General features: G+C 74.1%; 199 protein-coding genes, 4 tRNA genes, 1 pseudogene and 3 riboswitches (2 of these 207 running past the window's edge). Of the genes and pseudogenes, 75 read left to right on the forward strand and 129 right to left on the reverse strand.

What is annotated here, in order from left to right; translation table 11 throughout:
• Positions 1-141: the end of an acyltransferase family protein gene (locus ATJ88_RS14585; RefSeq protein WP_170023648.1), read on the forward strand. Its footprint begins 909 nt before the window's first position; only the last 141 of its 1,050 coding nucleotides appear in the window; the start codon falls outside the window, past its left edge; it ends in the stop codon at positions 139-141.
• Between the two features lie 7 nt (positions 142-148).
• Here ATJ88_RS14585 and ATJ88_RS14590 read toward each other — a convergent pair whose 3' ends face one another.
• From ATJ88_RS14590 to ATJ88_RS14620, 7 genes are all read right to left on the reverse strand, one after another.
• Positions 149-862, reverse strand: a complete 714-nt coding sequence (locus tag ATJ88_RS14590; protein WP_098464451.1) for a class I SAM-dependent methyltransferase — start codon at positions 860-862, stop codon at positions 149-151.
• A 74-nt stretch (positions 863-936) separates the two neighbouring features.
• A complete protein-coding gene (locus ATJ88_RS14595) occupies positions 937-2,439 on the reverse strand; it encodes an apiosidase-like domain-containing protein (RefSeq protein ID WP_141538699.1) in 1,503 nt (500 codons plus the stop codon).
• Entirely contained in the window at positions 2,436-3,305 is an 870-nt protein-coding gene (locus tag ATJ88_RS14600; RefSeq protein WP_098464453.1) for a glycosyltransferase family 2 protein, read from the reverse strand. Before ATJ88_RS14600 ends, ATJ88_RS14595 begins: the two co-directional genes overlap by 4 nt.
• The gene (locus tag ATJ88_RS14605; protein ID WP_098464454.1) at positions 3,305-3,952 is read right to left on the reverse strand and encodes a PIG-L deacetylase family protein; all 648 of its coding nucleotides are present in this window, start codon (positions 3,950-3,952) and stop codon (positions 3,305-3,307) included. The genes ATJ88_RS14600 and ATJ88_RS14605 overlap by 1 nt, the downstream gene beginning before the upstream one ends.
• Entirely contained in the window at positions 3,949-5,169 is a 1,221-nt protein-coding gene (locus ATJ88_RS14610) for a polysaccharide pyruvyl transferase family protein (RefSeq protein ID WP_170023650.1), read from the reverse strand. Before ATJ88_RS14610 ends, ATJ88_RS14605 begins: the two co-directional genes overlap by 4 nt.
• Complete coding sequence (locus ATJ88_RS14615) at positions 5,169-6,017, reverse strand: sugar phosphate nucleotidyltransferase (protein WP_211287523.1); 849 nt, start codon at positions 6,015-6,017, stop codon at positions 5,169-5,171. The genes ATJ88_RS14610 and ATJ88_RS14615 overlap by 1 nt, the downstream gene beginning before the upstream one ends.
• On the reverse strand, positions 6,014-7,444 hold the full coding sequence (locus tag ATJ88_RS14620) for a glutamate-1-semialdehyde 2,1-aminomutase (protein WP_098464456.1): 1,431 nt from the start codon (positions 7,442-7,444) through the stop codon (positions 6,014-6,016). The genes ATJ88_RS14615 and ATJ88_RS14620 overlap by 4 nt, the downstream gene beginning before the upstream one ends.
• Positions 7,445-7,595: 151 nt before the next feature.
• Here ATJ88_RS14620 and ATJ88_RS14625 point away from each other — a divergent pair, with 151 nt between their 5' ends.
• Complete coding sequence (locus ATJ88_RS14625; RefSeq protein WP_098464457.1) at positions 7,596-8,147, forward strand: dTDP-4-dehydrorhamnose 3,5-epimerase family protein; 552 nt, start codon at positions 7,596-7,598, stop codon at positions 8,145-8,147.
• Here the strand turns inward: ATJ88_RS14625 and ATJ88_RS14630 are convergent.
• Genes ATJ88_RS14630 through ATJ88_RS14640 form a run of 3 tightly spaced genes read right to left on the reverse strand, consistent with a single transcriptional unit; the run spans position 8,134 to position 11,656 of the window.
• The gene (locus ATJ88_RS14630) at positions 8,134-9,339 is read right to left on the reverse strand and encodes a class I SAM-dependent methyltransferase (RefSeq protein ID WP_098464458.1); all 1,206 of its coding nucleotides are present in this window, start codon (positions 9,337-9,339) and stop codon (positions 8,134-8,136) included. The two genes, ATJ88_RS14625 and ATJ88_RS14630, sit on opposite strands and share 14 nt — an antisense overlap.
• Entirely contained in the window at positions 9,336-10,631 is a 1,296-nt protein-coding gene (locus ATJ88_RS14635) for a class I SAM-dependent methyltransferase (protein WP_098464459.1), read from the reverse strand. The genes ATJ88_RS14630 and ATJ88_RS14635 overlap by 4 nt, the downstream gene beginning before the upstream one ends.
• Positions 10,628-11,656 (reverse strand): NAD-dependent epimerase/dehydratase family protein, encoded by a 1,029-nt coding sequence (locus ATJ88_RS14640; protein ID WP_098464460.1) that lies wholly within the window; start codon positions 11,654-11,656, stop codon positions 10,628-10,630. Before ATJ88_RS14640 ends, ATJ88_RS14635 begins: the two co-directional genes overlap by 4 nt.
• Before the next feature lie 155 nt (positions 11,657-11,811).
• On the opposite strand from ATJ88_RS14640, the gene ATJ88_RS14645 reads away from it, so the two are divergent.
• The 5 genes from ATJ88_RS14645 to ATJ88_RS14665 are packed head-to-tail and all read left to right on the forward strand — an operon-like array spanning position 11,812 to position 18,512.
• Complete coding sequence (locus ATJ88_RS14645; RefSeq protein ID WP_098464461.1) at positions 11,812-13,788, forward strand: glycosyltransferase; 1,977 nt, start codon at positions 11,812-11,814, stop codon at positions 13,786-13,788.
• Positions 13,785-15,107, forward strand: coding sequence for an O-antigen ligase family protein (locus ATJ88_RS14650; RefSeq protein WP_098464462.1), 1,323 nt, complete (start codon positions 13,785-13,787; stop codon positions 15,105-15,107). Before ATJ88_RS14645 ends, ATJ88_RS14650 begins: the two co-directional genes overlap by 4 nt.
• Complete coding sequence (locus ATJ88_RS14655) at positions 15,104-16,237, forward strand: glycosyltransferase family 4 protein (RefSeq protein ID WP_098464463.1); 1,134 nt, start codon at positions 15,104-15,106, stop codon at positions 16,235-16,237. Before ATJ88_RS14650 ends, ATJ88_RS14655 begins: the two co-directional genes overlap by 4 nt.
• The gene (locus ATJ88_RS14660) at positions 16,234-17,262 is read left to right on the forward strand and encodes a glycosyltransferase family 4 protein (RefSeq protein WP_098464464.1); all 1,029 of its coding nucleotides are present in this window, start codon (positions 16,234-16,236) and stop codon (positions 17,260-17,262) included. The genes ATJ88_RS14655 and ATJ88_RS14660 overlap by 4 nt, the downstream gene beginning before the upstream one ends.
• Positions 17,259-18,512, forward strand: a complete 1,254-nt coding sequence (locus tag ATJ88_RS14665) for a glycosyltransferase (RefSeq protein ID WP_098464465.1) — start codon at positions 17,259-17,261, stop codon at positions 18,510-18,512. Before ATJ88_RS14660 ends, ATJ88_RS14665 begins: the two co-directional genes overlap by 4 nt.
• On the opposite strand, the gene ATJ88_RS14670 is transcribed toward ATJ88_RS14665, so the two are convergent.
• The 10 genes from ATJ88_RS14670 to ATJ88_RS14715 all read right to left on the reverse strand — a co-directional run bounded on the left by ATJ88_RS14670 (position 18,442) and on the right by ATJ88_RS14715 (position 29,803).
• The gene (locus ATJ88_RS14670; RefSeq protein WP_098464466.1) at positions 18,442-19,638 is read right to left on the reverse strand and encodes a glycosyltransferase family 4 protein; all 1,197 of its coding nucleotides are present in this window, start codon (positions 19,636-19,638) and stop codon (positions 18,442-18,444) included. The genes ATJ88_RS14665 and ATJ88_RS14670 overlap by 71 nt on opposite strands.
• Positions 19,635-21,593: a polysaccharide biosynthesis tyrosine autokinase gene (locus tag ATJ88_RS14675; protein WP_098464467.1), complete on the reverse strand. Its 1,959-nt coding sequence runs from the start codon at positions 21,591-21,593 to the stop codon at positions 19,635-19,637. The genes ATJ88_RS14670 and ATJ88_RS14675 overlap by 4 nt, the downstream gene beginning before the upstream one ends.
• The gene (locus ATJ88_RS14680; protein ID WP_098464468.1) at positions 21,590-22,738 is read right to left on the reverse strand and encodes a glycosyltransferase; all 1,149 of its coding nucleotides are present in this window, start codon (positions 22,736-22,738) and stop codon (positions 21,590-21,592) included. Before ATJ88_RS14680 ends, ATJ88_RS14675 begins: the two co-directional genes overlap by 4 nt.
• Positions 22,739-22,854: 116 nt before the next feature.
• Positions 22,855-23,460 carry an aminoacyl-tRNA hydrolase gene (pth, locus tag ATJ88_RS14685; RefSeq protein ID WP_098464469.1) on the reverse strand — a complete coding sequence of 202 codons (606 nt, stop codon included), beginning with the start codon at positions 23,458-23,460 and terminating at the stop codon, positions 22,855-22,857.
• Between the two features lie 129 nt (positions 23,461-23,589).
• On the reverse strand, positions 23,590-24,183 hold the full coding sequence (locus ATJ88_RS14690; RefSeq protein WP_098465383.1) for a 50S ribosomal protein L25/general stress protein Ctc: 594 nt from the start codon (positions 24,181-24,183) through the stop codon (positions 23,590-23,592).
• Positions 24,184-24,436: 253 nt separating this feature from the next.
• Positions 24,437-25,663, reverse strand: a complete 1,227-nt coding sequence (locus ATJ88_RS14695) for a glycosyltransferase family 87 protein (protein ID WP_098464470.1) — start codon at positions 25,661-25,663, stop codon at positions 24,437-24,439.
• Positions 25,660-26,796, reverse strand: a complete 1,137-nt coding sequence (locus ATJ88_RS14700) for a glycosyltransferase (protein ID WP_098464471.1) — start codon at positions 26,794-26,796, stop codon at positions 25,660-25,662. Before ATJ88_RS14700 ends, ATJ88_RS14695 begins: the two co-directional genes overlap by 4 nt.
• Positions 26,797-26,973: 177 nt before the next feature.
• The gene (locus ATJ88_RS14705; RefSeq protein ID WP_098464472.1) at positions 26,974-27,957 is read right to left on the reverse strand and encodes a ribose-phosphate diphosphokinase; all 984 of its coding nucleotides are present in this window, start codon (positions 27,955-27,957) and stop codon (positions 26,974-26,976) included.
• Positions 27,958-28,010: 53 nt separating this feature from the next.
• The gene (gene glmU, locus ATJ88_RS14710) at positions 28,011-29,597 is read right to left on the reverse strand and encodes a bifunctional UDP-N-acetylglucosamine diphosphorylase/glucosamine-1-phosphate N-acetyltransferase GlmU (RefSeq protein WP_098465384.1); all 1,587 of its coding nucleotides are present in this window, start codon (positions 29,595-29,597) and stop codon (positions 28,011-28,013) included.
• A gap of 134 nt (positions 29,598-29,731) precedes the next feature.
• Positions 29,732-29,803, reverse strand: a tRNA-Gln gene (locus ATJ88_RS14715).
• Positions 29,804-30,041: 238 nt separating this feature from the next.
• On the opposite strand from ATJ88_RS14715, the gene ATJ88_RS14720 reads away from it, so the two are divergent.
• The 3 genes from ATJ88_RS14720 (at position 30,042) to ATJ88_RS14730 (ending at position 32,485) form a co-directional block, all read left to right on the forward strand.
• Complete coding sequence (locus ATJ88_RS14720) at positions 30,042-30,638, forward strand: TetR/AcrR family transcriptional regulator (protein WP_098464473.1); 597 nt, start codon at positions 30,042-30,044, stop codon at positions 30,636-30,638.
• Between the two features lie 64 nt (positions 30,639-30,702).
• A complete protein-coding gene (locus ATJ88_RS14725; protein WP_098464474.1) occupies positions 30,703-31,218 on the forward strand; it encodes a MarR family winged helix-turn-helix transcriptional regulator in 516 nt (171 codons plus the stop codon).
• Positions 31,211-32,485 (forward strand): MFS transporter, encoded by a 1,275-nt coding sequence (locus ATJ88_RS14730; RefSeq protein ID WP_098465385.1) that lies wholly within the window; start codon positions 31,211-31,213, stop codon positions 32,483-32,485. The genes ATJ88_RS14725 and ATJ88_RS14730 overlap by 8 nt, the downstream gene beginning before the upstream one ends.
• 17 nt (positions 32,486-32,502) lie before the next feature.
• Here ATJ88_RS14730 and ATJ88_RS14735 read toward each other — a convergent pair whose 3' ends face one another.
• The gene (locus ATJ88_RS14735; protein WP_098464475.1) at positions 32,503-33,399 is read right to left on the reverse strand and encodes a LysR family transcriptional regulator; all 897 of its coding nucleotides are present in this window, start codon (positions 33,397-33,399) and stop codon (positions 32,503-32,505) included.
• Positions 33,400-33,501: 102 nt separating this feature from the next.
• On the opposite strand from ATJ88_RS14735, the gene ATJ88_RS14740 reads away from it, so the two are divergent.
• Together ATJ88_RS14740 and ATJ88_RS14745 are read left to right on the forward strand one after the other, a co-directional pair.
• Positions 33,502-34,359 carry an aldo/keto reductase gene (locus ATJ88_RS14740; protein ID WP_098464476.1) on the forward strand — a complete coding sequence of 286 codons (858 nt, stop codon included), beginning with the start codon at positions 33,502-33,504 and terminating at the stop codon, positions 34,357-34,359.
• A 19-nt stretch (positions 34,360-34,378) separates the two neighbouring features.
• Positions 34,379-35,314 carry an aldo/keto reductase gene (locus tag ATJ88_RS14745; RefSeq protein WP_098464477.1) on the forward strand — a complete coding sequence of 312 codons (936 nt, stop codon included), beginning with the start codon at positions 34,379-34,381 and terminating at the stop codon, positions 35,312-35,314.
• A gap of 142 nt (positions 35,315-35,456) precedes the next feature.
• Here ATJ88_RS14745 and ATJ88_RS14750 read toward each other — a convergent pair whose 3' ends face one another.
• Positions 35,457-37,394 (reverse strand): ABC-F family ATP-binding cassette domain-containing protein, encoded by a 1,938-nt coding sequence (locus ATJ88_RS14750; protein ID WP_098464478.1) that lies wholly within the window; start codon positions 37,392-37,394, stop codon positions 35,457-35,459.
• A gap of 230 nt (positions 37,395-37,624) precedes the next feature.
• Between ATJ88_RS14750 and ATJ88_RS14755 the strand changes: the two genes are divergently transcribed.
• Positions 37,625-38,596, forward strand: coding sequence for an acetylxylan esterase (locus ATJ88_RS14755; RefSeq protein WP_098464479.1), 972 nt, complete (start codon positions 37,625-37,627; stop codon positions 38,594-38,596).
• 385 nt (positions 38,597-38,981) lie between these two features.
• Here the strand turns inward: ATJ88_RS14755 and ATJ88_RS14760 are convergent, their stop codons facing one another.
• The 7 genes from ATJ88_RS14760 to metG all read right to left on the reverse strand — a co-directional run bounded on the left by ATJ88_RS14760 (position 38,982) and on the right by metG (position 48,096).
• Positions 38,982-39,914: a 4-(cytidine 5'-diphospho)-2-C-methyl-D-erythritol kinase gene (locus ATJ88_RS14760; RefSeq protein WP_098464480.1), complete on the reverse strand. Its 933-nt coding sequence runs from the start codon at positions 39,912-39,914 to the stop codon at positions 38,982-38,984.
• On the reverse strand, positions 39,911-40,783 hold the full coding sequence (gene rsmA, locus ATJ88_RS14765; RefSeq protein ID WP_098464481.1) for a 16S rRNA (adenine(1518)-N(6)/adenine(1519)-N(6))-dimethyltransferase RsmA: 873 nt from the start codon (positions 40,781-40,783) through the stop codon (positions 39,911-39,913). Before rsmA ends, ATJ88_RS14760 begins: the two co-directional genes overlap by 4 nt.
• Before the next feature lie 28 nt (positions 40,784-40,811).
• Positions 40,812-42,125: a resuscitation-promoting factor gene (locus ATJ88_RS14770; RefSeq protein WP_098464482.1), complete on the reverse strand. Its 1,314-nt coding sequence runs from the start codon at positions 42,123-42,125 to the stop codon at positions 40,812-40,814.
• Positions 42,126-42,477: 352 nt separating this feature from the next.
• On the reverse strand, positions 42,478-43,740 hold the full coding sequence (locus ATJ88_RS18845) for a resuscitation-promoting factor (RefSeq protein WP_281255255.1): 1,263 nt from the start codon (positions 43,738-43,740) through the stop codon (positions 42,478-42,480).
• Between the two features lie 200 nt (positions 43,741-43,940).
• Complete coding sequence (locus ATJ88_RS14780) at positions 43,941-45,167, reverse strand: resuscitation-promoting factor (protein WP_245852457.1); 1,227 nt, start codon at positions 45,165-45,167, stop codon at positions 43,941-43,943.
• A 52-nt stretch (positions 45,168-45,219) separates the two neighbouring features.
• Positions 45,220-46,230, reverse strand: a complete 1,011-nt coding sequence (locus tag ATJ88_RS14785) for a TatD family hydrolase (protein WP_098464483.1) — start codon at positions 46,228-46,230, stop codon at positions 45,220-45,222.
• Positions 46,231-46,299: 69 nt separating this feature from the next.
• On the reverse strand, positions 46,300-48,096 hold the full coding sequence (metG, locus tag ATJ88_RS14790) for a methionine--tRNA ligase (protein ID WP_098464484.1): 1,797 nt from the start codon (positions 48,094-48,096) through the stop codon (positions 46,300-46,302).
• A gap of 159 nt (positions 48,097-48,255) precedes the next feature.
• Here metG and ATJ88_RS14795 point away from each other — a divergent pair, with 159 nt between their 5' ends.
• Both ATJ88_RS14795 and ATJ88_RS14800 read left to right on the forward strand, forming a co-directional pair.
• Positions 48,256-48,831, forward strand: coding sequence for an isochorismatase family protein (locus tag ATJ88_RS14795; protein WP_098464485.1), 576 nt, complete (start codon positions 48,256-48,258; stop codon positions 48,829-48,831).
• 208 nt (positions 48,832-49,039) lie between these two features.
• On the forward strand, positions 49,040-49,573 hold the full coding sequence (locus ATJ88_RS14800; RefSeq protein WP_098464486.1) for an LURP-one-related/scramblase family protein: 534 nt from the start codon (positions 49,040-49,042) through the stop codon (positions 49,571-49,573).
• A gap of 9 nt (positions 49,574-49,582) precedes the next feature.
• Here ATJ88_RS14800 and rsmI read toward each other — a convergent pair whose 3' ends face one another.
• Positions 49,583-50,446 (reverse strand): 16S rRNA (cytidine(1402)-2'-O)-methyltransferase, encoded by an 864-nt coding sequence (rsmI, locus tag ATJ88_RS14805; protein ID WP_098464487.1) that lies wholly within the window; start codon positions 50,444-50,446, stop codon positions 49,583-49,585.
• Between the two features lie 47 nt (positions 50,447-50,493).
• On the opposite strand from rsmI, the gene ATJ88_RS14810 reads away from it, so the two are divergent.
• Positions 50,494-52,437 (forward strand): dolichyl-phosphate-mannose--protein mannosyltransferase, encoded by a 1,944-nt coding sequence (locus ATJ88_RS14810; protein ID WP_245852460.1) that lies wholly within the window; start codon positions 50,494-50,496, stop codon positions 52,435-52,437.
• A 218-nt stretch (positions 52,438-52,655) separates the two neighbouring features.
• On the opposite strand, the gene ATJ88_RS14815 is transcribed toward ATJ88_RS14810, so the two are convergent.
• The 10 genes from ATJ88_RS14815 to ATJ88_RS14860 all read right to left on the reverse strand — a co-directional run bounded on the left by ATJ88_RS14815 (position 52,656) and on the right by ATJ88_RS14860 (position 62,855).
• Complete coding sequence (locus ATJ88_RS14815; RefSeq protein WP_098464488.1) at positions 52,656-54,092, reverse strand: family 20 glycosylhydrolase; 1,437 nt, start codon at positions 54,090-54,092, stop codon at positions 52,656-52,658.
• Between the two features lie 11 nt (positions 54,093-54,103).
• The gene (locus tag ATJ88_RS14820; RefSeq protein WP_098464489.1) at positions 54,104-55,714 is read right to left on the reverse strand and encodes a hypothetical protein; all 1,611 of its coding nucleotides are present in this window, start codon (positions 55,712-55,714) and stop codon (positions 54,104-54,106) included.
• A gap of 45 nt (positions 55,715-55,759) precedes the next feature.
• Positions 55,760-56,893: a diguanylate cyclase domain-containing protein gene (locus ATJ88_RS14825; RefSeq protein ID WP_141538700.1), complete on the reverse strand. Its 1,134-nt coding sequence runs from the start codon at positions 56,891-56,893 to the stop codon at positions 55,760-55,762.
• 197 nt (positions 56,894-57,090) lie between these two features.
• Positions 57,091-57,954, reverse strand: a complete 864-nt coding sequence (locus ATJ88_RS14830; protein WP_098464491.1) for a sulfite exporter TauE/SafE family protein — start codon at positions 57,952-57,954, stop codon at positions 57,091-57,093.
• Positions 57,951-59,399 carry an MBL fold metallo-hydrolase gene (locus ATJ88_RS14835; protein WP_098464492.1) on the reverse strand — a complete coding sequence of 483 codons (1,449 nt, stop codon included), beginning with the start codon at positions 59,397-59,399 and terminating at the stop codon, positions 57,951-57,953. Before ATJ88_RS14835 ends, ATJ88_RS14830 begins: the two co-directional genes overlap by 4 nt.
• A gap of 267 nt (positions 59,400-59,666) precedes the next feature.
• On the reverse strand, positions 59,667-60,386 hold the full coding sequence (locus ATJ88_RS14840) for a hypothetical protein (RefSeq protein WP_098464493.1): 720 nt from the start codon (positions 60,384-60,386) through the stop codon (positions 59,667-59,669).
• Between the two features lie 9 nt (positions 60,387-60,395).
• Positions 60,396-60,511, reverse strand: a riboswitch (SAM riboswitch).
• Between the two features lie 57 nt (positions 60,512-60,568).
• A complete protein-coding gene (locus ATJ88_RS14845; RefSeq protein WP_098464494.1) occupies positions 60,569-60,760 on the reverse strand; it encodes a hypothetical protein in 192 nt (63 codons plus the stop codon).
• Positions 60,761-60,906: 146 nt separating this feature from the next.
• Positions 60,907-60,979 (reverse strand) — tRNA-Ala (locus tag ATJ88_RS14850).
• Positions 60,980-61,095: 116 nt separating this feature from the next.
• Positions 61,096-62,139, reverse strand: coding sequence for a hypothetical protein (locus tag ATJ88_RS14855; RefSeq protein WP_170023652.1), 1,044 nt, complete (start codon positions 62,137-62,139; stop codon positions 61,096-61,098).
• Between the two features lie 80 nt (positions 62,140-62,219).
• Positions 62,220-62,855, reverse strand: a complete 636-nt coding sequence (locus ATJ88_RS14860; RefSeq protein ID WP_098464496.1) for a GNAT family N-acetyltransferase — start codon at positions 62,853-62,855, stop codon at positions 62,220-62,222.
• Between the two features lie 55 nt (positions 62,856-62,910).
• Here ATJ88_RS14860 and ATJ88_RS14865 point away from each other — a divergent pair, with 55 nt between their 5' ends.
• Positions 62,911-63,567 (forward strand): 5-formyltetrahydrofolate cyclo-ligase, encoded by a 657-nt coding sequence (locus ATJ88_RS14865; protein WP_098464497.1) that lies wholly within the window; start codon positions 62,911-62,913, stop codon positions 63,565-63,567.
• Positions 63,568-63,622: 55 nt separating this feature from the next.
• On the opposite strand, the gene ATJ88_RS14870 is transcribed toward ATJ88_RS14865, so the two are convergent.
• Positions 63,623-66,370, reverse strand: coding sequence for a penicillin acylase family protein (locus ATJ88_RS14870; RefSeq protein ID WP_342744857.1), 2,748 nt, complete (start codon positions 66,368-66,370; stop codon positions 63,623-63,625).
• Between the two features lie 72 nt (positions 66,371-66,442).
• Here ATJ88_RS14870 and ATJ88_RS14875 point away from each other — a divergent pair, with 72 nt between their 5' ends.
• The 3 genes from ATJ88_RS14875 (at position 66,443) to mscL (ending at position 68,024) form a co-directional block, all read left to right on the forward strand.
• Complete coding sequence (locus ATJ88_RS14875; protein WP_098464498.1) at positions 66,443-66,769, forward strand: FmdB family zinc ribbon protein; 327 nt, start codon at positions 66,443-66,445, stop codon at positions 66,767-66,769.
• A gap of 95 nt (positions 66,770-66,864) precedes the next feature.
• Positions 66,865-67,503, forward strand: coding sequence for an SAF domain-containing protein (locus tag ATJ88_RS14880; protein WP_098464499.1), 639 nt, complete (start codon positions 66,865-66,867; stop codon positions 67,501-67,503).
• A 122-nt stretch (positions 67,504-67,625) separates the two neighbouring features.
• Complete coding sequence (gene mscL, locus ATJ88_RS14885; protein WP_098465390.1) at positions 67,626-68,024, forward strand: large conductance mechanosensitive channel protein MscL; 399 nt, start codon at positions 67,626-67,628, stop codon at positions 68,022-68,024.
• 149 nt (positions 68,025-68,173) lie between these two features.
• On the opposite strand, the gene ATJ88_RS14890 is transcribed toward mscL, so the two are convergent.
• The gene (locus ATJ88_RS14890) at positions 68,174-68,386 is read right to left on the reverse strand and encodes a hypothetical protein (RefSeq protein ID WP_098464500.1); all 213 of its coding nucleotides are present in this window, start codon (positions 68,384-68,386) and stop codon (positions 68,174-68,176) included.
• Positions 68,387-68,563: 177 nt separating this feature from the next.
• Entirely contained in the window at positions 68,564-72,814 is a 4,251-nt protein-coding gene (locus tag ATJ88_RS14895) for a hypothetical protein (RefSeq protein ID WP_245852461.1), read from the reverse strand.
• Positions 72,815-73,124: 310 nt separating this feature from the next.
• On the opposite strand from ATJ88_RS14895, the gene ATJ88_RS14900 reads away from it, so the two are divergent.
• Positions 73,125-74,351, forward strand: coding sequence for an MFS transporter (locus ATJ88_RS14900; protein ID WP_098464501.1), 1,227 nt, complete (start codon positions 73,125-73,127; stop codon positions 74,349-74,351).
• Positions 74,352-74,354: 3 nt separating this feature from the next.
• Here the strand turns inward: ATJ88_RS14900 and ATJ88_RS14905 are convergent, their stop codons facing one another.
• The 4 genes from ATJ88_RS14905 to ATJ88_RS14920 all read right to left on the reverse strand — a co-directional run bounded on the left by ATJ88_RS14905 (position 74,355) and on the right by ATJ88_RS14920 (position 77,262).
• Positions 74,355-75,236, reverse strand: coding sequence for a metal ABC transporter permease (locus ATJ88_RS14905; protein ID WP_098464502.1), 882 nt, complete (start codon positions 75,234-75,236; stop codon positions 74,355-74,357).
• Positions 75,233-76,060 (reverse strand): metal ABC transporter ATP-binding protein, encoded by an 828-nt coding sequence (locus ATJ88_RS14910; protein WP_098464503.1) that lies wholly within the window; start codon positions 76,058-76,060, stop codon positions 75,233-75,235. Before ATJ88_RS14910 ends, ATJ88_RS14905 begins: the two co-directional genes overlap by 4 nt.
• Positions 76,057-76,995, reverse strand: coding sequence for a metal ABC transporter substrate-binding protein (locus ATJ88_RS14915; protein ID WP_170023656.1), 939 nt, complete (start codon positions 76,993-76,995; stop codon positions 76,057-76,059). Before ATJ88_RS14915 ends, ATJ88_RS14910 begins: the two co-directional genes overlap by 4 nt.
• 194 nt (positions 76,996-77,189) lie before the next feature.
• A tRNA-Arg gene (locus tag ATJ88_RS14920) sits at positions 77,190-77,262 on the reverse strand.
• Between the two features lie 151 nt (positions 77,263-77,413).
• On the opposite strand from ATJ88_RS14920, the gene ATJ88_RS14925 reads away from it, so the two are divergent.
• A complete protein-coding gene (locus ATJ88_RS14925; RefSeq protein WP_098464505.1) occupies positions 77,414-77,893 on the forward strand; it encodes a DUF6584 family protein in 480 nt (159 codons plus the stop codon).
• A 101-nt stretch (positions 77,894-77,994) separates the two neighbouring features.
• On the opposite strand, the gene ATJ88_RS14930 is transcribed toward ATJ88_RS14925, so the two are convergent.
• Complete coding sequence (locus ATJ88_RS14930; protein WP_098464506.1) at positions 77,995-79,245, reverse strand: ROK family transcriptional regulator; 1,251 nt, start codon at positions 79,243-79,245, stop codon at positions 77,995-77,997.
• A gap of 95 nt (positions 79,246-79,340) precedes the next feature.
• On the opposite strand from ATJ88_RS14930, the gene xylA reads away from it, so the two are divergent.
• From xylA to ATJ88_RS14955, 5 genes are all read left to right on the forward strand, one after another.
• Positions 79,341-80,501: a xylose isomerase gene (gene xylA, locus ATJ88_RS14935; protein WP_098464507.1), complete on the forward strand. Its 1,161-nt coding sequence runs from the start codon at positions 79,341-79,343 to the stop codon at positions 80,499-80,501.
• 116 nt (positions 80,502-80,617) lie between these two features.
• Positions 80,618-82,102, forward strand: a complete 1,485-nt coding sequence (gene xylB / locus ATJ88_RS14940; protein WP_098464508.1) for a xylulokinase — start codon at positions 80,618-80,620, stop codon at positions 82,100-82,102.
• Positions 82,103-82,433: 331 nt separating this feature from the next.
• The gene (locus tag ATJ88_RS14945; protein ID WP_098464509.1) at positions 82,434-83,810 is read left to right on the forward strand and encodes a glycoside hydrolase family 6 protein; all 1,377 of its coding nucleotides are present in this window, start codon (positions 82,434-82,436) and stop codon (positions 83,808-83,810) included.
• A gap of 588 nt (positions 83,811-84,398) precedes the next feature.
• Positions 84,399-86,030: a pectinesterase family protein gene (locus ATJ88_RS14950; protein ID WP_098464510.1), complete on the forward strand. Its 1,632-nt coding sequence runs from the start codon at positions 84,399-84,401 to the stop codon at positions 86,028-86,030.
• A complete protein-coding gene (locus ATJ88_RS14955) occupies positions 86,027-87,469 on the forward strand; it encodes a serine hydrolase domain-containing protein (RefSeq protein WP_098464511.1) in 1,443 nt (480 codons plus the stop codon). The genes ATJ88_RS14950 and ATJ88_RS14955 overlap by 4 nt, the downstream gene beginning before the upstream one ends.
• A 64-nt stretch (positions 87,470-87,533) precedes the next feature.
• On the opposite strand, the gene ATJ88_RS14960 is transcribed toward ATJ88_RS14955, so the two are convergent.
• The 8 genes from ATJ88_RS14960 to ATJ88_RS14995 form a co-directional block, all read right to left on the reverse strand.
• Positions 87,534-88,457 carry a carbohydrate ABC transporter permease gene (locus ATJ88_RS14960; protein ID WP_098464512.1) on the reverse strand — a complete coding sequence of 308 codons (924 nt, stop codon included), beginning with the start codon at positions 88,455-88,457 and terminating at the stop codon, positions 87,534-87,536.
• Entirely contained in the window at positions 88,454-88,936 is a 483-nt protein-coding gene (locus ATJ88_RS14965; protein ID WP_098464513.1) for a hypothetical protein, read from the reverse strand. Before ATJ88_RS14965 ends, ATJ88_RS14960 begins: the two co-directional genes overlap by 4 nt.
• On the reverse strand, positions 88,933-90,225 hold the full coding sequence (locus ATJ88_RS14970; RefSeq protein WP_098464514.1) for a glycoside hydrolase family 28 protein: 1,293 nt from the start codon (positions 90,223-90,225) through the stop codon (positions 88,933-88,935). Before ATJ88_RS14970 ends, ATJ88_RS14965 begins: the two co-directional genes overlap by 4 nt.
• A 107-nt stretch (positions 90,226-90,332) precedes the next feature.
• A complete protein-coding gene (locus ATJ88_RS14975; protein WP_098464515.1) occupies positions 90,333-91,841 on the reverse strand; it encodes an extracellular solute-binding protein in 1,509 nt (502 codons plus the stop codon).
• A 14-nt stretch (positions 91,842-91,855) separates the two neighbouring features.
• A complete protein-coding gene (locus tag ATJ88_RS14980) occupies positions 91,856-92,521 on the reverse strand; it encodes a YesL family protein (RefSeq protein WP_098464516.1) in 666 nt (221 codons plus the stop codon).
• 31 nt (positions 92,522-92,552) lie between these two features.
• Positions 92,553-93,542 (reverse strand): ABC transporter permease, encoded by a 990-nt coding sequence (locus ATJ88_RS14985; RefSeq protein ID WP_098464517.1) that lies wholly within the window; start codon positions 93,540-93,542, stop codon positions 92,553-92,555.
• 246 nt (positions 93,543-93,788) lie between these two features.
• Positions 93,789-94,337 (reverse strand): dihydrofolate reductase, encoded by a 549-nt coding sequence (locus ATJ88_RS14990; protein WP_098464518.1) that lies wholly within the window; start codon positions 94,335-94,337, stop codon positions 93,789-93,791.
• Positions 94,334-95,152 carry a thymidylate synthase gene (locus ATJ88_RS14995; protein ID WP_098464519.1) on the reverse strand — a complete coding sequence of 273 codons (819 nt, stop codon included), beginning with the start codon at positions 95,150-95,152 and terminating at the stop codon, positions 94,334-94,336. Before ATJ88_RS14995 ends, ATJ88_RS14990 begins: the two co-directional genes overlap by 4 nt.
• 42 nt (positions 95,153-95,194) lie before the next feature.
• Here ATJ88_RS14995 and ATJ88_RS18425 point away from each other — a divergent pair, with 42 nt between their 5' ends.
• On the forward strand, positions 95,195-95,785 hold the full coding sequence (locus tag ATJ88_RS18425; protein WP_170023658.1) for a hypothetical protein: 591 nt from the start codon (positions 95,195-95,197) through the stop codon (positions 95,783-95,785).
• A 72-nt stretch (positions 95,786-95,857) separates the two neighbouring features.
• Here the strand turns inward: ATJ88_RS18425 and ATJ88_RS15005 are convergent, their stop codons facing one another.
• Complete coding sequence (locus ATJ88_RS15005; protein ID WP_098464520.1) at positions 95,858-96,178, reverse strand: hypothetical protein; 321 nt, start codon at positions 96,176-96,178, stop codon at positions 95,858-95,860.
• A 101-nt stretch (positions 96,179-96,279) separates the two neighbouring features.
• Between ATJ88_RS15005 and ATJ88_RS15010 the strand changes: the two genes are divergently transcribed.
• The 4 genes from ATJ88_RS15010 to ATJ88_RS15025 all read left to right on the forward strand — a co-directional run bounded on the left by ATJ88_RS15010 (position 96,280) and on the right by ATJ88_RS15025 (position 99,501).
• Positions 96,280-96,780: an OsmC family protein gene (locus tag ATJ88_RS15010; protein WP_098464521.1), complete on the forward strand. Its 501-nt coding sequence runs from the start codon at positions 96,280-96,282 to the stop codon at positions 96,778-96,780.
• A 7-nt stretch (positions 96,781-96,787) separates the two neighbouring features.
• A complete protein-coding gene (locus ATJ88_RS15015; protein ID WP_098464522.1) occupies positions 96,788-97,264 on the forward strand; it encodes an SRPBCC family protein in 477 nt (158 codons plus the stop codon).
• 89 nt (positions 97,265-97,353) lie between these two features.
• On the forward strand, positions 97,354-98,133 hold the full coding sequence (locus ATJ88_RS15020) for a hypothetical protein (protein WP_245852464.1): 780 nt from the start codon (positions 97,354-97,356) through the stop codon (positions 98,131-98,133).
• Between the two features lie 81 nt (positions 98,134-98,214).
• Entirely contained in the window at positions 98,215-99,501 is a 1,287-nt protein-coding gene (locus ATJ88_RS15025; RefSeq protein WP_098464523.1) for an aspartate aminotransferase type Ic, read from the forward strand.
• Between the two features lie 106 nt (positions 99,502-99,607).
• Here ATJ88_RS15025 and ATJ88_RS15030 read toward each other — a convergent pair whose 3' ends face one another.
• Genes ATJ88_RS15030 through ehuB form a run of 4 tightly spaced genes read right to left on the reverse strand, consistent with a single transcriptional unit; the run spans position 99,608 to position 102,762 of the window.
• Positions 99,608-100,393: an amino acid ABC transporter ATP-binding protein gene (locus ATJ88_RS15030; RefSeq protein ID WP_098464524.1), complete on the reverse strand. Its 786-nt coding sequence runs from the start codon at positions 100,391-100,393 to the stop codon at positions 99,608-99,610.
• 28 nt (positions 100,394-100,421) lie between these two features.
• Positions 100,422-101,069: an ectoine/hydroxyectoine ABC transporter permease subunit EhuD gene (gene ehuD, locus ATJ88_RS15035; RefSeq protein ID WP_098464525.1), complete on the reverse strand. Its 648-nt coding sequence runs from the start codon at positions 101,067-101,069 to the stop codon at positions 100,422-100,424.
• Positions 101,066-101,821, reverse strand: coding sequence for an amino acid ABC transporter permease (locus ATJ88_RS15040; protein WP_098464526.1), 756 nt, complete (start codon positions 101,819-101,821; stop codon positions 101,066-101,068). Before ATJ88_RS15040 ends, ehuD begins: the two co-directional genes overlap by 4 nt.
• 5 nt (positions 101,822-101,826) lie before the next feature.
• The gene (ehuB, locus tag ATJ88_RS15045) at positions 101,827-102,762 is read right to left on the reverse strand and encodes an ectoine/hydroxyectoine ABC transporter substrate-binding protein EhuB (protein ID WP_098464527.1); all 936 of its coding nucleotides are present in this window, start codon (positions 102,760-102,762) and stop codon (positions 101,827-101,829) included.
• Positions 102,763-103,000: 238 nt separating this feature from the next.
• Between ehuB and ATJ88_RS15050 the strand changes: the two genes are divergently transcribed.
• From ATJ88_RS15050 to ATJ88_RS15060, 3 genes are all read left to right on the forward strand, one after another.
• The gene (locus tag ATJ88_RS15050) at positions 103,001-103,756 is read left to right on the forward strand and encodes a GntR family transcriptional regulator (RefSeq protein ID WP_098464528.1); all 756 of its coding nucleotides are present in this window, start codon (positions 103,001-103,003) and stop codon (positions 103,754-103,756) included.
• A gap of 192 nt (positions 103,757-103,948) precedes the next feature.
• Positions 103,949-105,520, forward strand: a complete 1,572-nt coding sequence (locus ATJ88_RS15055) for a glycoside hydrolase family 43 protein (RefSeq protein WP_098464529.1) — start codon at positions 103,949-103,951, stop codon at positions 105,518-105,520.
• Positions 105,520-107,502 (forward strand): DUF6807 family protein, encoded by a 1,983-nt coding sequence (locus tag ATJ88_RS15060; RefSeq protein ID WP_098464530.1) that lies wholly within the window; start codon positions 105,520-105,522, stop codon positions 107,500-107,502. Before ATJ88_RS15055 ends, ATJ88_RS15060 begins: the two co-directional genes overlap by 1 nt.
• A 12-nt stretch (positions 107,503-107,514) precedes the next feature.
• Here the strand turns inward: ATJ88_RS15060 and ATJ88_RS15065 are convergent, their stop codons facing one another.
• The gene (locus ATJ88_RS15065) at positions 107,515-108,981 is read right to left on the reverse strand and encodes a serine hydrolase domain-containing protein (protein WP_098464531.1); all 1,467 of its coding nucleotides are present in this window, start codon (positions 108,979-108,981) and stop codon (positions 107,515-107,517) included.
• Positions 108,982-109,072: 91 nt separating this feature from the next.
• Here ATJ88_RS15065 and ATJ88_RS15070 point away from each other — a divergent pair, with 91 nt between their 5' ends.
• Genes ATJ88_RS15070 through ATJ88_RS15085 form a run of 4 tightly spaced genes read left to right on the forward strand, consistent with a single transcriptional unit; the run spans position 109,073 to position 112,298 of the window.
• Complete coding sequence (locus ATJ88_RS15070) at positions 109,073-110,035, forward strand: hypothetical protein (RefSeq protein ID WP_098464532.1); 963 nt, start codon at positions 109,073-109,075, stop codon at positions 110,033-110,035.
• Entirely contained in the window at positions 110,032-110,394 is a 363-nt protein-coding gene (locus ATJ88_RS18850) for a GntR family transcriptional regulator (protein ID WP_098464533.1), read from the forward strand. The genes ATJ88_RS15070 and ATJ88_RS18850 overlap by 4 nt, the downstream gene beginning before the upstream one ends.
• A gap of 60 nt (positions 110,395-110,454) precedes the next feature.
• Entirely contained in the window at positions 110,455-111,477 is a 1,023-nt protein-coding gene (locus ATJ88_RS15080) for an ATP-binding cassette domain-containing protein (RefSeq protein ID WP_098464534.1), read from the forward strand.
• Positions 111,474-112,298, forward strand: a complete 825-nt coding sequence (locus ATJ88_RS15085) for an ABC transporter permease (RefSeq protein ID WP_098464535.1) — start codon at positions 111,474-111,476, stop codon at positions 112,296-112,298. Before ATJ88_RS15080 ends, ATJ88_RS15085 begins: the two co-directional genes overlap by 4 nt.
• Positions 112,299-112,388: 90 nt before the next feature.
• Here ATJ88_RS15085 and ATJ88_RS15090 read toward each other — a convergent pair whose 3' ends face one another.
• The 4 genes from ATJ88_RS15090 to ATJ88_RS15105 all read right to left on the reverse strand — a co-directional run bounded on the left by ATJ88_RS15090 (position 112,389) and on the right by ATJ88_RS15105 (position 116,512).
• Positions 112,389-113,330 (reverse strand): universal stress protein, encoded by a 942-nt coding sequence (locus ATJ88_RS15090; protein WP_098464536.1) that lies wholly within the window; start codon positions 113,328-113,330, stop codon positions 112,389-112,391.
• Positions 113,331-113,488: 158 nt separating this feature from the next.
• Entirely contained in the window at positions 113,489-114,232 is a 744-nt protein-coding gene (locus tag ATJ88_RS15095; RefSeq protein ID WP_170023660.1) for a C40 family peptidase, read from the reverse strand.
• A 57-nt stretch (positions 114,233-114,289) separates the two neighbouring features.
• Positions 114,290-114,452: riboswitch (cyclic di-AMP (ydaO/yuaA leader) on the reverse strand.
• A 260-nt stretch (positions 114,453-114,712) separates the two neighbouring features.
• Positions 114,713-115,495 (reverse strand): C40 family peptidase, encoded by a 783-nt coding sequence (locus tag ATJ88_RS15100; RefSeq protein WP_245852465.1) that lies wholly within the window; start codon positions 115,493-115,495, stop codon positions 114,713-114,715.
• 2 nt (positions 115,496-115,497) lie between these two features.
• Positions 115,498-115,672, reverse strand: a riboswitch (cyclic di-AMP (ydaO/yuaA leader).
• 141 nt (positions 115,673-115,813) lie between these two features.
• Entirely contained in the window at positions 115,814-116,512 is a 699-nt protein-coding gene (locus ATJ88_RS15105) for an iron-dependent transcriptional repressor DtxR (RefSeq protein ID WP_098464539.1), read from the reverse strand.
• Positions 116,513-116,619: 107 nt separating this feature from the next.
• On the opposite strand from ATJ88_RS15105, the gene serC reads away from it, so the two are divergent.
• Positions 116,620-117,747, forward strand: coding sequence for a phosphoserine transaminase (gene serC, locus ATJ88_RS15110; RefSeq protein WP_098464540.1), 1,128 nt, complete (start codon positions 116,620-116,622; stop codon positions 117,745-117,747).
• 67 nt (positions 117,748-117,814) lie between these two features.
• Here serC and ATJ88_RS15115 read toward each other — a convergent pair whose 3' ends face one another.
• A complete protein-coding gene (locus ATJ88_RS15115; RefSeq protein WP_098464541.1) occupies positions 117,815-119,104 on the reverse strand; it encodes an MFS transporter in 1,290 nt (429 codons plus the stop codon).
• Between the two features lie 90 nt (positions 119,105-119,194).
• Here ATJ88_RS15115 and ATJ88_RS15120 point away from each other — a divergent pair, with 90 nt between their 5' ends.
• Positions 119,195-119,662: a hypothetical protein gene (locus ATJ88_RS15120; RefSeq protein ID WP_245852467.1), complete on the forward strand. Its 468-nt coding sequence runs from the start codon at positions 119,195-119,197 to the stop codon at positions 119,660-119,662.
• 50 nt (positions 119,663-119,712) lie between these two features.
• Here ATJ88_RS15120 and ATJ88_RS15125 read toward each other — a convergent pair whose 3' ends face one another.
• Entirely contained in the window at positions 119,713-120,810 is a 1,098-nt protein-coding gene (locus ATJ88_RS15125) for an LCP family protein (RefSeq protein WP_245852469.1), read from the reverse strand.
• A 141-nt stretch (positions 120,811-120,951) separates the two neighbouring features.
• Here ATJ88_RS15125 and ATJ88_RS18135 point away from each other — a divergent pair, with 141 nt between their 5' ends.
• Together ATJ88_RS18135 and ATJ88_RS15135 are read left to right on the forward strand one after the other, a co-directional pair.
• The gene (locus ATJ88_RS18135) at positions 120,952-122,373 is read left to right on the forward strand and encodes a glycosyltransferase family 4 protein (RefSeq protein WP_141538703.1); all 1,422 of its coding nucleotides are present in this window, start codon (positions 120,952-120,954) and stop codon (positions 122,371-122,373) included.
• On the forward strand, positions 122,370-123,983 hold the full coding sequence (locus ATJ88_RS15135; protein ID WP_098464542.1) for a glycosyltransferase family 4 protein: 1,614 nt from the start codon (positions 122,370-122,372) through the stop codon (positions 123,981-123,983). The genes ATJ88_RS18135 and ATJ88_RS15135 overlap by 4 nt, the downstream gene beginning before the upstream one ends.
• Before the next feature lie 28 nt (positions 123,984-124,011).
• Here the strand turns inward: ATJ88_RS15135 and ATJ88_RS15140 are convergent, their stop codons facing one another.
• The 5 genes from ATJ88_RS15140 to ATJ88_RS15160 form a co-directional block, all read right to left on the reverse strand.
• Positions 124,012-124,764, reverse strand: a complete 753-nt coding sequence (locus tag ATJ88_RS15140) for a class I SAM-dependent methyltransferase (RefSeq protein ID WP_098464543.1) — start codon at positions 124,762-124,764, stop codon at positions 124,012-124,014.
• Entirely contained in the window at positions 124,743-126,482 is a 1,740-nt protein-coding gene (locus ATJ88_RS18855) for a methyltransferase domain-containing protein (RefSeq protein ID WP_098464544.1), read from the reverse strand. Before ATJ88_RS18855 ends, ATJ88_RS15140 begins: the two co-directional genes overlap by 22 nt.
• Positions 126,483-126,555: 73 nt before the next feature.
• Entirely contained in the window at positions 126,556-127,734 is a 1,179-nt protein-coding gene (locus tag ATJ88_RS15150; protein WP_098464545.1) for a glycosyltransferase, read from the reverse strand.
• Positions 127,731-128,678, reverse strand: coding sequence for a glycosyltransferase family 2 protein (locus tag ATJ88_RS15155; protein WP_098464546.1), 948 nt, complete (start codon positions 128,676-128,678; stop codon positions 127,731-127,733). Before ATJ88_RS15155 ends, ATJ88_RS15150 begins: the two co-directional genes overlap by 4 nt.
• Before the next feature lie 123 nt (positions 128,679-128,801).
• On the reverse strand, positions 128,802-130,436 hold the full coding sequence (locus ATJ88_RS15160; protein ID WP_098464547.1) for a DUF2142 domain-containing protein: 1,635 nt from the start codon (positions 130,434-130,436) through the stop codon (positions 128,802-128,804).
• Positions 130,437-130,534: 98 nt separating this feature from the next.
• On the opposite strand from ATJ88_RS15160, the gene rfbA reads away from it, so the two are divergent.
• Positions 130,535-131,398: a glucose-1-phosphate thymidylyltransferase RfbA gene (gene rfbA, locus ATJ88_RS15165; RefSeq protein ID WP_098464548.1), complete on the forward strand. Its 864-nt coding sequence runs from the start codon at positions 130,535-130,537 to the stop codon at positions 131,396-131,398.
• A 19-nt stretch (positions 131,399-131,417) separates the two neighbouring features.
• On the opposite strand, the gene rfbD is transcribed toward rfbA, so the two are convergent.
• Positions 131,418-132,284 (reverse strand): dTDP-4-dehydrorhamnose reductase, encoded by an 867-nt coding sequence (gene rfbD / locus ATJ88_RS15170; RefSeq protein ID WP_281255257.1) that lies wholly within the window; start codon positions 132,282-132,284, stop codon positions 131,418-131,420.
• Positions 132,285-132,341: 57 nt separating this feature from the next.
• On the opposite strand from rfbD, the gene ATJ88_RS15175 reads away from it, so the two are divergent.
• Positions 132,342-132,959: a dTDP-4-dehydrorhamnose 3,5-epimerase family protein gene (locus ATJ88_RS15175; protein ID WP_098464549.1), complete on the forward strand. Its 618-nt coding sequence runs from the start codon at positions 132,342-132,344 to the stop codon at positions 132,957-132,959.
• 75 nt (positions 132,960-133,034) lie between these two features.
• Here the strand turns inward: ATJ88_RS15175 and rfbB are convergent, their stop codons facing one another.
• On the reverse strand, positions 133,035-134,030 hold the full coding sequence (gene rfbB / locus ATJ88_RS15180; protein WP_098464550.1) for a dTDP-glucose 4,6-dehydratase: 996 nt from the start codon (positions 134,028-134,030) through the stop codon (positions 133,035-133,037).
• Between the two features lie 122 nt (positions 134,031-134,152).
• Between rfbB and ATJ88_RS15185 the strand changes: the two genes are divergently transcribed.
• The 4 genes from ATJ88_RS15185 to ATJ88_RS15200 are packed head-to-tail and all read left to right on the forward strand — an operon-like array spanning position 134,153 to position 138,840.
• Positions 134,153-135,094 (forward strand): ABC transporter permease, encoded by a 942-nt coding sequence (locus tag ATJ88_RS15185; RefSeq protein WP_098465396.1) that lies wholly within the window; start codon positions 134,153-134,155, stop codon positions 135,092-135,094.
• Positions 135,081-136,031, forward strand: coding sequence for an ABC transporter ATP-binding protein (locus ATJ88_RS15190; protein ID WP_098464551.1), 951 nt, complete (start codon positions 135,081-135,083; stop codon positions 136,029-136,031). The genes ATJ88_RS15185 and ATJ88_RS15190 overlap by 14 nt, the downstream gene beginning before the upstream one ends.
• A gap of 29 nt (positions 136,032-136,060) precedes the next feature.
• On the forward strand, positions 136,061-137,203 hold the full coding sequence (gene wecB, locus ATJ88_RS15195; protein ID WP_098464552.1) for a non-hydrolyzing UDP-N-acetylglucosamine 2-epimerase: 1,143 nt from the start codon (positions 136,061-136,063) through the stop codon (positions 137,201-137,203).
• Entirely contained in the window at positions 137,200-138,840 is a 1,641-nt protein-coding gene (locus ATJ88_RS15200) for a DUF6270 domain-containing protein (RefSeq protein WP_098464553.1), read from the forward strand. The genes wecB and ATJ88_RS15200 overlap by 4 nt, the downstream gene beginning before the upstream one ends.
• A gap of 101 nt (positions 138,841-138,941) precedes the next feature.
• Here ATJ88_RS15200 and ATJ88_RS15205 read toward each other — a convergent pair whose 3' ends face one another.
• The 6 genes from ATJ88_RS15205 to tagD form a co-directional block, all read right to left on the reverse strand.
• Positions 138,942-141,173, reverse strand: a complete 2,232-nt coding sequence (locus ATJ88_RS15205) for a glycosyltransferase family A protein (RefSeq protein WP_170023662.1) — start codon at positions 141,171-141,173, stop codon at positions 138,942-138,944.
• A complete protein-coding gene (locus tag ATJ88_RS15210; RefSeq protein ID WP_141538704.1) occupies positions 141,166-141,825 on the reverse strand; it encodes a hypothetical protein in 660 nt (219 codons plus the stop codon). Before ATJ88_RS15210 ends, ATJ88_RS15205 begins: the two co-directional genes overlap by 8 nt.
• Before the next feature lie 62 nt (positions 141,826-141,887).
• Positions 141,888-143,135: a UDP-N-acetyl-D-mannosamine dehydrogenase gene (gene wecC / locus ATJ88_RS15215; protein WP_098464556.1), complete on the reverse strand. Its 1,248-nt coding sequence runs from the start codon at positions 143,133-143,135 to the stop codon at positions 141,888-141,890.
• Positions 143,136-143,153: 18 nt separating this feature from the next.
• Entirely contained in the window at positions 143,154-144,962 is a 1,809-nt protein-coding gene (locus tag ATJ88_RS15220) for a glycosyltransferase family protein (protein ID WP_342744858.1), read from the reverse strand.
• Positions 144,963-145,222: 260 nt separating this feature from the next.
• Complete coding sequence (locus tag ATJ88_RS15225; protein WP_098464558.1) at positions 145,223-146,680, reverse strand: NCS2 family permease; 1,458 nt, start codon at positions 146,678-146,680, stop codon at positions 145,223-145,225.
• Positions 146,681-146,791: 111 nt separating this feature from the next.
• Entirely contained in the window at positions 146,792-147,184 is a 393-nt protein-coding gene (gene tagD, locus ATJ88_RS15230) for a glycerol-3-phosphate cytidylyltransferase (protein WP_098464559.1), read from the reverse strand.
• Between the two features lie 172 nt (positions 147,185-147,356).
• Here tagD and ATJ88_RS15235 point away from each other — a divergent pair, with 172 nt between their 5' ends.
• A complete protein-coding gene (locus ATJ88_RS15235) occupies positions 147,357-147,602 on the forward strand; it encodes a DUF2530 domain-containing protein (RefSeq protein WP_098465397.1) in 246 nt (81 codons plus the stop codon).
• A 7-nt stretch (positions 147,603-147,609) separates the two neighbouring features.
• Here ATJ88_RS15235 and ATJ88_RS15240 read toward each other — a convergent pair whose 3' ends face one another.
• From ATJ88_RS15240 to ATJ88_RS15260, 5 genes are all read right to left on the reverse strand, one after another.
• Positions 147,610-150,666 carry a sacsin N-terminal ATP-binding-like domain-containing protein gene (locus ATJ88_RS15240; RefSeq protein ID WP_098464560.1) on the reverse strand — a complete coding sequence of 1,019 codons (3,057 nt, stop codon included), beginning with the start codon at positions 150,664-150,666 and terminating at the stop codon, positions 147,610-147,612.
• Positions 150,663-151,451, reverse strand: coding sequence for a DUF3027 domain-containing protein (locus ATJ88_RS15245; RefSeq protein ID WP_425432688.1), 789 nt, complete (start codon positions 151,449-151,451; stop codon positions 150,663-150,665). Before ATJ88_RS15245 ends, ATJ88_RS15240 begins: the two co-directional genes overlap by 4 nt.
• A 43-nt stretch (positions 151,452-151,494) precedes the next feature.
• Positions 151,495-151,878, reverse strand: a complete 384-nt coding sequence (locus ATJ88_RS15250; RefSeq protein WP_098464562.1) for a cold-shock protein — start codon at positions 151,876-151,878, stop codon at positions 151,495-151,497.
• A 113-nt stretch (positions 151,879-151,991) separates the two neighbouring features.
• Positions 151,992-152,690, reverse strand: a complete 699-nt coding sequence (locus ATJ88_RS19045) for a TetR/AcrR family transcriptional regulator (protein WP_281255258.1) — start codon at positions 152,688-152,690, stop codon at positions 151,992-151,994.
• Between the two features lie 64 nt (positions 152,691-152,754).
• Positions 152,755-154,254, reverse strand: a complete 1,500-nt coding sequence (locus ATJ88_RS15260; RefSeq protein WP_245852471.1) for a sugar transferase — start codon at positions 154,252-154,254, stop codon at positions 152,755-152,757.
• A 277-nt stretch (positions 154,255-154,531) separates the two neighbouring features.
• On the opposite strand from ATJ88_RS15260, the gene ATJ88_RS15265 reads away from it, so the two are divergent.
• The 8 genes from ATJ88_RS15265 to ATJ88_RS15300 all read left to right on the forward strand — a co-directional run bounded on the left by ATJ88_RS15265 (position 154,532) and on the right by ATJ88_RS15300 (position 166,538).
• Complete coding sequence (locus ATJ88_RS15265; protein ID WP_211287524.1) at positions 154,532-155,446, forward strand: NAD-dependent epimerase/dehydratase family protein; 915 nt, start codon at positions 154,532-154,534, stop codon at positions 155,444-155,446.
• Positions 155,447-155,510: 64 nt separating this feature from the next.
• Positions 155,511-157,850 (forward strand): helicase-associated domain-containing protein, encoded by a 2,340-nt coding sequence (locus ATJ88_RS15270; RefSeq protein ID WP_098464564.1) that lies wholly within the window; start codon positions 155,511-155,513, stop codon positions 157,848-157,850.
• Between the two features lie 69 nt (positions 157,851-157,919).
• The gene (locus ATJ88_RS15275; protein WP_098464565.1) at positions 157,920-159,599 is read left to right on the forward strand and encodes a DNA repair helicase XPB; all 1,680 of its coding nucleotides are present in this window, start codon (positions 157,920-157,922) and stop codon (positions 159,597-159,599) included.
• 388 nt (positions 159,600-159,987) lie between these two features.
• On the forward strand, positions 159,988-160,794 hold the full coding sequence (locus ATJ88_RS15280) for a bestrophin-like domain (protein WP_098464566.1): 807 nt from the start codon (positions 159,988-159,990) through the stop codon (positions 160,792-160,794).
• An 18-nt stretch (positions 160,795-160,812) separates the two neighbouring features.
• Positions 160,813-162,222 (forward strand): glutamate decarboxylase, encoded by a 1,410-nt coding sequence (gene gad / locus ATJ88_RS15285; RefSeq protein WP_098464567.1) that lies wholly within the window; start codon positions 160,813-160,815, stop codon positions 162,220-162,222.
• Positions 162,223-162,273: 51 nt separating this feature from the next.
• Positions 162,274-163,557, forward strand: coding sequence for an AI-2E family transporter (locus tag ATJ88_RS15290; protein WP_245852473.1), 1,284 nt, complete (start codon positions 162,274-162,276; stop codon positions 163,555-163,557).
• Positions 163,558-163,643: 86 nt separating this feature from the next.
• Entirely contained in the window at positions 163,644-165,731 is a 2,088-nt protein-coding gene (locus ATJ88_RS15295; RefSeq protein ID WP_098464568.1) for a TPM domain-containing protein, read from the forward strand.
• Between the two features lie 69 nt (positions 165,732-165,800).
• Complete coding sequence (locus tag ATJ88_RS15300; protein ID WP_098464569.1) at positions 165,801-166,538, forward strand: PspA/IM30 family protein; 738 nt, start codon at positions 165,801-165,803, stop codon at positions 166,536-166,538.
• 163 nt (positions 166,539-166,701) lie between these two features.
• Here the strand turns inward: ATJ88_RS15300 and ATJ88_RS15305 are convergent, their stop codons facing one another.
• Entirely contained in the window at positions 166,702-167,478 is a 777-nt protein-coding gene (locus tag ATJ88_RS15305) for a type 1 glutamine amidotransferase (protein ID WP_245852475.1), read from the reverse strand.
• A 76-nt stretch (positions 167,479-167,554) separates the two neighbouring features.
• On the opposite strand from ATJ88_RS15305, the gene ATJ88_RS15310 reads away from it, so the two are divergent.
• The gene (locus tag ATJ88_RS15310; RefSeq protein WP_098464570.1) at positions 167,555-168,157 is read left to right on the forward strand and encodes an NYN domain-containing protein; all 603 of its coding nucleotides are present in this window, start codon (positions 167,555-167,557) and stop codon (positions 168,155-168,157) included.
• Here the strand turns inward: ATJ88_RS15310 and ATJ88_RS15315 are convergent.
• Positions 168,148-169,548 carry a hypothetical protein gene (locus tag ATJ88_RS15315; RefSeq protein ID WP_098464571.1) on the reverse strand — a complete coding sequence of 467 codons (1,401 nt, stop codon included), beginning with the start codon at positions 169,546-169,548 and terminating at the stop codon, positions 168,148-168,150. The genes ATJ88_RS15310 and ATJ88_RS15315 overlap by 10 nt on opposite strands.
• 143 nt (positions 169,549-169,691) lie before the next feature.
• Between ATJ88_RS15315 and ATJ88_RS15320 the strand changes: the two genes are divergently transcribed.
• The 4 genes from ATJ88_RS15320 (at position 169,692) to ATJ88_RS15335 (ending at position 173,561) form a co-directional block, all read left to right on the forward strand.
• Positions 169,692-170,423, forward strand: a complete 732-nt coding sequence (locus tag ATJ88_RS15320) for a response regulator transcription factor (RefSeq protein WP_098464572.1) — start codon at positions 169,692-169,694, stop codon at positions 170,421-170,423.
• Positions 170,420-172,168 (forward strand): sensor histidine kinase, encoded by a 1,749-nt coding sequence (locus ATJ88_RS15325; protein ID WP_141538705.1) that lies wholly within the window; start codon positions 170,420-170,422, stop codon positions 172,166-172,168. The genes ATJ88_RS15320 and ATJ88_RS15325 overlap by 4 nt, the downstream gene beginning before the upstream one ends.
• Before the next feature lie 99 nt (positions 172,169-172,267).
• On the forward strand, positions 172,268-172,996 hold the full coding sequence (locus ATJ88_RS15330) for an HD domain-containing protein (RefSeq protein ID WP_098464573.1): 729 nt from the start codon (positions 172,268-172,270) through the stop codon (positions 172,994-172,996).
• A 274-nt stretch (positions 172,997-173,270) separates the two neighbouring features.
• Positions 173,271-173,561 (forward strand): WXG100 family type VII secretion target, encoded by a 291-nt coding sequence (locus tag ATJ88_RS15335; RefSeq protein ID WP_098464574.1) that lies wholly within the window; start codon positions 173,271-173,273, stop codon positions 173,559-173,561.
• A gap of 169 nt (positions 173,562-173,730) precedes the next feature.
• Here the strand turns inward: ATJ88_RS15335 and groL are convergent, their stop codons facing one another.
• The 4 genes from groL to ATJ88_RS15355 all read right to left on the reverse strand — a co-directional run bounded on the left by groL (position 173,731) and on the right by ATJ88_RS15355 (position 177,061).
• Complete coding sequence (gene groL, locus ATJ88_RS15340; RefSeq protein ID WP_098464575.1) at positions 173,731-175,356, reverse strand: chaperonin GroEL; 1,626 nt, start codon at positions 175,354-175,356, stop codon at positions 173,731-173,733.
• Between the two features lie 268 nt (positions 175,357-175,624).
• Positions 175,625-175,828: a cold-shock protein gene (locus ATJ88_RS15345; RefSeq protein WP_098464576.1), complete on the reverse strand. Its 204-nt coding sequence runs from the start codon at positions 175,826-175,828 to the stop codon at positions 175,625-175,627.
• Between the two features lie 193 nt (positions 175,829-176,021).
• Entirely contained in the window at positions 176,022-176,687 is a 666-nt protein-coding gene (locus ATJ88_RS15350) for a LytR C-terminal domain-containing protein (RefSeq protein ID WP_098464577.1), read from the reverse strand.
• A 68-nt stretch (positions 176,688-176,755) separates the two neighbouring features.
• Positions 176,756-177,061: a DUF3263 domain-containing protein gene (locus tag ATJ88_RS15355; protein WP_245852682.1), complete on the reverse strand. Its 306-nt coding sequence runs from the start codon at positions 177,059-177,061 to the stop codon at positions 176,756-176,758.
• Between the two features lie 266 nt (positions 177,062-177,327).
• Between ATJ88_RS15355 and ATJ88_RS15360 the strand changes: the two genes are divergently transcribed.
• Together ATJ88_RS15360 and ATJ88_RS15365 are read left to right on the forward strand one after the other, a co-directional pair.
• Complete coding sequence (locus ATJ88_RS15360) at positions 177,328-177,978, forward strand: uracil-DNA glycosylase (RefSeq protein ID WP_098465403.1); 651 nt, start codon at positions 177,328-177,330, stop codon at positions 177,976-177,978.
• A gap of 35 nt (positions 177,979-178,013) precedes the next feature.
• Positions 178,014-178,841 carry an SGNH/GDSL hydrolase family protein gene (locus ATJ88_RS15365; RefSeq protein ID WP_245852477.1) on the forward strand — a complete coding sequence of 276 codons (828 nt, stop codon included), beginning with the start codon at positions 178,014-178,016 and terminating at the stop codon, positions 178,839-178,841.
• 105 nt (positions 178,842-178,946) lie between these two features.
• Here ATJ88_RS15365 and ATJ88_RS15370 read toward each other — a convergent pair.
• The 3 genes from ATJ88_RS15370 to ATJ88_RS15380 all read right to left on the reverse strand — a co-directional run bounded on the left by ATJ88_RS15370 (position 178,947) and on the right by ATJ88_RS15380 (position 182,084).
• Positions 178,947-179,022 (reverse strand) — tRNA-Thr (locus ATJ88_RS15370).
• A 96-nt stretch (positions 179,023-179,118) separates the two neighbouring features.
• The gene (locus ATJ88_RS15375) at positions 179,119-179,994 is read right to left on the reverse strand and encodes a DsbA family protein (RefSeq protein ID WP_098464579.1); all 876 of its coding nucleotides are present in this window, start codon (positions 179,992-179,994) and stop codon (positions 179,119-179,121) included.
• A gap of 167 nt (positions 179,995-180,161) precedes the next feature.
• On the reverse strand, positions 180,162-182,084 hold the full coding sequence (locus ATJ88_RS15380; protein WP_098464580.1) for a protein kinase domain-containing protein: 1,923 nt from the start codon (positions 182,082-182,084) through the stop codon (positions 180,162-180,164).
• A gap of 203 nt (positions 182,085-182,287) precedes the next feature.
• Here ATJ88_RS15380 and ATJ88_RS15385 point away from each other — a divergent pair, with 203 nt between their 5' ends.
• From ATJ88_RS15385 to ATJ88_RS15400, 4 genes are all read left to right on the forward strand, one after another.
• Positions 182,288-183,754: an alpha,alpha-trehalose-phosphate synthase (UDP-forming) gene (locus tag ATJ88_RS15385; protein ID WP_098464581.1), complete on the forward strand. Its 1,467-nt coding sequence runs from the start codon at positions 182,288-182,290 to the stop codon at positions 183,752-183,754.
• The gene (gene otsB / locus ATJ88_RS15390; RefSeq protein ID WP_098464582.1) at positions 183,747-184,571 is read left to right on the forward strand and encodes a trehalose-phosphatase; all 825 of its coding nucleotides are present in this window, start codon (positions 183,747-183,749) and stop codon (positions 184,569-184,571) included. The genes ATJ88_RS15385 and otsB overlap by 8 nt, the downstream gene beginning before the upstream one ends.
• Before the next feature lie 179 nt (positions 184,572-184,750).
• Entirely contained in the window at positions 184,751-185,866 is a 1,116-nt protein-coding gene (locus ATJ88_RS15395) for an ABC transporter ATP-binding protein (protein WP_098464583.1), read from the forward strand.
• 175 nt (positions 185,867-186,041) lie between these two features.
• Positions 186,042-187,337, forward strand: coding sequence for a DUF4032 domain-containing protein (locus ATJ88_RS15400; protein WP_245852479.1), 1,296 nt, complete (start codon positions 186,042-186,044; stop codon positions 187,335-187,337).
• 647 nt (positions 187,338-187,984) lie between these two features.
• Here ATJ88_RS15400 and rlmB read toward each other — a convergent pair.
• Genes rlmB through ATJ88_RS15415 form a run of 3 tightly spaced genes read right to left on the reverse strand, consistent with a single transcriptional unit; the run spans position 187,985 to position 191,618 of the window.
• Complete coding sequence (gene rlmB, locus ATJ88_RS15405) at positions 187,985-188,980, reverse strand: 23S rRNA (guanosine(2251)-2'-O)-methyltransferase RlmB (protein WP_098464584.1); 996 nt, start codon at positions 188,978-188,980, stop codon at positions 187,985-187,987.
• A gap of 1 nt (position 188,981) precedes the next feature.
• Complete coding sequence (gene cysS, locus ATJ88_RS15410; protein ID WP_098464585.1) at positions 188,982-190,412, reverse strand: cysteine--tRNA ligase; 1,431 nt, start codon at positions 190,410-190,412, stop codon at positions 188,982-188,984.
• A 45-nt stretch (positions 190,413-190,457) separates the two neighbouring features.
• Entirely contained in the window at positions 190,458-191,618 is a 1,161-nt protein-coding gene (locus ATJ88_RS15415) for an alanine racemase (RefSeq protein ID WP_098465406.1), read from the reverse strand.
• A 44-nt stretch (positions 191,619-191,662) separates the two neighbouring features.
• Between ATJ88_RS15415 and ATJ88_RS15420 the strand changes: the two genes are divergently transcribed.
• A complete protein-coding gene (locus ATJ88_RS15420; protein ID WP_211287526.1) occupies positions 191,663-193,024 on the forward strand; it encodes a D-arabinono-1,4-lactone oxidase in 1,362 nt (453 codons plus the stop codon).
• A gap of 10 nt (positions 193,025-193,034) precedes the next feature.
• Here ATJ88_RS15420 and ispF read toward each other — a convergent pair whose 3' ends face one another.
• From ispF to ATJ88_RS15435, 3 genes are all read right to left on the reverse strand, one after another.
• Positions 193,035-193,541: a 2-C-methyl-D-erythritol 2,4-cyclodiphosphate synthase gene (ispF, locus tag ATJ88_RS15425; RefSeq protein WP_098465407.1), complete on the reverse strand. Its 507-nt coding sequence runs from the start codon at positions 193,539-193,541 to the stop codon at positions 193,035-193,037.
• A gap of 5 nt (positions 193,542-193,546) precedes the next feature.
• The gene (ispD, locus tag ATJ88_RS15430) at positions 193,547-194,299 is read right to left on the reverse strand and encodes a 2-C-methyl-D-erythritol 4-phosphate cytidylyltransferase (protein ID WP_098464587.1); all 753 of its coding nucleotides are present in this window, start codon (positions 194,297-194,299) and stop codon (positions 193,547-193,549) included.
• Positions 194,300-194,398: 99 nt separating this feature from the next.
• Positions 194,399-194,881, reverse strand: a complete 483-nt coding sequence (locus ATJ88_RS15435) for a CarD family transcriptional regulator (RefSeq protein ID WP_098464588.1) — start codon at positions 194,879-194,881, stop codon at positions 194,399-194,401.
• 249 nt (positions 194,882-195,130) lie between these two features.
• Between ATJ88_RS15435 and ATJ88_RS15440 the strand changes: the two genes are divergently transcribed.
• Entirely contained in the window at positions 195,131-195,604 is a 474-nt protein-coding gene (locus ATJ88_RS15440) for a hypothetical protein (protein ID WP_098464589.1), read from the forward strand.
• A 79-nt stretch (positions 195,605-195,683) separates the two neighbouring features.
• Here the strand turns inward: ATJ88_RS15440 and pstB are convergent, their stop codons facing one another.
• The 6 genes from pstB to ATJ88_RS15470 all read right to left on the reverse strand — a co-directional run bounded on the left by pstB (position 195,684) and on the right by ATJ88_RS15470 (position 201,914).
• Complete coding sequence (pstB, locus tag ATJ88_RS15445) at positions 195,684-196,463, reverse strand: phosphate ABC transporter ATP-binding protein PstB (protein ID WP_098464590.1); 780 nt, start codon at positions 196,461-196,463, stop codon at positions 195,684-195,686.
• A gap of 43 nt (positions 196,464-196,506) precedes the next feature.
• The gene (pstA, locus tag ATJ88_RS15450) at positions 196,507-197,463 is read right to left on the reverse strand and encodes a phosphate ABC transporter permease PstA (protein WP_098464591.1); all 957 of its coding nucleotides are present in this window, start codon (positions 197,461-197,463) and stop codon (positions 196,507-196,509) included.
• Positions 197,463-198,446, reverse strand: a complete 984-nt coding sequence (pstC, locus tag ATJ88_RS15455) for a phosphate ABC transporter permease subunit PstC (RefSeq protein WP_425432689.1) — start codon at positions 198,444-198,446, stop codon at positions 197,463-197,465. The genes pstA and pstC overlap by 1 nt, the downstream gene beginning before the upstream one ends.
• A 122-nt stretch (positions 198,447-198,568) precedes the next feature.
• The gene (gene pstS, locus ATJ88_RS15460) at positions 198,569-199,699 is read right to left on the reverse strand and encodes a phosphate ABC transporter substrate-binding protein PstS (protein WP_098464592.1); all 1,131 of its coding nucleotides are present in this window, start codon (positions 199,697-199,699) and stop codon (positions 198,569-198,571) included.
• Positions 199,700-199,923: 224 nt separating this feature from the next.
• Positions 199,924-200,631: a response regulator transcription factor gene (locus ATJ88_RS15465; protein WP_098464593.1), complete on the reverse strand. Its 708-nt coding sequence runs from the start codon at positions 200,629-200,631 to the stop codon at positions 199,924-199,926.
• Positions 200,628-201,914, reverse strand: coding sequence for a sensor histidine kinase (locus ATJ88_RS15470; RefSeq protein ID WP_098464594.1), 1,287 nt, complete (start codon positions 201,912-201,914; stop codon positions 200,628-200,630). Before ATJ88_RS15470 ends, ATJ88_RS15465 begins: the two co-directional genes overlap by 4 nt.
• 159 nt (positions 201,915-202,073) lie before the next feature.
• Between ATJ88_RS15470 and phoU the strand changes: the two genes are divergently transcribed.
• Positions 202,074-202,757, forward strand: a complete 684-nt coding sequence (phoU, locus tag ATJ88_RS15475) for a phosphate signaling complex protein PhoU (protein WP_098464595.1) — start codon at positions 202,074-202,076, stop codon at positions 202,755-202,757.
• Positions 202,758-203,024: 267 nt separating this feature from the next.
• Here phoU and ATJ88_RS15480 read toward each other — a convergent pair whose 3' ends face one another.
• From ATJ88_RS15480 to lysS, 7 genes are all read right to left on the reverse strand, one after another.
• Positions 203,025-203,765: a phosphoglyceromutase gene (locus ATJ88_RS15480; RefSeq protein ID WP_098464596.1), complete on the reverse strand. Its 741-nt coding sequence runs from the start codon at positions 203,763-203,765 to the stop codon at positions 203,025-203,027.
• A 107-nt stretch (positions 203,766-203,872) separates the two neighbouring features.
• Positions 203,873-204,313 carry a nitroreductase family deazaflavin-dependent oxidoreductase gene (locus tag ATJ88_RS15485; protein WP_098464597.1) on the reverse strand — a complete coding sequence of 147 codons (441 nt, stop codon included), beginning with the start codon at positions 204,311-204,313 and terminating at the stop codon, positions 203,873-203,875.
• Positions 204,314-204,376: 63 nt separating this feature from the next.
• Positions 204,377-205,687 (reverse strand): D-inositol-3-phosphate glycosyltransferase, encoded by a 1,311-nt coding sequence (gene mshA / locus ATJ88_RS15490; RefSeq protein WP_211287527.1) that lies wholly within the window; start codon positions 205,685-205,687, stop codon positions 204,377-204,379.
• Entirely contained in the window at positions 205,684-206,745 is a 1,062-nt protein-coding gene (locus tag ATJ88_RS15495; RefSeq protein ID WP_098464598.1) for a lactonase family protein, read from the reverse strand. The genes mshA and ATJ88_RS15495 overlap by 4 nt, the downstream gene beginning before the upstream one ends.
• 100 nt (positions 206,746-206,845) lie before the next feature.
• The gene (locus ATJ88_RS15500) at positions 206,846-207,181 is read right to left on the reverse strand and encodes a histone-like nucleoid-structuring protein Lsr2 (protein WP_098464599.1); all 336 of its coding nucleotides are present in this window, start codon (positions 207,179-207,181) and stop codon (positions 206,846-206,848) included.
• 75 nt (positions 207,182-207,256) lie between these two features.
• Positions 207,257-207,442 (reverse strand): hypothetical protein, encoded by a 186-nt coding sequence (locus tag ATJ88_RS15505; RefSeq protein WP_098464600.1) that lies wholly within the window; start codon positions 207,440-207,442, stop codon positions 207,257-207,259.
• Positions 207,443-207,453: 11 nt separating this feature from the next.
• Positions 207,454-208,968, reverse strand: a complete 1,515-nt coding sequence (lysS, locus tag ATJ88_RS15510) for a lysine--tRNA ligase (RefSeq protein WP_098464601.1) — start codon at positions 208,966-208,968, stop codon at positions 207,454-207,456.
• 196 nt (positions 208,969-209,164) lie between these two features.
• Between lysS and nadC the strand changes: the two genes are divergently transcribed.
• Positions 209,165-210,118 carry a carboxylating nicotinate-nucleotide diphosphorylase gene (gene nadC, locus ATJ88_RS15515; RefSeq protein WP_098464602.1) on the forward strand — a complete coding sequence of 318 codons (954 nt, stop codon included), beginning with the start codon at positions 209,165-209,167 and terminating at the stop codon, positions 210,116-210,118.
• A gap of 139 nt (positions 210,119-210,257) precedes the next feature.
• Here nadC and ATJ88_RS15520 read toward each other — a convergent pair whose 3' ends face one another.
• The 15 genes and pseudogenes from ATJ88_RS15520 to dacB all read right to left on the reverse strand — a co-directional run bounded on the left by ATJ88_RS15520 (position 210,258) and on the right by dacB (position 227,656).
• Positions 210,258-211,931 (reverse strand): L-aspartate oxidase, encoded by a 1,674-nt coding sequence (locus tag ATJ88_RS15520; RefSeq protein ID WP_098464603.1) that lies wholly within the window; start codon positions 211,929-211,931, stop codon positions 210,258-210,260.
• Complete coding sequence (gene panD / locus ATJ88_RS15525; protein ID WP_245852683.1) at positions 211,928-212,443, reverse strand: aspartate 1-decarboxylase; 516 nt, start codon at positions 212,441-212,443, stop codon at positions 211,928-211,930. The genes ATJ88_RS15520 and panD overlap by 4 nt, the downstream gene beginning before the upstream one ends.
• A gap of 76 nt (positions 212,444-212,519) precedes the next feature.
• A complete protein-coding gene (gene panC / locus ATJ88_RS15530) occupies positions 212,520-213,479 on the reverse strand; it encodes a pantoate--beta-alanine ligase (protein ID WP_098464604.1) in 960 nt (319 codons plus the stop codon).
• A complete protein-coding gene (locus ATJ88_RS15535) occupies positions 213,476-214,453 on the reverse strand; it encodes a Rossmann-like and DUF2520 domain-containing protein (protein ID WP_098464605.1) in 978 nt (325 codons plus the stop codon). Before ATJ88_RS15535 ends, panC begins: the two co-directional genes overlap by 4 nt.
• The gene (locus ATJ88_RS15540; RefSeq protein ID WP_098464606.1) at positions 214,450-216,105 is read right to left on the reverse strand and encodes a PH domain-containing protein; all 1,656 of its coding nucleotides are present in this window, start codon (positions 216,103-216,105) and stop codon (positions 214,450-214,452) included. Before ATJ88_RS15540 ends, ATJ88_RS15535 begins: the two co-directional genes overlap by 4 nt.
• Positions 216,102-216,623, reverse strand: coding sequence for a PH domain-containing protein (locus ATJ88_RS15545; protein WP_098464607.1), 522 nt, complete (start codon positions 216,621-216,623; stop codon positions 216,102-216,104). Before ATJ88_RS15545 ends, ATJ88_RS15540 begins: the two co-directional genes overlap by 4 nt.
• A gap of 88 nt (positions 216,624-216,711) precedes the next feature.
• A complete protein-coding gene (locus ATJ88_RS15550) occupies positions 216,712-217,185 on the reverse strand; it encodes a DUF3180 domain-containing protein (RefSeq protein ID WP_098464608.1) in 474 nt (157 codons plus the stop codon).
• 1 nt (position 217,186) lies between these two features.
• The gene (gene folK, locus ATJ88_RS19050) at positions 217,187-219,535 is read right to left on the reverse strand and encodes a 2-amino-4-hydroxy-6-hydroxymethyldihydropteridine diphosphokinase (protein WP_098464609.1); all 2,349 of its coding nucleotides are present in this window, start codon (positions 219,533-219,535) and stop codon (positions 217,187-217,189) included.
• Positions 219,532-220,470 (reverse strand): dihydropteroate synthase, encoded by a 939-nt coding sequence (gene folP / locus ATJ88_RS15560; protein ID WP_098464610.1) that lies wholly within the window; start codon positions 220,468-220,470, stop codon positions 219,532-219,534. Before folP ends, folK begins: the two co-directional genes overlap by 4 nt.
• A 3-nt stretch (positions 220,471-220,473) precedes the next feature.
• Positions 220,474-221,061 carry a GTP cyclohydrolase I FolE gene (gene folE, locus ATJ88_RS15565; RefSeq protein WP_098465410.1) on the reverse strand — a complete coding sequence of 196 codons (588 nt, stop codon included), beginning with the start codon at positions 221,059-221,061 and terminating at the stop codon, positions 220,474-220,476.
• A 38-nt stretch (positions 221,062-221,099) separates the two neighbouring features.
• Positions 221,100-223,208: an ATP-dependent zinc metalloprotease FtsH gene (gene ftsH / locus ATJ88_RS15570; protein ID WP_098464611.1), complete on the reverse strand. Its 2,109-nt coding sequence runs from the start codon at positions 223,206-223,208 to the stop codon at positions 221,100-221,102.
• Between the two features lie 108 nt (positions 223,209-223,316).
• Positions 223,317-223,868, reverse strand: coding sequence for a hypoxanthine phosphoribosyltransferase (gene hpt / locus ATJ88_RS18620; RefSeq protein WP_211287597.1), 552 nt, complete (start codon positions 223,866-223,868; stop codon positions 223,317-223,319).
• Positions 223,869-223,916: 48 nt separating this feature from the next.
• Positions 223,917-225,035 (reverse strand): annotated as a pseudogene (gene tilS / locus ATJ88_RS18625) (tRNA lysidine(34) synthetase TilS); the annotation flags it as partial.
• A gap of 102 nt (positions 225,036-225,137) precedes the next feature.
• A complete protein-coding gene (locus ATJ88_RS15580) occupies positions 225,138-226,202 on the reverse strand; it encodes a zinc-dependent metalloprotease (RefSeq protein ID WP_098464613.1) in 1,065 nt (354 codons plus the stop codon).
• Between the two features lie 35 nt (positions 226,203-226,237).
• The gene (gene dacB / locus ATJ88_RS15585; protein ID WP_098464614.1) at positions 226,238-227,656 is read right to left on the reverse strand and encodes a D-alanyl-D-alanine carboxypeptidase/D-alanyl-D-alanine endopeptidase; all 1,419 of its coding nucleotides are present in this window, start codon (positions 227,654-227,656) and stop codon (positions 226,238-226,240) included.
• Positions 227,657-227,813: 157 nt separating this feature from the next.
• Here dacB and ATJ88_RS15590 point away from each other — a divergent pair, with 157 nt between their 5' ends.
• Both ATJ88_RS15590 and ATJ88_RS18430 read left to right on the forward strand, forming a co-directional pair.
• Positions 227,814-228,308: an inorganic diphosphatase gene (locus ATJ88_RS15590; protein WP_098464615.1), complete on the forward strand. Its 495-nt coding sequence runs from the start codon at positions 227,814-227,816 to the stop codon at positions 228,306-228,308.
• A 221-nt stretch (positions 228,309-228,529) separates the two neighbouring features.
• Positions 228,530-228,740, forward strand: partial view of a hypothetical protein gene (locus ATJ88_RS18430; protein ID WP_170023668.1) — the 5' end (the start) only. 1,289 nt of this gene lie beyond the right edge of the window; only the first 211 of its 1,500 coding nucleotides appear in the window; its start codon is at positions 228,530-228,532; its stop codon lies beyond the right edge, outside the window.

The raw sequence follows: 228,740 nt of genomic DNA on the forward strand, positions 1-228,740 counted from the left end.
CTGCCCGTGGCTCCCCTGCTCGCCGCCGCCGGAGCGCTGGTCCTGTCGACGGCCCTCGCGCTCGCCCTGCACCACGGCGTCGAGGTGCCGGCCCGGCGCGCGGTGCTCGCGACGTGGCGTCGTCGGTACGCCCGGGGCTGAGCCGCGGTCAGGCGTCCGCACGGATCTCGACGACCAGCGTGCGGCCCCAGCCGATCCGTTCCAGGTGGGCGTGCCACCGCAGACCGACCGGTCCGAGGGCGTCCCTCAGCTTCTTGGAAGTGAAGACCCGACGCCACGACGCGTCACCCTGCGGCGTGATCGTCCGCAAGGAGACGACCGTCCCCGCCTGCCCTGCGAGCTCCCGCAGCGACTCCGGCGTCGGCCAGCGGCGACGCACACGCGGGTCCTGGTCGGGCACGCGACCGTGCTTGCCCAGGACCGCCCCGTTCTGGACGGCCAGCACGATGAGCCCACCCGGTACCACGAGGCGGCGCAGCTCCCGCATGAACGCACCCTGGTCCGACACGTGGGGCAGGGTCTCCAGGCTGACGATGCAGTCGAACGCCCCGGACGGCAGCTCGCCCGCGAGGACGTCACCGGACAGGAACGTGGCCCGCGGGGTCCGGCGCCGCGCCTCCGCGATGACGTCGCGGCTCACGTCGATCCCCGTCACCGACCCGTAGCGGAGCAGCTCGTCGACGAGCCAGCCCGTGCCGCACCCGATGTCGAGGACCCGCAGGTCCGTGCGTGCGAGCCGCCCGATCGCCGCGTGCACCGCGCGCGACTGGTCGAGCGACACCTGGTCGAGCGCCTCTGGTCGTCGGTGTGTGGCGTTCCACCGGTCCCAGTAGGCGACCTCGTCGTCCGAGACCGGCTCCATGGCTCATGGTGCTCCTCGTCGTGCACGTCCGGTGCGCCGACCGACGACTTTCACCCGGCCCGTCGGCCGGTGCGCTAGGTCCCCGGCCCGACGACCAGCAGCCAGTCACCGCCGCCGTCGGCGTTGACCCCCGGGGTCCGCAGCCGGTCGGCGAGCTCCGCGGCGACCTCCGTGCCGTCGGACGGGTCGACCCAGGTGGCCGTCGCGCCCGGTGCCAGCACCGACAGGTCGAGCCCGATCTCCCGCTCGGTGGGCACGTACACGACGGCGTGCCCGCCGTCGTCCGTGACCGCCGCCGTGACCAGGTCCGCGTCGAGCACGTCCGCGTCGTCGGGCGCCGTGCCGCTCCCCCGGCCGGACACCACCAGGCGGTCGCCCAGATCGGGCCGGAGTCGCCACCACGGCGTCGAGGCCACCGTGTCGCGGACCACACCCACCTGGTCCAGCCCCGGGCTGTCGAGGCGGGCCTCCCAGCCGTCGAGGAACTCCCAGTCGTCGCTGCCGTAGAAGTCGCCCGGCGAGCCGGAGGTCAGCGCCCACGCGGCCTGCCGCCGCAACGTCTCGTTCGTGGTCGGCGGTGACGCGCCGTCGTTGTTCTCCCGCTCGTAGTTGCCCTCGGCGAAGAGCGCCGGCATCGCCGGGGTCCGGTCGTAGGCGGCGCGGACCGCCGCGAAGGTCGGCGCGTAGGTGTAGACGAAGTCGAAGTCGACGCGGGGCGCCCAGAACGGGTTGTCCCGCGACGCGGACACCGGGTAGCCCAGCTGGATCGAGAACGGACGGTCCCCGCCGGTCGCCCGCACCCCGTCGGCGACGGCGGCGAAGCACCGGTCCACGTCGCTGCCGGCCGCCAGGTCGTCGGTCGCCGGGAAGTAGTCGCCGCCCGTCATCCAGACGATGTTGGGCAGGTCCGCCGACCAGGACCCGACCTGCTCGCCGTACGCCCGGCACTCCGCGACCGAGCCCGGGACGAACGACCGGTCGATGGTCCACCCGTCGACCGCGTAGAGGAATACCGTGATCCCGCGCTCGGCCGCGGCGGCCAGCACGTCGTGCGCGCGGTCCCAGTAGTCCGGCTCCCACGTCAGCACGTCGCCGTCGACGAACGGGCGCAGGCCGTCGACCGTGCTGCCGTCGTCGGCCGGGCCCCCGTTCCCGGTGGCGCCCAGCAACGACACGATGAGCGCGTCGACACCGGCCTGCCGACGGTTCTCCAGGAACGTCGTCGCCTGCTCGGGCGTGGTGTCGACGAGCAGGGACCACGGCGAGTCCCCCCGCACGAGCACCGGGTCGCCGAGCTGATCGACGAAGTACCGGCCGTCGTCGGACACCTCGGCGACGAACCGGGCGTCCCCCGGGACGACCGTCCGAGGCGACGACGACGCCGGCGGCGGCGACGACACGCCCGTGCCCTCGCCGTCCGCCAGGTCGCCGGGGATCGGCATCGCCTGACCCTGGTGCGTCCGGTCCCACCACCACACGGCCGCGGCGCCGCCGGCCAGCACCAGCAGCGCCAGCACGACGACGAGCGCCCGTGTCCACCACCTGCGTCGTCGCGCGGCGTCAGCGGTCCCCGTCACCCGGGGACACCGACGGCGGTCGCGACGTCACGGGCCATGCCCCGCCACCGGGGGAACACCCACGCCGGCCCCACCTGCGCCCACGCCCTCGCCTTCTGCCGGAACGGGAGGTCGGTCGTGGCGACGGCGCGGTACAGCTCCAGGTTCAGCCGGGTCTGCGGGAAGGCGAACCGCACCGACGCGGACGGCGCGTGCCACTTCACCTGCTCCTGCCCCTGCATCGAGAGCTGCTCCGGGATGCGCCGCTGGAGGAACGACCGGTCGTCGACGACGACCGCCGGTCCCTGGCACAGCAGCTCGGTCAGCAGGACGACGTCGTCGCCCACCATCGCGAGGAGGGGTCGGGTGCGGTCGAGGGCCGGACGGCGGATCACGCCGTACATCACGTGCGCCGCCAGGGAACGGTAGAGGTTGCGGATCCGCTCCGGGGCGGTGGGCGCGTCGAGCCCGAGGTCGGCGTCGTTCAGCTCCTCGAAGACCACGTCGTCGCCGTCGATGATGCCCGTCCGGGTCATCGCGAACACGGCGTCCGGCCTCGCGTCGAGCGCGGCGACGCACGACGACGCGAACGTCGGGAGCTTGAGGTCGTCGACCGCCATCCAGCTGAACAGGGGGGACGCGGACAGCTCGACGACCCGGCGGTAGTTCCACGTGCCGCCGCGGTTGGTCTCCTCCCGGACGTAGCGGACCCGCGGGTCCGCCGCCGCGGCGGCCCGGCAGATCTCCTCGGTGGCGTCCGTCGAGCCGTTGTCGGACACCACGACCTCGATGTCCTCGTAGTCCTGGGTCAGCAGCGAGTCGAGGGCGCCGGGCAGGAACCGCTCACCGTTGTAGACGGGGAGCCCGAACCCCAGCGACGCGACCATCAGCGACCACCCGCCACGTCCAGCAGCACCTTGGGGGCGACGAACGCCTCCGCGTAGCGGGACCGGCACTCCATCCCGCGCAGCCGCATCATCCCGAGGAACACCTCGTGGTCCCACCAGTCGTGCGGCTTCTGGGAGGGGTAGCACGCGTCCAGCAGCTCGACCTTCCGCCGCGCGAGCTCGTCGGGCACGCCGACGTAGGTGGTCGGTCGGCCCATGTCCCCGTCCCACTTGGGGATCTCGTAGTGGAGCACGAGGGCGTCCCGCCACACCGTCGGGGCCATCGTGCCGAGCAGTCGATGGTCCTGGTGGGCGTCGTCCGTCCGCGGCACCAGCACGAGGTGCGGCACCGGGTTGCGCCCGGCGTGCTCGTGCAGCGCCGACTTCACCTCGCCCCAGTGCTCGGGCAGCCGACCGTCCGGGAGCCGCGCGAAGTGGGAGGTGGCGCCCGGGAGGAACGCCTCCGCGGCCTGCCGGGCCTCGTCCTCGCGGTCCGGTGTCCCGGTGAGCGTGAGGAAGGCCGCGTCGACGGGGCCGCGAGCGGCGAGCGCCAGCAGGGTGCCGCCGCAGCCGATCTCCACGTCGTCGGGGTGCGCGGCGACGCACACCACGCGCAGCGGTCCGGGGGGCAGGGGGAGTCCGATCACGGGCAGGCTCCTGAGCTCTCGGGGACGGTGTCGGCGTGCGGCGCCCGGGCGTCGGCGACGTCCCGCAGCAGCGCCGCCACCCTCGCCGCCTGGTCGGCGAGGGCACGGCGCGCCTCGTCGAGGACGTCATGGGCGGCCGGGTCGGACCCGGCGGTCACGGCGGCGAGCACCTGGTCGGCGACCTCGTCGGGGTCGAACGTGTCGATGCGGTGCGCGCGCTCCGGGCGCCCGAAGTCAGCGAGCAGCCACTCCTGCTTGCTGCCGTAGCCGACCGAGACCGCGGGCAGGTCGAGACGGAGCGCCGCGATCAGGTTGTGGTAGCGGGCGGCGACCACGGCGGCGCAGGTCGCGAGGTCCCGGGTCAGGTCGTCGAGGGAGAGCGCGTCCGAGGCCGTCACCCGCCCGGGCGCCGCGACCACCGCCCGGGCGGCCACGAGCTCGACCGTGGGCCGGTCCGGGAGGGCGCCACCGACGACCAGGACGTCGTGCCCCGCGTCGGTCAGGCGCCGCACGACGTGCAGCACCCGCTCGACGTACGCGGCCCGGTCCGCCTCCGACTCGGCCGTGCCGATGCCGCGGTACTCGATCACCCCGACCGCGACGGTGCCCGCTCCGGTCCCCCGGTCGGCGGTGCCGACGTCGACGCCGAGCACGAGGTCGGGCACGACGGGCAGGTCGCGGCGCACCCCGAGCGCCCGGGCGGCCCGGGCCGAGCCCGCGTCGCGGACCGACAGGTAGGTGGCGCACCCCATCGTCCACCGGAACAGCCGTCCCGTGACGGGGTGGAACGCCTCGTCGACCCCCACGGACAGCACGAGGAACGGGCGCCGGCGCAGCCTCGCGGCGAGCCCGTACCAGAACAGGGTCAGGGGGATCCCGCCCGGCGCGATCGCCAGCCCCTCGAAGATCCCCGTCCCGGGGATGACGACCACGTCGAGCAGCCCCACGGTCCGCCAGGCGTGCCAGGCGTCCGACGCCTTGCCGAGGAGCCCGCGCAGGCCACCGCGTCGAGCCGCCGGGTCGTGCAGCGGGACGGCCCGCACCCCCCGGTCGCGCGCGACCACGTCGTGCTTGTCCGCGACCACCACGGGTGCGAGGCGCGCGTCGGCCGCCAGCAGGTCGAGCACCACCTGCAGCGTCGCCTCGTTGCCCGAGTTGTGGACGCCGAACTCCCCGACGAGACCGACCCGGACGTCCGCCGTCCTGCCGCCGTGCACTAGACCGTCCGTGGGAACGCGGCGATCTCGCCGACCTCGACCTCGGGCACGCGCCGCAGGTGGTGCTGCGCCTCGCGGTCCCACACCGCCCACGGGCGGTCGCCGACGCGGTTCATCTCCTCCAGCGCGGACCGTTCCTTGAGCGTGTCCATCGGCGCCCAGAAGCCCTCGTGGGGGTGGACGCGGAACCGGCCGTCGCGGGCGGCGCGCACGCACGCGTCCATGACGAGGTCCTCCCCCTCGTTCAGGTAGTCGAAGATGCCCTGGCGCAGCACGAAGTAGCCGCCGTTGATGCACATGCTCATCCCGGCGACGGGTTCGAGGTCGCGCATGGTGCCGTCGGGCTCGAACCGGACGACGTGGAACGAGTCCTGCGGGGACACGGCCATGAGGGAGCCGACGGCGTCGGTCCGCAGGAAGTCGTCGACGATCCGGTCCATGGGAGCGTCGGTGAGGACGTCGCCGTAGTTGGCGAGGAAGACCTCGTCGTCCTCCAGGTAGGGGCGCACGCGTCGCAGGCGCTCGCCGATGGCGGTGTCCATGCCGGTGTCGACGAACGTGATGCGCCACTCGCTGATGTCGCTGCTGAGGAGCTCGACCTCGCGGCCGCCCTTGGTGAGGACGAAGTCGTTGGAGTGGGTCTCCTGGTAGTTGAGGAAGTAGTCCTTGACGGCGTTGGCGCCGTACCCGAGGGCGAGGACGAACTCGGTGTGCCCGTAGTGCGCGTAGTACTTCATGATGTGCCACAGGACGGGCCGGGACCCGATGGGCATCATCGGCTTCGGGAGCGAGTCGTGGCCGGAGCGCATGCGCATGCCGAGCCCCCCGCAGAACAGGACGACCTTCATGGCTGGACCTCCTCGGTCGGTGCCCCCAGGTCCGGGAGGCGGCGGGGTGCGGCGGTGGGGCGCAGCGCCGGGGCGACGGGACGGCCCCGGAGGTAGCCGTCCGTGGTGCCGGCGTCGAGCGCCTTGGCGTAGACGACGCAGGCCCGGGCGACGGCCTCGACGGTGAGGTCGACGTCGTCGTCGGTGTGCGCCGCGGAGATGACGAAGGACTGGCCGAGGACGCCGTGCCGCAGGAGCTCCTGGAGGAACAGGGCACGGTAGGCCTGGCTGGGTGCGCCCTGCGGGTCGAGCGTCCCGAAGACGAGGCAGGACGCGCGCCCGCCGACCGTCACGTGGTCGGCGACGCCGGCGGCGGCCGTGACCTCCTGGACGCCGCGGCGCAGGCGTTCGCCCTGGCGTTCCATGATGCCGACGACGTCGTGCTCGGCGTAGGCGTCGGCGACGGCGAGGTAGGCGGCGAGCCCGGTGGTCTCGGGCCCGTGCGTGGTGGACAGCAGGAAGACGCGGGGCTCGGCGGTGTCGAGCCCGCCGAGCTCCATGAGCTCGCGCCGGCCGGCGAGCGCGGACACGGCGAACCCGTTGCCGAGCGCCTTGCCCCACGTCGACAGGTCGGGCGTGACGTCGTACACGTGCTGGGCGCCGCCCGCGTGCCAGCGCATGCCGGTGATCATCTCGTCGAGCACCATGACGGCGCCGTGCTCGGTGGTGAGGGCGCGCACGCCCTCGAGGAAGCCGGGCGCGGGCTCGGCCCCGCCGGTCGCGGCCTCGAGGAACACGGCGGCGACCTGCCCGCGGTGCTCCTCGAGCACGCGGCGCAGCGAGTCGAGGTCGTTGTACGCGAACCCGACGGTGAGGTCGCGGCCGGTGCCGGGGATCCCGGCGTCCATCCCGGTCGTGGAGATGAACCAGTCGTCGACGGAGAAGAACGGCTGGCTGCGGCAGATCGCGACGACGTCGCGGCCGGTGGCGGCGCGGGCCAGCCTGAGCGCCGCCGTGGTGGCGTCGGAGCCGTTCTTCGCGAACTTCACCATGTCGGCGCCGGGCACGGTCGCGAGGAACCGCTCGGCGGCGTCGAGCTCCAGCACGGAGGGGCGGGAGAAGCTGGTGCCGTCGGCGGCGGCTCGCGCCACGGCGTCGACGACGGGCCGGTAGCCGTGCCCGAGGGTGACGCTGCGCAGCCCCATGCCGTACTCGACGTACCAGTTGCCGTCGACGTCCCGCACCCGGGCGCCGACGCCGCGGACCAGGACGGGGGCGACGCCCTCGGGGTACTGGTCGGAGCCGCGGGCGTAGGTGTGCGCGCCGCCGGGCACCAGGCGGTGCAGGCGGCGCTGGGCGTCCGCCGACCCGGCCCAGGTGGTGTGGTGGGGATCGGGCGTGAGACGGCCCGGGACGTCCTGCGGGCTGGCCGTGCGGATCGCACCCATCTGTGACCTCCAGGTCGGCCGGCGACTCACCGGCCATTCTTGGCGACCTGCCGGTGCCGCTCAACGGCCACGGGGTCAATTCACCCGGGCGGGCCGGAGAATCACCCGACCCCTCCCGGCCCGGTCCCCCGATCGGCCCTAGCCTCGAGGCATGCGAGTCGAGACCACCCGCCTGGACGGGGTCATGCGCCTGCTGCCGACCCCGCACCACGACGAGCGGGGCCTGTTCACGCGGACGTTCGACGCGGCCACGGCGGGCGAGGCGGGGCTCGACCCGGCCGCGTTCGTGCAGGACTCCCAGTCGCGCTCGCACCAGGGCGTGGTCCGGGGCATGCACGGCCGGGTGGGCGGTGGCGAGGCGAAGCTGGTCCGGGTCGCGCACGGCGCGGTGCTCGACGTCGTGGTGGACGCCCGTCCCGGGTCCCCGACGTTCGGGCAGTGGGACGCGCACGTCCTCGACGACGCCGACTTCGTGGTCCTGTACATCCCGCGCGGGTTCCTGCACGGGCACCAGACCCTCACCCCGACCGCCGACGTCTGCTACCGCATCGACGCCGAGCACGACCCGTCGGAGGACGTGGCCGCGCACCACCTCGACCCGGACCTGGCGATCGCGTGGCCCGCGCCCGTCACGACCGTCAGCGCCCGGGACCGCGCCGCGGGCACCTGGGCGGAGCTCGCCGCCCGCCTCACCGGGGGCTGAGCGGGACGGGGTCCGCCACCGCGGGCGCCGGCTCGGCCACGACCCACCGCCCGCCGGCCGCCTCGACCTCGGGGTGGGCGGCCCGGACCTCGTCGAGGAGGTCGGGCACGAACAGCAGCACCCACCGGGGGTGCAGGTCGCCCAGCGCCGCGGGGTCGAGCACCGGGACGCGCACGCCGTCGGGTCCCGCGGTGCCCGGCATCGACAGCCCGCGCTTGGCGGGCGAGGCGTCGACGACGCCGCGCAGGTCCGCCCCCGTCACCCCGGCGACGGCGAGCAGCGCGACCGCGCGGGACGCGGCCCCGTACCCGACGACGCCGTCGTCCCGGTGGTCGCGCACCCAGCCGGCGAGGGCCGCGGCCGTGCGGGTGACGTCGGCCTGGAGCGTCCCCACCCGGGCTCCGTCGACGACCCCGGCGCGCGCCTCGTCGGCGAGCGCCGCCTCGACGGCCGCCCGGGCGGGCGTCCCGGTGGCGTCGGCGACGCGCCGCGACCCGTCGCGGGCCAGGACCAGCACCACGGTCCCGCCGTAGAGGCCGTGGTGCCACAGGCCGACGGGGGCCAGCCCGACGGCGCGGGCGGCCGCCACGAGCCAGGTCACGGAGTAGTAGGCGAAGTGCCCGTGCCGCAGCGCGTTCCACGCGCCGGTGCGCAGGATCGTGCCGAGCGGGTGCACGTGCAGGGCCAGCACCCCCTCCGGGGCGAGGAGGGCCGCGCGGCGCTCCAGCGCGGCCCGCTGGTCGGCGTCGTGCATCATCCCGAGGGAGTCGACGAGGACGTCGACGGTCCCGGCGGGCGGGTCGGCCTCGGGCGGGGCGACGCGCAGGCCGTGCCCGGCCAGCACGCCGAGCCAGGAGCCGCCGTGCGGGCTCGGGCACTCGGCGGCGAGCGCCCCGGGGGTGGCGAGCCCGGCGTCGACCAGGTCGGCGACGGCCGCACGGGACTGCTCGACGAGCGCGGCGGGCTCGACGCCGCGCGGCTCGTCGGCGTCCGTGGGGTCGTCCTCCAGCTGCGCCAGACCGCACCCGCCGCACAGCACCATGCGCAGCGGGTGCAGGACGTCCGGCCCGGTGGAGCCCGCCGGCGGGAACACGTCGGCGGCGGGCTGCGCGCCGAGGTCCAGCACGACGGAGCCGGTGGTGCCGCGGCACCAGCGGCAGCGCCACGTCGCGGCGGGAGCGCCGCCCGTCACGAGCCCGGCTCGAACACCTCGAGGTGCGGGAGCGCGACGACCAGCTTCCCGCCCCAGTCGGCCACCGGGGCGAGCTGCGCCGAGATCTCCTTGCGGAGGTTCCACGGCATGATCACCACGTAGTCGGGCCGCGCCGCGTCCAGGGCCTCGGGCGCGTGGACGGGGATGTGCGTGCCGGGCAGGAACCGGCCGTGCTTGTAGGGGTTGCGGTCGACCGCGAACTCCAGGAGGTCGGCGCGGACGCCGCAGTGGTTGAGCAGCGTGTTGCCCTTGCCGGGCGCGCCGTAGGCCACGACGCGCTTGCCGGCGCGGCGGGCGTCCAGCAGGAACGACACGAAGTCGTCGCGCACCTGCGCGACCTGCTCCGCGAACCCGTCGTGCCCCTCGACGGTGTGCAGGCCGAAGTCGGCCTCCGCGGCGAGCACCTCGGCGACGGCGGCCGTCGGGGTGACGCGGCCGGCCTCCACGGCCTCCGTCGGCGCCGACCAGGTGCGCAGCGACCCGCCGTGGCTGGCGAGCTCCTCGACGTCGACGACGGTCAGGCCCGCGGCCGCGAGGACCCGCTGCGTGGTGAGCAGCGACAGGTAGGAGAAGTGCTCGTGGTAGATCGTGTCGTACTCGTTGCCCTCGATGAGGCGCAGCAGGTGCGGGATCTCGATGGTGACGCGGCCGTCGTCGGCGACGAGGGCACGCAGGCCCTTCGCGAAGTCGACGATGTCGGGCACGTGCGCGAACACGTTGTTCGCCACGACGAGGTCGGCCGGGCCGTGCTCGGCGCGGACCGCGCGACCGGTCTCCTCGCCGAGGAACTCCACGAGCGTCGGGATCCCCTTCGCGACGGCCGCCTCGGCCACCGTGCGGGACGGCTCGATCCCCAGGCAGCGGATGCCCTTCGCCTGCACGTGCTGGAGCAGGTAGCCGTCGTTGCTCGCCACCTCCACGACGAACGACGACCCGGCGTCCAGCCCGAGCCGGTCGGTCGCCCTCTCGACGTACTGGCGGGCGTGCTCCACCCAGCTCGTGGAGAACGACGAGAAGTAGGCGTAGTCGTCGAAGATGTCCGTCTCGGCGACGTAGGCGGGGAGCTGCACCAGCAGGCACTGCGTGCAGATCCGCACGTTGAGCGGGTAGAAGGTCTCCCCCTGGTCGACCTGGTCGGCCCGCAGGATCGCCTCGCACGGCGGGGACATGCCGAGGTCGACGAACGTGCGTGTCAGGGCGGCGCCGCACAGGCGGCACGACGGCACCGCGGCCGTCCCGGTCGTGGCCTCCGCGGCCTGGGTCGTGGTCATGCCGCCACCACCATGCGCAGCGAGGCGAGGTCCAGGCGGCCCGCGGCCGCGAGCTCCTGGATGCGGTGCAGCCGCACGAACGTCCGCTCGAAGTCGTCGGCCTCCAGGCCACGCTCGCGCATGTCCCGCCACAGCTCCTCGATGCCGTCGCGCACCGTCCAGCGGGGGTCGGCGGCGGGCAGCAGGCTGCGGATCTTGCCGAAGTCGACCCGGTAGTTGCGGGCGTCGGCCCCCGCCCCGGGGGCGAACGTCACCGGCGCGCCGGTGACCTCGGCGACCTGCTCCGCCACGGTGCGGATCTGCACCACGTCCTCGTCGCGGCCCACGTTGAACGCCTGGTCGTGGACCACCTCGCGCGGCGCCTCCAGGGCCGCGAGGAACGCCCGGGAGATGTCCTCGACGTGCACCAGCGGACGCCAGGGCGACCCGTCGGACTGGAGCCGCACCTCGCCGCGCGTGAACGCCGTGCCGGTGAGGTTGTTGACGACGATGTCGGCCCGCAGCCGCCGCGACGACCCGTACGCCGTCGCGTTGCGCAGGTAGGTGGGGCTGAACGAGTCGTCCGCGAGCGGCGAGATGCCCTGCTCCGCGCGGACCTTCGACTCGCCGTACGGCGTCACCGGGTGGAAGTCGCTGAGCTCGTCCACCGGCGCGTCGCCCGCCGCCCCGTACAGCGAGCACGAGGACGAGAACAGGAACCGCGGCACCCCCGCCGCCTTCGCCGTCTCGGCCATGTGCACCGCGCCGCCGGTGTTCACCGAGAACGTGGCGTCCGGCGCGAGGTGCCCGATCGGGTCGTTGCTGATGGCCGCGAGGTGGACCACCGCGTCGAAGCCCTCCAGGTCCTCGGGCCGTGCGTCCCGGACGTCGCCGGTGCGCTGCTCGTAGTCCGCGGCCGGCGTCCCGAAGTCGCAGCCGTCGTACCAGCCCACGTCGAGGCCGACGACCTCGTGGCCGTGCGCCTGCAGGAACGGGACCAGGACGGCGCCGACATAGCCCCGGTCTCCGTCGACGAGAACCTTCATGACAGTCTCCTTGGATCGCCGACACGCGTCGCGACGACGGTAACCGCCGGGCCGCGCCGACGAACAGCGCTGCACAGGGTGGAAAACGCCCCGGGCGACTGATTCACCCCCTGCACGGGTTCCACCCGTCACCCCGGCGGGAGACGATCTGGCGCATGAAGGTCTTGCGCGTCTCGCACAGCGCCGTCGTCGACGGCTGGCGGGAGCGCGAGCGGCAGCTGCGCCGGCTCGGCGTCGACGTCACCCTGCTGAGCGCCCGCGCCTGGCCGGAGGGCGGACGGACGGTGCCCCTCGTGCCCCGCCCCGGCGAACCGGTGCGGAGCGTGCGCACGGTCGGCACCCACCCGGCGCTGTTCCTCTACGACCCGCTCCCCGTGTGGCGCGCGCTCGGCGAGCCGCACGACCTGCTCGACCTCCACGAGGAGCCCTTCGCGCTGGCCACCGCCGAGGTGCTGGCCCTGCGCGCGCTGCGGCGGGCCGTCGACCGGCTGCGCGGCCGCGGCGGGCCGGCCGCGCCGTACCTCGTCTACAGCGCGCAGAACCTGCGCAAGCGGTACCCCTGGCCGTTCGGGGCGCTGGAGCGCGCCGTGCTGCGCCACGCGGGCGGCGCCCACACGTGCAACGACGATGCCGCCGCCCACCTGCGCCACAAGGGCCTCGCCGCACCCGCCGTGACGATCCCCCTCGGGGTCGACGTGGCCGGCCCGACCGCCGAGGCACCCGCCCCGCGGCGGGCACCGCAGCCCGGCGCGGACGTCATCGTGGGGTTCGCGGGCCGCCTCGAACCGCACAAGGGCGTCCGGGTGCTGCTGCGCGCCGTCGCCGACGAGCCGCGGCTGCGGCTGCGCGTCGCCGGCGGCGGCACCCTGGCCGACGAGGTGCGGGCCGCGGGCACCGCCCACGGCCGGACCGAGCTCCTCGGGCCGCTCGACGGCGCCGACCTGGAGGCGTTCTACCGGTCGCTCGACGTCCTCGCCGTGCCGTCCCTCACCACGCCCGGCTGGGTCGAGCAGTTCGGCCGGGTCGTCGTCGAGGCCATGGCGTGCGGCACCCCTGTCGTCGCGAGCGACTCCGGCGCGCTGCCCGACCTCGTCGCCGACGCCGGTCTGCTCGTGCCGCCCGACGATCCGGCCGCGCTGGCCGCCGCGCTCCTGCGCGTCGCCGACGAGCCCGGCCTCGCCGCACGGCTCCGTGCCGCCGGCCACGACACCGCCGCCCGGTGCGCCTGGCCCGCCGTCGGCACCGCCTACCTCGACCTCTACCGGACGGTCCTCGCGCCGCCCGTCCCGACCGACCCGCCCGAGGTCGTCGTCGTCGCGTACGGCCGGCCCGACCTCCTGCGCGACGCCCTCGCCCCACTGGTCGGCAAGCTCACCCTCACGGTCGTCGACAACTCGTCACGCGACGACGTCCGCGAGGTGACCGAGCTCGCCGGCGGCCGCTACCTCGACCCGGGCCGCAACGGCGGGTTCGCCGCCGGGGTGAACCACGCTCTCGCGCACCGGCAGACCCCCGGGACCGACGTCCTCCTGCTCAACCCGGACGCCGTGGTCACCGCCGAGGGCGTGCTCGCGCTGCAGCGCGCGCTGCACGCGGACCCCCGCGCCGCGAGCGTCGGCCCCCGCCAGGTGGACGACGCCGGCACGCCCGCCCGGGTGACCTGGCCGTTCCCCTCCCCCGGCCGCGCCTGGCTGGAGGCCGTCGGCCTCGGGGGCGTCCCCGCCCGGCGCGGCCGCACGTTCGTCATCGGGTCCGTCCTGCTGCTGCGGGCCGAGGCCCTCGCCGAGGTCGGGGGCCTCGACGAACGGTTCTTCCTCTACTCCGAGGAGACCGACTGGGCGTACCGGGCCGTGCGGCGCGGCTGGCACCACGACCTCGTCGACGACGTCGTCGCCACCCACCTGGGTGCCGCGACCAGCTCCGACGACGAGCGGCGCGACACCCACTTCCTGGCCTCCCTCGAGCGGTACCTGCGCAAGCACCACGGTGCCGCCGGGTGGCAGCTCGCCCGGCTCGGGATGCTGGCCGGCGACGCCGCCCGCAGCGTCCTGCGGCGCGGCCGCGGCGGGACCCGCTCCCACCTGCTGCGCACCGGACCCGTCGCCGCGGAGACCCGGATGGTCGCTCCGTGACGACGACCGTGCCCCGCCTGATCGGCGCCGCGCTCGCGCTCGCCGCGACCGCGCTGCTGCTGGTGGCGCTCGGCGGGGCCGTCCCCACGTTCGGCGGGTACGCGCTGATCGGGGGGCTCGTCGTCCTCGTGGTGGGGGCGACGCTCGTCGAGCCCATGGCGTTCCCGCTGCTCGTCACCCCGGCCCTGCTGTCGGTCGAGCAGGTCGGCGGGGTGCTGTCCGTCAGCGACTTCCTGCTGTTCCCCGCCTTCTGGGTGGTGCTGCTCCTCGGGCGCCGCCCGTTCTCCCCCACCCTGCGCGCCGCGCTGTGGCTCAACGCGTTCTACCAGTTCGCCACCCTGTTCACCGTCGTCGCGAACCCGTACGCCGCGAACCTCACGGAGTGGTTCCACGCCTGGCTGCTCGTGGGCGGGGCCCTCGTCGTGGGCTGGGGCCTGGGCGCCGGCGGCCTCGACCGGCCCGCGCTCGCCCTGCTCCTGGCGCCCATGGCGCTCATCGGCGTCCTCGCGGCCGTCGCGGCGCTGCCCATGCTCGCGAGCGGCCAGTGGTCGCCCGTCTACCTCGACTGGCCGGTCCCGCTGCACAAGAACTTCATCGGCAGCCTCCTGGCGTACGGGGCGGCGATCGCGTACGCCCGACCACCCTGGATCGGCTGGCCCCGCTGGGTGTGGAACGTGATCTTCGTCCTGACGACGCTCGGCGTCCTGGCGTCCCAGGCCCGCCAGGCGTGGATCGCGCTGTCCTTCGGGATCCTCGTCATCCTGCTGCGCCGCCGCGTCTCGGGCGCGCACCGGTCCCTGTGGATCCTGCTCCCGGTCGCGCTCGCCATCTACGTGGTGACCCAGCTCCTCAACGACCAGCTCGACGAGGGCGGCGTCCACAACTCCGCCGGCGAGCGCATGCTCTGGTACCGGCTGTCGTTCGAGGTGTGGCGCCAGTCCAGCATCTGGTTCGGCGCCGGCCTGCGCTGGTGGTACACCGACAAGTTCCCGCTCTACCAGTTCCAGCCGCCCAACGCCGAGCTCGAGGTCCTGTCGTCCGCCGGCGTGGTCGGCCTGTTCGGGTTCCTCGTCATGAGCATCGGCATCCCCGTGCTGCTGTGGCGCAAGCTCCCGCCCGAGTACGGCACCATCGCCGCCGTCGTCCCCGCCATGCGCCTCGTCAACAGCCAGTTCGACCTCTACTGGGTGGCCGTGAGCGTCTCCATCCCCTACCTGGTCGCCGGCATCTGCCTCGGGGCAGCGGCCGCCAAGGAACGCGGCTGGAACGTGCGCGCCTCCCCACCGACCCTGCGGCTCGACCACGAGGTGGCCCGATGAGGATCGTGCAGATCGTTCCGGAGATCGGCCAGGGCACCGGCGTCGGCGAGGTCGCGGGCAGCCTCGAACGGGTCTGGGCCGCCCAGGGCCTCCAGGTCGAACGGTTCACCCTCGCCGAGGCCGGCGGTGCCTGGATCCCGCAGGGCTCCGGGCTCGCCGGACGTCTCCTGCTGCTCGCCCGCGTCGTCTGGTTCTCCACCGTGGGCAGCGTCCGCGCGCGCCGCTACCTGCGCGACCGCCCCGACGCCGTGTCGATCTGCCACAACGACGCCCTCGCCGGCGACGTCTACGTCAACCACGGGCTCGTCCAGGTCGCGATGCGGCAGCGGGGCCACTCCCTGGCCCGCATGGTCCGCAACCCCCTGCACCTGTTCGTCACCGCGCGGGACGCCCTGCGCTACCGCGGCCGGGTCCACCGCGGGATCGTCAGCCTCAGCGCCGTCGAGGACGCCGAGCTGCGCACCGTGTTCGGCCGGGTCGCCGCCCCGACGAGCGTCATCGGCAACGGCGTGGACCTCGACCGGTTCCACCCGGCGGGCCCGGCCGAGCGCGCCGCCGCCCGGGACCGGTTCGGCCTCGCCGCCGACGACCGCGTCGTCGCGTTCATCGGCAACGAGCACGGCCGCAAGGGCCTGCCGGTGCTGCTGGAGGCGCTCGCCGACCTCGACGACGTGCGGCTCCTCGTGGTGGGCGGCGACGAGGCGATGGTGCGCGCCGCCCAGGAGACGGCCGCCGGTCACGGGGTCGCCGACCGGTGCACGTTCACCGGCGCCCTGCCCGACGCCGAGGCCGCGCTGCACGCCGCCGACGTGTTCTGCCTGCCCAGCGCCTACGAGTCGTTCGGCCTGGTGTACGTCGAGGCGCTCGCCTGCGGCGTCCCCGTCGTCGCGACGCCCGTGGGCTGCGTCCCCGACGTCGTCGACGACCGGCACGGACGTGTCGTCGCCCCGACAGCGGAGGACGTCGCCGCGGGCGTCGCGCACGCCCTGGCGCTCGACCCCGCCGACGCCCGGGGGTCGGCGCGGCAGGCCGCGCTGCGGTACTCGTGGGACCGCGTCGCCGCGCAGTACCTGGCGCTGTTCGCCCGCCTGCGCCCCGACGCGGCCGACCGGACGGGGAGCAGCCGATGAGGGTCGTCCACGCCGTCCGGTCCGACGGCTTCGCGGGGGTCGAGCGGCACGTCAGCCGCCTCGCCTACGGCCAGGCGCGGGCCGGGCACGACGTCGTCGTCATCGGCGGCGACCCCGCCGCCATGCACCGCGAGCTGGCGGGCACCCCCGTCGTCGCGGTCCCCGCCCGCACCGTCGTGCAGGTCGCCCGGGCCCTGCGCCGCACCGGCGCGGGCGCGCACGTCGTGCACGTCCACATGACCGCCGCCGAGCTCGGCGCGGCGCTCGCCGGGCTGACCCGCGAGCTGCCGCCCGTCGTGTCGACCCGGCACTTCGCGGCCCCGCGCGGCGGCGGCCGGCTCGGTCCCGTGGTCGCGGCGGTCGCGCGCCGGGCCGTCGACGCCCAGATCGCGATCAGCCGCTACACCGCCGAGCGGGTCGACGGTCCCTCCACGGTCGTGCACGCCGGGGTCGACGACCGGCCCGACGCCCGGCCCGCCCGCGACCGCGACGCCGTCGTCCTCATGGCGCAGCGGCTCCAGCCGGAGAAGCGTCCCGACCTCGGTCTCGAGGCGTTCGCCGCGTCCGGTCTCGCGGCGCGGGGCTGGCGGCTGCGGGTCCTGGGCGACGGGCCGCTCGACGAGGTGCTGCGACGCCGCGCCGACGTCCTGGGCCTGGGCGACGCGGTCGAGCTCCTCGGGCGCCGTCCCGACGTCGCCGCGCAGATGGCGGACGCCGCGCTGTTCCTCGCGCCCAGCCCGGGCGAGCACTACGGGCTGTCCGTGCTGGAGGCGATGGCGTCCGGGATCCCGACCGTCGCGGACGGCTCGGCCGGGCACCTGGAGACCCTCGGGCTCGTCGACGGCGCCGGCCTGTACGCCAGCCAGGACGTCGCGGCGGGCGGGGCGCTGCTCGCCGCGCTGGCCGACGACGCGACGCGACGCGACGAGCTCGCCGCCCGGCAGCAGAAGACGCAGCGCGAACGGTTCACGCTCGCCGAGCAGGTGCGCCGCACCGACGCCGTCTACGCCGAGGTGCTGCGGTGAGCGTCACCGGCCCCGCCACCGGCAGGGACGCCGGGCAGGACCACCTCGCCCCCGCCCTCGTGGTGTTCTCCCTGGAGCCCTGGGACGACGTCTGGCGCCGCAACCAGCACCTGGTGTCCCGGCTGCTCGCCGCGGACCCGGCGCTGCACGTGCTGTTCGTCGAACCGCCGGCGGACCCGCTGCACCGGACCCGCACCGGCGGGACCCCGCGCCCCGGCGCGGGCACCCGGCGCGGACCGCGCGGCCCCTGGGGGGACCGGCTCCACCTGCACCAGCCCACCAAGTGGCTGCCGCGCCGCGTCGACCCGGCCGGTGACGCCCGCCGTGCCCGGGGCGCGCTGCGCGCGGCCCGGCGGCTCGGCCTACGACCCGTCGCCCTGTGGGTGAACGACCTGGCCTGCGCCACCGTCCTCGACGACGGCGACGCCCCCGTGCTCTACGACGTCACCGACGACTGGACGCTCGCCGACCGGCCCGCCCGGGAACGGGACCGGCTGGTCGCCGCCGAGGAGCGGCTGCTCCGGGACGCCGCCGCGGTCGTGGTCTGCTCGCCCGCCCTCGTGGCCACCAAGACCCGCGGGGACCGGGTGCCCGCCCTCGTCACCAACGGGGTCGACGGGGCCGCGTACCGCGCCGCGGTCGCGCGACCGGCCGGTCTCCCGGCGGGACCCGTCGCCCTGTACGCCGGCACCCTGCACCGCGACCGCCTCGACGTCGACGTCACCGTCCGCACGCAGCGGGCCGTCGCCGCGGACGGGGGCACCGTCGTCCTCCTCGGCCCGGACGCGCTGGGACCCGGCGACCGCGCGGCGCTGGAGGCCGCGGGCGTCCTGCTGCTCGGCCCGCGCCCGTTCGACCAGGTGCCGGCGTTCCTGCGGCACGCCGACGTGCTCCTCGTGCCGCACGTCGTGGACGGGTTCACCGACAGTCTCGACCCCATCAAGGGGTACGAGTACCGGGCGGCGGGCCGGCCCGTGGTGGCGACGCCCGTCGCCGGGTTCCGGGACGCCGACGACCCGGCGGTGCGCTGCGTGCCCGCCGCCGGCTTCCCCGCCGCGGTCGGGGAGCGCCTCGCCGACGTCGCGGCCGGGCGGGCCCCCGCACCGGACGGGTCCCCGGCCGAGCTCCCCGCGGACCTGCCGACCTGGGACCGGCAGGCGGCGCTCGTCGAGCAGGTCCTCAGCGCGACGACGCCCGGGCGGCCGGGTTCCGCGACGACCGACGCCCCGCGGCGGACCGCCACGCCGTGACCGTCGTCGCGGCGGTCCGGGCGACGGCGAACCGTTCCACGGCGACGGTGTGCGCCCGCCGCGCGCGCCGGCGGGCCGCGGCGGGGTCGGCCAGCACCTCGTCGAGCGCCCGCGCGAGCGCGTCGACGTCGCCCGGCGGGACGAGCAGGCCGAGCGGCTCCTCCCCGTCGGGCGCGAGGATCTCCGGGACGCCCCCGGCGTCGGTCGCGATCACGGGCACCCCCCGGACCATCGCCTCGACCACGACCTGCCCGAACGGCTCGGGCGCGGGCGAGGCGTGCACGACGACGGTCGCCCGGTCGATCTCCGCGGCGGGATCCACCACGGCGGGGTGACGGACGACGACGCCGCCGAGCCCGAGCCGGTCGATCTCCGCGTCGACCTCCCGGGCGTGGTCCTCCGCGCCGAACAACGGGTCGCCGACGAGCCGGAACCGCACGTCCGGCCACCGGTCCTGCAGCAGCGCGGCCGCCCGCACCAGCTCGAGCTGGCCCTTGGTGGGGCTGATCCGGCCCAGGAGCAGCACCTGCGGCGGGCCGTCGGGCGGACCGTCGACGGGGAACGGTCGTGCCTGCTCGGGCGCGAAGCCCGGGTAGGCGACGACGAGCCCGCGGGCGCCCGGCACCGTCGCCGCCGTCGCCCGCGAGTTCGCGACGACGACCGCGGGGAGGCGGCGCGCGGTGCCGCGCAGGAGCCGCACGAGGACGCCGGGCAGGTAGTCGGGCGTGACCCGGTCGTGCACCCACCAGACCAGCGGCACCCGCGCCGCCCCGGCGGCGCACAGGCCGACGAGGTACGCCTTGAGGGAGTTGGCGTGCACGACGTCGGGGCGGACCCGGCGCACGTGCCGGGCGAGCCGCAGCCCGAACGCCACCGTGCCGGGCACGCGCCGCAGGGCCCCAAGGCCGCCGGCGCGGTGCCGGTCCATCGTCGCGATCCCCGGGTCGAGCGCGAGGACCGTCACCGGGACGCCGAGCGCCCGCGCCCGCTCGGCGAGCGGGCCGTCCGCGAACAGCGTCAGGTGCGGCTGCACGTCGTCGTCGAGCGCGTCGAGGAGGCGCAGCAGCGCCAGCTCGCCCCCGCCGACGGCCGCCGTGTGGTCGAGCAGCAGGACCCGCAGGCTCACGGGGTGGCGCGCTTCGGGGCGCCGATCCCGGGCTCGGCCGGGCGGTGGAAGAACGCGATGCCGGCGCCGGACGTCTCACGGTCCGGCGCCGTGCCCGCCTCCGGCTGCTCCGGTGCGTCGTCCGGCGCGGGGTCGGCGGTCTGGTCGGCGGGTGCGGCGGGCCGCGGCGCGGGGGCACCCACCTGGGCCACCAGCACGGGCCGGAACCCGCCCGGACGGGGGTCGATCACGTCGACCCGGCGGGGGAAGCCCGTGTCCGGCAGCGCGAGCCGCGGGATCTGGACGGTGGCCAGGCTCGCCTCGGCGGCGGGCGCCGGGGAACCGTCGGCGGTGCGGGGGCGCGGGTCGGGCTCCGTGGCCGGCCCGGCCGCGGCGTCGGTGCGGTGGCGGGGCTCCGCCGGGACGTCGGCGGACGCGGCCGGGTCGGTGTCGACGTCGCGCTCGGCGTCCGTCCCGGCGTCCGGGCCCGCGACGTCCGTCACCGGTGTCCGCACGTCCCCCTCCTCGCCGTACGTCGAGGCGTAGGTGTCCCGGTGGTTGCTGGCCACGCCGACCAGCGCGACCCCGGCGAGGGCCACGTCGTTGGTGCGGAGCCGGTCCACGGCCCGGCCGAGGACGCCGCGGTCCGTGCGCCCGGCGGCGGCCAGCAGCACGGTCCCGTCGGCGTACCCGCCGAGGATCGTGGCGTCGGCGGCGGCGAGCACGGGCGGCGCGTCGACCACGACGATGTCGGCCTCGGCCCGCAGCGCCTCGACGAGGTCGCTCGCGGCCGTCGTGGCCAGGTAGTCGGCGGAGTCGAGCGGCTGGTCCGGCACGGGGAACAGCTCGAGGTTCGTGATGGTGGTGGGGCGCAGCCCGCGACCGGTGCCCTCCCACGTCGGCGGGGCGGGCAGCAGCTCGTCGATCTGGGGGCGGCGCAGGTCGCCGGACAGCACGATCGTGCGTCGCCCGGACAGCGCCCACGACACCGCGAGGTTCGCCGCGACGAACGAGCGCGGCGCCGACGGGTCGGCCGCGGTCACCACGACGACGGCGTGGTCGCGCCGGGGCAGGCTGACCTGCACCGCGGTGCGCAGCTCGCGCACCGACTCGGTGAACGGGGTCGCGGCCAGGCTCGCGACCGGCAGCACCTCCGTCTGCGCGAACGTCTTGAGGCTGGCGCGCAGGCCGGTCACCTCGGCGAGGATCGGGGCGTCCGCCGCCTCCGCCGCCTGCTCGACCGTGCGCACGCGCGTGTCGAGGCCGCGGCGCACGAACGCGATGCCGACACCGGCGGCGAGACCCGTCAGCAGGGCGATGCCCAGCACGCTGAGGCGGCCGAGCCCGACCGGGTCGGCCACGGCGGTCGCCGTCACCTGCCCGGGCTCCACGAGGGTCTGGTAGGCCGTCTTCTGCGCCGTCAGCACGTTGAGGGACTCCTCCCCCGTGCTCTGCAGCGCCGTCGCCTCCGGGTCGTTCGGCCGCGCCTTCAGCGTGTCGCGCGCCGCGATGATCTGACTGCTCAGGGCGCTGATCTGCTCGTCGAGGGCGGCCACCTGCTCGTCGATGACGGCGGGCAGCTGCGCCACGTAGGCCGTGGCGTAGGCGTTCGCCGCGTCCGCCGCGAACTCGGCGGACGTGCTGGTCGCCGTGATGGTCATGGTCATCGTCGCGGCGTCGTACAGGGGCTCGACCTCCGCCCCGTGCAGCGTGCTGACGGGCACGTCGAGCGCCTCGGCCGCGGCCTGCTCCACCTCGGGCCCGACGACGACGGTCGGGTCCGGGTTGGCCGTCACGGCGGCCGTCCCCTCGGCACCGGCCGAGCCCGACGACGCGAGCTCGACGGTCGCCGTGGCCTGGTAGGTGATCTCCTGCCGGTCGGCGTACACGTAGCCCGCGCCCACGACGAGCACGACGGCCCCGAGCACGAACCACTTGCTCGCCCACACGACACGGAGGAACTCGCGCAGCGTCATCGGGCACCTCCCGCGACGGCCGGTGCCGAGAGCTCCTCGGCGACGATCTCCTGCAGCCTGCTGACGAACCGGTCCTCGCCGAACGACGCGCAGTGCTCCTGGATGACGTCGGGCGACCACGTTCTCGCCAGGACGTCGGCGACGCCCTCGGCGACGTCCTGCGGAACGGGTGCCGCGAACAGCCGCCCGTTGCGCCCGTCGACCACGGTGTCCAGGAACCCGCCGGCGCGCAGGGCCGCCGTCGGCACGCCGAACGCGCCCGCCTCCAGCGGGGTCAGCCCGTAGTCCTCGTAGGACGCCGCGACGAGCGCCGCGGCGTGCCGGTACGCCCAGCGCATCTCGGCGTCGTCGACCCGCCCCGCGAACGTCACCAGGCCGGGTGCGGTGCGGGCCGCGATCTCCTCCAGCCGTGCGCGGTCCGGGCCGCCCCCGACGACGACGAGGCGCTGCCCGAGCAGGCCCGCCGCCTCCACGACGACGTCGACGTTCTTGTAGGGCAGCAGACGGGCCACGCACAGCAGGTACCCGGGCTCGACGCCCGCCAGGGGCGTCTCGGGGCCGTCGGGGCGGCAGGCGGCGGGCGGCGGCACGACCTCGGCCTCGATGCCGTAGACCCGCCGGATGGTCCGCTGGATCTCGGTGGAGGTGGTGACGTAGCGGTCGGCGCGCTCCGCGGCGCGGGCGTCCCAGCGGCGCAGCGCGGGGCTGATCGCGGCCAGCGCCGCCGCCACGGCACGGTCGCGCAGGCCCCGGACCTGCTCGTCGGCCCCGCCGAGGTAGCGGTGCGGCTGGTACAGCCAGCGCGCGGGCGCGTAGCAGTAGACGACGGTGCGGCGGGCGCCGCGGTAGCCGTGGGCCCAGCCGCTGGAGCTCGCGAGCAGGACGTCGGCCTCGACCCGCTGGGCGTCCACCGCGGGGGCGAGCAGCGGCAGCGCGAGGCGGTGGTGGCGGCGCAGCACGGAGAACCGGTCGAGGCGTCCCGGCCGCAGCTCGACGTCGGCGAACTCGGGGTGGGTGCCGTCCGGGTCGTACAGCGTCGTGTACATGGGGGAACCGGGGAACGCCCGCGCCATGAGCAGGGCCACACGTTCCGCCCCGCCGCGCTGGGTCGCGTAGTCGTGCGCCAGGGCCACGCCAGCCGTCATCCGAGCCTCCCGCACCGCCGGCCCGCAGGTCGGACCGCCCCCTCAGGCTAGGCGGTCGGGTGCGGCTGCGGGGAGTGCTTGCCCGGGTGAATTGCCTGCTCTCACCCGCTGCCGCGTCAGCCCTTCGCGGGGTGGAACTTCCCCTGGGCGGCCAGCAGACCCTCGACGAGCACCATCTCGACGGCGTCGGCGGCGTCGTCGACGAGGATCGGCAGGTCCTTGCGCTCGGTCGCGGAGAAGTCCTTGAGGACGAAGTCGGCGGTGTCCATGCGGCCGGGCGGGCGCCCGACGCCGACGCGCACCCGCGTGTAGTCCTTGGTGCCGAGGGCCTTGGTGATGTCGCGCAGACCGTTGTGGCCGCCCTCGCCGCCGCCGGTCTTCAGCTTGATGGTGTCGAACGGGATGTCGACCTCGTCGTGCACGACGAGCACGTGGTCGGCGTCGATGCCGTAGTACTGCGCCAGGCCGGACACCGGGCCGCCCGAGGTGTTCATGTACGTCGTCGGCTTGGCGAGCACGACGCGCGGACCGGGCGCCCCGCCGGGCAGGACGCCCAGGCGGGCCTCCGCGACCGTCGCCTGCGCGCGGGAGTGGCGGGCGAACCGGGCGCCGGCCCGCTCGGCGAGGAGGTCGAGGACCATCTGACCGACGTTGTGGCGGTTGCCGGCGTACTTCGGGCCGGGGTTGCCGAGGCCGACGACGAGCCACGGGGAGTCGGTCATGGGTGCATCCTTCCATCGGGGGTGGGCAGGGCGCCGCACCGGTCCGTGCACGCAGAACGCCCGACGGCGGCACGGGGCCGCCGTCGGGCGTCGCTGGGGTTCCGCGGGTGTCGCGCGAAGACCGTCAGATCACTCGGCGGACGCCGCGGCCGGCTCCTCGGCGGACTCCGCCGACTCCGCCGCCTCGCCGCGCGGCTCGGTGACGAGGACGACGACGTGGTCGGCCTCGGTGAGGAGCGACACGCCCTTCGGCAGCTCGACGTCACCGGCGGTGACGTTCGCACCGGCCTCGAGACCCTCGATGGAGACCTCGATGGACTCCGGGATGTGGGTCGCCTCGGCCTCGACGGAGAGGGTCTGGGACTCGACCAGGTGGATGGTGCCGGCGGCCGACTCGCCCGTGATGTTCACGGTGATGTCGACGGCGATCTTCTCGCCCTTCTTCACCAGCAGCAGGTCGATGTGCTCGATCTCCGGACGCCACGGGTGACGCTGGACGTCCTTGACGACGGCGAGCTCGGTGCGACCGTCGATCGACAGCTCGAGCAGCGCGTTGGTGTTGCGCACCGCGAGCATCGTCTGGTGGCCCGGGAGGGTGACGTGGACCGGGTCGGTGCCGTGGCCGTACAGGACGGCGGGGATGTTGTTCGCGCGGCGGATGCGGCGGGCCGCACCCTTGCCGAACTCGGTGCGGGTCTCGGCGGCGAGCTTGATCTCGGACACGTGGATCACTCCTGCGGAAGTCGTGTTGTGCCGACGACCAGAGGGAGCCGTCGGCTGTCCGCGAGGGGAACCGGCGCGGACGGGCGGTTGCGTCGGCGTGGGACGCGTGACGGACGGACCGTGGGCGCCGCGGGCTGCACTGCAGCACACGCAACCGCCCAGTCGATCACGGACGTCCGACGGATCCAGCGTGCGGTGCGCACTGTCCTCCTGGACCGGTGCCCGTCAGACGTCCCTCGCCGAGGCAACCGGACTACTGTACCCGCCCGGGCTGCGGTGACGAAACCTCGACGTCGTCACACCGTGCCGGTGCGAGCCGCGCCGCCAGGAGCGTGGACGCCGTCGTCGACACGTAGGCCGCACCGAGGACGGCCAGGTAGAGCCCCACGTCGACGCTGCCCGGGTCGCCCGGCACCAGGCGGTAGCCCACCAGCCAGCACCCGGCCAGCGTGACCAGCAGCACGACCCACGACGTCCGCCCGACCCGTCGCGCCAACGCCGGCCACACCCACAGCAGCGGCAGGGCGAGCACCCGGTAGGCCAGGTGCGAGACCGGCATGAGGAGCAGCAGGCACGCCATGACGTTCCACGCCGACAGGCGCGGATCCCCGGGACGGCGCAGCGCGACCACGAGCAGCGCCACCGCCCAGGCCGCCAGCACGACCGTCACCACCACGCCCAGTGCCGCCGACTCCACCACGGGCCGCGCGAGCACACCCGAGCTCGTGAAGAGGTCCCGGCCCGCACCCCACGCCGAGTACGACGTCAGGGGCTGGTCGCTCGCCGCCAGCGTCCGCCCGACCCACCGCGGCACCGCGTCCGGGCCGACCGCCACCGTCGACACCACGACCGTCAGGGCCAGCGCCGCGCCGACCCCCACGAGCGTGGCCCGCGCGTCACCGCCCCGCCGGAACCCCCACAGCGCCAGACCGCCCGCCCACGTCTTCAGCGCCGCGGCGAGCCCCACGACGAACGCACCCGCCGTCGGACGACCCCGGACCACCAGCAGCACCGCCAGCGCCATGAGCGCCAGCAGCAGCAGGTCGACCTGCCCCAGCCACAGGACGACGACCACGGGCCACGACGCCAGCAGCGTCAGCGCCGCGACACCCGAGACCAGGGGGCGCGACCACGTCCCCAGGTCCCGCCACACCGACGCCACGACCAGCGCCACCGCACCCAGCCCCGCTCCGAGCGACATCGCCGTCCACCACGCCATCTGGGCGGACGCGCCCCCGCTCACCGGCCCCAGGGCCAGCGCGAGCAACGGCGAGTAGACGTACATCGGCGCCGCGTACGGCGTCCCCGCGGAGTCCACCGCGTCGGCGCCCTCGAGGAAGAACCCGAGGTCCATGCCCGACGTCGGGTCGCCCACCGCCCCGCAGTAGCGCTCGACCACCAGGAACGCCGTGCCGAGCACCACGACGACCCACAGCCCCGCGGCGACCAGCCCCCGGACGCGGGCCGACCCCCACGTCATGACGAGGCGCGCGTGCCGTCGACGCCCAGCTCGTCCGGCGCGGACACCGACGAACGCCCCGTCCGACGCGGCCGGTACACGACCTGCGCGAGGAACACGTACCGCAGCATGAACGCGACCAGGATGAGACCGGCCTGCACGAGCTCCGGGTGCGGGACGGCACGCTCGACGATCCACCACAGGAACACCGTGCGCACCAGCGCCTCGGTCCCGTTGAACGCGAACGACTGCGCGAACCGGCCCCACACGCCGAACCGGCCCTCCGCGCGCAGGTCGCCGAACACGAACCGCTCCTGCAGGAGGAAGTTCCCGACGATCGTCAGCACGTTCGCGGCGACCGCCGCCGGCAGGTAGTGGACACCCAGCTGCTGCAGCACCGCCAGGATCACCAGGTTCGCGACCGCGCCCGACGCCCCGATGAGGGCGAACGGCGACAGCCGGCCGAACCGCAGGGACGCCAGCTGCATCAGGTAGCGCGTCCCGTTGCGCACGTCCGCCTTCGACGTCCCCGCGAACCGGCGGCCGAACACGAACGGCACCTCCGCCACCGTCAGACGCTGGCGGGCGAGGATCTCCAGCAGGATCTTGAAGCCGCGCGGGCGCAGCGCCGCCGCGTCCACCGCACCCGCCCGCACCACGAAGAACCCCGTCATCGGGTCGGTGACGTTGCGCAGCCGCAGCGGGAACATCGACCGGGCCAGCAGCCCCGACACCTTCGACACCGCCTTGCGGTGCCAGCCGTCCAGCCCCCCGGCGTCACCCCGGCCCGTGTAGCGGGACGCGACCACCACGTCCACGCCGGTGTCCGCCGCCGCCGCGAGCAGCACCGGGACCATCTCCGGCGGGTGCTGCAGGTCGCCGTCCATGACGACCACGCGCTCCCCCCGGGCCGAGCGCAGCCCCTCGACGACCGCCCCCGACAACCCGCCGTCGGGGCGCTCGCGGTGGATCATCCGCACCGGCACCACGGAGGTCCGGGCGACCTCCTCCACGACCTGCGGGGTGTCGTCCCGGGAGTCGTCGACGAACAGGACCTCCGCCGCCACGCCGTCGAGCGCGAGCCCGAGCCGACGCACGAGCTCGGGGACGTTCGCTCCCTCGTTGAACGTCGGGACCACGACGGTGACGTCCACGGGTCCTCCTCCGGATTGTCGACGCCTCACGGTCGCACCGGCGTCGGGCGGGGTCAACACGCGCCCGGGGCGTTCACCCGGGTGATTCCGGGCCACGGCCGGACCGCTCTACCGGCGGACCCGGACGACGACGGCGGCCGCCCCCACCGGGGACGACCGCCGTCGCGGGGGGGCAGGTCAGGAGTTGCCGTCGAACAGCGACGTGACCGAGCCGTCGTCGAACACCTCGCGGATGGCGCGGGCGATGAGCGGGGCGATGGACAGCACGGTGAGGCCGTCGAACCGCTTCTCGGCGGCGATGGGCAGGGTGTCGGTGACGACGACCTCGCTCGCGCCGCACTCGGACAGGCGCTGCGCGGCCGGGTCGGACAGCACGCCGTGGGTGGCGGCGACGACGACCGACTTGGCACCGGCGGACATGATGACGTTGACGGCCTCGGCGATGGTGCCGCCGGTGTCGATGAGGTCGTCGACGAGCACGCACTCGCGGCCCTCGACGTCACCGACGACCCGGTTGGCGACGGCCTGGTTGGGACGCGTGACGTCGCGCGTCTTGTGGACGAACGCGAGCGGGCAGCCGCCGAGCTTGTCGGCCCACTGCTCGGCGACGCGGATGCGGCCGGCGTCCGGGGAGACCACGGCGACGTTGGTGAGGTCGACGCGGGAGCGCACGTAGTCCGTGAGGACGGGCATGGCCCACAGGTGGTCGACGGGGCCGTCGAAGAAGCCCTGGATCTGCGCGGTGTGCAGGTCGACGCTCATGATGCGGTCGGCGCCGGCGGTGCGGAGCATGTCGGCGACCAGGCGGGCCGAGATCGGCTCGCGGCCGCGGCTCTTCTTGTCCTGGCGGGCGTACGCGTAGAACGGCGCGACCACGGTGACGGTGCGGGCCGAGGCGCGCTTGGCGGCGTCGACCATGAGCAGGTGCTCCATGAGCCACTGGTTCACCGGGGCGGTGTGGCTCTGGAGCAGGAAGATGTCCGTGCCGCGGACCGACTCGCCGAACCGCACGTAGGTCTCGCTGTTCGCGAAGTCGTAGGCGGAGACGGGCAGGAGCCCGATGCCCAGCTCCTTCGCGACGGCCTCGGCGAGCTCGGGGTGCGCGCGCCCGGTAGCGAGGACGAGGGTGCGCTCACCGGTGCCGGGGATCGAGGTGTTCATCAGCGGGGGTTCCTTCGGGTTGCTGCTCGGGGGCGGGGTCGGGCGGACGGACGTCAGGCGGACTCGGTGGACGACGACGCGCCGGCGTCCTCGTCGGGCACCACGGGGATCGCCCCCGTGAGGGCATTGTGCTCGGCGAGCTCGCGCCTCGCCTGCGCACCGAGCCCGTCCGGCGAGGTGCCGAGGGAGCGGGCGGCGGCGTCGGCGGCGGCGGTGTCGGGGCGGCGGCGCTCGACCCAGCCCTCGACGTTCTTCTGCTGGGCGCGGCTCACGCCCAGCGCCCCGGCGGGGACGTCGCGCGTGATGATGCTGCCGGCGGCGGTGTACGCGCCGTCGCCCACGGTGACGGGCGCGACGAACATGTTGTCCGCGCCGGTGCGGGCGTGGGAGCCGATGACGGTGCGGTGCTTGGCCACGCCGTCGTAGTTGACGGTGACGGACGCGGCACCGATGTTCGTGCCCTCGCCGATGGTGGCGTCGCCGACGTAGGACAGGTGCGGCACCTTGGAGCCCGCGCCGATCTCCGCGTTCTTCGTCTCGACGAACGTGCCGATCTTGCCCTTGTCGCCCAGCACCGTGTTCGGGCGCAGGTACGCGAACGGGCCGACCGACGCGCCGGCGCCGATGACCGACAGCGAGCCGTGCGTGCGGACCACGGTCGCGCCCTCGCCGACCTCGACGTCGGTGAGCGTCGTGTCCGGGCCGATGGTGGCGCCCGTGGCGACGACGGTCGCGCCGTGGAGCTGCGTGCCCGGCAGCAGGGTGACGTCCGGGGCGAGCTCGACGTCGACGTCGACCCAGGTGGTGGCGGGGTCGACGACGGTGACGCCCGCGCGCATCCAGTCGTCCAGGACGCGGCGGTTGAGCTCCGCGCGAAGCACGGCGAGCTGGACGCGGTCGTTGACGCCCTCGACCGTCATCGGGTCGTCGGCGACGACGGCGCGCACGGTGCCGCCGGCTTCGCGGGCGAGCGCGACGACGTCCGTGAGGTAGACCTCGCCCTGGGAGTTGTCGCTGCCCACGCGGGCGAGGCCGTCGCGCAGCACCGCGGCGTCGAACACGTACACGCCGGAGTTGATCTCGCGGATCTCGAGCTGCTCGGCGGTGGCCTCGGCGTGCTCGACGATGTGCAGGACGTCGCCCGTGCCCTGCTGGCGCACGATGCGGCCGTAGCCGGTCGCGTCGTCAACGACGGTGGTGAGGATGGTGACGGCGTTGGCGTCGGTGTGATGGGCCGCGACGAGTTCGGCCAGGGTGGCACCGTCGAGCAGCGGCACGTCGCTGGCGAGTACCACGACGGACCCGTCGACGCCGTCGCCGAGCGGGTGCTCGCCGCCGTCAACGTGCTCGTCGTGGACGTCGTCGACGTGGGAGAGCTCGGCGGCCCGCGCCGCATGGACGGTGGCGTCGAGCGCGTCGAGCGCGCACTGGACGGCCCGTCCGGTGCCGTACACCTCGTCCTGATCGACGACGAGCGCCGTGGGGGCGACCTGCAGGGCGTGCGCGGCGACGAGGTCGCGCTCGTGGCGCACGACGACGGCGATCCGCTCGGGTCCGAGCTCGTCGGCGGCGACCAGCGCGTGGCCGAGCATGGAGCGCCCGCCGAGGGCGTGCAGCATCTTCGGCGTCGCCGACTTCATGCGTGTGCCCTGCCCTGCGGCGAGGACGACGACGGCCGTGGGGTGCGGCGTCGCGGGTGCGGTCGGGTCCTGGTCGCCGTCAGGGGCAGTGGGAACCACGGGTGCTCCGTCTCGTTGTCGGGGTCTCGGGCGCGCTCCGCCCCCAGGACTCGAACCTGGACCAAGGGCACCAAAAACCCTTGTGCTGCCGATTACACCAAGGCGGAACGGTCGCGGTCCGGTGCCGTCCCGGCGCCCGGGCGGCTGCGCGGGACCGGCCGCACCGTCGCACGTCCTGGTCTCAGTGTGCCAGGTCCGGCGGGGTGCACCCGGTCCGCGGGCACGTCGCGCGGGGCGCCGGCGGAGTGGCCTCGGCCACAGCCCCGTGGTGCCCGCGCCGGATACGGGCACAATGGGCACATGCCTGCCGAGCCCCGCGAGTCGAAGCGTGCGCCCCGATCCCGGATGACGGCGAGCCAGCGTCGCGAGCAGCTCCTGGCGGTGGGTCGGGGCCTGTTCGCCACCAAGGGGTTCGACGGGACCAGCGTCGAGGAGATCGCGGCGACGGCAGGCGTGTCGAAGCCGGTCGTGTACGAGCACTTCGGCGGCAAGGAGGGGATCTACGCCGTCATCGTCGACCGCGAGGTGCGGGCCCTGACGGGCGCGCTGACCGGTGCGCTGGCCGAGGGCGGGCACCCGAAGATGATGGTGGAGCGCACCGCGCTGGCCCTGCTCGGGTACATCGAGTCCTCCGAGGACGGGTTCCGCATCCTCGTGCGCGACTCCCCGGTGGCGCAGGCCACGGGGACGTTCTCCTCCCTCATCGGCGACGTCGCGGCGCAGGTGGAGCACATCCTCGCCGACCAGCTCAAGCGCAACGGCCTGGACCCGAAGGTGGCGCCGCTGTACGCGCAGATGCTGGTCGGGATGGTCGCCCTGACGGGCCAGTACTGGCTGGACGCCCGGCAGCCGAAGAAGGCGGACGTCGCCGCGCACCTGGTGAACCTGGCGTGGAACGGGCTCGCGGGCATGGAGAAGAAGCCGGGCCTCATCGGCGGCTGACGCGCCCCGCCCGCCGGAGCCGTCAAGAGTCTTGACGTCGAGAGAGTCGGGATACGCTGTGCGGATGGTGAGCACCCGCACCGACCCCGGCACCGGGGACGAGGTCGACCGCATCGTCGCCGCCTGGCAGCACGAGCGTCCCGACCTCGACGTCGAGCCGCTGGCCGTGTTCTCCCGGATCAGCCGCCTCGCCCGTCACCTCGACCGGGCCCGACGCGGCGCGTTCGCCCGCCACGACCTCGAGACCTGGGAGTTCGACGTCCTGTCCGCGCTGCGCCGCTCCGGCGCCCCCTACCGGCTCTCCCCCGGCCGGCTCGTCGCGCAGACCCTCGTCACCAGCGGCACCATGACCAACCGCATCGACCGCCTCGAGCACCGCGGCCTCGTGGAACGCCACCGCTCCCCCGACGACCGCCGCGGCGTCCTCGTCCAGCTCACCGCCTCGGGCCGGGCCAGCGTCGACGCCGCGATGAGCGACCTCCTCGACGTCGAGTCCACCGTGCTGTCCGCCCTGCCCCCCGACGAGCGACCCGGCCTCGCCGCGCTGCTGCGCACCCTCGGTGCGCAGTTCGATGAGTAGCGGCGACGACCGGACCCCGGGCCCGACGGCGGGCCGCGACGGGGACGACGGCGCGCGACGCCGCGCGGCGGCCGGTGCCGCGGGCGGGTTCGTGCTCCTCGCGCTGCTGCTCGCGTCGGTCAACCTGCGCGCGCACCTCGCGTCGCTGCCGCCCGTCGTCGACGACGTCGCCGCGTCGCTCGGCCTGACCTCGGCCGGCGTCGGCCTGCTGACGTCGGTGCCCGTCCTCTGCTTCGCGCTGTTCACCCCGGCGGCGTCCGCCCTCACCGCGCGGCTCGGCCCCGAACGGGCGATCACGCTCGGCCTCCTCGGCATCCTCGGCGGCACGCTGCTGCGCTCCACCGGCTCCGTCACCACGGCGATGGCCGGCACCGCCGTGCTCGGCGTCGGGATCACGATCGGCAACGTCGCCGTGCCCGTCGTCATCGCCCGCGACTTCCGGGACCGTGCCGCGTCCGTCACCGGCGCGTACGCCGCCACCATGAACGCGGGCTCCACCGTCACGACGCTCCTGACCGTGCCCCTCGCCGTCGCCTACGGCTGGCAGTGGGCGCTCGCCGGCTGGGGCGTCCTGGCCGTCCTCGCGCTGGCCGCCTGGGTGCCCGCCGGGCGCGGGCTCGCGGCGCACCACCGGGGGGAGGCCGCGGGTCGACCGCAGGGCGTCGCGCCGCACGCCGAGGCCGGGCGCGGCACGGGCACCGCCCAGCGCCGCCTCGTCGTGCTGCTCACCGTCGCGTTCGCGGGGCAGGCGTCCGGCTACTACGCGATGACGGCGTGGCTGCCGTCGATCCTCGGCGACCAGGTGGGTCTCGCGCCCGCGGCCGCGGGCGGCGGCGCGGCGCCGTTCCAGCTCGCCGCGGTCGCCGGGGCGTTCCTCGTCCCGCTCGCCCTGGCCCGGCGCGTCCCCGCCCGGGCGGTGGCCACCACGCTGTCCCTGCTGTGGATCGCCCTGCCGGTCGGCATCCTCGCCGCCCCGGACCTGTGGTGGCTGTGGGTGTGCTGCGCGGGCGTCGCGCAGGGCGGCAACTTCACGGTCGTCATGACCCTGCTCGCGCAGCGCTCCCCCACCGTCGCGGCCGCCCGTCGCGGGTCCGCCGTCGTGCAGACCGCCGGGTACGGGTGCGCGGCGGCCGCCCCCACCGCGCTCGGCGCGGTGCACGAGGCCACCGGCGGCTGGGCGGCGCCCCTGCTGGTGGTGCTCGCGCTGCTCGTCGCCATGACGGTCGCCCTGTGGGCGGCCTCGCGGCCCACGTACCTCGACCGCTGACCGACCACGCCTTCCCCTCACGCGGCCGGCGCGACCTCCAGGTTCGCCTCGACGAGCAGCTCCAGGAGACGTGACGCGGTGGGCGCCGCGACCGGCGAGGAGACCGCCGAGACCACCCACTGCGGCCGCCCCTGCTCCGGCAGCGCCGACGCGGTGAGCCCCGCGGCCTGCGGCTTGGCGGCGACGTGCTGCGGCACGATCGCGATGCCGAGGCCGCGCTGGACGAAGTCGAGCAGGGTGTGGACGTCGTCGACGCTCATCCGTACGCGACGGTCGAGGTGCCGGGCGGCGAAGGCCTCGTCGACGAGCCGCCGCACGCTCCAGGTCTCGCGGAAGTCCACGAAGTCGCGCTCGGCGAGGTCCTCCCAGGTGATCCCCGCGGAGCCGGCGAGCGGGTCGGACGGGTGGGTGAGCACGACGACGTCGCGGCGGCCGAGCTCGAGGCGTCGCAGGCCGCCCAGGTGCTCGGTCGCGGCGAGGAACCCGACGTCGAGGTCGCCGGCACGCAGCTGGGCGGCGAGCTCGTGCGACCCGGCCTGGACGAACTGGATCTCGACGAGCGGGTGGCGCAGGCGGAACCGTTCGAGCAGGGAGCCGACGTCGACGACGCCGAGGCACTGCTCGGACCCGACGCGCAGGTGCCCGGACAGCTGCCGGCTGGCCCGGACGACGGCGTCGCGGCCCCCGGCGGCCTGGGCGAGCATGCGCCGCGCGAACGGGAGCAGCGCCCGCCCGGCGGCGGTGGTGCTCACCTGCCGGGTGGTGCGCTGGAACAGCGGGGCGCCCAGCTCCTTCTCCAGGGACCGGATCGCGGCGGACAGGCCGGACTGGCTGACGCCGCACAGCGCTGCGGCGCGCGTGAAGTGGCCCTCCTCCGCGACGGCGACGACATACTCCATCTGGCGCAGCTCCATCGATCACTCCTGCTTCTCAATGTCATGAGCATCTTTCGTTGGACTTCTCATCATCTCCCTTCCTATCGTCGAAGCACACCCCGATCCGGAACGAGGAGCACCGTGCAGCAGCGCACCATCGGAGACACAGCAGTCAGCGCCATCGGGCTCGGCGGCATGCCGATGTCCATCGAGGGTCGACCGGACGAGGCCCGGTCCGTCGCGACGATCCACGCCGCCCTCGACGCGGGCGTCACCCTGATCGACACCGCCGACGCCTACCACCGTGACGCCGACGAGGTCGGCCACAACGAGGAGCTCATCGCCCGCGCGCTGCGCTCCTGGGGCGGCGACGCGTCCGGCGTCCTCGTCGCGACCAAGGGCGGGCACCTGCGCCCCGGTGACGGCTCCTGGACGCAGGACGGCCGCCCCGAGCACCTCAAGGCCGCGGCGAAGGAGTCGGCGCGTCGGCTCGGCGTCGAGGCGATCGGCCTCTACCAGTTCCACCGGCCCGACCCGGCCGTCCCCTACGCGGAGTCCGTCGGCGCGCTCGCCGAGCTCCTCGACGAGGGCGTCGTCCGGCAGGCCGGCATCTCCAACGCGTCCGTCGCGCAGATCGACGAGGCGAACGAGGTCCTGGGCGGGCGGCTCGTGTCCGTCCAGAACCAGTTCTCCCCCGCGTTCCGCTCCAGCCTGGCCGAGCTCGAGCACTGCGCCGCGATCGGCGTCGCGTTCCTGCCGTGGTCGCCGCTCGGCGGCATCTCCCGCGCCGGCGACCTCGGGTCGACGCACGCCGCCTTCGGGCGCGTCGCCGAGCGCCACGGCGTCAGCCCCCACCAGGTCGCGCTCGCCTGGGAGCTGGCGCTCGCCCCCGTCGTCGTGCCCATCCCGGGCGCGTCCCGCCCCGCGAGCATCACCGACTCGGTCCGCGCGGCCGAGCTCACCCTCACCGCCGACGAGCTCGCCGAGCTCTCGGCCTGACCGATCGAGGAGCATCCACATGAGGACCGTCCCCCTGGGAACCACGGGCCGCGACGTCCCCAACGTCGTGCTCGGGCTCATGCGCATCGCCGACATGGACGACGACGCCGTCCGCGAGCTCGTGCGCACCGCCCGTGACGCCGGCATCGACTTCGTCGACCACGCCGACGTCTACGGCAAGGACCTGCACGGCTGCGAGCGCCGGTTCGCCGAGGCGATGCAGCTCACGCCGTCGCAGCGCGACGAGCTGACCATCCAGTCCAAGGCGGGCATCGTGCGCGAGGGCCCGTACTTCGACTACTCGTACGACCACCTCGTCTCCTCCGTCGAGGGGTCGCTGGAGGCGCTCGGCACCGACTACCTGGACGTGCTGCTGCTGCACCGCCCCGACGCCCTCGTCGAGCCGGACGAGGTCGCCCGCGCGTTCGACCACCTGGAGTCGGCGGGCAAGGTGCGGGCGTTCGGCGTCTCGAACCACACGCCGCGCCAGATCGACCTGCTGAAGAAGTCGGTGCGGCAGCCCATCGTCGCGAACCAGCTCCAGCTGTCGATCACGCACGCCCCGATCGTCGCGCAGGGCGTGGCCGCGAACATGGCGGGCGAGGACCAGGCGCTCACCCTCGACGGTGGCGGCATCCTCGACTACTGCCGCCTGCACGACATCACCGTGCAGGCGTGGTCGCCGTTCCAGGCCGGGTTCTTCACCGGCGTGTTCCTGGGCTCGGACGACTACCCCGAGCTCAACGCCGTCATCGACCGTCTCGCCGCGCAGTACGACGTGCCGCCCATCGCGATCGCGGTCGCGTGGATCACGCGTCACCCCGCGCAGATGCAGGTGGTGCTGGGCACGACCACGCCGGAGCGCGTCACCGGCGCCGCCCAGGGCTCCGACGTGCCCCTGACCCGCGCCGAGTGGTACGAGCTGTTCCGCGCCGCCGGGTACCGCGTGCCCTGACGCGTCGGGAGACCGACGACGGCCCGGCCGGGCCCCGGGTGACCGGGGCACGGCCGGGCCGTCGTCGTGCTCGGGCCGTCACCGTCCTCGGCACCCGGACCGCTGCCGCAGGCGGGCCGTCACCACCGGCCGGCGGTGACGCTCACTCGGCGAGCTCGGCGGCCTCCAGCCACTCGAGCTCCAGCTCCTCCTTCTCGGCGAGCACCTCGCGCAGCCGCGCGTCGAGCCGCGCGACCCCCTCGTAGTCGGTGGGGTCGGCGGCCATCCTGTCGTGCAGCGTGGACTCCTCCGCGGTCAGCCTCGCGAGCTGCCGCTCGACCCGCTGCACGACCTTGCGCGCAGCCCGCTGCTCCGCCGCCGTCGCCGTCGCCGCCGCCGCCGCCGTCCCCGTCCCACCAGCCGAAGGACCGGCGGCGGACGGGCCCGAGGCGGGTGGCGGGGTGTCGTCGTCGCGAGGCTGGCTGGGCCTGGCAGGAGGCTGCGAGGAACGAGCAGCCGAGCGGTTGCCTCGCGACGACGACACCCCGCCACCCGCCGCACCGACGCCAGCACGCCGGAGCTCCAGGTACTGCTCCACCCCGCCGGGCAGGTCCCGCAGCGCGCCGTCGCCCAGCAGCGCCCACTGGCGGTCGCAGACGCGTTCCAGGAGGTAGCGGTCGTGGGACACGACGATGAGCGTGCCGGGCCAGCCGTCCAGCAGGTCCTCGACGGCGGCGAGGGTGTCGGTGTCGAGGTCGTTGGTGGGCTCGTCGAGCAGGAGCACGTTGGGCTCGGACACGAGGAGGCGCAGGAGCTGGAGGCGGCGGCGCTCGCCGCCGGAGAGGTCGCGGACGGGGGTGTGGGCACGTTCGCGGGTGAAGCCGAGGCGTTCGGTGAGCTGTCCGGCGGTGAGCTCCTTGCCGTCGACGACGACGGTGCGCTTCTCGGCGTCGACGACCTGCACGGCGGTGAGGTGGCCGACGTCGTCGAGCTCGGCGACCTCCTGGGTGAGCTCGGCGACCTCGACGGTCTTGCCGCGGCGCACGCGCCCGGAGTCGGGGTCGCGGCGGCCGGCGAGCAGGGCGAGGATCGTCGTCTTGCCGGCGCCGTTGACGCCGACGAGGCCGTACCGGTCGCCGGGGCCGAGGCGCCAGGTGACGTCGTCGAGGAGGGTGCGGGTGCCGCCGCCGGGGCGGGGCACGGTGACGGTGACGTCCTCGAGGTCGAGGACGTCCTTGCCGAGCCGCTTGGTGGCCATCTGCGTGAGCTCGAGGGTGTCGCGGGGCGGCGGCTCGTCGGCGATGAGCGCGGAGGCGGCGTCGAGGCGGAACTTGGGCTTGGAGGTGCGGGCGGGGGCGCCGCGGCGCAGCCAGGCGAGCTCCTTGCGGAGCAGGTTGTCGCGCTTCTCGGCGGCGACGGTGGCCTGTCGTTGACGTTCCGCGCGCGCGAGGATGTAGGCGGCGTACCCGCCCTCGTAGCCGTCGACGGCGCCGGACCCGTCGCCGCGGACCTCCCACGTGCGCGAGCAGACCTCGTCGAGGAACCAGCGGTCGTGGGTGACGACGACGAGGGCGCCGGTGGCGCCGGGGCGGCCGTACCGCTGCTTGAGGTGCTCGGCGAGCCAGGCGACGCCTTCGACGTCGAGGTGGTTGGTGGGCTCGTCGAGGAGGAGGACGTCGGGGTCCTGCGCGAGGAGCGCGGCGAGGGCGACGCGGCGGCGCTGCCCGCCCGACAGGGTGGTGGCGGGCTGGTCGAGGTCGAGGTCGGCGAGGAGCCCGGCGTGGATGGCGCGGATGCGGGCGTCGGACGCCCACTCGTGGGTCTCGTCGTCGCCGTGGACGAGGTCGAGGACGCTGGCGCCCTCGGGGACGTCGTCGCGCTGGTCGAGCATGCCGAGGCGGGAGCCGCCGACGCGGGTGATGCGGCCGGCGTCGGGGGTGGCGGTGCCGGCGAGGAGCCGCAGGAGCGTGGACTTCCCGGCGCCGTTGGGTCCGACGACGCCGACGCGGTCGCCGTCGTCGAGGCCGAGGGAGACGTCGTCGAGGAGGGTGCGGGTGCCGATGGACAGCGCGATGGTGTCCGCGCCGAGGAGATGTGCCACCGCCTCAGGGTAGTCGCCGCCGGGTGGCGTCCCGACGGTCCGCTGCGCCGCCGTCCGGGCGTCGAGCGTCCCTGAAAGTCCGGGATGCGGGGCCGATGCCGGACGTTCAGAGACGCTCGACGGCCGGGAGACCGGCTCCGTGAGCGCTAACCTCGGTGCCGAGACCGTCACGTCCGGCACCGCGGTCCGACGCCGTCGTCGGCACCGCCGCCCGTCCCGAGGAGAGCCGCATGGCCCAGTTCGACCTTCCCGTCGCCGAGCTCGAGCAGTACACGCCGCAGGTCGACGAACCGGCCGACTTCGACGCGTTCTGGACCGGCACGATCGCCGAGGCGCGCGGCTTCGGCGGCGCGCCCGTCGCGGAGCGCGTCGACACGGGGCTGACGGAGGTCACCGTCGACGACGTGACGTTCCCCGGGTTCGGGGGCCACCCGGTCAAGGCGTGGCTGGTGCGACCGGCGCGCGTCGACGGCCCACTGCCCGCCGTGGTGGAGTTCATCGGCTACGGCGGCGGCCGCGGCCTGCCGCACGAGCACCTCGGGCCGGCCGCCGCCGGGTTCGCGCACCTCGTCATGGACACGCGCGGGCAGGGCTCCGGCTGGGGCTCCGGGGGCGACACCCCCGACCCGGTCGGCCATGCGCCGGCGTCGCCCGGCTACATGACGCGCGGGATCCTCGACCCGGCCGAGCACTACTACCGGCGCGTCTACACCGACGGGGTGCGCGCCGTCGACGCGGTCCGCCAGGTCGACGGGATCGACCCCGCCCGCGTCGCCGTGGCCGGCACCAGCCAGGGCGGCGGCATCGCGATCGCCGTCGCCGGGCTCCTGCCCGACGTCGTCGCCGCCGCGCCGAACGTGCCGTTCCTGTCGCACTTCCGCCGGGCCGTGCAGATCACGGACGCGTTCCCCTACGGCGAGATCACGCAGTACCTGTCCGTGCACCGCGAGCACGAGGACGCCGTCTGGCGCACCCTGTCCTACCTCGACGGGGTGTCGTTCGCGCGGCGCGCCCAGGGTGCCGGCCTGTTCTCCGTCGCGCTCATGGACGCCGTCTGCCCGCCGTCGACCGTGTACGCGGCCTTCAACGCGTGGTCGGGCGTCGACAAGCGCATCGACGTCTACCCGTACAACGGCCACGAGGGCGGCCAGCACTACCGGTTCGCCCCCACGGTGGAGTTCCTCCGCAAGCACCTCGGCTGACGCACGGCCCCGTCGCTGGTTCCCGGCGGTCCGCGCTGACTCACGAGAACCTGCGCTGACTCGCTGCCATCAGCGCTGAGTCACGAGGAACTGCGCTGAGTCACGGGGATCTGCGCTGACTCAGCGGTACGGGCGCTGAGTCACGGGGATCTGCGCTGACCCGCGGGGATCTGCGCTGACTCAGCGAAACCCGCGCTGACTCGCGGGGAGCGCGCCGCAGCGTCGAAGGTCGGCGGAGGGTGCCGCGCGTCGTCGTCAGACCCGAAGTGGAGGGCCCCCTGGGGCCCGTGAACGCGACGACGCGCGGCACCCTCCACCGACCGGCACCCTCCACCGACCGGCACCCTCCGCCGACCGGCGCCCGACCCGGCCCGCGCCGAAGCCGTCAGAGCGCGCGAGCACCCGCGGCCGGGCCCGTGGTGCACCACACGGAGTCGGCGGCGCCCTCCGCGGTCCACGTCGCGGCGATGGCGAGCGCGTGCTGCCGGGACCGGGCGAGCGCGGCGACGCTCGGCCCGGACCCGGACACGACGACGCCGAGCGCGCCCCCCTGGCGGGCGATGTCGAGGGTGCGCGCCAGGTCGGGGCGCAGGTCGACGGCGGCGTCCTGGAGGTCGTTGTGCAGGGCCCGGCCGAGGGCGGCGGGGTCCCCGGCACGCAGGGCCTGCATGAGCTCGGTGTCGTCGACGGGGTCGACGGCGCGCGCCTGCCCGCGGGTGAGCTCGTCGAACCGGCGGTAGACGTCGGGGGTGGGCAGACCTTCGTGGCGGACGGCGAGCGCCCAGTGGAACTCGCCGCGGGTCATCGCGGGGGTGAGCAGGTGCCCGCGCCCGGTGCCGACGGCGGTGTGGCCGAGGAGCGCGAACGGCACGTCGGAGCCGAGCCCGGCGGCGAGGGTCGCCAGCTCGTCGCGGGACAGGGCGGTGCCCCACAGGGCGTCGCACGCGACGAGGGTGGCGGCGGCGTCGGCGGAGCCGCCGGCCATGCCGCCGGCGACGGGGACGCCCTTGGCGAGGTGCAGCCCGACGTCCGCGGCGGTGCCGACGTGCCGGGCGAGCGCCTCGGCGGCACGCCACGCGAGGTTGGTGCGGTCGAGCGGCACCTGGTCGGCCTGCGGGCCGGTGACGGTCACGGAGATCCCGGCGCCCTCGGGCACCTCGGTGGCCGTGACCTCCTCCACCAGGGTGACGGCCTGGAAGACGGTGACGAGGGGGTGGTAGCCGTCGTCCTCGACGGGCCCGACGCGCAGGGAGAGGTTGAGCTTGCCGGGTGCGCGGACGCGCACGGACGGCGAGGGGGCTGCGGCGAGGTGCGTCACGCGTCCACCGTGCCAGGGGTCGCCCCCAGGCGCTCGGCGATCCGTGCGAAGTCGGCGATGGTGAGGCGTTCGCCGCGCAGCCCGGGGTCGACGTCGGCGGCGCGCAGCGCCTCCTCGGCGGCGGCACCGGACCCGAACAGCCCGGACAGGGCGGCGCGGAGCGTCTTGCGGCGCTGCGCGAACGCGGCGTCGACGACGGTGAACACCTGCTCGCGGGTGGCGGTGGTGGCGGGCGGGTCGTGGCGCTCGATGGCGACGAGGGCGGAGTCGACGTTGGGCTCGGGCCAGAAGACGTGCCGGGAGACGTTGAGGGAGCGGCGCGCCCGCCCGTACCAGGCGGCCTTCGCGGACGGCACGCCGTACACCTTGTTCCCGGGGGCGGCGGCGAGCCGGTCGGCGACCTCGGCCTGCACCATGACGAGCACGGTCTGCAGCGAGTCGAACCGTTGCAGGAACGTCAGCAGCACGGGGACGGCGACGTTGTAGGGCAGGTTCGCCACCAGGGAGGTGGGGGCGGCGCCGGGGAGCTCGGTGACCTCGAGGGCGTCGGCGGTCACGACCTCGAAGTCGGCGTCGGGCGCGTGCTTGCGCACGGTCGCGTCGATCTGGCCGGCGAGGACGGGGTCGATCTCGACGGCGACGACGGACGCCCCGGCCTCGAGCAGGCCGAGGGTGAGGGAGCCGAGCCCGGGCCCGACCTCGACGACGCGGTCGCCGGGTTCGACGCCTGCGGCGCGCACGATCTTGCGTACCGTGCCGCCGTCGTGGACGAAGTTCTGGCCGAGCGTCTTGGTGGGCCGGACGCCGAGGCGCCCCGCCAGCTCGCGGATCTCCGCGGGACCGAGCAGGGCGCCAGGGGTGGTGGTCATGGGTGGAAGTATCGCCCGAGGTGAGCGATCAGTACCAACCGACGGACTCGGAGTGGGCCCACGCGCCGCACGGGCTGCCGTAGCGGCCGGCGATGTAGTCGAGGCCCCACGCGATCTGGGTGGCGGGGTTGGTCTGCCAGTCGGAGCCGGCCGTGGCCATCTTGGAGCCGGGCAGCGACTGCGGGATGCCGTAGGCGCCCGACGACGGGTTGGCGGCGGTGTGCGACCAGCCGGACTCCCGGGTCCACAGGGACTCCAGGCAGGTCCACTCGCTGCCGGTCCAGCCGCGCGCGGCGGCCATCTGCTGACCGATCTGCCGGTTGGACCCCGAGTAGGTGGCGCCGGAGGTGGAGGTCGCGGGCTCCGGCTCGCGCTCGGGCTCGGGTCGCGCCTTGGTGCCCTGGACGAGCACCTCGGTGACGGGCTTCGTGGTGACCTTCGCGGACACCTTCTCGTCGGAGACGACCTTGCCGTCGATCGTCGTGACCTCGCGCACGATCGTGCGCTCGCCGTCCTTGCCCGCGGTGCGGACCTTCGCGTCGAGGTCCTCGTAGCGCTTCGCGCTGGTCTTGGTCACGGTGTCGTGCGCGATGGTGCGGGTCTTCTCGACCTTCTTCACCTCGACGCGCTCGACGACGACGGCGACCCGGGGCACGTCGGTGCCGGTCGGCACGTCCGTGGCGGCGACGCCGGCGTCGTGGGCGGTGGCGACGGACACGAGGTCGTCGTCGTCCACCGTGACGTCGGTCGTGGCGAGGACGGCGGCGAGGTCCTCGGACCCGTCGGCCACGTCCACCTCGCCGTCGTGCACGACGGCGACCTGCTGGCCGGCGTGGAGCTGGATCGGCAGCTCGGCACGGTCCTGCGAGCGGGACGCGACGAGCTGGACGTCGCTGCCGCGCTGGTGCAGGAGGTTGAGCGCCTCGGACGCGTCGAGCGCCGTCAGCCACACCTCGTGCTCGGTGCCGTCGACCTCGACGGTGAGCTCCTTGCCGGTGCGCACGACCACGTCGGCGTCGCCGTCGAGGGCGGCGTGCATGCCGGGGGCGACGACGTCACGGGCGGAGAGGTCGACGCCCTGCTCGGCGAGCAGGCCCTCGACGTCGCCGGCGAACGTGGTGACGGTGCGGGTCTCGCCGTCGACGTCGAGCTCGACGGTCTTGTGGGCGTGGGCGACGCCGACGGCGGAGCCGACGCCGAGGGCGAGCGCGCCGACGCTGCCGCCGGCGATGAGCGCGCGACGGCGGCTGCGGCGCCTGCGTGTGACGGTGCGCGTCTCGGCGGTGGTGGGCCGGGCGTCGTCGGTGGTGTGCTGGGGGGTGTTCTCGGGCACGGAGGTCATGGGATCTCCCTGGGATTCGTTCGGCGGACAGCCCTCGCGGGCCGACGGCACTACACCAGGTGGTCCTGATGCGCGCGAAAAGACATCCGACCGTAACCGCTTCGTGATCTGATGCAAGAGGATGGAAGTCACACCTGGGCGCCTCGTACGGCACCTTCACGTGCCTCTCACACCCCGGTTCCCTCGCCTCCCGATCGACGTGGCCCGACCACCGGGAGCGCCGTCGCGCTGACTCGCGGGACGGTGCGCTGACTCGCGGGAGCCGGACGTGCGAACGGCGGGGCGGGGTCTTCCCGGACCGGTCCGGGAAGACCCCACCCCGCCGTGAACCCGACGGACGGAGCCGACAGCGCTACAGCAGGCCCAGCTTCGCGGCGCACGCCGGCCACTGACCCCAGCCGGACTGCGCCTGGAGCTTCTGGGCCCGCATGGTCTGCTCGGACGCGGAGGCGTCGGAGGGCAGGCCGGAGCCGCCCATCGCCTGCCAGGTCGGCAGCGAGAACTGGTAGAGGCCGTAGTAGCCGTTGCCGGTGTTGGTGGCCGGGTTGCCGCCGGACTCGCACTGGGCGAGGGCCGCCCAGACGCCGGACGGGGCGCTGCCGCCGGACGAGCCGGAGGACGAGCCGGACGAGGAGGACGACGAGGACGAGGAGCTGGTGGGTGCCGGCTCCGGCTCGGGCTCGGGGCGCTCCTTGGTGCCCTCGACGATCACCTTGTCGCGGGCCTTGCGGGTGACCTCGGAGGAGATCTTCTCCCGCTCGGTGACCTCGCCGTCGACGGTGGTCACGCGGTGGACGGTCGTGCGCACGCCCTTGCGGCCCTCGGTGGCGACGTAGCTGCCCTGGTCCTCGTACCGGTCGGGGTCCTGCTTCGTCACGGTGTCGAAGGCGATCTTCTTGGTGGTGGTCACCTTCTCGACGTCGACGCGCTGGACGACGACACGGACCGTGGGGTCGGTGGGGCCGGCGGCGGCGATGCGGTCGACGTGGACGATGTCGTCGGCGTCGAGGGTGACGCCCTCGGCGGCCAGCAGGTCCTCGAGCGACACGGCGCCGTCGGCGACGACGGTCTCCTCGCCGCCGACGACGAGCGCGACGGGCTCGTCGGCGTCGAGCCGCAGCGGGAGGACGGCGCGCTCGTCGGACCGGGACGGCAGCAGACGGACCTGCTCGTCGCGGTCGGCGAGCTGGTCGAGGGCGTCGGCGGCGTCGAGGGCCGCGACGACGACGTCCTGCTCCTCGCCGTCGGTCTCGACGGTGAGCTCGCGGCCGTAGCGGACCTGGACGACGGCGCCGTCCCGGAGGTCCTCGCCGGCGGCGGGGGTGACCTCGTCGTCGGCGCCGACGCGGACGCCCTCCTCGGCGAGCGCGTCGGAGACGGTCGCGGCGTAGGTGGAGACCCGGGTGAGCTGTCCGTCGACGTCGAGCGTGATGTCCTTGCGGAGCTGGTCGGCGACGGCGGCGCCGATGCCGGCGGTGAGCGCGAGGCCGAGGGTGACGGCGAGGGTGACGAAGGGCCAGCGGCGGCGGCGTGGCGCGGCGGCGGCGGTGGTCTCGGTGGCTACGGTGGAGGCGTCGTCGGGGACGGGCTGAGGCGCGACGGTCGAGTCGTTCACGGGGGTCCAGTCGTGGTCGTGCCCGGGCACGGCGTCGGCTCCCGACTGGCTGTCGGGCCGCGAGGCCGATCCGGCGGCTCCGAGGACCGTAACCTGATCGTGATCGACTTCCAAGCGCCGTCGTGGTAGTTACGTCCCGCGACGCGGCCTATGCCGGAAAAGTCCTCCGCACGCCACGCCGCCGACGCGTCACGGACCGGTCAGTACCACCCGACCGACATCGAGTGGTTCCACGCCGCGCACGGGGTGCCGTAGCGGCCCGCGATGTAGTCCAGGCCCCAGGCGATCTGCGTCGCCGGGTTGGTCTGCCAGTCGGACCCCGCGCTGGCCATCTTCGACCCGGGCAGCGCCTGCGGGATGCCGTAGGCACCGCTGGAGGCGTTCTCGGCGTTCCACCGCCAGTTGGACTCCTTGGTCCACAGTTTGTCCAGGCAGACGAACTCGCCGTCGCCCCAGCCCCGCTCCGCGGCCATCGTCCGCGCGATGGCCTTCGCCGACCCGGGGTCGACCTGCACCTGCGACAGGTCGAGCGTGCCGACCAGCACCACCTCGGTGACGGGCTTCACGGTGACGGTCCGGTCCACGACCGTCCGCTCGACCTCGGCGCCGTCGAGGGTGCGCACCTGGTAGGTCGTGACCCGCTCCCCGACCACACCGCGGGTCTGCACGGACTCGTAGCCCTCCGGCAGGTCGTCGGACTCGACGCGTTCGGTCTCGAACGGCACGACCTCGGTGACGATGTCGGACGCGGTGGCCCCGCGGCCGACCACGAGGACCATGTCGTCGACGGCGGCCGCGCCGAGCGGCGCGGACGTGTAGTCCTCGGCGCCGAGGGTGATGCCGGCCTCCGCGAGGACGTCGCGGACGGTCGACCCGGTGGTGCGCAGCAGGATCACCGACCCGTCCACGGACACGTGCACCTTCTTCACCGTGGACACGCGCAACGGCTCGCGCCCGAGGGGCTCGCTGCGGGACGCGGCGCTCGTGACCGCGCCGTCGGCGCGGGGGCCCAGCGCCGCGAGGAGCTCGCCGACGGTGTGCGCCGTCGTGGCGAGCGTGACGACCTCCCCGTCGATCTCCAGGGTGACGTCGCGGCTGGTGCGCACGACGACCTCGCCGTCGCGGGGGGCGCGCTGGTCGAGACCCGGCTGCACGAGGTCGTCGGGGCCGGGGTGGATGCCGTGGAACGCGAGGACGTCCGCGACGGTCCGGCCGTAGCCGTCGACCTCGCGGACCTTCCCGTCGACGTCGAGCTCGACGCTCGAGTGCGCGTCGACGACCGCGTAGGAGCCGACGGCGACGGACACCAGGACCGTGCCGTGCACCGCGCCGCGGGCGATCTGCGGGAGCGGACCGCGGCTGCCGACGAACGCCAGGGCGTCCCTGCGCCGTACCGGCTGCTTCCGCCGCGCCTTGGACCTCGTCACGGGCACCAGACCGTAGCCGACGCGGGGCACCGCTGGGAAGCCTGGCCGGGCGTCACCACGGGCCGTAGACCTGCTCGGACGTGGCCGACACGGCGGCGCAGACCTCGGCGAGGGGCCGGTCGAGGACCTCGGCGACGGCGTGCACGGTGTGCGCGACGACGTACGGCGCGTTGGGCCGTCCCCGGTACGGGTGCGGCGGCAGGTAGGGGGCGTCCGTCTCGACCAGCACGAGGTCGAGGGGGACGGCGCGCAGCGCGGCCCGCAGGTGCTCGTTGCGGGGGTAGGTGACCGGGCCCGCGAACGACAGGTACCAGCCGTGCTCGGCGGCGAGCCGCGCCATCTCCTCGTCCCCGGAGTAGCAGTGGAACACCGTGCGTTCCGGGGCACCGTCGGCGAGGAGCACGTCGATCACCTGCTGGTGGGCGTCCCGGTCGTGGATCTGCAGGGCGAGCCCGAGCTCCTTGGCGAGCGCGACGTGCGCGCGGAACGCCTCCCGCTGCGCGACCTCGCCGAGCGGTCCCGTGCGGAACAGGTCCATGCCGGTCTCGCCGACGGCACGGACCCGCGGGTTGTCGCGGGCCACCTGCGCGACCCGGGCGACGGCGTCGTCCAACGACGTCGTGTGGTGCGGCTGCGGGTCCGGCTCCAGCCCGTCCGGGCCGACCTCGTGGACGCCTGCGTGGAGCACCGCCTCGTTGGGGTGGATCGCGACGGCGCCCAGCAGCCGCGCGAGCCCCCCGCCCGCCGTCGCCGCGGCGTGCTCGGCGGCGACCCGCAGCAGCGCGTCCGTCCACGCGACCGACGGCAGGTCGCAGCCCACCTGCACCAGCCGGTCCACCCCCGACGCCGCGGCGTGCGCGAGCTGACCGCCGACCGCGTGCCGCTCCCCCGTCACGGCCGCCAGGCGGTCGTCGAGGTCGTGCGCGGCCAGCGCCGGGTGCTCCCCCACGGCCGCGAGGTCGAGCACCGGCCCGATCGCGTCGAGGTGGGTGTGGTTGTCGACCACGGGGACGGGCAGCGGCTCCGCCTGCGGCGGGAAGCCGCGCTCACGCTGGCGCGCCATGGCGCTCCTTCCGCACGCGCGGGCAGGGACGGGCGGCCGGCCCGCCGTCGCGGGCCGGCCGGCGGGGGATCAGGCCTTCTCGCGGAGGCGCTCCAGCTCCTCGTCGACGATGGACTCGTCGAGCTTGGTGAACACCGGGGACGGCTTGCCGATCTGGGTGCCCGGCACCACCGGCACCGAGGCCCACGCCGGGAACGCGTAGGCGCCGTCGTGGCCGCCCGTGATCACCGGGTAGTGGCGCGAGTCGTCGTCGAGGTCGGCGACCTCCTCGATGACCGGCTGCGGCGCGAACTCGCCCGTGCCGCCGAGGACCTCGTGCACCGACTGCGCGGAGTGCGGCAGGAACGGCGAGAGCAGCGTGTTGCAGTCGCTCACGGCCTGCGTCGTCGTGTGCAGCACCGTGGCCAGGCGCTCCGGGTCCGCCTTGAGCTTCCACGGCTCGGTCTCCGACACGTACCGGTTGACCTCGCCGACGACGCGCATCGCCTCCGCGATCGCGGCGCGCTGCCGGTTCGACTCGATGAGGGAACCGATCCGGCCGAACGCCTCGCCCGTCGTGGCCAGCACCGCCTTGTCGACGTCCGCCGTCTCGCCCGGGGTCGGGACCTGACCGAAGTTCTTGTGCACCATGCTCGCCGTGCGGTTCACCAGGTTGCCCCAGCCCGCGACCAGCTCGTCGTTGGTGCGCCGCAGGAAGCTCTCCCACGTGAAGTCGACGTCCTGGCTCTCCGGGCCGGCCGCCGCCACGTAGTAGCGGAACGCGTCCGGCTGGTAGCGGGCCAGCATGTCCCGCACGTAGATGACGACGCCGCGCGAGGACGAGAACTTCTGGCCCTCCACGTTGAGGAACTCGCTCGACACGACCTCCGTGGGGAGCTGCAGCGACCCGTACCGGCCCGGCTCCCCGCCCTTCGACCCGCCGCCGTCGTAGCCCAGCAGCTCCGCCGGCCAGATCTGCGAGTGGAACGTGATGTTGTCCTTGCCCATGAAGTAGTACGACCGGGCGTCGGGGTTCGTCCACCAGTCGCGCCACGCCTCGGGGGTGCCGCGGCGGCGCGCCCACTCGATCGAGCTCGACAGGTAGCCGATGACGGCGTCGAACCACACGTACAGCCGCTTGGACGGGTTGTCCTCCCAGCCCTCCAGCGGCACCGGGATGCCCCAGTCGATGTCGCGCGTCATCGCACGCGGCCGGACGTCGTCCAGCAGGTTGCGGCTGAAGTTCAGCACGTTGGGGCGCCAACCCTGCCGGCCCTCCAGCCACAGCGACAGCGCGTCGACGAACGCCGGCAGGTCCAGGAAGAAGTGGTTCGACTCGACGAACTTCGGCGTCTCGCCGTTGATGCGGCTGCGCGGGTTCTTCAGGTCGATCGGGTCGAGCTGGTTGCCGCAGTTGTCGCACTGGTCGCCGCGCGCGCCGTCGTACCCGCAGATCGGGCAGGTGCCCTCGATGAAGCGGTCCGGCAGCGTGCGGCCCGTCGACGGCGAGATCGCGCCCATCGTCGACTTCTCGACCATGTAGCCGTTCTTGTGCACCGTGCGGAACATCTCCTGCACGACCGCGTAGTGGTTGCGCGTCGTCGTGCGGGTGAACAGGTCGTAGCTCAGGCCCAGCGACGTCAGGTCCTCGACGATGACCCGGTTGTACCGGTCCGCGAGCTCCTGCGGCGTCACGCCCTCCTGCTCGGCCTGCACGAGGATCGGCGTGCCGTGCTCGTCCGTGCCCGACACCATCAGCACGTCGTGACCCGCCATCCGCATGTGACGGCTGAAGACGTCGGAGGGAACGCCGAAGCCGGCGACGTGGCCGATGTGCCGCGGCCCGTTGGCATAGGGCCATGCCACGGCCGAGAGGATGTGGGTCATGGCCCGAATCCTACTTGCCCCCGCGTCGGGCCCACCGGGACGTCTCAGCCCTCGCCGCCGAGATCGACCCACCCGTGCCGAGATCGACTCACCGTGGGTCGATCTCGGCACGGGCAGGTCGATCCGGGCGGGCCTCCGCGCGGGTGGCAGAGTGGAGGCATGAGCACCCGCGCCCTGATCGTCGTCGACGTCCAGCCCACGTTCTGCGAGGGCGGCGAGCTGCCCGTCGACGGCGGGAACCAGGTCGCCGCCGACGTCGCCGCGTACGCCGCCGCGCACCGGGGACGCTACGACCTCGTCGTCACCACGCAGGACTGGCACGTCGACCCCGGCGAGCACTTCAGCGACAACCCCGACTACGTCGACTCGTGGCCCGTGCACGGCGTCGCCGGGTCCCCGAACGCCGCCCTGCACCCCGCGCTGGCCGACCTCGCCGCCGACGTCGCCGTCCGCAAGGGCCAGTACGACCACGGCTACTCCGGGTTCGAGGGCGTCACGGACGACGACCGCACCCTGGAGGACGTCCTGCACGCCGCCGGCATCGACGCCGTCGACGTCGTCGGCCTCGCCGAGTCCCACTGCGTGCGTCGCACCGCGCTCGACGCCGTCACCGCCGGGTTCGCCACCCGCGTTCTCACGGACCTCACCGCTCCCGTCTCCCCCGAGCTCGGCGAGCGGGCCCGCACGGAGCTCGCCGCCGCGGGCGTCACCCTCACCCCGTCGACCGCCCTCTGACACGACCCGGCACGGGCCCCGCGAGTCAGCGCGCCTCCCGGCGAGTCAGCGCACAGCTCCGCGACTCAGCGCACCTCCCAACGAGTCAGCGCACTCTCCCGCCAGTCGGCACACCTCCACGCGACTCAGCGCTCCGCGCCACCCGGCCGGTCTCCCCGGCCGCCGCCCGTGCCCCGAGGCCCGCCGGACGCTAGCGTGCGAGAAGCGCGTGACCGACACCGAGGAGGACCCCGTGGCACTTCCCCCGCCGCCCGCCGGCTGGAGCCGGCACGTCGTCAAGAGCAGGTTCGGTCTCGGACGGGACTTCGCCGTCCTGGACCCGACCACGGACGAGCAGCGCTGGTTCGTCGACGGCAAGGTCGGGGTCCGGCCGCGCGCCGACGTGCAGGACGCCGCCGGGCAGGTCGTCTACCAGGTCACGGGGCGGATGCTCGGCATCCCCAAGCACATGACGATCGCCCGCGCCGACGGCACGGAGGTCGCCTCCCTGCGCGCCAAGGTGTTCTCCCCGATCAAGGACCGCATGACGATGGAGGTCCCCGGCGGGGAGCCGTGGAACCTCACCGGGTCGTTCATCGAGAAGAACTACGCCGTGGAGGCGGGTGGACGCCCGATCGTGCAGATCACGCAGAAGTGGGTGACGATCCGCGACGCCTACACGCTGGACGTCGCGGACGGCACCGACGTCGGGCTCGCGCTCGCGGTGGTGTGGGCGATCGACCGCTGGGTCGAGCGCGACTGACGACGCCGGTCAGCGCCCGGCCAGCGCCGCCGCGTAGAGGTCGCGCTTGCCCACGCCCGTCGCCTCGGCGACCTCGGCGACGACCGTCTTGAGGCGCTCGCCACCCTCGACGCGGGCCAGGACCTGCGGGACGAGGTCGTCGAGGCTCGGCGGCCCGGCCGGCGGGGCGCCGGCCACGACGACGCAGATCTCCCCGCGCAGCGGACGGTCGCCGTCGGCGCGCTCGGCCGCGGTGGCGGCGAGGTCGCCGAGGGGGCCGCGCAGGACCTCCTCGTAGGTCTTGGTGAGCTCGCGGCAGACGGCGGCGGGCCGGTCCGCGCCGAACGCGTGGGCCATCGCGGCGAGGGTGTCGACGACGCGGTGCGGCGCCTCGAAGAACAGCATCGTGCGGGGCTCCGTGGCCAGCGCGCCGAGCCAGCGGGCGCGGTCGCCCGGCTTGCGGGGCACGAACCCGTCGAACGTGAACCGGTCCGTGGGCAGGCCGGACAGGGCGAGGGCGGTGAGGACGGCGGACGCGCCGGGGGCGGCGGTCACGGGCAGGCCGCGCTCCACGGCCCGCGCGACGAGCCGGAATCCCGGGTCGGACACGGCAGGCATCCCCGCGTCGGTCACCACGACGACGGTGCCGCCGCCGTCGACCACGTCCAGCAGGTCGTCGGCACGCTCCCGCTCGTTGTGCTCGTGGTACGACACGACGCGACCCCCGACGGTCACGTCGAGACGCGCAGCGAGGGCGTGGAGACGACGCGTGTCCTCGGCGGCGACGACGTCGGCCTCGGCGAGGAGCCGCAGGAGACGGGGCGAGGCGTCCTCGACGTTGCCGATGGGGGTGGCGGCCAGCACGACGGACCCGGACTCCGCAGGACGACTCATGGGGACAACTGTCCCACGGGCACCGACGACCCCCTAGAGTGACCGGGGTGAGCGCCCCTGACGACGACGCACCCCCCTCCGGCGACAGCGCTGCCGGGGGCCCCGGCGACTCCACGCCGACCCGTCAGTACCCGACTCGACGCGAGGTGCACGGCCGCACCGACACCCGCGGGATCCCCGTCGTGACCGGCGCGATCCGCGCGATCACCGGGGCCACGCCGGCCGTGCGGTCCACCCGGTCCGCGCGGTCGGCGGGTTCGGCGGCGTCCGCGCCGTCGAGCCCCGCCGTCGGGTCGGCCTCCACCCCGGCCGGCGCGTCCCCGGACCACCCCGCGGCCGCGACGCCATCGGCCGACACCCCCGGCGGCACGACGACCGGCACGGCGGCCGTCGTCACGGCGGACCGTGCCGCCCGGCCGTCCGCGCACGCCCTGCTGGTACGCCTCCTCGGCGAGCGCCGCGTCGCGATGGACACCTCCCGCCGGTCGCAGCTCGTCGGCTGGGTCGGCGTCGTCCTCGTCACGCTGGTCGCGGCCGTCACGCGCCTGTGGCACCTCGGGACGCCCGGCACCCTCGTCTTCGACGAGACCTACTACGTCAAGGACGCGTTCACGCTCGGCACCACCGGGTTCGAACGGGCCTGGCCCGACGACCCGAACGCCGCGTTCGAGGCCGGCGACGTCACCTCCTACCTCGACCAGGCGGCCTACGTCGTCCACCCGCCCGTCGGCAAGTGGATGATCTGGCTCGGCATGGAGCTCGGCGGCGGCGCGACCAACCCGTTCGCGTGGCGGCTCGCCGGCGCCGTCGTCGGCATCGCCGCCGTGTTCCTGCTCGTGCGGATCGCCCGTCGCCTCTTCGCGAGCTCCGTCATGGGCGTCCTGGCGGGCTTCCTGCTCGCGATCGACGGGCAGGCGATCGTGCACTCCCGCACCGCGCTCCTCGACCAGTTCCTCATGTTCTGGGTGCTCGTCGCCTTCGGCTGCCTCGTCATGGACCGGGAACAGGCCCGACGACGGCTCGCGGAACGCGTGTCGGCCATCCTGGACGCCGGTGGCACCGTCGACCGGTACGGGCCACGGCTCGGCATGCGCTGGTGGCGCCTCGCCGCCGGCGTGTCCCTCGGCCTGGCCTGCGGCGTCAAGTGGTCCGGCCTGTACTTCGTGGCCGTGTTCGGCCTGCTCACCGTCCTGTGGGACCTCACCGCCCGCCGCCGCGCGGGCATCGGCCGCTGGGCCGAGGACGGCCTCCTCGTCGACGCCGTCCCCGCGTTCCTCCAGATCGTGCCCGTCGCGCTCGTCACCTACGTCGCCACCTGGTGGTCGTGGATCACGACGTCCGGCGGCTACTACCGGGACTGGGCCACGAACAACCCCGACGCCAGGGCGTGGATCCCGGACTGGCTCGAGAGCCTGTGGTTCTACCACCAGCAGATGTACTCGTTCCACAAGGGCCTCGACGCCGAGCACGCCTACGCCGCGCACCCCCTCGGCTGGATCGTCCAGTGGCGCCCCACGTCCTTCTACTGGCAGCGCGCCGCCGCCGGGGAGGGCACCTGCCCCACCGACGTCCAGAACGGCTGCGCCACCGCCGTCACCGCCCTCGGCAACCCCCTGCTGTGGTTCCTCGCCGCCATCGCCATCGTCGTCACCATCGCCCTCGGCATCTGGCTGCGCGACTGGCGGGCGCTCGCCGTCCTGTCCGGCACCGTCGCCGGCTGGCTCCCCTGGTTCGCGTTCGCCGACCGCACCATCTTCACGTTCTACTCGATCGTGTTCACGCCCTGGGTCGTGCTCACCCTCGTCTACCCGATGGTCGTCGCCCTCGAACGCAGCCGTTGGCGCCAGGGCAAGGGCGGTGTCCTCGCGGTCGTCGGCGTGATCGTCGCCGCGATCACCCTCGTGTCGGTGGCGTTCTACCCGTTCTGGTCGGCCCTGCAGGTGCCGTACGACTATTGGCACCAGGTGTTCCGCTTCCAGAACTGGATCTGAGCGGGCGGTCCTGCTTCCGTCGGGGCGGCGCCCGTCGCGGGGCCGGCGCGACGGAAGGACGAAGCCGGGGACGGGATGACCCGCGCACAGCCGTCATCCCCGAAGTGGAGGGCCCCCTGGGGCCCGTGAACGCGGCTGTGCGCGGGTCGTCCCGTCCCCGGCGACGCGTGAGACGCCGGCGGGGCGCGACCCGGAGGCCGCACCCCGCCGGCGACGGGTCAGGACCAGTCGACCTGCGGCGTGGGGTGGAACGCCCAGCCGTGGCTGCGCCAGGCGGGCGCCGCGGCGGCGGTGCGGGCGGCGAACGCGTCGAAGTCCTTCGCGTCGGGGGCGGTCCAGGCGACCTCCGCGACGGCGCCGAGGCGCGGCAGGAGCATGGAGAACAGCTCGTCGCGGGTGGTGATGGTCTCGGTCCAGATGGCGGCGGAGACGCCGGCGACGGCCTCGGCGGGCATGCCGTCGATGACGGTGGCGGGCTCCCAGTCGTAGGAGTCGCGCAGCTCGACGTAGCCGGCCCAGTGCAGGCCGAGGGGGTGGCCCTCGACGTACTGCATGTCGAGGTAGGCGTGGTTGCCGGGCGACATGATGAACTGCGCGCCGGCGGCGGCCGCGGCGACGAACCGCTCGAACTCCTCGCCCTTCGGCTCCCAGTACTGGAGCAGGGTGCCGGGCTCGACGGGGCCGCGGGCGCCCTCCTGCCAGAAGATGGGGGTCTTGCCGTGCTCGCGGACGATGCGGGCGGCGAGCTCGACGAACTTCGCGAACTCGTCGTGGTCCATGGTGAGGACCTCGTCGCCGCCGACGTGCACCCAGTCGCCGCGGGTCATGCGGGCGATGTCGCCGATGACGTCGCGCAGGAACGGCTCGGTGGTGGGGTTGTCGAAGTGGAGGCGGGAGAAGCCGACCTCGATGCCGGAGTACGCGTCGGTGGGGAGGCCGTCGGTGGTGAGGCCGCCGTAGACGTGGGTGGCGGCGTTGACGTGCCCGGGCATGTCGAACTCGGGGACGATGGTGACGTACCGTGCCGCGGCGTACTCCTGGAGGGCGGCGTAGTCGTCGACGGTGAGGAACCCGGCGGTGCCGCCGCCGACCTGGTTGTCGGACGCCTTCTCCAGCTCGGGGCGCGACGGGATCTCGAGGCGCCAGCCCTGGTCGTCGGTGAGGTGCAGGTGCAGCACGCGGAGCTTGAACGCGGCGACGAGGTCGACGACGGCGCGGATGTCGTCGGGGCCGAACCAGTGGCGCACGACGTCGAAGCTGAGGCCGCGCCAGGCGTAGCGGGGGGCGTCGTGGACGACGATCGCCGGCACCGCGGGGGTGGCGTCGGTGCGCTCGACGAGCTGGCGCAGGGTGCGGGCGGCGTGCAGCAGGCCGACGGGCTCGGCGGCGACGGCCTCGACGCCGTCGGCGGTGACGGTGAGGCTGTACCGCTCGGGGCTGTCGGCGGCGGCGGGACCGGCGGCCGGGTCGAGGCGGAGCGTGAACGGCACGCCGTCGTCGGCGCGGCCGACGCCGACGGCGGCGAGCTGTTCGGCGACGACGTCGAGCAGGGTGCCGGGCAGGTCACCGGCGGGGGCGAGGCGCACGGCCGGGAGGGCGAGGGCCGGGGCGTCGGTGGGCAGGACCTCGGTGGGCCACGGGATGAGGGGCAGCATGGTTCTCCTGGTCAGGACGCGGCGACGAGCAGCGGCGCCGGGTCCGCGGGGACGAGCTCGGGGGCGAGCGTGCCGGGCACGGTCGGTCCGGACCATCCGAGGTGGACGCCGTCGGGGGCGCCGTCGGTCACCTGGTCCCAGACCCAGCCGGTGGTGACGTCCGCGCCGGTGCGGTCGGCGACGAGCACGACCTCCGCGGCCTCGGTCGCGTCGGCCACGTCGGCGAGCCGCGACCGGTCGACGACCGAGTCGGGGCGGGTCTGGTGGACGGCCACCAGCGCCGGGGGCAGAGCGCTATTCGTTACCACTCCTTCAATATAGGTGACGAGCGCCTCGATCTCGGCGGCGTCCACCTGTCCGGGCGGGCGCGTGCCGTCGGAGGGCCGGGCCTCCGGGCTGAGCGTGACGCCGACCCCGCCGAGGGTCAGCAGCCCCTCCCACGCCTCGACGGCGTCGGCGGGGGCGGCGGCACCGAGCGGCACGTCGAGCAGGACGTACAGGTCGGCGGCGAGGGCACGGGTCACCATGGCCTCCAGCGCTGCGGACCGCTCGCCCTCGAGGTCGCCGTCGGCGTCCTGGCCGACGCGGACGACCAGGGTCGGGACCACGGGGTCGGACGAGGTCTCGACGTACGCCGCGGCGTCGTCCTTCGCCCGCGCGACGACGTCGGCGGGCTCGTCCCACCAGTCGGCCGACGTCGTCACGTAGCGGGCGGGCAGGAGGTCCTGCGCGCCGGTGGGCAGCCGCGTCCCGGCCTCGGCGGCGGCGACCCGCCACGCGAACTCCTCGGGCGGTCCGAACGACGACCCGACACCGACGACGGCGAGCGCCTGCGCGGTGTCGACGGCCTCGATGACGCGCGCCGAGGACGCGATGCGGCCGTGCGGCACAGGGACGTCGACGGCGCCGGCGGCCCGCAGCGTCGCGATGGCGGCCTCCTGCCCGGGCTGCGGGTCGGTGAGGGCGAGCACCTCGTCGAGGGCCGCGGAGGACGGCGTCGGGCCGTGCGTGGGCACGGCGGACGCGGCGGCGACGTCGGCACGGAGGCGAGCCGCGTCGTCGGCGGGGAGCTCGGTGGGCGGCTTCTCGTCGGGCATCAGCGGCTCGACGGCCTCGAGGTGCACCACCGAGGCGCCCGCGAGGTCCGCGGCCGTCTCGGCCGGCTCCGCGCCGCCGGTCGGGGCCGGCGAGGCGGGGTCGGCGGAGGCCGGGTCGAGGGGGGTCGGGTCGTCGGGCGTGACGACGACGGCGACCTGCACGCCGAGGCGCTCCAGCTCGGCGGCGGCCCCCTGCGGGGACACGGTCTCGCCGACCAAGAGGGCCGGCGCGGCCAGGGACTCCGCGGCGGCGGCCTGCATCGCGCGGACCGCGTCGTCGTCGCCCGTGGGCGCCGCGAGGACGGCGACGGGCGAACGGTCGAAGACCTGCTGGCTGGCGGCGAGCGCGAGCTCGGCGGGGTCGTCGACGGACAGCAGCAGGGTGTGCCCCGTGGGCTGCCGGACGACGGTGCTGACCGCCGGGTCACCGGTCGGTGCTGGTGGTTCCTGCGGACCGCACCCGCCCAGGGTCAGGGCGAGGAGGGGCAGGACGGGCAGGACGAATCGGACGTTCCGTGCAGGCACACGACCCATCCTTGCGCATCGATGGCCGTCGGGTCGATGCCCTGGTCAGCGGTGGCGCCGTGACGGCAGGCTCGGTGCGCCGCCCGGGGGTGCGGCGACCCGCACGGAGTCGCTGAAGGAGCGGTCGGACCCGCGCACGGGCACGTCGGCTGGACTGTCGGCGGGGCCGGCGGCCGGGCGCGACGACGTCTCGGCCGGCCCGCTCCCCCGCCGGGTGTCGACCGGTTCGCGGACCGCCAGGGCGTCCCCGGCGGACAGCAGCGCCTCCGCCTCGCGCACGAGTCGTTCCGGGTCGGCCGAACCTTCCGGCGACCAGACGACCGAGGAGCGCAGCGCGGGCCACACCAACGCGTCGAGGTGCACGGGCGGTTCCGTGACCTGTGCCAGCACGTGCCGGCGCAGCTGGTCGGCGGACGCCGCGGCGTGCACGTCGTCCATGGGCGGCAGGATGGCGAGCACGGCGAACCGGTCGCCGTCGACGCGTCCGGCCTCGCACCCGCGCGGCAGGTCGCGCCCGAGCCGCGCGCCGAGCTCCGCCAGGACGGCGTCACCCGTGGCGAGCCCGTGCCGCGCGTTGAGGTCCGCCATCCGGTGGACGTCCAGCAGGACCAGCACGACGCGGGTGCCGCCGCCGCGCACCAGCTCGCAGCGCCGGCCCAGGGAGTGCCAGGTCGCCGCGCGCGTCGGCAGGCGGGTCTGCGGGTCCTGCGTCGACCGTTCCGCGAGCGCCGCCACGAGGGACCGCATGAGGTCGGCCGTCCCGGCGCCCGCCCAGGTGGGTCCCGCGACGAGCACGTCGTCGTAGCGGTGCTCCTCGGCGCGCTCCATGGCCCGGGTCGCGACGGCGGACACGGCGTCGTCGGGGCGCACCACGAGGGGTTCCCAGTGGGTGACGGTGGCGACGGGGCGCCGTTCCAGGACGGCACGGCCGTAGCCGAGCCGGCCCGTGAGGGCGGCGGCGAGGCCGGACCGCATGACCATCCCGACGCGGTCCGACGCGTCGTCGGTGACGACGACGCACGACACCTCGGGGTTGCGGAACATCACCTCGAGCTGACCGACGGGCATCGAGGACCCGACGACGGTGAGGGGCTGGGCGAGGTCGGACACGACCCCGGCGAGGCGGGCGCCGCCGCGCAGCTGCCGGTGCCGGGCCACCTGGCTGATCTCGTCATGCACGGGCCCAGGATGGCGTCGCGGGCACGCGACATGTCGGATGAAAGGGACATCCGTGACAGTGTTCGGCCACTGTTCACCCCGGTTCACCGTCCGTCCACCCGGACGACGGCGGGACGTGCCGACGGACGGGCCCCGCGGACGCGACGACGCCCCGGGCCGGACCGTCGGCGCCGGTCCGGTCCGGGGCGTCGGGGGTCTCAGGCGCGGGCGCGCACCCGCAGGGGGCAGCGGGTCCCGGCGACGTGGCACCCGACCGCGGCGACCGCCCCGGCGACCGCGACGACGGCGACGGCGACGGCTGCGGGCCCGGGCAGCTCCTGGACGAGCACGAGCACGCCCATGACGAGCACGAAGTACCCGAACCCGCGCCGCAGCGCCGCCTCCGGCACGTGCGCCGTGAGGCGGGCACCGACGAGCGACCCGACGACGGCGGCCGCCGTCACGCCGAGCACGAGGCCCCAGTCGAGCGTCACCGACGTGAGGTAGCCCGCCAGGCCGGCGAACGACTTCATGGCGATGACCAGGAGCGACGTCCCCACGGCGACCGACATCGGCAGTCCGCCGAGCAGCGCCAGGGCGGGCACCACGAGGAACCCTCCCCCGGCGCCGACGAGGCCGGTGACGAGGCCGACGACGAGACCGTCGATGACGATGCGCAGGACGGGCAGCTCACGGTCCTGCGGGGTCGCGGCCGCGCCGCGGCGCCCGCGGATCATCGCCCCCGCCGTCGCGACCATCATGATCGCGAAGGCGATCATGAGGAGCGTCCCGGGGACGTGCCCGCCGACGAGCCCGCCCGCGAACGCCCCGGCCATGCCCGCCGCCCCGAAGATCAGCCCGGTGCGCCACCGGACGTTGCCCCGCCGGGCGTGGGCGAGCATGCTCGACGCCGACGTCACGCCGACCACGAGCAGCGAGGCCGCGATGGCCTCCTTGGGCGGCATGCCCGCCACGTAGGTGAGCAGCGGGACGGTGAGGATCGATCCCCCGCCGCCCAGCAGGCCGAGGGAGACGCCCACGACCACGCCGAGCAGCAGGACGACGACCGTCGTGAGCGTCATGCGCCCGCCCGGGCGACGGCCGGCTCACCGGCCTGGTGGAAGACGCCGTCGGCGTCCTGCTCCTGGCGCCAGGCGGACCAGCCGGCGTAGCTGCCGTCGAGCTCGACGACGTCGTACCCGGCCCGCCGCAGGGCGCTGGCGGCCACGGAGTTGCGCACGCCGGACTGGCAGTAGGTGACGATCGTGCCGTCGTCGGGCAGACGGTCCGTGTGCCACAGGACGCGGCCCGCGCTGAGCTGCTCCGAGCCGGGGAGGTGCCCGACGGCGTGCTCGGTCTTGTTGCGGACGTCCAGCAGGAGCGCCGCGTCGAGCCCGTCGAGCTCCGCCGGCGCGACCGTGGCCGGCGTCGTGGTCGGCAGCCCCTCGAGGTCCGGGGTGAAGCCGGCGACGTGGTCGATGCCGACGCGCACGAGGTGGGCGCGGAACTCCTCGGCGACGTCCGCGTCGGGGGCGAGCAGCACCAGCGGGCGGTCCTCGGTCTCCGGGTCGTAGGCCCACGCGCCGAAGCTCGCCGCCTTGGCCGGGCCGGGCACGTTGAGGCTGCGCTCGACGGTCCCGGCGTGCACGGCGTGCTGGTCGCGGGTGTCGACGAAGATCACCTCGTCGGCGGCGAGGCGCCGCGCGACCTCGGCGTTGTCGAGGGCGCCGAGCGGCTCGAGCGGGCCGAGCAGGCGCGGGCCGTCCTTGTTCTCCTTCTTCATGCGGGCGAAGTAGGCGTGGGCGTCGGGCTGGCCGTCGAGGAGCTCGTCGATGAAGCCCTGCTCGTCGTCCTCGCGCAGGTAGGGGGCCCACCAGGCGTTGAGCCGCTCGTAGCCCACCGTCGTGGCGGGCAGGGCGCCGAGGGCCTTGCCGCAGGCGCTGCCGGCACCGTGGGCCGGGTAGACCTGCACGTGGTCGCCGAGCGCGAGGAACTCGTCGCGCAGCGAGGCGAAGAGCTGGCGGGCACCCTCGAAGCGGGTGTCGACGCCGCCGGCGGCCTCGTCGAGGAGGTCGGGCCGGCCGAGGTCGCCCGCGAAGACGAAGTCGCCCGAGAGCAGGTAGCCGGGCGCGTCGGAGAAGGCACCGTCGGTCACGCGGAACGACAGGTGCTCGGGCGTGTGGCCCGGGGTGTGCCGCGCCTCGACGGTGATGTTGCCGATGCGGATCGCGTCGCCGTGGTGCAGCCGCTCGGCCTCGAAGCCGTACTGCCAGTCGACGCCGCCCTCGCCGGAGACGTAGGTCTCGGCGCCGGTGACGGCGGCGAGCTCGCGCGTGCCGGAGAGGTAGTCGGCGTGGATGTGGGTCTCGGTGACGGCCACGATCCGCATCCCGTGGCGCCGGGCGAGGTCGAGGTACTCGGCGACGTCGCGACGGGCGTCGACGACCACCGCCTCGCCCTTCGCCTGGCAGCCGATGAAGTAGCTCGCCTGTGCGAGGTCCTCGTCGTAGATGCGTTCGAGCAGCATGCGTCCTCCTTGATCGGGGTGTCCGTTCCCCCACCAGTATGGGGTATACCCCCGGGGGTATTCAATCGAGGGGCGTCACCGCTGGTCGGAGCGCCGAGGTGCCCCTCACCTGCCCGTGCCGTCCGGGACCGTGGCGGGGTGCACGGCTGACGCCGAGTCACCCACCGGGCCCCGCCGCGATCGACACCCGGTCGTCGACCCGTCATCGCGCCGGGCGCGGGGGCCCGCCCGGGACCTGGGCCACGTGCTACCCGCCCGGGCGGACGGTCAGCGGACGGGCCGCTCGGCCGCGACGACCTGCCGCACCGCGTCCAGGACGGCCCGGGGCGCGGCGACGGCCTCGCGCGCGACCCGCTCCAGGTCGCGACGGGCGCGGCGGCGCCGGGCGTCCCGCTCGGCGAGACGCAGAGTGCGGGCCAGCGGCACGACGTCGGCGAGGACGTCGGCCCGTGCGGCGTACCCGGCCGGGTCGAGGGCGGCGGTCCAGCGGGCGAACCGGGTGACGCGCGCCTCGGGCTCCGCAACGAGCAGGTCGTGACGGCGCAGGTCGTCGACGCGGACGAGCTCGCGGGGTGGCAGGCCGGGCCGGCGCTCGACGAGCCGGGTCAGGTCGAGCGCACGGGCCTGCACGAACACGCGCTCCAGCAGCGAGCGCCGGTACGCGTGCGCACGCCGGATCGGCTCCCAGTCGGGGTCGGCGAGGTCGTGCAGGCCGCCGAACCGGCCCTTGCCGTCGGGGAACCGGCCGGCGGCGGTGCCGTCGGGCAGCCCGGCACGCTCCGCCACCGCCACGTCGACGGCGCGGCACGCGTCGCACAGGGTCTGGGACTGCCGGTAGATGCCGAGCGGCCAGGTCCCCACCAGGCACGCGGTGCACAGGACCGCACCGGTGGTGGTGTCGATCCCGCGTCGACGCAGCTCCGCGGTGCGCGGGCCCGGGCGGGTGGCCTCGACGAGACCGCCGAGGTCGAGGGTGTGATGGTTCATCGAACTCTCCCTTCGCGCTTCCCGTCACGGTCGTGACGGGCCGGTCTTCCTCCTGGGGCACCGTGCGCGGGGGGCGCGGTTGCCGGACCAGCACGCGGAGGGCGTGTCGCTGGTCGCTCGTGACCTGGGGAGAAATCTAGCGCACGGGGCCGACAGCGGCTCGTGCGGGCAGGCGCCCGGGCTCAGGCGGCGTCGGCGTCGTCCTCGCGCTCCCGGGCCGGACGTCCCACGGCGGGGGCCTGTGCGGTCGGGTCCCGGTGCGCGAGCCCGTCGGCCTCGTCGAGGCGCGAGTAGTGCGGGTCGGGGTCCGTCCCGACGATCTTGCCGATGACGGTCCCGCGCAGTCGGCGGAGAGCTTCAGTGAACCTGAACATCGTGGAAGATGATGCCAGGGGCATCCGTTCCTGGCACGTCGAAACGCTTCGGTCGTCAGGATCCGGCACTCCGGGCGCACGGCGCCCGCCACCCGTCCGACCACAGCGAAAGGGCCGCCGACCTGAGTCAGCGGCCCTTTCCGGGGTGGAGCTAGGGGGATTCGAACCCCCGACCTTCTCATTGCGAACGAGACGCGCTACCAACTGCGCCATAGCCCCGTGGAGCGGTTGCAAGATTAGCACCCTCGCCGGGCCTGGGACCAAATCGGCTCCGGGGCGCCGGGCGTGACGTGCGTCGCACCGGCCCCGAGGGGCCGGCGCGACGACCGGCGAGGTCAGCCCGCGGCGCGGCGGCGGGCGAGGATCTGCTCGAGCGGAAGCCCGAGCGTCTCGGTGCGCGGCCGCGGCTCGTCCCCGGCCAGGGGCTCGGCCGGGGTCTCGGGCGCCACGGACGCACGCTGCTCCCCGGCGGCAGGCCGGGGTGCGGGCGCCGACGACGTCGCGAGCTCCGGCGGGAGCGGGACGGTGGGTCGCGGCGCGAGCGGCTTGGTCACGTAGGTGGGCAGCGGCACGGGCACGGGGTCCCAGGGCTCGCCGCCGACGGGCCGGGTGACGCCGACGGTGCCGAGCGGGATCGGGGCCGGCTCGGGCTCCGACTCGGGGGCCACCGGCTCGTCGGTGGCGACGGCCGGCGTGGTCCGCGCGCGGGGCGCGCCGGTGGGCACCGTGGCCGCGGGCTGCACGCGCGGGATCATCTGTGTGCTGGTGTCCGAGGGGTGCACGGCCAGCCCGGTGATGCGCGCCCGGTTGCGGGGCGCGTACGGCCCGCCGTGGGCGAGGGTCCGCTCCTGCGTGGCGCGCTGCCGCTGGGCCCGTCGGTCGGCGCGCCACCGGGCGTCGGACCGCCGGGCGGCGACGACGGCGACCCGGCCGAGCACGAGGACGACGGCGAGCAGCACCGACGGCACGGTCGCGACGGGCCAGGGCACGTACCCGAGGCCGACGACGGTCCACGCCGCGGCGGTGAGCAGCGCGAGGAGCACGGTCAGGGTGAGGCGGCGGCGGGCCCGGGCGGCACGACGCTCCAGCACCTGGAGGCGGGCCGTGCGGTCACCGGACCGGGGGTGCGGCCCCCCGGAGCCGGCGGTCACCCGCGGTGTCGCGCCGGTGGGGGGCGTGCCCGACGTGCGTCTCGCCGTCATGCCGCGCCTCCCGTTCGTCCCGTCCGCCATCGCGAGCACCCGCAGCCCGCCGGAGAACCGGTCGTCCAGGCCGGCGTCGGCGAGGACCTGCCGGCGGCGCAGCTGCTGCGGCACCCAGAAGCCGAGCCACAGCACGACCAGCGCGAGGGCTGCGAGTCCTGCCGGCGACGTCTCCACACGACGAAGGTAGGCGAGCGTCGCCCGTCACGGAGGTACCGCACGGCGGCGTGTCCGCGACCTGGGCCGTGCGGAACCGCTCAGAGCTCGTCGCGGGCCTGCTGCCAGCGGGCGAGGAGCCCGCCGGGGACCTCCTCGGCGGTCAGCGCGAACGTGCGGTGGTCGCGCCAGTCGCCCTGGATGTGGAGGTAGCGCTCGCGCACGCCCTCGTCGCGGAAGCCGAGCTTCTCGACGACGCGCAGGCTGGCGGCGTTCTCGGGCCGGATGTTGATCTCGACGCGGTGCAGGCCGACGATGGCGAAGCAGTAGTCGGTGGCCATCGCGACGGCGGTGGGCGTGATGCCGCGTCCCGCGAACTGCCGCCCCACCCAGTAGCCGATGCTGCCGGACCGCAGGGAGCCGAGCTGGACGTTCGCCACGGTGAGCTGGCCGACGAGCTCGCCGTCGAGCTCCACGACGAACGGCAGCGCCGCCCCTGCACGGGCCTGCGCGGACAGCAGGCGGACGTACTCGCCGAACGTCGCGGACTCCGGGGTCTCGCCGGGCGAGGTCGCCTCCCAGCGTTCCAGCCAGGACGTGTTCGCGGCCCGCAGCCGCATCCAGGCCCCGCCGTCACGACGACGCAGGGGACGCAGCACGACCGCGCCCGACGGCGTGTCCTCACGCAGGGTCGCCGGCCACGGCCTGGTCACCGCCCACCTCTTCGCGTCGTTCATGAGCCCCCGTCCGCCCCGCCCCGGGGCCACGCCAGGACCCTGCCACAATGAGGGCATGCACGGCGACCCGAGGCACCCGACCGCCACCCAGCCGTACCCGATCGTGAGCGGGATGGAGACGCAGGACGCCAAGGACGAGCTCCGACGCGCCATCCGGCACCAGCGCGAGACCCGCTCGCAGCGGCTGCGCGAGGAGGCCGCGCACGCGTTCGCGGAGGTGCTGGCGACCGTCCCCGCCGTCGCGGAGGCGGCGGTCGTGGCGACGTACGCGTCGCGTCCCGCGGAGCCGGGCACCGGCCCCCTGCTGGACCGGCTGGCCGGTCGCGGGGCGCGGGTGCTGCTGCCTGTCCTCGGCGCGGGCCTCGCCCGCGACTGGGCCGAGTACGCCGGCCCGGAGGACCTGTGCGAGCGCGCCCCCGGCCGTCCGCCGGAGCCGGGCGGCCCCACCCTCGGGGCGGACGCCGTCGCGCAGGCCGACGTCGTCGTGGTCCCCGCCCTCGCGGTCGACACGACCGGGGCGCGGCTCGGGCAGGGCGGCGGCTGGTACGACCGCACCCTCAAGCAGGCCCGGCCGGGCGCGACCGTCGTCGCGATGGTGTACCCGGAGGAGTACTACGACGCCGCCGACCGCCCCCTGCCCGTCGCGGGCCACGACGTGGCCGTGCACGCCGTCGCCACGCCGGACGGCTGGTGGCCGCTGCCCGTCGTCTGAGGACGGACGACCGACCGACGTCGGGCCCGGGTCGCCACGACCCGGGCCCCACGTGTCACGGCGTGAGCGTCGTCGTGTCCTCGGCGGCGGCCGCCACGGCGTCCCGGCCGAACGGCCACGCGAAGCTCTCCCCCGCCGCCCAGACGGGCAGCTGGTCGTCGTAGTGCGACGACGCCGGGTGGCCCGACGACCCGGTGACGTTCACCCAGGTCGACGAGTCGAGGTCGCCCATGTCGACGACCATCCGCATCGACGGGCCCGCGGTGACGGCGAAGCTGCCGGACGCGGCGTCCCACGCGGTGGCGTTGACCACGGACGTGCCGCCCGCCATCGGGACCGGCGCGGGGTTGACGAAGTCGCGCACGAGGGCGGGCACGTCGTCGCCGCCGAGCACCGGGTGCTCGAGGCGGAGCTGGTGCAGCGAGCCCCAGTCCCAGTCGCTGGGCTCCTTGGACAGCTCGACGGTGAGGTCGCGCCGCGCGCTCGTGAGGGCGCGGGTCAGGACCTCGTCCCGCGTCTCGACGACGTTGAGGGTCGAGCGGTCGTCCCAGAACGGGTCCTCGGGCCGCTCCAGCATGTCCCGCACGACGACGAGCCAGCGGGAGCCGCCGGTGGGCAGCGCGGCCTCGGGCAGGTCGTCCCAGAAGGTCGTCGACAGCAGGTTGCGCCAGACGGCGTTGAAGTACGCGGCGGCGGCCGAGTCGCTGCCGGTGCGGTAGTCCCAGCCGGCGAGGATCTCCTGCCCGGCGGCGTCGTAGGCGTCGTCCACCTCGACGTCGAGCAGGACGGGCACCAGCGCGGCGGCGAACGGCGACCAGTCGTCCGACTGGATGGCCTCCATGTCCGCGACGGTGAAGGGACGGCCGGCGGCGATCTGCTCCGACAGGAGGGTCCGCACCCGTTCCGAGCGGAAGCCGTGGTCCCAGTCCTGCGTGAGGTACGGGTCGTTGCCGCCCGGCAGCACCGCCTGGTTCGCGGCGACGATGAACCCGGCCTCCGGGTCCAGCGCGCGCGGCATGTCGGCGGGGTCGACGTAGCCCTGCCAGTCGTAGCGCGGGTCCCAGCCGGGGCGCGGCCACGTGCCGTCGGACGCCACCGGGCCGGGGACGACGTCGCGCACCGGGATCCTGCCGGGCGCCTGGTAGCCGATGTGGCCGTCCGTCGTGGCGAACACGATGTTCATCGCGGGCACCTCGAACAGCTCGGCCGCGGCCCGGATGTCCTGGGCGTCGGAGGCCGTCCCCATGGCGAACACGGCGTCGGCGGTGCGGCCGGGCTCGAGCGCCGTCCACGCCAGCGACACCGCGTACTCGCCGAACTCGGTGCCGGCCTCCGTCGGGGAGTCCACGACGGCGCCCACGTCCAGGACGCCGGACAGCAGCGGACCGTGGTCCGTGGACCGCACCTCCAGCTCGACCGGGTCGCCGCCGTTGACGCGGATGGTCTCGGTGCGCACGTCGAGGTCGGCCCACTCCTCCGCCTCGGCGTCCCGCAGCCACGTGTCGCCCCGGACGCGCTCCACGAAGAAGTCGGTGACGTCGGCGCCCATGTTGGTCAGGCCCCACGACAGGTCCGCGTTGTGCCCGATGACGACGCCCGGGAACCCGGAGAACGAGAAGCCCGCCACGTCGAACGGGCACGCGTCGTCGACCTGCGTGCAGTGCAGGCCCACCTGGTACCAGATACCGGGGGCGCCGAGCGAGAGGTGCGGGTCGTTCGCGAGGATCGGCGAGCCCGACTCGGTGAGGTCGCCGGAGACGACCCACGAGTTCGAGCCGGAGCCGTCGCCCCGGCCCACGAGCACCGGCACGGCGGCCAGCGCGTCGGCGGTGGCCTGCACGGCGTCGTCCACGGCGGCGGTGCCCAGCGCGACGCCGGTGGTGCCGTCGCCCTCCGCGTCACCCTCGGTGCCGGCGTCGGTGGAGGAGGCGTCGGTGCCGCCGGTGCCGTCCGGGTCGTCGGACGCGCCCGGCGAGACGCCGGCCGCCTCCTCGGCCCGCAGCGTCTGGTTGACGTCCCGCTTGCGCAGGATCGGCGTGTTCCCGCCCTCCGCGAAGCCCGGGTAGAGCTCCTCGACCGCGTCGACGTCCTCCAGCGTGCTGTACGCCAGCGCCCGACCCAGCTCGTCGTCGTAGTTGCCGCGCATGTCCCACGCCATCGCCTTGAGCCAGGCGAGGGAGTCCACCGGGTCCCAGGGGGCGGGCGTCGCCACGTCGACGGTGGTGCCGAGCACCGTGTACTCGACCGCGAGGTCGTCGGGGGCGCGGTCCGCGAGGTAGGCGTTGACGCCGCGCGCGTACGCCTGCAGGTAGGAGCGGGTCTCCGGGGAGACGAGGTTCCACTCCTCCTCCGCGACCTGCCGCCAGCCGAGGGTGCGCACGACCTTGTCCGCCTCGATCGCGGCGGGCACGTCGCCCACCAGCTCGGCGAGGCGGCCGGCGGTGACGTGCCGGCGGTAGTCCATCTCGAAGAACCGGTCCTGCGCGTGCACGTAGCCCTGCGCCGCGAACAGGTCCTCCGGCGTGGACGCGTACACCTGCGGCACGCCCTGGGCGTCCCGCTCGACGGTGACCTCGGCGCTCAGCCCCGCGAGCTGCTGCGTCCCGGCGAGGTCGGGCAGGGGCTTGCGCACGGTCACGACGCCGAACGTCACCGTCGCGACCAGCGCGAGGGCCACCAGGACGGCCAGACCGGCCACGGCACGCCGCAACCGGGACCGCGGCGCGGGCGCGCCGTCGTCCTCGATGGTGTCGTCGACGTCGGGCGTCGCGTCGGGCTCGTTCGATGCGGGGGTCGCTGACACGCAGGCGAGACTACCGCCCGCGTATGATTGGCACTCGCATGATCTGAGTGCCAGCCCTCGAGGAGAGATTCCGTGCCCACCTACGCCTACCGGTGCGCCGACTGCGGCCACGCCTTCGACATCCACCAGGCGTTCACCGACGACGCGCTCACCGTCTGCCCGGAGTGCTCGGGCCGCCTGCGCAAGCAGTACGGCTCGGTCGGCGTGACGTTCAAGGGTTCCGGCTTCTACCGCACCGACTCCCGCTCCGGCGGGTCGTCGACCGTCGGGTCGTCGGGCGGCAAGCCGTCCTCGTCCGGCGGTTCGCCCTCCGGCGGTTCGTCGTCGGGCGGGTCGTCGTCCGGCGGGTCGTCGTCCGGCGGGTCGTCCTCGGGCAGCAGCAAGGCCGCCTCCTCCTGACCCCGGGCGCGTCGGGCCGTCCACAGCCCGACGCCGTCCCCAGGGCAGCGGGAGCGGCCGGCCGCACCCCCGGCCCGCGGGCCTAGCGTGCCCGCATGCCCCGACCCTCCCGCGACCGCGTCCTGCGCCGCCTGCACCTGCTGGCCTGGCGCAGCCGCTTCGTCGTCGCCGCCGTCTGCTGCGGGCTCGCCGCCACGGCCACCGTCCAGGCGCTCCGACCGCCCGCACCCGCCACGACCACGGTCGTCGTCACGAGCCGCGCCGTCGAGGCCGGCACCCCGCTGCGCCGCGCCGACCTCACCACGGTCGTCGTCGACGCCGACCTGGCCCCCGCCCTCGTGACCGACCCCACCGACGTCGTCGGGCGGTCCTCCCCCGTCCGGCTGCCCGCCGGGACGCCCCTGCACCCCGGGCTCGCCACCGGTGGCGGGCTCGGCGACCAGGCGCCCCGCGGGACCGTCGTCGTCGCCGTCGGGCTCGTCGAGGCCGGCTGGCTCGCACCCGGCGACCGCGTCGACCTGCTCGCCGCCGACGACCGCGGCCGCACCCTCGCCCGCCGCGCCCTCGTGCTGCCCGGACCCGCCGCCCGCACCGACACCTCCGGCGGCCTGCTCGGCGGCACGTCGGCCGACGGCGGCGACCGCGTCACCCTCCTCGCCGTCGACCCCGACGAGGCCGCCGCCGTGTCCGCCACCTCCGGCTGGGGGACCGTCACCGCCGTCCTCGTCCCCTGACCCGCGCGACCCGCCCCCGGACGTCGTTGCACCCCGCGGCCGTCACCCGAAGAATCGGTGCCGCCGGGACAGCCCCGGCAGGGCCACCAGGCCCGGGAGGAGGAAACACCACCGTGAAGAACATGTTCGACGGCTTCAAGACGTTCATCATGCGAGGCAACGTCATCGACCTCGCCGTCGGTATCGTCATCGGGGCCGCGTTCACCGGGGTGGTCTCCGCCCTCACCGAGGGCCTCGTCTTCCCCCTCGTCGCGGCCATCTTCGGGGAGCCCGACCTCACCCAGCTGTGGACCTTCAAGATCAACGAGGCCGAGTTCAGCGTCGGCCTCTTCCTCGACGCCGTCCTCAACTTCCTGCTGGTCGCCGCCGCGCTGTACTTCGTCATCGTGTACCCGATGAACAAGCTCGCCGAGCGCCGCGCCCGCGGCCAGGAGCCGGAGCCCGCCCCGGTGCCCGAGCCGAACGTCGTGCTCCTCGCCGAGATCCGCGACCTCCTCGCCGAGCAGAACCGCCGCGCCTGACGGCGCCCCGCCGGCCGCACGGCGACGGGAGGTGGGGCGGGTCCGGCGCGCGGTCGTCGGACGGGAAGCGCAGGTTGCACAGCAACCGTGAGCGCGACCGCGCGCCGGACCCGCCCCACCGACCCAGCGACCGCCCGAGGACCGCCGGCTCACCAGTGCGGCGGCACGTCCCTGCGCAGGCGGTCGTCGTTGTCGTCGTGGCCGCCGGCGTCGTCGCCGGTGACTCCCCAGACGGTCTGCGTCTCGGTCCCCTGCCGCACGACTCGTCGCGAGCGGCGACGGCGCGTCGTGGTGCCGTCGGTCGGGGTGTCCGCGGTCTCGGGCCGGCCGTCGCTCGCCTCGGGTTCCTGCTGCTCGCTCACCGGCCCATTGTCACCCGTTCGGGCCCGGCGGTTCTCGGGGCACGGCGTCCGCCGCGAGCTCGTCCCACCGGTCGTGGGGTGGTACCCCGGGGGCACCGACTCGCGACCTGCGGTCCGACCTAGCGGGGCGCGTGCCGGACGGGCGGGACCGCACCGACGTCACCGTCGTCGCCGGGGTCAGTCCGCGGCGGGGTCCTCCGCGGGGTCGACCACCGTGGCGGACGCCGCCGAGGAGGCGGAGGCCGCCGAGGTGGCGGAGGCGGCGGACGCCGACGGCACCGGGCCGGGCTCGCCGTCGTCGGGCAGGACGGGGACCACGACCTCGGGCGGCACGACGACCCCGCCGGTGGTGCCGACGCGGGCGTCCCGCACCTGCTGGACGAGGCGGCGGACGCGGTCGGCCTCGCCGTCGGGATCCAGGAACACGGCGGCGGACCACACCTGGGTGACGGTCCAGCCGAGGCGTTCGAGCCGCTGGGCGAGCTGTCGGTCGCGGACCCGCACGGAGGGTTCGGCGACGTAGGCGGCGTCGTCGGTGAGGACGGCGACGAGCATCTCGCCGGGCAGGTCGGGGTGGCCCACGACGAGGGGCACGTGGTCGCCGTCACCGGTGCCGTAGTCGGTCTCGACGAGGTAGCCGAGCCGCCAGAGGCGTTCACCGAGGTCGGTGACGAGACGGTCGGGGACGCGGCCGACGTCGACGCCGTTGCCGAGCTCGACCTGGTCGGCGCGGCCGGAGCGCTGCTCGGCGAGCTCGAGGAGCTCGCGCAGGAGGCGGGGGCCACCGCCGCGGAGCCGGTCGGTGTCGAGCGCGGCGGCGTCGAAGCAGGACACGACGTGCAGGCGGCGGCGGGTGGCGCCGACGGCGCCGAGCAGCATGGCCTCGCCGCCGTCTGAGCCGAGGACCCCGAAGCGGTGCAGGACGCGCCCGTGGGGCGTGCGGCCGAACCCGACGGACAGCAGGATCGTGTCGCGCTCCAGCCCGGCGACGCCGGTGATGTCGGCGACGACGACGGGCTCGGCGCGGCGCCCGGAGAAGAACGGGGCGAGCGCGGGGTTGGCGCGCACCTCGGCGAGCAGCGCCTCGCGGATGCGGTCGGCGTGCGCGGCCGTGACGGTGACGATGCCGAGGGTCTCCTCGGGGCGGGTGAGCGCGTGCTCGATGGAGACCTCGATGACGCGGTCGACCTCGGCGCGGGTGCTCTCCACGGCGCCGGAGACCGGGTCGGGCATGCCGGAGCCGTCGACGACGTCGAGCTGGACGAGCACCTCGGCGCGGGGCACGGGGGCGGGCCGCAGCAGCCCGTCGTATCCGTGCCGTGCGAGCAGGCGGGTGAGCTCGGGGTCGCGGTTGTTCTCGCGGGGCTGGAGCGCGACGTGCGGCAGGACGTCGGCGAGCTCGACGACGCTGCTGCCGGACGCGGCGCGGGGGTCCCCGACGACGACGACCTGGCGTCCGCGCGCCACGGCGGGCAGCACGACCTCGGTGGGGACGTGCTGGACGGCGTCGAGCACGACGAGGTCGACGGTGCGGTGCGCGGGCAGGAGGTGCGGGACGAGGGTGGGGGTGGCGAGGACGACGGGGCGCAGGCGGCGGGCGACGTCGCCGTAGGAGTCGACGAGGTCGCGCAGGGACGTCATGCGGCCCTCGATCAGCTCGGCGAACATCGCCTCGGCGCCGTCGCGGTCCTCCCGCATGGCGGTCCCGAGGTGGGCGCGGGCGGACACCCGCACGGGGGCGGACAACGACTCCAGGTGGCGGGCGTCGAGGGCACGGAACCGGCGGGCGAGGGCGTCGAGCCCGGCACCGTCCTGCTCGGCGAGCACGGGCTGCTCGGCGAGGATCTGCTCGAACACGCTGGACCACCAGGCGAGGTCGAGCTCGGCGGGGACGAGGTCCGCGGGGACGCGCCGCGTCGTGAGGTCGTCGACGAGCTCGCCGACGCCGGCCTCGCGGGCGCGGCGCAGCAGGGCCGTGCGCTCGGGCAAGGTCTCCAGGGACTCGGGGTCGCCGACGAGCTGGTGCAGCCGCTCGGACAGGGCGTCGAGGTCGAGGTCGAGGAGGCGGGCTCCGTGCGTCGTGGTGGCGAGCACGGGCTCGAGGTCCTCGAGGTCGTGCTTCACGGCCTCGAAGGTGTCCTCGATCGTCGCGAGACCCTCGGGGAGGGTGGGCCAGCCGCCGCGCGAGGAGTGCTCCGCCCACACGTCGCGCTGGGCCGCGACCTCGATGAGAGCGGTGTGCAGGTCGGCCACGCGCACGCCGGGCCGGACCATGTCCTTGGCACGCTTGCGCAGGCGGCGGCGCGTGAACCAGCCCATCTCGACGTCGTGCTCACGCCGCCACGCGCGCGTCGCGGTGGCCTGCACGAGGTCGGTGGCGGTGCGCTCGAACACCATCGGGTGGAACACGTCGAGCGTGGAGCGCATCCCGGCGAGCATCGCGAGCTGCTCGCCCCAGCGGCGCATGGTCGTGGGCGCCTCGAGCCCGGTGACCTCCCCGGTGTAGGCGATCTGGCGGCGCAGCTGCGGCAGCGTCGCCTCCTTGAGCCGGCGGACGCGGGACAGCGCGTCCCGCGCGTCGTCCATCGTCAGGAGGTTCGCGCCGAACCACGGGGTGGCGCTGGGGCGCAGCGTGAACGCCCCGAGCGTGGCGGCGCGCTGCAGGTCGGCGGCGACGGCGCGGCGACGGTCGCCGTCCAGGGCGAGCGTCGTCGTGGCGCCGAGCCGGACCGTCGTCGACGGTGCGGGACGCTCGGACGTGAGCCGGGCGAGCTCCTGGAGGGCGTCGTAGGCGGACACGTCCCAGGGCGCGCGCCGCTGGTGCAGGGCGTCGATGTACCCGGCGAGCTGGGCCCGGGCCCCGATGAGGGCGTCGCGCACGGCGGCGGGACCGGCGACGTCGAGGGTCTCCGGCTCGGTCGCCATCGCGCCGAGGAGTCGCCCGGTCATGTCCTCGCGCCAGGTGGGCCGCGGCGTCACGTCCAGGGAGAGACCCTCGAGGCCGAGCTCGTCGAGACGCTGCGCCAGCTTGTCCGCGGCGCGGCGGTGCCCGGTCACGTACAGCACGGACCGTCCGGCGGCCGCGGCCTCCGCGACGACCGCCGCCACCGTGCCGGCGACGTCCGCGCCGACCGGGGCGTCGACGAACACGTGCTGGCCACCGGCGAGGACGTCCACGACGTGCCGCTGGTCGGGGTCGAGGTCGCCGACGCCGCGCTCGCGCGCCGGGTCGGCGTCGCCGTGCCGACGGGCGGGCAGCTCGACGGCCGCGACCTTCGCGAGGGCGGTGTCGACCCCGGCGAGGGCCGCGACGAGCTCGTGACGGCCGAGCGACGGCGTGAGCTCGTCGAGGTCGTCGACGAGCGCCTGCCCGGGGTGCACGAACGTCCCGACGAGCACCCGCTGGTCGGTGCGGAGATCGTCGAGGTGCTGCCCGGCGATCTGCGCGACGCGGTGCAGGACGTCGTCGGGGTCGAAGCCCGCCGCGGTGAACGTGGCGTCGGCGAGCGCGGTGGCGTCGAGGTCGGCGCCGCGGGCGCGCAGGGCGCGCACGAGCAGCGGGTTGAGCTCGGCGGTGGGCTCGAGGGTGAGCTCGTAGTCGGTCTCGCCCTCGCCCCGGGGGGTGAGGGTGACGGGTCGCAGCAGGATCGGCGCGTGGACGGTGCGGGTGCCGACGACCTCGTCGTCGGTGGGGGGCGTGGTGCGCCGGGCGCGCGACTCCTGCCGGGCGATGCTGACGATCGGGATGGACGTGGTGACGGCGGGTGCCGGGCTGGCGGCGCTGTCGTCGTCGGTCGTCCCGGTGTCGGGGTCGGGTGCGGACGCGGCGCTGGCGGCGGGTGCGGACGAGGCGGAGGCCGCGCTGGTGGTGGCGGCCGACGACGCGACCTCGGCGAGCGCGGTGAGGTCGTGGCGGCGGTCGGCGGTGGGCTCGCCGGCGGCGTCGAGGTGCTCGGTCCAGGTGGCGACGCCGATGGCGAGGTAGGTGGGCGACATGCCGTAGCGGGCGGCGTGCTCGGCGGCGCGGACGACGACGGCGCGGGCGCGGCGGCGCGCCGTGGGGAAGACGGCGGGCTCGCGCACGAGGTTGGACAGGCGGGTGGCGCGTCCGGCGAACAGCCCGGCGACGCCGGAGGGGTGCGCCGTGGAGAGGTCGACGACGGCCTCCCCGAGGAGCCCGACGTCGGCGAGGCTGGAGCCGCCGACGAGGTCGACGAGCCCGGCCCGCCAGGTGCGGACGGCGTCGGCGAGCGGGGTGGGCGCGGCGGGCCGGTCGGGGTCGGAGGGGCGGGCCGCGGCGGGCTGCCCCGCGGGACGGGCGGAGGTGTCCGCGGGCGCGCCCTGCTCGGGACCGCCGGGGGCGGCCGGTGGTTCGGCCGGCGTCTCGGCGACGGCGGCAGCGGCGGAGGATCGGCGCAGCACTCTCACGTCAGCACGGTAGACCGGCGGCGGGGGCGGCTCGGGCGGGGCACGCCGACGTCCGGGGAATCCTGGGACGGGTGCGGGGCGCCGGCGGGAGGTGGCCCCGGGGCACGACGGCGACGGCGTGGCGTGCGAGGCAGCGGAGGTGGGGACAGCGCGCATCGCGCAGGGGGCGGGCGATGCGCGCTGCCACCCGGCAGTCTGCCCGGGTCCGATGGACCGCGTCAACAGTCTGAGGACATGTCCTGAGCGCCTATCTGCGCAGGTCCGCCGAGGTATCCGTGGAACGGCCCGCGCCATGCCATAACCTCTCCCGGTGCGCAATCTCCTGGAGTTGATCGCTCCGGCGCGTCTGGGGTCGGGCTTCCGGTGGTTGCTCGCGTCGAGCTGGACGAGCAACGTCGGGGACGGGATCGCCCTGGCGGCGGGCCCGCTGCTCGTCGCGTCGTTGACGGACTCCGCCGCCCTCGTCGCGCTGGCGGCCCTGCTCCCCCGCCTCCCCTGGCTCGTGTTCGGCCTGTGGGCGGGCGCGATGGCCGACCGGTGGGACCGGCGCCGGCTCGTCATCGTGTCGAACGCCCTGCGGGCGGTCGTCATCGCCGTGCTGGTCGCAGCCGTCCTCACCGGCCGGGTGGACATCACGTTCGTGCTGGTGGCGCTGCTCCTCATGGGGGTCGCGGAGGTGTTCGCGGACTCCGCCGCGCAGACGCTCCTGCCGATGCTCGTCGACTCCAAGGACCTCGGGCTCGGAAACGCCCGCCTCCAGGCCGGGTTCCTCACGGCCAACCAGCTCGCCGGGCCACCGCTCGGGGCCGCGTTGTTCGCCGTCGGCTCGGCGTGGCCGTTCGCGGTGCAGCTCGTGTGCGGGGTCCTGGCCATCGTGCAGATCGGGCGCCTCCGGGTGCCGCCCGTCGAGCGGGACGTCCTGCCCACGCACGTGCGTCGCGACATCGCGGACGGCCTGCGCTGGCTGTGGGCGAACCCGCCGGTGCGCACGCTCGCGCTGGTGATCTTCACGTTCAACCTCACGTGGGCGGCGCCGTGGGCCGTGCTCGTCCTCTACTCGACCGAGCACCTCGGCATGGGCCCGGTCGGGTTCGGGCTGCTGACGACGGCGTCGGGCATCGGCGGGCTCGTCGCGACCGTGCTGTACGGGCGGCTCGAACGCCGCTTCTCCCTCGCCACCCTCATGAAGGTCTGCCTCACGCTCGAGGTGGTGTTCCACCTCGCCCTCGCCCTGACCACCACCGGGTGGGTCGCCCTCGTGATCCTCTTCGTCTTCGGCCTCTACGCGTTCGTGTGGGGCACGGTGTCGAACACGGTGCGCCAGCGCGCCGTCCCGACCGCGCTCCAGGGGCGCGTCGGGTCCGTCTACATGGTGGGCGTGTTCGGCGGGATCGTCGTGGGCAACGCGCTCGGCGGCCTGCTCGCCGAGGCCTTCGGGATCACCGCGCCGTTCTGGTTCGCGTTCGTCGGGGCCGGGCTCACCCTCGCCCTCGTGTGGCGCCAGCTCGACCACATCGCGCACGCCGAGGCCGACTGAGGCTCAGCCCACCGGCTCGACCTGCACGTCCTCGGCGCGCGCCCGGTGGCGACGCAGGCGCCCGGCCAGCCCGTGCCGCGGCGCGAGGACGTAGACCAGCGCGAACACGACGCCCTGGACCACCACGACCAGCCCGCCCGTGGCGGCGTCCCACCAGTACGACAGGTAGATCCCCACCACGGAGCACACGGCGGACACGAGCGGCGCGATGACGAGCATCCGGCCGAACCGGTCCGTCAGCAGGTAGGCCGTGGCCCCCGGGATGATGAGCATCGCCACGACGAGGACGACGCCCACCACCTGGAGCGCCACCACCGACGTCAGCGCCAGCAGGCCCAGCAGCAGCGCGCCGAGGAACCGCGGGGACAGCCCGATGGCGAACGCGTGCAGGGGGTCGAACGCGTAGAGCACGAGATCGCGGCGCTTGAGCACCAGCACGACCAGCGCGATCGCGGCGAGGGCCGCCACCTGCACGAGCTCCGGGGTCGACACCCCCAGCACGTTGCCGAAGATGATGTGGCTCAGGTCGGTCTGGCTCGGCGTCACCGACACCATGACCAGCCCCGCCGCGAACAGGGTCGTGAACACGATGCCGATCGCCGCGTCCTCCTTGACCCGGCTGGTGTCCCGGACCACGCCGATGAGCGCCACCGCGAGGAACCCGAACACCAGAGCCCCCAGCGCGAACGGCGCGCCCACGACGTACGCCAGCACCACGCCCGGCAGCACCGCGTGCGACACCGCGTCCCCCATGAGGGACCAGCCGATCAGGACCAGCCAGCACGACAGCAGGGCGCACACCACCGCCGCGACGACGGTCGTGGCCAGCGCCCGCACCATGAAGTCGTACTGGAGCGGTTCGAGGAGCAGGTCGAGCGGGCTCACGACCCCTCCCCCGCGGCCGCACCCAGGCGGTCCGCCCGGGCGGAGGGCGGAACACCGGGCACCCGACCGGCCGGAACCCCGCCGGGCTCGCCCGGGCCGCCCGGGCCCAGGTCGAGGCCGAACGCGGCGGACAGCCGGTGCGGGGCGAGGGCGTCGGCCACCGGCCCGTGGAACAGCACCCGGTGCAGGAGCAGCACCGCCTCGTCGGCGAGGTCCGGCAGGGCGTGCAGGTCGTGGGTGGACACCAGCACGGTCCGACCGTCGGCCGCGAGCTCGCGCAGCAGCGCGACGATGGTGGCCTCCGACCGCTTGTCCACGCCGGCGAACGGCTCGTCGAGGAGCAGCACCCGGGCGCCCTGCGCGATCCCCCGGGCGACGAACGCCCGCTTGCGCTGCCCGCCGGACAGCTGCCCGATCTGCCGGTCGGCCAGGCCGGCCAGGTCGACGCGGTCGAGCGCCTCGTCGACGGCGGCCCGGTCCTGCGTGCGCGGGCGCCGCGTGAACCCCTGGTGCCCGTACCGGCCCGTCATGACGACGTCGCGCACCGAGACGGGGAACGACCAGTCGACGTCCTCGCTCTGCGGCACGTACCCGACGACGCCCTGCCGTCGGGCCGCGGCCGGGTCCACGCCCGCGATCCGCACCGTCCCGTGGCGGGGCCGGACGACACCGGTGATCGCCTTGAACAGGGTCGACTTGCCGGACCCGTTCATCCCCACCAGCCCGGTGACGCGCCCGGCGGGCACCGTCAGCGTCACGCCGTCGAGCGCGACGACGTCGCCGTAGCGCACCGCGACGTCCGTCACCTCGATGCCCGGCGTCACGCGTCCTCCCCCGTCAGGCCCGCGACGATCGTCGCCGCGTCGTACCGCACGAGGTCCAGGTAGGTGGGGACGGGACCGTCGGGCTCGGACAGCGAGTCCACGTACAGCGTGCCCCCGAACCGCGCGCCCGTGGCCTGCACGACCTGCTGCATCGCCCGGTCGGACACCGTGGACTCGCAGAACACGGCGGGCACGTCGTCCGCCTGCACCGTCTCGATGACGGCCGCGACCTGCTGCGGCGTGGCCTGCTGCTCGGCATTGACCGCCCACAGGTAGTGCTCCGTGAGTCCCGCGTCCCGCGCGAGGTAGGAGAACGCGCCCTCGCAGGTCACCAGGGCCCGCTCGTTCGCCGGCAACGTGTCGAGCTGCGCGACGAGGTCGTCGTGGACCTCCTGCAGCTCGGCCCGGTAGGCCGCGCCGTTGGCCGCGAAGTCCGCCGCGTGGGCGGGGTCGAGCTCGCCGAACGCGTCCACCATCGCATCGACGTACAGCTGCACGTTGAGCGGGCTCATCCAGGCGTGCGGGTTGGGCGTGCCGGCGTAGGCGTCCTCGCTGATGTCGATGACGTCGACGCCCTCGGACACGACCACGTGCGGCACGTCGACCGAGTCCACGAACTTCGCGAACCACGCCTCCAGGTGGAGGCCGTTGTCCAGGATCAGGTCGGCGTCGGACGCCTTCGCGACGTCGCGCGGGGTGGGCTCGTAGCCGTGGATCTCCGCGCCCACCTTGGTGATGGACTCGACGCGCAGGTGGTCGCCCGCGACGTTCTGCGCGACGTCCGCCAGGACGGTGAACGTCGTCAGGACGACGGGACGGTCGTCGGCGCCGCCGGGCGCCTCGGGCCCGGCACAGCCGGACAACGCCAGTGCGCCGACCGCCAGCGCCCCGGACCACCCTGCCGCGCGACGTCGCGCGGACCTCTTCTGCTGCACCCCGAACCTCGTTTTTCGTACGTCCGAACTTTCGACGAGCGTACCGCCGCAACCCTGGTGCGCGCCATCGCGGACGGCCCGCTCGGGATCGCCCGACGGGCAGGACGGATGCCATGGCACGGAGCCCGCCGTCGGGCGATCACGGGGCAGGGTATGGAGCCGTCGCGCGAGCGCACGACGGCCAGGACGAAGGGTGCGCCTGAAAGGATTCGAACCTTCGACACCCGCTTTAGGAGAGCGGTGCTCTATCCCCTGAGCTACAGGCGCTGGACCGGACGCTCACGCTCCGGCCGGTCACGACGGGCGGGGCGCCCGACGGACGCTGCAAGGGTACCCGGTACGACGCCGCGCGCTCGACCCGGCCCTGCGCCGCCGGAACTCGCTTGCCCGGTGGCACGCCCGGCGCCATGCTCGTCCGGTGCCGATCGACCAGACCCTGAGCCGCGTGGACGACGACCTCGCCCACGGACGCGTGCTGCCCGCCGTCAACCGACTGCGGAGCCTGGCGCACGGCCGACCCGACCGCCTCGACGTGCGCGAGCGCCTGGCCGCCGTCTACCGCAGCCAGGGCGAGACGGCGCAGGCGGGCCGCTGGTCGTACCTCGCCGAGCACGCCGACCCGGCCGAGGTGGCCGCGTTCGAACGACAGTTCCGCACGCCCGGCGGGCGGCTTCGGGCGATCGCGTGGGACGGCGACGACGACACGCTCGGCCCCCTCGCCCGCACGCGCCTGCGATCCCTGCACGACGCCGCGGCGCAGGAGCCGCAGGACGCCGCGGACGACGTCCGCACGGCCCGGTTCGAGTGGGGCTGCCTGGGCATCGCCGTCGCGGTGCTCGGGCTCACGGCACTGGCTGTCGTGGGCCTGGTGACGGTGGTGCGCTGGACGCTCGGCTGACCCGGGGCACCTCCGCCGGGAGGCCGCCGCGCCATCGGTGGGCGCCCGCCCCGGCCTCGCCGGCGCCGGTGTGAGCACCGCTCGACGGTGATCCGAGGAGGTCAGCCCCAGGGCGCAGGATCGGCGACGACGTCGCGCAGCACCTCGCGGGCGCCACCGGTGAGGGCGGCGAACTTGCCGCCGCGGGCGGCGCGGACGTCGGGCGCGGCGAAGGGTGCGGCGAGGACGCGCTCGGTGAGGCCGGCGTGGACGTCGGGGGCGAGCCACGGCAGGAGCTCGGTGTAGACGCCGCCGAGGACGATCGTGGACACCCCGGTGAGGTTGACGAAGTCGGCGAGCGCGGAGCCGAGGGCCCGGGCGGCACGTTCCACGGCGGCCCGCGCGGTACCGCCGCCGTCCTCGTCGTCGAGCCGGGCGAGGAGGTCCGCGAGCGGCGCGTCGGCCGGGAGCCCGGCGGCGCGCAGCACGGCCTCCTTGCCGGCGTACTGCTCCAGGCAGCCGCGGGCGCCGCACGTGCAGCGCGGTCCGGCGGGGTCGACGACGACGTGCCCGACCTCGCCGTTCCAGCCGCGCTCGGCGAGGAACAGCGCGCGGTCGACGACGATCGCGGCGCCGATGCCGACGTCGCCGGACACGTGGAGGAACGAGTCGGGGACGTCGCCGGCGAGCTCGGCGAGGGCGGCGAGCTTGGCCTCGTTGGCGACGCGGACCGGCAGGTCGCGCAGGCCGAGGAGGGGGACGGGGTCGAGGGAGGACCACCCGAGGTTGGGGGCGACCTCGAGCTCGCCGGTGCGGGCGTCGACGAGTCCAGGCAGGGCGAGTCGCGCCCCGGCGACGCGCATGCCGGCGGCCTCGACGTCCGCGACGGCGTCGGCGGCGAGCGCCCCGAGCCGACCGAGGGTGCGGGCGGGGTCGGCGTCGTGGAACGCGCCGCGCTCGACGTGCTCGGCGACGACCTCTCCGGCGAGGTCGAGGACCCGCACGCCGAGGTAGTCGACGTTGACCTCGAGGCCGAGGCCGACGACGGTGCGGGACGCGGGCACGAGGGGCACGGCGGGTCGGCCGGCGCGCTGCGCGGGTGCGGGGGGCAGCTCGGCGACGAGGCGGGCGGCGACGAGCCGGTCCACGAGCGTGGAGACGGTGGCGCGGGTGAGCCCGGTGGCGGCGGCGACGTCGGCGCGGGACGGTGGGACGGTGTCGGGACGCGTGCCGGCGGCGGCTGCGGCGTCGTAGACGGCGCGGGCGACGAGGCGCAGGTTGCGTTCGCGCAGGGTGTGCTGGCGCGAGGCCTCCCCGCCGGGGTCCGCGGGCGCGGCGGAGGCGCTGGGCGTCGTCGTCGGCTCGGCGGTCACGCCTTGACTCTAGCCGAACGACGGGTAATAGTTCAGCCATACAACAAACGCCGTGGCCACCGTCGCCCCGGCGCCCGACTCGACGAGGAGACCCCGTGAGCGACATCAAGTACTCGTTCGGCCTGTGGACCGTCGGCTGGCCCGCCAACGACCCGTTCGGCAGCGCCACCCGCCCGGCGCTCGACCCCGCCGAGTCCATCCACAAGCTCGCCGAGCTCGGCGCGTGGGGCTTCACGTACCACGACAACGACATCTTCGAGTTCGGCGCCACCGAGGCCGAGCGCCAGGCCGGCATCGACGCCGTGAAGAAGGCGTCGCAGGAGTCCGGTCTCGTCTGCGAGATGGTCACCACCAACACGTTCTCGCACCCGATCTTCAAGGACGGCGCGTTCACGTCGAACAACCGCGACGTGCGCCGCTTCGGCCTGAAGAAGGTCCTGCGCAGCGTCGACAACGCCGCCGAGATGGGCGCCTCCACGTTCGTCATGTGGGGCGGCCGCGAGGGCACCGAGTACGACAACTCGAAGGACCTGCACGCCGCGCACGCCCGCTACGCCGAGGGCATCGACACCGTCGCCGCGTACATCAAGTCCAAGGGCTACGACCTGCGCATCGGCCTCGAGCCGAAGCCGAACGAGCCCCGCGGCGACATCTTCCTGCCGACCATCGGCCACGCCATCGCCCTCATCGACACGCTCGACAACGGCGACATCGTGGGCCTCAACCCGGAGACGGGCCACGAGCAGATGGCGGGCCTCAACTACACGCACGGCCTCGCGCTCGCGCTGTACTGCGGCAAGCTGTTCCACATCGACCTCAACGGTCAGCACGGCCCGAAGTACGACCAGGACCTCGTGTTCGGTCACGGCGACCTGCTCAACGCGTTCTTCACCGTCGACCTGCTGGAGAACGGCTTCCCGAACGGCGGCCCCCGCTACGAGGGCCCGCGCCACTTCGACTACAAGCCGTCGCGCACCGAGTACCTCGACGGCGTGTGGGAGTCCGCCAAGGCGAACATGGAGACCTACGACCTCCTCGCCGCCAAGGCGAAGGCCTACCGCGAGGACTCCGAGGTCCAGGCCGCGTTCGAGCACGCCGGCATCTTCGAGCTGGCCGAGCCGACCCTCGCGGCCGGCGAGTCGTTCGACGCGTTCCTCGCCGACGAGTCCGTCGACATCGACGCCGACAAGGTCGCCGAGCGCGACTACGGCCTGGTGCGCCTGCACCAGCTCGCGCTCCGCCACCTCATCGGCTGAGACGTCCCCCTGCCGAGATCGACCCGTGCGGACCGAGATCGACCTCCTGAAGGTCGATCTCGGTCCGCACGGGTCGATCTCGGCGCGTCACCCTCTGACTTACTCCTGGAGCGAAGATGCCCCTCGTGGCAGGCGTGGACACGTCCACGCAGTCCTGCAAGATCGTCGTCCGCGACGCCGCGACGGGCGCGCTCGTGCGCTCGGGTGCCGCGAAGCACCCGGACGGCACGGAGATCCACCCGGACCACTGGTGGACGGCGTTCGGCGAGGCGGCGCGCGCCGCGGGCGGCCTGGACGACGTCGCGGCGATCGCCGTCGGCGGGCAGCAGCACGGCCTGGTGGCGCTCGACGCCGAGGGCCGCGTCATCCGTGACGCCCTGCTGTGGAACGACACCCGCTCGGCCCCGGCGGCGGAGGACCTCATCCGCGAGCTCGGTGACGGCGACCGCACCGCGGGCGCGCAGGCCTGGGCCGACGCGACCGGCTCGGTGCTCGTGGCGTCCCTGACGATCACGAAGCTGCGCTGGCTGCGCGACGCGGAGCCGGAGAACGCCGCGCGCGTCGCCGCCGTCGCGCTCCCCCACGACTGGCTGACCTGGCGCATCGCGGGCTACGGCCCCGCCGACTCCTCGCCCCTGGGCCCGGACCTCGACGCCCTCGTCACGGACCGGTCCGACGCGTCCGGCACCGGCTACTACGACGCGCAGGGCGCCGACGGCGCGGGCGAGTACCGCCCCGACCTGCTGCGCCTCGCCCTCGGCCGCGACGACGTCGTCCTGCCGCGCGTCCTGGGTCCGGCGGAGTCCGGCGGGACCGCGCACCCGTCGGTGGCAGGCGCGGACGTCGACGGCGGGGCCCTCCTCGGCCCGGGCGCCGGTGACAACGCCGGTGCGGCCCTCGGCCTCGGCATGGAGCCGGGCGACATCGCGATCTCGCTGGGCACGTCCGGCGTCGTGTCGGCCGTGGCGCCGCGCCGCACCGCCGACGGCTCCGGCGCGATCAACGGGTTCGCCGACGCCACGGGCAACGCCCTCATGCTGGCCGTCACCCTCAACGCGGCCCGCGTGCTGGACGCGGCGCGCACCCTGCTCGACGTCGACGTCGACGAGCTGGCCCGCCTCGCCCTCGCCGCCCCGCCCGGGTCGGACGGCCTCGTGCTCGTCCCCTACCTGGAGGGCGAGCGCACCCCGAACCGCCCCGACGCGACCGGCACCCTGCACGGGATCCGCCTGGCCACGTCGACGCGGGAGCACCTCGCCCGCGCCTACGTCGAGGGCATGCTCTGCGGTCTCGCGGACGGCCTGGACGCGCTGCGCGCCCTCGACGTCCCCGTCCAGCGGGTCATGCTCATCGGCGGCGCGGCCCGGTCCGCCGCGGTGCAGGAGGTCGCGACGCAGGTGTTCGGCGTGCCGATCTCCGTGCCCGAACCCGGCGAGTACGTGGCCGACGGCGCCGCCCGCCAGGCCGCCTGGGTGCTCGCCGCCGCCACGACGCCCGGCGCCGACGCCCCGGCGTGGGCGGCGACCGTCGACACGACGCTCGCCGCCGACCCGCGGCCCGTCGTCCGGGAGCAGTACGCCGCGGTCCGCGACCTCGTCTGATCCGGTCGTCCGACCAGCCTCGACCGGGCTCGACCTGGTCCGACGCGCCGGGACCCGGCGCGGCACCGCTCGGCGCGGTCGGCCCTCCGGGGCCGGCCGCGCCGTCGACGTCCCGCGACTCAGCGCAGGCCGGCGCGAGTCAGCGCAAGGCCCCGCGACTCAGCGCAGCCAGGCGCGAGTCAGCGCAGCTCCGCGGCCTCAGCACGACGGGGCCCGACTCGCCGCAGGACCTGATCGGCCGACGGAGGACCGAAACGTTTAGGCCGTAGGGGCGCACGCACGACGCCTCCTAGCGTGGACCTCCGTCTGTCCCCTCGGATCGGAGCACAGCATGCGGCAGGTACGACGACGAACCCGCTGGACGGCGCTGGCCGCCATGATGGCGCTGGGCGTGACCGGTACGGCCGGCGTGGTCGCGGCGACGACCGCGACGGCGGCCGCCGGGTGCACGGTGGACTATCGGGTGACGTCGCAGTGGCAGGGCGGCTTCCAGGGCGACGTCGCGGTGACCAACCTCGGCGACGCGCTGGACGCGTGGGACCTCACCTGGACGACGGCGTCGGGCCAGCAGGTGACGCAGGCCTGGAACGCGGAGGTCACGCAGTCGGGCCGCACGGTGCAGGCCTCGGGTGTCGCGTGGAACGCCGCGCTCGGCGCGGACGTGACGACGAGCTTCGGCTTCATCGGCTCGTGGAGCGGCAGCAACCCGGTGCCGACGGACTTCGCGCTCGACGGCGTGCCCTGCACCGGCCAGGTGACCGGGCCGACGTCGTTGCCCACGCCGTCGGCCACCGCGACGCCGACGCCGACACCGACACCGTCGCCGGATCCCAGCGAGGAGCCCACCCCGGAGCCGACGCCGATGCCGTCCGGCGACTTCTACGTCGACCCCGGCACCCAGGCGTGGACGGCGTGGCAGGCCGCCGGCGGCACCGAGAGGGCGTTGCTGGAGAAGATCGCCCTCACCCCGCAGGCGTACTGGGTGGGCAACTGGAACGACGCCGCGACCGAGCGGGACGCCGTCGCCGACTACACGGGGCGCGCCGTCGCGGCGGGTGCCACGCCGGTCCTGGCCGTCTACGCGATCCCCGGCCGGGACTGTGGCAGCCACTCGGGCGGCGGCGTGGCCGAGAGCGAGTACGCCCGCTGGGTCGACGTCGTCGCCGACGGCATCCAGGGCGAGCCGACCGTCGTCCTCGAGCCCGACGCCCTCGCCCAGCTCGGTGACTGCAGCGGCCAGGGCGACCGGATCGGCTATCTGCGGTACGCCGCACGCGTCCTCACCGAGGCAGGTGGCCGCGTGTACGTCGACGCCGGCCACTCCGGGTGGCTCAGTGCGGCCGAGGCGGCGGACCGCCTCAACCAGGTCGGGTTCGAGCACGCCGTGGGGTTCGCCCTCAACACCTCCAACTACCGGCCGACCGCGGGCGAGCGCGCCTACGGCGAGCAGATCTCCGCGCTCACCGGCGGCGCCCGGTTCGTCATCGACACGTCCCGCAACGGCAACGGCTCCAACGGCGAGTGGTGCAACCCGCGCGGCCGCGCCCTCGGGGAGCGGCCCCGCGTCGTCGCGGAGGCGTCCGGTCTGGACGCCCTGCTGTGGGTGAAGCTGCCCGGTGAGTCGGACGGCTCCTGCAACGGCGGCCCGCCCGCCGGCCAGTGGTGGCAGGAGATCGCCCTGGAGATGGCTCGCAACGCCGCCTGGTAGCCGCGACCCGACGCAACTTCCCGCGAGTCAGCGCTGTCGTCCGCGAGTCAGCGCTGTCGTCCGCGAGTCAGCGCTGTCGTCCGCGAGTCAGCGCTGTCGTCCGCGAGTCAGCGCGAGTTTCGTCGAGTCGGCGCACGGTCGCTCGCGCCAGCACGGGACGCGGCCCGCCGTCGCCTCACGATGCGCTGAGTCGGCGTACCAAGCGCTGACCGAGCGGATCCTGCGCTGACTCGCGGACGACAGCGCTGAGGCAACGGGTCCTGCGCTGACTCGCGGGGACGTGCGCTGACTGACGCCATCGAGCGCTGACTCGACGATGCCCGCGCTGACTCGGCTCGGCGTTCCGCGTTCCGCAACCCGGGAGGACGGCGCGGGGAGGCCGCGCGTCGTCGTCCTTCCCGAAGTGGAGGGCCCCCTGGGGCCCGTGAACGCGACGACGCGCGGCCTCCCCGCGCCGTCCGGCACCACCGGTGCGCTGACTCGCGCCACGGAGCGCTGACTCGACGGAAGTTGCGCTGACTCGGCGGATCCTGCGCTGAGTCGCGGACGGGTTGGACGCCACCGGAAACCGCTTACTAGCCTCGTGTCATGTCCCGCACCGTGCACGTCGGCGACGACGCCGACCTCGTCCCCACCCTGGGCCTCGCGCTGGCCGACCCCGACGTCACCGAGATCGTGGTCCATCCCGGCGTCTATCCCGAGCAGGTGGTGGTCGCGCCGCGGCGCGCCCCGCTGCTGATCAGGTCCCTCACGGGCGACCCGGCCGACGTCGTGGTGACGAGCGACCTGCGCCAGGGGGACCTCGGCGCGACGGGGATGCCGGTGATCCAGGAGTGCGCGACGTTCACGGTGGACGCCGACGACGTGACGCTGCGGCACCTGACGATCCGCAACACGTACGACAAGCGGCGGGGCACGGACGTCCCGGACCAGCAGGCGCTGGCGTTGCGCACGCGGGGCACGCGCGTGGTGGTGGAGGGCTGCCGGCTGCTGGGCCGTCAGGACACGCTGCTGCTGGACTCGCGGTCGTTCGCGCAGGTCAGCCACGTCCTGGTGCGTGACTGCCTGGTGGTCGGTGACGTGGACTTCGTGTACGGGCGGGCGACGGCGCTGATCGAGGGCGGGGAGGTCCGTTCGTGCGGTGCGGGGTACGTGGCGGCGCCGAGCACGGTGCGGGAGAACCCGCGCGGGTTCCTGTTCCGCGGGGTCACGTTCACGGCGGACGACGACGTCGCGCCGGGTTCGGTGCACCTGGCGCGTCCGTGGCACCCGGGCGGGCGTCCGGAGGCGGACGGGCAGGCCCTGTTCGTGGACTGCACGGTGGGTCCGCACGTCGCGGCGGAGCGGTGGGCCGACATGGGCGGCTACTCGTGGCGGACGGACGCGCGGTTCGGCGAGGCGGGCACGACGCTCGCCCCGGGTGCGGTGGCGGCGTCGGCGGAGCACGCCCTGCCGTTGCCGGACGGCGTCGACCCCGACGCGCACCTGGCCGGCTGGTCCCCTGCGCCCGCGCCGCGGGGGCGCCTGCACGTGCTGTCCGACTCGACGGCGAGCGACTACGCGCCGGACCGGGCGCCGCGCACGGGCTGGGCGCAGGTCCTGGCGGGCCTGAGCGGCCGGGACGTGGCGAACCACGCGGTGTCGGGGATGAGCACGACGAGCCTCGTCGCGAGCGGCCACCTCGACGCCGCGCTGGAGCAGGTGGCGCCGGGCGACGTCGTGCTGGTCGGGTTCGGCCACAACGACGCGAAGGACGACGAGCGGCACGCGGACCCGCACCGCGCCTACCCCGCGCACCTGCGCCGGGTGCTCGCGGGTGCTCGTGCCCGCGGGGCGACGCCGGTGCTGGTGACGTCGGTGGAGCGGCGCCGGTTCGAGGGCGACCGCGCGGTGTCGACGCACGGCGCGTACCCGCAGGTGGTGCGTCGCCTCGCGGAGGCCGAGGGCGTCGCGCTGGTCGACCTGACCCTCGCCACCCGACGGCTCTGGCAGTCCCAGGGCGTCGAGGGCAGCAAGGCCTCGTTCCTATGGCTGGAACCTAGCGAGTGGCCCGGCTACCCCGACGGCGAGCGGGACGACACGCACCTGTCGCTCGACGGCGCCCGCGCGGTGGCGGGGATCGTCGTCGCAGCGCTGCGCGACCTGGGTGTCCTCGATGCCGCCGAGGCGGCGGCGTCGGACGACGTGGCACCGGTCGCGGCGGCGGGCGCCGTCCGATGACGACGCTCACCGCCCTGCTCGCGGAGCGGGCACGCACGCTCGACGTCGCGCTGCACACGGTGGAGGTGGTGGTGGACGGCGAGGTCGTCGAGGGTTCGGCCTGCGCCCCGCTGACCCTGGACACGCCGCACCGGATGTACTCGGTGGGCAAGTCGTGGACGGCGCTGGCCGTCGGGATGCTGGCCGACGACGGGACGTTGCGCCTGGAAGACCGCGTCGTCGACCACGTCGGCGAGCAGGTCCCGGTGCACCCGTGGCTGGAGCGGGCGACGGTCCACGACCTGCTGACGATGCGCGGCCCGCACCGCGCCACGACGTACAAGCGGTACGACGGCCCGTGGCTGGAGTCGTGGTTCCGGGTCCCGCCGACGCGGCGCCCGGGAACCGTCTTCACGTACGACACGAGCGGGTCGTACGTGCTGTCGGCCCTGGTCGAGCGGCTGGCGGGGACGTCGTTGGCGGCGTTCCTGCACCGGCGTCTGCTGGAGCCGATCGGCGCGGGCGGGGTGCGGTTCCTCCCCGGTCCGGACGGCTGGAGCCAGGGCGGGTCGGGCCTGGTGTGCAGCGCCCGCGACCTGCGGCGGGTGGCCCAGGTGGTGCTGGACGGCGGCGTGCACGACGGCCGCGCCCTGCTCCCGCCGGGGTTCGTCGCCGCGATGACGTCGCCGCAGGCGGACACCCGCCAGCAGTCGTGGGGGTCGGAGCTCCGGCAGTCGTACGGGTTCCAGACGTGGCTTCCGGCCCGGGGCGGCTGGCTGATGTTCGGCCTCGGCGGTCAGCTCGCGTGGGGCGACCCGACGCGGCGGCTGCTGGTGGTGGTCACGGCGGACACGCAGGTGTGCCCGGCGGGTGACCAGCGGCTGATCGACGCCCTGCTGCAGAACGTCGTGCCCCGCTGGTGGGCCGGCCGGTCCACGACCTTCCCGACGTCGGCGGCCCGCCGCGCCGCGGAGAGCCCCACCGGCCAGGGTGCCGACCGTCCGACCGACGACCCGGCGGGCACCACCGACGGCGCCGGCACCGCCACGCCGTCCCTGACCTGGCCACGCCCCCACCACGACGCCGTACACGCGTGCACCGTCACCGGGCGGTGGACCACCCACGTGCCGGGCGCCCCGGCGGACCTGTCGCTCGCCGTCGGCCCGGCCGGGGGCACGGTGTCGTCGGCGGACGCCGGCTGGGTGCTGCCGTTCGACCTCGCGGCCCCCAGGGAGGCCACCGTGGAGGGTGCGCGGGCGGTCGTCACCGCGGGCTGGTCGGGTCCGGGCACCCTGGACCTGCGGTGCGCGGTGCTGGGCGACGAGCTCGCGTCGGTCCGGCTCCGGCTGGTGCTGACGGACGACGGCCTGCTGACCGTCGTGTCGCAGGGGTTCGGCGAGGACCTCTCCCCCGCCTGGCAGGTGGACGCGACGTACGTCCCGGCGTCCGGCAGCGCCTGACCGGCCGGACGACGACGGCCCCGCCCTCCGCGTAGGAGGACGGGGCCGTCGGACGTCGTGGACGTCAGCCCTTGACGGACCCGATGAGCGCACCCTTGACGAAGTAGCGCTGGATGAACGGGTAGACCAGCAGCATCGGCAGGGTCGCGATGACGATGACGGCCATCTTCACCGACTGGGCGGGCGGGACGACGTCGACCGCGCTGGCGTCACCGTTCACGCCGGACGCGACGATGACGATCTGGCGCAGCAGCACCTGGATCGGCCACTTGGTGGAGTCGTTGATGTAGAGGATGGCGTTCTGGTACGTGTTCCAGTACCCGACGGCGTAGAACAGGCCGATCGTCGCGATGGACGCGAGCGACAGCGGCAGCACGATGCGGAAGAACGTGCCGAGGTCGGAGCAGCCGTCGATGCGGGCCGCCTCCTCGAGCGACTCGGGGATCGCCTGGAAGAAGCTGCGCATGATGACGAAGTTGAACGCGTTGATCGCCACGGGGAGGATCAGCGCCCACAGCGAGTCGATGAGGCCGAGGCTCTGCACGACGATGAACGTCGGGATCATGCCGCCGGAGAACAGCATGGTGAACACGACGAGGAAGTTGATGACGCGGCGGCCGCGCAGGTACTTCTTCGACAGGGCGTACGCCATGAGCGACGTCAGCAGCAGGCTGACGAACGTGCCGACGATGGTGACGAACAGCGAGACGCCCATCGCCCGGAAGATCGTCGACGTCGCCAGGATGTACTTGTACGCGTCGAGGGTGAAGTCGTACGGGACGAGGATGAACGACCGGGTCGCGAGCTCGCCCGGCGTCGCGAACGAGCTGGCGAGGACGTTGAGGAACGGGATCACGCAGAGCAGCGCGAACGTGGTCAGCACGATCCCGTTGACGACACGGAACACCCGCAGGCCCGGGGAGACGCGGCGGGCGCCGGCGTTCCGGGACGGCCGGGACGTCGTCGGCGCGGCGGTGGACTTGCTCATGGGTTGCTCCCGGGGTCGGGCTTGCGCAGGGCGAACAGCCCGGCGCTGACGAAGAACAGGAAGGCGACGGGGTAGAGGACGAGCTGGCTGCCGACCAGGCAGACCAGCCCGGCGGCGAGGAACCACCAGCCGGTGCCGCGGCGGCGCGGGCGGCGGCGGGCGAGGAAGATGCCGATCGCGCCGAGCAGCAGCACGGTCACGACGGTGAACCCGAACCAGGCGGCCAGGGTGCGGGCGCCGGTGAACGCGGCGTCGAGGGCGACGCCGTCGGCGACCGTCCCGGTCTCGCGCAGCGCGGGCAGCAGGGAGTCGGCGAACGTCTGCTCGTCGACGGCGTTGACGACGAGCGCGAACCCGCCGGCCAGCACGGTGGTGAGCACCATGCCCGCGGCGGCCGACCACACTTCGACGGTGCGGCGCGGCGGCCGGTCCACCGCCCCGGCCTCGGCGGGCGCCGCCGTGCGCACCGCGGTGCTCACGCGTCCCCGCCCGTGGACGCGGTGATCCGCAGCGTGGGGCTGTCCTCGACGGTGAACGCGGCGCCGTCGTGCCCCTCGACCCGGACCCGCACGATCTCGGAGTCCGCGACGTGGCCGAGGCGGAATCCCTGCCGGGTGACGTCCTCGACCCAGGCCGCCATGGCGGGCTGCCCGGGCACGGGGTCGGCGGCGAACGACACGGTGACGTCGTCGAGCGTGAGGTCGGTCAGCGGGGCCTCGGGCAGCCCGAACAGGTGCCCGGCGCTCGCGTGCACGTCGCGCGCCGTGATGTGCGCGAGGTGGATGCGGCGGAACACGGGGGTGTCGTCGCCGACGGGGTGGGGGTCGCGGTCGCCGACGCGCGGCAGCTTGCCGTCGGGCCCGCAGAAGTAGAACGGGTTGACGACGAACGGGCACATGACGCCGCGCATGACGACGTTGGTGACGCGGACGTCCTCGACGACGCCGCCGCGCCCGCGCCGGGCCTTGAACCGGATGCCGCGGTCGGTGCCCTCGAACACGCAGTTGCTGATGACGACGCCCCGCACCCCGCCGGTCATCTCGGAGCCGATGACGACGCCGCCGTGGCCGTGCACCATCGTGCAGTTGGTGATGGTGATGTTCTCGCAGGCCACCCGCTGCGGGGAGCGCTCCGTGCCGGCCTTGACGGCGATGCAGTCGTCGCCGACGTCGATGTGGCAGTCGCTGATCCGCACGTTCCGGCACGACTCGGGGTCGATGCCGTCGGTGTTGGGCGAGTCGGCGGGGTTGACGATGACGAGGTTGGTGATCGTGACGTTGTCGCAGAGCAGCGGGTGCACGGTCCAGCTCGGCGAGTTGCGCAAGGTGACGTCGCGGAGGGTGACGCGCTCGCACTCGTGCAGGCCGAGGAGGGTGGGGCGCGGGTGCGCGAGCTCGTCCCTGCGGTTCCGGAACGTGTCCCACCAGGGCGCGCCGCCGCCGTCGATCGTGCCGAACCCGGTGATCGCGACGTCCGTCTCGCCGCGCGCGTAGACGCACGGCTGGTGGATCGTCTCGGGGGCGCCCTCCCACCGTCCCTCGACGGGCGGGTAGAGCGCGGGGTCGGGCACGAACTGCAGGACGGCGCCCGCCTCCAGGTGGAGCTCGACGTGCGAGCGCAGGCGCAGGGAGCCGGTGCGGTGCGTCCCGGCGGGGACGACGACCCTCCCGCCGCCGGCGCGGGCGGCGGCGTCGATGGCGGACTGCCAGCGGGCCGTCGTGGTCTCGACGTCCGCGTCGGGGGCGGTGTCGACGGTGGCGTGCTGCACGGTGCTCTCCAGGTCCTGCGGGGTGTCGGTTCGTGGCGGCGGGGCCGCCGGGTGCGGGGGGCGCGTCCGGCGGGACGCGCCCCCCGGGTGGGGGCGACGGGTGACCGTCAGCCGTTCACCTCGGCGTACGCGGCGGTGTACTCGGCGATGATGTCGTCGAGGCCCTGGCCGCGGACCTCCTCGATGACGGCCTCGTAGTCGGCCATCTCGATCTGCCCGGTGATGTACTGGTTGTAGGCGTCGTTGACCTTCTGCTCGATGGTCGACCACTGCCGGTCGTACGTCTCGGAGGTCAGGGACTGCGCCGGGTTGATGACGACGTAGTCCTCGTTCTCGGCCATCTTCTCGTTGCCCTCGTCGACGTACGGCGTCGAGGACTTGTAGGTGACGACCTTCTCCGAGGGGCGCGAGGCCGCGTACGGCTGGACCTGCTGCTCCCAGGCGGTGGTGTCGGTGATGGTGACGACACCGTCGGCGTCCATCTCGTAGTGCGTGCCCTCGACGCCGTTGGTCATGAGGGCGTACGCGTCCTCGTCGATCAGCTTGTCGACGAACGCGAGCATGCGCTGCAGGTCGGCCTCGGTCTTCACCTCGGACTTCGGGAAGGCGAGCCAGCCGCCCATGCCGCCGTTGGTGTCGGTGAGGATGCGGCGCTCGACGTCACCGGCGGTGATGTCGTTGACCAGGGCCCACGCCATCGGGGTGTCGGGGTTCGCGTTCTGGGCGAGCGCCATGTAGTTCTTCGCCTCGAACAGGCCGGTGACGACGATGCCGCCCTTGCCCTGGGCGATGGCGTCCTGCTGGTTCTGCTTCTGGACGGTGACGAACTCCTGGTTGACCGCGCCCGCCTCGTAGACGGACCGGTACCACTCCATGGCCTCCTTGTACTCGTCCGTCGTGAACGCGGGGACGACCTGGCCGTCGTCGAGCACCTGGAACTGCTGGCCGGCGCCGAAGTAGCCGGCGAGGGAGCGGAAGCCGACGGCGAAGCTCTCGAGGCGGTCGACGAACCCGGTGGTGTCGTCCTTGCCGTTGCCGTCCGGGTCCTGCGTGGTGAACGCCTTGGCGACCTCGGTGAGCTCGTCGATGGTGTGCGGGGTCTCGAGCCCGAGGTTGTCCAGCCAGTCCTGGCGGATGACGACGCCGTAGCGGGCCTTGATCTTCTGGTACGGGACGCCGTACAGGTGGCCGTCGAGACGCGCGGACTCGAGGGTCTGCGGGTCGATCTGCGACAGGTTCGGGTAGTCGGCGAGGTAGGGCTCGACGTCCCAGAACATGCCCGAGGACATCGCCTGGCGCACCGAGGAGCTGTTGGTCACGGTGAGGGACACGATGTCGGCCAGCGCGCCGGAGGCGAGCGCGGCGTTGATCTTCTCCTCCTTCGAGGCGTCAGGGACCCACTGCATCTCGAACTCCTCGCCCGTGTACTCCTCGAGCGCGGTCTCGATGACGCCGTCCGCCTCGGGGGTGGTCGGCGTGTGCAGCATCGTCATCCAGGTGATGGGGTCGGTCGACGCCTCGCCCTCCCCGGTCTCCTCGCCGCCGCTGCAGGCGGTGAGTGCCAGCGCGACGACCGCGGCGGACGCGGCACCCTTCGCGAACGTGCCTCTGGTCATGGACCTTGCTCCTTTCATGACGCCTGCTCCGTCGCGGGCGTGCCGTGGGGGTGGTGCGTGGTGCGGCCCGGAAGGCCCGGGCTCTCCACCAGGGGGCTAAAGACGATGCGGGTGACGAGCGCGACGACGAGCGCCGGGATCGCCGCCCCGAAGAGCAGCAGCAGCGGTGTGGCGAGGTGCCACAGCAGCCAGGTGGTCGCGGCGACGACGGTCGCGCCCAGCACGGTCCAGTGCAGGGAGCCGAGCCCGAGCAGGAGCGCGGCGCCGAGCTGGCGCGGGAGCGACGTGATGTCGGTGGCGGCCATCACCGGGAAGACGTAGGCGGCGACCACGACGAGGGCGACGAGCGCGACGACGTTGAGCGCGCGCACCGTGCCGTCCGCGGCCTGCAGGACGTTGGTGACGACGACCGTCCCGGTGCCGAGCAGGACCCAGCCGACGAGGACCGCGTGCCAGGTCCGCTCGCGCACGAGCCGCCAGAACGTCCGGGCGGGCGGCGGCGTCTCGCCGTGCCGCACCCAGCGGTCCAGGTACGCGGCGAGCGCGTACGACGCGGGTCCGAAGCCGACCACGCCGAGGCCGAGCACCGTCGTCGCGACCCACAGGAGGTTGAGGTACGCGAGGCGGTACACGGCGGTCGCGGCCGTGTTGATCCGGACGAATCCTTCGAAGGAGAGCATGGCGGTGCCGTCGTCGTGACGCCGGGGGGCGTCAGTAGACGCCCTCCTCGCCGAACCTCTTGGCCATCCGGTTGGCCATGACGACGAGCACGAGCCCGACGAGGCCCTTGAAGAGGCCGACGGCGGTGGCGTAGCTCAGCTGACCGTTCTGGATGCCGGCGGTGTAGACGTAGGTGTCGAAGATCTCGCCGACCTCGCGGTTGAGGGAGTTGAGCACGAGGTACATGTGCTCGAACCCGAGCTCGAGGAAGTCGCCGATCGCCAGGATGAACATGACGATGATGGTGGGGCGGATCGCCGGGAGCGTGATGTGCCAGGTCTGGCGCAGGCGGTTGGCGCCGTCGAGCTCGGCGGCCTCGTAGAGCTGGGTGTCGACGGCGGTCATGGCGGCGAGGTAGACGATGGTGCCCCAGCCGGCGCCCTTCCAGATCTCCTGCATGATGTACATCGGCCGCAGCCAGTCGGGGTCGGTGAGGAACGCGACCGGTTCGCCGCCGGCGGCGACGATGAGGTTGTTCACGCTCCCGCCGTCGATGGAGAGCATCACGTAGAAGATCGACACGACGATGACCCACGACAGGAAGTGCGGCAGGTAGATCACCGACTGGATGGTGCGCTGGAAGGACCGCGTGCGGACCTCGTTGAGCAGCAGCGCCAGGATGATCGGCACGGGGAACGCGAACACGAGCATCAGCAGCGAGATGACGACGGTGTTGCGCAGCAGCAGGAAGAACGTGTCCTCGGTGAAGAACCGCACGAAGTGCTCGAACCCGACCCAGGGGCTGCCGCCGATGCCGAGGAACGGCAGGTAGTCCTGGAACGCGACGACGAGGCCGCCCATGGGGGCGTACTTGAAGACCAGGAAGTAGAGGATCCCGGGGACCGCCATGAGGTAGAGCGTCCGGTGCTTGAGCAGGGCGTTGGTGCGCTTCCTGCGGGTGCCGCCTCCGGGGACGCCTGCTCGCACAGGGGTGCCGGCGGCGACCGCCGCCACCGCCTTCGATGCCGTCGACGCGCTCATCGCGCGGCTCCTGCGTCCGTCACAACCACCATCGGTGCGCCCTTCCGTGCTCGTCCTCGAGCCGTTCGTGGTCCCGGGCGACGTCGCCCGGTAACCGGTTTCAGGCGAAGGTACAGGACGGTTCCGGCAATGGGCAACCGCTTGCCAACCCGGGCTGGGACCGAGCACACTGTGCGCCCCGGTCAACCACCGCGACGCCCCGGCGGGCCGCGGACGAGGTCGAGCAGCGCCGGTCGGGCGCGGGGATCAGCGGCGCACGAAGGTCCGCACGCGGAAGCGCGCCGTCCCGGTGGAGTCGAGCCAGCCCTCGTCCCCCGCGGGCGCCGGCCCCGCCACCCACACCGCCGGGTCGAGCGCCGGCGCGAACGTGTCACCGTCGACGACGACGTCCACCTCCGTCACCACGCAGCGGTCCGCGAGCGCCAGCGCCGCCGCGTACACCTGGCCGCCGCCGATCACCCACACCTCGTCGCCCCCCGGCGCGGCCCGGGCGACGTCCAGCGCGGCGGCGACGGACGACGCGACGACCGCGCCGTCGTCGGACCACCCGCGACGGCTCACCACGACGTTGGTGCGGCCCGGCAGGGGCCGGAACCGGGGCGGCAGCGACTCCCACGTGAGCCGCCCCATGACCACGGGGTGCCCCGACGTGGTCCGGCGGAAGTGCGCGAAGTCCTCCGGGACGTGCCACGGGATGGCCCCCGCGGCGCCGATGACGGGCCGGCCGGCGGCGTCCCGGGCCTGCGCCCAGATCAGTCCGACGGACGACGGCGCACGGTGCGTCGCGTCGCTCATACGGCGACGGGCGCCTTGATGCCGGGGTGGTGCTGGTAGCCCACGACCTCGATGTCCTCGTACTCGTAGTCGAGGATCGAGTCGCGGTGCGCCAGCTGCAGCGTCGGGTACGGGAACGGTTCCCGGGCGAGCTGCGTGCGGACCTGCTCGACGTGGTTGTCGTAGACGTGGCAGTCGCCGCCCGTCCACACGAAGTCGCCGACCTCCAGGCCCGTCTGCGCCGCCACCATGTGGGTGAGCAGGGCGTAGGAGGCGATGTTGAAGGGCACCCCGAGGAACAGGTCGGCCGAGCGCTGGTACAGCTGGCAGCTGAGCCTGCCGTCGGCCACGTAGAACTGGAACAGCACGTGGCAGGGCGGCAGCGCCATGTCCTCCACCTCGCCCGGGTTCCACGCCGTGACGACGTGGCGGCGCGAGTCCGGGTTCGACCGGATCTGCTCGACCACCGCGGAGATCTGGTCCAGGTGCCGGCCGTCGGGCGTGGGCCAGGACCGCCACTGCACCCCGTACACCGGACCGAGGTTCCCGTCGGCGTCGGCCCACTCGTCCCAGATGCTCACGCCGCGCTCCTGCAGCCAGCGCACGTTCGAGTCGCCGCGCAGGAACCACAGCAGCTCCAGGGCGACCGAGCGCAGGTGGACCCGCTTGGTGGTGATCAGCGGGAACCCGGCGGACAGGTCGTAGCGGATCTGCCGGCCGAACACGCTCGTCGTGCCCGTCCCGGTGCGGTCGTCCTTGTGCGTGCCGTGCTCGAGGACGTCGCGCAGGAGGTCCTCGTAGGGCGTCGGGACGGCCGCGGCGGGGGTTGCGCTCATGGGGTCGATCCTACGAGCCGCACCCGCGGATACGGTGGCGCCATGCGATCCCGCCCCCTGGTGACGACCGGCGCCCTGGCCGCGACGGTGAGCGTCCTCATCGTGCTGCTGTACGCGGGCCGGATCGGGATGCACCTGGACGATCCCGGGGTGCTCGCCCTCGTGGGGGTGCTGGTCCTGGTGGCGGCGGTGGGCGTGCTGGCGTGGTGCGGGGTGGTGTCCGTGCGGGTGCGCTCCCAGGTGCGGCGCGTGGACCGGCACCGGCCGGGCGCCCCGCTGGTGGTGGGCCGCCCGACGACGGCGCTCACCGCGCAGGCACGGGCCCTGCGGGCGGGCACGCGCGGCCTGCCGCCGGACGCGGCGGACCGGGAGCACGTGGTCTACGCGTTCCTCCCGGACCGGGTGGAGCTGTGGGTGCGCGGCGACGACGCGCCCCGCTGGTGGGTGACGCTCCCCGCGGACGTGTCCGCCGGGACGACGGGGGCAGGCCGGTCCGGTCTCGACGCCCTCACGGTGCGCGACGGCGCCGCGACGCTCGAGCTCGTCCCGACGTCCGACGACGCCCGGGCGTGGCCGTCCCGCGCGCACCGCACGGCCGCGGTCGAACGGACCCGGGCCCTCCTCGCACGCTGACCCGTCCGCGAGTCAGCACAGCGCGCGGCGAGTCAGCGCAGGACGGCGCGGCCCGGGTGCCCGAGGACGCGGTCAGTGCTCGGCGTCGTCGCCCGCACCGTGGCGGGGCGGGTGGTCGAGCTCGACGGGCTCGGCGTCGTCGTCGGGTGCACCACCGAAGTGGGCGCCGCTCTCGACGGGTGCGTGCTCGCCGCTCCCCCGCTCGTCGTCGCCGTCGTCGGCGGACGCGGACGCGGACGCGGGATGTTCGACGGCCGCGAGGTCGGGCCCGGTGGCCCAGTCGCGCTCGGGGTGGACGGTGTCGCCCTCGGGCCCAGGCGCGGGCGTGGCGGCGTCGAGCTCCTCGGGCAGGATCTTGCCGGAGCCGAAGTCGGACTTGTCCCGTGCGGTCATCGTCCGATCCTGGCACCGCCCGGGGTCGTTCGCTCGGGGTGCGGACCGGGGTGTGACGGACGCCGTCGCACGAGGCCGGGCTCCGGTGCGAGGATCGGGGCATGACCGACGAGAACCTGACCGCCGACGACGCGCCCGCAGCCGTGACCCCGAGCCCGACGGACCCGCTGTGGGTGGAGCGCACCGGGACCCGCACGTACCGGGGGTACACGGCCCGCGGCGCCACCGTGGAGATCGGCCCGGCGTCCGCGGGCGCGGTGTTCACGCCCGGGGAGCTCCTGAAGATCGCGCTGGCGGCGTGCGCGGGCATGTCGAGCGACACGAAGTTCTCGCGGGTGCTGGGTGACGACTACGCGGTGACGATCCGCGTCGAGGACCCGAAGGACATGGAGCAGGACCTGTACCCGGTGCTGTCGGAGAAGTTCGAGATCGACCTGTCGGGCCTGGACGAGCAGAGCCGCAACAAGACGCTCCTGCTGGCGCAGCGGTCGATCGACCGGGTGTGCACGGTGGGCCGCACCCTCAAGGCGGGCGCGCTGGTGCCCCCGGCAACGTTCGAGCAGCCGGCCGGGGACGCCCCCGGCGCCGGGTCCGGGGACTGAGGCTCCGATGACGTCGGCCCCGTACCGCGTGGAGGCGTCCCGCCTGGTGGCGGCGGACGCCGCGACGGCGTTCGCGTGCGTGGCGGACCCGCGCACGCACCCGCGGTGGATCCCGCAGACGGTGATCGCGAGCGCGCACGAGGCGGCGCCGGGCGTGGGCGAGCGGTTCACGATGGTGACGGGTCCGTTCGCGCGACGGTCGGGCCGGGGCTTCCCTGACCGGATGACGGTGACCGCGCTGGACGCGCCGTCGGGGCCGGACGGGGTGGGCCGCACCCGGGTGCGCAAGGACGGCCCGTTCCTGCGGGGCGACGCGGGGTTCGACGTCGTCCCCGTGGACGCGGGGCGCTGCCGGGTCGTGTGGTGGGAGGAGGCGTACCTGGCGGGGCCGTGGCCGCGGCGCGTCAACGCGAGGGCGGTGGGCGTGGTCCTGCGGGTCCTGCTGCACGTGTCGTTGCGCCGCCTGGCCCGCGACCTGGCCTGACGCGCCGGCGCCGGGCGGCGCGCCCCTGGCGGCCGGCAAGGCGCTCGCGGTCCGGTGGCCGCGTGGGACCCGCCGGGTAGGGTCGCGGCATGAGGCATCCTCGCGACGACCGCGGCCCGGACACCCCGGCGCCCGGCTCGGACGCGGTCCAGGACTCCGGCCAGGAGGTCGAGTCCTGGACCCGGTACCGACCGACGCCGCTGCTGGACGCGCTGCTCGACAAGGCGGTGACGATCCCGTCGGCCGCGATCCACAAGCACGTCGACGCCCTGCGCCGCCGCAACCCGGAGGCGGGTCCGGCGCGGATCATCGAGATCCTGGAGAAGGAGTACCTGACGCTCGTCTCGACGACGGGCGGCGCGGTCGGTGCGGCGGCGGCGGCCCCCGCGGTCGGCACGACAGCCGCCGCGGTCCTCACGACGAGCGACGTCGCGACGTTCTTCGCGTCGTCGGCGGCGTTCTCCCTGGCGGTCGCGGACGTCCACGGCATCGAGATCGACGACGTCGGACGGCGCCGCGCCCTGCTGCTCGTGTCGGTGCTCGGTGACTCGGGCGCCCGGGACGTGGAGCGTGCGGCGGCCGGGTCGCAGGTCGCGTGGGGCAAGGTGCTGCTGACCTCGATGCCGCAGTCGAGCATCCGGCGCGTGAACAAGGTGCTGGCGCACAAGTTCCTGCGCAAGTACGCCGCGAAGTACGGCACCCTCGCGCTGGGCCGCATGGTCCCGTTCGGCGTCGGGGCGGTGATCGGGTTCGCGGGCGGCCGGGCGCTGGGGCACGGCGTCGTCGGTCAGTCGCGCAAGGCGTTCGGGCCGCCGCCGGACCACTTCCCCTGGGTGGTGGAGCAGCGGCGGCAAGCCGTCGAGGGCTGAGGTTCCCGCACGCCGGGACGGGCCGTCCCTGTGCGTGACCGACGACGACGACGCCCGGGCGGGGCGCGTAGTCTCGGGGGCGTGAGCACCTCACCCGTGACCGATGCCGCCGTCGACCCCGCTCTCGCCGCCCGTCTGCCGAAGCTGCGCGAGCTCTACTCCGCCCTGCAGGATCGCGGCCTGAGCCTGGACCTGACGCGGGGCAAGCCGTCCGCCGAGCAGCTCGACCTGTCGGAGTCGCTGCTGGCCCTGCCGGGAGAGGGCGTGCACACGGCCGGCGGCACGGACGTCCGCAACTACGGCGGGCTCGACGGTCTGCCGCAGCTGCGGGAGATCTTCGCGGAGCTGCTCGGCGTGCCCACCGCGCAGCTCCTGGCGCAGGACAACGCGTCGCTGCGCCTCATGTGGGACACCCTCGTGCAGGCGCTGCTGTTCGGCGTGCCGGGCGGCGAGGGTCCGTGGTCCCAGCAGGGGCCGATCACGTTCGTCTGCCCGGTGCCGGGCTACGACCGGCACTTCGCGATCTGCGAGGAGCTGGGCATCCGCATGGTGACGGTCCCGATGACGCCGGACGGCCCGGACGTCGAGGCCGTCGCCGCGCTGGTCGCGGACGACCCGTCGGTCAAGGGCCTGTGGGTGGTGCCGACGTACGCGAACCCGGACGGCTCGGTCGTGTCCGAGGACGTGGCGCGCCGCCTGGTGTCGATGCCGACCGCCGCGCCTGACTTCCGCATCTTCTGGGACAACGCGTACGCGGTGCACCACCTGACGCAGCACGAGACGACGTCGGCGAACGCGATCGAGCTGGCCGCCGAGGCCGGCAACCCGGACCGGGTGGTCATGTTCGCCTCGACGTCGAAGATCACGTTCGCGGGGGCGGGCGTGTCGTTCCTCGCGTCGTCGCCGGGCAACATCGCCTGGTTCAAGCAGCACCTGTCGTTCCGCTCGATCGGCCCGGACAAGGTCAACCAGCTCCGCCACGCGCTGTTCTTCGGTGACGCGGCGGGCGTGCGCGCCCACATGGCGAAGCACCGGGAGATCCTCGCGCCGAAGTTCGCGGCGGTCACCCGCATCCTGGGCGAGCGGCTCGGGGACGCGGGCGTGGCCACGTGGACGGACCCGCAGGGCGGCTACTTCGTGTCGGTCGACGTCGTGCCGGGCACCGCGGCTCGCGTGGTCGAGCTCGCGAAGGCGGCCGGCATCGCCCTGACCCCGGCCGGCGCCACCTTCCCGTACGGCCAGGACCCGGCGGACCGCAACATCCGGCTCGCGCCGTCGATGCCGCCGCTGGCGGAGGTCGAGACCGCGATGGACGGCGTGGCCACCTGCATCCTGCTCGCCGCGGCGGAGGTCGCCGCGGCGGCCTGACGGCCGTCTCACGACGACGAAGGGCGGCTCCCCGGTGGGGAGCCGCCCTTCGCGTGTTCCTCGGCGCCCCCGAGCGTGGTGGGCGACCGAGGAGCGAGGACCGAGGTCAGTGCAGCACGGCCTTGAGGAACTCCTGGGTCCGCTCGTGGGTCGGGCTGGTGAACATCGTCTCGGGGTCGGCCTCCTCGACGATCTGGCCCTGGTCGAACATGAGGACGCGGTCCGACACCTCGCGGGCGAACTGCATCTCGTGCGTGACCAGCAGCATCGTGATGTCCGTGGTGTCGGCGATCTCCTTGAGGACACCGAGGACGTCCGCGACGATCTCCGGGTCGAGCGCGGAGGTCACCTCGTCGAGCAGCAGGATCTCCGGGTCCATCGCCAGCGCGCGGGCGATCGCCACGCGCTGCTGCTGGCCGCCGGAGAGCTGGTTGGTGCGGAAGTCCCGCTTGTCGGTCATCCCGACCTTCTCCAGCAGGCGCTCGGCGTCGGCGACCGCCTCGTCCTTGGACTTGCGCAGGACGTGCACGGGCGACTCGATGATGTTCTCCAGCACGGTCATGTTGGGGAACAGGTTGAACTGCTGGAACACCATGCCGACGCGGTTGCGCACGACGCGGCGGCGCTTCTCGGGGATGGCCACCCACTTGTCGCCCTTGTACTCGTGCGTGTACGGGTCGCCGTCGATGAGGATGGTGCCGCCGCTGAGCTCCTCCAGGGTCATGAGGAGCCGCAGGATGGTCGTCTTCCCCGAGCCGGACGGCCCGATGAGGGTGACGCGCTGCCCCTGCGGGACGCTGAAGTTCAGCCCGTCGAGGACGGTGTTGTCGCCGAACTTCTTGACGACGTCCCGGAACTCGATGGCGGGGACGTCGGTCGCGGTGGTGGTCATGGTCGGGCTCCCGGTGGCGGGGTTCTGGTCAGGCAAGGCGGACCTCCATACGTCGGACGAGCAGCGACGTCGGGTAGCTGATGAGGAGGAACAGCAGGCCCACCATGGTCAGCGGCTCGATGTACGAGAACGTGTTGGCGCCGTAGCTCTGCGCCTGCGTGTACATCTCGACGATGCCGATCGCGAAGAGGAACGGCGTCTCCTTGAACATGGAGATCGCGTAGTTGCCCAGGCCGGGCAGGGTGTTGCGGACGGCCTGCGGCAGGATGACGGCGCGCCACGTGCGGGCCCGGGTCATGTTCAGCGCGGTCGCGGCCTCCCACTGCCCCGGTGGCACCGCCTCGATGCCGGCCCGGTAGACCTCCGACATGTAGGTGGCGTAGTGGACGCCGAGGACGACGAACCCGATGACGAGCGCCGGGACCTGCGGCGGGGACAGCAGGTAGACGAACACGAGCTGCACGAGCAGCGGTGTCATGCGCACGAAGTCGACGACGAGGCGCAGCGGCACCTTGACCCACGGGCTCGGCGTGCGCATCGCGAGGGCGATGAAGAGCCCGAGGACGGACGCGATGACCATGCCCACGACGGTGGCCTGGATCGTGACGACCAGTCCGTCGAGGAGGTCGGGCAGGACGTCCCAGGCGCGCTCCCAGTTCCACAGGGTGTCGTTCATCGCGCACCTCCCGTCGGCGCGGGCACCTGGGATGTGGCGAGCGCCTTGTCAGGGCTGATCCCGAGGGTCTCGCGCAGCGTCGGCCGCGTCCCGCGGCCGAGCCGGCGCTTGGCCCGCTCCTCGAGCAGGTTCATGCCCCAGGTCAGCAGGTAGGCGATGACGAAGTAGACGACGAGGCCCGCGCCGTAGCTGAACAGGGTGTCGCTGGTGGCCTTGCGCAGCTCGACGGTCCAGAAGTTCACGTCGTGCAGGGTGATGTAGTAGGCCAGGGCCGACCCCTTGACGAGCTGGATGAGCAGGTTGGCGAGCAGCGGGATCATCAGCGCCCAGGCCTGGGGGAAGATGACCCGCCGCACCTTGTGGAACCAGCTCATGTTGAGCGCGGTGCAGGCCTCCCACTGGCCCTGCGGCACGGAGGCGATGGACCCGCGCACGACCTCCGACGCGTACGCGCCGTAGTTGAGGCCGAGCGCGACGACCGCGACGGCGAGCGCCTCCATCTTGAAGCCGAAGACGGGCAGCACGTAGAAGATCCAGAAGATCTGGACCACGAGCGACGTGCCGCGGAAGAACTCGACCACGATGCGGGACGGCCCGCGCACCCAGAGGGACCGGGTGCGGGAGCCGAACCCGAGGACGACGGCGACGAGCAGCGCGAGGAGCGCGCCGCCGACCGTCATCTGCAGTGTGACGAGAATGCTGCTGCCGAGGTCGGGCAGCCTCTCGACCAGCTCCTGGATGTCACCGGACATGGGGGTCAGTAGTCCATCCCCAGCTCGTCGGCCAGGTCGGAGAGGTCCTGGTCGGGGTCGCAGAGCGCCTCGGCGGTCAGGCCCTCGGGCGGCATCTCGGCGGTGCTGAAGCCGAACGGCTCCATGATCTCGAGCCAGGCGGCCTCGTCGCCGACGATCGTGGCGAGCTGCTCGTTGTAGGCGTCGAGGAGCTCGGTGTCGCCCTGGCGGAACACCTCGGCGCCGGCACCGATCTGCGGCTCGCCGTTGATGGTGGCGATGAACGCGTCGGTGGCCTCGACGGGCGCGTCGGTCTCCTCGGCGAGGGCGCGCAGGGAGATGCCGGTCAGGGCGTAGGCGTCGGCGCGGCCGGTGGTGACGGCGTCGAGGCCGGCCTGGCGGTCGGGGACCTCCATGGCGTCGACGTCGGTGTCCTCGGCGTAGCCGGCCTCGATGGCGCCCTGGGTGACGGCGACCTTGACGTCGCCGCCCTCGACGGACTGCCAGTCGGTGAGGCCCTGGGGGTTGCCCTCGGGGACGAGGAACGCCGTGGTGTACATGATGGTGGGCTCGGCGAACGCGGCCTGCTCGCACCGCTCGGGGAGGATCGACATGCCGGCGCTGACGGCGTCGAACCGGTCGGCCTGGACGCCGGGGATGAGGGCGTTCCACTCGACCTGGGTGCCGGAGACGGTGTCGATGCCGAGCTCGCCGTAGATGGCGCGGCCGAGCTCGACGGTGGCGCCGGTGAGCTCGCCGCCGTCCTCGTAGGAGTAGGGGACCTCGCCGAAGAAGCCGACGTTGATCTCGCCGGCGTCCTGGAGCTGGGCGAGCGTGGACTCGCCGCCCTCGGGGGCGCCGTTCTCGTCGACGGCGGTGCAGGCGGTGAGCGCGGTGAGCGCGAGGATCGAGCCGGTCGCGACGGCGGTGCGACGGCGGTTCGTGGTCCGGGTGGACGGCACGGGGGTCTCCTTCCGTGGCCCGCCGGGCGTCCGGCGGGCTGGGTGTGCGGACGGTCCGACACGGTAACGAGATTCTGACGATCCGACAATCCGTGTGTCTGTGTGTTTGATTGTCTACAATCGTCTGCGACGGCGTGAGACACCGGCCTGACGCGGGAGAATGCAGGGGTGCGGGTCGGCCCGCGCGCCACCGACGCACCCCACGATCGTTGTCAGGTCGTGACCTGGAAGGAGCCCCATGCCCACGACGCCCCGTCCGCCGCTCGGTGGCGCGCCGGCACTGTCGCCGGTGACCCGACCCTCGACGGTCGACCTCATCACCCGGGAGCTGCGCAACGCGATCTACTCCGGCGCGCTGCGCGTCGGCAGCCCGATCCGCGAGGTCGAGATGGCGGGCCAGCTCGGCGTGAGCCGGGGCCCGTTCCGCGAGGCCGCCCAGCGGCTCGTCGCCGAGGGGCTCGTCGTCGCCACCCCGGGGCGCGGGCTCTCGGTGCGCACCCTCGGCACCGACCGCGTCCGCCCGCTCTACGCGGCCCGCACCACGGTGGAGGTCGCGGCCGGGCGGCTCGCCGTCGCGCAGGCCACCGACGCGCAGGTGGCCGAGGTCCGCGCGGCCCACGACGCCCTCGTCGAGGCCGACGCCACGCAGGACGCCCTGCGGGTGGGCGACGCCGACCTCAACGTGCACTGGACGCTGGTCGCGGCGAGCGGCAACCCGTGGCTGATGCGCTGGATGACGACCCTCATCGTCGAGGTCCGCATCGCCAGCTTCACCGTCGCGGAGGAGTACGCGGTCCGCAAGGACGCCGCCCACTCGCACACCCCGCTCGTCGAGCGCCTCGAGGCGCGGGACGCCGACGGCCTGGAGGCCGCGATCCGCGCGAACCTGGAGGCGGCGGTGACGCGCCTGCTCGCCCCCGAGGCCGCGGACGTCGAGACGCTGGAGGAGCCGCTGCCGCTGCCCGCGCCGCGGCTGGACCCGCTCGACCTCTGACCGCTACCGGGCCGCCCTCCCCCGGCCCTCCCGCTCGTCGCGACCCTCCGGACCGCCGGTTTCACCCGGCGGGACGCCGTGCGGGAGCGCGCGGCGGGAAACGTCGTGATGCGGACCTTGCTACAGTTCCGCACGGCGGTGTAACCGGTTTCCCCGTGCCGCCCGAAGTCCCGACGACGTGACGGAAGGCCCATGACCTCGTACCCCAACCCGATACTCGACGCCGACTGGCCGGACCCCGACGCGATCCGCGTCGGCGAGGACTACTGGCTGATCGCGTCGAGCTTCCACCGGGCCCCCGGCCTCCCCGTGCTGCACTCGCGCGACCTCGTGGCCTGGGAGCACGTCGCAAACGCCCTGCCCGCGCTCCCGCCCGCCGCGCACTACGCGCTCCCCCGTCACGGCTCCGGCGTGTGGGCGCCCAGCCTGCGCCACCACGACGGCCGGTTCTGGATCGTCTACCCCGACCCCGACCACGGCATCTTCGTGCTCACCGCCACCGACCCGCGCGGCCCCTGGTCCGAGCCGTGGTGCCTGCTGCCCGGTCGCGGCCTCATCGACCCGTGCCCCCTGTGGGACGACGACGGCCGCGCGTACCTCGTGCACGGCTGGGCGAAGAGCCGCGCCGGCGTGAAGAACCGGCTCACCGTCGTCGAGGTCGACGCGGGGCTGCGAGGCGTCGTCGGCCCGGCCCGCACCGTCGTCGACGGCGACGCGCTCGACGGGTTCGGCACGCTCGAGGGCCCCAAGCTGTACCGCCGCGACGGCTGGTACTGGATCTTCGCGCCGGCCGGCGGCGTCGCGACGGGCTGGCAGACGGTGTTCCGCTCCCGCAGCGTGTGGGGTCCGTACGAGCACCGGGTGGTGCTGGAGCAGGGCACCACGGACGTCAACGGGCCGCACCAGGGCGCCTGGGTCGACACCCCGGACGGCACCGACTGGTTCCTCCACTTCCAGGACCGGGGCCGGTTCGGCCGGGTCGTGCACCTGCAGCCGATGCGCTGGGACGACGACGGCTGGCCGCGCCTCGGCGTGCCGCTGGAGGGCGGGCCGGGCGACGCCACCAGTGCCTCGCCGGCCGGCCGCGGCCAGCCCGTCGCGATGCACCCGACCCCGACGGGCGACGGTGAGCACGCCGAGCCGGCGCGGACCGACCTGTTCGCCGTCCCGGGGCTCGCGCCCCGGTGGCACTGGCAGGCGAACCCGGTGCCCACCTGGGCCGACGCCCCCGGGGACGGCACCCTCCGCCTGGCCGCGCAGCCGTCGCCGCTGGGCGACCTGCGGGCGCAGGGCGCCGTGCTGTGCCAGCAGCTGCCCGGCCGGCCGAGCACCTGGACCACCACCGTCACGCTGACGGGCGGCACGGTCGGCACCCGCGCGGGCCTCGTCGTGCTGGGCCGCGAGTACGCGTGGCTCGGCCTGGAGCGCACGGACGAGGGCGCCGCCGTCGTGCAGCGCGCGGGGACCTCCGACGCCGGCGAGACGACGGTCGCGCGGCACGACGTCACCGCGGACGCCGTCGAGCTGCGCGCGGCCGTCGACGCCGACGGCGCGGTCACGTGGTCGTGGCGGGCGGACCCGGCGGGCGTCTGGCACGACACGACCCCCGAGGCCGGAACCGACGCCTGGCAGGCCGTCGCCGGGCACTGGGTCGGTGCGGAGGTCGGGCTGTTCGCCTGCGCCCCGGCCGGCGTGCCCGCCGCCCCCGACGACGGCGCCACCTTCGGCCCGGTGCACGTCACCGTGGCCGGGAAGGACGCCTGATGCCGCGCGGCGGGGGCGGCCCCACCATCGACGAGGTCGCGGCCGCCGCCGGGGTGTCCCGCGCGTCGGTGTCGCGCGTGATGAACGGGCACGACACCGTCTCCCCCGACGTCGTGCGGCGGGTGCGCGAGGCCGCCGACCGCCTGGAGTACCGGCCGAGCCGGCTCGCCCGCAGCCTGTCCCTGGGACGCACCAACACGGTCGCCCTGGTGGTGCCGGACCTCGGCAACCCGCTGTTCCAGAAGATCCTGCGCGGCGCGATGTCGGCCGCCGCCGGGCACGACTACCGGGTGCTCGTCGCGGAGACGGTCGAGGCCGCCCTCGACGAGTCCGCCGTCGCCCTGGAGGCCCGGCAGCGCTGCGACGCCCTCATCCTGGCGTCCCCGCGCGGGACCGACGCCGCGCTGCGCGCGCTGCTCCCCCAGGTGGAGCCTGTGGTGCTCGTCAACCGGCAGGTGCCGGGCCTCGACGTCCCCACCGTGCGCGTCGACCACGCCAGCGGCGTGCGCGGCATGGTCGACCACCTCGTGGCCCTCGGGCACCGCGACCTCGTGTACGTCGCCGGACCGCCGTCGAGCGCGTCCGACGCCGAGCGTCGCGCCACCCTGGCCGAGGCCCGCGAACGGTTCCCCGGGCTGCGCGTCGCGACGGTGCCGGGCGGCTCGACCGTCGACGAGGGCTACCGCTGCGCCGACGCCGTCCTCGCCACCGGGGCGACCGGCGTCGTCGCCTACAACGACCTCGTCGCCCTCGGCCTGCTGGCCCGGCTCGGCGAGACGGGCGTCGCGGTGCCCGGGGACGTCTCGGTGTGCGGGTTCGACGACGTCGAGCTCGCCCGGTACGCCGCACCGCCGCTCACCACGGCGGCCGTGCCGCAGGCCGAGCTGGGACGCCGCGCGTGGCAGCTCCTGCACGACCGGATGGCCCGGGGTGCGGACTCCCGGCCGCTCGCCGTCGAGCCCGAGGGCGACGTCGTCACCCCCGCGGTGACGCTGCGCGGCAGCACCGGGCAGGTGCCGCCCAACCGGCGGCTCGCCGTGTCGTCGACCAACCGTGCGGGGCGGGCCATCACCACCCCCGGGGACGTCCGCCCCAGCTGGGCCGGCGCGGACGACGGCTGGGTCCTGGACGCCGGCGACGGCGGGGTGCTCGCCCGCTGCTCGCGCGGCGACGACCTGCCGGGCGTGCACAGCCCCCGGCCGTTCCTGCACCCCGTGCGGTCGCTGGCGGGCGTAGCGATGACGGTGGTGAGCCCCGTCGACCACCGGCACCACTACGGGGTCTCGACCGCGGTGGCGGACGTCGACGGCACCACCCACTGGGGCGGACGGACCTTCGTGCGGGACCGCGGCTCCACGCTGCTCGCGAACCACGGACGGCAGCGGGTCGCGGGGTCGTCGGTGCAGGACGCCGGGGCGACCCTGCGCCTGGACGTGCACTGGCTGGACGAGCACGGCGGGCAGCAGCTCGCCGAGCGTCGCCTGCTCACCGCCGTCGCGATCCCCGAGGTCGACGCGTGGGCGCTGCGCTGGGACGGCGAGCTGCGGGCCGGTGCCACCGACGTGACGATCGGCAGCCCCGCCACGAACGGCCGCCCGGGCGCCGGGTACGGGGGCATGTTCTGGCGGCTGCCGTCGGGCACGGACGCCGACGCGATCGGCCCCGAGGGGAACGTCGGCGAGGCCGTGCACGGCTCCACGGCGCCCTGGGTGGCGGTCCGCCGCCGTGACGGGGACGCCTGGACCACCCTGGTGCTCGTCCAGACCGCCGAGCGACCGGACCCGTGGTTCACGCGCGTCGGCGACTACGTGGGCGTGGGGCCGGCACTGGCGTGGGACGCCGTCCGGACCGTGCCGGCGGGCGGGTCGCTCACGACGGACGTCGTGGCGGCCGTCGTGGACCGCCGGCTGGAGCCGGCCGACGCGGCGGACGTCGCGGCGCTGGCCGTGGCCCGGCTCGCTGCCGCGCGGGCGGCGGCCTGACCCGTCCGGGTGTCAGCGGCGGGTGCTGGCCTGCCGCTGACGCTCGAACTCGTCGGCGGGCCACGACGTCATCCCGCCGACGACGAGGCCGCTCGGCGTGCCGTCCGGGTCGCGCAGCACGTGCACGGGCTCGCCGACGGGCCCGAACCCGGCGTGCGGCTCGGGGCGCAGCACGTCGCCGTCGACCCGCAGCCGCTCCGCCCCGTCGAACGGGTCGGCGCGGCGCGGGTCGACGAGCCAGAGGTGGTGGCCGAGCCGGACGACGTCGGTCGTGCCCCACAGGTTGGCGAACCGGCCGGTCCAGCGGTCGAGGTCGGCGAACCCGTCGTCGTCCCGACCGGTGGCCGTGCCGTCGTCCCGGGTCGCGGGACCGGCGTCGAGCGCGGCGACCACGAGGGCGAACAGGCCCGTGGCGATCGTGTCGGCGGGGCCGTCGACCGCGTTGGTCAGCACCGACACCGCGACCCGGGCGGACGGGTCGAACCACGTCCGGGTGATCTGTCCGGGGAACCCGCCGGAGTGGCCGACGAGCCGACGACCGTCGAGGTCGCGCAGCTCGAACCCGAGGCCGTAGCCGCGGCGCGGCGCGTGCGGCCGCTCGATCACGGACTCCTCCCGCTGGAGCAGGCGACGGGTCTCGGGGCGCAGCAGCGTCGACCCGTCGCAGTGCGCCATGGCCCAGCGCACCAGGTCCCGCGCCGTGGAGCAGAACCCGGTGGCGGCGGCGAGGGCGCCGGTGGTGGTCGCGGCGACGGGGAGACGGCCGTCGGCGAACACCACGGGCAGGCCGGGCGCGGCGGGTGCGGGGGCGCTGTGGCCGACGACCGCGCGGCGCGCGACGGTCTCGTCGAGCTCGGCGGTGGTGTCGGCCAGGCCGAGGGGTTCGAGCAGCTCGCGCCGCACGTGGTCGTCGTACCGCTCCCCGGTGACGGCCTCGACGACGAGCCCGAGCAGGCCGTAGGCCAGGTTGGAGTACTTGAAGGCCTCGCCGCGGCCGAGGACCTCGCCGTCGGTGAGGACGGCGTCGAGCAGCGCCGCCCGGTCGGGGAACGGCAGGGCGAGCTGCCAGTGGTCGGCGTCGCGGCCGTCGCGCAGCAGGCCGCCGGAGTGGCCGAGGGCCTCGCGGACGGTGATCTCGCCGACGCTGGTGCGACCGAGCTCGGGGACGTGCCGGCCGAGCGGGTCGTCCCAGCGCAGCTCCCCGGCGTCGACGAGGCGGGCGACGGCGGTGGCCGTGAAGGTCTTGGAGTGGGAGGCCACACGGAACACGTGGTCGGGGCGCAGCGGGGTGCCGGACGTGAGGTCGGTGACGCCCCACGCGCCGTCGAGCACCACCTCGTCGTCGACGGCGACGGCGAACTGCACGCCCGGGACCCGGTGGCGGGCGGCCTGGGTGGTGACCCAGTGCGCGAGGTACGCGGTGTTGAGGCGCGCCGACGTCGCGGCGGGGGTGCGCTCGGCGGCGCCGGTGAGGGTCATGGCGCCACGATAGCCCGCGGGGTTGCCGTCCTCCGATCCCCTGGCTATGGTTCATTGAGTCAACACATTGGTTCAATGAACTGGAGGAGCGATGGCCGCGTTCGCCGTCGTCGTGCTGCTCGGGCTGGTCGTCGTCGTCCCCGCCCTCGTCGCCGGGGTCGTGCTCGCCACGACGGGACGGCACGACGCCGAACCCGTGCGCGCCGCCCGCCGGCACGACACCCTCATCACCCTCACCACCGTCCTCGCCGCGCTGCTCACCGCCGTCGGCGTCCTCTCCCTGCCGGTCACCTGGACCGCGTCGTACCTCCCGGCACCCCCGGCACCGGGCGCCCTGCTCGCGGCCGGTCCGTTCGCCGTCGCCGTCGCCGCCTGCCTCGTCCGCGTCGCGGGCGAGCTCACCTGGCCCCGACCGCGCGGGACGGTCCGCACCGCGCCGCTGACCCGCCGGACGGTCCGCGAGCTCGCCGGGTGGCGGCTCCTGCTGCTCCTCGCCACCGCCGCCCTGCTCGTCGTCGTCCTGGTCGTCACCGGGCTCACCGCCACCGACAGCACCACCGTCGCCTCGCCCGAGCGCCCCCTGCCCGGCGGTGGCACGGTGTCCGGCGCCGCGGGACCGTACCCCGGCTGGCCCTACGGGGTGCCGATGCTCCTCGGCCTCGCCGTCGCGCTCGTCGCCGCGGCCGTCACGCTGGGCGTCGTCGCCCGTCGGGCCCCCCTGGAAGGGCTCGGGCACGCCGAGGACGACGTCCTGCGGCGCGCCTCCACGGCACGGCTGCTCGCGGTGCTGCAGCTCTGCGTCGGCGGTGCGGCCGCCGTCGTGCTCGCCACCGCCGGAGGGGCAGCCCGGAACGCGGGAACCGCCCACTACGCCGTCGACGACCTCTGGCAGACGTCGACCGACCCCGCCCTGACCACGCTCGGCACCGCCGCACTCGTCATGGCGCTGCTCGTCGCCGTCGGATCAGCCGTCGCCGCGGTGACCGCCGTCGGCGCCGCACGACGACGCGAGCCACGCACCGCGCCCACCCCGACGACCACGGAGACCCGGTGACCGGGATCCGCGTCGACCTGCGCTCCCCCACCCCCGTCTACGAGCAGATCCGGAGCCAGGTCGCCGGGCTGGTCGCCGTCGGGGACCTCGCGCCCGGGGACCGGCTGCCCGCGTCCCGCACCCTGGCCCACGACCTGGGGATCGCCGTCGGCACCGTGCAGCGTGCCTACCGCGAGCTCGAGCAGTCGGGGGTCGTCGTCTCCCGCCGCCGCACCGGGACCGTCGTGGCCGGCACCCCCGACGCCGGGCACGGCGCCCTGGTCCGGTCGGTCCGCGCCCTGGTGGACCGGGCCCGGGCCGACGGTCTGGACGACGCCGCGATCCTCGATCTCGTCCGGGCCGTGCTGCGGGACCGATGAAAAGCCTGTCGGTGGGCCGTCCTACGTTCTAGGTTGGACGGACATCATCGAGGAGATCCCATGAGCGACGCCACGGGCGGACCGCCCCTCGCGGTCGAGGCCACCGGCCTCGTCAAGCACTTCACCTCCGGCAAGAAGACCACCCGGGCCGTCGACGGCGTCGACCTCGCCGTCCCCGCGGGCAGCGTCTACGGGCTGCTCGGCCCCAACGGCGCCGGCAAGACGACGGTCGTGCGGATGCTCGCCACGCTGCTGCGCGCCGACGCCGGCACCGCGCGCGTGCTCGGGCACGACGTCGTCGCCGAGGCCGACGCCGTCCGCGCCGCCGTGGGTCTCACCGGCCAGTACGCGTCCGTGGACGAGGACCTCACCGGCACGGAGAACCTGCTCATGCTGGCCCGGCTGTACGGGTTCCGCGGCAGCGCCGCGAAGGGCCGCGTCGCCGACCTGCTCGAGGCGTTCAGCCTCACCGACGCAGGCTCCCGCCAGGTCAAGACCTACTCCGGCGGGATGCGGCGCCGCATCGACCTCGCCGCCTCCCTCGTGCTGTCCCCGCGCGTGCTGTTCCTCGACGAGCCGACCACCGGCCTCGACCCCCGCTCCCGCAACCAGGTGTGGGACATCGTCCGCGTCCTCGTCGACGACGGCGCGACCGTCCTGCTCACCACGCAGTACCTGGAGGAGGCCGACCAGCTCGCCGACCGCATCGGCGTCATCGACGCGGGCCGCCTCGTCGCGGAGGGCACGCCGACGGAGCTCAAACGGTCCGTCGGGCAGGGCACCGTCGACCTCCGCCTCGCCGACTCGTCCCGCCGGGCCGAGGCCGCCGACATCCTCGCCCGCACCCTCGGCACCCGCCCGACCCTCCCCACCGACCCGTACGCCCTGAGCGCCCGCGTCCCCGACGACGGCGCGCACCTCGTGGCGCAGGTCCTGCCCGCCCTCGGCGAGGCCGGCATCGCCGTCCCCGAGCTCGCGCTCGGCCAGCCGAGCCTCGACGAGGTCTTCCTCACCCTGACGGGCAAGCCCCTGCCCGTCGACGACCCGGACGCCGAACCCGCCGCCGAGGAGGTCTCCCGATGACCACCGCCGACCTCAGCACCACCACCCTGCGCGACGCCGTCGCCCTCGAGGCGCGCCCGCCGCGGCCCGGCGCCGTGTCCTGCTCGCTGACGTTCGCCTGGCGGGCCCTGCTCAAGATCAAGCACGTCCCCGAGCAGCTCTTCGACGTGCTCGTCTCCCCCGTCATCTTCACGCTGATGTTCACGTACCTGTTCGGCGGGGCGCTGGCCGGGTCGACGCAGGCCTACATCCAGTTCCTGCTGCCGGGCATCCTCGTGCAGACCATCGTCATCGTCACCGTGTACACGGGCTACACGCTCAACACCGACATCACCAAGGGCGTGTTCGACCGGTTCCGGTCCCTGCCGATCTGGCGTCCGGCACCCATCGTCGGCGCCCTGCTCGGCGACACGGTGCGCTACTCGATCGCGTCGGTCATGTGCATCGGGCTCGGCCTCGTCCTCGGGTTCCGGCCCGACGGCGGCGTGGTCGGCGTCGTCGCGGGCGTCGCGCTGCTGCTCGTGTTCGCCTTCGCGCTGAGCTGGATCTTCACCATCCTCGGGCTGCTGCTGCGCACCCCGAACGCCGTCATGGGGGTGTCGATGATGGTCCTCATGCCGCTGACGTTCGCGTCGAACATCTTCGTGGACCCGTCCACCATGCCGTCGGGCCTGCAGCGGTTCGTCGAGCTCAACCCGGTCTCCCACCTCGTCACCGCGGTCCGTGGTCTCATGGCGGGCGTCGCGAGCACCGGGGAGATCGTCACCGTCCTCGTCTCCGCCGTGGTGATGACCGCGATCTTCGCGCCGATCACCATGCACCTGTACCGCACCCGGCACTGACCGCTCCACCCCCGGCCCCGCTGTGGGCAGGAGATCCGCCGTCGGGCGAGGCCTTCGCACCGCAGATCTCCTGCCCGCAGCGGGGCTGGGTCAGGCGGCGGACTCCTCCTGGAGCTCCTTGTCGCACTTGCGGGTCACGACCAGCACCGGGCACTTCGCGTGGTGGAGCACCGCCTGGCTCGTCGAACCCAGCAGCAGGCCCCGGAACCCGCCCCGGCCTCGCGACCCCACGACGATGAGGTCGGCGGCCGTCGAGAACTCCGTGAGCAGCTCCGCCCCGGAACCGTCCAGGACGTGCCGCTTGATGGTCAGCCCGGGGTGGTCCGCCGCGACGCGGTCGACGATGACGTCGAGCCCGGCCTTGACGTCGTCCAGCACCTGCTCGTGGTCGATCTGGGACGGCAGCCAGGCCAGCATCCCGGCACCCGTGCCGAGCGGCACCCCGGCGACCGCGACGAGCTCCGCACCCCAGGTCTCCGCCTGCCGCACCGCGTGCCGCAGGGCGACCTCCGCCGACGGCGACCCGTCCACCCCCACGACGATCCGGTGCACGTCGTGCACCGAGTCGGCGTCACGGCGGTCGGGGTCGTCCGCACCGCCCCGGTACGGCACCACGACCGTGGGGCAGTGGGCGTGCGCCGGCAGCGCGGACGACACCGTCCCCAGGAGTCGCTCCGTAAAGCCGCCGCGCCCGCGCGTCCCCACGACGGCCAGGCTGTGCTCGGCGGACAGCTCGACCAGCACCCCGGCGGCGTCGCCGGTCGCGACCGTGCCCTGCACGGCGACGGCACGGCCCGCCAGGCGCGCCTCCGCCTCCGCGAGGACGGCCTTCGCGCCCTCCGCGATGGCGGTGTCGTCGAGGGCCGCGTAGCCGCCGTCGAGGGAGGCGGCGGTGAACGACGGCAGCGAGTAGCTGCAGACCACGTGCACGCCCCAGCCGACGCGTTCCGCGTACGCCGCGGCCCAGTCGAGGGCGTGCAGGCTCGCAGGGGATCCGTCGACCCCGACCAGAACCACCTCAGGACGTGTCATCTCGCGCCTCCCGTCGTGACCGGACCTCGACGTCCGTCATTCCTGCTTCAAGGGTAGCGAAAGCAGGGCGAAAGGCGTAGCAAAGCACGCGGTCGGCGGGACGACGAACGCCCTGGCACCGTGGAGGTGCCGGGGCGTTCGTCGGAGTGACGCGACGGTCAGCCGAGGACCCGGAGGAAGACCGGGCTGGACTGCCAGAGGCTCGACTGGCGGACGATCCAGCCGCCGGGGCGCGTGGCCTCGACCTGCTGGCCGCCACCGGCGTAGATCGAGATGTGGCCCGGGGACCAGATGAGGTCGCCCGGCTGGGCCTCCGCCTGGGACACGACCGCGACGTTGCTCGCGGTGCGGATCGCGCTGGACGACCGGGGCAGGGAGACGCCGAGCTGGGCGTAGGCGTAGGTGACCAGACCCGAGCAGTCGAAGCCCGACGGCGAGGCGCCGCCCACGACGTACTTCACGCCGATGTAGCGCGCCGCGATGGACACGGCCTGCGCGCCACGGGAGCCGTTCGAGGCGACGGGGGTCGCGGTCTCGGTGGACGACGACGAGGTGGAGACCTCGGTGCGCTCGGCGGAGCGCGACGGGGCGACCGTGCGCTCGACGACGGGCTCGGGCTCCGGGGCCGCCTTGATCTCCGCCTTCTTGGCGATCTTCGGCGTGATCTTCTCGACGTCGACCTTCGCGTCCGCGTCGACCGTCACGACCGGAGCCGACTCCAGGGCCTCGCGGGCCTGGTCGGTCAGCGCACCCAGGTCCACGGTGCTGAGCTTCTTGGCGGCGTCGGAGTCGACCGGCGCGGCGTGCGCGGCGGTGGCGCCACCGATGGTCGAGACCAGGAGGCCACCGGCGGTGGCGACGACGGCGACCCGACGGCCGGCCGCGCCCGAGGGAGCAGCCATCAGGGGACGGCGTGCGGCGCGATGCCGTCCGCGCAGGGTGGTGCGTGCGTTCAACAGTGTTCCTCTCCCGTCGCCTACGAGGTCAGCTGTCGGGTTCGGGTGGGAGAATCACCCGGCCTTCCAGGACTCTCGTCCTGTCCGGCTTCACCCCGAGGACACCGTCTCCGATGCCCAGAATTGGGTCCCCCGCTCCTGCCATGGGTTCCGGCTCCCCGACCGGTGGCAGGACTCGGCGTCCGGTCGAGGGTCGGCGGAGTGCTCCGCCGACGGATGAACCGTATCGGATCGACGGGCTGATGTCACGTTTCGATCACGACCTCGTGACGCGTCGTTCGCGCGGCCGTCAGCGGGGCGTCGGAGGCCGCTCACCAGCACCGGCAGGCCGCGGCCGAGCGCCCTGCGACGACGCGCCGGCAACGGCCGGAGGCCCGGTCCGCACCGTGGTGCGGACCGGGCCTCCGAAGGCCGGGGCGGGCCGTCTCAGCCGACGCGGATGAACGTCGGGTTGGACTGCCAGATGCTGCGGAACTGGATCGTCTTGCCCGGGCGGGGCGCGTCGATCTGCGTGTTGCCGCCCGCGTAGATCGCGATGTGGCCCGGGGTCCAGATGAGGTCGCCCGGCTGCGCGGCGGCACGCGACACGACGGTGCCGGCGTAGCGCTGGTCCGAGGAGGAGCGCGGCAGCGAGATGCCGACCTGCGCGAAGACGTACTGGGTGAAGCCCGAGCAGTCGAAGCCCGAGGGGGTGGTGCCGCCCGAGACGTAGGGGACGCCCACGTAGCGCGACGCCACGGAGATCACCGACGAGCCGACGGCGGAGGCCGGGACCGAGGAGGCCTCGGTCGACGTCTCGGTGGAGGAGGAGACCTCGGTGCGCTCGGCGGAGCGCGACGGGGCGACCGTGCGCTCGACGACGGGCTCGGGCTCCGGGGCCGCCTTGATCTCCGCCTTCTTGGCGATCCTCGGCGTGATCTTCTCGACGTCGACCTTCGCGTCCGCGTCGACCGTCACGACCGGAGCCGACTCCAGGGCCTCGCGGGCCTGGTCGGTCAGCGCACCCAGGTCCACGGTGCTGAGCTTCTTGGCGGCGTCCGCATCGACCGGCGCGGCGTGCGCGGCGGTGGCGCCACCGATGGTCGAGACCAGGAGGCCACCGGCGGTGGCGACGACGGCGACCCGACGGCCGGCGGCGGCAGCGGTCGGCGCGGCCATCAGCGGACGGCGTGCGGCGCGGTGCTTGCCGAGCGTGGTGCGAGCAGTCACGGTGTACCCCTCCGGTCGCCTACGAGGTCAGCTGTCGGGTTCGGGTGGGAGATGCACCCGGCCTTCCAGGACTCACGTCCTGTCCGGCTTCACCCCGAGGACACCGTCTCCGATGCCCAGAATTGGGTCCCCCGCTCCTGCCGTACGGTCATCCGTGGGAACCGGGACGGTGGCAGGACTCGGCGTCCGACCCGGCACCCGCCCAGGACACCCGGGCGAGCGAGTCCGACCGTACCGGAACCCGGGTGCGATGTCACGTTCCGGTCACGCCGGTGCCCGGCGGGACCGGACCGGGCGCCGCGACGCCCCCACCAGGGTTCAGACGCGGGCGACGAACAGGTGCTTGGCCAGGTCCTCGGGCAGCTCGAGCGCCTCGTCCCCGTCCTCCGGCTGCACCACGAAGTCGTTGCCGGAGCGCTCCGCGGTGATCCGCACGCCCGGGAGCAGGCCCACGCCCGCCAGCCGCGCGAGGAACTCGTCGTCGACCTGCACCGGCTCCGCGATGCGCTGCAGCACGATCGTGCCGCCGTCGGGCTGCCCGGCCAGGAACGTCGGGAGCGACTGCACGCCGTCGAGGAAGGGCACCTCCTCGTACTGCTCCCCCAGCTCGGACAGGCCCGGGATCGGGTTGCCGTACGGGTCGTAGTGCGGGTGGTCCAGGAGCGTGACGAGCCGGCGCTCCACGAGGTCGCTCATCACGTGCTCCCAGCGGCACGCCTCGTTGTGCACGTGCTCCCAGTCGAGCTTGATGACGTCGGTGAGCAGCCGCTCGGCCAGCCGGTGCTTGCGCATCACGCGGGTGGCCTTGGCCTGGCCCGACCCGGTGAGCTCCAGGTGACGGTCGCCGGTGACCACGACCAGGCCGTCGCGCTCCATGCGCGCCACGGTCTGGGAGACGGTCGGCCCCGAGTGCCCCAGACGCTCCGCGATCCGGGCGCGCAGCGGGGGGATGCCCTCCTCGCCGAGCTCGTAGATCGTCTTGAGGTACATCTCGGTGGTGTCGATCAGGTCCGTCACGTCCGCTCCCGTCTTGAGGCCCGGGCCTAGTCTATTCGCACGTGCCCCGCTCGCCGTGCCCCGGCGACGGGCCGCCCCACCCCTCCTCGCGAGCCACGGAGCCCGACATGACCCTGCACATCCCCGCGTCGCTGCTGCCCTCGGACGGCCGGTTCGGCTCCGGCCCGTCCAAGGTGCGCACCGGGCAGGTGGACGCGCTCGTGGCGGCCGGCGACCCGGCCCGGCCCGTCCTGGGCACGTCGCACCGGCAGCCGCCCGTCAAGGACGTGGTGCGCCGGGTCCGCACCGGGCTGGCCGAGCTGTTCACGCTGCCGGACGGCTACGAGGTCGTGCTCGGCAACGGCGGGTCGACCGCGTTCTGGGAGGTCGCCACCGCGTCGCTGGTGCGCCGTCGCGCCCAGCACGCCGTGTTCGGGGAGTTCGGCGGCAAGTTCGCCGCCGCCACCCGCCGCGCGCCGTTCCTCCGCGACCCGCAGGTCGTCGAGGCGGCGCCCGGCGGCGTCGCGTACCTCGAGCCGGCCGACGACGTCGACGTGTACGCGACGCCCCACAACGAGACGTCCACGGGTGCGATGGCGCCCGTGCGACGTCCCGCCGGCGGCGACGCCCTCGTCCTCACCGACGCCACCTCGGGCGCGGGGGCATTGCCCGTGGACCTGCACGAGACGGACGTGTACTACTTCGCGCCGCAGAAGGTGTTCGGCGCCGACGGCGGCCTGTGGATCGCGCTGTGCTCGCCGGCCGCGCTGGAGCGGGCCGAGCAGGTCGAGGCGTCCGGCGGCGACCGCTGGGTGCCGGAGTTCCTGTCGCTCACCACGGCGGCCGCGAACTCCCGCCTCGACCAGACCCTCAACACCCCGGCCGTGGCGACGCTCGTCATGCTGGCCGACCAGGTCGAGTGGCTGCTCGACCAGGGCGGTCTCGACTGGTCGGTGGCGCGCTGCGAGCGGTCGGCCGGGCTGCTCTACGGCTGGGCCGCGGAGCGGGAGTGGGCGACGCCGTTCGTCGCGGAGCCCGCGGAGCGGTCCACCGTGGTCGGGACGATCGACCTCGACGACGCCGTGGACGCGGACGCCGTCGTGAAGCACCTCCGCGCGGCCGGGGTCCTCGACGTCTTCCCCTACCGCAAGCTCGGTCGCAACCAGCTGCGCGTCGGCATGTTCCCGGCCGTCGAGCCGGACGACGTCGCGGCGCTCACGGCCTGCGTCGACCACGTCGTCGAGCACCTGCTCTGAGCGGCGCACGGCCCGCCCGGCACCCGCCGGGCGGGCCGTCCCGTGGTGGTGGGCCGCAGCGCCGCGCTCAGGCGGCGCGGACGTGCTCGACCGGTGCCGCGTCGAGGTAGACGACCTCCAGGTGGGGGCGGCGGCGCAGCCGGTAGCGGACCGTCACCCGCCAGTTCCGCATGGCCCACACGGTGGCGCCGACGGCCACGGCGAGCGTCGTCGCCGACCCGAGCAGGATCGCCGAGCGGGGGCCGAACACCTCGCCGACCCAGCCGACGACCGGCGAACCGATCGGTGTCGCCCCGAGGAACACCATCATGTAGAGCGCCATCACCCGGCCGCGCATGACCGGGTCGACGGAGGTCTGGATGGTGGAGTTCGCGGCCGTCATCATCGTCAGGGCGGCCAGCCCGACGGGGATGGTGGTGAGCACGTAGCCCAGGTAGGTGGGCATGAGCGCGTTGACGGCGGTCGCCACGGCGAACGCGAACGCGGCGCCGATGACGAGCCGCACCCGGGGCCGGTCGCGACGCGCGGCGAGCAGGGCGCCGGTGAGCGACCCGATCGCGAGCACGGAGCCGAGGAGCCCGAACTCCCCGGCGCCGCGCCCGAACTCGACGCGCGCCATCATCGCGGACGTGAGCTGGAAGTTGAGGCCGAACGCGGACACCACGGCCATGACGACCATGATGACGACGATGTCGGACCGGCTGCGCACGTAGCGGACGCCCTCGCGGATCTGCCCCTTGGCCCGGGGTGCGCGGGGCTTGGCCCACATCAGGGCGGGCTTCATGAGGGCGACGGCCGCGATCGTCGCGGCGAACGTGAGCCCGTTGACGACGAACACCCACCCGGACCCGACGGCGGCGATGAGCAGGCCGGCGGTGCCGGGCCCGACGAGGCGGGCGGCGTTGAACGACGCGCTGTTGAGGCCGACGGCGTTGGCGAGCCGCTCCGGCGGGACGAGCTCGGCGACGAACGTCTGCCGGACCGGGTTGTCGAACGCGGTGACGACGCCGAGGCCGAGGGCGAACGCGTACACGTGCCACAGCTCGGCGGCGCCGGACAGCACGAGGGCGCCGAGGCCGAGGGCGAGGAGGCCCATCGCGCCCTGGGTGCACATCAGCAGGCGCCGGCGCGGGAGGCGGTCGGCCAGGAGGCCCGTCCAGGGGCCGATGATGAGGAACGGCAGGAACTGCAGGGCCGTGGTGATCCCGACGGCGACGCCCGAGTCGTCGGTCAGCTCGGTGAGCACGAGCCAGTCCTGCGCGATGCGCTGCATCCACGTGCCGACGTTGGCGACCAGCGCAGCGCCGAACCACAGGCGGTAGTTCGGATAGGTCAGGGAGGAGAAGGTCGCACTCATCTGCCCCGGGCAACAGTGGCTTGCGCAGTTCTATTCCCACGCCCGAGAAGGAGGTTCTGTCCTTATCGTCCCATCCACTACCCTGTGCGCGTGCGCACCGAACTTACCCTCGCCGACACCCTCAAGACCCTCGGCCTCATCGGAGGATCGACCCTGCCGCGTTTCGTCACCGAGGTGGGTGGACGGGGAGACGTCCTGGAGGTCGTCGCGGATGCTCGCGCGGTACGGAGCCTGCCCGGACCACTCAAGGTGGCGACGCGCCTCGTCCCCGCAGTCCGCTCCCGCCTTCGCGTGGAGCGGTTCGACGGCGGCGTCGCAGTCCTTGACATCGACGCGTCCGCCGGCGGCCTGCCCGCCCACAAGCTCCTCGGCCTGGCCAAGAACCGGATCGAGTCCGTCCTGGCCGCCAAGGGTCTGCCGGCCGGGTCGGTCGAGATCCGGCCCGACGCAAAGATCGCGCTCGACGTCCAGCGTCTGGTCACCGCCCGCTTCCCCGGCACGGTCGTCACCGGCATGTCGTTCTCGAACGGCGTGGTCGCTCTCGACACCGCCGCCTGAGAGGCGGCCGAGAACGCCCGGGTGGCGTGACCGGCGCAGGCATTCTCCTCTTAATTGACGGTCGCGGGAAGCAGTTCGAGCTCCTCCCCGTGCTTCTCGAGGAACTCGGCCGCCTCGCCCTGCGAGATGGCCTTCATGAGCCGGCCGAAGGGCCTGTCGTCCAGCACGACGATCGACTGGCCGTCCGCCGAGCGGCCCGTACCTTCGTACGGTGCCGTCATGAAGACGACGTCGTTCGTCGACACCTCGCGGGCGCTCTCGAACAGCTCGCGCATGCGGTCCATCGTGAGCTCGTCGTCGGTGGCAACCGACTTGCTGACCGTGTCGAAGAACTTGGTCATCGTCACGACGTTGCCGCGGTTGTTGTTGATCTTCCCCAGGATCGCGCGCATCCAGTTCTGCTGCCGCTGGACGCGCCCGAAGTCGCCGTTGGCCAATCCGTAGCGTTGGCGCGTGTACTTGAGCGCCTCCTCGCCGGACATCTGATGCACGCCGGCCGAGAAGAACACCTGGTCGCCGTCACCGATGTCCTCAGGGACCCGGATCTGCACGCCGCCGAGCGCGTCCGTCATCGACGTGAAGGACTCGAAGTCCGTCACCACGAAGTGATCGATCCGCACGTCGGTGAGGTTCTCGACGGTCTGGATCATCAACGACGGTCCGCCGTACGAGAAGGCCGCGTTGATCTTGGCCTGCCCGTACCCAGGCACCTCGACCCATGAATCACGGGGTATCGATACGACCACGGCTGACTTCCGGTCCGCCGGAAGGTGCACCAGCATGATCGCGTCGGTGCGCTGCGCTCCGGCTTCCCACTGTGACGGGTCTCCCGCCGAGATCCGCGAGTCAGATCCGAGGACGAGGATGTTCACGTCCGCAAGTTCGGCCTCGGGGTCCGACGGCGCGGGGTCCGGACGATCGGTGATCTCCGCGAAAGGGTCGCCCAGCTTCTCGACGTTCGCGTCAAGGCTCTTCTGGAACCAGACCAGGGCGCCATAGCCCGCTCCTCCGAGCAGGGCGAGGAGGCAGACCACACCCACGAGCGCCTTGGCCGTCGGTCCCAGACCGCGGCGACGGCGGGCGTGTCTCTGAGGTGCCGGGTCGCGGCTGTCGGGCACTCGGTGGCCGGTGGAGGTCCTGTGGGGCACGGGCAGATCGTAGTGGGCGCAGCGACGACGATTCACCCACGTTTGCGAAGGGCTGGTGACGAAACGGTGTCTTGTTGCCCGTACGATCTTTCCGGGACTGGCTCCACCTGTCCCGCACGACGATCGATCGAGAGTGGCGCCATGCGCAACACCACCCCCCGAAACGTGCGTCGACATCTGCTGCTGGTCACGCACCACTACACGCCGGAACGGAATGCGCCCCAACGGCGATGGGACGCACTCGCTCCACGCCTCATCGCAGCCGGTGTGGACGTCTCCGTCCTGGCCCCGCCGCCGCACTACCCGGACGGAGACCTCGCGGAGAGCCTCCCCGAGTACGCGCCCGGCCGGATCTCCCGAGGTGTCCACGGGGAACGGATCGTCAGGACGCGCTACCGCCGGCACACGGCAAGCCTGCGATCGCGTTCGATCGACCAGGCAGTCTCGGCCTGGAGCTCGATCCGACTCGGACTGCGCCTCTTCCGCCACCCCAGCATGCGTCCCGACATCGTCGTCGGCACAGTGCCAGGAATACCGTCGATGTTCGCCGCCTGGGTCCTTGCGCGCGGCCTGCGCGCTCGGTTCGTCGTCGAGATGCGCGACGCCTGGCCGGACCTGATCGAGCCCGCCGGCCTGCTCGAACCCCGCCGCACGGTCCGGGGCCGCATCGTCCGCACCGTGCGCGCCACGGTCCACCGCACGGTAAGTCGCCTGCAAGGCCGCGCCGATGCTGTCGTCACCACGACCGAGACATTCGCGGAAGTCCTCAGGAGCCGTGGCGTGGAGCAGGTCGCCGTCGTGCGGAACGGCACGTCGTTCACACCGGTCCGGCCGGAGGACGCAAACGAGTCCGGAGGGGACCAACCGTCAGACCGCCCGCTGCACCACCGCCCGTTGCGAGCGGCGTACGCCGGGACGATCGGACGGGCCCAGGATCTCGCCACCGTGGTGCGCGCGGCCGCGCGCCTCCGCGATCGTGGCGTCGACGTCGACGTCAGAGTCGTCGGGACGGGCACCGACGTCGAGCGTCTGCGCACCCTCGCGGCCGCGCTCGACGCTCCGGTCAGTATCAGCGGCCCCGTGACGCGCGCCGAGGTCCGGAAGCTGTACGCGTGGGCGGACACCCTGCTCATCTCGCTGCGCGATTGGCCCCCGCTGGAGTGGACCGTGCCGTCCAAGCTGTACGAGGTGATGGCGGCTGCTCGACCTGCGACCGCCTGCGTGGCCGGCGAGGCCGCCAGCCTCGTCGCAGAGAACGGGGCGGGCGCCGTCGTGATGCCGGGGGATGTCGACGGACTCATGTCCCTCTGGTCGACCTGGGTCGCGGAGGGGGCGCCGCCCGAGGTGTCTTCCGCCGCCGCGCACTGGGTCGCCGAGAACGCCGACGACGACGTGCTCGGTTCGCGCTACGTGGACCTCGTCGACCACATCTTGGCCCCGGCACGGCACGACGACGGCGACAAGGCCAGCGCGACGTGCCCCGCTTGCCTGCCCAGTTCCAGGCCCCCCGAGCATCAGGTCCCGCCGCACCAGGCCGCCGCCCCGCACGGAGCCCGCCGATGAGGCGCGTTCGCGAGCTCGCGCGCAACGCGCGGTTCACTTCGTCATACCTGTTTCGAGCGATCTGCACCGACCCCTCATGGTTGGTGCTCCAAGCAGCGCGCAGGCTTCCGCCTTGGTCGAGCACCCTCGTCGTTCCCCGGGTTGAACGTGTTCTCGGCGACGGCACGCGGGGTCGCGCGGGCCGCCTTCGCGCTGCCTGGGCCTCCGGAGATGTCACGGCCATCCAGGAGTCACGCCCCCACGGTCGATCCACAAGGCTGGTCCGAGAGGCGCTGATGGGCGAGATCTCTATGTTGCGCGCCCCCCAGCCGCCACGCCGCGACGTCACCCCCGGATCGGTCATGACAGGTGACACGGGCACAGGTGTCGTTGCCGTCCACCACCACCTCACCAACTCGTTGCCGCACACGCAGAGCGGCTACACCCTGCGGACCCATGCGATCCTCACCGCCCAGCGAGCGGCCGGACTCCGCGTGTCGGCCACCACGCGTCCGGGCTACCCGTTGACGATCGGTGTGCCCACCGCACGCCACACGGACGTCGTCGACGAGGTGGCCTATCAACGGCTCGTTCCGCGGGGCCTTCCCCTCGACAGGCGCCGGAGGGAAACGGAGTCCGCCGACCTGCTCGCGGCAGCCGCGCTTTCAGCGGGTGCCCGCCTGCTCCATGCGACCACGCCCTGGACGACGGGCCAGGCAGCCCATGACGCCGCGGATCGGCTGGGACTCCCCTGGGTGTACGAGGTGCGCGGGTTGCCGGAGGAGACCTGGGCCGCGTCCCACTCAAGCACAGCGGACCGCGAGGAGGCTGCGCGGTCGGAGCGCTACGCCCTGATTCGCGCCAAGGAGACGTCGCTCGCGCTGGCCGCCGATCACGTCGTCACCCTCAGCGCGACGATGCGCGACGAGCTGGTGTCGCGAGGCGTGCCCGGGTCCCGCATCTCCGTCGTCCCCAACGCTGTCGACAGCACGCTCCTCGGCCTCGACACCGTGACCCCCGGTCAAGCTCGCGCCCGCCTCGGACTGGCCGATCGGCCTCTGATCGGGACGGTGACGTCGGTCGTCGGGTACGAAGGGCTGGACATGGTGCTGCACACCGTGGCACGGCTGCGGGCGGAGGGCCTGGACGTCGGAGCACTGGTGGTGGGTGACGGAGTCGCACGGCCCGGCCTGCAGCGTCTGGCGGACGATCTCGGGATCAGCCCGTTCGTGACCATGCCCGGTAGAGTGCCGCGCAGGACGGCCCGGACCTACCTGGCCGCTCTCGACGTCGTGCTCGTCCCCCGCCGTCCCGACCGCGTGACCCGCCTGGTGACGCCGCTCAAGCCGGTCGAGGCGATGGCGATCGGCCGCCCCGTGGTGGCCAGCGACCTGCCTGCGCTGGCCGAGGTGTGCTCACCGCTGGATGGCGGCAGACCTGCGGCCCGGCTCGTCCTGCCCGGCGACGTCGACGGGTGGAAGACAGCTGTGACGGACCTCCTGCACGATGAGGCCGCCCGCACCGCGCTTGTCGCTGCCGGTCGGGAGGTGGCCAGCGGTCGGACGTGGGAGCGGATCGTCTCCCGATACGACGCCGTGTACTCGGCAGCCCTCGCTCCGCGGTCCCGCTGAGAGACCTATCCGCGAGCGCGTTTCGCGGTCAAGCCAGCCCCATGGCCCCCGGGACACGTCCCCACGCCACCAGGGCCGGGCCGGAGCGCGGCAGCGCCCGCTGGACGACCCGGAACGGCCACGTCCCCGCCGCCACGCCCGCCCCCTGCACCGCCGACGACGGCTGGAACAGCCGCCCCGACCGGGCGGTGCGCTCCGCGGTCGTCGTGCCGTCGGCCGCCAGGCGCCGCTGCGCGACCCGGTTGCGGGCCGCCTCCAGCACGAACCCGAGCGGCGCGCCGTAGAGCCGCCCGCCGACGTCGGTCAGGCCGGCGCCCGCGAGCAGGGCCCGCATCTGGGGCGGGTCGTAGCGCCGGTGGTGCCCGACGGCCGCGTCCATGGGCCCGAACCGCCGCTGCCAGGCGGGCGTCGACACGAGCACGAGGCCACCGGGGCGCAGCAGGCCGAGCCAGGAGGCCAGCGCGCCCGCGTCGTCCTCCAGGTGCTCCAGCACCTCGAACGCGCACAGCACGTCGTAGCCGCCGTCCAGCCCCGCGGTCTCGACCGAGCCGTGCACCACCGTGCCGGGCAGGCCCGCCGCGGTCAGCCGGGCCGCGGCCACCGCGGCGCTGTCCCCGTCGAGCTCGACACCCGTCCAGTCGTGGCCCGCGGCGGCGAGCCGCACCCCGACGGCACCCTGGCCGCACCCCACCTCCAGCACGCGGGACGCGGGCGGCACCAGCCGCCGGGTGACGTCCCAGCGCAGCGCGCCGAACGGGGTCAGGGGTGGGAGCGTCGCCATCGTGAGCCTCCAACGGGGTCGGTGGTACGGACGGTGGAGCGGTCGGTGGGGGCGTGCGCGACGGCGACGAGCCCGGTGCCGTGCCGGGGCAGGGCCCGCTGCCACAGCCGGAACGGGGCGACGCCGACGGCGATGAGGGTCCCGACGGTGCGGGACGACGGCTGGAGACGGCGCCCGCTGCCGGCGGTCTGCCGGGCGAGCTCGGCGCCGTCGGCCGACGGCCCGGGCCGGTGGGCCGTGGCGGCCCGCTCGCGGCGGCGCGCCAGCGGGTTGCGCACCGCCTCCAGCAGGTAGCCGAGAGGGGCGTCGTAGCAGCGCACGTCGACGTCCACGAGCCCCGCGGCACGCAGCCGCGCGGCGAGGTCGGCGGGGTCGTAGCGGCGGTAGTGGCCGGCGAGCACGTCCCACGGGCCGAACCGGTCCGGCCACGCCGGGGTGGACAGCAGCAGCATCCCGCCCGGGCGGAGCCGGCCCGCCCACGCCGCGAGCGCGGCGGCGTCGTCGTCGACGTGCTCGATGACCTCGAACGCGCAGACCACGTCGAACCGCTCGGCGGCGTCGAGCACCGACTCGTCGCCGTGCAGCACGCGGGCGTCCGGCGCCACGCCGGTGATCCGTCCGGTCGCGACGCGCCACGACGTCTCGTCGGTCTCGACCGCCGTGTAGTCGTGCCGCGCCGCGATGCGCATGCCCACGGCGCCCTGCCCGCTCCCGATCTCCAGGACGGTGGAGGGGCGACGCGGCAGGGCGCGCCGCACGACGTCCCAGCGCAGCCAGGCGTGCGGCGCGAGCGGGGCGAAGCCGCGGGCCCGGTGGCGGAACGCCGCGCCGACCCCCGCGTAGAGCAGGTCGGCGAGGGTGACCAGGACCCGGCTGACCAGCACGACGAGCAGGACCTCGGCGTCGGGCAGGAGCCCCGCGAGGACGGCCAGCAGCACGATCTCGCGTGCCCCCGCGCCCGCGGGCACGACGACGACCAGGAACCCGACCGTCCAGGCCAGCGCGTACCCGCCGACGGTGAGCGCGAGGTTCGCGGCGTCCGCGGGCATGCCGAGCCCGGTGGCGAGCAGCCACACCTGCGCGCCCGCGCACACCCAGCCCGCGACCGCCCAGCCGGCGGCGGCCGCGAGGCCGCGCCAGGACAGGGGCGTGAGCGGGGAGCGTCGGGCGAGCCGGAACGCGAGGGCCAGCAGCCGGTTGAGGACGGGCGGCAGGAGGAGCACGGCGACGCACGGCAGGAGCCACAGCGCCCACGCCCAGGACCCGAGGGCGTCGGCGGCGAGGAACGGCAGCGCGAGCACGCCGGTGACGGCGCCGGACACGACGCCGATCCCCGTGGCCACGGCCGTGGCGGTCATGGTGCGGGCGCGGGGGACGCCGTGGTCGGCACCGACCTCGGCCGCCGCGACGACGTTCCACACCCCGCCGGGCACGAACTTGCCGAGCTGGCTGATGCCGAAGATCGAGACGGCGGCCCGTCCCCCGACGGGCGAGCCGAGGTCGGCCAGGACCGCGCGCCACGACAGCAGCGTGCTGCCGACGAACAGCAGGGAGAGGGCGAGCGCGGCGGCGAGCCGCGGCACGGGCAGCGCGGCGACGGCGTCCGCGAGGTCGTCGCGGACCGCCCAGACGGCGTAGGCCGCCAGGCCGACGGCGAGCAGGAGGAACGCCCAGCGCACCAACGGCGAGCGCAGCAGCGCGAGCAGGCGGGCGGTCACCGGGCACCTCCCACGGGGCGGCGCGGCGTCCGACCGGTGCCCGCGCGGGCCACCGTGCCGCGGCGCGCCGCGCTCACGGGCGGATCCCCCGGGCGTCGAGGGCGGCCACCAGCGGCGCGACGACGGCCTCCGATGTGACGAGGTGCGCGGCGCCCCGGGCCCGCTCGCGGGCGGCGGCCAGCACGGTGGGGTCGGTGAGGTCGAGGAGCCGGTCGGCGAGCGCGGCCGGGTCGGCCGGGGGCACGAGCTCGACGTGCCCGGCGAGCAGCCGTCGCTGCGGCGGGGTGTCGGACGTGACGACGACGCAGCCCGCGGCGAGCCCCTGGAACACCTTGTTGGGGACGACCCGCAGCCCCTTGGGGGTGGCGGAGAAGATGCCGAGGCAGACGTCGGCGCGCGCCACGAGCGCGGGCAGGTCGGCGGGCTCGACCCAGTCGACCCAGGTCACGCCGTCGGTGCCCGCGAGGGCGGCGCGGGCGGCGGCGTGGTCCTGGCCGGAGCCGATCATCGTCGCGGTGACGGGCGTGCCCGTGGCGGCCGCGCGGGGCAGGGCGTCGGCGAGCGCCCGGGCGACGACCTCCGCCCCCTGCAACGGGGTGAACAGGCCGAAGAACACGACGTGCAGCGGCCGGGCGGCGGCGCCTCCGTCCGACCCGACGAACCAGGCGTCGGGCGCCCCGACCGGGACGACGACGACCTCGCGGCCCGTCGAGCGTCTCTGAAGGTCCGTCATCGGGCCGCCAGGACGGACTTTCAGAGACGCTCGACGGTCGAGGGCCGCGGCCATCCCCGCGTGCTCGTCGGTGTCGACCAGGACGACGTCGGCGCAGGCGAGGGCGAGCCGGTCGAGCCCGCGCAGGAGGCGGACGCGCAGGCCGCGGGCGCCGCGGTCGAGGGCCGTGTCGGCGGCGAACACGAGGTGGTCGAGCACGACCGGCGTGCGGGGGTGCAGCAGCCGCGCGAGGACGACGTCGAAGTGGCCGAGGTAGCCGACGAGCACCGCGCCGGGGGCGCCGTGGGCACGGCGGTGGGCGAGGTCGTCGCGCACGAGCAGCGCCCAGCACGCCATCAGGCGCAGCGCGAGCAGCGGCAGCCGCCACGGCTGGCGCAGCATGCGGACCCGGGCGGCGGTGCTGAACCCGAGCGGGTGGTTCACCTCGGTCACGGTCCACCCCCGGGCGCGCAGCCCGGCGACGAGGATGCCGGCGCGCGGGTGGCGGGCGGCGTCGTAGGTGCCGAGGGCGAGGATCACGCGTCCCGCCCGTACTCGATCCGCTTGAGGCGTTCGAGGGAGTCCTCGATGAGGGTGCGGTTGGTGCGCTGGAGGTCGGCGATGACGAGCAGCGCGAGACACAGCAGCGCACCGACGAGCATCGCGGCGGCGAACACGAGGGACTGCACGTGCCCGTCACCCTCCCCCTGCGCGAAGTAGACGAGGAACCGCACGGCGGGGATCGCCCCGGCGACGAAGAACACGCCGGCCAGCGTGAGGAACACCAGGTGGGGGCGGAACATGATGAAGCTGCGCACGATCGCCCGGCCGGAGCGGCCCATGTGCTGCCAGATGTTCGAGAAGAGCCGGGACTCGCGTGTCTTGGCGTTGGTGGTGACGGGGACGGACGCGATCCGCAGGTGCTTGTTGCCCGCCTGGATGATCGTCTCCATCGTGTAGCTGAACTGCGTGACGACGTTGAGGCGCAGCAGCGACGCGCGGGAGTAGGCGCGGAAGCCGCTGGCGGCGTCGGGCAGGTCGGCGTGCGCGGCGGCGGACACGACACGGCTGCCGAACCGCTGCATGCGCTTCTTGAACCCGCTGAAGTGCTCGATGGTGGCGGTCTGGCGGTCCCCCACGACGATGTCGGCCTCGCCGGCCACGATCGGGGCGACGAGCTCCGGGATCATCTCGGAGGGGTACTGGTTGTCGCCGTCGGTGTTCACGACGACGTCCGCCCCGTGCGCCAGGGCGTGGTCGACGCCGTCGCGGAACGACCGGGCGAGGCCCATGGTGCGGGTGTGCCGCAGGACGTGGTGGACACCGAGGTCGCGTGCGACGTCGGCGGTGCCGTCGGTGGAGCCGTCGTCGACGACGAGGATCTCGACGACGTCGAACCCGGGGACCTCCCGCGGGATCGTGGCGAGGACGAGCGGCAGCGTCGTGGCCTCGTCGAGGCACGGGATCTGGACGACGAGCTTCATCGAGCCCTCTCCGGTTCGGCGGCGTCGCGGGAGGTCGGCGCGGGGCCGACCGCGGCGAGTCTAGCGACGCGGGTGGGTGGGCGGTCGGACGTACCGGGGGCGGTGCGCCGCGCCGGGCGGTGGTCAGACGCCGGCACGGACGGGCAGGTCCGGGGCGGTCCGGCGGGGCGGCGGGGGTGTCGCGGCGCGGGGCCACACCGCGGAGGCGACGACCGCGGCGACCAGGCCGATCCCGACGACGACCAGGACGGCGGTGAGCGCGCCCGTACCGAGCGGGCTCCATGCGACCCAGCGGTGCCACGCGTCGGCGACGGTGTCCCCCGGGCCGCGGTACATGGCGCCGAAGGCCCAGACGAGACCGGCGGCCCCCGCGACGACGGCGAGGACGGTCGCCACGGGCACGGCGCGGGCGAGGCGGCGCTCCCGGTGGCGCAGCACCTGCCACACGGCGATCCCGACGAGGGTGGCCAGCGCCGCGAGCCCGCCGTACACGTACCGGCCCTGGAGGGCGACGAGGACGCCGGTCTGCGACCAGTGCTGGATCGCGTTGAGCACGACGCCGCCGAACAGACCCGCCGGCAGCAGCGCCAGGGCGACGGCGCCGCGGCGGGCACCGGGCAGGGTGACGGCGACCAGCCCGGCGACGAGCAGCACGGTCGAGCCGACGACGACGAACGTGCCCGGCAGGCGCACCTCGAGCCAGGACAGGTTGCCGAAGAACGCCTGCGCGGTGCGGCCGATCGCGTCGGACAGCACCTCGTCGGCGGGGACGTGCGTCATGCCGGTGTAGTCGCGGGGCAGGCCCACGGGCTGCACGGCGCCGTCGACGACCCAGTTGCGCGCCCACCACCAGCCGCCGACGACGAACGCGACGGCGAGCGCGGCGAGGCCGCGCAGCGTGCGGACGCCCGGGGCGGGGCCGGCGCGCGGCGTGCTGCGGGGCCCGGGGGCGAGCAGGTAGGCGGCCACCACGGTGGGGATCGCGAACGCGAGCATCACCTTGGTGAGCAGCCCGACGCCGAGCACGAGCCCGATCCCGACGGCGGTGCGCCACCGCAGGTCGCCCGTGACGACGCGGGCCGCGAGGTAGGTGACACCGGCGCCGGCGAGCACGACCAGCGCGTCGTTGTTCGCGGCGCCGAGGATGTGGCCCACCTGCGGCACGAGCATCGGCAGGGGCGCGACGAGCAGCGCCACGGACCGGGAGCCGGTGAGAAGGCGGGCGGTGGCGGCGGCGAGCGGGACGGTCGCGGCGAACAGCAGGGCGTCGAGCAGGCGCAGCACGAGCAGCGCCTGGTCCCAGCGGGCGTCCGCGGTGCCGGTGAGGTGCAGGGCGGCCGCGCCGAGCGCGTACCAGGCGGGCGGGTGCTGCGTCATCTGGTCGACGTCGGCGCTCGTCCCGGGGGCCGGCAGCGCGTTCCCGGCGTCGATCCGGGTCCGGTCGTCGTCGGGCACGGGCGTGACGTCGACGAACTGCGTCTGGTCGGGCCGGTGCTGCCAGCGGCCCGGCAGGTCCGCCGGGTAGGCGGCCTCGGCGACGGCCTGCACCGTCACGGGCGCGAAGTGCGCCTCGCCGGGGGCGGGCCAGCCGCCGCCGTAGGCGAGGCGGACCACGGAGTTGAGGTGGTTCTGCTCGTCCGGCGAGCGCAGCACGGGCGTGAGCACGGCCCAGGCCGTGGTCCACAGGGCCACGGCGAGGGTGACCAGGGCGAGGGTGCGGCGATAGGCACGCTCGCACGGCGGCGTGTCACGCGTCACCAGGGCATTGTGACAAACGATCCCGCCCGGCGGGTGAATCTCGGCCGAACATCCGCCCGTCCGCCCCGGCGCGACCCGTTCGTGCCATTCTCGGGACCATGCGCGGCATCATCCTGGCCGGCGGTTCCGGCACCCGGTTGCACCCGATCACTCTCGGCGTGAGCAAGCAGCTCGTGCCCGTCTACGACAAGCCGATGATCTACTACCCGCTGTCGACGCTGATGCTCGCCGGGATCCGGGACGTGCTGGTCATCACGACGCCGCACGACGCCGACCAGTTCCGCCGCCTGCTGGGCGACGGCTCCCAGTTCGGCATCTCGATCCGGTACACGGTGCAGGCCGTGCCGAACGGGCTCGCGCAGGCGTTCGTGCTCGGCGAGGAGTTCCTCGACGGGGACGCGGCCGCGCTCGTCCTGGGCGACAACATCTTCTACGGGCAGGGTCTCGGCGACCAGCTCCAGCGGTACACCCAGGTCGACGGCGGGTCGATCTTCGCCTACCGGGTGGCCGACCCGACGGCGTACGGCGTCGTCGAGTTCGACGCCGACGGCCGCGCGCTGTCCCTGGAGGAGAAGCCGGAGCGGCCGCGGTCCCGCTACGCGGTGCCCGGGCTGTACTTCTACGACGCGGACGTCGTGGAGATCGCGAAGGGGCTCGCACCGTCGGCCCGCGGCGAGTACGAGATCACCGACGTCAACCGCGCCTACCTCGACCAGGGTCGCCTGCACGTGGAGGTGCTGCCGCGCGGCACCGCCTGGCTGGACACCGGCACGTTCGACTCCCTCATCGACGCGGGCGACTTCGTCCGCACGGTCGAGCTGCGCCAGGGGCTCAAGGTGGGCGCCCCCGAGGAGGTGGCGTGGCGCCGCGGGTTCCTCACCGACGACGAGCTGCGGGTGCGGGCCGAGAAGCTCGTGAAGTCCGGGTACGGCCGCTACCTGCTGGGCCTGCTGGACGACTGACCCGCCCGTCCCGCACGCGTCAGGCCAGGACCTCGGCCGCGGCGGCGTCCCACCGCCGGGCCCAGTCCCCGATCGGTGCCACGCCCGCGGCGTGCAGGGCGTCGTGCCCGAGGACGGAGTACGCGGGGCGCGGGGCAGGGCGGGGGAACCGGTCGCTCGTCGTCGGCTCGACCGTGGTGGCGAGGCCCGCGCTCGCGAGGACCCGCCGCGTGAACCCGTACCATGACGTCTGCCCCGACGACGTGCCGTGGTACGTGCCCGCCGGTGCGGCGGCGGCGACGAGCCGGACGACGAGGTCGGCGAGGTCGCGGGTCCAGGTGGGCTGGCCGACCTGGTCGTCGACGACGGTGAGCAGGTCCCGGTCGGCGGCGAGCCGCGCCATCGTCTTCGGGAAGCAGCCGCCGTGGGCGCCGTAGAGCCACGCGGTCCGCACGACCAGGTGGTCCGGGGCCTCGGCGCGCGCCGCCCACTCGCCGGCCGCCTTCGTCCGCCCGTAGGCCGAGCGCGGCGCGACCGGGGCGTCCTCGGCGTAGGGCGTCGAGGCGGTGCCGTCGAACACGTAGTCCGTGGAGACGTGCACGAACCGCGCGCCGGTGGCGTGCGCGGCCCGCGCGAGGTGCGCGACCGCGGTCGCGTTGACGGCGAACGCCTCGGCCTCGCGGGTCTCCGCGTCGTCGACGGCGGTCCACGCGGTCGCGTTGACGACCACGTCGTACCCGGCCACGACCCGCGCGACGGCGTCGGGGTCGGTGACGTCGAGGTCGGCGCGCCGCAGCCCGGTCGCCGCCACGCCGGCCTCGGCGAGGCGCGCCACGAGGTCCGTACCGAGCATGCCGCCCGCGCCGACCACGGCCCAGCGGGCGAACTGCGGGTTATCGTCCGTCACGGGGCGATCGTAGGGCGCTACGGTGCTCCTGGCCCACCCGTCGACCTGGGAGTCCCCGTGCAGATCCGCGAGCTGTCCGTGCCCGGCGCCTACGAGTTCACCCCCCGCCAGCACGGCGACCCGCGCGGGGTGTTCCTCGAATGGTTCAAGGCGGATCCGTTCGCCGAGGCCGTCGGGCACCCCCTGGACCTGCGGCAGGCCAACTGCTCGGTGTCCGCGGCGGGCGTGCTGCGCGGCGTCCACTTCGCGGACGTCCCGCCCGGCCAGGCCAAGTACGTCACCTGCACGAAGGGCGCCGTGCTCGACGTGGTCGTCGACGTGCGCGTCGGCTCCCCGACGTTCGGGCGGTGGGACGCCGTGCTGCTCGACGACGTCGACCGCCGCGCGATCTACCTCGGGGAGGGGCTCGGGCACTCGTTCCTGTCGCTCGAGGACGACTCGACGGTCCTCTACCTGTGCTCCACCGGCTACAACCCGGGCGGCGAGCACGGCGTCCACCCGCTCGACCCCGCGATCGGGATCGACTGGCCGACGACCGCGCGCGACGGGTCGCCGCTCACCCCGCAGCTGTCCGACAAGGACGCGGCGGCCCCCACCCTGGCCGAGGCGGAGCGGCAGGGGCTCCTGCCGACGCACGCAGCCGTCGAGGCGTACCTGGCGTCGCTGCGCGGCTGACGCCCCCCGGACGGCCCAGGGCCGCCGCTCCCCGCGGGGAACGGCGGCCCTGGGTCGGTTGCTCACCGTGACGGCTCACTGACCGGTTGCGGCGTACCTCGCCTCGACGGCGGCCTTGTGCGGACGCCACCACGCCTCGTTGTCGCGGTACCACCGCACCGTCGCCTCCAGGCCCGCCCGGAAGTCCGTGTAGCGGGGTGTCCAGCCGAGCTCGTCGCGCACCTTGCTCGCGTCGATGGCGTAGCGCAGGTCGTGGCCCGGCCGGTCCGCGACGTGATCGAAGTCGTCGGCGTCGAGGTCGAAGATCTCCAGCAGCGCGCGGACGACGTCGAGGTTGCTCGTCTCGCCGTCGGCGCCGATCAGGTAGGTCTCCCCGGGACGCCCCTTGTCGAGGATCGTCCACACCGCGGCGTTGTGGTCCTCGACGTGGATCCAGTCGCGCACGTTGAGACCCGCGCCGTAGAGGCGCGGCCGGACGCCGTCGATCAGGTTCGTCACCTGGCGGGGGATGAACTTCTCGACGTGCTGGTACGGCCCGTAGTTGTTCGAGCAGTTCGAGATGGTCGCCTCGATGCCGAAGGACCGTGCCCACGCGCGCACCAGCAGGTCCGAGCCGGCCTTCGTCGACGAGTACGGGCTGGACGGGTTGTACGGCGTCTCCGGGGTGAACTTCGCCGGGTCGTCGAGCTCGAGGTCGCCGTACACCTCGTCGGTCGAGATGTGGTGGAACCGCACGCGGTGCCGGCGCACCGCCTCCAGCAGGGTGAACGTCCCCACCAGGTTGGTCCGCACGAACGGGGACGGGTCGTCCAGCGAGTTGTCGTTGTGCGACTCCGCGGCGAAGTGCACCACCACGTCGCACTCCCCCACCAGGGCGTCCACGAGGTCCGCGTCGTCGATCGACCCCTCGACGAACCGGATCGAGTCCGCGACGTCGTCGAGGGACGTCCGGTCGCCCGCGTACGTCAGGGCGTCCAGCACCGTGACCGCGACGTCCGGGCGCTCCCGCACCGTCTGGTGGGTGAAGTTCGCCCCGATGAAGCCGGCCCCGCCGGTGACGAGCAGTCGCACGCTGACTCCTTGGAAGACCAGGATCTCCGGACGCGCGCCAGCATCTCACATGCGCCGTTCTCACCCGGCTTCGGAGGCGCACCCGTCCCCGGGTGAATCGGGGACAAACTAAGATGCCGACGATGAAGGCCCAAGCCTCCGCGCCGTCGGACGCCTCTGCCACAACCCGGGCAGAGGCGTCCGACCTGTACGCGGAGGTCTTTCGTAAGCAGGCCACGTCCGTCGAGATCGTGTCGGCGGGGCGGCTCTCCCTCGTCGGAGCGCGTCCTGCCATCCCCGTTTACCTGAAGCAGTTGTGGCGGCGTCGCTACTTCCTCTGGGCCGAGGCACGGGCCAAGGTCACCAGCGGGACCCGCGAGACTCTTCTCGGACAGGCATGGCTCGTCGTCAACCCCGTGCTGAACGGGTTGGCTTACTACCTCATCTTCGGACTCGTCCTCGGCGCTCGTGACGGCATCCCCAACTTCCTCGGCTATCTCATCATCGGGGTGTTCCTCTTCCAGTTCACCACGCAGTGCGCGACCGGCGGCGCAAAATCCATCTCCAGCGGCCGCAACCTCATCCGGGCATTTACCTTTCCCCGTGCGTCGCTGCCGATCTCCGTCGTACTTCGCGGGCTCCTCAACCTCGCGCCGACGCTCGCCGCCATGTTCGCCCTGCTCCTCGCGCTCCCCGAAGACGAGAACTGGACACTTGCGGCGCTGCTCTTTCCCGCCGTGATCGTCCTCCAGGTCGTCTTCAGTACCGGGCTGGCACTGCTCCTCGCGCGGATCGCCTCAGCGCTGCCCGATCTCAACCAGCTCATCGGCGTCCTCATGCGGTTCTGGCTCTACGGGTCTGCCGTGTTCTTCTCCATCGAGAAGTTCACGGCCTACCCCTGGATCGTCGGGATCATGGAGGCCAATCCCATGTACATGGTGCTCGACGCGGCTCGCGACACCCTGCTCTACGGTGTCTACCCCGCACTAAGCACCTGGCTCGGGCTCGGCGCCTGGTCGATCGGAATGCTCGTCGTCGGCTTCGCCGTGTTCTGGCGGGCGGAGGAGACGTATGGTCGCGTCTGAACCCGTCGTCCTGGATCCCTTCGCGCAGGCCACCGTGGCCGTCGAGAACGTCCACGTCCGCTACAAGGTCCCGTCGACCGACGCCGCCGAACGCAAGCGCCGCAGCAACCCGCTCGCCCGCGCCGCGCGCACCGTGTTCGGCAACGACCCCAAGGTCGTCGTCCGCGCCCTCTCCGGTATCTCCTTCGTCGCCCGGTCCGGCGAGCAGATCGGCCTCGTCGGGCAGAACGGCTCCGGCAAGAGCACCCTGCTGCGCATCATCGCGGGCCTCGAGAACCCTGCCAAGGGCCGCGTCCTCGCCGAAAGCACCCCCGTCCTCATCGGCGTCAACGCCGCCCTGGTCCCTGACCTCTCGGGCGAGCAGAACATCCGGCTGGGCTGCCTCGCCATGGGACTGAACCCCGAACAGGCCGAGGCCGCCGTGCCCGAGGTCAAGGAGCTCGCAGGACTGGGGAAGTCCATCTACCTGCCGATGAAGACCTATTCCTCCGGCATGGGTGCGAGGCTCCGCTTCGCGATCGCGACCGCGTCCAACCCGCACATCCTGCTCATCGACGAAGCTCTCGCCACCGGCGACGCCGCCTTCAAGGAACGTAGCGAAGCCCGCATGCAGGGACTTCGCCGGAGCGCCGGCACCGTTTTCCTCGTCTCACACGCCGCCCAGACCATCGAGGAGACCTGCACCCGAGCCATCTGGCTCAACCACGGCCGTCTCGTCCTCGACGGACCCGCCGAGGACGTCGCACTTCGCTATCGCAAGTGGGCGTGGGCCGTGGCCAAAGACAAGCCCGACGAGGCCCGCGCCATCATCGAACGCGCCTTCTCTGAACGTGAACAGACCCACGTCCAGGTCGAAGACCCCGTCCGCCCCCGTCTGTACACTGCCCGACACGTGCGGCCGTCGATGGCCGCACGGCGCAACCAGAAGAGCGAGTAGAACACGTGGTAAGCACGCGCCCCCGCATCATGACCGTCTACGGGACCCGCCCCGAGGCGATCAAGGTGGCACCGGTCATCAAGGCCCTCGAGGTGAGCGACCGCCTCGACTCCGTCACCGTCGTCACCGGCCAGCACCGCGAGATGCTCGACCAGGTGAACGAGATCTTCGGGATCGTTCCCGACCACGACCTCGACATCTTCCAGCACGGGTCGTCGCTGTCGACGATCGTCGCTCGAGTCTTGGAGCGCCTCGACCCCGTACTCGAGGCAGAGAAGCCCGCCGCGGTCGTCGTACAGGGCGACACGTCCACCTCGACTGCGGCAGCCCTTGCCGCCTTCCACCGCGGCATCCCCGTGGTGCACGTCGAGGCGGGCCTACGTTCCGGCGATATCCTCTCCCCCTTCCCGGAGGAGGCGAACCGCAAGATCACGTCGCAGATCGCCGCGATCCATCTCGCCCCGACCTCCACGAGCAAAGCCAACCTCCTTCGTGAGTCCGTCTCGCCGGACGACATCGTCGTCACCGGCAACACCGTCATCGACGCGCTGCTCATGACCGTGGAGAAGAAGGCCCTGTTCACCGACCCCCGGCTCGAGGACCTCGCCGACTCCGGACGCCGCATCCTCCTCGTCACCACCCACCGCCGCGAGAACTGGGGCGGCGCCATGGAAAGCGTCGGCCGGGCCCTCGCCCGCCTCGCGCGCACGTTCCCCGACATAGAGATCGTGCTGCCCGCGCACCGCAACCCCGTCGTCCGCGAAGCCGTGCTCCCCCACCTCGACGGCCTCGACAACGTCACGGTCACCGAGCCCCTCGCGTACGGCGAGTTCACCCGCATGCTCGCCCTCGCGACCGTCGTCCTCACCGACTCCGGAGGCGTCCAGGAAGAAGCCCCCAGCCTCGGCAAGCCGGTGCTCGTCATGCGCGAGAACACCGAGCGCCCCGAAGCCGTCCACGCCGGCACCGTCAAGCTCATCGGCACCAACGAGGACCGAATCGTCGGCGAGGTCACCACCCTCCTCACGGACCAGGGCGCCTACGAGACCATGGCCCGGGCGACCAACCCCTACGGCGACGGCCTCGCCGCCGAGCGCTCCGTCCGTGCCATCGGGCACCTGCTCAGCGTCGACACCCTCGTCGCCGACTGGGACGCGGTGCCCGTCCGATGACGAAGCACCGCGTCTTCATCTACGGCTCCTGCGTGTCGCGCGACACGTTCGAGCACTTCGAGCCCAGCCAGTTCGAGCTCGTGCAGTACGTGGCACGCCAGTCCGCGATCAGCGCGTACACGCGCCCTGTCACCCTCGTCGAGCCCCCGGCCCTCAACTCCTCGTTCCAGCAGCGCATGGTCACCGGGGACTACGACTCCAGTCTGCGCACACTCATCCCCGAGTCCGCAGCTCAGACCGACCTCGTCCTCGTCGACCTCACCGACGAACGCCTCGGCGTCTACGTCCTGCCCGACGGGTCCGTCGTCACCCGGTCGAACGAGCTGGTCGGCTCAGGCGCGGAGCAGTACCTGCCCGCAGGCTCGCAGCACCTGCCCTTCGGCAGCGAGCAGCATTTCCAGTACTGGTCTCACGGCATCGCCGCCGTCGGCGACCTCCTCCGCCAGCACATGCCGCGAGCCGCGATCGTCCTGCTCGACGTCCCCTGGGCGGAGCGGTCCGAGAACGGCGCTCCCACCCCCGAAAGCTTCGGGATCAGCGCGGCCGAGGCCAACCCGGTGTTCGACGCCTACGTCGACGTCGCCGCCCAAGCCCTCCAGGCCGAGGTCATCTCGCTTCGACCGGACGAAGTCCTGTCGGGTCCCGACCACCCCTGGGGGGACGCACCCTTCCACTACGCGGGCAGCGTCTATCGCAAGCTGGTCACCACGATCACCGGCGGCGAGGGTCGCGATCCATGGAGCCAGCAGGAGGAGGCCGTATCCCAGGTCACCCCGACGGCACGAGGGCCTCGCTCCTCGGGGACTCGTGCCGCCTCGGGCTCACTGACAGGTCCCCCCACGGACACGGGCGCTCCTAACCTCATCCTCGCGGGCACACAGCGTGGCGGAGCGGAGTGGCTCAGCAGACAGCTCGGGAAGCTCTCCGAAGTCTTCGTCGCTCCGGACGGCGCTGCCAACTTCTACAACCGGCCGGATCGCCTGGGCGATGAAGGTTCCCGTGGGAAGCACCAGGAGTTCTTCGCGGGCCGGGGCGAGACCTGGCGAGCGGAATGTTCGCCCAACTACTTCTGGCACGCGACCGACGGACCCTTCTCGAAGAAGTCCTCGAGCGCCGCCTCCGCAATCAGGGAGCACGGCGACCCTTCAGCGCAGATCCTCTTGTCACTGCGCAACCCCGTCGAACGAGCCCTCTCCGCCTATTGGGTTCATTTCTCGGCCGGCAAGTTCGACCTCCCGACCAGCATCTTCCGCCTCCCCTCCAATCTCGGCGTGATCGACCTCGGCTTCTACCGCAAGCACTACACGCACTGGTCTGACCACCTCGGCCCAGACCGTCTCCACGTCGTCCTGCACGACGAGATGGCAGACCCGGCCGCACTCCTCGCAAGGGTGCGCCGGGACATTCTCGGCATCACGCGAGACGTCGAAGCGACGGAGCTCGGCGACCTCTCGGTACCGGACGAGCACGCCGCGTGGCTGACGTTGTTCAAGAAGCGCTGGCCCGTCCCTGCCGCTGAAGTCGCCGCACTGCACGCGCTCTATCGGGATGACATCGCCTTCGTCGAGGATCTGATGGGCTGCTCCCTCCCCGAGTGGTCGGACCTCGACCTCGTACTCGAGCGCCTGGGGGTCTGACGGCGCACGCTGCGTCGCCCGCGCCACCTCTAGATCTGACGGCACGCACAGGAGCCGTGCCTCCACGAACCGGTGGAGGCACGGCTCACTGACAGCGACGTTCAGACTCCGGTCACGCGACCGGAACGCGCTTCATCACGGTCACGAACAATTGCCTCGATCACCGCTCTTGCGCCGTTGCCATCGCCGACTCGACTCACGTAGTCGAGCTCACACTCAGACAGCGGTGACGAATCCTCGACGATCCCCCAGACCGACGCGCCCGAGCCGCGATAATCAGAGTACTTGGACGGCAGGAAGGGATTCCGCTCGAAGTCACCCGCCGAATCGACATCCTTGACGATCAGGGCATCAAACTTGGTAGAGGCGTTGAGGAACTCCATGTAGGAAAGATAAGAGTTCACGATGACGTTTCCGCCTAGACCATAGCGCCGCACTTCTTCGCGGAACTCCACCGGCTTGTTGCAGAAGATGTGGACACGGACCTGCGCCCGCACCTTCGGTTGGAGATTAACGATACCGAACAGCACCTCGTCCAAGGTCCTGTTGCCGTAGAAGCTACCGAAGTAGGCGATGTTGACGGCGCTCTCAGGAACCTGATATCTCGTCTCCTTGGCGGTGTAGGCGGCCTGGATAGGTGTCGGATGGGCCCGCACGACCGACTTCTCACGAGCAAGCGCGGCAACCTTGGGATCGACCAGGGACAGCATGTAATCACGCTGGTTGGCGTTGGTGAAGATGAGCTCGTCGGCAAGGACGTAGGTGACCAACTCAATGAACTCGAAGAGGGTCGCATCCTCCGGGCTCTGCACTCCGTGAAGGTCGAGCACCCTGCGCAACCGCTCGGTCACACCGTTGTGCGACAGGGTCCCCGGTCGACGCGAGCCGTCCACGCCCCGCCCCAGAGGGTCCGAGAACTCCGCTGTCCAGCGGACGTTCCAGTGGGACTGCTTGAAGAGCGCCCCGGCGACATGGCTACCCACCCACAACGCTCGGGTGTAGAGGGTCTCGTATCCGCCACGCTCGGCGTGCCATACCTCGGCTTGAGCGGCAGCCTTCGTAGCGAAGTCGCTGATGGCCTTCCAGTCGCCGAACGAGGCACGTCCCGGAACGATCTGTCGACGGTCGATCCATCGACTGGCAAGGACGTCAACCGCATCGTCCCGCCCTCGGACATCCGCCATGTCGGCGCTGATGACGTCCACGACCCGATCGCGCTCAGCAAGGGCCTTTGCCGCAACCACGCCACTCGAGTCAAGAAACGGCGCGAAACAGTAGAGAATCGCAAGGTCGCGAGCCCGCCCGCGGTTGACCAGCGCCCAGGGGAAGTCGGCGATCTCCAGTTTGTCGATCTCCGCTGCGACTCGTTCGACCTGCTCAGGATTCTCGTCCAGGTACCTGCGAATGAAGTTCGCCTGTGCGAGGAGCAGGTGCCGCTGCGCGGACGCGGCCTTCGCATTGAGCGGCTCCGGCAGGTTCCGGATCACTGCGAGCCGGTCACGTACGGCGAAGTCGAAGGTCATCTCGCGCCTAGAGACCGACTCCCCTCGAAGCGTGCGCAGGTAGGCATTCTCGTCGTCAGCGTCACGCGCTCCCACCACGACAAGATCCCGACCCAGCAGACTCGCCATATAGGCGACGTCCTCACCGGATCGCAGGTCGGTCGCATAGGTCGCCATTCGAGCGATGCTCGTGGGGATCAACTTGCACGCGTTGAATCCGAGCAGCCAGGTGACCTGTTCGATCGGGGTGGCACCAGACCGGGACACGAGCTCCCGGAGCCGCGAGGCGAGGACCGAGTCCACCTGGGGCTCACCCTCCGGTGGAAGATCCTTGATCGGAGCCACCACCACCCGGCCGAGCCCCGCCTGTTCGAGGAGCGCAGAGAGATAGTTACGCTCGATGCGGTCATCGTCGTCGACGAAGGTCACGTACGACTTCCGCGCTGCTGCGATTCCCAGGTTGCGGGCCGCTCCGGCGCTCGGCTGCCGAGCATGGATGAGGCGAGTCGGCACGGACGTGCCTGCTGCCAGCTCGCGGACGATCTCCAGGGTTCCGTCTGGCTCGCCGTTGGCCACCACGATGACCTCGAACAGCTCAGGATCCAAGGCCTGCGCATGTACCGAGTCCAGCGTTCCGACGATCCGGTCGCGGCCTCGATACGTCGGGATGATGACCGAGACACCATGCGCAGAGTGGCTACTCCTCTGCCGGGCCTGGTCTTCGGAATCTCGAATATGGGACTTGAGGCGATTGATCTCCCGCTGTCGAAAGGTCGAGTCGTTCAGGATCCAGCGACCATAGTCGTCGTCGCGGTCGATGAGTTCACCCACCAGTGTTCCTCATTGCCTTCCGAAGGTTCCAATAACGCAGCGTCATCCGCCCGAGAACTGAGGCAGAGAGCGACTGATACTTACGTTCAAGAATGTCGTGCTGCCTGCGCAGGCGAACCAGCTCGTCGCGATCGTCTACCGGCTCCGGGCTTGGCTCTTGCTCCGGCATCCGAGGCAACAGCTCGATGTGATCCATCGCCCCGAGAGTCTCGACGAGCAGGTTCGCGAGACCGAGCTCTGCACGGTGACTTTCCGTGGCCGCCGCGTGCTCACCGATCAGGCATTGGACGAGTTCCAGAACTCCGCCCCCGGGCACGTCGGATGCCTGTGTACTCCTGAAGTCGAAGGCGATCAGGTGCTCGCCGACAGTGACGCTGTCCAAGGTCCCGAACGGATGGTCGTCGTCTGAGAGGAGGCGGCGAGCGAGATGACCATCACGTTCCGTGACGACGGTGTCGATTCTCTCGGCCAAGCCCCATGCACGTGCCTCCCCGTCAAGGTCACCGACACGGGTGGTCGCCATGACGATGGGAACCCCTAGCGGCACAGGGTCCCCGGGCCGGACGACAGTGACGTCGGAACCCACGAACTCCAGACCGAGGCAACCGATCTCAGCGTCATCGATCAGCAGGCAGCACTGGTTGATCTCCACGGGCCCCGTGAGCGCGGAGAAGTCTGCCGTGACGGAGAGCGCTGACCCTCCTCGTGGGCCGGTCACCAGATTCCCCGCGTGTCGACGACGCGGAGGTCCTCGGCGCCCGCGCCGGCGAGGTCGAACGACTTGAACTCCTGGTGGTCGACCAGCAGAACCAGCGTGTCGGCCTCATCCACCGCGTCGGCGAGGTTCGCGAGGCGCACGTTGCGGCGGTTCGCGAGCTCCGGGGGCAGGGCGTCGACGTGCGGCTCAACGACGACGACGTCCGAGCCGGGGAGCACGTCGGCGAGGTCGGCGACGATCTTGCGGGCGGGCGACTCGCGCAGGTCGTCGATGTCGGCCTTGAAGGCGAGGCCGAGCGCGGCGACGGTCGGGGTCTCGATGCCGGCGACGGCCTTGCGGACCTGCTCGATGACCCACGCGGGCTTTGCGTCGTTCACCTCGCGGGCGGTGCGGATGAGGCGGGCCTGCTCGGGGTCGGCGTCGACGATGAACCAGGGGTCGACGGCGATGCAGTGGCCGCCGACGCCGGGACCGGGCTGGAGGATGTTGACGCGCGGGTGGTGGTTGGCGAGCCGGATGAGCTCCCAGACGTCGATGTCGAGCTTGTCGGCGATGAGGGAGAGCTCGTTGGCGAACGCGATGTTGACGTCGCGGAAGGAGTTCTCGACGAGCTTCGCCATCTCGGCGGTGACGGCGTCGGTGAGGAGGATCTCGCCCTGGCAGAAGACGGCGTAGAGCTCCTTGGCGCGCTCGGCGGCCTCCGGGGTGAGCCCGCCGACGATGCGGTCGTTGGTGACGAGCTCGATCATGACGCGGCCGGGCAGCACCCGCTCGGGGCAGTGCGCGACGTGGATCTGCGCGGTGCCATCGGCGCCGTCGAGGCTGAGGTCGGGGCGTGTGGCGAGGATCCAGTCCGCCATCTTCTCGGTGGCCCGGGGCGGGGACGTGGACTCGAGGATGAGAAGTTCGCCGCCGCGCAGCTGCGGCGCGACGGCCTCGGCGGCGGCCTTGATGTAGGACAGGTCCGGCTCGTGGTCGCCGGCGAACGGCGTGGGTACGGCGATGATGAACGCGTCGGCGGGCTCGGGGGTGCTCGTGGCGCGCAGCGTCCCCTGAGTGACGGCACCGGCGACGTAGGTCGCGAGGTCAGGCTCGACGAACGGCACGTCCCCACGGTTGACCGCCTCGACAGTCGCGGGGTTAACGTCCACACCGACGACCTTGATGTCCTTGGACGCGAGGATCGCAGCCGTCGGCAGACCGATGTAGCCCAGGCCGATCACACCGACCGTGGAGATTTCCATGCCAGAAGGTTCCCTTGCTCAGATCATGACGTGCCGGTCGGCACGTCCGTAGAAGGCCACGTCGCCGGTGGCGAGCAGCGCTGTCTCGGTGACGCCCCAGGTGTGCCGGCTCGCACCGGAGCGCACCTGGACGAAGTTGAAGCGGTCGGCGGAGTAGATCCGCGCGCCGGCGTCGACGACGCCGCGCAGGAAGGCGGTGTCCTCGCCGCGGGAGGTTTCGCCGAACCGGACGGCAGAGGCGACGTCTCGGCGCGCGACGATGGTCGGCCCCATGACGAAGTCGGTGAAGCGGTGCTCGCGCTCGGCGAAGCGCAGCAAGGTCGCGTCGTGCGCCTCGAGGTACATGTAGTGGGCCTGCTTGCCGACGACGTCGACGCCCGAGTAGTCGAGGGCGTACAGCTGGTCGCTGAGGTACGAGGCGCCGTAGAGGTCGTCGTCGTCGATCTTGGCGACGACGTCACCGTCGGCGGCCTCGAGCAGTCGGTTGAGGCAGGCGCCGAGGGGGACGTCCGTCCCTGCGGTCAGCAGGAGCAGGTCGTCGACGCCAGCACGCTTGGCCTCGAGCCGCAGCTCGGCCTCGTCGACGACATCGAAGCCGTGGGTGAGGAGCGCAAGCTGGACCTCGACGCCTTCCTGCGCCCCGATAGTCGCCAGGACGTGGCGCAGCTGGTGGGGCCGGTTGGAAGAGACGAGCGCAGTGACGGTGGGGCGTGCGGGCGTCAGGGAGTCGGCGAGACCGACGTCGTGCAGCACCTGCTGGACGCGCGCGCCGTAGCTGTGCTCGCGCCAGATGCGGCGCTGGCCGAGGTGCGCGGCGCGGTCCCGGAGCTGGGGCGACCGGTGCAGGGCCCGCAGGGTGTCGCGGGCCTCCTCGCGGGTAGTGACGGCGAAGACCTCGTCGCCAGGGAAGAACTCGCCGGTGGCGGCACTGAGCGCGGTGACGACCGGCGTCCCGCACGCCGTGATCTCGAAGATGCGGCGGGCGCACATGCTGGGCGAGTCGACGACGGAGTTCACGTTGAGGAACGCTGTGTAGTCACGGTAGGCGGTGAGCATCTGCGCGTAGTCGAGTGATCCGACGACGCGGGACGCGAATGGCTCGGGAAACTCGTACTGGATGCCCTGGCCGCGGAATCGGGAGAAGATCTCTAGCCCGATGTCCATGTGCGGCGAGGCGTCCAGTGCTCCGCCGAGCAGCATCTCTGCCTGCTCTCGCCGTTCCGGGTACTTGTGGGCGAACCAGGAGCCCGCGAAAGCGACGTCCCGGCCGGGACCGTCCCCGTGGGCGCGAACGGGGTTGTGGATCGCGGGCTGGGCGCCGAACGGCAGCACACCGACGCGGTCGTGGCCGAGCACCTCGCGGTAGGCGTCGAGGCGTCCGACGTCGGTGGTATAGACGTGGTCGAAGAGCCGCGCAACGTCGAGGAAGTCCTCGAAGTGGACCGGGTCCTCCTTGTTCCAGAACACCGTGGGCACGCCGGCGTCCCGTGCGACGGCGAGCATCTCGGTCACGGCGGGTCGGGGGGCCGAGGCTCCGGTGAGGTGGTACTGCCACGCACCGCCGTTGCCCCTCCACGCGGACTCCACGAACACGAGGTCGAGGCCGACGAGCTGCTCGCGCCAGGTGAGCGGCTCGAGAAGCACCTGGTCCCATTCGTAGGAAAGTGCTAGCCGGGTGAAGTCGTCGAGGATCACGCCGACGCGCAACGGCCGGGCCGGGGCGCGAGGGGGCAGGGGCCACGCGGCGTAGGTGAGGCCGTCCGCCGTGCTGGTCGCTCCGCCGTCCGGCCGGCCGAAGATCGCCCGTCGACGCAGGTGGGTGCGCAACTGCTCAGGGCCACCGTGCCGCAGGTGCCACAGCGCGGTGCGGACAGAACGGAACCGCCCACCGCCCGCTCCCATGAAACACCCCCGTGAAACAAATGAACTGTCCAGAATCCTACGTTGCCCGGGGCATGCCCTCTTACCCCTGGTTCGTCACACCGGCAACCACTCCGGGTGAAATCTCGGATCCTCGACTAACTGCGCGACGATGCCCACCACTCCGTGACCGGTGCGGCGGGCATCGTCGACGTGCGGTCGTCCAGTCAGCCGATGGCGTTCTGGATCGGCTCCATGAGGAAGTACACGACGAACATCAGGGACGCGACCCACATGAGCCAGTGGAGCTCGCGGACCTTGCCGAGCGCGAGCTTGATGACGACGAACGCGAGGAAGCCCGCGCCGATGCCGTCCGCGATGGAGTACGTGAACGGCATGAGCACGATCGTGAGGAACGCGGGGATCGCGATCTCGACGTTCCGCCAGGAGATGTTCGCGACCTGCATCATCATGAGGTAGCCGACGAACACGAGCGCGGGCGCGGCGGCCTCGTAGGGCACGAGCGCGACGAGCGGCGCGAGGAACGTCGCGAGCAGGAACGCCGCACCGGTGGTGACGGACGCGAGGCCGGTGCGGGCGCCGTCACCGACGCCGGACGTGGACTCGACGTACGCGGTGTTGGAGGACACCGAGCCCATGCCGCCGAGGGTCGCGGCGAGGGAGTCGACGACGAGGATGGCGCGGGTGCGCGGCGGGTTCCCCTTCTCGTCGAGCAGGTCGGCCTCGGCACCGACGGCGACCATGGTGCCCATCGTGTCGAAGAAGTCCGCGATGAGGAGCGAGAAGACGAGCAGGACGACGGTGACGATCGCGATGTTGTCGAACGAGCCCAGCAGCGAGAACTGGCCGAGCAGGCCGAAGTCGGGGACGTTCACGACGCCGTCGAACGTGGGCGCGTTGAGGTTGAAGCCGTTCGGGTTGCCGCCGGCCTTGGTGCCGATGTGCAGCGTGTTCTCCAGGACCACGGCGAGCACGGTCGCGGCGAGGATGCCCCAGAACATGGCGCCGCGGATCTTGCGGACGAACAGCGCGATGACGAGCAGCAGGCCCACGACGAACACGAGGATCGGCCAGGTGCCGAGGTTGCCGAGCGCGAGCGGCGTGCCGGCGCCGGGGACGACGAAGCCGGCGTTGACGAACCCGATGAGGGCGATGAACAGGCCGATGCCGACGGAGATCGCGGTCTTCAGCTCGAACGGGACGGCGTTGAACACGGCCTCCCGGAACCCGGTGAGGACGAGCACGAGGATGATGAGGCCCTCGATGACCACGAGGCCCATCGCGTCGGCCCAGGTGACGTCCGGCAGGCCGGCGATGGAGAACGCGACGACCGCGTTGAGGCCGAGGCCGGCGGCGAGCGCGATCGGGAAGTTCGCGAACACGCCCATGAGGATCGTCACGAGGCCCGCGACGAGCGCCGTGGCGGCGGCCACCATGCCGAGCGAGTCCGGCGTGGCCTCGGTGCCGCCGCCGAGCACCTGCCCGGTGCCGTCCTGGACGGTGCCGATGATGAGCGGGTTCAGCACGATGATGTAGCTCATCGCGAAGAAGGTGACGAGCCCGCCGCGGATCTCGCGGCCGACGGTCGAGCCTCGCTCGGTGATCTTGAAGAAGCGGTCGATGCCGCTCCGCCCGGGCGCGGGCGCTGTGGTCTGGTTCGCCATGGCGCCAATCGTGCCAGAGGTGTGAAGGTTCTCCGGAGGTCGGCGTGTCGGAATGTGACCGAGCCGACGGCCCGTCGGGCGTGAGTCCCGTCACGCCCGACGGCGCGCGGATCAGCCCTTCGCGGCCAGCCCGGCCTTGATCTGCGTCGTCGAGATCTCCGGCGTGCGCGGCAGGTAGACGACCTCGCACAGCTCCTTGAGCTCGTCGAACTTGCCCGTCCAGTCGTCACCGATGACGAACGTGTCGACGTGGTACAGCTGGATGTCGGTGGCCTTCTGCTCCCAGGTGTGCTCCGGGATGACGAGGTCGACGTGCCGGATCGCCTCGAGCATGCGGCGACGCTCCTCGAACGTGAAGTACGACTTCTTGCCCTTGCCCGCGTTGAACTCGTCCGAGGACAGCGCCACGATCAGGTAGTCACCCAGCGCCTTGGCACGGCGCAGCAGCTCGATGTGCCCGTAGTGCAGCAGGTCGTAGGTGCCGTAGGTGATGACTCGCTTCATGCCTCGTCCTTCGTCGCAGGGGCGTGCGTCACGTGCTGTTCGCCGCACGTTCATCCTAGGCGCCCCGCGGTGCCCCGCCCAGGTGCCGCACGTGCACGGGTTCCACGACGACGCGCCCGTCGGGAGGGCGGACCGCCGGACGTCCCGACGGCCCGCGGCGTACGATCGGCCCGTGCCCTCCGTCGTCTCGCTGCTGCTGCACCCCGAGCGGCGCCGCACCGCGCCCGATCCGCCGCGCGGCGACCTGCGCCGGGCGGTCCTCGCGGGGATCGCCGCGTGGGCGGTCGCGCTCGTGGTCGTCGTCGTGCGCCTCGCCGCCGGCGCCGGGACGCTCGCCGACGTCCTCACCTGCGCGACGGGCGTCGTCCTCGGCGGTCTCGGCCTGGTCTGGGCTCACCGCCACCGCGACCAGGTCTAGGCGCCGGTCAGCCCCAGGCGGTCGTCGCCCACAGGGCGACCGCGCGCTCCGGCTCGGCCAGCACGGCCGACAGCAGCACGGTCCGGTCCGGACGACCCAGGACGTCCGCCAGCGCCGCCGCGAGCCCCGCCGTCGAGGTCGCGTGCACCCGCCCCGCGGAGTCGACCCACCACGGGACGGGACGCCCCGCCACGGACAGTCGCTCGTGCTGCGACCAGCGCTCCGGCATCCGGTGGTCCAGGGCGACCACCCGCGGGTCCAGCGGTCGCTCCACCCCGGACAGGTCGGGTGCGGGCATGCCGTCCTGGCCGGCCAGGGGCAGGTCCAGGAGGTCGGCCAGCGCGTCCGCCTCCCCCGCCGGGGCCGGGAGCACCGCGCCGAGCGCCGCCCAGCGGGCCGTCCCCGCCACCTCGACGTCGTCCGCGCGGTGCACGACGACGGCGCTCGCGTCGAGCGCGGGCAGCCGGTCGGGCAGCGGGTCGAGCGCGGCCGCGCGGTCGGAGGCGTCGAGCCGGACCGCGACGTTCGCCAGGCCGCGCCACACCACGAGCGCGTCCCGCAGCGGCAGGGTCGAGCCGACCGGCGGGAGCCGGTCCAGCGCGGCGGGCCAGTCCGCGACGTCGAGGTCGCCGAGCGCGTCCACGCCACCGAGCGCGCGCAGGACCGGGGCGTCGAGGCCGGTCGTCTCCGGGGGCGCGGCAGGCAGCAGCGGGACCCCGTCGTGCAGCGCGAAGGGGGCCCCGAGCCGCTCGCGCAGCCACCACGCGGTGTACGACGGCGCGCTCGTGCGGCCCCGCCGCACCGGGGTGAGCAGCGCCCGCCGGGTCGCCGGGTCGCCCGCGACCCGGGCGAGGACGTCCGGCCAGGCGTCGTCCGCGACGGCGTCCAGGTCCGCGACGGCCTCCAGGTCGCCCAGCACCGTGCCCGCGCCGAACCGGGCGGCCAGCAGCTCCAGGTAGTCCGCCCACCCGGCCAGCCACCCCGCCGGCTGGTCGGGTCCGTCGTCCTCGGGATCGCCCGGCTCCGGCGTCACGACGTCCGCGACGACGTACACCTCCGGCTGGGTGCGGGCCCCCGCCGCGGCGAGCACCGGCGCGCCGTAGCGGGCCACCTGCTCGGTGGCGACGGTCGCCAGGCCGTCCAGCACCCCGGCGGCCCAGGTGCCGGGCAGCGTGGTCTCGCGCAGCGCCGCCTGCTCGCCCTCGGTCGTCGGGACGGGCAGCTCGCCCACCCAGAACGGCGCGGCCGCGCCGGGCGTGAGCCGCACGAGCGCGAGCACGGACGCGACGACCTCGACGGCGTGGGGGTCGTCGTCCCCGTCGAGCAGGGTGCGGGCGGCCTCCAGCGCCGCCGCGCGCACGTCGGGGTCGTGCAGCATCCGCTGCGCGTCGGTCGCCACGGCACCCGCCCGCACCAGCAGCGGGTGCGCGACGTCCGGGTGCACGACCCGCAGGCCGAGCACGCGCGCGGTCGCCGCGAGGGACGCCTCGTCGCCGTCGTCGTCGTCCTCCAGCAGCACGACGGCGCCGCGGACCCCCGCGGCGCGGCCGTCGGCGAGCGGCACCCGGGCACCCGCGAGGGCCTCCAGGACGCCGGGCTCGTGGGCGTGCGCCTCCAGGGCGTCGAGCAGTGCGTGCCAGCGCCCGGCGGGCAGCCCCGCGGGCAGCTCGTCCACGACGTCGGCGAGCGGGACCACGGTCCCGCCGAGCGAGCGGACCGTCGCCTGGTGCCGCGCGGCGACCCGGACCAGGCCCGGCAGCACGGGGGCGAGGGCCGCCACCAGGGCAGGGTCGTCGCCCGCGTCACCGGCCAGGACGTGCGCGTCCCGGGGGGCCACGAGCCGCGGGTCGGCGTCGGCGTCGAGCGCGGCCTCGTCCGCCGGGTCCCCCTGCGGGGCCGGCAGCAGCGGGGTGCCGCGCAGCGCGTCGGCGGCCGCCCGGCGGACCGCCGCGTCGAGGTCCGAGCCGGGCAGCCCGCCCGGGACCAGGCCGAGCACGTCCACGGTGGGGTCGGGCTCGGTGGCGAGGTCGCCCAGCAGGTCCGCCCACGCCTGCCCCGCCTGCGCGGCGAGCAGGTCGGTGGCGGGCCCGGGCAGGACGCCGCGCCGCCCGGCGTCCACGGGGAACGTCGCCACCAGGACGCCCGGCAGGTCCAGCACGACGTCCGTGGGGGTCGGGGCGCGCAGCACCCGCCGCACGGGCGGCACGCCGTCGGGCGGCAGCGTCCACGTCAGGGACCAGTCGGTACGGCGGTGCTCGCGCGGCAGGTCCGCGACCTCGTGCGCGGAGAACGTCCCGGACCTCGTCCGCGCGGGCCAGCCGACCGGTCGGCGCACCTCACGCACCGCGTCCCCGGCACCGGGGTCCACGGTGACGACGTCGAGGCCGCCGAACGCGAGCAGCAGCACCTCGTCGACGTCGTCGAGCTGGGCGCGCACCGCGGCGAGGGCCGCGTCGTCGCGCAGCAGCACCTCCACCGCCGTGACGTGCCGGTCGTCGACCAGGGCGGGGGCGGGGAACGGCAGGCGCAGCACGGGCAGGTCGTCGCCGCGGGCGGCGACGTCCGCGGCCAGGCGGCGCACGGGCAGCGGCGCGTCCGGCAGGTCCGCGCGCGAGGTCGCCTCGCGCAGCACCCTGCGGGTGCCGTCGAGCCCGAACCGCACGCCGCCGTCACGGGACGCGACGACGACCTCGTCGGACACCGCGCGCACGGCCGCGAACCCGACACCGAACCGACCCACGACCCCCGGGTGCGCGGACTTCGCCGACGCCCGCAGCGACGCGAGCGACGCCACGCCGTCGGCGTCCAGCGGGGCGCCGTCGTTCGCGACCCGCAGCACGCGGGCCCCCGGGTCGAGGGTGATCAGCACCCGGCCGGGAGCACCGGCGCGCGCGGCGGCGTCGGCCGCGTTCTGCAGGAGCTCCACGACGACACGGTCACGGTAGTGACCCCGGGCATGGTCCTCCTCGGCGTTCGCGTCCTCACGGAAGCGTGTGGCCGACCCGAGCCACGACTCCGTGACCGCGTGCCGCAGCGCGGCGGTCCCGAAGACGTCGTCGCTCACCCGGCCCGGTCACCCGCCGGCTCGTCGGTGGCGGCCGGGTCGACCGGCTCGATGACGACCTCGTCGATCAGCGGGGCGCGGTCCGGCCAGTCGCTGGGCCGCTCCTCGACGTCGGTCTCCGAGTGCGCGCCGCAGCCGTGGTCGAGGGAGACCACCTTGCCGTCGTCGGGCGACCACGCGTTGGTGCACACCCCGAAGAGCTGGCCGAGCGGACCCTGCAGCGGGACCAGGAAGCCGCACGCCAGGCACTCCGACGCCGACGCGACGGCGCCCGGCGCGGTCGGGCCACGGGACCCGCGGTACCAGCGCTCGGCGGCCTCGTCACGCCCCTGGGGGGACAGCACCCGGGCGCGGGCGAGCGCGAGCTCGTCGATGGCGACGGAGTCGAGCTCCTCGTCGCCGGTGGGGGTCCACCCGGGCTCGAGGCGCGGGTCGTCGGCGCGGAAGGGCAGGGTGTCCCCGGGACGGACGTCACCGGGGCGCAGGCGCTCCGACCACGGCACCCACTGCGGGGCGAGGATCGCGTCGTCGCCGGGAAGCAGCTCGATCTCGCACACGGTGGCGACCTTGCCGCGCGGCACCCGCGCGAGCGTCACCGTCCAGTGCCAGCCGTGGTAGCCCTTCATGGTCGCGGCGAAGTGGTGCGACATGAGGCGTTCCGCCTCGGCCGTGGTGCCCAGGTGCTCGCCGACGTCGTCGGGCGAGCCCGCGACCTCCTGCGCGGCGGCGCGCGCCACGTCGACGGCGCCGACCAGGACGGCGTCGTTGCGGGCGCGCGAGCTCACGCGGCGAGGCTTCGCGTCGGCGGGTGCCATGTTGGTCTCGCTCTCAGGATTCGAGGTTGTCGGCGACCGCGCGCAGCATCGTGGCGACCCGTCGACCGGCGTCGCCCTCGGGGTACTTGCCGCGCTTGAGCTGGTCGCCCGTGCGGTCGAGGACCTTGATGAGGTCCTCGACGATGCCCGCCATCTCGGAGGCCGGCTTCCGCTTGGCCCGGACGACGGACGGGGCGGCGTCCAGGACCTTCACCGCGAGGGCGGAGGGGCCGCGACGCCCGTCCGCGACGCCGTACTCGACGCGCGTGCCGGGCTTGGGGCCGGGCGCGTCCGCGGGCAGCGCAGAGGCGTGCAGGAAGACCTCTGCGCCGTCCTCGCCCGCGATGAATCCGAATCCGCGCTCCGCGTCGTACCACTTGACCTTGCCGGTGGGCACCTGAACCTCTTCGTGCTCGTTCGTCCGTGCGCTCGACGGGTGTCGAGGCAGTGTCCCAGGGTACCGGGGCGCCCGGGCTGACGCCGCATCGGGTCGCGGCGCGGGACGGCCGGTCAGGCGGGTCGGACACCGGCGTCCGCGCCGAGGCGGGTCGCGACGGCGTCGAACCAGTCGGCGTGGTCCGCGACGGCGTTCGTGAGATGGCCGAACAGCTCGAACGAGATGGTGCCGAAGATCCCCGACCAGGCCATGAGCGTGCGGGCGACGAGCTCGGGCGCGGGCTCGTCGCCGCCCCGCTCCACGAGGTACCGACCGGCGTCGGCGACGAGGGCGGTCACGTCGGTCGGCCCGGGCGGCACCTCCCCGCCGGCCTCCGCGGCGACCGACGCGAGGGCGAGCACCACCCGCACCGCGGGCTCGATCGTGTCCTGCGGTGCGGCGTAGCCGGGCACGGGGGTGCCGTACAGGAGCGCGAACTCGCCGGGGTGGGTGACGCACCAGGTGCGGGCGGCCCGGCAGGCGGCGAGCCAGCGGGCGGCGTGGTCGGTGTCGTCCTGCGCCGCGACGGCGGCCTCCACGGCGGCGCCGAGCTCGTCGTAGCACTCGACGAGCAGCGCGGTGAGCAGGGCGTCGCGGCTGGCGACGTACCGGTAGACGGCGGAGGACACCATGCCGACGTCGCGGGCGACGGCGCGCAGGGAGAGTCCGCCGGGCCCGTCGGTGGCGAGGCGGGCGCGGGCGGCGTCGAGGATCTCGCGGGTGATGGTCTCGCGGGCGATCTCGCGGGCGGTCCGGGCGGTCCGGGCGGTCATGCCGCCGAGCATGCCATCCGCGACGGGTGCTCGCGAAGCAGAGCAGCGCTCCGGGGTGCGCGGGTCAGTAGGCGCCGTGCCCGGTGAGGACCACCTTGGCGGTCCGCGCCAGGATCAGCAGGTCGCCGAACGGCGTCCAGTTCTCCGCGTAGTAGACGTCCAGGCGGACCGCTTCCTTCCAGGGGAGGTCCGAGCGTCCCCCCACCTGCCACAGCCCCGTGATGCCCGGCTTGACGAGGAGCCGGCGGCGCATGCGCGCCTCGTACCGCGAGACCTCCTGGGGCAGCGGCGGCCGCGGTCCGACGAGCGACATCTGGCCGGCGAGCACGTTGAACAGCTGCGGCAGCTCGTCGATGCTGTACTTGCGCAGGAACCGGCCCACCGTGGTGACGCGCGGGTCGTCGTGCAGCTTGAACAGCACGCCGTCGGCGTGGTTCTCGCCGTCGAGCACCACGGCCTCGGCGTCCGCCCCCACCCGCATCGACCGGAACTTCAGCATGCGGAACGTGGCACCGTGCCGGCCCACGCGGTCCTGGCTGTAGAGCACGGGGCCCTTGCTCGTCACCGCGACGGCCACGCCCACCACGACGATGACCGGCAGCGCCAGCAGGGTCAGCAGCAGGGCGCCGGTCCAGTCCATGATCGTCTTGGCCACGTACTTGGGTCCCGAGAAGCGCGGGGCGTCGACGTGGAGCAGCGAGACCGACTGCTCCGGGGTCACCGTGATGCGCGGTCCGGCGACGTCCGCGAGCTCGGCGGTGAGCAGGAGGTCGACCCCGATGGGCTCGAGCTCCCAGCCGAGGGAGCGCACCACGTCCGCGGTGATGACGTCCGACCCGCTGACCGCCACGCAGTCGGCCCCGCAGGCGGTGGCGACGGCGGCGGCGTCGCGGGCGTCGCCGAGGATCGGCACGCCGAGGATGTGCTCGCCGGGGCGGATCTCGTCGCCCGCGACGCAGACGCCGACGACGCGGTAGCCGGAGGTGCGGGTGTGCATCTCCTCGATGAGCCGCTCGGCCTGGTCGCGGAGCCCGACGGCCAGCATCGCCGTGGTGTAGCGGCCCCCGGCGCGGCCGCGCACGAGCGTGCGGCGCCAGGCCCAGCGGGAGGCGAGCAGCAGGACGAGGGCGGCGGGGGCCGCGACGAGCAGCACCTCGCGCAGCCCGTGCCAGCCGGCGATCACCGTCAGCAGGGCGAGACCGGCGCCGAGGTGCCAGGTGGCGTCGAACACCCGCTGGAACTCCTGCGGGCCGGAGCCGAAGACGCGCGGGTCGTAGCCCTTGCTGCGGGCGACGGACACGGGGAGCGCGACGGCGAGCGCGATCGCGACGACGAGCCCGCCGACGTCGAGCAGCCCGCCGCTCGTGGGGAACAGGGTGGGCGCGAGTGCCACGGCGAGGGCGACGGCGAGGATCGCGACGACGGCGTCGGTGACCATGAGGCGGCGGCGGTAGCCGTCCTGCCAGCGCTCCCGGCGGAAGGTGTCGCGGACCTCCTCGAACCGCTGCACGCGCGCACCGGTCAGGACACCGAGGGTGTGCTCCCGAACTTCGGCGATCGACACGACTGGCTCCTCGCGACGGCTGGCGACTTCACGATGGTAGGAGCGCGGGAGCCGCGTTCGATGACCCTTCGGGGGGCTTTCACCCGCCTTTTCACCCGCGCCCGGTACGGGTGTCTTTCACCCGTCTTTCACCCGGGTCGGGTCTTGCGCCCGAGGGGCGCCGGTGCGTTCTCGGGGAACGGGTCCCGAAGGCCGTCGAGAGCACTGCTCTTGCCATCGCCGGCAGCGGGTGCGAGACTCGCGACGAGAGCAGTGCTCACAACAAGGAGCGATGATCATGGAACGTCACCTCGTCGTCGGCGCCGGCCCCGTCGGCCGTCGGCTCGCCGCCCACCTCGCCGCCGCCGGTCACGACGTCACCGTCGCCACCCGGTCCGGCCGCGACACCGGCGTCCCCGGTGTGCGGCACGTGTCCGCCGACGCCTCCGACGCCGACGCGCTCCTCGCGGCCGCCGGCTCCCCCGACGTCCTCTACAACTGCGCGAACCCCGCCGACTACACCCGCTGGGACGCCGTCTGGCCCCCGCTGGCCGCCGGCCTCCTCGCCGCCGCCGAACGCTCCGGGGCGGTCTACGCCATCACCGGCAACCTCTACCCCTACGGGCCCGTCGACGGCCCCATGACCGAGGACCTCCCCGACGCCGCCACCGACCACAAGGGCCGGCTCCGCGCCCGCCTCTGGGCCGACGCGCTCGCCGCCCACGACGCCGGCCGGGTCCGGGCCGTCGAGGTGCGCGGCTCGGACTACGTGGGGCCCGGCGTCGGCGCGGGCGGGCACGTGTCCCGCGTCGTCCCCGCCGCCCGCCGGGGCCGCACCGCCTGGATGATGGGCCGCAGCGACCAGCCGCACACCTTCACCGACGTGCGCGACGTCGCCCGCACCCTCGCCGCCGCCGCCGCGGACGCCGGCGCGCACGGCCGGACCTGGCACGTGCCGTCCAACCCGCCGCGCACCCAGGCCCAGGCGCTCACCGACGTGCTGGCCTCCGTCGACCTGCCGCCCGTGCGCGTCCGCACCCTGCGCGGGCCCGTCCTCGCGACCGCCGCGACCGTCTCCCCCCTGATGCGCGAGCTGCGCGAGCTCCGCTACCAGTGGGAGCGGCCCTACGTCCTCGACGACACCGCGGCGCGGGCGCGGTTCGGCATCGCCCCGACCCCGTGGGCGGAGGTCTGCCGGGCCACCGCGGGCTGACCCGGCCGACCCCGACCGCCGCGCGGCACCGGGACGGGCGCCGCGGACGCGTAGCATCGATCAGATGGCCGGTACCTACACCGAGTGGGTGCGGCAGCGCGGCGACGACGACCTCGTCGCCCTGCTCGCGGCTCGCCCCGACCTCGGCACCCCCGCCCCGTCGTCGCTGCGCTCCCTGGCGGCACGCGCGGCGAGCCGCACCAGCACCGAGCGCGCCGTCGCCCACCTCGACGCCGGCGCGCTCGCCGTGCTCGAGTCCCTCGTCGCGCTCGGTGCCGACGGCACCCCCGTCCCCGTCGACGCCCTGACGACGGCCCTCGGCACCCCCGACGCCGCCGCGGCGGTGCGCCGCGTGCTCGACCGGGCCCGCCCCGCCGCGCTCGTGTGGGACGACGGCGACGGCCTGCGCCCGGCCCCCGGGCTCGCGGAGGTGCTCGGCCCCTATCCCGCCGGGCTCGGTCCCCTCCGCCCGGCGGACGGCCCCGACGCCACCGCTCCGCCCCCCGCACCGCCCCTCGACCTGCCCCGCGCCGACCCCGCCGAGCAGCAGGTCCTCGACGCCCTCGCCTGGGGACCGCCCGTCGGCGTCGTCCCCGCCCCCGGCACCACGGCCCGCGCCGCCGTCGACGGCCTCGTCGCGGCGGGTCTGCTGCTGCGCAGCGACGCGCGCCACGTCCTGCTCCCGCACGACGTCGGCCTCGCGCTGCGCGCCGGACGCACCCACCGCGACCCCCCGCTCGTCGCCCCCCGCCCCCACGGACGGCACGTGCCCGCCGCCGTCGTCGACGCCGAGTCCGCGAGCGCCGCCCTCGAGGCGGTCCGCCTCGTCGCGCGGCTCGTCACCGCGTGGGACGACGACCCGCCCCGCACGCTGCGCGCCGGTGGCCTGACCGTGCGGGACCTGCGCCGCCTCGCGGCCGACCTCGAGACGGACGAGACGACGGCGTCGGTCGTCGTCGAGCTCGCCGCCGGCGCCGGGCTCGTCGCGGACGACGGCGACTCCCCCGCCTCCTACGTGGCGACCCTCGCCGCGGACCGCTGGGAGGAGGTCGACGACGCGGACCGCTGGGCGACGCTGGCGCTGGCGTGGTCGGCGTCGCGCCGCACCCCGTGGCAGGTGGGTTCCCGCGACGAGAAGGGCACGGTCCGGGCGCCGCTGTCGCCCGACCTGCACCGCCCGTGGGTGCCGCGGCTGCGCGCGGACGTGCTGGACGTGCTCGCGGCCCAGCCGGGCACGGCCCTGGACGTGGGCGCGGTCATGGAGGTGCTGCGGTGGCGCTCGCCGCGGTCGGTGCCGCCGGAGGCGGCCGTCGCGGGGCTGCTGCGGGAGGCCGCGCTGCTCGGTGTGACGGGCGCGGGGGTGCTGTCGACGCCGGGGGCCGTCCTGACGGGCGGGACGCCCGGGACGGGGCAGGAGGCCGGGGCGGAGGTCGCGCGGGCGGTGCTCGCGGAGCACCTGCGCGCGGCGCTGCCCGCCGAGGTGCACGAGGTCCTGCTCCAGGGCGACCTCACGGGGATCGTGCCGGGGCGTCCGGACGCGGAGCTGGCGCGGCTCCTGGCCGCGGTGGCGGACGTGGAGTCGCGGGGGGCGGCGACGACGGTCCGGTTCAGCACGGCGTCGGTGACGCGAGCGCTGGACCACGGGACGTCGGGCGACGAGCTGCTGGCGGAGCTCGCACGGCGGTCCCCCGTGCCGGTGCCGCAGCCGCTGGAGTACCTCGTGCGGGACACCGCGCGGCGGCACGAGGCGTTGCGCGTGGGTGCGGTGCAGGCGTACGTGCGGGCCGCGGACCCGGCGGTGCTGGCGGGTCTGGTGGAGGACCCGCGGCTCGCGGGGCTCGGCCTGGTGCGGCTGGCCCCGACGGTGCTGGGGGCGGCGGTGCCGGCCGCGGAGCTGCACGAGGTGCTGCGCGGGCGCGGCCTGCTGTCGGCGCTGGAGGGTCCGGACGGCCGCGCGGTGGGTCGTCGTGCCCGTCCGTCGCGGGTCGACCGCCGCGCGCCCCGGGCGCCGGCCGCCGTGGTGCGGGGCACCGACGACGCGGCCCGCGCGGCCGTGGTCGCGCGGATGCGCGGCACGGCGGTGCCGCCCGAGGCGTCCGCGACACCCGGCCCGGGCGGCGCCCCGTCGTCGGACGGTGCGCCGGTCGACACCGGACCCGCCGCGACGGCGGGGACGCCGTCGGACCCGGTGACGTCCCCCGGTGACGCCCTGGCCCTGCTGCACGAGGCCATCCGGGACGGCCGCCAGGTGTGGATCGAGATGGCGGGTCGCACCGGCGCCCTGGAACGCCGGGCGCTGCGACCCCTGCGGCTCGACGGCGGGCGGCTGCGCGCGCTCGACGCGGACCGGGAGGCCGAGCTGACGGTGGCGGTGCACCGGATCGCGTCCGTGGAACCTGTCTGACGCCCCCCGGAACAGCGGACGCCCCGCGCACGTTGACACCGAGGTTCCCTGCCATCCGGAAGGACGCCCATGCCCGACGGTCCCCTCATCGTCCAGAGCGACAAGTCGATCCTGCTGGAGGTCGACCACCCGGCCTCCGGTGCCGCGCGCCGCGCCATCGCGCCGTTCGCGGAGCTGGAGCGCGCCCCCGAGCACGTCCACACGTACCGGCTGACCGACCTGGGACTGTGGAACGCCCGTGCGGCGGGCCACGACGCCGAGCAGGTCGTCAACACCCTCATCGAGTACTCGCGCTACCCGGTGCCGCACGCGCTGCTCGTGGACGTCGCCGAGACGATGGGGCGCTACGGGCGGCTCACCCTGCACGCGCACCCCGTGCACGGGCTGGTGCTGGAGTCGACGGACCGCGCGGTGCTCGCCGAGGTGCTGAAGTCGAAGCGCACCACGGGCCTCGTGGGCGAGCGGATCGACGACACCTCCGTGGTCGTGCACGCGTCCGAGCGCGGCAACCTCAAGCAGGCGCTGGTCAAGCTGGGCTGGCCCGCCGAGGACCTCGCCGGGTACGTCGACGGTGAGGCGCACCCCATCGCCCTGTCGCCCGTCACGCACCCGGTGGACCCGGGCGAGCAGGCCAAGGAGTGGGCGCCCCGCGCCTACCAGCAGCAGGCCGTCGACGGGTTCTTCCACGGCGGATCGGGCGTCGTGGTGCTGCCCTGCGGCGCCGGCAAGACGATCGTCGGCGCGGGCGCGATGGCGCAGTCCTCCACGACGACCCTCATCCTCGTGACGAACACCGTGAGCGCGAGGCAGTGGCGCGACGAGCTGGTGCGCCGCACCACGCTCACCGAGGACGAGATCGGCGAGTACTCCGGTGCCCGCAAGGAGATCCGCCCGGTCACGATCGCGACCTACCAGGTGCTCACCACGAAGCGGAAGGGCGTCTACTCCCACCTGGAGCTGCTGGACGCCCGCGACTGGGGCCTCATCGTCTACGACGAGGTCCACCTCCTGCCCGCGCCCATCTTCCGCATGACCGCCGACCTGCAGGCGCGTCGCCGGCTCGGCCTCACCGCGACCCTGGTGCGGGAGGACGGCCGCGAGGACGAGGTGTTCTCCCTCATCGGGCCCAAGCGGTTCGACGCGCCGTGGAAGGACATCGAGGCGCAGGGGTACATCGCGCCCGCCGACTGCGTGGAGGTGCGCCTCACCCTGCCGGAGCACGAGCGGATGACGTACGCGACCGCCGAGCCGGAGGACAAGTACCGGCTCGCCGCGTGCGCGCCGGGCAAGAACCGTGTCGTGGAGCGCATCGTCGCCGACCACCCGGACGACCAGGTGCTCGTCATCGGCCAGTACATCGACCAGCTGGAGGAGCTCGCCGCGCACCTCGACGCGCCCCTCATCACGGGCGCCACGACCGTCAAGGAGCGGCAGCGCCTGTTCGGCGCGTTCCGCTCGGGGGAGATCTCCCGCCTCGTGGTGTCGAAGGTCGCGAACTTCTCCATCGACCTGCCGGAGGCGTCCGTGGCCGTGCAGGTGTCGGGGTCGTTCGGCTCCCGCCAGGAGGAGGCGCAGCGCCTGGGTCGCGTGATGCGCCCGAAGGCGGACGGCCGCACGGCGCACTTCTACGCCGTGGTCGCCCGGGACACGGTGGACCAGGACTTCGCGGCCCACCGGCAGCGGTTCCTGGCGGAGCAGGGGTACGCCTACCGCATCGTCGACGCGGAGGACCTGGACGCAGTGCAGTGACGGGAGAGGGCTGAGGGACGAAGCACTCGCCCGGCACGGAGCGCAGTCCAGGTCCGACCACCGGGCACCGAGGACCTGGACGCAGTGCAGTGACGGGAGAGGGCTGAGGGACGAAGCACTCGCCACGCCCCCGGCTGGCGAGTGGGTTCCGGTCGCGTCAGCCTGACGGTGGCGACGACGCCCGGGCCGTCCGCCGGTGCGGGCGGTGGGCCGTCGACGCGGGCTGCCGCTCGTGCGCGTCGCCTCCCCGGTCGGTGCGTGGCGCGTCGGGGGTCGCCGCTGGACGGGGGTCACGATGTCGGTCGACGAGCCGGGTGCGGGTGACGGCGCGTGCTGCCCTGCGGCCGTCGGCGTCGCATCCCGGCGGCTGTGAGCGGGTGGGCGGGCGATGCAGGTCTCGACGACCACGACGATCCTGCTGACGACGGCGGTGGTCGCGGCGGTCCTGTGCCTGCTGGTGCGGCGGCTGGTGCGCGGGGTCGAGGTCGACGTGGGCCCGTGGTCGTCGACGTTGTCGTACGTGGCGACGGCGTACGGCATCGTCCTGGGTTTCTCCATCATCTTCCTGTTCGGGGAGTTCTCCGCGGCGCGCGCCGCGGTCGGTGACGAGGCGACGTCGATCGGCACGGCGTTCGACGAGGCGCAGCTGTTCCCGGCCGCGGAGCCCGCGATCCAGCACGCGCTGATCTGCTACGCGCGGGCGGTGCCGCTGCACGACTGGCCGGCGCTGCAGGCGGGCGGGTCGTCGCCGGAGGTGGACGCGGCGTACCGCGACCTGTTCACGACGTTGGCCGGGGCGTCGGGGGCGACGGACGGGACGTTCCAGCCGGCGACGGCGACGAACCTGGTGGCGCAGCTGGGCGCCATCTCGACCGCGCGCGAGACACGGCTGGTGGCGGCGGAGATCCAGACGCCGCCGCTGCTGTGGGTGCTGCTGATCTTCGGCGGGGCTCTCATCGTGGTGCTGCTGTTCGTGCTGACGATGCGGGCGCACGTCGCGGTGCAGGCGGCGCTGGTCTCGGTCTCGGCGGTGTTCACGGTGGTGATGCTGCTGATCGTCGTGGCTCTGAGCACGCCGTTCAGTGCCGGGCCGGGGCGTCTCTCCCCCGCGCTGATCGTGCAGACGACGGAGTCGATGGAGGCCGCGGCTCCGGACCAGGCGGCGCTGCCCTGCGACGTCGAGACGGACACCTGACGGACGAAGGAGACTGCGATGCACGACGATCCCACGGGGCCGATCCACGGCGCGGCGGCGTTCCGCGAGCACATCGACCCGTTCACGTTCCCGGCGTCGGGGATGACGCCGGGCACGGCGTACGAGCTGTTGCACACCGGTCTGATGCTGGACGGCCGGGAGACGTTGAACCTGGCGTCGTTCGTGACGACGTGGATGGAGCCGGAGGCGGAGCGGCTCATCATGGGTTCGCTGCGCAAGAACCACATCGACCACGAGGAGTACCCGGCGGCGTCGTTGATGGAGGAGGCCTGCGTCCACATGCTGGGTGACCTGTTCCACGCGCCGGACCCGGCGGAGGTGGTGGGGGTCGGCACGATCGGGTCGTCGGAGGCGATCATGCTGGGGCTGCTGGCGCACAAGCGCAGCTGGCGGGACCGGCGGCGCGCGGCGGGTCTGCCCACGGACCGTCCGAACGTGGTCTACGGGGCGGAGACGCACGTGGTGTGGGACAAGTTCGCGAACTACTTCGACGTGGAGATGCGCAAGATCCCGATGAAGCCGGACCGGTTCGTCGTGAGCGCCGACGAGGTCGCGGAGCAGGTCGACGAGAACACGATCGCGGTGGGGGTGGTGCTGGGCACGACCCACATCGGCGAGGCGGACCCGATCGCGGAGATCGACGAGCGGCTGGTGCGGATCAAGGCGGAGCGGGGGTGGGACGTCCCGATCCACGTCGACGGGGCCAGCGGCGCGTTCGTGGCGCCGTTCGCGGAGCCCGACCTGGAGTTCGACTTCCGGCTGGAGCAGGTGGCGTCGATCAACGCCTCGGGGCACAAGTACGGGCTGGTGTACCCGGGGGTGGGGTGGCTCGTGTTCCGGGACCGGACCAAGCTGCCCGAGGACCTCGTGTTCAGCGTGAACTACCTCGGCGGCGCGCAGCCCACGTACACGTTCAACTTCTCGCGCGGGTCGGCGATGATCCAGGCGCAGCTGTACAACTTCCTGCGGCTCGGGCGCCGGGGGTACGAGGAGATCGTGACGACGATGCTCGCGAACGCCCGCCACCTCAACGAGGAGCTGGCGGGGGGCGACTGGTTCGAGATCCTCAACCCGGGGCTCAGCGAGCCGGTCGTCACGTTCCGGCTGCGCGGCGACCCGGGGTTCGACGTCTACCACCTGTCCGCCCGCCTGCGGGAGCACGGCTGGATCGTCCCGGCCTACAGCCTCCCCCCGGACGCCGAGGACGTGCACCTGCTGCGGGTCGTGGTGCGCGTCGACCTGAGCCGACAGATGGTCGACCTGCTGCTGCGCGACCTGGACGACGCCTGCCGGCACCTCGCGCAGGAGCGGCCCGGGGCGCGCCGGCGCCCCGCGCCGGACGTGTGGACGGCGCCGGCGCTCATGGCGGCGCACCAGAAGGAGCGCACGGGGCAGCGGCGACCCTGACGTCCCCGTCGCCGCCGCGACAAGCGCGACGGCGCGCCATACGGTGCGAGCATGGCCGACGACGACGCCACGCCGCGCGCCACGCGCGGCGTGCCTGCCGGGGCGGGCCCGGGCGAGCCCGCGGACGGCGGGGCCGACGTGCGCGGGCCGGTGCCGGACCGCCCGCTGCAGCACGACTCGAAGCGCCCTCCCCGCTGGGTGCCGCGCGTGCTGGTGATGGGCGCGGTGGCGGTGTTCGTCGCGGCGTGGACGTGGACGGCGCTGGGTCAGCTCTCGACGATCTTCGTGTACCTGCTCATCTCGTTCTTCGTGGCCCTGGCGCTGGAGCCGATGGTGGTGTGGCTGGTGCGGCACGGCTGGCGGCGCGGCGTGGCGGCGGGGGTGGCCCTGTTCGGGTCGGTGATCGTCGGGATCGCGGTGATGGCGATGTTCGGCAACCTGTTCGTGCAGCAGCTCGTGCAGCTCGTGGAGTCGCTGCCGGCGCTGTACGCGACGGTGCGCGAGTGGGCCCAGAGCACGTTCGAGGTGACGTGGCCGCCGTCGGACGAGCTGCTGGCGCAGCTGCTGGACCGGTACGGGTCGGACGTCGCGTCGGGGACGATCGCCGTGGGCGCCACGATCGTGGGGTTCGTGTTCGCGGCGCTGACGATCGGTCTGGTCACCTACTACCTGATGGCGGCGGGCCCGCAGTTCCGGGTGGCGGTGTGCCGGTGGCTGCCCCCGGAGCAGCAGACGGAGGTGCTGCGCCTCTGGGAGATCACGCAGGTGAAGGTGTCCGACTTCATCAGCTCCCGCGTGGTCCTGGCCGCGTTGTCGGCGGCGTTCACGGCCGTGTTCCTCGTGATCATGGGGACGCCGTACGCGCTGCCGCTCGCCCTGTTCACCGGGGTCGTGTCGCAGTTCGTGCCGACGATCGGCACGTACATCGGCGGGGCGCTGCCCGTCGCGGTGGCGCTGACCTCCCAGGGGTTGCCGCAGGCGCTGGGGGTGCTGGCGTTCATCATCGCCTACCAGCAGCTGGAGAACCTGTACTTCTCCCCGAAGGTGTCGGCGCGGGCCCTGGAGATGAACCCGGCGGTCAGCTTCGTGGCGGTGCTGGCGTTCGGTGCCGTGTTCGGGGCGCTGGGCGCGTTCCTGGCGCTGCCGATCGCGGCGACGATCCAGGCGGTGGGGAACACGTACCTGCAACGCCACGAGCTGGTCGACTCCGACATGCTGCGCGACCCGGTGCCGGACGACGGCCAGGAGCCGCGGGGGCGACGGGCCCGCAACCAGCGGGCGGCGCGCGAGGCGGCGCGCACCGTGGACGAGCGCCGGGCCGACGGCCTGGACTGACTCCGTGCGCGACCGGATCGCCAAAGCACCCAGAAGCGGACGAAATCGGCCACGCCGGATTGCGACCGCGCGGGCGGCACGCGACGATGACTCGCGTGAAGCCGTCCCTCCGCGCCGGGCGGCGACGCCGGGCCACCCCGCCCGCCGTCGTGCTGCTGCTGGCGCTGCTGCTCGGCCTGCCCGGCGCCGCCGCGCACGCCGACCCGCCGCTGACGGACCTCGAGGGCCCGGTGACGGACGTCGCGGGGGTGCTCGACGCGGCCGGCACGGCCGAGGTCCAGGCGGCGCTGGACGAGCTGGCCGACCGGACGCCGTTCCAGCTGTTCGTCGTGTACGTCGAGAGGTTCGACGGGATGGACGGCCGGGCGTGGGCCGACCAGACGGCGAACTACGCCCGCCTCGGCACCTCCGACCTGCTGCTCGCCGTGGCCACGGAGGACCGGCTGTACGGGGTGAGCGTGGACCAGAACGTCCCCCTCGACGACGAGACCCTGGACGCCGTGCGCGACGCCGCGGTCGACGAGCTGCGCGCCGACGACTGGGCGGGGGCGACCGTCGCGGCGGTGGACGCGGTCCTGGCGGTCTCCGAGGAGGACGCCTCCGGCTCGGGCGGCGGCATCCCGGTGGGCTGGCTGCTGGCCGCCGGCGGGCTCGCGCTCGTGGTGGTCGTCGTCGTGGTGGCGCGTCGCTCGCGCCGCCGGGACCGGGACCTCACGGCACGGGGCGCGGAGGCGGCCCGGCGCCGCGCCGGTCGACAGGCGGACCCGCTGGCCGGCCTGGACCTGGACGAGCTGCGCCGCCGGGCGGGCAGCGCGCTGGTCGCCGTGGACGACGCCGTGCGGTCGTCGGCGCAGGAGCTCGCGTTCGCCGAGGCCGAGTTCGGCGTCGACGCGACCCGGGAGTTCGCCGTGGCGCTGGACGCCGCGCGCGAGCAGGTCGCGGCGGCGTTCACGCTGCGGCAGTCGGTGACGGACGGCACGGCCGGTCCGGCACCGGACCCGGCGCACGAGCACGCGGTGCTGCGGGACGTCGTCGGTCGGTGCGAGGCGGCGTCGGCGACGCTGGAGGCGCAGGCCCGCGCGTTCGACGAGCTGCGCGCCCTCCAGGCGCGCGCCCCCCAGGTGCTCGACGAGGCGGCCGCCCGGGCCGGGGAGCTGGAGGCGCGGGTCGAGGTCGCACGCGCGACCCTCACGGGCCTGGCCCGGACCTACCCCGCCACCGCGCTCGCGTCGGTGCAGGACAACCCCGACCACGCCACCGCGCTGGTGGAGGGTGCGCGGACCGCCGTCGAGGCAGGACGGGCGGCGCTCGGGCGGCGCGCGAAGGGCGTCGCGGTCGCGGAGGCGCGGGCCGCACAGGCCGCGCTCGACCAGGCCGGCGCGCTGCTCGACGCCGTCGACTCCGCCGACCAGGACCTCGCGCACGCGGCCGCCTCCCTCGACAAGGCCGTCGCGTCGATCACGCAGGACCTCGTCGACGCCGACCGTCTCGCGCCCGACGAGCCCGTCGTGCGGGCCGCCGCCGCGGAGGCGCGCGAGGCCGCGGCGCAGGCGCAGGCGGCCCGGGACGGCGGCGACCCGCTCGCCGCGCTGTCCCGGCTCGCCACCGCCGAGGCGGCGCTCGACGCGACGCTCTCCCCCCTGCGGCAGCAGGCCGAGTCGGACGCCCGGGCCCGTGCCCTCGTCCGGGACGTCCTCGGGCGCGTCGACGTCCGGCTGCGCACCGCGCAGGACTACGTGACGACCCGTCGCGGTGCCGTCGGGCCCGACGCCCGCACGCTGCTCGCCGAGGCCGCGCGGCTCGCCGCCGACGCCCGCACGCAGCCCGACCCGCACGTCGCCCTCGGCGTCGCGCAGCAGGCCGAACGGCTCGCCGACCAGGCCGCGGCAGCGGCCCGCGCCGACGCCGACGCCTGGTCGGCCCGGCAGTCCGGGCCCTCCCGCTCCCGCGCCGCCCAGCAGCCCGGCGTCGGCGGCATGGTCCTCGGCGGGATCCTCCTCGACTCCGTGCTGTCGGGCGGCGGCGGGCGGGGCCGACGTCCCGCCCCGCCCCGCGGGTACGGTGGCGCCCGGGGCATGGGGAGCGCCGGCCGCGGGTCCGCCCGCGGCGGTCGCAGCGGTGGCCGTGGCGGCAGCGGAGGCCGCGGAGGCCGCAGCAGCGGCGGCCGGTTCTGAAACCACCCGGGGCTCTCGGACGTCGAGACCTGTGACAGCACGCACGGACCAAGGAAGGCACGGCACGACATGACGCAGAAGCAGAGCATCCTCGGGCGCATGAGCCAGCTCGCGAAGGCCAACATCAACGCGCTCCTGGACCGCGCCGAGGACCCGGGCAAGATGATCGACCAGCTCATCCGGGACTACACGAACAACATCGCGGAGGCCGAGCAGGCCATCGCCCAGACCATCGGCAACCTGCGCCTGGCCGAGCAGGACTACCACGAGGACGTCCAGTCCGTGCAGGAGTGGGGCGCCAAGGCGCTGGCCGCGTCCCGCAAGGCGGACGAGTACCGCTCGGCCGGCGACCCGGTCAACGCCGACAAGTTCGACCAGCTCGCCAAGGTGGCGCTGCGCAAGCAGCTCGACGCCGAGGGCGAGGTGCGCAGCGCGCAGCCCATGATCGAGCAGCAGCGCGTCACGGTCGACAAGCTCAAGGCCGGCCTCGCGCAGATGAAGGACCGTCTCGTCGAGCTGAAGAACAAGCGCGACCAGCTCGTCGCCCGGCAGAAGGCCGCGCAGGCCCAGCAGGCCGTGCAGGGCGCGATCAGCTCGATCAACGTCATGGACCCCACCAGCGAGTTGTCCCGCTTCGAGGAGGCGGTGCGTCGCGAGGAGGCCCAGGCCATGGGTCAGGCGGAGATCGCCGCGTCGTCCCTGGAGTCGCAGTTCGCCGAGCTCGAGGGCTCCATGCAGGACGTCGAGCTCGAGGCGCGCCTCGCCGCACTGAAGTCGGGCACCCCGACGCCGCAGATCGAGTCCTGACCCTCGTCCCGCGAGTCAGCGCTGGTTCCCGCGAGTCAGCGCGGATCTCTGCGCTGACTCGCGGGACCCTGCGCTGAGTCGCGAGGAACTGCGCTGACTCGCGGGGACCTGCGCCGACTGACCGCCTTCGGCGCTGACTCGCGGAGACCTGCGCTGACCCGCGTCAGGCGGCGGTCGCCTCGGGGCCGACGGCGGCCCGCACCTGGTCGAGGAACCCTGCGGCGAGGAGCTCGCCGGTGACGGCCAGCGCCGCGTCGTGCTCCACGACCTGCGCGTGCACGGCGGCCGTGTCGACGTCCGTGTGGCCGAGGGCCCAGCGCACCGCGAGCGACGGGCTCGCCTCCGGGTGGAACTGCACGCCCAGCGCGGAGCCCCAGCGGAACGCCTGGTACGGGTAGGTGTCGGAGAAGCCGAGCCACTGCGCGCCGTGCGGCGGCTCGATGACGGCGTCGGCGTGCATCGACACGACGGGCGTGGTGCGGGCCGGGTGCTCGAGGTCGTCGGGCCGCTGCGCCCCGGTGGCGCGGGCGACGGCGCCGAGCACCGGGTCGTCCCAGGCCTCGCGCCGCCAGCGGACGCCGACGACGCCGGCCTCGCGCCCGGGAGGTGCGGCGACCGCCACGCTGCCGCCACCGGCGACGGCGAGGAGCTGCGCGCCGAGGCAGATCCCGAGGGTGGGCAGGCCGGCGCCGACGGCGCGCGCGAGCAGCGACCGCACGGCCGGGAGCCAGGGTGCGACGTCGTCGGCGTAGGCGTTCATCTGGCCGCCGAGGACGACGAGTCCGTCGCCGCACGCGTCGAGCGCGGGGACGGGGTCGCCGTCGTGGAGGCGGACGAGCCGGACGTCGCCGAGGAGGCGGCCGAAGCGGTCCAGCGGGACGTCGGAGGAGTGCTGCAGCACCGTGATGCGGGGCGCCGCGGCCGGAGAGGTCTCGTGCACGGTCGCCCACGCTACTCCGGGCGTGCCGCGTCGATCCACCCCCTCGCCCCGGTCGGGGCGCGCGTACGCTGTGGGCATGGCCTCCCTCTTCACCGAGGCGTCCGCCGCCCCGGCGCAGCGCCCCGCCCGTGTCACCTACCTCCTGGTGGACGGCGAGAACATCGACGCGACCCTCGGGATGAACGTCCTCAACCGTCGTCCGAACCCGGAGGAGCGTCCCCGCTGGGACCGCATCACGGGCTTCGCGCAGAAGGTGTGGGGGCAGGACGTCGTCCCGCTGTTCTTCCTCAACGCGACGAGCGGGCAGATGCCGATGCCGTTCGTGCAGGCGCTGATGGCGATGGGCTACCGGCCGATCCCGCTGGCGGCCAACGGTGACGAGAAGGTCGTCGACCTCGGTATCCAGATGACGCTGGACGCGATCGTGGACCGCGACGCGGACGTCCTGCTGGCGAGCCACGACGGCGACTTCCTGCCGCAGGTGGAGCGTCTGGTGGGTCAGGACCGCCGGGTGGGCCTGCTCGCGTTCCGGGAGTTCGTCAACCTGCAGCTGTCGGCCCTGGTGCCGGACGGTCTGGAGATCTTCGACCTCGAGGGCGACGCGGACGCGTTCACGAGCCCGCTGCCGCGCGTGCGGATCATCCCGATCGACGAGTTCGACCCGCTGCGCTACCTCTGAGGGGTCTGCTCGGGCTCGACGTCGGCGGACGTGCCGGGGTCGAGCCCGCGCTCGCCCGGGAGCGCGGCGGTGCGGGCGACGCTCGCGATCGCCCAGAGGGCGAGCCCGCCGAGGAGCAGCACGACCAGCAGGCCTTCCCACGTGAACCCGGTGAGCACGACGACGAGCACCCCGGCGGCGAGGAGGAGGACGCGCAGCAGGTCGGCGTGCTCCGCGACGCCGCGCGCGAGCCGCCCGTCCTGGCCGGAGACGGCGCGCGCCCACGACCACCGGTCCTCGGCCGCGCGCAACCACCGGGGGCGCCCGGTGAGCAGGGCGGCCACGGCCGCGACGGCGGCGAGGATGCCGACGAGCCAGAAGATGGCGTGCACCTCGCCCGACACGGTGTCGTAGAGGGTCCCGGCGACGCGTTCCCCGTCGGGGGTGCGGGCGACGTCGACGACGAGGTCCCGCAGCCGGGAGACGAGCGCGACGACGATGACGAGGGCGGCGACGACGCCGATCCCGAGCTGGATGGTGCCGCGCCGCGGGTCGGGCGAGACCCAGACGGTGCCGATGATCGCGAGGATCGTGACGGCGACGAGCGCCCACACGGCCCGGTCGACGGTGCGGACGGTGTCCTGCACGAGGTCGAACGTGGCCCGGTCCAGGAGCTCGACCTGCCCGAAGTCGTCGGGCAGCCGGGTGCCGAGCGCGGTGGCGAGCCGGTCGCGGGCCTCGGGCGCCCGGTCGGCCACCGCGTCGGGGAGCTGCACGTCCCCGACGACGCCGTCCAGCCCGGACAGCGACTCGCGCAGGGCCTCGGTGACCAGGGGCACGGTGTCGAGGACGACGGCGTCGTCGGTGAGGTAGACGTTCGGGTGGTCGGCGCCGTCGGCCCGGGCGAGGCCGACGGCGGCGGCGTGGGCGCGCTCGACGAGGTCCGGGACGCGGTCGCGGAGCGCGCCGGAGGTGACGAGGCGGTGGACGACGGCGTCGACGCGCTCCTCGACGGGGCCGACGAGGACGGGCGTGAGCGCGGACAGGGACGGTCGGTCCACCTGGCCGAGGACGGCGTCGAGCAGGGGGCGGGAGTCGACGTCGAGCCGGGTGAGCGCGGCGGCGGTGACGGCGTCGTCGAGCTGGTCGAGGCGCGCGGACACGCGGGCGTCGAGGTCGAGGGCCTCCAGCGCCTGGGCGGACACGATGTCGGCGACGGCCTCGTACAGCGCCGGGTCGTCGAGGGCGGGCTGCACCGTCTTCATGAACTGGTCGGTGTCCAGCACGGTGCGGTGCGCCCAGACGGCGACGCAGGAGGCCACGACGAGCAGCGTGGTGATGACGACGAGGAACCCGGCGACGACGCGGCGCACGGCGTGGGCGCGGGGGTGCACTTCCTGCTGCTCGCTCATCGGGCGTCCTCCCTGGTGGCGCGGTCGCGGCGAGCGTATCCACGGGGCGCGGTTCCTGCCCGTCGAGCGTCGTGCGCGCGCTGACACCCTGCACCGAGACTGCTCCCAGGCGTCTCCCAGCCCGCGGTTGCAGACTGGACGGCATGAACGAACCCGAGGCCCGGCTGGTCGTCGTCGACGACGAGCCCAACATCCGTGAGCTGCTGTCCACGTCCCTGCGCTTCGCGGGCTTCGAGGTGCACGCCGCCGGTGACGGCAACACGGCGCTCCAGCTCGTGCGGGACACCGAGCCCGACCTGGTGGTGCTGGACGTCATGCTGCCCGACATGGACGGGTTCACGGTGACGCGGCGGATGCGGTCGACGGGCCGGCACACCCCGGTGCTGTTCCTCACCGCCCGGGACGACACGCAGGACAAGGTGCAGGGCCTCACGGTGGGCGGCGACGACTACGTGACCAAACCGTTCAGCCTGGAGGAGGTCGTGGCACGCATCCGCGCGGTGCTGCGCCGCACGGCGGGCGCGGCACCCGACGACGAGGCCGTGGTGCGCGTGGGCGACCTGGAGCTCGACGAGGACTCGCACGAGGTGCGGCGCGCAGGCGTGGAGATCGACCTGTCCCCCACCGAGTTCAAGCTGCTGCGCTACCTCATGCTGAACGCGGGCCGCGTGCTGTCGAAGGCGCAGATCCTCGACCACGTGTGGCAGTACGACTGGGGCGGCGACGCGAACATCGTCGAGTCGTACATCTCGTACCTGCGTCGCAAGATCGACCACCTGTCGGTGCCCGGCCCGGACGGCACGGAGGTCGAGCTGCCGCCGCTCATCCACACCAAGCGAGGCGTGGGCTACCTGCTGCGAGCGTCCCAGCGATGACGTCGGGTCGCCGCGGGTCGGACGAGCCGGTGTTCGCCGCGCCCGGTGACGTCCCGTCGGGGGCGTCGCCGGCGGCCGCGCCGTCGTCCACCGTCCCGGCCCCGGGTGCGTCGTCCGCGGCGTCGCCGGGCCCGACGGCGGCCGACACGACCGCCGCGACCCCGGACGCCGCGGTGGCGGACCCGGTGCCCGCCACCGCACCGTCCGGGGACGTCCCCGGCGCGACCGCCGGCGGTGCGGGCGACGGCCCGCCCGGGCACGGGGCCGGCGACGACGGCGGGCAGCGGTGGAGCTGGTTCGCACGCGTGCCGCTGCGGGCGAGGCTGGTCGCCATCATCGTGCTGCTGCTGGGCGGCGGCCTCGTGTTCGCCGGGTTCTCGACCCGCACGGTGGTGTCCGACTACCTGGTGGAGCAGCTCGACACGCAGCTCAAGGAGGCCGTGCACGACGAGTCGGCGTTCGACAACGTCGACGGCTCCGAGGAGGGCGTCGCCCCCAGCGAGTACGTGCTGGTGCTGCGCGGCGCCGACGGCACCACCTACTCCCCGCACGTCTGGCCGCAGACGAAGGAGCGGTACGGCACCCCGGTGCTGCCCGACGAGTCGGTCACGGAGTCGGTCGCGCGCGGCGACGAGCCGTTCACGACGTCGGGCAGCGGTGGGAGCGAGTCGACCGACTGGCGTGTCGTGTCGGTGCCCGTGCGCATGAGCACCGTGGACGGTCCGCAGGCGGGCGTCGCGTACGTCGGGCTCCCCATGGCGGGCGTCGACAAGACGACGTCGTTCCTCACCCGCTCCCTCGTGTGGTCCGGCGTCGGCATCGTGCTGCTGGGCGGGCTGGGTGCGTTCTGGCTCGTGCAGTACTCGCTGCGACCCCTGCGCCGCATCGAGGCGACGGCCGCCGCGATCGCCGAGGGCGACCTGTCGCAGCGCGTGCCGGAGCAGCCACGCTCCACGGAGGTCGGGTCCCTGTCCCACTCCCTCAACACGATGCTCGCCCAGATCGAGGTGGCGTTCGCCGCGCAGGAGGCGTCCGAGCAGCGGATGCGGAGGTTCGTGTCGGACGCCAGCCACGAGCTGCGCACCCCGCTCGCGACCATCAAGGGGTACGGCGAGCTGTACCGCATGGGCGCCCTCGACACGGGCGACAAGGTCGACGACACGATGGTGCGCATCGAGGACTCGGCGCGCCGCATGGGCACGCTCGTCAACGACCTGCTGGTCCTCGCCCGGCTCGACGAGGGCCGGCCGATGCGCCGCGAGCCCGTGGACCTCGTGCCGATGGCGCGGGACACCGCGCAGGACCTGCACGCCCTCGACCCGACCCGCACGGTGACCGTCGCGGGCCTGTGGCCGGGGTCCGCCGCGCCGAGGTCGCTCGTCGTCACCGGCGACGCGGACCGGCTCCGGCAGGTCCTGACCAACCTCGTGGGCAACGTCGCCCGGCACACGCCGACCGGCTCCCCCGCGGAGATCCTGCTCGGCACCGACGCCGACGGCGCCGCCGTCGTCGAGGTGCGCGACCACGGCCCCGGCGTCAGCGAGGAGCAGGCGGGCAAGATCTTCGAACGCTTCTACCGCGCCGACTCGTCGCGGAACCGCAGCTCGGGCGGGTCCGGTCTGGGTCTCGCGATCGTCGCGGCGATCCTCGGCGCGCACGGCGGACGCACCTCCGTGCACACGACCCCCGGGGGCGGACTGACGGTGCGGGTGATGCTGCCGCGCCAGGACGACTACGATGCGTGACGGTCCGCCAGCGGGTCGCCGCCACGCGTGAGCGTCGGCGGGCGGACGTAGGCTGGAACCGGACCGGTCAATTCGTCCCGAGAAAAGGTCTTGATAGCGATGGGCGTGCTCAACGCCGACGCACCGCAGTGGTTCGCCTCCGCTTTCGTGCGCACCTGCCGGGGCGCCGGCTCCACCGCCTCCGAGGACGTCGTCCGCGCCGTCGGTGACGAGCTCATCGACCGCTGGTCGGAGCCGGACCGGCACTTCCACAACCTGCGCCACCTCGCCGCGGTCCTCCACCGCGTGGAGGAGCTCGCGCACGAGACGCACGAGCCCGACCTGGTGCGCCTCGCCGCCTGGTACCACGGCGCGGTGTTCGACGCGGCGCGCAAGGCCGCCTACGCGACGAAGGGCGGCGAGCAGACCACCCTCAGCGCCGAGCTCGCCCGCACCCAGCTCGTCGACCTCGGCCTGCCCGTGGACGCCGCCGAACGCGTCGCGGAGCTCGTGGACACCCTCGCCCGCCACAAGGCGCGGCCGGGCGACTTCGACTCGGCGGTGCTCAACGACGCAGACCTCGGCATCCTCGCCTCGGAGCCCCAGCGGTACAAGGAGTACATCGCGGAGATCCGCGCGGAGTACGCACACATCCCGCTGTCGGACTACCTGGACGCCCGCATCAAGGTGATCACCAAGCTGCTGGGCCGCCCGCGCCTCTACTCCAGCCCGCTGGGCATCACCTGGGAGGAGCCGGCCCGCCAGAACCTCGAGGCGGAGCTGCACCGCCTGGTCAAGGAGCGCAAGCGCCTGGAGGCCCAGTCCCCCGCGGGGCCCGCGCCCCGCTGACGCTCTCCTGCGCGAGTCAGCGCAGTTCCGCGCGAGTCAGCGCACGCTCGGGTCGGTCGAGGTCGGTCGGGGGACGGGGCCCCGACCTTCACCGTGGCGTCCGGACGCGAGTCAGCGCTGGACCCCGCGAGTCAGCGCTGGACCCCGCGAGTCAGCGCAGGAGCCCTCGAGTCAGCAGTTCGTCCACAGGGTGTGGACGACGGCGGCGGGGACCCCGCCCGGTCCGTAGCGTCGTCGTCAGCCCGGCCCGACCGGGGACGACGAAGGAGACGACGTGCGGTATCAGGTCGACAGCGAGCGGGTCGCGCAGGCGAGCGCCGCGGTGAACGGGTCCGTGGGGGCCATCCGGACCGAGGTCGGGGCGATGATGCGCCACCTGCAGGACCTCCAGGCGAGCTGGCAGGGCAACGCGGCGACGTCGTTCGCCGGGGTGATGACGCAGTGGCAGACGGCGCAGACGCAGGTCGAGTCCGCGCTGGACGCGGTGACGACGGCGCTGCAGTCGGCGTCGTCGACGTACGCGGACGCCGAGTCGCAGGCGACCCGCCTCTTCGCGGCCCGCTGACCCCGCGCCCGCCGAGGGCCGCACGACGGTGGGCCGACGACGTCGGCAGCGCCGGACGATCCTCCCCTGGGGGGAGGGAGAACGGCGACGGCCGGTCGTCCCGGGAGAGCTCCCGGGACGACCGGCCGTCGTCGTGCTCAGCGCGTCACGACGCGCCGTGCGGCGTGGATCAGAAGTCCATGCCGCCCATGCCACCGGTCGGGTCGCCACCGGCCGCGGCGGGCTCCGGCTTGTCGGCGACGACGGCCTCGGTGGTGAGGAACAGCGCGGCGATCGACGCGGCGTTCTGCAGCGCGGAGCGCGTGACCTTCACCGGGTCGTTGACGCCCGCGGCGAGCAGGTCCTCGTACACGCCGGTCGCGGCGTTGAGGCCGTGACCCGGGGTGAGGGAGCGGACCTTCTCCGCCACGACGCCGCCCTCGAGACCGGCGTTGATCGCGATCTGCTTGAGCGGGGCCGAGATCGCCGCGTTGACGATCTGCGCACCGGTCGCCTCGTCGCCCTCGAGCTCGAGCTTCTCGAACGCGGCGGCACCGGCCTGGATGAGGGCGACGCCACCACCGGCGACGATGCCCTCCTCGACGGCGGCCTTGGCGTTGCGCACGGCGTCCTCGATGCGGTGCTTGCGCTCCTTGAGCTCCACCTCGGTGGCGGCGCCGGCCTTGATGACGGCCACGCCGCCGGCCAGCTTCGCGAGACGCTCCTGGAGCTTCTCACGGTCGTAGTCAGAGTCCGACTTCTCGATCTCGCCACGGATCTGGTTGACGCGACCCGCGATGAGGTCGGCGTCGCCGGAGCCCTCGACGATGGTGGTCTCGTCCTTGGTGACGACGACCTTGCGCGCCTGGCCGAGCTCCTCGAGCGTCGCGTTCTCCAGCTTGAGGCCGACGGTCTCGGTGATGACCTGGCCGCCGGTGAGGATCGCGATGTCCTGCAGCATGGCCTTGCGACGGTCGCCGAAGCCCGGGGCCTTGACGGCGACGGACTTGAAGGTGCCGCGGATCTTGTTCAGCACGAGGGTCGCGAGGGCCTCACCCTCGACGTCCTCGGCGATGATGAGGAGCGAGCGGCCCGACTTCATGACCTGGTCGAGGACGGGGAGCAGGTCCTTGACGTTCGAGATCTTCGACTCGACGATCAGGACGTACGGGTCCTCGAGGACGGCCTCCTGGCGCTCCGCGTCCGTCTCGAAGTAGCGGGCGAGGAAGCCCTTGTCGAAGCGCATGCCCTCGGTGAGCTCGAGCTCCAGGCCGAAGGAGTTGGACTCCTCGACCGTGATGACGCCCTCCTTGCCGACCTTGTCGAGCGCCTCGGCGATGAGCTCGCCGATGGCGGGGTCGCCGGCGGAGATCGCGGCGGTGGCGGCGATCTGCTCCTTGCTCTCGACCTCGACGGCCGCGTTGAGCAGCTGCTCGGTCACGGCCTCGACGGCCTTCTCGATGCCGCGCTTGACGGCGATCGGGTTGGCGCCGGCGGCGACGACACGCAGGCCCTCCTTGACGAGCGCCTGGGCGAGCACGGTGGCGGTGGTGGTGCCGTCACCCGCGACGTCGTCCGTCTTCTTGGCGACCTCCTTGACGAGCTCGGCACCGATCTTCTCGAACGGGTCCTCGAGCTCGATCTCCTTGGCGATGGAGACACCGTCGTTGGTGATCGTGGGGGCGCCCCACTTCTTGTCGAGGACGACGTTGCGACCCTTGGGGCCGAGCGTGACCTTGACGGTGTCGGCGAGCTGGTTGAGCCCGCGCTCCATGCTCCGACGAGCTTCCTCGTCGAACGCGATGATCTTGGCCATGGGGACTGATCCTCCGCTGTGGCGTGTCGATGGTCGGCCGGTGCCCGCGACGGACGACCCTTCGCGTGCGTTCATGTCACGCGCGCGGACGGGCCTCACCGTTCGACCGAGGTTGTTTCACCCTGCGGCTGTCACTCGACTGCCGAGAGTGCTAACCCATTATTGGCACTCTCACCTCGAGAGTGCAAGACGTTCGCCGAGGGCATGACGAAGGCCGGCACCCGCCCGCGGGGGCGTGGGTGCCGGCCTTCGTGGAGGCTGCCTCAGCTCAGAGGGGCCGGACCTGCTCGGCCTGCGGACCCTTCTGACCCTGACCGACCTCGAACTCGACCTGCTGTCCCTCGTCGAGCGAGCGGTACCCGTCGGTCTGGATCGAGCTGTAGTGCACGAACAGGTCCTGCCCGCCCGAGGCCGGGGTGATGAAGCCGTACCCCTTCTCCGCGTTGAACCACTTGACGGTTCCCTGGGCCATGTCCTTCTCCTCGTCGTCCTGTGCCGCCGGGCAGGTGCCCCGCGGTGAGAAGGAGACTAGTGGCGCGCGTCATGGGTGGGAAGCACCCGTGCCGGGAATGTCGCGTGTGCGCAACGGCCGCCTCTGACCTGCGGGATCACGTCCCCCGGGAGCCCGCCGACGCCCTTCGGCCGGCGGCAGGCCGGGGAGACGGTCAGCCGACCGGCTGCTTGAGGATCACCCAGACGGCGTCGGTCGGGTGGCTGGTGACGTCGTCGGACTCCTGCACGTTCGCCGCGTCGACGCCGAGCGCCTCGGCGACAGCCGTCGCGGTGTCGGCGCGGTCCGCGCCGTACAGGACGGTGCTGTCGGAGTAGACACCCGCGAGGGTGTCGTCCGCGTTCGCGACCCCGACGTCGGAGAACCCCGCGCCGGTGAGCAGGGACTGACCGGCACCCGCCTGGCCGTCACCGGCGCCGTCGTTGTAGACCACGACGCGCGCGGCGAGGTTCGCGGCGGACGCGTCGCCGGGCATGGAGGCGGCCTCCTCGGTCTCCTCCTCGGCGGGCTCCTCCGAGGTCTCGTCGGTCGAGCCCTCCTCACCCTCGGCGCTCTCGCCCTCGGCGGGCTCCTCGCTCGTCTCGCCGTCGGGCTGGGCGGACTGCTCGGAGGCGACGGGCGGGTTGGTGGTGTCGCCGTCGTCGTTCGACAGGTAGGAGACGATCCCGACGGCGAGGCCGGCGAAGACGACCGCGACCAGCAGGAACGGCCAGACCGAGGACCACCCGCTGCGCGGTTCCCGGTGGACGCCGACCGGCGCACCTTCCGGGCCGCGGACGTCGAACTCGTCGGGCGGGTACGGGTACTGGCTCTTGGTCACGCGGCACAGGGTAGCGGCTCCACCCTGGAGAACGGTCAACCGCCGGCGAGAACCGCGCCAGGGGCTGGTCAGCCGGGCGTGTCGGTGCGGCGTGCCGTGCGGGCGCGCTGCCGGGTGGCGCGCATGCGCCGCAGGCGCTTGACCAGCATCGGGTCGTGCTCGAGCGCGCCGGGGGTGTCGATGAGGGCGTTGAGCACCTGGTAGTAGCGCGTGGCCGACATGTCGAAGAGCTCACGGACGGCCTGCTCCTTGGAGCCGGCGTACTTCCACCACTGCTTCTCGAACGCGAGGATCTCCCGGTCGCGGTCGGTCAGACCGGCGGCCTCGGTCGTCGGTTCCGCCGCGGCGGGCGCCTCGACCTCCTGGACCAGCATCTCGCTCATAGCGCCCCAGTATGGGGCACGACGGGCACGATCCGACGGTGCGCGGCCCGTGTTTCGCGTCCTCGCGCCTCGCTCCGTCGGGCCGGGCGGCACGGCGACGGCTCGGCGGCGGCACGGGCCGACGGGGCTGTGCCGTGTCGGGCGGCCCGGGTAGGTTCGACGTCGTGGAGACGACGACGCCCGCCGCCCCGGCGGACCCCGCACCGACCGCGCCCGACGGCGCCCCCGACGGCGCGCGCCCGCCCCTGGACCGGATCATGGCGCCGGACTGGGCGCGCGCGCTGGCGGACGTGGAGCCGCAGATCCACGCGATGGGCGACTTCCTGCGCGCGGAGGTCGCGGCCGGACGCACGTACCTGCCGGCGCCGGGCGACGTCTTCGCGGCGTTCCGGCGGCCGCTGGCGGACGTGCGGGTGCTCGTCGTCGGGCAGGACCCGTACCCGACACCGGGGCACCCGATGGGGCTGTCGTTCTCCGTCCAGCCGGACGTCCGTCCGGTGCCGAAGTCGTTGGCGAACATCTGGACGGAGCTCGCGGACGACGTCGGTGCGCCGACGCCGTCGTCGGGCGACCTGCGTCCGTGGGCGGACCAGGGGGTGATGCTGCTCAACCGGGTGCTCACCGTCGCGCCCGGCGCGTCGGCGTCGCACCGCGGCAAGGGCTGGGAGTCCGTCACGGAGGCGGCGATCAAGGCGCTGGTGGCACGGGGTGGCCCGCTGGTCGCGATCCTGTGGGGTCGGGACGCGGCGTCGCTGAAGCCCTGGCTCGGTGACGTGCCGTGGGTCGAGTCGGCGCACCCGAGCCCGCTGTCCGCCTACCGGGGGTTCTTCGGCTCGAAGCCCTTCTCGCGCGTCAACGCGCTCCTCGCCGAGCAGGGGTCCGGACCCGTCGACTGGTCGCTGCCCTGAGCAACAGTGGGCGGGGCAGAGTGCAGAATGTCAGGGTGACCGCAGCATCATCCACCCCCCGCTGGACCCGCTACGTCGCGATCGGCGACTCGTTCTCCGAGGGCCTGTGGGACCCGTACCCGCACGCCGACGGCACCCCCGCCCCGATCGGCACCGAGTCCGACGCCGTGCAGCGCGGCTGGACGGACCGGCTCGCCGACTCCCTCGCCGCACGCACCGAGGACCTGGAGTACGCGAACCTCGCGATCCGGGGCCGCAAGATGCGGCAGATCATCGCCGAGCAGCTCCCGGTCGCCCTGGAGATGGAGCCGGACCTCGTCTCCCTGGTCGGCGGCGGCAACGACATCCTGCGCCCCCAGGCCGACATCGACGCGATCTCGGCCGACCTCGAGGACGCCGTGGCCCGGATCCGCGCCACCGGCGCGGACGTGCTCATGGGCACCGGCTTCAAGGCCGGCGGGGCGTTGAAGGCGACCAACGGGCGCGTCGGCCGGTACAACGCCAACGTGTGGTCGATCGCCCGCCGGCAGGGCGCGTTCGTCCTCGACACGTGGGGCATGCGCTCCCTGTTCGACCTGCGCCTGTGGTCCGACGACCGCATCCACCTCACCGACGAGGGCCACCGGCGGATCGCGCAGGCCGCGCTCGTCGGCCTCGGCCTGGAGCCGGACGACGCCACCTTCGACGAGCCCTTGCCCGCCGCTGCGGCCCTGGCGCTGCGCGAGCGCGCCCGCGCCTCGACGCAGTGGACCCGCGTGCACGTCGTGCCGTGGGTGCAGCGCCGGCTGCGCGGCACGTCGTCCGGCGACGGCCGGACCCCGAAGTGGCCCGCCGCCGAGGCGTGGCCGCCCTCGCAGCGCTGACCCGACGTCGTCGGCACGTCCACGCACGCCGCCCACCGGCGGACGCGCACAGGGACGCCGAAGGGCGGGCCGCAGGAGTTCCTGCGACCCGCCCTTCGTGCGTGCTGGAGCCGCCTGTCGGGTTCGAACCGACGACCTTCCGTTTACAAGACGGGAGCTCTACCAGCTGAGCTAAGGCGGCGGGGCGGGATCATCCTACCGAGGGTGGTCCCGCGCCCCGGGGCGGGTGGTGCGCCCGCGGTCCGGGGACCGCGGGCTCACCGCCGCGCGTGGTGCGTCACTCGTCCGCGGGCTCCTCGGAGGCCGAGGGCTCGGGGGACGCCTCGGCCGTCGCGCCGGACTGCACGGCCGCGAGGAGGGCGCCCGGGGTGCCCCACTGCTCGAAGCGGGTGCCCTCGACCAGCACGGTCGGGGTGCCGAAGGTGCCGCCGGAGTTGACCAGCGACTCGTCGGAGGTGGCGTCGTTCGTCAGCGAGTACGTGTACTGCCCGAACGTGGAACGCGCCGTGCCGTCGGCGATGGCGTCGGCGACGTCCGCCGGGACGCCCGCGCCCTCGGCGATCGCCGCGAGCTCCTCGTTGTCGAGGCCGGGCGAGTTCTCCTCCGGCTGGTTCGCGAAGAGCGCGTTGTGGAAGGCGAAGAACTGCTCGGGGGCGCGGTCGGCCACCCAGTAGGCGGCGGACGCGGCGCGCGTCGAGTAGTCGGTGCCGCGGGAGAGGCGGTCGAGGATCGCGACCGGGGTGACGACGACCGTCGCCTCGCCGTCGGCGAGCATGGCCTCGATGTCGGCCGCGTTGGTGTCCTCGAACTGGCCGCACACGGGGCACATGTAGTCGAGGTAGACGTCGATGACGGGAGCGCCGTCGTTCTCGGTGCCGGCCACGAGGTCGGAGCCCAGCGAGATGCCGGCGCCCTCGACCGCGGTCGACGGCACGGAGGTGACCTCAGCCAGCGGGATGTCGTCGACAGTGGACTTGCTCGCCTCGTTCCACAGGATGAACCCGGCGACGACGACGAGCGCGATGATCGCGGCGCCGAGGGCGCTGAAGACGACGACGCGGCTGCGCTTGTCGCGCTTGGCCTGGGCCTGCTGGCGGGCGAGGGCTTCGGCGCGCGCCGCCTCGCGGCGCTCGGCCTTGCTCTGGTTGGACATCTGCGTGACGGCCCTTCGGGTCGGTGGTACGAAGCGGATCCGGCGGTCAGCCTACCGTCGGGTCGCCCGTCGACCTGAGCGCGGGCAGGTGCTGCTGCCCGCACCGACACCGTGGTCGCGCGCGACGCGCGACAGGCTAGGAACGTCCCCTGTGAGGAACCTGGGAGTCAGAAGAACGACGGGGGGCCGTCCATCGGCCACCAGTGGATCTCGTGCGGCTCGGTGAAGATCGCGCCCATGAGCAGCCACGCCCCGACCAGGCACACCAGCACGACGACGGCCGCCCCCACCAGGCCCGGTGCGAGGTTGTTGAGGATGCGGCGCGCGCCGTCCCGCGCCGTGCGGCCCGCCGGCCCGAACCACGTGCACAGCACCGCCAGCACCATCGACACGGCGAGCACGGCGGCGAACACCGTCGGCTCGTTGCGCCCGCCGACCGAGCGGGACTCGACGTCCCCCAGGGGCGCCACGATCCAGTTGCCGTCGCCGAACAGCCAGTAGCCGCCCATCATCGCGAGCAGGCCCACGCAGCCGCCCACCAGCGCCGCCGGGATGATCCCCAGCGCCCCGACCACCGCGTGGTACGGGAACAGCAGCACCGCCACCCAGCCGTCCGACCGGCGCACCCCGTGCAGCTCGCGCCGCTCGTGGAACCGCTGCCCGGACGTCCCCACGATCCGGCAGAGCACCGTCACGCCGCAGAACACGCCGAACGCGACCAGCGGGTAGACGGCGGCGAGCACGACGAACGGCAGCCCGAGCGCCAGCACGGTGCCCCAGCGCCGCCGGTGCGCGGGCGCGACGTACGGTCCCGCCGGGACCTGCGGGACCTCGTCCGCGGGCGGTGGCGACTCCTCGGTGATCTCGTCGTAGGTGCGGTACCGGGCCGCGCCCACCGGCACCGACGTCGTGCCGCCGTCCTGCGCCTGCGCGCGGTCCCGCTCCAGCGCCGTCATCACCGCGGTCTCGTCGGCCGCGGCCACGGGCACCGACGGCGGGGGCGGCACCGGCGCGGTGCGCTCGGCCGCGGTCGGGTCGGGCACCACCCCGACCACCTGGGTCGCCCCGGCGTCGACCGGGCTGGCGACGTCCGCCGTCGTGTCCGGGCCGGACGCGTCCGCACCCGACGCCGCCGCCGCACCGGCCACCGCGGCCGTCGCCGCACCCGCCGCCACGACGATCCGCTGCGTGGCCTGCGGGTCCACGGACGCACCCGCGTCGTCGACGTCGGCGTCCGCCAGGTCGCGGCTGATCGCCCGCACCACCTCGGTCGGGCCCCACCGCCGGGCCGGGTCGGCCTGGAGGGCGCCCGCGAGCGCCTGCGCCGTCCGCGCGGGCACGCCGACGAGGTCCGCGCGACCCTCGCGGGAGCGGCGCAGCACGAGGTCGGTGGGACGCACCCCGAACGGGGAGCGGCCGGTCGCGGCGAACGCGAGCAGCGCGGCCCAGCTCCACCAGTCGGACTCGGGGACGGGGTCGGCGCCGTCGAGCAGCTCGGGCGCGATGTAGCCCGGCGTGCCCATGACGAAGCCCGTCATCGTGGCGCGGGCGTCACCGGGGCTCTGCGCGATCCCGAAGTCGATGAGGCTGGGGCCCTCCGGCGTCACCATGACGTTCGACGGCTTGAGGTCGCGGTGCACGACGCCGGACGCGTGGACGGACTCCAGGGCGTCGGCGAGCTGGTCGGCCAGGGAGTACAGGTCGGCGAGGTCGAGCGGCCCGCGGGCGTCGACCTCCTCCTCCAGGGTGAGGCCGTCCACGAGCTCGGTGACGACGAACGCGTGCGACCCCTCGAACTCGGCGTCGAGGACCTGCGCGACGGCGGGGTGGCGGAGGCGCTGCAGGGCGGCGACCTCGCGGCGCAGCCGCTGACGACCGACGGGGTTGGCGTCGACGTGCGCGTGCAGCACCTTCAGCGCGACCCGGTGCCCGCCGCCGTCGACGGCCTCGTAGACGGCACCCATGGCGCCGCGACCCAGGACGGACACGACGGTGTAGCCGCCGACGTCGGTCCCGGGCACCAGGGTGCCGTCCGCGCCGCCCGCGGGCGCACCCGCCGCCATCACCTGCGCGTCGTCGCCCGTTCTCATGGCCCACACCGTAGCGCCGAGGCCCCGTCGTCGCGTGCCGGGGCAGGTCCGCGCGGGTCGTTGCGCGGCGGGATCCCGCGCCGCGACGCCGTTGTGATCCTCGTCGCCGACCGCGCGGGTGCTCGGGCACCTCGGTATGGTTCGCGAAGGATGCCCCGCCCGGCGCGGAGGGCACCGCGCCACAATCTGAGGAGAGTGCACCCTTGGCAGGTCAGGACTCGGCAAGCACCGGAGCCGACGGCTCGGAGGGGTACGACCTCGTCGTCGTCGCCAACCGGCTCCCCGTCGACTTCTCCGTGGGCGACGACGGCCAGGTGGACTGGCAGCGGTCCCCCGGCGGGCTGGTCACGGCCCTGGAGCCGGTCATGCGGGAGGCCGACGGGGCGTGGGTCGGCTGGTCGGGCGCACCGGACCTGGCGCACGAGCCGTTCGAGGCGGACGGGATGCTGCTGGTCCCCGTCACGCTGTCGGCGGCGGAGATCGAGCGGTACTACGAGGGGTTCTCGAACGACACCCTGTGGCCGCTGTACCACGACGTCATCGCGCCGCCGACGTACCACCGGCAGTGGTTCGACGCGTACCGGCGGGTCAACCAGCGGTTCGCGGAGGCGGCGGCCGCGCAGGCCGCGCACGGCGGGGTCGTGTGGGTGCACGACTACCAGCTGCAGCTGGTGCCGAAGATGCTGCGCGACCTGCGCCCGGACCTGCGCATCGGGTTCTTCGACCACATCCCGTTCCCCGCGGTCGAGCTGTTCCAGCAGCTCCCGTGGCGCAAGCAGATCATCGAAGGGCTGCTCGGGGCGGACCTCGTCGGGTTCCAGCGCGGCGGCGACGCGTCGAACTTCCTGCGCTCCGTGCGTCGGCTGACGGACCACACGACGCGCGGCTCGATCGTGACGACGCTCGACGAGAACGGTCGGCCCGGCCGGCGCGTCCGCGCCGCCGCCTTCCCCATCTCCATCGACACGCACCACTTCGACCAGCTCGCCCGCAGCCCCGAGATCGAGGCACGCGCCAAGGAGATCCGCGCGGACCTCGGCGACCCCGACGTCATGATGCTGGGCGTCGACCGCCTCGACTACACCAAGGGCATCCGGCACCGCATCAAGGCGTACGGCGAGATCCTCCAGGACGGCCGGCTCGACGTCGAGCACGCGACGCTCGTCCAGGTCGCCAGCCCGAGCCGCGAGAACGTGGGCGCCTACCAGGACCTGCGCGACGACGTCGAGGTGCTCGTGGGCCGCATCAACGGCGAGTTCGGCGAGCTGGGGCACTCCGCCATCCACTACCTGCACCACTCCTACCCGCCGGAGGAGATGGCCGCGCTCTACCTCGCGGCCGACGTCATGCTCGTGACGTCGCTGCGCGACGGCATGAACCTCGTCGCCAAGGAGTACATCGCGGCCCGCCACGACCTCGGCGGCGTGCTGGTGCTCAGCGAGTTCACGGGCGCCGCGGACGAGCTCGCGCCCGGACCCCTGCTGGTCAACCCGCACGACATCGACGGGATGAAGGACATCATCGTCGCGGCCGCGAACATGGACCACCGCGAGAAGCGCCGCCGCATGCGCAACCTGCGGCGCAAGGTCATGGCCGACGACGTCGCGAAGTGGTCGAAGGCGTTCCTCGGCGTCCTCACGGCCGTGCCGTCCCGGGACACGTATGTCTGAGCTGGACCCGACCCTCGCCGACGCCCTCGCGTCGTTCGGGGCGGACGACGCCGTGCTGCTCGTCGCCCTCGACTTCGACGGCACCCTCGCCCCCCTCGTGGACGACCCGACGACGTCCACGATGACCCCGGCGGCCCGCGACGCCGTCGACACCCTCGCCACGACGACCGCGGACCACGTGCTGCTCGCGTTCGTGTCCGGCCGGGACCTGGACGACCTGGCGCTGCGCGCCGAGCCGCCCGTCGGCTCCTACCTGGTGGGCAGCCACGGTGCGCAGACGGGTCACGCCACCGCCGACGGCCTGGAGGCCGTGCCGCTGGAGCTGACCGCCGAGCAGGCCGAGGCGCTGGCGACCCTGCGGCACGACCTCGACGCGGCGGTCGAGGGGCGCGACGGCGCCTGGGTGCAGCACAAGCCCAGCGCGGTGGTCCTGCACACCCGCCAGGCGGGCACCGAGGACACCCACGCCGCGATCGCCGCGGCCGACGCCGCCGCCGCGCGACTCGGCCTGGAGGCCATGCACGGCAAGGACGTCGTCGAGATCGCCGTCGTGCACACCTCCAAGGGGCTGGCCCTCGACCGGCTGCGCGACGTCGTCGCGCACGACGTCCCCGGACCCGACGGCGCCACGCGCCGCGTGCGCGTGCTGTACGCCGGCGACGACACGACCGACGAGACCGCGTTCGCGGTGCTGCGGCCCGGCGACGTCGGGATCAAGGTCGGGCACGGCGACACCGTCGCCGCGCACCGCGTCGCCGACGCCGACGACGTCGCCACCGTCCTGCGCCACCTCGTCACCGCGACCGCGGCCCCGTGACCAGCACGGTGACGTGAGCGACGTCACCGCCATGTACTATCGAGCGCGGGCCGTCCCGGGAAGATCCGGACCGGCCCGGACAACAGAATGTGTCGCCGCCGACACGCCAGTCGTGAACGCAGCACACCCGACCACAACGGATCGTCCGGCACGTACCTGCCGGTGGAGAGGGATACATCATGGCTTCGGTCACCTTTGACCACGCGACCCGCGTCTACCCGGGCACCGAGCGTCCCGCCGTGGACCAGCTCAACCTGCAGGTCGAGGACGGCGAGTTCCTCGTCCTCGTCGGCCCGTCCGGCTGCGGCAAGTCGACCTCGCTCCGCATGCTCGCGGGCCTCGAGGACGTCAACGGCGGACACATCTACATCGGCGACCGCGACGTCACGGACGTCCAGCCGAAGGACCGCGACATCGCGATGGTCTTCCAGAACTACGCGCTCTACCCCCACATGTCCGTCGCGGACAACATGGGCTTCGCGCTGAAGATCGCCGGCACCCCCAAGGCCGAGATCCGCCAGCGCGTCGAGGAGGCCGCGAAGATCCTCGACCTCACCGAGTACCTCGACCGCAAGCCGAAGGCCCTCTCCGGTGGCCAGCGCCAGCGCGTCGCCATGGGCCGCGCCATCGTGCGTCAGCCGCAGGTGTTCCTCATGGACGAGCCGCTGTCGAACCTCGACGCCAAGCTCCGCGTCCAGACCCGCACCCAGATCGCGTCGCTCCAGCGTCGTCTCGGCGTCACCACCGTGTACGTCACCCACGACCAGACCGAGGCGCTCACCATGGGTGACCGCATCGCCGTCCTCAAGGACGGTCTGCTGCAGCAGGTCGGCACCCCCCGCGAGATGTACGACACCCCGGCGAACGTCTTCGTCGCGGGCTTCATCGGCTCGCCCGCCATGAACGTCGGCACGTTCGACGTCCGCGACGGCCGCGCCGTCGTCGGCCACGCCGCCGTCCCGCTGGAGCGCGACGTCGTCTCCCAGCTCACCGACGCCGACGGCGGCAAGGTCACGATCGGTTTCCGCCCCGAGGCGCTCGACGTCGTCTCCGCCGGCACCCCCGACGCCCTCCAGGTCGAGGTCAACCTCGTCGAGGAACTCGGCTCCGACGCGTTCGTCTACGGCTCCCTCAAGGCCGACGGCGCCGCCGGCGAGCTGCACTCCGGCTCGTCCGACCAGGTCATCGTGCGCATCGACCCGCGCAACGTCCCCCTCAAGGGCGACACGATCAACGTCACCATCAAGCCGGGCCAGGAGCACGTCTTCTCCGCCGCCACCGGCAACCGCCTCTGACACAGGCACCCGGGGCGTGAGCCCCGCACGACACGGGGCGGGTCCGGCAGCAGCCGGGCCCGCCCCCTCGCCGTCTAGGCTGGGAACCACGCCCACCCGCCGTGGGCATGACATCTGCCGTCGACACCCCGTCACCCGCAGCAGAGATCACACCCCCACGTGGACCGGAGGATCGGTGGACAGGCTCCAGATCACCTCGGCGACGCCCAACTCGGCGCTGCTCGACCTGCCCTGGCGGATGCCGCTCGCCCAGTGGCCCACCGACGTCCTCGCCGCGCTCCCCCGCGGCATCTCCCGCCACGTCGTCCGGTTCGTGCGCCTCGACGGCAAGGTCCTCGCCATCAAGGAGATCAGCGAGGACGTCGCCTTCCGCGAGTACGCGATGCTGCGCCAGCTCCGCAAGCTCGAGGTGCCGTCCGTCCGCCCCATCGGCGTCGTCACCGGCCGCGTCTCCGACACCGGCGAGCACCTCGAGGCCGCGCTCGTCACCGAGCACCTCGCGTTCTCCCTGCCCTACCGGTCCGTGTTCAGCCAGTGGCTGCAGACCTCCACCGCCGACCGCCTCATCGACGCCCTCGCCGTCCTCATGGTCCGCCTGCACCTCGTCGGCTTCTACTGGGGCGACGTCTCCCTGTCCAACACCCTGTTCCGCCGCGACGCCGAGCAGTTCGCCGCCTACCTCGTCGACGCCGAGACCGGCCAGCTGCACCGCGAGCTCACCCGCGGCCAGCGCGAGTACGACCTCGACCTCGCCCGCACCAACATCATCGGCGAGCTCATGGACCTCGCCGCCGGCGAGCTCCTCGACGACGAGATCGACGAGGTCGCCGTCGGCGACGCCCTCGTCGCCCGCTACGGCGAGCTGTGGCGGGCCCTCACCGGCGTCGAGGCGTTCGGCTCCGACGAACGGTGGCGCGTCGCCGCCCGCATCGACCGCCTCAACGAGCTCGGCTTCGACGTCGGCGAGCTGTCCATCACCACCGACATCGACGGCACCACCGTGCAGATCCAGCCCAAGGTCGTCGACGCCGGGCACCACGCCCGCCGCCTGCTGAAGATCACCGGCCTCGACGTCCAGGACAACCAGGCCCGCCGCCTCCTCAACGACCTCGACTCCTACCGCGCCGCCACCGACCGGCAGGAGGACGACGAGCAGATCGTCGCGCAGGACTGGCTGCAGAACGTCTTCCAGCCCACCATCCGGGCCGTCCCCCGCGAGCTGCGCCGCAAGCTCGAGCCCGCGCAGCTCTACCACGAGATCCTCGACCACCGGTGGTTCATCTCCGAGCAGGCCCAGCGCGACGTCCCCATGGCCGAGACCGTCGCCTCCTACGTCGAGAACGTCCTGCAGTACCGCCCCGACGAGAAGGCCATCCTCGGCATCGCCCCGGGCGAGGAACCCGAGGAAGGCCCGGAGGCCGACTACTTCCACTACGCCGCCACCGACCCGGCCGAGCCCGACTCCCACTGACCGCGACTCAGCGCGAAGTCACGCGAGTCAGCGCGGGGTCACGCGGGGTCGGGGTGAGGCGCGCACGGTCGCGTTCACGGGCCCCAGGGGGCCCTCCACTTCGGGATTGACGACCGTGCGCGCCTCACCCCGACCCCGCGCTCAGTTCCGTGCCCTGCTCGCGCGCGCCGACGACGTCGTCGACCACCCGACGCACGACCGACACCAGCCGCGAGCCGAACGCCCTCGCCGACCCGGCGCGACGCACGCTGACTCGCGGGAGCCGACGCTGACCGGACGAAGACCGCGCTGACTCGCGTGAACCTGCGCTGACTCGCGGGCGCCAGCGCTGACTCGCGTGAACGTGCGACTCGCGGGCGCCAGCGCTGACTCGCGTGAACGTGCGCTGACTCGCGGGAACCGACGCTGACTGGACGAAGACTGCGCTGACTCGCGGAGATCTGCGCTGACTCGCGGAGCGTCCGCACGACGCGAGCCGACGACGAAGGCCGGGGTCGGGGTGGCCGGGCACGGTCGTCCGACCCGAAGTGGAGGGCCCCCTGGGGCCCGTGAACGCGACCGTGCCCGGCCACCCCGACCCCGGACGCAACCAGCCGGCGCCGACCCGAGCGGGCCGGCGCCGGCTCGGCGGAGGCTGCGCTGGGTCGTCAGTCGGTGGCAGCGGCCGCGCGCGCCTGGGAGACCTCGTAGAGGGTGATGCCCGCGGCGACGCCGGCGTTCAGCGACTCGACGGACGAGGAGATCGGGATGGACGCGACGGCGTCGCAGGCCTCGCGGACGAGGCGGGACAGGCCCTTGCCCTCGGAGCCGACGACCACGACCAGGGGGTCGGTGGAGAAGGCGAGGTCGCGGACGGTGGTGTCGCCGCCGGCGTCGAGGCCGACGACGAACAGGCCGGCCTTCTTGAGGTCGGCGAGGGTGCGCGCGAGGTTGGTCTCCTTGGCGACGGGGACGCGGGCGGCGGCCCCGGCGGACACCTTCCAGGCGGACGCGGTGACGGACGCGGTGCGCCGCGAGGGCACGAGCACGCCGTGGGCACCGAACGCGCCGGCGGAGCGGAGGACGGCACCGAGGTTGCGCGGGTCGGTGACGGAGTCGAGCGCGATGATGAGTGGCGCCTCGTCGGCCGCGGCGGCGGCGTCGAGCAGGTCGTCGACGGTGGCGTACTCGTAGGGCGGCACCTCCATGGCGACGCCCTGGTGCACGGACCCTTCGGTGAGCTGGTCGAGGGCGCCGCGGGACGACTCGAGGAGGCGCACGCCCTGGATGGACGCGAGCTCGAGGATCTCGCGGGTGCGGTCGTCGTGCTCGATGCGCTCGGCCATGTGGACGGCGGTGGCGGGCACCTCGGAGCGGAGGGCCTCGACGACGGCGTTGCGGCCGGCGACGACCTCGGCGCCGCCGGTGGCGCGGCGGGTGCCGCGGGCGACGCCCTTGCGGGCGTTGGTGCCCGCTTCGGCGGCGCGCCGCTTCTCCGCGGCGACCTTGCGCTTGTGGGCGGGGTGGTAGGTGCGGTCCTCGGCCTTGGGCGTGGGTCCCTTGCCCTCGAGGGCGCGGCGGTTCTTCCCACCGGTACCGGCGGTGGCGCTCTTCTTGGCGCCACCCTTGCGTGTGGCGCCCTGGCGCTGCGAGTTGCCGGCCATGTCATTCCCCCTTCGAGTCGGCCAGCGCCCAGCGGGCGCCGTCCGGTGAGTCCTGCACGACGACGCCGGCCGCGGTGAGGCGGTCTCGGATGGCGTCGCTCGTGGCCCAGTCCTTGGCGGCGCGGGCGGCGGCCCGCGCGTCGAGCTCGGCGCGCACGAGCGAGTCGAGCGCGGCGTCGGCACGGTTGTCGGTGGTGGCGGTCCAGTGCGGGTCGGCCGGGTCGAGCCCGAGCACGTCGAGCATGCCGCGCAGCGCGACGAGCGCGGCGCGTGCCGCGTCGTCGTCGCCGGCGGCGAGCGCGGTGTTCCCGGCGCGGAGCGTCTCGTGGACGACGGCGAGCGCGGCGGGGACGTTGAGGTCGTCGTCCATGGCGGTGGTGAACGCGTCGGGCAGCACGGTGGTGCGCACCTCGTCGAGGGTGACGGGGGTGACGCGTTCGGCGGCGCGGGCGACGAAGCCGGAGAGGCGCTCCCAGGTGGCGCGCGCCTCGTCGAGGGTGTCGGGGCCCCACTCGAGCATGGACCGGTACTGCACGGCGGCGAGGGCGTAGCGCACGGCGGCGGCGGGGGCGTGCGCGAGGAGCTCGTGCGCGGCCAGCCCGTTGCCGAGCGACTTGCTCATCTTGACGCCCTGCTGGGTGACCCACGCGGAGTGCATCCAGCGGTCGGCGAACCCGTACCCGGCGGCGCGGGACTGCGCCTGCTCGTTCTCGTGGTGGGGGAAGCGCAGGTCGAGGCCGCCGCCGTGGATGTCGAAGGCGTCGCCGAGGTAGCGCTGCGCCATGGCGGAGCACTCGAGGTGCCAGCCGGGCCGGCCGCGCCCGTAGGGGCTGTCCCAGGACGCGGTGGCGGGCTCGCCGTCGCGCGGGGCCTTCCACAGGGCGAAGTCGTGGGGGTCCTTCTTCTCTCCGGCGACGGCGTCGTCGGTCGACTCGGGGTTGAGATCGTCGAGGCGCTGGCGGGTGAGGGACCCGTAGCCGGACCAGGAGCGGACGTCGAACCAGACGTTGCCGGGGCCGGTGGCGTAGGCGTGGCCGCGCTCGACGAGCCGGTCCATGAGCGCGATCATCTGCGGCATGTGCTGGGTGGCGCGCGGCTCGTAGGTGGGCGGCAGGACGCCGAGCGCGTCGTAGGCGGCGGCGAACTCCCGCTCGTACAGCGCGGCGTGCGCCCACCACTCGCGGCCGGCGTCGGCGGCCTTCGCGAGGATCTTGTCGTCGATGTCGGTGATGTTGCGGATGAGGGTGACGTCGAGGCCGGAGCGCACGAGCCAGCGGCGCAGGACGTCGAACGCGACGACGGGGCGGAGGTGGCCGACGTGGGGCGCGGACTGCACGGTGGCGCCGCAGACGTAGATGCCGACCTTGCCCGGGGTGCGGGGGACGAGCTCGCGCACGGTGCGCGTGGCGGTGTCATACAGGTGCAAGGTCACCGGTCAAGCGTACCGGCCGGGCCCCGTCCGACCTCCCGGAACCGGTCAGCCGAAGGTGTGTCCCTCGCCGCGGTACGTCGGGACGACGTCGACGACCTCGTCGCCGCGCACGAGATGGACGACGGCGAAGCGTTCCATGAGCTCGCCGGCCTTGGCGTGCCGGAACCACACGCGGTCGCCGATGTCGAGGGGGCGTCCGTCGCGGCGGCGGTGCAGGGGGGTCTGGACCTCGCCGGCGGCCTCGCGGCGGGTGAGGGACCAGCCGGGGGTGACGAGGCGGGGCAGGCGGCTGGTGCCGGCGGGGCCGGAGGCGACGTAGCCGCCGCCGAACGCGGTGGCCCAGTCGGGTGCGGGGGTGCGGACGACGTCGAGCCCGAAGTAGGCGGCGGGTCGCGGGACGAAGGACCGGAAGCGGTCGAACGTGCCGGGGACGAACAGGCCGGAGCCGGCGGTGACCTCGGTGACGCCGGGTCCGGCGGCGGAGGTCTCCAGGGAGCCGGTGCCGCCGGCGTTGACGAGCTCGACGTCGCGGCCGAGGGTGGCGTGCAGGGCGTCGAGGACGGCGCGGCGTCGCCGGTCGACGTCGGGCACGGAGAACGCCTTGACGACCCGGTTGACGGGGGTGTCGGGGATGCCGGCGACCTGGGCCTCGTACGTCATGAGTCCGCGCACGTGCACGCCGTCGCGGTCGGCGAGGGCGGCGAGGTGCGCGACCTGCGCGGGGGTGCGCAGCGGGGACCGGCGGGTGCCGAGGTGGGCGCGGCCGACGCGCAGCGACGCGTCGACGTCGAGGCAGACGGCGACGTCGGGTCCGGGTGCGGCGGCGGCGAGCGCGGTGCGCAGCAGGGCGACGTGCGCGGCGTCGTCGGCCATGAGGGTGATCTCGCGGCGGGCGCGCGGGTCGGCGGCGAGGCGGGCGAGGGCGTCGCGGTCGACCGTGGGGTAGCCGACGAGGACGTCAGCGACGCCCTGCTCGACGAGCCACAGCGCCTCGGCCAGCGTGAACGCCATGACGCCGCGGAACCCGGCGTCGAGACCCCGCTCGACGAGGGAGCGCACGCGCACGGACTTCGCGGCGAGGCGGACGGGTGTCCCGGCGGCGCGGCGCAGGAGGTCGGCGGCGTTGGCGTCGAAGGCGTCGAGGTCGACGACGGCAACGGGACCGGGGACGCCGGCGGTGGCCCGGGTGAGCCGGTTCGTCGTCATGGCGGCACCGTACACCGGCCCGGGGAGGTGGCAGAGTGTGCGCTGTGACATTCACCACCTGGGGCGGGACGTTCACCGCCACCCCCGCGCGGCGGGCCGCGCCCCGCGACGAGGCCGAGCTGTCCGCGCTGGTCGCGCGGGCGGCGGCGGAGGGCCTGCGGGTCCGTGCCGTGGGCGCCGGGCACTCGTTCACGGACGCCGCGGTGACGGACGGGCTGCTGCTCGGCCTGGACCACCTGTCGGGCGTGGAGTCGGTGGAGCGGACGCCCGACGGTGCTCTCGTCACCGTGGGGGCGGGCACCCGGCTGCACGAGCTCAACGCCCTGCTGCGGGAGCGTGGGCTGGCGATGCGCAACCTCGGCGACATCGACCGTCAGTCGGTCGCGGGGGCGATCTCGACGGGCACCCACGGGACGGGCGCCCGGCTGGGCGGCCTCGCCACCCAGGTGCGGGGCGTGCGGGTCGTCGTCGGCGACGGGACGGTGCGCGCGGTCTCGGACGCCGACGCCCCGGGCTCGCCGGAGCGGGAGCTGTTCGAGGTCGCCCGCCTCGGGCTGGGGTCGGTGGGGATCCTGTCGGCGGTGACGCTCGACGTGGTGCCCGCCTACCTGCTGCGCTCCACCGAACGGGTGCGGCCGTGGTCGGAGGTCGTCGACGGGGTCGACGCCCTGTTCGACGGGCACCACCGGATGGACGCCTACTGGTTCCCGGGCACGGACCGCATGCTGACGTGGACGCACGACGTCGTCGACCACGCCGGGACGGCCGCGTACGAGGCGTCGCGGCGCGGCGTCGGGGGCGCGCTGCGCCGGGCCGGCCACGCGGCCCGCAGCCTGCTCGACGAGGAGGTCCTCGCCAACGGGGCCCTGGGCGCGATCATGCAGGTCGCCGCCGCCGCACCGCGCACGGTGCCGCGCCTCAACGCGCTGAGCGCCGCCGTCCTGGGCGACCGGACGCACGTCGCACCGTCGGACCGTGTGATGGTGACGCGGCGGCGGGTCCGGTTCGTCGAGATGGAGTACGCCCTGCCGCGCGCGGAGCTGGCCGGGGTCCTCACGGAGCTGTCGGGGTGGCTGGCGGCGTCGGGCGAGCTGGTGCCGTTCCCCGTGGAGGTGCGCTGCACCGCGCCGGACGACGTGTGGCTGTCCACGGCTCGCGGCCGCGCGTCGGCGTACGTGGCGGTGCACCAGTACCACCGGATGCCGTACCGGCGGTACTTCGACGCCGCGGAGAAGATCTTCGTGGCCGCGGGCGGGCGCCCCCACTGGGGCAAGCTGCACACCCGGACCGCGGCCGACCTGGCCGAGCACTACCCGTTGGACGACGTCGCCCGTGTGCGCTCCGTCGTCGACCCCGGCGGCGTGTTCCGCAACGCCTACGTCGACCGGGTCCTCGGTACGGCGTGAACCGCCGGGTCTAGGCCGGCACGACGAGCGCCGTCGCGATCGCGGCGACGCCCTCGCCGCGGCCCGTGAGGCCGAGGCCGTCGGTCGTGGTGGCGCTGAGCGACACGGGCGCGCCCAGGGCGGCGGTGAGCACGTCCTGCGCCTCCGCGCGTCGCGGCTCCAGGCGGGGCCGGTTGCCGATCACCTGCACGGCGACGTTCCCGACCTCGAACCCGGCGGCGCGGACGCGCCGCGCGGCCTCGGCGAGCAGCTCCGTGCCGCGCGCACCCGCCCAGCGGGGCTCCGCGGTGCCGAAGTGCGTGCCGAGCCCGCCGAGGCCCGCCGCGGAGAACAGGGCGTCCGCGGCCGCGTGCGCGGCGACGTCCGCGTCGGAGTGCCCCACCAGGCCCCGCTCCCCCGGCCAGTGCAGGCCCGCGAGCCACAGCGGTCGGTCGTCGTCGGGCGCGAACGCGTGCACGTCCACGCCGACGCCGGTGCGCGGCAGGTTCCACCCCGGACCGGGACGCTCGGCAGCCATGCCCGTCACGCTAGCGGAGGTCCGGGCGGCCGGCCCTGGACGCGCCAGCGCGCCAGGAGGAGGTCCTCCGGGGTGGTGATCTTCGCGGCCGCCGGGTCGCCCGGCACGACGTGCACGGGCAGGCCGAGCGCCTCGACGAGGCCCGCGTCGTCGGTGGCCGCCACGCCCCCGCGCTGCGCCTCCCGGTGCGCCCGGGCCAGGACCTCCCGGTCGAAGCCCTGCGGGGTCTGCACGGCGCGCAGCGGGGTGCGGTCGACGGTCGCGACGACCTCCTCCCCCGCGGTGGCGTCCGGGTCGGGGACCACCCGCTTGACCGTGTCCGTCACGGGCAGACCGGGCACGACGGCGGGTCGGCCGGCCCGCACGGCCGCGACGACGCGGCGCACCAGGTCCGGCGGGGCGAGGGGGCGGGCGGCGTCGTGCACGAGCACGACGTCGACGTCGTCGCGGGGGTCGTCGTCGGTACCCCGCGTGCCGGCGTCCAGGCCGGCGCGCACCGAGTCCTGGCGGGTCGCGCCCCCGGGCACGACGTCGACGGGACGGTCCACGAGGGGGTCGGCGGCCAGCAGCGCGGCGACGTCGGCGACGGCGGCGGGCGGGCACGTCACGACGACGGCGTCCACCGCCCCGGACGCGCACAGGTTGCGGGCGGCGTGCAGGAGCAGGGGGGCGCCGTCGAGCTCGACGAGCGCCTTCGGCCGGCCGAGCCCGAGCCGGGTGCCGTCCCCGGCGGCCGTGATGACGGCGAGTGTCCTCACGCGGTCACCCTAGCGGCGCGCGCGGCCGCACCGGGGACGGCGAAGGGTGGCCGCCCGGCGGGGCGGCCACCCTTCGTGGCTCGATGGACGGGAGGTCCGTCAGGAGGCCAGGACCTCGTCGATGATGGCGCCGGCCTTCTCCTCGTCGACACCCTCGGCGAGGGCGACCTCGGACTCGAGGATCTGGCGGGCCTTGGCCAGCATGCGCTTCTCGCCGGCGCTGAGCCCGCGGTCCGCGTCGCGGCGCGACAGGTCGCGGACGACCTCGCCGACCTTGATGACGTCGCCGGACGCCAGCTTCTCCAGGTTGGCCTTGTACCGTCGCGACCAGTTGGTCGGCTCCTCGGTGTACGGCGCCCGCAGGACGTCGAACACGCGGTCGAGACCCTCCTGGTCCACGACGTCGCGCACACCGACGAGGTCGACGTTCTCCGCCGGGACCTCGATCGTCAGGTCACCCTGGGCGACCTTGAGCTTGAGGTACATCTTCTCTTCGCCGCGGATCTTGCGCGTCTTGACCTCTTCGATCAGGGCTGCGCCGTGATGCGGGTAGACAACCGTCTCGCCTACTGTGAACGTCATCTGCAGATGTCCCCTTTCCCAGTGACCGAGTCTATCACGGGAGCGCTTGCCTCCCGCGGGACGCCCCCTGCCCACGACCCGGTCGAGCACAGCGTCTTCGCAGGTCAGAGCCCTGTTCCGCACACCGCGTGAGATCACCTCCGCGACCCCACTAGGATGGGTGCGGGCGCTCTGCGCCCACCCTCCACCCGAGATGATCGGTGCGCCCTGCCCGAGGCCGGCGCGCACAGCACAGCCGAAGGAGAGCTCGTGGCTCGCTCCGCCCGCCCTGCCCGACCCGCCGCCGTCGCCGCCGGCGCAGCCGCCGCGAGCGTCCTGCTCCTCGGCGCGTGCGCGCCCGTGACCACCGAGCTGCCCTACGCCCCCTCCGACGGGACGCGCGTCGACTTCACGGACGTGGAGGCCCGCGGCCTCAACCTCATGGTGCTGTCGCCCGCCGAGGGCTCCGAGGGCGCCGTGTTCGGCGCGCTCGCCAACAGCTCCTCCGAGGACCTCACCTTCACGCTCACCGCGACGGGCGCCGCCCCGGTCACCGTGACCGTCCCCGCGCAGGAGACGGTCTACCTCGGCACCGAGGAGGGCGAGCAGGTCACCCTCGACTCCGTCGCCACGATCCCCGGCGGCAACCTGGAGGCCACCCTCACCGCCGGCGACGACACCGAGGACTTCTACCTCCCCGTCTTCGACTCCACCCTCCCGGAGTACGCCGCCTACGTGCCGTGACCGGCACCCCGCGCATGACGAAGGCCCTCCCCGCTCCTCGGAGCGCGGAGGGCCTTGGTCGTCCCGGTGGCCTCGCGGCTCAGCCGAACCGGCCCGACACGTAGTCCTCGGTCGACTTCTCGGACGGCGACGAGAAGATCGTGGCGGTGTCGTCCATCTCGATGAGCTTGCCCGGCTTGCCGGTGCCCGCGATGTTGAAGAACGCCGTCCGGTCGCTCACGCGCGCCGCCTGCTGCATGTTGTGCGTGACGATGACGATCGTGTACTCCTGCTTCAGCTCGCCGATGAGGTCCTCGATGGCGATCGTCGAGATCGGGTCGAGCGCCGAGCAGGGCTCGTCCATGAGGAGCACCTGCGGCTTCACCGCGATGGCGCGGGCGATGCAGAGCCGCTGCTGCTGACCGCCCGACAGGCCCGAGCCCGGCTTCTCGAGGCGGTCCTTGACCTCGTTCCACAGGTTGGCGCCACGCAGGGACGACTCGACGAGGTCGTCCGCGTCCGCCCGGGAGATGCGGCGGTTGTTGAGCTTCACGCCCGCCAGCACGTTGTCGCGGATCGACATCGTGGGGAACGGGTTCGGTCGCTGGAACACCATGCCGACCGTGCGGCGCACGGCCACCGGGTCGACGTCGGTGCCGTACAGGTCGACGCCCTCCAGCTCGACCGTGCCCTCGACGCGCGCGCCGGGGATGACCTCGTGCATGCGGTTGAGGGTGCGCAGGAACGTCGACTTGCCGCAGCCGGACGGGCCGATGAAGGCCGTCACGGAGCGCGGGTCGATCGTCATGGTGACGTCCTGCACGGCGAGGAAGTCACCGTAGTAGATGTTCAGGTCCTTCACGTCGATGCGCTGAGCCATCGGGGTTTCCTTCTTTCGTGCTGCGGGTCGGCGGGCGTGCGCGTCAGCGCAGCTTCGGGGCGAACCAGCGGTTCACCAGACGGCCGACGAGGTTGAGGGCGAGGACGATCACGATGAGCACCAGCGCGGCACCCCAGGCGTTCTGGAACGCGACGTCCGCGACGCAGGTGGCGGACTCGCCGCCGGGGCAGGGCGCGTAGCCCTGGTGGTACTGCCGGTACGTGAACACGGGCAGTGTCATCATGCGGCCCTCGAACGGGTTGGTGTTGATCGAGTCGGTGACGCCGACGGTGACGAGCAGCGGCGCGGTCTCCCCGATGACGCGGGCGACGGCGAGCAGGACGCCCGTCGTCAGGCCCGCCACGGAGGTCCGCAGGACCACCTTGACGATGGTCAGCCACTTGGGCACGCCGAGGGCGTAGGAGGCCTCGCGCAGCTCGTTCGGGACGAGCTTGAGCATCTCCTCGCAGGAGCGCACCACGACGGGGATCATCAGCACCGACAGCGCGACCGCGCCCATGACGCCGATCCGGACGCTGGGGCCGAAGAACAGCGCGAAGAGCGAGAAGGCGAAGAGGCCGGCCACGATCGACGGGATGCCCGTCATGACGTCCACGAAGAACGTCACCGACCGCGCGAGCCAGCCCTTGCCGTACTCCACGAGGTAGATGGCCGTCATGATGCCGACCGGCACCGAGATGAGGGTCGCCAGGCCCGTGATGATCAGCGTGCCCATGATCGCGTGGTAGATGCCGCCGCGCGGGTCGCCGCCGAACACGTTGCGCATCGACTGCGTGAGGAAGTCGAGGCTGATGCGGCCGACGCCCTCGACGGTCACGGTCCACAGCAGCCACGCCAGCGGGACCATCGCCAGGGCGAAGGCGAACCAGATGAGGACCTGCATGGTGCGGTCGGTGCGCCGGCGGCGCGGGTCCGCCGCCGTGAGGAGCGCGCGGGTGCGCTCCGTGGCGTCGGCGCTGGACAGGGTCGAGACGCTCATCAGTTGGCCCCCGAGAATTCCTTGCGGCGCGCCACGATCCAGCGCGCGGTCATGTTGACGGCCAGCGTGATGACGAACAGCGCCAGGCCGGCGGCGATGAGCGTGTTGATGCCCAGCCCCGTCGACTCCGGGAAGTCCGCGGCGATGTACGCGGCGATGGTCTGGTGCTGACCGGCGGCCAGGATGTCGAGCGAGTACGTGAGGCCCGGGGACAGGATCATCAGGACCGCCATCGTCTCGCCGAGCGCCCGGCCGAGGCCCAGCATGGACGCCGAGATCACGCCGGAGCGGCCGAACGGCAGGACGGCGGTGCGCACGACCTCCCAGCGGGTCGCGCCGAGCGCGAGCGCCGCCTCCTCGTGCAGGCGCGGCGTCTGGAGGAACACCTCGCGGGACACCGCCGTGATGATCGGCAAGATCATGATCGCCAGGACGACGGCGACGGTCGCCATCGCGCGGCCGGTGGACGACGCCTGCCCGCCGAACAGCGGGATCCAGCCCGCGTGCTCGTTGAGCCACAGCCAGAACGGCGTGAGCGCCGGGGCGAGCACGAGGAAGCCCCACAGGCCGTAGACCACCGACGGGATGGCGGCCAGCAGGTCGACCAGGTAGCCGAGCAGCTGGGCCAGGCGCCGCGGCGCGTAGTGGGAGATGAACAGCGCGATGCCGATCGCGACCGGCACCGCCAGGCACAGCGCCAGCACGGCGGCGAGCAGCGTGCCGAACACCAGCGGGCCGACGAACGCCAGCAGGGTCGTGCCCTCGGGGAACCGGGCGGCACCGGCGGCCAGCTCCTCCGGCGACGCGGTCAGGGCGGGCCACGCCTGCCCGACGAGGAACAGGGCGACCGCGGCGAGCGCCGCGAGGATCGTCACGCCGGCGCCGACGGCGAGCCAGCGGAAGACGCGGTTCATCCCGCGGTCGGACGACCGGCGTCGGACGGCGCGGGAGCCCACCTCGGGTGGGCTGTCGGTGATGCTCACGGTCCTACCTCGTTCGTGCTTGGGCACTGGTGTCGCCTTCTGTTCGTCAGGCCCGGCGTCGGGCGGCCGGGCGGGTGTCCCCCGCCCGACCGCCCGACGTCGGGCCGGTCAGGTCGTCTCGGTCAGCCGGCGGTGATGGCGTCGATGCCGGGCTGGACGGCCTCGCGGATCGTGTCGGACATCGGCGCGGAGCCCGCGGCGTCCGAGGCGGCCTGCTGGCCCTCCTCGCTGGCCACGTAGGAGATGAAGCCCTTGACGAGGTCCGCGGTCTCCTGGTCGGCGTAGGTGCTGCAGGCCAGGGTGTAGGAGACCAGGACGATCGGGTAGGTGCCCGCGATGTCCCGCTCCAGGTCGATCGTGTAGACGTGCTCGCTGGTGCCCTCGGTGCGCGGCGACTGGGCCACGACCTCGGCGGCGGCCTCGGCGGAGTAGGAGACGAACTCGCCGCCCACGCCCACCGCGACGGTGCCGAGGTCGGCGACCTGCGACGCGTCGGCGTAGGTGATGGTGCCCTGGCCGGCCTGGGCCGCGCCCACGACGCCGGAGGTGCCCTGCGCGGACTCCTGGCCGTCCACCGGCCACACGCCCGACGGCTCCTCGGTCCACACGTCCGGGGCGACGGCGTAGAGGTACTCCTCGAAGTTCTCGGTGGTGCCCGACTCGTCGGAGCGGTGCACGACCGTGATGGCCGTCGAGGGGAGCTCGACGTCCGGGTTGTCGGCCTTGATGGCCTCGTCGTCCCACGAGGTGATCTCGCCGAGGAAGATGTTGGCGATCGTCTCCGGCTGGAGGTTCAGCGAGTCGACGCCGTCGAGGTTGAAGGCGATCGCGATCGGGCTGACGTAGCCGGGGAACTCGATGACGCCGTCCGCGCCGCACTGGGCCTCGGCGGCGGCGAGCTCCTCGTCGTCCAGCGCGGCGTCCGAGCCGGCGAACAGGTAGGTGCCGTCACCGAAGCCGGTGCGGCCACCGCCCGAGCCGACGGGGTCGTAGTTCACGGTCGCGTCGGGGTTGGCCTGCTGGAAGCCCGCACGCCACGCGTTCATCGCCGCCTCCTGCGAGGACGCTCCACCGCCGGAGAGCTGGCCCGCGAGGCCACCCTCGGCGGCCGTCTCCCCGGTGTCCGACCCGGCGGTCGAACCGCCGGCGGGCTCGGGGTCCGAACCGCACGCGGCCAGGCTCAGTGCCAGCACACCGACGGCGACGGCAGATCCGGCACGGGTGAATCGGCTGAGGTTCACGAGTCGTTCCATCCTGTTCACACGGTGACATCACCGGCGGGCGCCGGCGTTCGTCCGTGACGCTAGGGACCGCAGGTGGACCGCCGAGAAGGAGAAGATGAACGACTCGTGAACACCGGTGGGCAGGTTGGCGTGGCGGCCTTGCGGGGACGGCGCGACGCGGCCCGGCCCCCGGGTGTCGGGGGCCGGGCCGCGTCGGTGGTCACGCGCCGTCGGTGGTCACGCGCTGCCGGCGGTCACTCGCCGTCGGCGAACTTGTAGCCGAGGCCCCGCACCGTCAGGAGCAGCGACGGCGCGCCCGGGTCGGACTCGATCTTCGACCGGATGCGCTTCACGTGGACGTCGAGGGTCTTGGTGTCGCCCACGTAGTCGGCGCCCCACACGCGGTCGATGAGCTGGCCGCGGGTCAGGACGCGTCCCGCGTTGCGCAGCAGCAGCTCCAGCAGGTCGAACTCCTTGAGCGGCAGCGACACGGTGGACCCGCCCACGGCGACCGTGTGGCGCTCCACGTCCATCCGCACGGGGCCGACCTCCAGCACGGACTCCCCGTCGTCGTGCGCGACCCCGTTGTCCGCCGCGGCGGCACCGCGCCGCCGCATGACGGCCCGCATGCGGGCCAGCAGCTCGCGGAACGAGTACGGCTTGGTGACGTAGTCGTCGGCGCCCAGCTCGAGCCCCACGACCTTGTCGATCTCGGAGTCCTTCGCGGTGAGCATGATGATGGGCACGTCGCCGCGCTGCCGCAGCTCACGGCACACCTCGGTGCCGCTGAGGCCGGGGAGCATGAGGTCGAGCAGCACGAGGTCCGCGCCGCCGTCGTCGTACCGTTCGAGGGCGGCGTTGCCGTCGGACACCGCGACGACCTCGTACCCCTCCCGCGTGAGCTGGTACGTCAGCGGGTCGCGGTACGACTCCTCGTCCTCAACCACCAGGATGCGCGTCACGCGCCTACCTCCTCGTTCGACGGGCCCGCAGCGGACCCGTGGTCGTCGTCGGTCGTCCGGCGGCGCTCACGCAGCGGCCGGACCACCCTGTCGTCGTGCTGGGGGGCGTCGTCCGGGCTCTCCGGCGACGACGCGGACGGCTCGTGCCGGGGCAGGTCGGCGGCGGGGATCCGCAGGGTGAACGTCGACCCCTTGCCCGGTTCGGACCACACGCGGACGTCGCCGCCGTGGTCCGCGGCGACGTGCTTGACGATGCTCAGCCCGAGCCCCGTGCCGCCGGTGTCGCGGGAGCGCGCGGGGTCGACGCGGTAGAACCGCTCGAACACGCGTGCCTGCTCCTCGGTGGAGATGCCGATGCCCTGGTCGACGACGTCGATCTCGACCAGGCCGCCGCGCTCGTGCACGCCGACGCCGACCCGGGTGTTCTCCCCCGAGTAGCTGACGGCGTTGTCCAGCAGGTTGCGCACGGCGGTGACCAGCAGGTTGTGGTCGCCGAACACGACGCTGTCCACGGACCCGCCGACGGTGATCGTGATGTTCTTCCCGGCGGCGGTGGTGCGCGCCCGGTCGACGGCCTCGTCGACGACGTCGCGCACGGGCACGGGCCGCACGGCCTGGAGCGCGCCGGCGACCTGCAGCCGGGACAGCTCGATGATCTCGTGGACGAGCGCGGACAGCCGCTGCGACTCCGCGAGCATCCGGCCGGTGAACCGGCGCACGGCGACGGGGTCGTCGGCGGCGTCCTGCACGGTCTCGGCGAGCAGCGCGATCGCGCCCACGGGCGTCTTGAGCTCGTGGGAGACGTTGACGACGAAGTCGCGGCGGATCGCCTCGACGCGCCTTGCCTCGGTGCGGTCCTCGGCCAGGACCAGCAGCTTGTCCATCCCCAGGGGCGCCACGCGGACCTGGAGCAGCACGGTGCCGGACCCGATGGGGCCGCGCGGCAGCTCCAGCTCCTTCTCCCGGATGACGCCGTCGCGACGCACCTCGCGCACCAGGTCCACGATGGTCTGGTGGACGAGCGCGTCGTTGCGCACCACCCCGAGCGCGTAGGCGGGGGGCGAGGCGCGGACGACCTCGTCGTCCTCGTCGACGACGACCGCGGCGGAGCGCAGCACCGACAGGACGCGCACGAGGCCGGCGTCGAGCTCGGCCGGCGACTCCTCCGGGTCGCGCCGCTGCGCACGGTCGGAGAAGCGGAAGGCGAGAGCGGCGACGACGCCCACGACGACGCCCAGCACGCCGGCGACGACGGCCGTCACCCCCTGGATGATTCCTTCCACGGACAGCAGCCTAGGTCGCCCGCGGCGCCTCACCGTGCCAGGGCGGCAAGTGCTCGTCGGCGCGTCGCCCACTGTTCACCTGGGCACCGGCCCCCGTTCACCTCGCGGTCCGGGCATCCTGGGAGAGTGGCCGGGCACCATTCTGTGGAGAGGACACCCATGCGAGAGATCTTCGACGCCGAGCTGAAGCAGATCGGCGACGGCCTGGTCGAGATGAGCCGGCTCGTCGAGTCCGCGATCACGCGGGCCGGGACGGCACTGCTCGACGGCGAGCACCAGCTCGCTCAGGAGGTCATCGCCTCCGACCGCGCCATCGACCAGCTCGAGCGCGAGCTGGACGAGCGCTGCGTGCACCTGCTGGCCCAGCAGGCGCCGGTCGCGACCGACCTGCGGGTCGTCATCACGGCGCTGCGCATCAGCGCCACCCTGGAGCGGATGGGCGACCTCGCCCGTCACGTCGCGGAGGTGGCCCGCGGCCGCTACCCGGCGCTGGCCGTGCCGCCGTCGGCGCGTGGCACGTTCGTGGCGATGAACGAGGCGGCGGGGCTCGTCGCCCGCCGCACCACCGAGCTGCTCACGACCCGTGACGTGGCCCTCGCCGAGGAGATCCTCGAGGGCGACGACGCGATCGACCGGCTGCACCAGGACACGTTCGGGGCGACGCTCGCCCCGGGCTGGACGGGCACCGCGCAGGAGACGGTCGACGTCACCCTGCTGGGCCGCTACTACGAGCGGTTCGGCGACCACGGCGTCTCGGTGGCCCGCCGCATCACGTTCCTCGTGACCGGCGAGTTCGACACCGCGGCGACGGCGTCCCCGGCCTCGTCGCCCGCGGAGGTCTGACCCCGCCACGCCCGACCTGCGGCCGGCGTCGCCGTTCCTCCCGCATCACCTGCTGATCGGCGGGGGACGACGACGTCGGCCGTCGCCGTCGTCGTGGTTCCTCACGCGTCCGCTGGTGAAGCCTGAGGAACAGCGACACCGCACCACCGTCGTCGGGCAGCAGGAAGGCCCGGCCCCGGGTCGTCATCCGCGAAGTGCAGGGCGCGCAGCGCCCGTGAACGCGACCTGGGGCCGGGCCTTCCTGCTGCCCGACGTCCGGCGGACGTACTACTTGCCCTGGTTGGCGACGGCCGCGATCGCGTCCTTCGCCGCCTCCGGGTCGAGGTACGTGCCGCCCGGGTTGGTGGGCTCCAGCGTCTCCTCGTCGAGCTCGTAGACCAGGGGGATGCCGGTGGGGATGTTGAGCCCGGCGATGGTCTCGTCGTCGATGCCGTCGAGGTGCTTGACGATGGCGCGCAGCGAGTTGCCGTGCGCGGCCACGAGGACGGTCTTGCCGGCCTTGAGGTCGGGGACGATCTCGCCCTCCCAGTACGGGAGCGCACGGTCGAGGACCTGCTTGAGGGCCTCGGCGCGCGGGATCGGCTCACCGGCGTAGCGGGGGTCGGAGTCCTGCGAGAACTCCGAGCCGAGCTCGATGTCCGGCGGCGGCACGTCGTAGGAACGGCGCCAGAGCATGAACTGCTCGTCGCCGTACTGGTCGCGGACCTGCTTCTTGTCCTTGCCCTGCAGGTCGCCGTAGTGGCGCTCGTTGAGGCGCCACGACCGCTTGACCGGGATCCAGTGCCGGTCGGCGGCGTCGAGCGCGAGGTTGGCCGTCATGATGGCGCGACGCAGCAGGGACGTGTGCAGCACGTCGGGGGTGACGCCGGCCTCCTTGAGGAGCTCGCCGCCGCGCGTGGCCTCGGCGGTGCCCTTCTCGGACAGCGGGACGTCGACCCAGCCGGTGAAGAGGTTCTTCGCGTTCCACTCGCTCTCGCCGTGGCGGAGCAGCACGAGGGTGTAGGTCATGGGTCCATCCTGCCCTGCCCCGGGCGCGCCTCGCACCCAGGGTCGGATGACGGGACGGTGACGTCCGGGGGGTCACGACCGGCCGTCAGCACCCGGGGGGCCGGGTGTCAGGAGTCGGCGCGCTCCAGGACGAGGACGGGGATCTCGCGGTCGGTCTTTTTCTGGTACTCGGCGTAGTCGGGCCAGGCCGCGACGGACCGCTCCCACCACAGGGCCTTCTCGTCGCCGGTGACCTCGCGGGCCACGTAGTCGTGCTTCTCCGCGCCGTCCTGGAGCTCGACCTGCGGGTGCGCGACGACGTTGTGGTACCAGACGGGGTGCTGCGGCGCGCCGCCGAGGGAGGCGACGACGGCGTAGACGCCGTCGTGCTCGACGCGCATGAGCGGGGTCTTGCGCACCTTCCCGCTCTTCGCGCCCACGGTGGTGAGGATGACCACGGGCTTGCCGCGCATCGTGTTGTTGCGCGCGCCGCCCGAGGCCTCGTACTCGGCGACCTGCGTGGCGGCGTGCGACGTCGGGCTGGGGACGTACTCTCCGGTGATCGGCATGACTGCGCCAACGCCACCGGACGGCGGGGTCATTCCCGCGGCGTCCGGCGATGTCGGGCCAGGTCAGGCGCGGCGGGTCTTCGCGGCCTGGGAGTAGACGTCGAGCATGGCGGCGGCGGCGCGGTCCCAGGAGAAGCGTTCGGCGGCCCGGCGGGCACCGGCCGCGAGCCGGGCGCGACGGTCCTCGTCCGCGAGGAGGTCGCCGAGCACGCGCGCCCACGTCCAGGGGCTGTGGTCGTCGACGAGGACGCCGGAGACGTCGTCGACGACGACGGTGCGCAGTCCCCCGACGGCGGCCGCGACGACGGGGGTGCCGCACGCCTGCGCCTCGGCGGCGACGAGCCCGAAGGACTCGTTGTGGGAGGGGACGGCGACGACGTCGGCGGCGCGGTACCAGTCGGCGAGCTCGTGGCGCGGCACGGGCGGGCGGACGAGCAGGTGCCCGCTGACGCCGGTCTGGTGGGCGAGGGCCTCGAGCTCGCGCACGGCCGTGGGGCGGCCGCTGGCCCCGCCGAGCACGACGAGGGTGGGCACGGCCGCTCCCCCGCCGTCGCGCCACGCGTCGACGTCGCCGCGACCGCCCGCGTGCTCGACGGCGTGGTCGGCGAGCACGCCGAGGGCGCGGACGAGCACGTCGGGACCCTTGAGGGGCTGGACGCGACCGGCGAACAGCACGAGGGGTCCGGCGGGCAGGCCGAGGCGCTCGCGCAGCGCCCGGCGGCCCTCGGGGGTGGTGTCGCCGGGCGAGAAGACGTCGAGGTCGACGCCGGGCGCGACGACGTGCACGGTGTCGGGGTCGGCCCCGCAGTAGCGCACGAGGTCGTCCGCCTCCTCGCGGGTGGACGCCACCAGCGCGTCGGCCTCGGCGACCACCTGCTCCTCGCCGATGACGCGGCCCTGCGGCTCGGGGACGTCACCGGGGGCGAGGGCGGCGTTCTTCACCTGCGCGATGGTGTGCATGGTGTGGACGAGCGGCACGTCCCAGCGGTCGGCCGCGAGCCAGCCGACCTCGCCGGACAGCCAGTAGTGCGAGTGGACGACGTCGTACCAGCCGGCCGGGCGGTGCGCCTCGGCCCGCAGCACACCCGCGGTGAACGCGCAGAGCTGCCCCGGCAGGTCGGTCTTGTCGAGGCCCTCGAAGGGGCCGGCGGCGACGTGCACGACGCGGATCCCGGGCTCGGGGTCCACCACCTTGGGCTGCGTCGACGACGTGGCACGGGTGTAGATCTCGACCTGCGCCCCGCGGCGCGCGAGCGCGCGGGACAGCTCGAGCACGTACACGTTCATGCCGCCCGCGTCGCCGGTGCCGGGCTGGTCGAGCGGCGAGGTGTGGACCGACAGCATGGCGACCCGCGGGCCGCCGGACGTCGTCACCGGGCCACCAGCACGCACGACGGGGGCGTGGGCCAGGCGGTGCGCGCCACGACCTCGGAGCCGCCGCCGGAGCCGACGCGGACGGTCGCGAGCTCCTGGCTGTTCTGCAGCGCCACGACGATCAGCTCGTCGTCGCCCTGCCGCGCGACGACCTCGTGGTGCCGCGGCCAGGACCCGGCGCCGAGGTGGACGTCCGCGCGGTGGACGAGCCCGACCGGGTCGCCCTCGACGACGTCGAGCACCGCCAGGACGTCGGGTCCGCGCAGGCCCACGTGCAGGCGCGTGCCGTCCTCGCTGAGCGTCACGTGCGCCGGGTACGCCTGGCCGGGGGCGCCCAGCGGGGACACGGGGACGCTGCCCGCGTGCTCCCAGCCGTCGCCGGCGGGCCGCAGGACGTGCAGGCGGGCGTCGAGCTCGCCCGCGACGACGAGCGAGCCGTCCGGCAGCACGACGAGGTGGCGTGGGCCCGTCCCGGCGGGGAGGCGGGCCGCGACGTCGCCGGTGTCGTCCGGCGTCGGGTCGACCGGGTAGCGACGGACGACGTCGGCGCCGAGGTCGGTGACGAGCACCCGGTCGCCCCGGACAGTCGCCTGGTGGGCGTGCGGGCCCTCCTGACGGTCCGCCACGGGGCCCGTGCCCTCGCCGGCGTGCAGGGAGTGGTGGGACGCCAGGGGCACGCCGTCCGCGCCGGTCGCCCACGCCGCGGCGACGCCGTCGCCGTAGTTCGCGACCCACACGGACGTGTCGGACGCCGTGACGTGGCAGGGGTGGTCGCCGCCGGAGTCGAGGGTGACGACGGGGTCGAGGGTGGCGCCGGGGCCGACGCGCAGCGCGGTGAGGGCGCCGGGGGCCGTCTCGGAGACGGCGAGCAGCACCGGCGCGGCCGGGTGCCGGGCGAGGAAGGACGGCGACGGGAGCGTCGTGGCGAGGGTCGGCGACCGCAGCTCGCCGGTCGTGACGTCCACGTCGACGTGCCACACGCCCTCGCCGCTGCCGGCGTCCGTGCCCTGGGCCGGGTACGTGCCGATCCACAGGGCGACCGAGGTCGAGAAGGTCATGCGACCAGGGTAGGGGGACGGCGGCCCTCGCGGCGCCGTCCGGACGGCACCGCGCCCCGGCCGGGGATGGTCCGACCGGGGCGCAGGCGTACTCAGGGGGTCAGTGCGCCGCCTCGTAGGCCTCGAGGACCTTGCTGGGGATACGACCCCGCTCGTTGACGGTGTGCCCGTTGTCGCGGGCCCACTCGCGGATCTTCTGGAGCTGCTCACGGTCCGTGCGACCACGGCGCGCGGACGACGTCGTGCGGGCCGCGGCACGCGGACCCGACTTGCGGGCGTGGCCGATCCACGTCGCGAACGACTCACGCAGCTCGGCCGCGTGCTTCGCGGTGAGGTCGATCTCGTAGGTCACGCCGTCGAGCGCGAACGTGACGGTCTCGTCACCCTCCGTGCCGTCGATGTCGTCGATCAGCACGACCTTCGTCTTCTGAACCACGCGTATGCCGCCTCTCCAAGCATTCCGGTGCATTGTCAAAATGCAGGATGCACCCTGGGAGAAACGAAAGTCAACTCAACGCACCGAAGAATTGTCCCCGGAATTCCCCTCGACGGCGACGGAAGCCGCGGACGCCTCCCGATCGAGCGCCTCCCTCTCGTTGCGGTCGGCACGAATGATCTTCCGCATCGCGAGCCAGAAGAGGAGTCCGACGCCGATCGAGGGGATCAGTCCCGCGATCACGGCCCAGAACGTTTCCATGCGATTTCTCCTCAGTGGGTCGGCTTGACGAGCGGGAAGAGGATCGTCTCTCGAATACCGGCACCCGTGAGCGCCATGAGCAGCCGGTCGACGCCCATTCCCATACCACCCGCCGGCGGCATCGCGAACTCCATCGCGGTGAGGAAGTCCTCGTCCAGCGCCATGGCCTCGTCGTCGCCCGCCGCGGCCAGCCGCGCCTGCGCCTCGAAGCGCTGCCGCTGGACGACCGGGTCCACCAGCTCCGAGTAGGCCGTCGCCAGCTCGAAACCGCGCACGTACAGGTCCCACTTCTCGACCTGTCCCGCCACCGACCGGTGGTCGCGCGTCAGCGGCGACGTCTCCACCGGGAAGTCCCGGACGAACGTCGGCGCGTGCAGGTGGTCGCCCACGTGGTGCTCCCACAGCTCCTCGACGAGCTTGCCGTGGTTGACCTTCTTCGGGTCGAGCGAGATCTCCGCCTTCTCCGCGAGAGCGGTCAGGAACTCCACCGACGTCTCCGGCGTGATCTCCTCACCGACCGCCTCCGACAACGAGTCGTACATCTTGATGTCCGCCCACTGCCCGCCGAGGTCGTACTCCTCGCCGTCGACGAGGGTCACCAGCGTCGTGCCGAACACGTCGTTCGCCGCCGTCTGCACGAGATCGCGCGTCAGCGCCGCCATCGTGTCGTAGTCGCCGTACGACTCGTACGCCTCCACCATCGCGAACTCCGGCGAGTGCGACGAGTCCGCGCCCTCGTTGCGGAAGTTGCGGTTGATCTCGAAGACGCGCTCCACACCGCCGACGACGGCCTTCTTGAGGAAGATCTCCGGGGCGATGCGCAGGAACAGGTCCATGTCGTACGCGTTCATGTGCGTCGAGAAAGGACGGGCCGACGCACCCGACGCGACCGCCTGCAGCATCGGCGTCTCGACCTCGAGGAAGTCGCGCCGGTGGAAGTTCTCCCGCAGCGAGCGCACCACGCCCGCGCGCACCCGCACCATGTCCCGCGCCGCCGGGCGCGCGATGAGGTCGACGTACCGCTGACGGACGCGCGCCTCCTCCGACAGGTCCTTGTGCAGCACCGGCAGGGGGCGCAGCGCCTTCGCGGCGAGCTGCCACGAGTCCGCGAACACGCTCAGCTCACCGCGGCGGGACGCGCCGACGCGACCCTGCACGAACAGGTGGTCGCCGAGGTCGACGTCGGACTTGTAGGCCGCCAGCGCGTCCTCGCCCACCGCGTTCAGCGACAGCATCGCCTGCAGGCGGTTGCCCTCGCCGTCCTGCAGCGTGACGAAGCACAGCTTGCCCGTGTTGCGCTGGAAGACCACGCGGCCGGCCACGCCGACGACGGTGTCCGTCTCGACACCCGCCTCCAGGTGCCCGTACGTCGCGCGGACCTGCGCGATCGTGTCGGTGATCGGCAGGTTCACCGGGTAGGCCTCGCCACCCTCGGCGATGATGCGGTCGCGCTTCTCGCGGCGGACGCGCAGCTGCTCGGGCAGGTCGTCGGGCACGGCGGCATCAGTGTTCTCGAGGGTGGTCACCCGACGATTCTACGGGCGTCCCGGGAGGCGGAGGCCCGGCGTCCCGGGAGGCGGAGGCCCGGCGTCCCGGGCCAGGGTGGCCTCGCGGCACCACCGGCGAGGCGCACCCGCGGCGACCGACGGCGGCGGGGCCGGGCGCGACGGACCCGGCGGCCCCACGGACGGGGACGGAGCGCGACGCCGGTACCGTTGCCGCGTGACCCCCACCGACGCGCCCCGGCCCGTGCACGCCTCGCCCTCCGTCGTCGAGCCCCCGCTCGACGACGCATGGGTCGCCCGCACCGTGACCGTCGCGCTCGACGAGGACCTCGGCGCCGCACCCGGCCGCGACGTCACCACCCAGGCCACGATCCCGCCGTCGGCCACCGGCACCGCCGACCTCGTCGCCCGCGAGGCCGGCACGGTGGCCGGGCTCGTCGTCGTCGCCGAGACCCTCGCGCAGACCGCCGGCCGGCTCGGGCTGCCCGTGCCCGACGTCACGTTCCACGCCCAGGACGGCGACGCGGTCGCGCCCGGCACGCTCCTCGCCCGCCTGACCGGGCCCACGCAGGTGCTGCTCGTCGCCGAGCGCACCATGCTCAACCTCGCGTCCCGCGCCTCCGGCGTCGCCACCGCCACCGCCGCGTTCGCCCGCGAGCTCGCCGGCACCGGCGCGCAGGTCCTCGACACCCGCAAGACCACCCCCGGGCTGCGCGCCCTCGACAAGTACGCCGTGCGCGCCGGCGGCGGCACCAACAAGCGCATGGGCCTGTACGACGTCGCCATGGTCAAGGACAACCACGTCGTCGCCGCCGGGTCCGTGCGCGCCGCCGTCGAGGCCGTCCGGGGCACCTTCCCCGACGTCCTCGTGCAGGTCGAGGCCGACACCACCGCCCAGGCCATGGAGGCCCTCGACGCCGGGGCCGACTTCCTCCTGCTCGACAACATGCCGACGCCCGTCCTCGCGGCGACCGTCACCGCCGTCCGCGAGCGCCAGGGCCGCGACGGCGTACCCGCCCGCGTCGAGCTGGAGGCGACGGGCAACCTCACGCTGGACCGGGCGCGCGAGGTCGCCGCCACGGGCGTCGACTACCTGTCCGTCGGCGCGCTCACCCACTCCGCGCCGATCCTCGACCTCGCGCTCGACCTCCACCCCGCGTCGCTGCGCTGAGTGGCCGGTGGCTGCGCTGACTCGCGCGAACTTGCGCTGAGTGGCGGGAACCCGCGCTGACTCGCGAGTCAGCGCAGGACCCGCCGAGTCAGCGCAGCTGTCGCCGAGTCAGCGCTCCGTACGCCGAGTCAGCGCAGGGTCAGGCGGTGTGCAGGACGCCGTCGTCGTCGAGGCGGGCGGTGACGCGCCGCTCCCACGCCGGGTCCGACGTCGGGAAGTCCGCGCGGAAGTGGCCCCCGCGGCTCTCCGTGCGCACCGCGGCCGCGCGGACCAGCGCACGGGCCACCTGGTGCACGTTCGTCGTCTCCCACTCGGCGGTCTGCGGGACGGCGACGACGCCGGCCGCCTCGTGGGCGGTGGTCGTCACCCCGGCGAGCTTCGCGTCGGCGAGCGCCAGCGACTCCGCGGAGCGGATCGGGCCGGCGCCGTCGGACGTGATGCGCTGCACCCGGGAGCGGGCGGCCGCCGCGACGAGCGCGGAGCCACCGGGACGCTCCACCGGGTCGACGGTGGGCAGATCGCCGGCGTCGAGGCGCGCGACGACGTCCCGGGCCGCCCGGTAGGCGAACACCAGCCCTTCGAGCAGCGAGTTCGACGCGAGCCGGTTCGCGCCGTGCACACCCGTGCACGCGACCTCGCCGACGGCGTACAGGCCGGGCACGGAGGTGCGCCCTCGCAGGTCGGTGACGACGCCGCCCGAGTGGTAGTGCTGGGCGGGTGCCACCGGCACCGGCTCCTCGGACCAGTCGATCCCCGCCTGCGCGAGGCGCGCGGTGATGCCGGGGAACCGACGGGCCAGGAAGTCCCGGCCGAGCGGCCGCGCGTCGAGCAGGACGTGGTCGGCGCCCGTGGCGTCCATCTGCCGCACGATGGCGTGCGCGACGACGTCGCGGGGTGCGAGCTCGGCGAGCTCGTGCACACCCGGCATGAACCGGTGGCCCTCGACGTCGAGCAGGTGGGCGCCCTCGCCGCGCACCGCCTCGGAGATGAGGGGGAGCTGGCCGCGGGCGCCCGCGCCGAGCCACAGCACGGTGGGGTGGAACTGCACGAACTCGAGGTCGCCCACGACGGCGCCGGCGCGCAGGGCCGCGGCGATGCCGTCGGCGGTCGCGCCGGGCGGGTTGGTCGAGGAGCGGAACACCTGCCCGACGCCTCCGGTGGCGAGCACCACCACGGGGGCCAGGACGGCGCCGACGCCGTCGCGGGAGCCCGTGCCGCGCACGTGCAGCGTCACGCCCGCGACGGGCCGCTCCCCCGCCGCGTCCGGCGCGCCCGTGAGGACGTCCAGCACGAGCGCGTTCTCGATGACCTCGATGCCGGGGTCGTCCTGGACCGCCTCGATCTGCGCCACCAGCGCGCGGGAGATCTCCGCGCCCGTCGCGTCGCCGCCGGCGTGCGCGATCCGGTCCGCGCGGTGCCCGCCCTCCCGGGTGAGCGCGATCCCGCCGTCCTCGGCCCGGTCGAAGGCGGCGCCCCGCGCCACGAGCTCGTGCACCCGCTCCGGGCCCTCGGTGACCAGCACCTCCACGGCCTCGGGGTCGCTCAGGCCCACGCCCGCCACCAGCGTGTCGTGCAGGTGCGCCGCAGGGGTGTCGGACGGGTCCAGGACGGCCGCGATGCCGCCCTGCGCCCACACCGTCGACCCCGACGACAGCTCCGCCTTGGTGACGAGCAGGACGCGCGGCACCCGGCTGCGCAGCTCCAGCGCGGCCGTCAGCCCGGCGATGCCGGAGCCCACGACCACGGCGTCGGCGTGCGTCGTCCAGCCCGGTCCGGGGGCCGCGAGGGAGCGCGCGAGGCGGGCCGGCGTCACCGAGCCGTCGAACCGGCGTCGGCGAGACGTGCGTCGTGACCTGCGTCGATCCCGCCGGCCGCCGCGGCCCGCCCGGAGGCGGTGCGCACCAGCCCGGCGGCCTGGTACGGCTCGGCGGGCACGCCCGACTCGAGCAGCCCGAAGCCGTCGGGGGCGTGCCCCGGGTCGTCGTGCACCTCGACGATGCGGTTGTCGCCGTCGACGAACACGACGTTCGGCAGGAACGTGCGGGCGTCGCGGTCCGACAGCATGCCGTACGCGATGATGATGACGACGTCGCCCGGGCTCACCAGGTGCGCGGCCGCACCGTTGATGCTGATCTGGCCCGAGCCCGGCTCGCCGGGGATGACGTACGTCGTCAGGCGGGCGCCGTTGGTGACGTCCACGACGTCCACCTGCTGCCCGGGGATGAGGTCGGCGGCGTCCAGCAGGTCGGTGTCGACCGTGATGGATCCCACGTAGTGCAGGTCCGCCTGCGTCACCGTGGCACGGTGGATCTTGCCGATCATCATGGGTCGCTGGAGCGACGCCGGACGGCGCACCGGGGCTCGGTGCGCATCGCCCGCGGCGACGCCCTGGGCGTTCACGTCAGTCACGAGTTGCCTCCTGGCCTGCGGCGTCGTCCTCCTGCGGGGGCGCGACGTCGACGGCCTGGTTGTCGATCAGTCGGGTGGTACCCACGCGCGCCGCGACGAGCAGCAGCGCGTCACCGGTGTGGTCGGCGGGCACCTCCTCCACGGTAGCCGGGTCGACGAGCGCGAGGTAGTCCACCACAACGTCCGGGGCGGCGTTGAGGATTCCCGACGCGGTCGCCAGGACGGCCGCCACGCCGTGCCCGGCCGCGGCCTCCAGCCCCCCGCCGCGCAGCGCCTGGGACAGCGCGAGCGCGGAGGTCCGCTCGGCGTCCGACAGGTAGGCGTTGCGCGACGACATCGCCAGGCCGTCGTCCTCGCGCCGCGTCGGCACCCCCACGACCTCGACGGGCAGGTCCAGGTCGCGGGCCATGCGGCGCACCGCGAGGAGCTGCTGGGCGTCCTTCTGCCCGAACAGCGCGACGTCGGGCCGGGTCAGCTGCAGCAGCTTGAGCACCACGGTGAGCACGCCGTCGAGGTGCCCGGGACGGAACGCGCCCTCCAGCACCTCGCCGATGCGTCCCGCGCTGACCCGCACCACGGGGTCCCCGTCCGGGTAGACGACGTCCGGCGTCGGCGCGAACACGAGGTCCGCGCCCACCCCGGCGAGCAGCGCGACGTCGCCGGCGAGGTCGCGCGGGTACTTCTCCAGGTCCTCGCCGGCCCCGAACTGCAGCGGGTTGACGAAGATCGTCACGACGACCTGCCCGGTGGGGCCCGCCTCCTGCCGGGCCCGCCGGACGAGCTCCAGGTGGCCGTCGTGCAGCGCGCCCATCGTCATGACGACCGCTCGACGGTCCGTCGGCTCCGGGCCGCTGAGGGTCCACGCGGAGAGCGCGTCGCGCAGCTCCGCGCGGGTGCTCACCACGACGGGGCCGGGCGCCGGCGCGGTGTCGTCGGGGGTGTCGTCGGTCATGGCTGCTCCCGGGGGGTGTCGTCGAGGACGTCGAGCAGCGTGCGCGCGGCGTCGGCGTCGATGCGGTGGCTCGCGAGCGCACGGCGCGTGGCGCCGCGGGCGAGCACGGAGTAGGACTCCGGGACGTCGGTGGCCCCGGTACGGGTGGCGAGGTCGCCCAGCGCGGCGAGGTGGGTCGTGACCGTCCCCGCGTCGCCGCGGGACACCGGCCCGGTGAGCGCGGAGATCGCGCCGGGACCGACACCGTCGCGCAGGTCGGCGGCCCGGGTCGCGCCGTCGAGGGCCGCGCCGAGCAGCGGGGCCAGGACGCGCCCGGGACGCTCCACGCCCGCGGCCTCGAGCGCCTGCGCGGCCTGCGCCACCAGCACCACGAGGTGGTTCGCGCCGTGCGCGAGGGCCGCGTGGTAGAGCCCGCGGGCGTCCTCGTCGACGACGACGGGGTCCCCGCCGAGCTCGACGACGAGCGCCTGCGCGATGGGCAGCACCGCGGCGGGCGCGGTCACCGCGAACGTGCAGCCCACGAGCCGGGCGAGGTCGAGGGACATCCCGGAGAACGTCATCGCGGGGTGCACGGCGAGCGGGATCGCCCCGGCGCGGCGGGCGGGCTCCAGCACGCCGATGCCGTAGCGGCCGGACGTGTGGACGGCGAGCTGGCCGGCCTGCCAGGCCCCCACCTCGGCGAGGCCCGCGACGAGGTCGCCCAGGGCGTCGTCGGGCACCGCGAGCAGCACCAGCTCGGCGCGCTCCACGACCTCCGTGACCTCCAGGTGGGGGACGCCGGGCAGCAGCGTCGCGATGCGCTCCCGGGACTCGGCCGAGACCCCCGACGCGCCCACGACGGCGTGCCCCGCGGACCGCAGGGCGCTACCCAGCACGGCCCCGACACGGCCCGCGCCGACGATCCCCACTCCCAGGCGGCCCGGCCGGGACGCCGGGTCCCCGGCCGGCGTCACCGACGGCGGCAGCTCCGTCATCCCTGCTCCGTCCCGGTGGGCGCCAGCTCGGCGACCGCCTCCATCCAGCGTTCCGGCGGCTGGTGCGCGCGCGCCGTGCGGGCACGCACCGCCTGCGCGGCCAGCAGCCCGGCGGCGTCCGCGTCGTCGAGGTGCGGCACCCGCGGCGCGACCGGGCCGGGCGTCGAGTGCACGGCGAACGTCGTCAGACCGCGGCGCCGCTGCCACGGACCCTGCTCCAGCCCGAGGGACTGGGTGCGCTCGTGCGGGACGACGACGAGGCTGCGGGTCAGGCGACCGGTGCGCAGCAGCAGCACGCGGTCCGCCACGGCGAACCCGTTGCGGCGCCAGCTCCACGGGTCGAACAGCCGCGCACGCCGCGGGCTCGTGACGAACACGGAATCCGTGCGGGCGTCGCCCGTCAGCCCCTCGTCGAGCAGCGGCGCCACCTCGTCGGTGCGCAGGTCCGGCAGCACCAGCCACAGCGCCGTCAGCGCCTCGTCGCGCGGTCCCACCGGCAGCAGGACGTGCTGGGTGTCGTTGCCCTCGGTGCCGTACCCGGCGACGTTCACCTTGACGCGCCACCAGCCCTTGCCGCGCCACCAGAAGCCCTGCGTGATCGACAGGGCCTGCACCCGCCCCGGCGGGATCGTCTGCGCGCGCGTCTCCAGCAGGCCGTGGCGCAGCCGGATGCCGTCCGGCGAGATCGCCGCCCGGAACCCGAACTCGCCCGCGAACCGGCTGAACAGGTAGGCGCCACCACCGAGCAGACCCGGCAGGACCGAGCCCAGCAGACCGAAGTTGCGGGTCACGCCCACCGCGACGCCCAGACCGCCGAACGCCAGCAGGATCAGCCACACCACCGGCAGCCGCAGCAGCGACACGACGAGCCGCGACGGCGGCACCTCGTAGACGAGGTTCTCCGGCGCCTCCAGCGCGGGCAAGTCCGCGGCGTCCGCGTCGGGGGTGCGCACCGCCGGCACGTCGTCGCCCGCGGGCGACACGACGTCCGCACCGGCACCGCCGTCCGCCGCGACCGCCGCGCTCTGCCCCGCCGCGACGTCGGAACGGTCGACCGCGGCGCCCGCCGTCCCCACGGGTGCGCCGTCCCCGGCGCCGGTCCGTGCCTTGCGGGCCTTGACGCCCGCCGCACGGGCGAGGATCTCGGCCCGGAGCTGGTTCGCGTCGTCGATGCGCAGGAACCCGATGGTCACCGCCGAGTCGGCACCGCCGGCGACCTCCAGGGAGAGCTCGGCCAGCCCGAACAGCCGCGCCACCAGGGGCTGGCGCACGTCGACCGCCTGCAGCCGGTCGAGGCGGGCGTGCCGCTGCTGGCGGAACAGGATGCCCTTGCGCAGGTGCGCGGCGTCGTCGTCGACCGCGTACGTCGTCATGCGCCACGCGAGCACCGTGAAGCCGACCACGACCCCGAGGAACAGCAGGACGGCGAGCACCGCCGCCCACCAGAACCGCGCCACCTGGCCCGCGACCTCACCGGCGACCTCGACCGAGTCGATCGCCTGGTTCCCCAGGACGAACAGCAGCGCGACGAACGCCGCCCAGGTACGCACCAGCGGCGTCACCGGGTGCACGCGCCTCCACCGCCGGTCGTCGTCGGTGCCCGTCCCGTCCGCCGGCGTGCCGGCCCCCGTCGTGGTGCCGTCCGCGCTCACAGGCCGGCCAGCCTCGCCTCGCCGCGGGCCGTGAGGCGGTCGCGCAGACGCTCCGCCTCCTGCGGGGCGAGCCCCGGGATCTCGGCGTCGGAGCTGGCCGCTGCGGTGTGGAGCTGCACCGTCGCGATGCCGAAGCGCCGCGCCAACGGGCCGGCGGTCACGTCCACGAACTGCATCCGGCCGTACGGCACCACGACGAGCTGGCGGAACAGGATGCCCTTGACGATGAGGAGGTCGTCGTCGCGCTCGGCGTACCCGATGGCGCGCACCTGCCGCGGGATCACCAGCAGCGCCCACACCAGCGGGAGGACCAGCGCCGCGACGGGGATCCACAGCCACGGCGTGACGACGACCGCCAGGACGGCGCACACCAGCGCGGGCAGGCCCAGCCACAGGGACACGAGGAGGAGCCGGACCGGCACCAGCCGGTCCGAGACGCGCGTCCACTCCACGCCGGCGGGGGCGAACGGCCCCCGGACCGCCTCGGGGTCGTCGGCCGCGGGATCGGTGCTGCTCATGGGCCCATCTTGTCATTCCCCGGCGCGGCCGACGTGCCCGGGACGCCGTGGCGCCGCCGGGCGCCGGAGCGCCGCGGACGCCGGAGGGTCAGGACGCCAGCGGCTCGGCGTCCTCGGCGCCGTCGTCCGGCGGGGGCAGCTGGCAGAACTTCTCGACGACGAGCCCGACGACGGCGAGCCCGACCGCGGCGAGGGCCGCGACGCCCGAGACGATCGCCTGGTCGCGCCGCGCCTCGACCTCGAGCTGGGGCAGCACGACGATCACGGCGGCGGCGTAGCGGCCCGCGAGGAGCGCCCCGGTGTACGCGGCCGCCTTCGCCATCGCGAAGGTGCGGGCCGCGCGCAGCCCGTCGAGGCTCGGGCGGTCCCCCCGGAGGTAGGCGCGCACGCCCCACCCGGCCCACAGGACCAGGCAGGCCAGCAGCACGAGGGCGACGACCTCGACCCAGGCGGCGCCGGGCAGGTACGTGCCGCGGCCCTCGAGGAGCCGCAGGACCGCGGCGCCCCCGACGGCGACGAGGAGCGTCAGGCCGGCGAGGGTGCGGACCCGGGTGCGTCGCACGTCAGGCGCGTCCCGCGGGGTCGGCGCCGAACCCGCCCGCGCCCTGCGGCGGCACCGACGGCGGCACCTGGACGGACGCGACGGGCAGCGGCTGTGCGGGGCCCTGGGCGTCCGGCAGGTAGGCGGGCGGCTCCTGCCGCTCGGCGAACACCGGGATCGTCGCCGGGGGCCCGTAGGCCTCGGGACGGTACGGCTGCGAGGCTGCGGCCGGCTCGGTCTGGAACCGCTCGGGCCGGTACTGCTCCGGCGCGGGGTGGCCCGGGTGGTGGTCCTCGGGCCGGAACTGCTCCTGCCGGTACTGCTCCTGTTGGTACTGCTCCGACTGCCGGGCCTCGGACCGGTGCTGCTCGGCAGCGCGCCCGGCGGGCTGCGCCGCGAACGACGGCGCGGCGGGGACGGACAGGGCGGGCGGCGTCGCCGAGGCGGCGTCGGGGGTCCCGCCGGCCGGACCCCACGGGGTGGACTCGACGACGCCGGCGGGCGCCGGCGGCTCCCACGCCTGCGGCTGCTCGGGTGCCGGGGACCAGGTCTGCGGCCGCTCCGGCGCCCACTCCTGGGTCGGGGGCTGCTCCCAGGCGGGCCGGGACGGCTGCTCGGGCGTCCAGGTGACGGGCTGCTCGGCCGCGGGCTCCGGGGTCCACACGGGCGCGGCGGGCGCCTGCGGCTCGGCCGGGACCTGCTGCGGCGACCACAACGGAGCCGGCTCGGGGGCGGGCTGCACGTCCGCGGTCGGCTGCTCGGGCTGCCAGGCCTGCGGCTGCTCGGGCGACCACTCCTGCGGCGTCGCCACCTGCGGGTGCCGCGGCTCGGGCGGCACCTGCTCCGGGGTCCACACCGGCGGCTGGGGCTGCTGCTCGGGGACCCACGCCTGCGGCTCCTCCGGCCGCTGCTCGGGGACCCACGCCTGCGGCTGCTCGGGCTGCTGCTCCGGCGTCCACACGGCGGGCTGCTGGGGCTGCTCGTGCCGCACCGGCGCCTGGACCTGCTCCGGGGCCCACGCCTGGGGCTGCTCCGGGTCCGGGCCGGGCTGCTGCTCCGGCTCCCAGGCCGGCGGCTGCGGCGCGCCCCACGGGGGCGTCGGCTCGCCGTGGGACTGCTCGGTGCCGTGGGACTGGTCGGTCGCGTGCGCGCCGTGCTGCGGCTCCTCCGACGGTGCCGCGGCCGGGGCGTCCTCGGCGGGCTCGTCGGCCGGCTCCGGCTGGACCGGGACCGCGCCGGTCAGGGCGGGCTCCGTCAGCCAGTCGAGCGCGAGCCAGCGGATGCCGCCGCGGTCCGGGGCGGTGGCGGCGAGCTGCGCGACGGGACCGCCGCCGAGCCCGCCGAGCACGGCCTCCGGGTCCAGCTCGGCCCACGGGACGAGCACGAAGGCCCGCTCGTGCGCACGCGGGTGCGGCAGGTCGAGGTCGTGGGACGTCGCCGTGAGCGAGCCGTACTGGACGACGTCGACGTCGAGCGTGCGCGGACCCCACCGCTCCTCGCGGACGCGGCCGTGGAGCAGCTCCACCTCCTGGCAGACGCTCAGCAGGTCGCGCGGTGACAGCGAGGTGCGCACGATGAGGACCGCGTTGAGGTAGTCGGGCTGCTCCGGGCCGACGGCGGCGGTCCGGGCCAGCGGCGAGACCTCCATGACCTGCACGCCGGGGACCCGGTCGATGTCGGTGACGGCGGCACGCAGGGTGCCCTGCGGGTCGCCGAGGTTCGCGCCGAGCGCGATGACGGCGTCCACCGCGGTCGCGGGCGCCGCGTCCAGGGGGTCCACGACGGGCTCGGGCTCGGGCTGCTCCGGCTCGGGCGGCGCGGGCACCGCGAGCTCCGCGGCGTCGACGGGTGACGCCTCGCCCTCGTCGTCGGCGAGGTCGGGCACGAGCGCGAGGGCCGGGGACGGCGCCACCTCGACGGGAGCGGGCTGCTCGACGTCGCGGAGCACCGGGGCGGGGACCGCCGGCAGGCGCTGACGGTCACGCCGGACGACGATCTCGACGTCCTCGAACGGGACGCTGATCGGCGCCTGGGGCTTGTGGACGCGCACGTCGACCGCGTGCACCGCGGGGCGTGCCAGCACGGCCGCGGCGATGCGCTCGGCGACGGTCTCCACGAGGTCCACCGGGTCGCCGGCGAGGATCGCGTGCACGTCCTCGGCGACCTCCGCGTAGCTCACGGTGGCGTCCAGGTCGTCCGACACGGCCGCGGCGGACGTGTCGAGGTGCAGCACGACGTCCGCGCGGAACGTCTGCCCCTCGACCCGCTCGGCCGGCAGCACGCCGTGGTGGCCGACGGCGGTCACCCCGGTCAGCCGGATCTGGTCGAGCGGGTGCCCGTCGGGCCCCACCACGGTCTCGGCGTACGTCACTCGGGTGCCTCCGTGTGCTGCGGGTGCGCCGCGCGGCGCACCGGGTCGTCGTCGATGGTGCGGGCGGCATCCTCCCACGCCGCGGCCACGTGGACGGCGTCCACGCTCGCCCGCGCGGCGTGCACGCGCACGCACCAGGCGCCCGCCCGCGCCGCCAGGGCGGAGACCGCCGCGGTCGCGTGGTCGCGGGCCGCGGGCGGCACCGGCTCGGCCCGGCCGGCGGCGGCCGGGCGGGCCAGGAGGTGTCCCAGGAACCGTTTGCGGGAGGCCCCCACGAGGATCGGGCGCCCCAGGGACCCCAGGGCGTCCAGGTGGGCCAGCAGGGGCCAGTTCAGTGCCCCCGCCTTGGAGAAGCCGAGGCCCGGGTCGAGGATCACCTGCTCCGGCGCGACGCCTGCCGCGTGCAGCGCGTCGAGCCGCTGCGCGAGCTCGTCGCGGACGTCCGCGACGACGTCGTCGTACACCTCGAGGTCGTCCATGACGTCGCTGTGACCGCGCCAGTGCATGGCCACGTAGGCGACACCGGTGCGGGCGACGACGTCGGCCATCGCCGGGTCGGCGAGGCCCCCGGAGACGTCGTTGACGATCCGCGCGCCCGCCGCGACCGACTCGGCCGCCACCCGGGAACGCGTCGTGTCGACGGACACCACGGCGCCCGCTGCCGCCAGCCGGCCGATGACCGGGATGACGCGCGCGAGCTCCTCCTCCTCGGTGACCCGCGCGGACCCCGGACGGGTCGACTCCCCTCCGACGTCGAGGATGTCCGCGCCCTCGGCCAGCAGGTCCAGGCCGTGCCGGACGCCCGCCTCGGGCTCGAACCACTCCCCGCCGTCGGAGAACGAGTCCGGCGTGATGTTGACCACGCCCATCACCAGGCAGCGACCCGTACCCGACAGCTCCGGGAGGCCGGCGACCCCGACGTCGCGAGTGAGCATCGGCTACCGCCCGAGGATCAGGCTCATCGCCTCGGCCCGGGTGGCCGCGTTCTGCATGCCGCCGCGCACGGCCGACGTCACCGTCCGCGCCCCCGGCTTGCGGACCCCGCGCATCGACATGCACAGGTGCTCGCACTCCACGACGACGATGACGCCGCGCGGGTCGAGGATGCGCACCAGCGAGTCCGCGATCTGGGTCGTCAGGCGTTCCTGCACCTGCGGGCGACGTGCGAACACCTCGACGAGCCGCGCCAGCTTCGACAGGCCCGTGATGCGGCCGTCCGTGCTGGGGATGTACCCGATGTGCGCGACGCCGTGGAACGGCACGAGGTGGTGCTCGCAGGTGGAGTACACCTCGATGTCCTTGACCAGCACCATCTCCTCGTGGCCGATGTCGAAGGTGGTGGTCAGCACCTCCTCCGGCTCCTGGCGCAGGCCCGCGAAGATCTCCCGGTAGGCGCGCGCCACGCGCGCCGGCGTGTCCTTGAGGCCCTCGCGGTCCGGGTCCTCGCCGACGGCGAGCAGCAGCTCGCGCACGGCGGCCTCGGCCCGGGCCTCGTCGTACGGGGGCACGTCGGCGGCGGCGCGCATCCCGAGCGACACGGGGCTCAGGGGCAGGTCGGTCCCGGTCACGCGCGGCTCCCGTCGTCGCCGTCGGCGTCGCCGCGCGCGTCACCCTCCGCACCGGCGTCCGGTGCGGGCGCGACGACCGTCCCGTTGCCCGCGGCGGACGCCTCGGCCTCGGCGTTGCCCACGTAGGCCGCCTCGTCCTGCGGCAGGCCGACGTGGTGGCCGTTGGTCGACGCCTGCTCGCGCTCCGTCATGACCGGGCCGCGGGTGTGGACAGTGCGCTGCTCGCTCGACAGCCACACGTCGCGGGCCTCGCGCTTGGTGACCGGCGCGAAGATCTCCGCCAGCTCCGCCTGGTTGAGCGTCTCCTTCTCGAGCAGGCGCAGCACGAGGTCGTCCAGGACGTCGCGGTACTGGGTCAGCACCTCCCAGGCCTCGTCGTGCGCCGCCTCGACGAGCTTGCGGACCTCGTGGTCCACCGTGCCCGCCACGGCCTCGGAGTAGTCGCGCTGGTGGCCCATGTCGCGCCCGAGGAACGGCTCGGAGGAGCCGTTGCCGAGCTTGATCGCGCCGACCTTCTCGCTCATGCCGTACTCGGTGACCATCTTGCGGGCGATCGACGACGCCTTCTCGATGTCGTTGCTCGCGCCCGTCGTGGGGTCGTGGAACACGATCTCCTCGGCGACGCGCCCGCCCATGGCGTACGCGAGCTGGTCGAGCAGCTCGTTGCGCGTCGTGGAGTACTTGTCCTCGGTCGGCATGACCATCGTGTAGCCGAGCGCCCGGCCGCGGGGCAGGATCGTCACCTTGGTGACGGGGTCGGTGTACCGCATCGCCGCCGCCACCAGGGCGTGGCCGCCCTCGTGGTACGCGGTGATCTTCTGCTCCTTGACGTTCATGACGCGCGTGCGCTTCTGCGGGCCCGCGATGACGCGGTCGATCGCCTCGTCGAGCGCCCGGTCGTCGATGAGCTGCGCGCCCGAGCGGGCGGTGAGCAGCGCGGCCTCGTTGAGGACGTTCGCCAGGTCGGCGCCGGTGAACCCGGGCGTGCGGCGCGCGACGGCCGCCAGGTCGATCGACCCGACCATCGGCTTGCCCTGGGCGTGCACCTTGAGGATGTGCTCGCGGCCCTTGAGGTCCGGCGCCTCGACGGCGACCTGCCGGTCGAAGCGGCCCGGGCGCAGCAGCGCCGGGTCGAGGATGTCGGGACGGTTCGTCGCCGCGATGAGGATGACGTTGGTCTTGACGTCGAACCCGTCCATCTCGACGAGCATCTGGTTGAGCGTCTGCTCGCGCTCGTCGTGGCCGCCGCCCATGCCGGCGCCGCGGTGGCGGCCGACGGCGTCGATCTCGTCGATGAAGATGATCGCGGGGGCGTTGTTCTTCGCCTGCTCGAACAGGTCGCGCACGCGGGACGCGCCGACGCCGACGAACATCTCGACGAAGTCCGAGCCGGAGATCGAGTAGAACGGCACCCCGGCCTCGCCCGCCACCGCGCGTGCCAGCAGGGTCTTGCCGGTTCCCGGCGGGCCGTACAGCAGCACGCCCTTGGGGATCTTCGCGCCGACCGCCTGGAACTTCTCCGGCTCCGCGAGGAACTCCTTGATCTCGTGGAGCTCCTCGACGGCCTCGTCCACGCCCGCGACGTCCGCGAACGTCACCTGCGGCATGTCCTTGCTGATGAGCTTCGCCTTGGACTTGCCGAAGCCCATCACCCGGTTGCCGCCGCCCTGCATGCGGGACATGACGAACCAGAAGATCACCAGGATGATGAGGAACGGGATGAGGAACGACAGCATCGAGCCCCAGAACGAGGGCTGCGGGACGCTCGTGTCGTAGCCGTCGGCGAGGTCCGCGCCGGAGACCGCCGCGACGACGTCCTCCCCCTGCGGCTGCACCCAGAAGAAGTCGACCTTCGTGCCGTGGTCGACCTCGTCGTCCGTGCCCTCGTCGGAGACGTACTTCTCGCTGAGGTCCAGCTCGACCCGCTGCTCGCCGTCGACGATGAGCGCGTGGTCGACCGTGTCCCCGGCCAGGAGCTCCATGCCCTGGGACGTCTCGATGCGGCTGATGCGCTCGCCCGAGAAGGCGGAGAACGCGAGCGCGACGACGATCAGGCCGATCGCGATCCAGACGAGCGGGCCGCTGAAGATCTTCTTGAGGTTCATCCGTGGCGGGGTGCTGCCCCGCATCCCTTCGTTCGGGCGGTGGTTCGTCTCACGAAACTACACGCGCACGCTGAGAGTTCCCGGGGCTGTTCGCCCAGGGCGTCGACCTCAGGAGTAGACGTGGGGGGCGAGCGTGCCGATGAACGGCAGGTTGCGGTACTTCTCGGCGTAGTCCAGCCCGTAGCCGACGACGAACTCGTTGGGGATGTCGAAGCCCACGTACTTGACGTCGACGTCGGCCTTCGCGGCGTCCGGCTTGCGCAGCATGGTCGCGATCTCGACGGACGCGGGGCCGCGGGAGCGCAGGTTCTGCACGAGCCACGACAGGGTGAGGCCCGAGTCGATGATGTCCTCGGCGATGAGCACGTTGCGGCCGGACAGGTCGGAGTCGAGGTCCTTGAGGATGCGCACGACGCCGGACGACTTGGTGCCGGACCCGTAGGAGGAGACGGCCATCCAGTCCATCTCGACCGGGTGGTGCAGGCGGCGCGACAGGTCGGCCATCACCATGACGGCACCCTTGAGGACGCCGACGAGCAGCAGGTCCTTGCCGGCGTAGTCGGCGTCGATCTGGGCGGCCATCTCGTCGAGGCGGGCACCGAGCTGTTCCTCGGTGAGCAGGATGTCGGCGAGGTCGCCGGAGACGTCCGACTGGTCCACGGGGGTACTCCTTGCGGGTGCGGGGCGGGGGCGCGCGGACGTCCGCGACGGCCGCAGGATTAGCCTGCCACACGCGCGCAGCCCCCGTGCGTCGCCGGGGAGGTGCACGGGGCCCTGCCCGCGCCACGCGACGACGAGGGCGTCGAGGGCGTCGACGTGCCTCGCGGTGGTGGTCCCGGGCGGGCAGCCGACCCCCGTCGCGGCGGCCCGCAGGGCCCGGCGGCGCAGCGCGGGCGGCGCCGCGGCCAGCACCTCGACGTCCAGGACGACGTCGGCCGTCCCGCCGTCCGCCCCGCCGTCCGCCGAGGTGGCACGTCCGGTCGCGAGGTCGCGCTCCCGGGGTACGACCTCGCGACCGGAGGTACGACCTGGCGGCGGGGAGTCGTGGTCGACGACGCGGCTGCGCGCCAGGAGGTCGGCCGCGAGGACGTCCAGGAGGTCGGCGTCGTCGCGCAGCTGCGCCGCGCTGCGCCCGAGGGCCTCGACCGCGCCCGGGCCGAGGACGTCCGCCAGCGCGGGCAGCAGGTGGCCGCGGACCCGCGACCGCAACGGACCGCCGTCGGGTGCGTTGGTGGGGTCGTGCCACGGCTCGACGCCGACCGCGGCGCACACCGCCTCGGTGGTGGCGCGACGCAGCCCGAGGAAAGGCCGCCGATACCTCCCCCGCCGGGCGGGCATGCCCGCCAACGACCGCGCGCCGCTGCCGCGCGCGAGCCCCAGGAGCACCTGCTCGGCCTGGTCGTCGAGGGTGTGCCCCAGCAGGACCACCGTGGCCCCGAGGTCGTCCGCGACCGCGTCGAGGGCGGCGTACCGGGCCTGGCGCGCCGCGGACTCGGGGCCGTCCGGCGACGCCGCCACGGCCACGCGGCGCACGACCACGGGGTCCAGGCCGAGGTCGCGGCACTGCGCGGCGGCCCGCTCCGCGACCCGCGCCGAGCCGTCCACCAGCCCGTGGTCGACCACGACCGCGCCCGCCCGGACCGCGTGCCCCCGGGACCGCACGGACCGGGCGACCCGCCGCGCCTCCGTCGCCAGGACGGCGGCCAGCGCGAGGGAGTCGGCACCGCCGGAGCAGGCCACCAGCACCGTCGCGTCCGGCGGGAGGTCGGCGAGGTCGGCCCGCACCGCGGTGCGGGCGGCGGCGAGCGCCGGGTCGACCCGCGCCATCAGCGGGGCCCTCGCCGGGCGGGGCGGCGGTCACCGTCGCGCCGGTCGGGGCACCGGGGACGGTGCGGTCGGCCGGCTCCCCCGTGGGTCATCGCGTCCACCTCAGCCGTGCACGCGGCGCACCCAGGCGCGCGGGTCGGCGATCTCGCGCTCACCGGGGAGGTTCTCGGGGCCCGCCCACACCGCGTTGAGGCCGTCCACGCCGACGGTGCGGCGCACCTCGCGCACGAACGCGGCGCCGTCGCGGTACTGCGCGAGCTTGGCGTCCATGCCGAGCAGGCGGCGCAGGACAACGTCGAGGCGGGGGGCGCCCTCGCCGTCGCGCCGCTTCTCGAACCGGGCGCGGATGGTGCGCACGCTGGGCACGACGCGGCGGCCGACGGCGTCCATCATGACGTCGGCGTGACCCTCCAGGAGCGCCATGACGGCGGTGATCTCGGCGAGGCGACGCTTCTGCTCGGCGCCGACGACGAGGTCGAGCGGGGTGGCCAGGTCGCCGCGGACGGCGTCGACGAGGGCGCGGCCGACCGTGGCGACCTTCTCCCGCAGCGGCGCGCGGGACAGGCCGACCGAGGTGGCGGTGACGTCGCCCAGGAGGTCGCCCAGCCGGCCGGCGAGATGGTCGGCCAACCAGGGGGCGGTGGCGAACTGGAGGGCGTGGGTCTGCTCGTGCAGGCACACCCACAGGCGGAAGTCGGGCCCGTCGAGGCCCATCGCGCGCTCGGCGGCCAGCACGTTGGGGGCGACGAGCAGCAGGACGGGGCGGCCCGGGCCGTACGGGTCGAACTGACCGAGGACCTTGCTGGACAGCAGCGCGAGGAGGCCGCCGACCTCCGCGGCGCCGACGAGCCGTGCGGCCTGCGACTCGGGCAGTCGGGCCTCGTCGCCCAGCGCGTGCAGGACGGGGTCGGTGAGCCGCGCCATCGAGCGGGTGTTGGCCAGCGCCCAGGTGGCGCGGTCCACGACGCGCACGTCCCCGAGGTCGGGGGCGACGGGTTGCATGCGGGTGACGCGCAGGACGTGCTCGACCGCGTCGCCGGCGGCGGTGCGCAGCCCGCCGACCAGCTCGTCGAGCTCGTCCCGGGACGCGACGGGGCCGGGTCGCGCGACACGGCGGGCGACCTGGGCCGCGGTGGGCCAGTCGACGGCGTGGCTGGGGGACGTCACGGGTCCACCGTAGCGACGCGATCCGCCGGCACGCGTCAGGGGCCGTCGGTGGTGCAGCCGCAGGCGGCGAGGTCGCCGACGAGGTCGTCGAAGATGAGGTTGGCGCCGTAGGAGCCGCCCTCGGGGATCTTGTCCGCGACGAGGGCGAACACGAGGAGCCGGTCGTCGGCCGTGACGACGGTCCCCGCGAGCGAGCGGACGTCGGGGAGGCTGCCCGTCTTGGCGCTGGCGAACGCGCGCCCCGGGTTGCCGTCGGGGAACCGGTCGGCGAGCGTGCCCTCCAGGCCGGCGACGGGCAGCCCGGTGACGGTCTCGCGCAGGGCCGGGTCGGCCGCGGCGACCGCGAGGGTGTCGACGAGCATGCGGGCGGACAGCCGCGAGCCGGTGCCGAGGCCGGAGAGGTCGGTCAGGACGGCGCCGTCGAGGTCGACGCCGAGACCGGACACGACCTCGGTGACCGCGCTGATCGCGGCGTCCTGGGAGCCGGGCAGCCCGGCGTCGATGGCGACGAGCCGCCCGACGACCTCGGTGAGCGTGTTGTCGGACTCCTCGAGGAGGTAGCTGACGATCTCGCCGAGGGGCGCGGACTCGACGCGGCCCACCTCGCGGGCGGACGACGCGACCTTCTCGCGCCCGATGGTGCCGCGGACCGTGAGGCCGTGCTGCTCCAGGGCGGCGGCGAACGCGTCGGCCGCGGCGAGCGCCGGGTCGGCCTCGCGGCGGGCGTACTTGTCGTCGGTGAGGCGCGCGACGTCGACGGCGAGCGCCGCGACGGGGGCGACGTAGCCGTCGGCGACGTCGGTCGCGCGCACCGTCGGGGCGACGTCCGGGCCGGTGAACAGGGTGTCGTCCACCGCGAGGGTGACGGCGTCGGTCCCGGTGAGGGTGACCTGGGCGGCGACCTGCGCGGCGAGGTCGCCGAGCCCGGCGCGTCCGTTGACGGCGTCCGGGTCGCCCTCGCCCGCCGCGAGCATCATGTCGCCGCCGCCGACCAGGACGACGTGCGTGTCCCCCTGGAGCATCGCCAGGGTCGGGAGGGTGACGTCACCGCCGGGGCGCACGTGGGCCGCGACCGCGGTGAGGACCTTCTGGGTGGACGCCGGGACCATCAGCGTGTCGGGTGCCGCCGCGCCGAGGGTGTCCCCCGAGGTGGCGTCGGTGACGACCACGCCGACGCGCTTGCCGAGCCGGGAGTCGCCCGCGACGTCGGACACCAGGTCCTCGACCGTGCCGGCGTCGGGGACGGGGGCGTCCTCGGGCAGCGGCGGGACCGCGACCTCGGGGCTCGGACCCGTCGTGGCGCCCGGCGCCGTGGGGAACGGGGACGGTGCCGGGTAGGGCTCGTCGAGGGTGACCATGCCCGGCACGACGTCGTAGGCGTCGGCCACGAGATAGCCGCCGAACAGCGCGAGCACGGTGACGACGGTGGTGCCGACCTTGAGCCGCCACCCCATGCGTCAACCTCCGTGTCCCGTGAACCTGGTCACAAGCAGGTTCGTCAGCGCGTATTCTCGCACGATTCCGCCCGCCGTCGGCGCCCGCCACGGCGTCCGGACGAGGGCCTGCATGGCACACTGGGTGGGCGCGCAAGCACCCACGACTGGAGGAACAGTGGAGTTCGACGTCACCATCGAGATCCCGAAGGGTCAGCGGAACAAGTACGAGGTGGACCACGAGACCGGTCGCATCCGTCTGGACCGCATGCTCTTCACCTCGACGCGTTACCCGGACGACTACGGGTTCATCGAGGGCACCCTCGGTGAGGACGGCGACCCGCTGGACGCGCTCGTCCTGCTGGAGGAGCCGACCTTCCCCGGGTGCCTCATCAAGTGCCGGGCCCTGGGCATGTTCCGCATGCGGGACGAGGCCGGCGGCGACGACAAGGTGCTGTGCGTGCCGCTGGGCGACCAGCGCGCGGCGTGGCGCCAGGACATCGACGACGTGTCCGACTTCCACCGCCTGGAGATCCAGCACTTCTTCGAGGTCTACAAGGACCTCGAGCCGGGCAAGTCCGTCGAGGGCGCGCACTGGGTGGGTCGCGAGGAGGCCGAGGCCGAGATCGAGCGCTCGATCCAGCGGGCCAAGGACGCCGGCTACCACCACTGACGCGGTCGGCGCAGGCCGGCAGCCCGTCACCCGGCAGGGTTACCTGCCCGGGTCGCGGCTGCCGGCCTTCGTCGTCCCCGGGTCCGGCCCGCACGGATCACCCGGGACCGCCCTACCCGGAGCCCCGGCGCGGGCGTAGCCTGCGAGAAGGCACCCCCGCGACGCCCGGGCCCCCGGTCCACCGCCGCGTGTGGCGGCCGTCCCAGGCAGGGGGATCGACGATGATCTGGGCGGGGGCGCGACCGGGCCGCGCGGCGGCCGTCGCGGTGACGACGACCGTCGGCGTGCTGCTCGCCGGGGTGCTGGCGGCGGCACCGGCGTCCGCGGAGCCCGAGTGCCTGGGCGCCAGCAGCGACTTCGACCGGGACGGGTCCGCGGACACGGTGGTCGGGGCGCCCGGGGGCGGCAGCGTCCGCGGGAGCGTGACCGTCC

Source organism: Isoptericola jiangsuensis, from assembly GCF_002563715.1.
In the GTDB taxonomy this organism is placed as follows: Bacteria; Actinomycetota; Actinomycetes; order Actinomycetales; family Cellulomonadaceae; genus Isoptericola; species Isoptericola jiangsuensis.

Excerpts from the sequence above, each read along its gene's own strand:
- ATJ88_RS14590 (WP_098464451.1), bottom strand. The coding sequence starts at position 862 with ATGGAGCCGGTCTCGGACGACGAGGTCGCCTACTGGGACCGGTGGAAC.
- ATJ88_RS14600 (WP_098464453.1), bottom strand. The coding sequence starts at position 3,305 with ATGGTCGCGTCGCTGGGGTTCGGGCTCCCCGTCTACAACGGTGAGCGG.
- ATJ88_RS14615 (WP_211287523.1), bottom strand. The coding sequence starts at position 6,017 with ATGAAGGTCGTCCTGTTCTGCGGGGGGCTCGGCATGCGCATGCGCTCC.
- ATJ88_RS14620 (WP_098464456.1), bottom strand. The coding sequence starts at position 7,444 with ATGGGTGCGATCCGCACGGCCAGCCCGCAGGACGTCCCGGGCCGTCTC.
- ATJ88_RS14625 (WP_098464457.1), top strand. The coding sequence starts at position 7,596 with ATGCGAGTCGAGACCACCCGCCTGGACGGGGTCATGCGCCTGCTGCCG.
- ATJ88_RS14635 (WP_098464459.1), bottom strand. The coding sequence starts at position 10,631 with ATGACCACGACCCAGGCCGCGGAGGCCACGACCGGGACGGCCGCGGTG.
- ATJ88_RS14640 (WP_098464460.1), bottom strand. The coding sequence starts at position 11,656 with ATGAAGGTTCTCGTCGACGGAGACCGGGGCTATGTCGGCGCCGTCCTG.
- ATJ88_RS14645 (WP_098464461.1), top strand. The coding sequence starts at position 11,812 with ATGAAGGTCTTGCGCGTCTCGCACAGCGCCGTCGTCGACGGCTGGCGG.
- ATJ88_RS14655 (WP_098464463.1), top strand. The coding sequence starts at position 15,104 with ATGAGGATCGTGCAGATCGTTCCGGAGATCGGCCAGGGCACCGGCGTC.
- ATJ88_RS14660 (WP_098464464.1), top strand. The coding sequence starts at position 16,234 with ATGAGGGTCGTCCACGCCGTCCGGTCCGACGGCTTCGCGGGGGTCGAG.
- ATJ88_RS14675 (WP_098464467.1), bottom strand. The coding sequence starts at position 21,593 with ATGACGCTGCGCGAGTTCCTCCGTGTCGTGTGGGCGAGCAAGTGGTTC.
- ATJ88_RS14680 (WP_098464468.1), bottom strand. The coding sequence starts at position 22,738 with ATGACGGCTGGCGTGGCCCTGGCGCACGACTACGCGACCCAGCGCGGC.
- pth (WP_098464469.1), bottom strand. The coding sequence starts at position 23,460 with ATGACCGACTCCCCGTGGCTCGTCGTCGGCCTCGGCAACCCCGGCCCG.
- ATJ88_RS14695 (WP_098464470.1), bottom strand. The coding sequence starts at position 25,663 with ATGACGTGGGGGTCGGCCCGCGTCCGGGGGCTGGTCGCCGCGGGGCTG.
- ATJ88_RS14705 (WP_098464472.1), bottom strand. The coding sequence starts at position 27,957 with ATGAACACCTCGATCCCCGGCACCGGTGAGCGCACCCTCGTCCTCGCT.
- glmU (WP_098465384.1), bottom strand. The coding sequence starts at position 29,597 with ATGAAGTCGGCGACGCCGAAGATGCTGCACGCCCTCGGCGGGCGCTCC.
- ATJ88_RS14720 (WP_098464473.1), top strand. The coding sequence starts at position 30,042 with ATGACGGCGAGCCAGCGTCGCGAGCAGCTCCTGGCGGTGGGTCGGGGC.
- ATJ88_RS14725 (WP_098464474.1), top strand. The coding sequence starts at position 30,703 with ATGGTGAGCACCCGCACCGACCCCGGCACCGGGGACGAGGTCGACCGC.
- ATJ88_RS14730 (WP_098465385.1), top strand. The coding sequence starts at position 31,211 with ATGAGTAGCGGCGACGACCGGACCCCGGGCCCGACGGCGGGCCGCGAC.
- ATJ88_RS14735 (WP_098464475.1), bottom strand. The coding sequence starts at position 33,399 with ATGGAGCTGCGCCAGATGGAGTATGTCGTCGCCGTCGCGGAGGAGGGC.
- ATJ88_RS14745 (WP_098464477.1), top strand. The coding sequence starts at position 34,379 with ATGAGGACCGTCCCCCTGGGAACCACGGGCCGCGACGTCCCCAACGTC.
- ATJ88_RS14755 (WP_098464479.1), top strand. The coding sequence starts at position 37,625 with ATGGCCCAGTTCGACCTTCCCGTCGCCGAGCTCGAGCAGTACACGCCG.
- rsmA (WP_098464481.1), bottom strand. The coding sequence starts at position 40,783 with ATGACCACCACCCCTGGCGCCCTGCTCGGTCCCGCGGAGATCCGCGAG.
- ATJ88_RS14770 (WP_098464482.1), bottom strand. The coding sequence starts at position 42,125 with ATGACCTCCGTGCCCGAGAACACCCCCCAGCACACCACCGACGACGCC.
- ATJ88_RS14785 (WP_098464483.1), bottom strand. The coding sequence starts at position 46,230 with ATGGCGCGCCAGCGTGAGCGCGGCTTCCCGCCGCAGGCGGAGCCGCTG.
- metG (WP_098464484.1), bottom strand. The coding sequence starts at position 48,096 with ATGACCCACATCCTCTCGGCCGTGGCATGGCCCTATGCCAACGGGCCG.
- ATJ88_RS14795 (WP_098464485.1), top strand. The coding sequence starts at position 48,256 with ATGAGCACCCGCGCCCTGATCGTCGTCGACGTCCAGCCCACGTTCTGC.
- rsmI (WP_098464487.1), bottom strand. The coding sequence starts at position 50,446 with ATGAGTCGTCCTGCGGAGTCCGGGTCCGTCGTGCTGGCCGCCACCCCC.
- ATJ88_RS14815 (WP_098464488.1), bottom strand. The coding sequence starts at position 54,092 with ATGCTGCCCCTCATCCCGTGGCCCACCGAGGTCCTGCCCACCGACGCC.
- ATJ88_RS14830 (WP_098464491.1), bottom strand. The coding sequence starts at position 57,954 with ATGACGCTCACGACGGTCGTCGTCCTGCTGCTCGGCGTGGTCGTGGGC.
- ATJ88_RS14835 (WP_098464492.1), bottom strand. The coding sequence starts at position 59,399 with ATGCTGCTCGAACGCATCTACGACGAGGACCTCGCACAGGCGAGCTAC.
- ATJ88_RS14840 (WP_098464493.1), bottom strand. The coding sequence starts at position 60,386 with ATGAACCATCACACCCTCGACCTCGGCGGTCTCGTCGAGGCCACCCGC.
- ATJ88_RS14845 (WP_098464494.1), bottom strand. The coding sequence starts at position 60,760 with ATGTTCAGGTTCACTGAAGCTCTCCGCCGACTGCGCGGGACCGTCATC.
- ATJ88_RS14860 (WP_098464496.1), bottom strand. The coding sequence starts at position 62,855 with ATGAACGACGCGAAGAGGTGGGCGGTGACCAGGCCGTGGCCGGCGACC.
- ATJ88_RS14865 (WP_098464497.1), top strand. The coding sequence starts at position 62,911 with ATGCACGGCGACCCGAGGCACCCGACCGCCACCCAGCCGTACCCGATC.
- ATJ88_RS14880 (WP_098464499.1), top strand. The coding sequence starts at position 66,865 with ATGCCCCGACCCTCCCGCGACCGCGTCCTGCGCCGCCTGCACCTGCTG.
- mscL (WP_098465390.1), top strand. The coding sequence starts at position 67,626 with ATGTTCGACGGCTTCAAGACGTTCATCATGCGAGGCAACGTCATCGAC.
- xylB (WP_098464508.1), top strand. The coding sequence starts at position 80,618 with ATGCCCCTCGTGGCAGGCGTGGACACGTCCACGCAGTCCTGCAAGATC.
- ATJ88_RS14945 (WP_098464509.1), top strand. The coding sequence starts at position 82,434 with ATGCGGCAGGTACGACGACGAACCCGCTGGACGGCGCTGGCCGCCATG.
- ATJ88_RS14950 (WP_098464510.1), top strand. The coding sequence starts at position 84,399 with ATGTCCCGCACCGTGCACGTCGGCGACGACGCCGACCTCGTCCCCACC.
- ATJ88_RS14955 (WP_098464511.1), top strand. The coding sequence starts at position 86,027 with ATGACGACGCTCACCGCCCTGCTCGCGGAGCGGGCACGCACGCTCGAC.
- ATJ88_RS14960 (WP_098464512.1), bottom strand. The coding sequence starts at position 88,457 with ATGAGCAAGTCCACCGCCGCGCCGACGACGTCCCGGCCGTCCCGGAAC.
- ATJ88_RS14975 (WP_098464515.1), bottom strand. The coding sequence starts at position 91,841 with ATGACCAGAGGCACGTTCGCGAAGGGTGCCGCGTCCGCCGCGGTCGTC.
- ATJ88_RS14980 (WP_098464516.1), bottom strand. The coding sequence starts at position 92,521 with ATGCTCTCCTTCGAAGGATTCGTCCGGATCAACACGGCCGCGACCGCC.
- ATJ88_RS14985 (WP_098464517.1), bottom strand. The coding sequence starts at position 93,542 with ATGAGCGCGTCGACGGCATCGAAGGCGGTGGCGGCGGTCGCCGCCGGC.
- ATJ88_RS14990 (WP_098464518.1), bottom strand. The coding sequence starts at position 94,337 with ATGAGCGACGCGACGCACCGTGCGCCGTCGTCCGTCGGACTGATCTGG.
- ATJ88_RS14995 (WP_098464519.1), bottom strand. The coding sequence starts at position 95,152 with ATGAGCGCAACCCCCGCCGCGGCCGTCCCGACGCCCTACGAGGACCTC.
- ATJ88_RS18425 (WP_170023658.1), top strand. The coding sequence starts at position 95,195 with ATGCGATCCCGCCCCCTGGTGACGACCGGCGCCCTGGCCGCGACGGTG.
- ATJ88_RS15005 (WP_098464520.1), bottom strand. The coding sequence starts at position 96,178 with ATGACCGCACGGGACAAGTCCGACTTCGGCTCCGGCAAGATCCTGCCC.
- ATJ88_RS15010 (WP_098464521.1), top strand. The coding sequence starts at position 96,280 with ATGACCGACGAGAACCTGACCGCCGACGACGCGCCCGCAGCCGTGACC.
- ATJ88_RS15015 (WP_098464522.1), top strand. The coding sequence starts at position 96,788 with ATGACGTCGGCCCCGTACCGCGTGGAGGCGTCCCGCCTGGTGGCGGCG.
- ATJ88_RS15020 (WP_245852464.1), top strand. The coding sequence starts at position 97,354 with ATGAGGCATCCTCGCGACGACCGCGGCCCGGACACCCCGGCGCCCGGC.
- ATJ88_RS15030 (WP_098464524.1), bottom strand. The coding sequence starts at position 100,393 with ATGACCACCACCGCGACCGACGTCCCCGCCATCGAGTTCCGGGACGTC.
- ehuD (WP_098464525.1), bottom strand. The coding sequence starts at position 101,069 with ATGAACGACACCCTGTGGAACTGGGAGCGCGCCTGGGACGTCCTGCCC.
- ATJ88_RS15040 (WP_098464526.1), bottom strand. The coding sequence starts at position 101,821 with ATGTCCGGTGACATCCAGGAGCTGGTCGAGAGGCTGCCCGACCTCGGC.
- ATJ88_RS15050 (WP_098464528.1), top strand. The coding sequence starts at position 103,001 with ATGCCCACGACGCCCCGTCCGCCGCTCGGTGGCGCGCCGGCACTGTCG.
- ATJ88_RS15055 (WP_098464529.1), top strand. The coding sequence starts at position 103,949 with ATGACCTCGTACCCCAACCCGATACTCGACGCCGACTGGCCGGACCCC.
- ATJ88_RS15060 (WP_098464530.1), top strand. The coding sequence starts at position 105,520 with ATGCCGCGCGGCGGGGGCGGCCCCACCATCGACGAGGTCGCGGCCGCC.
- ATJ88_RS15065 (WP_098464531.1), bottom strand. The coding sequence starts at position 108,981 with ATGACCCTCACCGGCGCCGCCGAGCGCACCCCCGCCGCGACGTCGGCG.
- ATJ88_RS15070 (WP_098464532.1), top strand. The coding sequence starts at position 109,073 with ATGGCCGCGTTCGCCGTCGTCGTGCTGCTCGGGCTGGTCGTCGTCGTC.
- ATJ88_RS15080 (WP_098464534.1), top strand. The coding sequence starts at position 110,455 with ATGAGCGACGCCACGGGCGGACCGCCCCTCGCGGTCGAGGCCACCGGC.
- ATJ88_RS15085 (WP_098464535.1), top strand. The coding sequence starts at position 111,474 with ATGACCACCGCCGACCTCAGCACCACCACCCTGCGCGACGCCGTCGCC.
- ATJ88_RS15090 (WP_098464536.1), bottom strand. The coding sequence starts at position 113,330 with ATGACACGTCCTGAGGTGGTTCTGGTCGGGGTCGACGGATCCCCTGCG.
- ATJ88_RS15095 (WP_170023660.1), bottom strand. The coding sequence starts at position 114,232 with ATGGCTGCTCCCTCGGGCGCGGCCGGCCGTCGGGTCGCCGTCGTCGCC.
- serC (WP_098464540.1), top strand. The coding sequence starts at position 116,620 with ATGACCCTGCACATCCCCGCGTCGCTGCTGCCCTCGGACGGCCGGTTC.
- ATJ88_RS15115 (WP_098464541.1), bottom strand. The coding sequence starts at position 119,104 with ATGAGTGCGACCTTCTCCTCCCTGACCTATCCGAACTACCGCCTGTGG.
- ATJ88_RS18135 (WP_141538703.1), top strand. The coding sequence starts at position 120,952 with ATGCGCAACACCACCCCCCGAAACGTGCGTCGACATCTGCTGCTGGTC.
- ATJ88_RS15135 (WP_098464542.1), top strand. The coding sequence starts at position 122,370 with ATGAGGCGCGTTCGCGAGCTCGCGCGCAACGCGCGGTTCACTTCGTCA.
- ATJ88_RS15140 (WP_098464543.1), bottom strand. The coding sequence starts at position 124,764 with ATGGCGACGCTCCCACCCCTGACCCCGTTCGGCGCGCTGCGCTGGGAC.
- ATJ88_RS15155 (WP_098464546.1), bottom strand. The coding sequence starts at position 128,678 with ATGAAGCTCGTCGTCCAGATCCCGTGCCTCGACGAGGCCACGACGCTG.
- rfbA (WP_098464548.1), top strand. The coding sequence starts at position 130,535 with ATGCGCGGCATCATCCTGGCCGGCGGTTCCGGCACCCGGTTGCACCCG.
- ATJ88_RS15185 (WP_098465396.1), top strand. The coding sequence starts at position 134,153 with ATGAAGGCCCAAGCCTCCGCGCCGTCGGACGCCTCTGCCACAACCCGG.
- ATJ88_RS15190 (WP_098464551.1), top strand. The coding sequence starts at position 135,081 with ATGGTCGCGTCTGAACCCGTCGTCCTGGATCCCTTCGCGCAGGCCACC.
- wecB (WP_098464552.1), top strand. The coding sequence starts at position 136,061 with ATGACCGTCTACGGGACCCGCCCCGAGGCGATCAAGGTGGCACCGGTC.
- ATJ88_RS15200 (WP_098464553.1), top strand. The coding sequence starts at position 137,200 with ATGACGAAGCACCGCGTCTTCATCTACGGCTCCTGCGTGTCGCGCGAC.
- wecC (WP_098464556.1), bottom strand. The coding sequence starts at position 143,135 with ATGGAAATCTCCACGGTCGGTGTGATCGGCCTGGGCTACATCGGTCTG.
- ATJ88_RS15225 (WP_098464558.1), bottom strand. The coding sequence starts at position 146,680 with ATGGCGAACCAGACCACAGCGCCCGCGCCCGGGCGGAGCGGCATCGAC.
- tagD (WP_098464559.1), bottom strand. The coding sequence starts at position 147,184 with ATGAAGCGAGTCATCACCTACGGCACCTACGACCTGCTGCACTACGGG.
- ATJ88_RS19045 (WP_281255258.1), bottom strand. The coding sequence starts at position 152,690 with ATGACCGCCCGGACCGCCCGGACCGCCCGCGAGATCGCCCGCGAGACC.
- ATJ88_RS15265 (WP_211287524.1), top strand. The coding sequence starts at position 154,532 with ATGGAACGTCACCTCGTCGTCGGCGCCGGCCCCGTCGGCCGTCGGCTC.
- ATJ88_RS15270 (WP_098464564.1), top strand. The coding sequence starts at position 155,511 with ATGGCCGGTACCTACACCGAGTGGGTGCGGCAGCGCGGCGACGACGAC.
- ATJ88_RS15275 (WP_098464565.1), top strand. The coding sequence starts at position 157,920 with ATGCCCGACGGTCCCCTCATCGTCCAGAGCGACAAGTCGATCCTGCTG.
- ATJ88_RS15280 (WP_098464566.1), top strand. The coding sequence starts at position 159,988 with ATGCAGGTCTCGACGACCACGACGATCCTGCTGACGACGGCGGTGGTC.
- gad (WP_098464567.1), top strand. The coding sequence starts at position 160,813 with ATGCACGACGATCCCACGGGGCCGATCCACGGCGCGGCGGCGTTCCGC.
- ATJ88_RS15290 (WP_245852473.1), top strand. The coding sequence starts at position 162,274 with ATGGCCGACGACGACGCCACGCCGCGCGCCACGCGCGGCGTGCCTGCC.
- ATJ88_RS15295 (WP_098464568.1), top strand. The coding sequence starts at position 163,644 with ATGACTCGCGTGAAGCCGTCCCTCCGCGCCGGGCGGCGACGCCGGGCC.
- ATJ88_RS15300 (WP_098464569.1), top strand. The coding sequence starts at position 165,801 with ATGACGCAGAAGCAGAGCATCCTCGGGCGCATGAGCCAGCTCGCGAAG.
- ATJ88_RS15310 (WP_098464570.1), top strand. The coding sequence starts at position 167,555 with ATGGCCTCCCTCTTCACCGAGGCGTCCGCCGCCCCGGCGCAGCGCCCC.
- ATJ88_RS15315 (WP_098464571.1), bottom strand. The coding sequence starts at position 169,548 with ATGAGCGAGCAGCAGGAAGTGCACCCCCGCGCCCACGCCGTGCGCCGC.
- ATJ88_RS15320 (WP_098464572.1), top strand. The coding sequence starts at position 169,692 with ATGAACGAACCCGAGGCCCGGCTGGTCGTCGTCGACGACGAGCCCAAC.
- ATJ88_RS15325 (WP_141538705.1), top strand. The coding sequence starts at position 170,420 with ATGACGTCGGGTCGCCGCGGGTCGGACGAGCCGGTGTTCGCCGCGCCC.
- ATJ88_RS15330 (WP_098464573.1), top strand. The coding sequence starts at position 172,268 with ATGGGCGTGCTCAACGCCGACGCACCGCAGTGGTTCGCCTCCGCTTTC.
- groL (WP_098464575.1), bottom strand. The coding sequence starts at position 175,356 with ATGGCCAAGATCATCGCGTTCGACGAGGAAGCTCGTCGGAGCATGGAG.
- ATJ88_RS15345 (WP_098464576.1), bottom strand. The coding sequence starts at position 175,828 with ATGGCCCAGGGAACCGTCAAGTGGTTCAACGCGGAGAAGGGGTACGGC.
- ATJ88_RS15355 (WP_245852682.1), bottom strand. The coding sequence starts at position 177,061 with ATGCTGGTCCAGGAGGTCGAGGCGCCCGCCGCGGCGGAACCGACGACC.
- ATJ88_RS15360 (WP_098465403.1), top strand. The coding sequence starts at position 177,328 with ATGGCGCCGGACTGGGCGCGCGCGCTGGCGGACGTGGAGCCGCAGATC.
- ATJ88_RS15375 (WP_098464579.1), bottom strand. The coding sequence starts at position 179,994 with ATGTCCAACCAGAGCAAGGCCGAGCGCCGCGAGGCGGCGCGCGCCGAA.
- ATJ88_RS15380 (WP_098464580.1), bottom strand. The coding sequence starts at position 182,084 with ATGAGAACGGGCGACGACGCGCAGGTGATGGCGGCGGGTGCGCCCGCG.
- otsB (WP_098464582.1), top strand. The coding sequence starts at position 183,747 with ATGTCTGAGCTGGACCCGACCCTCGCCGACGCCCTCGCGTCGTTCGGG.
- ATJ88_RS15395 (WP_098464583.1), top strand. The coding sequence starts at position 184,751 with ATGGCTTCGGTCACCTTTGACCACGCGACCCGCGTCTACCCGGGCACC.
- rlmB (WP_098464584.1), bottom strand. The coding sequence starts at position 188,980 with ATGGCCGGCAACTCGCAGCGCCAGGGCGCCACACGCAAGGGTGGCGCC.
- ATJ88_RS15415 (WP_098465406.1), bottom strand. The coding sequence starts at position 191,618 with ATGACGACGAACCGGCTCACCCGGGCCACCGCCGGCGTCCCCGGTCCC.
- ispF (WP_098465407.1), bottom strand. The coding sequence starts at position 193,541 with ATGGCTGCCGAGCGTCCCGGTCCGGGGTGGAACCTGCCGCGCACCGGC.
- ATJ88_RS15435 (WP_098464588.1), bottom strand. The coding sequence starts at position 194,881 with ATGACGTTCACAGTAGGCGAGACGGTTGTCTACCCGCATCACGGCGCA.
- pstB (WP_098464590.1), bottom strand. The coding sequence starts at position 196,463 with ATGGCTCAGCGCATCGACGTGAAGGACCTGAACATCTACTACGGTGAC.
- pstA (WP_098464591.1), bottom strand. The coding sequence starts at position 197,463 with ATGAGCGTCTCGACCCTGTCCAGCGCCGACGCCACGGAGCGCACCCGC.
- pstS (WP_098464592.1), bottom strand. The coding sequence starts at position 199,699 with ATGGAACGACTCGTGAACCTCAGCCGATTCACCCGTGCCGGATCTGCC.
- phoU (WP_098464595.1), top strand. The coding sequence starts at position 202,074 with ATGCGAGAGATCTTCGACGCCGAGCTGAAGCAGATCGGCGACGGCCTG.
- ATJ88_RS15480 (WP_098464596.1), bottom strand. The coding sequence starts at position 203,765 with ATGACCTACACCCTCGTGCTGCTCCGCCACGGCGAGAGCGAGTGGAAC.
- ATJ88_RS15485 (WP_098464597.1), bottom strand. The coding sequence starts at position 204,313 with ATGCCGATCACCGGAGAGTACGTCCCCAGCCCGACGTCGCACGCCGCC.
- ATJ88_RS15495 (WP_098464598.1), bottom strand. The coding sequence starts at position 206,745 with ATGACCTTCTCGACCTCGGTCGCCCTGTGGATCGGCACGTACCCGGCC.
- ATJ88_RS15505 (WP_098464600.1), bottom strand. The coding sequence starts at position 207,442 with ATGGAAACGTTCTGGGCCGTGATCGCGGGACTGATCCCCTCGATCGGC.
- panD (WP_245852683.1), bottom strand. The coding sequence starts at position 212,443 with ATGATGATCGGCAAGATCCACCGTGCCACGGTGACGCAGGCGGACCTG.
- panC (WP_098464604.1), bottom strand. The coding sequence starts at position 213,479 with ATGACCGACGACACCCCCGACGACACCGCGCCGGCGCCCGGCCCCGTC.
- ATJ88_RS15535 (WP_098464605.1), bottom strand. The coding sequence starts at position 214,453 with ATGACGGAGCTGCCGCCGTCGGTGACGCCGGCCGGGGACCCGGCGTCC.
- ATJ88_RS15545 (WP_098464607.1), bottom strand. The coding sequence starts at position 216,623 with ATGAGCAGCACCGATCCCGCGGCCGACGACCCCGAGGCGGTCCGGGGG.
- folP (WP_098464610.1), bottom strand. The coding sequence starts at position 220,470 with ATGCTCACTCGCGACGTCGGGGTCGCCGGCCTCCCGGAGCTGTCGGGT.
- folE (WP_098465410.1), bottom strand. The coding sequence starts at position 221,061 with ATGCGCGCCGCCGCCGACGTGCCCCCGTACGACGAGGCCCGGGCCGAG.
- ftsH (WP_098464611.1), bottom strand. The coding sequence starts at position 223,208 with ATGAACCTCAAGAAGATCTTCAGCGGCCCGCTCGTCTGGATCGCGATC.
- dacB (WP_098464614.1), bottom strand. The coding sequence starts at position 227,656 with ATGGGGTGGCGGCTCAAGGTCGGCACCACCGTCGTCACCGTGCTCGCG.